The 226819-nt window shown below is 70.3% G+C and carries 216 protein-coding genes, 4 tRNA genes, 3 rRNA genes, 6 pseudogenes and 1 riboswitch (1 of these 230 only partly in view); of the genes and pseudogenes, 66 read left to right on the top strand and 163 right to left on the bottom strand.

Annotation, left to right across the window (positions count from 1 at the left end; all coding sequences use genetic code 11):
- The 23 genes from IPT68_RS21580 to rpsJ all read right to left on the bottom strand — a co-directional run.
- Positions 1-417, bottom strand: partial view of an adenylate kinase gene (locus IPT68_RS21580; RefSeq protein WP_189700566.1) — the 5' portion only. Its footprint begins 246 nt before the window's first position; 417 of the gene's 663 nt are visible here — the first part of the coding sequence; its start codon is at positions 415-417; its stop codon lies off the left edge, out of view.
- Positions 417-1730, bottom strand: a complete 1314-nt coding sequence (gene secY / locus IPT68_RS21575) for a preprotein translocase subunit SecY (RefSeq protein WP_189700567.1) — start codon at positions 1728-1730, stop codon at positions 417-419. The genes IPT68_RS21580 and secY overlap by 1 nt, the downstream gene beginning before the upstream one ends.
- A gap of 243 nt (positions 1731-1973) precedes the next feature.
- Positions 1974-2429 (bottom strand): 50S ribosomal protein L15, encoded by a 456-nt coding sequence (gene rplO / locus IPT68_RS21570; protein WP_189700568.1) that lies wholly within the window; start codon positions 2427-2429, stop codon positions 1974-1976.
- Between the two features lie 2 nt (positions 2430-2431).
- On the bottom strand, positions 2432-2614 hold the full coding sequence (rpmD, locus tag IPT68_RS21565; RefSeq protein WP_003998814.1) for a 50S ribosomal protein L30: 183 nt from the start codon (positions 2612-2614) through the stop codon (positions 2432-2434).
- A gap of 2 nt (positions 2615-2616) precedes the next feature.
- Positions 2617-3222, bottom strand: a complete 606-nt coding sequence (gene rpsE, locus IPT68_RS21560) for a 30S ribosomal protein S5 (RefSeq protein WP_003998815.1) — start codon at positions 3220-3222, stop codon at positions 2617-2619.
- Positions 3223-3260: 38 nt separating this feature from the next.
- Positions 3261-3644 carry a 50S ribosomal protein L18 gene (rplR, locus tag IPT68_RS21555; RefSeq protein WP_055632352.1) on the bottom strand — a complete coding sequence of 128 codons (384 nt, stop codon included), beginning with the start codon at positions 3642-3644 and terminating at the stop codon, positions 3261-3263.
- A gap of 3 nt (positions 3645-3647) precedes the next feature.
- Positions 3648-4187 carry a 50S ribosomal protein L6 gene (gene rplF / locus IPT68_RS21550; protein WP_189700569.1) on the bottom strand — a complete coding sequence of 180 codons (540 nt, stop codon included), beginning with the start codon at positions 4185-4187 and terminating at the stop codon, positions 3648-3650.
- A 24-nt stretch (positions 4188-4211) separates the two neighbouring features.
- A complete protein-coding gene (rpsH, locus tag IPT68_RS21545; protein WP_129799270.1) occupies positions 4212-4610 on the bottom strand; it encodes a 30S ribosomal protein S8 in 399 nt (132 codons plus the stop codon).
- A 210-nt stretch (positions 4611-4820) separates the two neighbouring features.
- Positions 4821-5006 (bottom strand): type Z 30S ribosomal protein S14, encoded by a 186-nt coding sequence (locus IPT68_RS21540; protein ID WP_003956452.1) that lies wholly within the window; start codon positions 5004-5006, stop codon positions 4821-4823.
- Positions 5007-5011: 5 nt separating this feature from the next.
- Positions 5012-5569, bottom strand: coding sequence for a 50S ribosomal protein L5 (gene rplE / locus IPT68_RS21535; RefSeq protein WP_067283946.1), 558 nt, complete (start codon positions 5567-5569; stop codon positions 5012-5014).
- Positions 5569-5892, bottom strand: a complete 324-nt coding sequence (gene rplX / locus IPT68_RS21530; RefSeq protein WP_189700570.1) for a 50S ribosomal protein L24 — start codon at positions 5890-5892, stop codon at positions 5569-5571. The genes rplE and rplX overlap by 1 nt, the downstream gene beginning before the upstream one ends.
- A gap of 2 nt (positions 5893-5894) precedes the next feature.
- Positions 5895-6263, bottom strand: a complete 369-nt coding sequence (rplN, locus tag IPT68_RS21525) for a 50S ribosomal protein L14 (RefSeq protein WP_003998823.1) — start codon at positions 6261-6263, stop codon at positions 5895-5897.
- Between the two features lie 129 nt (positions 6264-6392).
- On the bottom strand, positions 6393-6680 hold the full coding sequence (gene rpsQ / locus IPT68_RS21520) for a 30S ribosomal protein S17 (protein ID WP_020941675.1): 288 nt from the start codon (positions 6678-6680) through the stop codon (positions 6393-6395).
- Positions 6677-6901 carry a 50S ribosomal protein L29 gene (gene rpmC, locus IPT68_RS21515; RefSeq protein ID WP_007494763.1) on the bottom strand — a complete coding sequence of 75 codons (225 nt, stop codon included), beginning with the start codon at positions 6899-6901 and terminating at the stop codon, positions 6677-6679. The genes rpsQ and rpmC overlap by 4 nt, the downstream gene beginning before the upstream one ends.
- Entirely contained in the window at positions 6901-7320 is a 420-nt protein-coding gene (gene rplP / locus IPT68_RS21510) for a 50S ribosomal protein L16 (protein WP_029380975.1), read from the bottom strand. The genes rpmC and rplP overlap by 1 nt, the downstream gene beginning before the upstream one ends.
- A 5-nt stretch (positions 7321-7325) precedes the next feature.
- Entirely contained in the window at positions 7326-8153 is an 828-nt protein-coding gene (gene rpsC, locus IPT68_RS21505; RefSeq protein WP_141309627.1) for a 30S ribosomal protein S3, read from the bottom strand.
- Entirely contained in the window at positions 8153-8500 is a 348-nt protein-coding gene (gene rplV, locus IPT68_RS21500; protein ID WP_019329637.1) for a 50S ribosomal protein L22, read from the bottom strand. The genes rpsC and rplV overlap by 1 nt, the downstream gene beginning before the upstream one ends.
- Positions 8501-8543: 43 nt before the next feature.
- Positions 8544-8825, bottom strand: coding sequence for a 30S ribosomal protein S19 (gene rpsS / locus IPT68_RS21495; RefSeq protein ID WP_030233885.1), 282 nt, complete (start codon positions 8823-8825; stop codon positions 8544-8546).
- A gap of 12 nt (positions 8826-8837) precedes the next feature.
- The gene (gene rplB, locus IPT68_RS21490; protein ID WP_053135624.1) at positions 8838-9674 is read right to left on the bottom strand and encodes a 50S ribosomal protein L2; all 837 of its coding nucleotides are present in this window, start codon (positions 9672-9674) and stop codon (positions 8838-8840) included.
- A gap of 38 nt (positions 9675-9712) precedes the next feature.
- Positions 9713-10132: a 50S ribosomal protein L23 gene (gene rplW / locus IPT68_RS21485; RefSeq protein ID WP_189700571.1), complete on the bottom strand. Its 420-nt coding sequence runs from the start codon at positions 10130-10132 to the stop codon at positions 9713-9715.
- Positions 10132-10788: a 50S ribosomal protein L4 gene (rplD, locus tag IPT68_RS21480; RefSeq protein WP_189700572.1), complete on the bottom strand. Its 657-nt coding sequence runs from the start codon at positions 10786-10788 to the stop codon at positions 10132-10134. The genes rplW and rplD overlap by 1 nt, the downstream gene beginning before the upstream one ends.
- 8 nt (positions 10789-10796) lie before the next feature.
- Entirely contained in the window at positions 10797-11441 is a 645-nt protein-coding gene (rplC, locus tag IPT68_RS21475) for a 50S ribosomal protein L3 (RefSeq protein WP_014674369.1), read from the bottom strand.
- Between the two features lie 17 nt (positions 11442-11458).
- A complete protein-coding gene (rpsJ, locus tag IPT68_RS21470) occupies positions 11459-11767 on the bottom strand; it encodes a 30S ribosomal protein S10 (RefSeq protein WP_003948644.1) in 309 nt (102 codons plus the stop codon).
- A gap of 731 nt (positions 11768-12498) precedes the next feature.
- Between rpsJ and IPT68_RS21465 the strand changes: the two genes are divergently transcribed.
- The 4 genes from IPT68_RS21465 (at position 12499) to IPT68_RS21450 (ending at position 15626) form a co-directional block, all read left to right on the top strand.
- A complete protein-coding gene (locus IPT68_RS21465; protein WP_189700573.1) occupies positions 12499-12951 on the top strand; it encodes a hypothetical protein in 453 nt (150 codons plus the stop codon).
- 82 nt (positions 12952-13033) lie between these two features.
- Entirely contained in the window at positions 13034-14308 is a 1275-nt protein-coding gene (locus IPT68_RS21460) for a DUF7224 domain-containing protein (RefSeq protein WP_189700574.1), read from the top strand.
- Positions 14305-14892: a hypothetical protein gene (locus IPT68_RS21455; RefSeq protein ID WP_189700575.1), complete on the top strand. Its 588-nt coding sequence runs from the start codon at positions 14305-14307 to the stop codon at positions 14890-14892. The genes IPT68_RS21460 and IPT68_RS21455 overlap by 4 nt, the downstream gene beginning before the upstream one ends.
- Positions 14889-15626 carry an ABC transporter ATP-binding protein gene (locus IPT68_RS21450; RefSeq protein WP_189700576.1) on the top strand — a complete coding sequence of 246 codons (738 nt, stop codon included), beginning with the start codon at positions 14889-14891 and terminating at the stop codon, positions 15624-15626. Before IPT68_RS21455 ends, IPT68_RS21450 begins: the two co-directional genes overlap by 4 nt.
- Before the next feature lie 227 nt (positions 15627-15853).
- Here the strand turns inward: IPT68_RS21450 and IPT68_RS21445 are convergent, their stop codons facing one another.
- The 5 genes from IPT68_RS21445 to rpsL form a co-directional block, all read right to left on the bottom strand.
- Positions 15854-17032, bottom strand: a complete 1179-nt coding sequence (locus tag IPT68_RS21445) for an acyltransferase family protein (RefSeq protein WP_373300704.1) — start codon at positions 17030-17032, stop codon at positions 15854-15856.
- Positions 17033-17334: 302 nt separating this feature from the next.
- Entirely contained in the window at positions 17335-18528 is a 1194-nt protein-coding gene (gene tuf, locus IPT68_RS21440; RefSeq protein WP_189700577.1) for an elongation factor Tu, read from the bottom strand.
- Between the two features lie 155 nt (positions 18529-18683).
- The gene (gene fusA, locus IPT68_RS21435) at positions 18684-20810 is read right to left on the bottom strand and encodes an elongation factor G (RefSeq protein ID WP_189700578.1); all 2127 of its coding nucleotides are present in this window, start codon (positions 20808-20810) and stop codon (positions 18684-18686) included.
- Between the two features lie 39 nt (positions 20811-20849).
- A complete protein-coding gene (gene rpsG, locus IPT68_RS21430) occupies positions 20850-21320 on the bottom strand; it encodes a 30S ribosomal protein S7 (RefSeq protein ID WP_003998848.1) in 471 nt (156 codons plus the stop codon).
- A 2-nt stretch (positions 21321-21322) separates the two neighbouring features.
- Positions 21323-21694, bottom strand: a complete 372-nt coding sequence (gene rpsL / locus IPT68_RS21425) for a 30S ribosomal protein S12 (protein WP_003948652.1) — start codon at positions 21692-21694, stop codon at positions 21323-21325.
- A 417-nt stretch (positions 21695-22111) separates the two neighbouring features.
- Here rpsL and IPT68_RS21420 point away from each other — a divergent pair, with 417 nt between their 5' ends.
- Positions 22112-23392, top strand: a complete 1281-nt coding sequence (locus tag IPT68_RS21420; protein WP_189700579.1) for a glycosyltransferase family 39 protein — start codon at positions 22112-22114, stop codon at positions 23390-23392.
- 5 nt (positions 23393-23397) lie between these two features.
- Here IPT68_RS21420 and IPT68_RS21415 read toward each other — a convergent pair whose 3' ends face one another.
- The 12 genes from IPT68_RS21415 to IPT68_RS21360 all read right to left on the bottom strand — a co-directional run bounded on the left by IPT68_RS21415 (position 23398) and on the right by IPT68_RS21360 (position 38852).
- The gene (locus IPT68_RS21415) at positions 23398-23643 is read right to left on the bottom strand and encodes a MerR family transcriptional regulator (protein WP_189700621.1); all 246 of its coding nucleotides are present in this window, start codon (positions 23641-23643) and stop codon (positions 23398-23400) included.
- Between the two features lie 947 nt (positions 23644-24590).
- On the bottom strand, positions 24591-28490 hold the full coding sequence (locus tag IPT68_RS21410) for a DNA-directed RNA polymerase subunit beta' (RefSeq protein ID WP_189700580.1): 3900 nt from the start codon (positions 28488-28490) through the stop codon (positions 24591-24593).
- Between the two features lie 98 nt (positions 28491-28588).
- A complete protein-coding gene (gene rpoB / locus IPT68_RS21405; RefSeq protein WP_189700581.1) occupies positions 28589-32074 on the bottom strand; it encodes a DNA-directed RNA polymerase subunit beta in 3486 nt (1161 codons plus the stop codon).
- Between the two features lie 623 nt (positions 32075-32697).
- Complete coding sequence (gene rplL, locus IPT68_RS21400) at positions 32698-33084, bottom strand: 50S ribosomal protein L7/L12 (protein ID WP_189700622.1); 387 nt, start codon at positions 33082-33084, stop codon at positions 32698-32700.
- A 108-nt stretch (positions 33085-33192) separates the two neighbouring features.
- Positions 33193-33723, bottom strand: coding sequence for a 50S ribosomal protein L10 (gene rplJ / locus IPT68_RS21395; protein ID WP_143627918.1), 531 nt, complete (start codon positions 33721-33723; stop codon positions 33193-33195).
- 301 nt (positions 33724-34024) lie between these two features.
- Positions 34025-34867, bottom strand: coding sequence for a LolA-like protein (locus tag IPT68_RS21390; RefSeq protein ID WP_189700582.1), 843 nt, complete (start codon positions 34865-34867; stop codon positions 34025-34027).
- 141 nt (positions 34868-35008) lie between these two features.
- Entirely contained in the window at positions 35009-35926 is a 918-nt protein-coding gene (locus tag IPT68_RS21385) for a LolA-like protein (RefSeq protein ID WP_189700583.1), read from the bottom strand.
- A 139-nt stretch (positions 35927-36065) separates the two neighbouring features.
- Positions 36066-36791: a 50S ribosomal protein L1 gene (rplA, locus tag IPT68_RS21380; RefSeq protein ID WP_189700584.1), complete on the bottom strand. Its 726-nt coding sequence runs from the start codon at positions 36789-36791 to the stop codon at positions 36066-36068.
- A gap of 77 nt (positions 36792-36868) precedes the next feature.
- A complete protein-coding gene (rplK, locus tag IPT68_RS21375; RefSeq protein ID WP_189287518.1) occupies positions 36869-37303 on the bottom strand; it encodes a 50S ribosomal protein L11 in 435 nt (144 codons plus the stop codon).
- A 198-nt stretch (positions 37304-37501) separates the two neighbouring features.
- Entirely contained in the window at positions 37502-38308 is an 807-nt protein-coding gene (nusG, locus tag IPT68_RS21370; protein ID WP_189700585.1) for a transcription termination/antitermination protein NusG, read from the bottom strand.
- 78 nt (positions 38309-38386) lie between these two features.
- Complete coding sequence (gene secE, locus IPT68_RS21365; protein WP_189700586.1) at positions 38387-38674, bottom strand: preprotein translocase subunit SecE; 288 nt, start codon at positions 38672-38674, stop codon at positions 38387-38389.
- Positions 38675-38779: 105 nt separating this feature from the next.
- A tRNA-Trp gene (locus tag IPT68_RS21360) sits at positions 38780-38852 on the bottom strand.
- Between the two features lie 293 nt (positions 38853-39145).
- Here IPT68_RS21360 and IPT68_RS21355 point away from each other — a divergent pair.
- Together IPT68_RS21355 and IPT68_RS21350 are read left to right on the top strand one after the other, a co-directional pair.
- Positions 39146-40372, top strand: coding sequence for a pyridoxal phosphate-dependent aminotransferase (locus IPT68_RS21355; protein ID WP_189700587.1), 1227 nt, complete (start codon positions 39146-39148; stop codon positions 40370-40372).
- Positions 40373-40491: 119 nt separating this feature from the next.
- Complete coding sequence (locus IPT68_RS21350) at positions 40492-41553, top strand: adenosine deaminase (protein WP_189700588.1); 1062 nt, start codon at positions 40492-40494, stop codon at positions 41551-41553.
- On the opposite strand, the gene IPT68_RS21345 is transcribed toward IPT68_RS21350, so the two are convergent.
- From IPT68_RS21345 to IPT68_RS21320, 6 genes are all read right to left on the bottom strand, one after another.
- Positions 41543-42598, bottom strand: a complete 1056-nt coding sequence (locus tag IPT68_RS21345) for a UDP-N-acetylmuramate dehydrogenase (protein WP_189700589.1) — start codon at positions 42596-42598, stop codon at positions 41543-41545. The two genes, IPT68_RS21350 and IPT68_RS21345, sit on opposite strands and share 11 nt — an antisense overlap.
- Positions 42599-42874: 276 nt before the next feature.
- On the bottom strand, positions 42875-43303 hold the full coding sequence (locus IPT68_RS21340; RefSeq protein WP_189700590.1) for a MaoC family dehydratase: 429 nt from the start codon (positions 43301-43303) through the stop codon (positions 42875-42877).
- A 4-nt stretch (positions 43304-43307) separates the two neighbouring features.
- Positions 43308-43760, bottom strand: coding sequence for a MaoC family dehydratase N-terminal domain-containing protein (locus IPT68_RS21335; protein ID WP_189700591.1), 453 nt, complete (start codon positions 43758-43760; stop codon positions 43308-43310).
- A gap of 242 nt (positions 43761-44002) precedes the next feature.
- Positions 44003-44167: a 50S ribosomal protein L33 gene (gene rpmG / locus IPT68_RS21330; RefSeq protein ID WP_003948671.1), complete on the bottom strand. Its 165-nt coding sequence runs from the start codon at positions 44165-44167 to the stop codon at positions 44003-44005.
- A gap of 89 nt (positions 44168-44256) precedes the next feature.
- Positions 44257-44329, bottom strand: a tRNA-Met gene (locus IPT68_RS21325).
- 46 nt (positions 44330-44375) lie between these two features.
- Positions 44376-44448 (bottom strand) — tRNA-Thr (locus tag IPT68_RS21320).
- A gap of 267 nt (positions 44449-44715) precedes the next feature.
- On the opposite strand from IPT68_RS21320, the gene IPT68_RS21315 reads away from it, so the two are divergent.
- A complete protein-coding gene (locus IPT68_RS21315) occupies positions 44716-46014 on the top strand; it encodes an amidohydrolase family protein (protein WP_189700592.1) in 1299 nt (432 codons plus the stop codon).
- A 303-nt stretch (positions 46015-46317) separates the two neighbouring features.
- On the top strand, positions 46318-46974 hold the full coding sequence (locus IPT68_RS21310) for an NAD(P)H-binding protein (RefSeq protein ID WP_189700593.1): 657 nt from the start codon (positions 46318-46320) through the stop codon (positions 46972-46974).
- Positions 46975-47050: 76 nt separating this feature from the next.
- Here IPT68_RS21310 and IPT68_RS21305 read toward each other — a convergent pair whose 3' ends face one another.
- From IPT68_RS21305 to IPT68_RS21295, 3 genes are all read right to left on the bottom strand, one after another.
- On the bottom strand, positions 47051-47272 hold the full coding sequence (locus IPT68_RS21305; protein ID WP_189700594.1) for a hypothetical protein: 222 nt from the start codon (positions 47270-47272) through the stop codon (positions 47051-47053).
- A 203-nt stretch (positions 47273-47475) separates the two neighbouring features.
- A complete protein-coding gene (locus IPT68_RS21300) occupies positions 47476-48552 on the bottom strand; it encodes a hypothetical protein (RefSeq protein WP_189700595.1) in 1077 nt (358 codons plus the stop codon).
- 611 nt (positions 48553-49163) lie between these two features.
- Positions 49164-49245 (bottom strand) — tRNA-Tyr (locus IPT68_RS21295).
- A gap of 223 nt (positions 49246-49468) precedes the next feature.
- Between IPT68_RS21295 and IPT68_RS21290 the strand changes: the two genes are divergently transcribed.
- Positions 49469-49957: a YajQ family cyclic di-GMP-binding protein gene (locus tag IPT68_RS21290; RefSeq protein WP_189700596.1), complete on the top strand. Its 489-nt coding sequence runs from the start codon at positions 49469-49471 to the stop codon at positions 49955-49957.
- Between the two features lie 199 nt (positions 49958-50156).
- On the opposite strand, the gene IPT68_RS21285 is transcribed toward IPT68_RS21290, so the two are convergent.
- The 14 genes from IPT68_RS21285 to IPT68_RS21220 form a co-directional block, all read right to left on the bottom strand.
- Entirely contained in the window at positions 50157-50423 is a 267-nt protein-coding gene (locus IPT68_RS21285; RefSeq protein WP_189700597.1) for a GlsB/YeaQ/YmgE family stress response membrane protein, read from the bottom strand.
- 331 nt (positions 50424-50754) lie between these two features.
- Positions 50755-51357, bottom strand: a complete 603-nt coding sequence (locus IPT68_RS21280) for an SMI1/KNR4 family protein (RefSeq protein ID WP_189700598.1) — start codon at positions 51355-51357, stop codon at positions 50755-50757.
- Positions 51358-51466: 109 nt separating this feature from the next.
- A complete protein-coding gene (locus IPT68_RS21275) occupies positions 51467-51862 on the bottom strand; it encodes a YccF domain-containing protein (protein WP_189700599.1) in 396 nt (131 codons plus the stop codon).
- A complete protein-coding gene (htpX, locus tag IPT68_RS21270; RefSeq protein WP_189700600.1) occupies positions 51859-52722 on the bottom strand; it encodes a zinc metalloprotease HtpX in 864 nt (287 codons plus the stop codon). The genes IPT68_RS21275 and htpX overlap by 4 nt, the downstream gene beginning before the upstream one ends.
- 171 nt (positions 52723-52893) lie before the next feature.
- A complete protein-coding gene (locus IPT68_RS21265; protein WP_189700601.1) occupies positions 52894-54417 on the bottom strand; it encodes an NADH-quinone oxidoreductase subunit N in 1524 nt (507 codons plus the stop codon).
- Entirely contained in the window at positions 54414-55988 is a 1575-nt protein-coding gene (locus IPT68_RS21260; RefSeq protein WP_189700602.1) for a complex I subunit 4 family protein, read from the bottom strand. The genes IPT68_RS21265 and IPT68_RS21260 overlap by 4 nt, the downstream gene beginning before the upstream one ends.
- Positions 55989-55994: 6 nt before the next feature.
- Positions 55995-57989 (bottom strand): NADH-quinone oxidoreductase subunit 5 family protein, encoded by a 1995-nt coding sequence (locus IPT68_RS21255; protein WP_189700603.1) that lies wholly within the window; start codon positions 57987-57989, stop codon positions 55995-55997.
- Positions 57986-58378 (bottom strand): NADH-quinone oxidoreductase subunit NuoK, encoded by a 393-nt coding sequence (gene nuoK / locus IPT68_RS21250; protein WP_189700604.1) that lies wholly within the window; start codon positions 58376-58378, stop codon positions 57986-57988. The genes IPT68_RS21255 and nuoK (IPT68_RS21250) overlap by 4 nt, the downstream gene beginning before the upstream one ends.
- The gene (locus IPT68_RS21245; protein ID WP_189700605.1) at positions 58378-59016 is read right to left on the bottom strand and encodes an NADH-quinone oxidoreductase subunit J family protein; all 639 of its coding nucleotides are present in this window, start codon (positions 59014-59016) and stop codon (positions 58378-58380) included. Before IPT68_RS21245 ends, nuoK (IPT68_RS21250) begins: the two co-directional genes overlap by 1 nt.
- Entirely contained in the window at positions 59013-59756 is a 744-nt protein-coding gene (locus tag IPT68_RS21240) for a NuoI/complex I 23 kDa subunit family protein (RefSeq protein WP_189700606.1), read from the bottom strand. Before IPT68_RS21240 ends, IPT68_RS21245 begins: the two co-directional genes overlap by 4 nt.
- Positions 59757-59758: 2 nt before the next feature.
- Positions 59759-60727 (bottom strand): complex I subunit 1/NuoH family protein, encoded by a 969-nt coding sequence (locus tag IPT68_RS21235; RefSeq protein ID WP_189700607.1) that lies wholly within the window; start codon positions 60725-60727, stop codon positions 59759-59761.
- The gene (locus IPT68_RS21230) at positions 60724-62157 is read right to left on the bottom strand and encodes an NADH-quinone oxidoreductase subunit C (protein WP_189700608.1); all 1434 of its coding nucleotides are present in this window, start codon (positions 62155-62157) and stop codon (positions 60724-60726) included. The genes IPT68_RS21235 and IPT68_RS21230 overlap by 4 nt, the downstream gene beginning before the upstream one ends.
- Positions 62154-62849 (bottom strand): NADH-quinone oxidoreductase subunit B, encoded by a 696-nt coding sequence (locus tag IPT68_RS21225; protein WP_228039796.1) that lies wholly within the window; start codon positions 62847-62849, stop codon positions 62154-62156. Before IPT68_RS21225 ends, IPT68_RS21230 begins: the two co-directional genes overlap by 4 nt.
- Positions 62840-63247 carry an NADH-quinone oxidoreductase subunit A gene (locus IPT68_RS21220; protein WP_189700610.1) on the bottom strand — a complete coding sequence of 136 codons (408 nt, stop codon included), beginning with the start codon at positions 63245-63247 and terminating at the stop codon, positions 62840-62842. The genes IPT68_RS21225 and IPT68_RS21220 overlap by 10 nt, the downstream gene beginning before the upstream one ends.
- A gap of 248 nt (positions 63248-63495) precedes the next feature.
- Between IPT68_RS21220 and IPT68_RS21215 the strand changes: the two genes are divergently transcribed.
- The 5 genes and pseudogenes from IPT68_RS21215 to IPT68_RS21195 all read left to right on the top strand — a co-directional run bounded on the left by IPT68_RS21215 (position 63496) and on the right by IPT68_RS21195 (position 70404).
- Entirely contained in the window at positions 63496-64722 is a 1227-nt protein-coding gene (locus IPT68_RS21215; protein WP_189700611.1) for a sensor histidine kinase, read from the top strand.
- 269 nt (positions 64723-64991) lie between these two features.
- A complete protein-coding gene (locus IPT68_RS21210; RefSeq protein WP_189700612.1) occupies positions 64992-66356 on the top strand; it encodes a sensor histidine kinase in 1365 nt (454 codons plus the stop codon).
- A gap of 131 nt (positions 66357-66487) precedes the next feature.
- A complete protein-coding gene (locus IPT68_RS21205; RefSeq protein ID WP_308438815.1) occupies positions 66488-67147 on the top strand; it encodes a response regulator transcription factor in 660 nt (219 codons plus the stop codon).
- Positions 67148-67405: 258 nt separating this feature from the next.
- Positions 67406-69333, top strand: a pseudogene (locus IPT68_RS21200) (2-oxoacid:acceptor oxidoreductase subunit alpha).
- A pseudogene (locus IPT68_RS21195) lies at positions 69326-70404 on the top strand (2-oxoacid:ferredoxin oxidoreductase subunit beta). The pseudogenes IPT68_RS21200 and IPT68_RS21195 overlap by 8 nt, the downstream one beginning before the upstream one ends.
- Positions 70405-70482: 78 nt before the next feature.
- Here IPT68_RS21195 and IPT68_RS21190 read toward each other — a convergent pair.
- Positions 70483-70863, bottom strand: coding sequence for a winged helix-turn-helix transcriptional regulator (locus IPT68_RS21190; protein ID WP_189701388.1), 381 nt, complete (start codon positions 70861-70863; stop codon positions 70483-70485).
- A 99-nt stretch (positions 70864-70962) separates the two neighbouring features.
- On the opposite strand from IPT68_RS21190, the gene IPT68_RS21185 reads away from it, so the two are divergent.
- Both IPT68_RS21185 and rarD read left to right on the top strand, forming a co-directional pair.
- Positions 70963-71817, top strand: coding sequence for an SDR family oxidoreductase (locus IPT68_RS21185; RefSeq protein WP_189701387.1), 855 nt, complete (start codon positions 70963-70965; stop codon positions 71815-71817).
- 195 nt (positions 71818-72012) lie between these two features.
- Positions 72013-72966 carry an EamA family transporter RarD gene (gene rarD / locus IPT68_RS21180; protein ID WP_373300732.1) on the top strand — a complete coding sequence of 318 codons (954 nt, stop codon included), beginning with the start codon at positions 72013-72015 and terminating at the stop codon, positions 72964-72966.
- 80 nt (positions 72967-73046) lie between these two features.
- On the opposite strand, the pseudogene IPT68_RS21175 reads toward rarD, so the two are convergent.
- Positions 73047-74126, bottom strand: a pseudogene (locus tag IPT68_RS21175) (MFS transporter); the annotation flags it as partial.
- Between the two features lie 187 nt (positions 74127-74313).
- Between IPT68_RS21175 and IPT68_RS21170 the strand changes: the two are divergent.
- Positions 74314-74748, top strand: coding sequence for a winged helix-turn-helix transcriptional regulator (locus IPT68_RS21170; protein ID WP_189701385.1), 435 nt, complete (start codon positions 74314-74316; stop codon positions 74746-74748).
- On the opposite strand, the gene IPT68_RS21165 is transcribed toward IPT68_RS21170, so the two are convergent.
- On the bottom strand, positions 74745-75428 hold the full coding sequence (locus IPT68_RS21165) for a CGNR zinc finger domain-containing protein (RefSeq protein ID WP_228039793.1): 684 nt from the start codon (positions 75426-75428) through the stop codon (positions 74745-74747). The two genes, IPT68_RS21170 and IPT68_RS21165, sit on opposite strands and share 4 nt — an antisense overlap.
- Positions 75429-75449: 21 nt before the next feature.
- Here IPT68_RS21165 and IPT68_RS21160 point away from each other — a divergent pair, with 21 nt between their 5' ends.
- Positions 75450-75917, top strand: coding sequence for a VOC family protein (locus tag IPT68_RS21160; protein ID WP_189701384.1), 468 nt, complete (start codon positions 75450-75452; stop codon positions 75915-75917).
- Positions 75918-76126: 209 nt separating this feature from the next.
- Here the strand turns inward: IPT68_RS21160 and IPT68_RS21155 are convergent, their stop codons facing one another.
- Positions 76127-77416, bottom strand: a complete 1290-nt coding sequence (locus IPT68_RS21155) for a tetratricopeptide repeat protein (RefSeq protein WP_189701383.1) — start codon at positions 77414-77416, stop codon at positions 76127-76129.
- A gap of 184 nt (positions 77417-77600) precedes the next feature.
- Here IPT68_RS21155 and IPT68_RS21150 point away from each other — a divergent pair, with 184 nt between their 5' ends.
- Both IPT68_RS21150 and IPT68_RS21145 read left to right on the top strand, forming a co-directional pair.
- On the top strand, positions 77601-78104 hold the full coding sequence (locus IPT68_RS21150; protein ID WP_189701382.1) for a DUF6668 family protein: 504 nt from the start codon (positions 77601-77603) through the stop codon (positions 78102-78104).
- Positions 78105-78254: 150 nt separating this feature from the next.
- Complete coding sequence (locus IPT68_RS21145) at positions 78255-78839, top strand: flavodoxin family protein (protein WP_189701381.1); 585 nt, start codon at positions 78255-78257, stop codon at positions 78837-78839.
- Between the two features lie 54 nt (positions 78840-78893).
- On the opposite strand, the gene IPT68_RS21140 is transcribed toward IPT68_RS21145, so the two are convergent.
- The 4 genes and pseudogenes from IPT68_RS21140 to IPT68_RS21125 form a co-directional block, all read right to left on the bottom strand.
- On the bottom strand, positions 78894-79772 hold the full coding sequence (locus IPT68_RS21140) for an ABC transporter permease (protein ID WP_189701380.1): 879 nt from the start codon (positions 79770-79772) through the stop codon (positions 78894-78896).
- Positions 79759-80732, bottom strand: a pseudogene (locus IPT68_RS21135) (ABC transporter ATP-binding protein). Before IPT68_RS21135 ends, IPT68_RS21140 begins: the two are co-directional and overlap by 14 nt.
- Positions 80733-80839: 107 nt before the next feature.
- A complete protein-coding gene (locus IPT68_RS21130; protein ID WP_189701379.1) occupies positions 80840-82057 on the bottom strand; it encodes a LolA family protein in 1218 nt (405 codons plus the stop codon).
- Positions 82058-82354: 297 nt separating this feature from the next.
- The gene (locus IPT68_RS21125) at positions 82355-83365 is read right to left on the bottom strand and encodes a polyprenyl synthetase family protein (RefSeq protein ID WP_189701378.1); all 1011 of its coding nucleotides are present in this window, start codon (positions 83363-83365) and stop codon (positions 82355-82357) included.
- 207 nt (positions 83366-83572) lie between these two features.
- On the opposite strand from IPT68_RS21125, the gene IPT68_RS21120 reads away from it, so the two are divergent.
- The 5 genes and pseudogenes from IPT68_RS21120 to IPT68_RS21100 all read left to right on the top strand — a co-directional run bounded on the left by IPT68_RS21120 (position 83573) and on the right by IPT68_RS21100 (position 86095).
- Entirely contained in the window at positions 83573-83878 is a 306-nt protein-coding gene (locus IPT68_RS21120; RefSeq protein ID WP_189701377.1) for a hypothetical protein, read from the top strand.
- Between the two features lie 22 nt (positions 83879-83900).
- A pseudogene (locus tag IPT68_RS35040) lies at positions 83901-84324 on the top strand (CocE/NonD family hydrolase); the annotation flags it as partial.
- 223 nt (positions 84325-84547) lie between these two features.
- A complete protein-coding gene (locus tag IPT68_RS21110) occupies positions 84548-84694 on the top strand; it encodes a hypothetical protein (RefSeq protein WP_189701375.1) in 147 nt (48 codons plus the stop codon).
- A gap of 11 nt (positions 84695-84705) precedes the next feature.
- Positions 84706-85071: a hypothetical protein gene (locus IPT68_RS21105; RefSeq protein WP_189701374.1), complete on the top strand. Its 366-nt coding sequence runs from the start codon at positions 84706-84708 to the stop codon at positions 85069-85071.
- Positions 85072-85431: 360 nt separating this feature from the next.
- A riboswitch (cyclic di-AMP (ydaO/yuaA leader) is annotated at positions 85432-85601 on the top strand.
- 5 nt (positions 85602-85606) lie between these two features.
- Complete coding sequence (locus IPT68_RS21100) at positions 85607-86095, top strand: transglycosylase SLT domain-containing protein (protein ID WP_189701373.1); 489 nt, start codon at positions 85607-85609, stop codon at positions 86093-86095.
- Here IPT68_RS21100 and IPT68_RS21095 read toward each other — a convergent pair.
- Both IPT68_RS21095 and IPT68_RS21090 read right to left on the bottom strand, forming a co-directional pair.
- On the bottom strand, positions 86059-86937 hold the full coding sequence (locus IPT68_RS21095) for an HAD family hydrolase (RefSeq protein WP_189701372.1): 879 nt from the start codon (positions 86935-86937) through the stop codon (positions 86059-86061). The two genes, IPT68_RS21100 and IPT68_RS21095, sit on opposite strands and share 37 nt — an antisense overlap.
- Before the next feature lie 65 nt (positions 86938-87002).
- Positions 87003-87464, bottom strand: a complete 462-nt coding sequence (locus tag IPT68_RS21090) for a carboxymuconolactone decarboxylase family protein (RefSeq protein ID WP_189701371.1) — start codon at positions 87462-87464, stop codon at positions 87003-87005.
- A 245-nt stretch (positions 87465-87709) separates the two neighbouring features.
- Here IPT68_RS21090 and fahA point away from each other — a divergent pair, with 245 nt between their 5' ends.
- A complete protein-coding gene (fahA, locus tag IPT68_RS21085; RefSeq protein WP_189701370.1) occupies positions 87710-88921 on the top strand; it encodes a fumarylacetoacetase in 1212 nt (403 codons plus the stop codon).
- A gap of 248 nt (positions 88922-89169) precedes the next feature.
- On the top strand, positions 89170-90108 hold the full coding sequence (locus tag IPT68_RS21080) for a M56 family metallopeptidase (protein WP_189701369.1): 939 nt from the start codon (positions 89170-89172) through the stop codon (positions 90106-90108).
- A 102-nt stretch (positions 90109-90210) separates the two neighbouring features.
- On the opposite strand, the gene recQ is transcribed toward IPT68_RS21080, so the two are convergent.
- From recQ to IPT68_RS21005, 15 genes are all read right to left on the bottom strand, one after another.
- Positions 90211-92250 carry a DNA helicase RecQ gene (gene recQ / locus IPT68_RS21075; protein WP_189701368.1) on the bottom strand — a complete coding sequence of 680 codons (2040 nt, stop codon included), beginning with the start codon at positions 92248-92250 and terminating at the stop codon, positions 90211-90213.
- A 217-nt stretch (positions 92251-92467) separates the two neighbouring features.
- A complete protein-coding gene (gene nuoN / locus IPT68_RS21070; protein ID WP_194073997.1) occupies positions 92468-94117 on the bottom strand; it encodes an NADH-quinone oxidoreductase subunit NuoN in 1650 nt (549 codons plus the stop codon).
- A complete protein-coding gene (locus tag IPT68_RS21065; RefSeq protein WP_189701367.1) occupies positions 94114-95685 on the bottom strand; it encodes an NADH-quinone oxidoreductase subunit M in 1572 nt (523 codons plus the stop codon). The genes nuoN and IPT68_RS21065 overlap by 4 nt, the downstream gene beginning before the upstream one ends.
- A gap of 5 nt (positions 95686-95690) precedes the next feature.
- On the bottom strand, positions 95691-97655 hold the full coding sequence (nuoL, locus tag IPT68_RS21060; protein ID WP_189701366.1) for an NADH-quinone oxidoreductase subunit L: 1965 nt from the start codon (positions 97653-97655) through the stop codon (positions 95691-95693).
- Between the two features lie 12 nt (positions 97656-97667).
- A complete protein-coding gene (gene nuoK, locus IPT68_RS21055; RefSeq protein ID WP_053760538.1) occupies positions 97668-97967 on the bottom strand; it encodes an NADH-quinone oxidoreductase subunit NuoK in 300 nt (99 codons plus the stop codon).
- Positions 97964-98806, bottom strand: coding sequence for an NADH-quinone oxidoreductase subunit J (locus tag IPT68_RS21050; protein WP_189701365.1), 843 nt, complete (start codon positions 98804-98806; stop codon positions 97964-97966). The genes nuoK (IPT68_RS21055) and IPT68_RS21050 overlap by 4 nt, the downstream gene beginning before the upstream one ends.
- Positions 98803-99444 carry an NADH-quinone oxidoreductase subunit NuoI gene (nuoI, locus tag IPT68_RS21045; protein ID WP_189701364.1) on the bottom strand — a complete coding sequence of 214 codons (642 nt, stop codon included), beginning with the start codon at positions 99442-99444 and terminating at the stop codon, positions 98803-98805. Before nuoI ends, IPT68_RS21050 begins: the two co-directional genes overlap by 4 nt.
- Positions 99437-100813 carry an NADH-quinone oxidoreductase subunit NuoH gene (nuoH, locus tag IPT68_RS21040; RefSeq protein WP_189701363.1) on the bottom strand — a complete coding sequence of 459 codons (1377 nt, stop codon included), beginning with the start codon at positions 100811-100813 and terminating at the stop codon, positions 99437-99439. Before nuoH ends, nuoI begins: the two co-directional genes overlap by 8 nt.
- Positions 100810-103314, bottom strand: a complete 2505-nt coding sequence (locus IPT68_RS21035) for an NADH-quinone oxidoreductase subunit G (RefSeq protein WP_189701362.1) — start codon at positions 103312-103314, stop codon at positions 100810-100812. Before IPT68_RS21035 ends, nuoH begins: the two co-directional genes overlap by 4 nt.
- The gene (gene nuoF, locus IPT68_RS21030) at positions 103311-104660 is read right to left on the bottom strand and encodes an NADH-quinone oxidoreductase subunit NuoF (RefSeq protein ID WP_189701361.1); all 1350 of its coding nucleotides are present in this window, start codon (positions 104658-104660) and stop codon (positions 103311-103313) included. Before nuoF ends, IPT68_RS21035 begins: the two co-directional genes overlap by 4 nt.
- The gene (gene nuoE / locus IPT68_RS21025) at positions 104657-105526 is read right to left on the bottom strand and encodes an NADH-quinone oxidoreductase subunit NuoE (protein ID WP_189701360.1); all 870 of its coding nucleotides are present in this window, start codon (positions 105524-105526) and stop codon (positions 104657-104659) included. The genes nuoF and nuoE overlap by 4 nt, the downstream gene beginning before the upstream one ends.
- Positions 105523-106845, bottom strand: coding sequence for an NADH-quinone oxidoreductase subunit D (locus tag IPT68_RS21020; RefSeq protein ID WP_189701359.1), 1323 nt, complete (start codon positions 106843-106845; stop codon positions 105523-105525). The genes nuoE and IPT68_RS21020 overlap by 4 nt, the downstream gene beginning before the upstream one ends.
- On the bottom strand, positions 106842-107633 hold the full coding sequence (locus IPT68_RS21015) for an NADH-quinone oxidoreductase subunit C (RefSeq protein WP_189701358.1): 792 nt from the start codon (positions 107631-107633) through the stop codon (positions 106842-106844). Before IPT68_RS21015 ends, IPT68_RS21020 begins: the two co-directional genes overlap by 4 nt.
- Positions 107630-108184: a NuoB/complex I 20 kDa subunit family protein gene (locus IPT68_RS21010; protein ID WP_055635348.1), complete on the bottom strand. Its 555-nt coding sequence runs from the start codon at positions 108182-108184 to the stop codon at positions 107630-107632. The genes IPT68_RS21015 and IPT68_RS21010 overlap by 4 nt, the downstream gene beginning before the upstream one ends.
- A gap of 13 nt (positions 108185-108197) precedes the next feature.
- The gene (locus IPT68_RS21005) at positions 108198-108557 is read right to left on the bottom strand and encodes an NADH-quinone oxidoreductase subunit A (protein WP_100569667.1); all 360 of its coding nucleotides are present in this window, start codon (positions 108555-108557) and stop codon (positions 108198-108200) included.
- A 725-nt stretch (positions 108558-109282) separates the two neighbouring features.
- On the opposite strand from IPT68_RS21005, the gene IPT68_RS21000 reads away from it, so the two are divergent.
- A complete protein-coding gene (locus tag IPT68_RS21000) occupies positions 109283-110119 on the top strand; it encodes a C40 family peptidase (RefSeq protein ID WP_189701357.1) in 837 nt (278 codons plus the stop codon).
- Positions 110120-110511: 392 nt separating this feature from the next.
- On the opposite strand, the gene IPT68_RS34205 is transcribed toward IPT68_RS21000, so the two are convergent.
- The gene (locus IPT68_RS34205; protein WP_228039792.1) at positions 110512-110781 is read right to left on the bottom strand and encodes a hypothetical protein; all 270 of its coding nucleotides are present in this window, start codon (positions 110779-110781) and stop codon (positions 110512-110514) included.
- 380 nt (positions 110782-111161) lie between these two features.
- Entirely contained in the window at positions 111162-112448 is a 1287-nt protein-coding gene (locus IPT68_RS20990) for a geranylgeranyl reductase family protein (RefSeq protein ID WP_189701356.1), read from the bottom strand.
- Between the two features lie 97 nt (positions 112449-112545).
- Between IPT68_RS20990 and IPT68_RS20985 the strand changes: the two genes are divergently transcribed.
- Both IPT68_RS20985 and IPT68_RS20980 read left to right on the top strand, forming a co-directional pair.
- The gene (locus IPT68_RS20985; RefSeq protein ID WP_189701355.1) at positions 112546-113052 is read left to right on the top strand and encodes a GNAT family N-acetyltransferase; all 507 of its coding nucleotides are present in this window, start codon (positions 112546-112548) and stop codon (positions 113050-113052) included.
- Between the two features lie 93 nt (positions 113053-113145).
- Positions 113146-113484: a PASTA domain-containing protein gene (locus tag IPT68_RS20980; protein ID WP_189701354.1), complete on the top strand. Its 339-nt coding sequence runs from the start codon at positions 113146-113148 to the stop codon at positions 113482-113484.
- A gap of 19 nt (positions 113485-113503) precedes the next feature.
- Here IPT68_RS20980 and IPT68_RS20975 read toward each other — a convergent pair whose 3' ends face one another.
- The 7 genes and pseudogenes from IPT68_RS20975 to IPT68_RS20945 form a co-directional block, all read right to left on the bottom strand.
- Positions 113504-114202 carry a demethylmenaquinone methyltransferase gene (locus IPT68_RS20975; protein ID WP_189701353.1) on the bottom strand — a complete coding sequence of 233 codons (699 nt, stop codon included), beginning with the start codon at positions 114200-114202 and terminating at the stop codon, positions 113504-113506.
- A gap of 46 nt (positions 114203-114248) precedes the next feature.
- Positions 114249-114707: pseudogene (locus IPT68_RS20970) on the bottom strand (acyltransferase family protein); the annotation flags it as partial.
- Between the two features lie 243 nt (positions 114708-114950).
- Positions 114951-115601: an amidohydrolase family protein gene (locus IPT68_RS20965; protein ID WP_189701352.1), complete on the bottom strand. Its 651-nt coding sequence runs from the start codon at positions 115599-115601 to the stop codon at positions 114951-114953.
- Positions 115602-115624: 23 nt separating this feature from the next.
- On the bottom strand, positions 115625-116824 hold the full coding sequence (mqnC, locus tag IPT68_RS20960; protein ID WP_189701351.1) for a cyclic dehypoxanthinyl futalosine synthase: 1200 nt from the start codon (positions 116822-116824) through the stop codon (positions 115625-115627).
- Between the two features lie 71 nt (positions 116825-116895).
- A complete protein-coding gene (locus IPT68_RS20955; protein WP_189701350.1) occupies positions 116896-117678 on the bottom strand; it encodes a prepilin peptidase in 783 nt (260 codons plus the stop codon).
- A 102-nt stretch (positions 117679-117780) separates the two neighbouring features.
- Positions 117781-119499, bottom strand: a complete 1719-nt coding sequence (locus IPT68_RS20950; protein ID WP_189701392.1) for a serine/threonine-protein kinase — start codon at positions 119497-119499, stop codon at positions 117781-117783.
- Between the two features lie 89 nt (positions 119500-119588).
- A complete protein-coding gene (locus IPT68_RS20945; protein WP_189701349.1) occupies positions 119589-120437 on the bottom strand; it encodes a menaquinone biosynthetic enzyme MqnA/MqnD family protein in 849 nt (282 codons plus the stop codon).
- A 296-nt stretch (positions 120438-120733) separates the two neighbouring features.
- On the opposite strand from IPT68_RS20945, the gene IPT68_RS20940 reads away from it, so the two are divergent.
- A complete protein-coding gene (locus IPT68_RS20940; RefSeq protein WP_189701348.1) occupies positions 120734-120937 on the top strand; it encodes a cold-shock protein in 204 nt (67 codons plus the stop codon).
- A 260-nt stretch (positions 120938-121197) separates the two neighbouring features.
- A complete protein-coding gene (locus tag IPT68_RS20935; protein WP_189701347.1) occupies positions 121198-122070 on the top strand; it encodes a sigma-70 family RNA polymerase sigma factor in 873 nt (290 codons plus the stop codon).
- Here the strand turns inward: IPT68_RS20935 and IPT68_RS20930 are convergent, their stop codons facing one another.
- A complete protein-coding gene (locus IPT68_RS20930; protein WP_189701346.1) occupies positions 122071-122418 on the bottom strand; it encodes a DoxX family protein in 348 nt (115 codons plus the stop codon). It abuts the gene before it with no gap.
- 88 nt (positions 122419-122506) lie between these two features.
- Positions 122507-124456: an AMP-dependent synthetase/ligase gene (locus IPT68_RS20925; RefSeq protein WP_189701345.1), complete on the bottom strand. Its 1950-nt coding sequence runs from the start codon at positions 124454-124456 to the stop codon at positions 122507-122509.
- A gap of 304 nt (positions 124457-124760) precedes the next feature.
- Between IPT68_RS20925 and IPT68_RS20920 the strand changes: the two genes are divergently transcribed.
- Positions 124761-125591: a MaoC family dehydratase gene (locus tag IPT68_RS20920; RefSeq protein WP_189701344.1), complete on the top strand. Its 831-nt coding sequence runs from the start codon at positions 124761-124763 to the stop codon at positions 125589-125591.
- Here IPT68_RS20920 and IPT68_RS20915 read toward each other — a convergent pair.
- The 10 genes from IPT68_RS20915 to IPT68_RS20870 form a co-directional block, all read right to left on the bottom strand.
- The gene (locus IPT68_RS20915; protein ID WP_189701343.1) at positions 125574-126257 is read right to left on the bottom strand and encodes a TetR/AcrR family transcriptional regulator; all 684 of its coding nucleotides are present in this window, start codon (positions 126255-126257) and stop codon (positions 125574-125576) included. The two genes, IPT68_RS20920 and IPT68_RS20915, sit on opposite strands and share 18 nt — an antisense overlap.
- A gap of 113 nt (positions 126258-126370) precedes the next feature.
- On the bottom strand, positions 126371-126670 hold the full coding sequence (locus tag IPT68_RS20910; protein WP_189701391.1) for a DUF4229 domain-containing protein: 300 nt from the start codon (positions 126668-126670) through the stop codon (positions 126371-126373).
- A gap of 98 nt (positions 126671-126768) precedes the next feature.
- The gene (locus tag IPT68_RS20905; RefSeq protein ID WP_189701342.1) at positions 126769-127293 is read right to left on the bottom strand and encodes a GNAT family N-acetyltransferase; all 525 of its coding nucleotides are present in this window, start codon (positions 127291-127293) and stop codon (positions 126769-126771) included.
- 356 nt (positions 127294-127649) lie between these two features.
- Positions 127650-128303 carry a UdgX family uracil-DNA binding protein gene (locus IPT68_RS20900; protein WP_189701341.1) on the bottom strand — a complete coding sequence of 218 codons (654 nt, stop codon included), beginning with the start codon at positions 128301-128303 and terminating at the stop codon, positions 127650-127652.
- Positions 128304-128412: 109 nt separating this feature from the next.
- Positions 128413-129576, bottom strand: coding sequence for an aminofutalosine synthase MqnE (mqnE, locus tag IPT68_RS20895; RefSeq protein ID WP_189701340.1), 1164 nt, complete (start codon positions 129574-129576; stop codon positions 128413-128415).
- A gap of 81 nt (positions 129577-129657) precedes the next feature.
- Complete coding sequence (locus IPT68_RS20890; RefSeq protein ID WP_189701339.1) at positions 129658-130113, bottom strand: Lrp/AsnC family transcriptional regulator; 456 nt, start codon at positions 130111-130113, stop codon at positions 129658-129660.
- 59 nt (positions 130114-130172) lie between these two features.
- Positions 130173-130847 (bottom strand): UbiX family flavin prenyltransferase, encoded by a 675-nt coding sequence (locus IPT68_RS20885; RefSeq protein ID WP_189701338.1) that lies wholly within the window; start codon positions 130845-130847, stop codon positions 130173-130175.
- Between the two features lie 31 nt (positions 130848-130878).
- Positions 130879-131451: a Uma2 family endonuclease gene (locus IPT68_RS20880; RefSeq protein WP_189701337.1), complete on the bottom strand. Its 573-nt coding sequence runs from the start codon at positions 131449-131451 to the stop codon at positions 130879-130881.
- Between the two features lie 46 nt (positions 131452-131497).
- Positions 131498-132400 carry a menaquinone biosynthesis prenyltransferase MqnP gene (mqnP, locus tag IPT68_RS20875; RefSeq protein ID WP_189701336.1) on the bottom strand — a complete coding sequence of 301 codons (903 nt, stop codon included), beginning with the start codon at positions 132398-132400 and terminating at the stop codon, positions 131498-131500.
- A complete protein-coding gene (locus tag IPT68_RS20870; RefSeq protein WP_189701335.1) occupies positions 132397-133848 on the bottom strand; it encodes a menaquinone biosynthesis decarboxylase in 1452 nt (483 codons plus the stop codon). Before IPT68_RS20870 ends, mqnP begins: the two co-directional genes overlap by 4 nt.
- 89 nt (positions 133849-133937) lie before the next feature.
- On the opposite strand from IPT68_RS20870, the gene IPT68_RS20865 reads away from it, so the two are divergent.
- Positions 133938-134246, top strand: a complete 309-nt coding sequence (locus IPT68_RS20865) for a PLD nuclease N-terminal domain-containing protein (RefSeq protein WP_189701334.1) — start codon at positions 133938-133940, stop codon at positions 134244-134246.
- Between the two features lie 226 nt (positions 134247-134472).
- Here IPT68_RS20865 and IPT68_RS20860 read toward each other — a convergent pair whose 3' ends face one another.
- The 12 genes from IPT68_RS20860 to hemL form a co-directional block, all read right to left on the bottom strand.
- Positions 134473-134838 (bottom strand): hypothetical protein, encoded by a 366-nt coding sequence (locus IPT68_RS20860; RefSeq protein ID WP_189701333.1) that lies wholly within the window; start codon positions 134836-134838, stop codon positions 134473-134475.
- Complete coding sequence (locus IPT68_RS20855; protein ID WP_189701332.1) at positions 134835-135374, bottom strand: DUF6232 family protein; 540 nt, start codon at positions 135372-135374, stop codon at positions 134835-134837. The genes IPT68_RS20860 and IPT68_RS20855 overlap by 4 nt, the downstream gene beginning before the upstream one ends.
- Before the next feature lie 331 nt (positions 135375-135705).
- The gene (locus tag IPT68_RS20850; RefSeq protein WP_189701331.1) at positions 135706-136101 is read right to left on the bottom strand and encodes an SRPBCC family protein; all 396 of its coding nucleotides are present in this window, start codon (positions 136099-136101) and stop codon (positions 135706-135708) included.
- 37 nt (positions 136102-136138) lie between these two features.
- Positions 136139-136984: a CU044_5270 family protein gene (locus tag IPT68_RS20845; RefSeq protein WP_189701330.1), complete on the bottom strand. Its 846-nt coding sequence runs from the start codon at positions 136982-136984 to the stop codon at positions 136139-136141.
- 59 nt (positions 136985-137043) lie between these two features.
- On the bottom strand, positions 137044-137649 hold the full coding sequence (locus IPT68_RS20840; RefSeq protein WP_228039790.1) for an RNA polymerase sigma factor: 606 nt from the start codon (positions 137647-137649) through the stop codon (positions 137044-137046).
- Between the two features lie 115 nt (positions 137650-137764).
- The gene (ccsB, locus tag IPT68_RS20835; protein ID WP_189701329.1) at positions 137765-138874 is read right to left on the bottom strand and encodes a c-type cytochrome biogenesis protein CcsB; all 1110 of its coding nucleotides are present in this window, start codon (positions 138872-138874) and stop codon (positions 137765-137767) included.
- Positions 138871-140592, bottom strand: a complete 1722-nt coding sequence (gene resB / locus IPT68_RS20830; RefSeq protein WP_189701328.1) for a cytochrome c biogenesis protein ResB — start codon at positions 140590-140592, stop codon at positions 138871-138873. The genes ccsB and resB overlap by 4 nt, the downstream gene beginning before the upstream one ends.
- 3 nt (positions 140593-140595) lie before the next feature.
- A complete protein-coding gene (locus tag IPT68_RS20825; RefSeq protein WP_189701327.1) occupies positions 140596-141366 on the bottom strand; it encodes a cytochrome c biogenesis CcdA family protein in 771 nt (256 codons plus the stop codon).
- 1 nt (position 141367) lies between these two features.
- Entirely contained in the window at positions 141368-141973 is a 606-nt protein-coding gene (locus tag IPT68_RS20820; protein ID WP_189701326.1) for a TlpA family protein disulfide reductase, read from the bottom strand.
- Between the two features lie 66 nt (positions 141974-142039).
- The gene (locus IPT68_RS20815) at positions 142040-143326 is read right to left on the bottom strand and encodes a polysaccharide deacetylase family protein (protein ID WP_189701325.1); all 1287 of its coding nucleotides are present in this window, start codon (positions 143324-143326) and stop codon (positions 142040-142042) included.
- Between the two features lie 121 nt (positions 143327-143447).
- Positions 143448-144128 (bottom strand): histidine phosphatase family protein, encoded by a 681-nt coding sequence (locus IPT68_RS20810; RefSeq protein ID WP_189701324.1) that lies wholly within the window; start codon positions 144126-144128, stop codon positions 143448-143450.
- Positions 144125-145441 carry a glutamate-1-semialdehyde 2,1-aminomutase gene (hemL, locus tag IPT68_RS20805; protein ID WP_189701323.1) on the bottom strand — a complete coding sequence of 439 codons (1317 nt, stop codon included), beginning with the start codon at positions 145439-145441 and terminating at the stop codon, positions 144125-144127. The genes IPT68_RS20810 and hemL overlap by 4 nt, the downstream gene beginning before the upstream one ends.
- Positions 145442-145723: 282 nt before the next feature.
- Between hemL and IPT68_RS20800 the strand changes: the two genes are divergently transcribed.
- Positions 145724-146338, top strand: a complete 615-nt coding sequence (locus tag IPT68_RS20800) for a hypothetical protein (protein ID WP_189701322.1) — start codon at positions 145724-145726, stop codon at positions 146336-146338.
- Between the two features lie 32 nt (positions 146339-146370).
- On the opposite strand, the gene IPT68_RS20795 is transcribed toward IPT68_RS20800, so the two are convergent.
- Both IPT68_RS20795 and IPT68_RS20790 read right to left on the bottom strand, forming a co-directional pair.
- A complete protein-coding gene (locus IPT68_RS20795) occupies positions 146371-147330 on the bottom strand; it encodes a TIGR03943 family putative permease subunit (protein ID WP_194073996.1) in 960 nt (319 codons plus the stop codon).
- Positions 147327-148352, bottom strand: coding sequence for a permease (locus tag IPT68_RS20790; protein ID WP_189701320.1), 1026 nt, complete (start codon positions 148350-148352; stop codon positions 147327-147329). The genes IPT68_RS20795 and IPT68_RS20790 overlap by 4 nt, the downstream gene beginning before the upstream one ends.
- Before the next feature lie 378 nt (positions 148353-148730).
- On the opposite strand from IPT68_RS20790, the gene IPT68_RS20785 reads away from it, so the two are divergent.
- The 4 genes from IPT68_RS20785 (at position 148731) to IPT68_RS20770 (ending at position 152104) form a co-directional block, all read left to right on the top strand.
- Positions 148731-149243 (top strand): toxin-antitoxin system HicB family antitoxin, encoded by a 513-nt coding sequence (locus IPT68_RS20785; protein WP_189701319.1) that lies wholly within the window; start codon positions 148731-148733, stop codon positions 149241-149243.
- A gap of 81 nt (positions 149244-149324) precedes the next feature.
- Positions 149325-150173: a DUF4097 family beta strand repeat-containing protein gene (locus IPT68_RS20780; protein ID WP_189701318.1), complete on the top strand. Its 849-nt coding sequence runs from the start codon at positions 149325-149327 to the stop codon at positions 150171-150173.
- Between the two features lie 72 nt (positions 150174-150245).
- Positions 150246-151316: an ATP-binding cassette domain-containing protein gene (locus IPT68_RS20775; RefSeq protein ID WP_189701317.1), complete on the top strand. Its 1071-nt coding sequence runs from the start codon at positions 150246-150248 to the stop codon at positions 151314-151316.
- Positions 151313-152104, top strand: a complete 792-nt coding sequence (locus IPT68_RS20770; RefSeq protein ID WP_189701316.1) for an ABC transporter permease — start codon at positions 151313-151315, stop codon at positions 152102-152104. Before IPT68_RS20775 ends, IPT68_RS20770 begins: the two co-directional genes overlap by 4 nt.
- A 173-nt stretch (positions 152105-152277) precedes the next feature.
- Here the strand turns inward: IPT68_RS20770 and IPT68_RS20765 are convergent, their stop codons facing one another.
- From IPT68_RS20765 to IPT68_RS20750, 4 genes are all read right to left on the bottom strand, one after another.
- A complete protein-coding gene (locus IPT68_RS20765; RefSeq protein ID WP_189701389.1) occupies positions 152278-153738 on the bottom strand; it encodes a sensor histidine kinase in 1461 nt (486 codons plus the stop codon).
- Positions 153739-153747: 9 nt separating this feature from the next.
- Positions 153748-154458, bottom strand: coding sequence for a response regulator transcription factor (locus tag IPT68_RS20760; RefSeq protein ID WP_189701315.1), 711 nt, complete (start codon positions 154456-154458; stop codon positions 153748-153750).
- A 73-nt stretch (positions 154459-154531) separates the two neighbouring features.
- Positions 154532-155125 carry an FMN reductase gene (locus IPT68_RS20755; RefSeq protein ID WP_189701314.1) on the bottom strand — a complete coding sequence of 198 codons (594 nt, stop codon included), beginning with the start codon at positions 155123-155125 and terminating at the stop codon, positions 154532-154534.
- Positions 155122-156231: an LLM class flavin-dependent oxidoreductase gene (locus IPT68_RS20750; RefSeq protein WP_189701313.1), complete on the bottom strand. Its 1110-nt coding sequence runs from the start codon at positions 156229-156231 to the stop codon at positions 155122-155124. The genes IPT68_RS20755 and IPT68_RS20750 overlap by 4 nt, the downstream gene beginning before the upstream one ends.
- 582 nt (positions 156232-156813) lie before the next feature.
- Between IPT68_RS20750 and IPT68_RS20745 the strand changes: the two genes are divergently transcribed.
- Together IPT68_RS20745 and IPT68_RS20740 are read left to right on the top strand one after the other, a co-directional pair.
- A complete protein-coding gene (locus IPT68_RS20745; protein WP_189701312.1) occupies positions 156814-157149 on the top strand; it encodes a YnfA family protein in 336 nt (111 codons plus the stop codon).
- A gap of 163 nt (positions 157150-157312) precedes the next feature.
- The gene (locus IPT68_RS20740; RefSeq protein ID WP_189701311.1) at positions 157313-158071 is read left to right on the top strand and encodes an SDR family NAD(P)-dependent oxidoreductase; all 759 of its coding nucleotides are present in this window, start codon (positions 157313-157315) and stop codon (positions 158069-158071) included.
- Between the two features lie 7 nt (positions 158072-158078).
- On the opposite strand, the gene IPT68_RS20735 is transcribed toward IPT68_RS20740, so the two are convergent.
- Positions 158079-159272, bottom strand: a complete 1194-nt coding sequence (locus IPT68_RS20735) for an RtcB family protein (protein WP_189701310.1) — start codon at positions 159270-159272, stop codon at positions 158079-158081.
- Positions 159273-159441: 169 nt separating this feature from the next.
- Here IPT68_RS20735 and IPT68_RS20730 point away from each other — a divergent pair, with 169 nt between their 5' ends.
- From IPT68_RS20730 to IPT68_RS20720, 3 genes are all read left to right on the top strand, one after another.
- Positions 159442-160317, top strand: a complete 876-nt coding sequence (locus IPT68_RS20730; protein WP_189701309.1) for a DUF3558 domain-containing protein — start codon at positions 159442-159444, stop codon at positions 160315-160317.
- Between the two features lie 109 nt (positions 160318-160426).
- Complete coding sequence (locus IPT68_RS20725) at positions 160427-161254, top strand: DUF3558 family protein (RefSeq protein WP_228039789.1); 828 nt, start codon at positions 160427-160429, stop codon at positions 161252-161254.
- Positions 161255-161394: 140 nt separating this feature from the next.
- Positions 161395-162681 (top strand): DUF2637 domain-containing protein, encoded by a 1287-nt coding sequence (locus IPT68_RS20720; RefSeq protein WP_189701307.1) that lies wholly within the window; start codon positions 161395-161397, stop codon positions 162679-162681.
- A gap of 97 nt (positions 162682-162778) precedes the next feature.
- Here IPT68_RS20720 and lysS read toward each other — a convergent pair whose 3' ends face one another.
- Positions 162779-164521 (bottom strand): lysine--tRNA ligase, encoded by a 1743-nt coding sequence (gene lysS / locus IPT68_RS20715; protein ID WP_189701306.1) that lies wholly within the window; start codon positions 164519-164521, stop codon positions 162779-162781.
- A 273-nt stretch (positions 164522-164794) separates the two neighbouring features.
- Between lysS and argS the strand changes: the two genes are divergently transcribed.
- Complete coding sequence (gene argS, locus IPT68_RS20710) at positions 164795-166567, top strand: arginine--tRNA ligase (protein ID WP_189701305.1); 1773 nt, start codon at positions 164795-164797, stop codon at positions 166565-166567.
- Here argS and IPT68_RS20705 read toward each other — a convergent pair.
- Positions 166545-166970: an ATP-binding protein gene (locus tag IPT68_RS20705; protein WP_228039788.1), complete on the bottom strand. Its 426-nt coding sequence runs from the start codon at positions 166968-166970 to the stop codon at positions 166545-166547. The two genes, argS and IPT68_RS20705, sit on opposite strands and share 23 nt — an antisense overlap.
- A 113-nt stretch (positions 166971-167083) precedes the next feature.
- Between IPT68_RS20705 and IPT68_RS20700 the strand changes: the two genes are divergently transcribed.
- From IPT68_RS20700 to IPT68_RS20675, 6 genes are all read left to right on the top strand, one after another.
- Positions 167084-167911, top strand: a complete 828-nt coding sequence (locus tag IPT68_RS20700) for a helix-turn-helix domain-containing protein (protein WP_189701303.1) — start codon at positions 167084-167086, stop codon at positions 167909-167911.
- A complete protein-coding gene (locus tag IPT68_RS20695; RefSeq protein ID WP_189701302.1) occupies positions 167908-168096 on the top strand; it encodes a DUF397 domain-containing protein in 189 nt (62 codons plus the stop codon). Before IPT68_RS20700 ends, IPT68_RS20695 begins: the two co-directional genes overlap by 4 nt.
- Positions 168097-168099: 3 nt before the next feature.
- Entirely contained in the window at positions 168100-168858 is a 759-nt protein-coding gene (locus IPT68_RS20690; RefSeq protein WP_189701301.1) for a DUF4253 domain-containing protein, read from the top strand.
- Between the two features lie 19 nt (positions 168859-168877).
- Positions 168878-169132, top strand: coding sequence for an EF-hand domain-containing protein (locus tag IPT68_RS20685; protein WP_189701300.1), 255 nt, complete (start codon positions 168878-168880; stop codon positions 169130-169132).
- A 146-nt stretch (positions 169133-169278) separates the two neighbouring features.
- Positions 169279-170757: a glutamate--cysteine ligase family protein gene (locus IPT68_RS20680; RefSeq protein ID WP_189701299.1), complete on the top strand. Its 1479-nt coding sequence runs from the start codon at positions 169279-169281 to the stop codon at positions 170755-170757.
- An 11-nt stretch (positions 170758-170768) separates the two neighbouring features.
- Positions 170769-172046, top strand: coding sequence for an ATP-binding protein (locus IPT68_RS20675; protein ID WP_189701298.1), 1278 nt, complete (start codon positions 170769-170771; stop codon positions 172044-172046).
- Here IPT68_RS20675 and hemB read toward each other — a convergent pair.
- From hemB to IPT68_RS20645, 6 genes are all read right to left on the bottom strand, one after another.
- Complete coding sequence (gene hemB, locus IPT68_RS20670) at positions 172031-173041, bottom strand: porphobilinogen synthase (protein WP_189701297.1); 1011 nt, start codon at positions 173039-173041, stop codon at positions 172031-172033. The two genes, IPT68_RS20675 and hemB, sit on opposite strands and share 16 nt — an antisense overlap.
- A gap of 436 nt (positions 173042-173477) precedes the next feature.
- Positions 173478-175187, bottom strand: a complete 1710-nt coding sequence (locus tag IPT68_RS20665) for a bifunctional uroporphyrinogen-III C-methyltransferase/uroporphyrinogen-III synthase (RefSeq protein ID WP_189701296.1) — start codon at positions 175185-175187, stop codon at positions 173478-173480.
- Positions 175184-176179 (bottom strand): hydroxymethylbilane synthase, encoded by a 996-nt coding sequence (gene hemC / locus IPT68_RS20660; RefSeq protein ID WP_189701295.1) that lies wholly within the window; start codon positions 176177-176179, stop codon positions 175184-175186. Before hemC ends, IPT68_RS20665 begins: the two co-directional genes overlap by 4 nt.
- Positions 176176-177894 carry a glutamyl-tRNA reductase gene (locus IPT68_RS20655; protein ID WP_189701294.1) on the bottom strand — a complete coding sequence of 573 codons (1719 nt, stop codon included), beginning with the start codon at positions 177892-177894 and terminating at the stop codon, positions 176176-176178. Before IPT68_RS20655 ends, hemC begins: the two co-directional genes overlap by 4 nt.
- Positions 177891-178655 carry a redox-sensing transcriptional repressor Rex gene (locus IPT68_RS20650; RefSeq protein WP_189701293.1) on the bottom strand — a complete coding sequence of 255 codons (765 nt, stop codon included), beginning with the start codon at positions 178653-178655 and terminating at the stop codon, positions 177891-177893. Before IPT68_RS20650 ends, IPT68_RS20655 begins: the two co-directional genes overlap by 4 nt.
- A gap of 255 nt (positions 178656-178910) precedes the next feature.
- Positions 178911-179198 (bottom strand): glutaredoxin family protein, encoded by a 288-nt coding sequence (locus IPT68_RS20645; RefSeq protein WP_189701292.1) that lies wholly within the window; start codon positions 179196-179198, stop codon positions 178911-178913.
- Positions 179199-179305: 107 nt separating this feature from the next.
- Between IPT68_RS20645 and IPT68_RS20640 the strand changes: the two genes are divergently transcribed.
- The 3 genes from IPT68_RS20640 to IPT68_RS20630 all read left to right on the top strand — a co-directional run bounded on the left by IPT68_RS20640 (position 179306) and on the right by IPT68_RS20630 (position 183643).
- Positions 179306-180226 carry an HAD family hydrolase gene (locus tag IPT68_RS20640; RefSeq protein ID WP_189701291.1) on the top strand — a complete coding sequence of 307 codons (921 nt, stop codon included), beginning with the start codon at positions 179306-179308 and terminating at the stop codon, positions 180224-180226.
- Positions 180227-181396: 1170 nt separating this feature from the next.
- Entirely contained in the window at positions 181397-182167 is a 771-nt protein-coding gene (locus tag IPT68_RS20635; RefSeq protein ID WP_189702417.1) for an ECF subfamily RNA polymerase sigma factor, BldN family, read from the top strand.
- 246 nt (positions 182168-182413) lie between these two features.
- A complete protein-coding gene (locus tag IPT68_RS20630; RefSeq protein WP_189702416.1) occupies positions 182414-183643 on the top strand; it encodes a DUF5667 domain-containing protein in 1230 nt (409 codons plus the stop codon).
- Positions 183644-183738: 95 nt separating this feature from the next.
- Here IPT68_RS20630 and IPT68_RS20625 read toward each other — a convergent pair whose 3' ends face one another.
- The 11 genes from IPT68_RS20625 to IPT68_RS20575 form a co-directional block, all read right to left on the bottom strand.
- Positions 183739-184845, bottom strand: a complete 1107-nt coding sequence (locus IPT68_RS20625; protein WP_189702415.1) for a lysophospholipid acyltransferase family protein — start codon at positions 184843-184845, stop codon at positions 183739-183741.
- A gap of 14 nt (positions 184846-184859) precedes the next feature.
- Entirely contained in the window at positions 184860-185921 is a 1062-nt protein-coding gene (locus IPT68_RS20620; protein ID WP_189702414.1) for an NAD-dependent epimerase/dehydratase family protein, read from the bottom strand.
- Between the two features lie 262 nt (positions 185922-186183).
- A complete protein-coding gene (locus tag IPT68_RS20615; protein ID WP_003948845.1) occupies positions 186184-186282 on the bottom strand; it encodes a 30S ribosomal protein bS22 in 99 nt (32 codons plus the stop codon).
- A gap of 154 nt (positions 186283-186436) precedes the next feature.
- Positions 186437-186652 (bottom strand): helix-turn-helix domain-containing protein, encoded by a 216-nt coding sequence (locus IPT68_RS20610; RefSeq protein ID WP_189702413.1) that lies wholly within the window; start codon positions 186650-186652, stop codon positions 186437-186439.
- A gap of 134 nt (positions 186653-186786) precedes the next feature.
- Complete coding sequence (locus IPT68_RS20605; RefSeq protein WP_189702412.1) at positions 186787-187602, bottom strand: phosphatase; 816 nt, start codon at positions 187600-187602, stop codon at positions 186787-186789.
- A gap of 756 nt (positions 187603-188358) precedes the next feature.
- Positions 188359-189534, bottom strand: coding sequence for an acetoin utilization protein AcuC (locus tag IPT68_RS20600; RefSeq protein WP_189702441.1), 1176 nt, complete (start codon positions 189532-189534; stop codon positions 188359-188361).
- Positions 189485-190702: an MFS transporter gene (locus IPT68_RS20595; protein ID WP_189702440.1), complete on the bottom strand. Its 1218-nt coding sequence runs from the start codon at positions 190700-190702 to the stop codon at positions 189485-189487. Before IPT68_RS20595 ends, IPT68_RS20600 begins: the two co-directional genes overlap by 50 nt.
- 66 nt (positions 190703-190768) lie before the next feature.
- Positions 190769-191413 carry an HAD family hydrolase gene (locus IPT68_RS20590; RefSeq protein ID WP_189702439.1) on the bottom strand — a complete coding sequence of 215 codons (645 nt, stop codon included), beginning with the start codon at positions 191411-191413 and terminating at the stop codon, positions 190769-190771.
- Between the two features lie 61 nt (positions 191414-191474).
- Positions 191475-191591 (bottom strand): 5S ribosomal RNA (rrf, locus tag IPT68_RS20585).
- Between the two features lie 81 nt (positions 191592-191672).
- Positions 191673-194787, bottom strand: a 23S ribosomal RNA gene (locus IPT68_RS20580).
- 317 nt (positions 194788-195104) lie between these two features.
- Positions 195105-196629: ribosomal RNA gene (locus IPT68_RS20575) — 16S ribosomal RNA — on the bottom strand.
- The 16S, 23S and 5S rRNA genes sit together here, the layout of an rRNA operon.
- A 758-nt stretch (positions 196630-197387) precedes the next feature.
- On the opposite strand from IPT68_RS20575, the gene trpS reads away from it, so the two are divergent.
- Positions 197388-198467 carry a tryptophan--tRNA ligase gene (trpS, locus tag IPT68_RS20570; RefSeq protein WP_189695632.1) on the top strand — a complete coding sequence of 360 codons (1080 nt, stop codon included), beginning with the start codon at positions 197388-197390 and terminating at the stop codon, positions 198465-198467.
- A gap of 227 nt (positions 198468-198694) precedes the next feature.
- Here trpS and proC read toward each other — a convergent pair whose 3' ends face one another.
- The 6 genes from proC to IPT68_RS34200 form a co-directional block, all read right to left on the bottom strand.
- Positions 198695-199507, bottom strand: coding sequence for a pyrroline-5-carboxylate reductase (proC, locus tag IPT68_RS20565; protein WP_189695633.1), 813 nt, complete (start codon positions 199505-199507; stop codon positions 198695-198697).
- Between the two features lie 104 nt (positions 199508-199611).
- A complete protein-coding gene (locus IPT68_RS20560) occupies positions 199612-200391 on the bottom strand; it encodes an ABC transporter permease (RefSeq protein ID WP_189695634.1) in 780 nt (259 codons plus the stop codon).
- A complete protein-coding gene (locus IPT68_RS20555) occupies positions 200388-201209 on the bottom strand; it encodes an ABC transporter ATP-binding protein (RefSeq protein ID WP_189695635.1) in 822 nt (273 codons plus the stop codon). The genes IPT68_RS20560 and IPT68_RS20555 overlap by 4 nt, the downstream gene beginning before the upstream one ends.
- A 368-nt stretch (positions 201210-201577) precedes the next feature.
- Positions 201578-202381 (bottom strand): class I SAM-dependent methyltransferase, encoded by an 804-nt coding sequence (locus IPT68_RS20550; protein WP_189695636.1) that lies wholly within the window; start codon positions 202379-202381, stop codon positions 201578-201580.
- Positions 202382-202840: 459 nt separating this feature from the next.
- A complete protein-coding gene (locus tag IPT68_RS20545; protein WP_189696151.1) occupies positions 202841-203308 on the bottom strand; it encodes an EamA/RhaT family transporter in 468 nt (155 codons plus the stop codon).
- A gap of 90 nt (positions 203309-203398) precedes the next feature.
- A complete protein-coding gene (locus IPT68_RS34200) occupies positions 203399-203749 on the bottom strand; it encodes an SH3 domain-containing protein (RefSeq protein WP_373300489.1) in 351 nt (116 codons plus the stop codon).
- Between the two features lie 236 nt (positions 203750-203985).
- Between IPT68_RS34200 and IPT68_RS20535 the strand changes: the two genes are divergently transcribed.
- On the top strand, positions 203986-206220 hold the full coding sequence (locus IPT68_RS20535) for a protein kinase domain-containing protein (protein ID WP_189695638.1): 2235 nt from the start codon (positions 203986-203988) through the stop codon (positions 206218-206220).
- Between the two features lie 53 nt (positions 206221-206273).
- On the opposite strand, the gene ilvD is transcribed toward IPT68_RS20535, so the two are convergent.
- The 4 genes from ilvD to IPT68_RS20515 form a co-directional block, all read right to left on the bottom strand.
- A complete protein-coding gene (gene ilvD / locus IPT68_RS20530) occupies positions 206274-208127 on the bottom strand; it encodes a dihydroxy-acid dehydratase (protein ID WP_189695639.1) in 1854 nt (617 codons plus the stop codon).
- Between the two features lie 132 nt (positions 208128-208259).
- The gene (locus tag IPT68_RS20525) at positions 208260-208865 is read right to left on the bottom strand and encodes a TetR/AcrR family transcriptional regulator (protein ID WP_189695640.1); all 606 of its coding nucleotides are present in this window, start codon (positions 208863-208865) and stop codon (positions 208260-208262) included.
- Positions 208862-209686: a sugar phosphate isomerase/epimerase family protein gene (locus tag IPT68_RS20520; protein WP_189695641.1), complete on the bottom strand. Its 825-nt coding sequence runs from the start codon at positions 209684-209686 to the stop codon at positions 208862-208864. The genes IPT68_RS20525 and IPT68_RS20520 overlap by 4 nt, the downstream gene beginning before the upstream one ends.
- A gap of 163 nt (positions 209687-209849) precedes the next feature.
- On the bottom strand, positions 209850-210782 hold the full coding sequence (locus IPT68_RS20515; protein ID WP_189695642.1) for a Ppx/GppA phosphatase family protein: 933 nt from the start codon (positions 210780-210782) through the stop codon (positions 209850-209852).
- 83 nt (positions 210783-210865) lie between these two features.
- Here IPT68_RS20515 and IPT68_RS20510 point away from each other — a divergent pair, with 83 nt between their 5' ends.
- Entirely contained in the window at positions 210866-211744 is an 879-nt protein-coding gene (locus tag IPT68_RS20510; protein ID WP_189695643.1) for a hypothetical protein, read from the top strand.
- A gap of 66 nt (positions 211745-211810) precedes the next feature.
- Here the strand turns inward: IPT68_RS20510 and IPT68_RS20505 are convergent, their stop codons facing one another.
- Entirely contained in the window at positions 211811-213538 is a 1728-nt protein-coding gene (locus IPT68_RS20505) for a BACON domain-containing protein (protein WP_373300468.1), read from the bottom strand.
- 285 nt (positions 213539-213823) lie between these two features.
- Here IPT68_RS20505 and radA point away from each other — a divergent pair, with 285 nt between their 5' ends.
- Positions 213824-215233 (top strand): DNA repair protein RadA, encoded by a 1410-nt coding sequence (gene radA, locus IPT68_RS20500; protein ID WP_189695645.1) that lies wholly within the window; start codon positions 213824-213826, stop codon positions 215231-215233.
- 80 nt (positions 215234-215313) lie between these two features.
- Positions 215314-216438 (top strand): DNA integrity scanning diadenylate cyclase DisA, encoded by a 1125-nt coding sequence (disA, locus tag IPT68_RS20495; protein ID WP_189695646.1) that lies wholly within the window; start codon positions 215314-215316, stop codon positions 216436-216438.
- Between the two features lie 134 nt (positions 216439-216572).
- Here the strand turns inward: disA and IPT68_RS20490 are convergent, their stop codons facing one another.
- The gene (locus IPT68_RS20490; RefSeq protein WP_189695647.1) at positions 216573-217427 is read right to left on the bottom strand and encodes a hypothetical protein; all 855 of its coding nucleotides are present in this window, start codon (positions 217425-217427) and stop codon (positions 216573-216575) included.
- 236 nt (positions 217428-217663) lie between these two features.
- On the opposite strand from IPT68_RS20490, the gene IPT68_RS20485 reads away from it, so the two are divergent.
- The 5 genes from IPT68_RS20485 to cseC all read left to right on the top strand — a co-directional run bounded on the left by IPT68_RS20485 (position 217664) and on the right by cseC (position 222348).
- Positions 217664-218599: an A/G-specific adenine glycosylase gene (locus IPT68_RS20485; protein WP_189695648.1), complete on the top strand. Its 936-nt coding sequence runs from the start codon at positions 217664-217666 to the stop codon at positions 218597-218599.
- Positions 218600-218899: 300 nt separating this feature from the next.
- Complete coding sequence (locus tag IPT68_RS20480) at positions 218900-219448, top strand: SigE family RNA polymerase sigma factor (RefSeq protein ID WP_189695649.1); 549 nt, start codon at positions 218900-218902, stop codon at positions 219446-219448.
- The gene (locus IPT68_RS20475) at positions 219436-220125 is read left to right on the top strand and encodes a hypothetical protein (RefSeq protein WP_373300469.1); all 690 of its coding nucleotides are present in this window, start codon (positions 219436-219438) and stop codon (positions 220123-220125) included. Before IPT68_RS20480 ends, IPT68_RS20475 begins: the two co-directional genes overlap by 13 nt.
- A gap of 134 nt (positions 220126-220259) precedes the next feature.
- Complete coding sequence (cseB, locus tag IPT68_RS20470) at positions 220260-220970, top strand: two-component system response regulator CseB (protein ID WP_189695650.1); 711 nt, start codon at positions 220260-220262, stop codon at positions 220968-220970.
- A 19-nt stretch (positions 220971-220989) separates the two neighbouring features.
- Complete coding sequence (gene cseC / locus IPT68_RS20465; RefSeq protein ID WP_373300470.1) at positions 220990-222348, top strand: two-component system sensor histidine kinase CseC; 1359 nt, start codon at positions 220990-220992, stop codon at positions 222346-222348.
- Positions 222349-222789: 441 nt separating this feature from the next.
- On the opposite strand, the gene IPT68_RS20460 is transcribed toward cseC, so the two are convergent.
- Genes IPT68_RS20460 through IPT68_RS20450 form a run of 3 tightly spaced genes read right to left on the bottom strand, consistent with a single transcriptional unit; the run spans position 222790 to position 225255 of the window.
- Complete coding sequence (locus tag IPT68_RS20460; RefSeq protein ID WP_189695651.1) at positions 222790-223227, bottom strand: VOC family protein; 438 nt, start codon at positions 223225-223227, stop codon at positions 222790-222792.
- 58 nt (positions 223228-223285) lie between these two features.
- Positions 223286-223720 (bottom strand): helix-turn-helix transcriptional regulator, encoded by a 435-nt coding sequence (locus IPT68_RS20455; RefSeq protein WP_228039787.1) that lies wholly within the window; start codon positions 223718-223720, stop codon positions 223286-223288.
- A 41-nt stretch (positions 223721-223761) separates the two neighbouring features.
- Entirely contained in the window at positions 223762-225255 is a 1494-nt protein-coding gene (locus IPT68_RS20450; protein ID WP_229818339.1) for an MDR family MFS transporter, read from the bottom strand.
- A 186-nt stretch (positions 225256-225441) separates the two neighbouring features.
- Between IPT68_RS20450 and IPT68_RS20445 the strand changes: the two genes are divergently transcribed.
- Positions 225442-226023, top strand: coding sequence for a TetR/AcrR family transcriptional regulator (locus tag IPT68_RS20445; protein ID WP_189695653.1), 582 nt, complete (start codon positions 225442-225444; stop codon positions 226021-226023).
- Between the two features lie 11 nt (positions 226024-226034).
- Here the strand turns inward: IPT68_RS20445 and IPT68_RS20440 are convergent, their stop codons facing one another.
- Entirely contained in the window at positions 226035-226715 is a 681-nt protein-coding gene (locus tag IPT68_RS20440; protein ID WP_189695654.1) for a M23 family metallopeptidase, read from the bottom strand.
- Positions 226716-226819 lie beyond the last annotated feature (104 nt).

Raw genomic sequence — 226819 nt, 5'->3', positions numbered from 1 at the left:
GTGGAACACGTGCGCCGAGTCCTTGCGGCAGATCCGCCGACCGGCGATCCGCTTGACGACCTCGTCCTCGGGGGCCTCCAGGTCCAGCACCGCGTCCAGCTGGATGCCCTCGGTCCGCAGCAGCTCGTCCAGCGCCTCGGCCTGCGAGACGTTGCGCGGGAAGCCGTCCAGCAGGAAGCCGTTCGCGGCGTCCGGCTGCTCCATACGGTCCTTCGCCATGGCGATGGTGACCTCGTCCGGCACCAGGTTGCCGGCGTCCATGTACGACTTCGCCAGCTTGCCGAGCTCCGTCTGCCGACTGATGTTGGCGCGGAACAGGTCGCCCGTGGAGATGTGCGGGATCGACAGCTTCTCGGCAAGGCGCGTGGCCTGCGTACCCTTACCGGCGCCCGGCGGCCCGACGAGGACGATTCGCATCAGCGGAGGAACCCTTCGTAATTGCGCTGCTGGAGCTGGCTCTCGATCTGCTTCACCGTCTCGAGACCGACACCCACGATGATCAGGATGCTGGTACCGCCGAACGGGAAGTTCTGGTTTGCCCCGAAACCAACCAACGCCATTGTCGGAACGAGAGCGATCAGACCCAGGTACAGCGAACCCGGCCAGGTGATCCGGTTGAGTACGTAGCTCAGGTACTCAGCGGTCGGTCGGCCAGCCCGGATGCCCGGGATGAAGCCACCATACTTCTTCATGTTGTCCGCGACTTCCTCGGGGTTGAAGGAGATCGCCACGTAGAAGAACGCGAAGAAGACAATGAGCAAGAAGTACAGAGCGATGTAAATCGGATCGTCGCCCTGGACGAGATGGGCCTCGATCCAGGTCTTCCAGCTCGAGCTACCACTGGAGAACTGCGCGATCAGTGCCGGGATGTAGAGCAGCGACGAGGCGAAGATGACGGGGATCACACCCGCCTGGTTCACCTTGAGCGGAATGTACGTGGACGTACCGCCGTAGGCACGACGGCCGATCATGCGCTTGGCGTACTGCACCGGAATACGGCGCTGGGCCTGCTCGACGAAGACCACCAGGCCGACCATGAACAGGCCGACGAGGATGACCGTGCCGAACTCGATCCAGCCGTCGGCCAGGCTGCCCTGCTCCTTGATGGCCCACAGGGCGGCCGGGAAGGTCGCGGCGATCGAGATGAACATCAGGATCGACATGCCGTTGCCGATGCCGCGGTCGGTGATGAGCTCGCCGAGCCACATCACGACGGCCGTACCGGCGGTCATCACGATGACCATGGTGATGGTGACGAAGATCGACTGGTCCGGGACGATCTGGCCGGCCACCGGGCAGCCGGAGAAGAGGGCGCCGCTGCGGGCGGTGGCGACGAGGCCGGTGCCCTGGAGGATGGCGAGCGCCACGGTCAGGTAGCGGGTGTACTGCGTGATCTTCGCCGTACCGGCCTGGCCCTCCTTCTTGAGGGCTTCGAGGCGCGGGATCACCACCGTCAGGAGTTGCAGGATGATGCTCGCGGTGATGTACGGCATGATGCCGAGCGCGAAGATCGTGATCTGGAGCAGGGCGCCGCCGCTGAACATGTTGACCAGACCGAACAGACCCTGGTTGCCCTTGGCAACGTCGATACAGGTCTGGACGTTCTGGTAGTCGACGCCCGGAATCGGGATGTGCGTGCCGATCCGGTACACCACGATGATGCCGAGCGTGAAGAGCAGCTTCTTGCGCAGGTCGGGCGTCTTGAACGCCCGGGCGAACGCGGTGAGCACGGTGCCTCCTGCGACCCCCGCGCATCTGCGTCAAGGGTGACGGTCTTGAGGTTCCAATAGAACAACGACATGGGTAACGGTCAACTGCCGCTCAAAGTGCCCGAGGTGCGGCAGCTGTGAAAGTTGGCAGTGCAGGTCACCTTACCCGCGGGACTGCCACCCTTGGAACGACCAACCGGGGATACCCCATTTGTGGGGTATCCCCGGTCGGGATCGCTCAAGTCATCGAGACGCCTGAAGTGTTCAGACGAGCTCGGTGACGGTACCGCCGGCGGCGGTGATCTTCTCCTTGGCGGAGCCGGAAACGGCGTCGACCGTCACCTGCAGCGCCACGGAGATCTCGCCCTGGCCGAGGACCTTGACGAGGCTGTTCTTGCGCACGGCACCCTTGGCCACGAGGCCCTCGACCGTGACCTCGCCACCCTCGGGGTAGAGCGCGGCCAGCTTCTCGAGGTTCACGACCTGGTACTCGGTCTTGAACGGGTTCTTGAAGCCCTTCAGCTTCGGGAGGCGCATGTGGAGCGGCATCTGGCCACCCTCGAAGCGCTCCGGAACCTGGTAGCGGGCCTTGGTGCCCTTGGTACCACGACCGGCCGTCTTACCCTTCGACGCCTCACCACGACCCACACGGGTCTTGGCGGTCTTGGCGCCCGGGGCGGGACGGAGGTTGTGGATCTTCAGCGGGTTCTGCTCCGCCATGATCAGTCGACCTCCTCGACCGTCACGAGGTGGCGGACGGTGTGCACCATGCCGCGGAACTCGGGGCGGTCCTCCTTGACGACCACGGTGTTGATCCCCTTGAGACCAAGCGACCGCAGGGTGTCACGGTGGTTCTGCTTGCTGCCGATGTAGGACTTGACCTGCGTGATCTTGAGCTGCGCCATGATTACGCACCCACCCCGGCACGCGCACGGAGCAGAGCCGCGGGGGCGACGTCCTCGAGCGGCAGACCACGGCGGGCCGCGATCTCCTCGGGACGCTGCAGACCCTTCAGGGCCTCCACGGTCGCGTGCACGATGTTGATCGCGTTGTCGGAGCCGAGCGACTTCGACAGCACGTCGTGGATACCGGCGCACTCGAGCACGGCACGCACCGGACCACCGGCGATAACACCGGTACCCGGGGACGCGGGCTTGAGCAGCACGACGCCGGCAGCCTTCTCACCCTGGATGGGGTGCGGAATGGTGCCCTGGATCCGCGGGACCTTGAAGAAGTGCTTCTTGGCCTCCTCAACGCCCTTGGCGATGGCGGCCGGCACCTCCTTGGCCTTGCCGTATCCGACACCCACGGTGCCGTCACCGTCGCCCACCACGACCAGCGCGGTGAAGCTGAAGCGACGACCACCCTTCACAACCTTGGCGACGCGGTTGATCGCGACGACGCGCTCAACGTACGCGGTCTTCTCGGCGGCAGCTGCGCCGCCGTCACGGCCCTTCCGGTCCCGCCGCTCGCCGCCACCGGCACCGCCACCGCGGCGCTGGGGTCCAGCCATTGGATTTACCTCTCTCTTTTCCGCTAGCTACGAACGGCTCAGAACTTCAAGCCGGCTTCGCGGGCGGCGTCCGCCAGGGCGGCGATGCGCCCGGCGTACTGGTTGCCACCACGGTCGAACACGACGGCCTCGACACCGGCGGCCTTGGCACGCTCGGCGACCAGGGCGCCGACCTGCTTGGCCTGCGCGGACTTGTCGCCCTCGCCACCGCGGACCGAGGTGTCCAGGGTGGACGCCGACGCCAGGGTGTGACCCTTGATGTCGTCGATCACCTGGGCCACGATGTGGCGGTTCGAGCGGGTAACGACCAGACGGGGACGCTCCGCCGTACCGGAGATCCGCTTGCGGATCCGGATGTGACGGCGCTTGATCGCGGCGCGCTTGTAGGCGTCGCCCTTCAGGATCTTCTGTCCGTATGCCATGGCTTACTTACCCGCCTTTCCGACCTTGCGGCGGATGACTTCGCCCTCGTACTTGACGCCCTTGGCCTTGTACGGGTCGGGCTTGCGCAGCTTGCGGATGTTGGCCGCAACCTCGCCGACCTTCTGCTTGTCGATGCCCTCGACCGAGAAACGGGTCGGGTTCTCCACCTTGAAGGTGATGCCCTCGGGGGCCTCGACCACGATCGGGTGGCTGTAGCCGAGCGCGAACTCCAGGTTCGAGCCCTTGGCGGTCACGCGGTAACCGACACCACTGATCTCGAGCTTCTTCACGTAACCCTGGGTCACGCCGGTGATCATGTTCGCCACCAGCGTGCGGGACAGGCCGTGCAGGGCCTTGTTCTGACGCTCGTCGTTCGGGCGGGTGACGTTCAGGACGCCGTCCTCACCCTTGACGATCTCGATCGGCGCCGAGACGGTGTGGGTCAGTTCGCCCTTGGGGCCCTTGACCTTGACCGTGCGGCCGTCGATGGTGACGTCCACGCCGGCGGGAACCGCGATGGGGAGCTTGCCGATGCGCGACATAGCTGTTTCCTCCGTTCCCTTCCGTTACCAGACGTAGGCGAGAACTTCTCCGCCTACGCCCTTCTTGCCGGCCTGCTTGTCGGTGAGGAGCCCGTGGGACGTGGAGATGATCGCCACGCCGAGCCCGCCGAGCACCTTCGGCAGGTTGGTGGACTTCGCGTACACCCGGAGACCGGGCTTGGAGATCCGCTTGATGCCCGCGATGGAGCGCTCACGGTTGGGGCCGAACTTCAGCTCCAGGACGAGGTTCTTGCCGACCTCGGCGTCCTCGACGCGCCAGCCCGTGATGAAGCCCTCCTGCTGGAGGATCTCCGCGATGTGCGACTTGATCTTCGAGTGCGGCATCGCCACGGTGTCGTGGTACGCCGAGTTCGCGTTCCGCAGACGCGTAAGCATGTCTGCGATCGGATCAGTCATGGTCATGAATTGGCCTTCGGCCTCTCTCGCCGGGGTTTCCTGGTGCGCCATCCCTCTCCCCGATCCGAGACGGGACGGGTGCGGCGCGGTGGACCTACGGCGTAGTAAGTCGTACGGGCGGCAGACGCCCAACCCCACAAGCCTAAGGCATGCGGAGAAGGGCCCCTGCCGACCCAGATGCTTACCGAGAGCTTCAGGAATCCCCTCTTACAGGGATTACCAGGAGCTCTTGGTCACGCCCGGCAGCTCGCCACGGTGAGCCATCTCACGAAGGCACACGCGGCACAGGCCGAACTTGCGGTACACGGAGTGCGGACGGCCGCAGCGCTGGCAGCGGGTGTACGCGCGCACACCGAACTTGGGCTTGCGAGCAGCCTTGGCAATCAGAGCCTTCTTCGCCATCTCGCTCACGCCTCCTTGAACGGGAAGCCGAGGTGACGAAGGAGCGCGCGGCCCTCAGCGTCGTTGGTCGCCGTGGTGACCACGGTGATGTCCATACCCCGGACGCGGTCGATCTTGTCCTGGTCGATCTCGTGGAACATGACCTGCTCCGTGAGACCGAAGGTGTAGTTGCCACGGCCGTCGAACTGCTTGGGGGACAGGCCGCGGAAGTCGCGGATGCGCGGCAGCGCGAGCGACAGGGTGCGGTCCAGGAACTCCCACATGCGGTCGCCACGGAGCGTGACGTGGGCACCGATCGGCTGGCCCTCACGCAGCTTGAACTGCGCGATGGACTTGCGGGCCTTGGTGACGGCCGGCTTCTGACCGGTGATCGTGGTGAGGTCGCGGATGGCCCCCTCGATCAGCTTGGAGTCGCGGGCGGCGTCGCCCACACCCATGTTGACCACGATCTTGACGAGGCCCGGAACCTGCATGACGTTCTCGTACTTGAACTCGTCACGCAGCTTGCCGACGATTTCCTCGCGGTACTTCGTCTTCAGACGCGGAGTGGTGGTGGTAGCCATCAGATGTCCTCACCCGTCCGCTTGGCAACGCGGATCTTGTTGCCCTCTTCGTCGAAGCGGTAGCCGACGCGGGTCACGACCTTCTTGCCGTCCTTCTCGACGACGAGCTGGACGTTGGACACGTGGATCGGGGCCTCGGTGGTCACGATGCCGCCGGCCTGCGAACCACCGGCCGTCGGACCGGCCTTGGTGTGCTTCTTGACCCGGTTGACACCCTCGACCAGGACGCGCTCCTCGCGCGGGAAAGCAGCAATGACCTTGCCCTGCTTGCCCTTGTCCTTGCCGGTGATGACCTGGACCAGGTCACCCTTCTTGATCTTCATGCTTACAGCACCTCCGGCGCGAGCGAGATGATCTTCATGAACTTCTTCTCGCGCAGCTCACGGCCGACGGGGCCGAAGATACGGGTGCCGCGAGGGTCGCCGTCGTTCTTCAGAATGACGGCGGCGTTCTCGTCGAAGCGGATGTACGAGCCGTCCGGACGGCGGCGCTCCTTGACGGTGCGAACGATGACCGCCTTGACGACGTCACCCTTCTTCACGTTGCCACCGGGGATCGCGTCCTTGACGGTGGCGACGATGACGTCACCGATGCCCGCGTAGCGGCGACCGGAGCCACCGAGCACACGGATGCAAAGGATTTCCTTCGCACCAGTGTTGTCGGCGACACGCAGTCGCGACTCCTGCTGGATCACGTCTATCTCCTGATTGTCTGCCGGTTCCCCGGGGGCCGTTCGGTGAACGGCCCCCGGAGCCTGGCGGAACTGTCCTGCGAGGAATGCCCCGCAGGCACGTACTGTTTGGAATTCCCTTGCGGGAATTACCTACTTGGCCTTCTCGAGGATCTCGACGACGCGCCAGCGCTTCGTCGCGGACAGCGGCCGGGTCTCCATCAGGAGGACGCGGTCGCCGACACCCGCGGCGTTCTGCTCGTCGTGCGCCTTGAGCTTGTTCGTACGGCGGATGACCTTGCCGTACAGCGCGTGCTTGACGCGGTCCTCGACGGCGACGACGACGGTCTTGTCCATCTTGTCGCTGACGACGAGACCCTCGCGGGTCTTGCGGAAGCCGCGCGCCTCGGTGTTCTGCTCAGTCACGTTGTTCTCGCTCATGCGTTCTCCACCGTTTCGATGCCCAGCTCGCGCTCGCGCATCAGGGTGTAGATCCGCGCGATGTCCTTACGGACGGCCTTCAGCCGACCGTGGTTTTCGAGCTGACCCGTCGCCGCCTGGAAGCGGAGGTTGAACAGCTCTTCCTTGGCCTCGCGGAGCTTCGCCAGAAGCTCCTCGTTGCCCAGCTCGCGCAGCTCGGACGCCTTGGTACCGGCCGACATCACGCTTCACCTGCCTCGCGCTTGACGATCCGGCACTTCATCGGCAGCTTGTGGGCGGCACGAGTCAGCGCCTCACGGGCGATCTTCTCGTTGGGGTACGACAGCTCGAACATCACGCGTCCGGGCTTGACGTTGGCGACCCACCACTCCGGGGAACCCTTACCGGAACCCATGCGGGTCTCGGCCGGCTTCTTCGTGAGCGGACGGTCCGGGTAGATGTTGATCCAGACCTTGCCGCCACGCTTGATGTGACGGGTCATGGCGATACGAGCCGCCTCGATCTGACGGTTCGTCACGTACGCCGGGGTCAGCGCCTGGATACCGTACTCGCCGAACGCAACCTGCGTCCCACCCTTGGACATACCGTTGCGCTTCGGGTGGTGCTGCTTGCGGTGCTTGACCCTACGGGGGATCAGCATGTCGGTCAGGCCTCCGTTCCGGTGCTCTCAGCCGGAGCGGCAGCCGCGGGCGCCTCGGCCTTGGGGGCCTCGGCACCGGCAGCCTGCTGCGGCTTGCGACCGCGCCGCTCGCCACCACGGCCACCACGGGCCGGGCGGTCGCCTGCGCCACCGCGGGCCGGGCGGTTACCCGCACGGGCGGCAGCGTTCTCGGCGCGGACCTCGGCGATGTTCTTGACGTCGCCCTTGTAGATCCAGACCTTCACACCGATGCGGCCGAAGGTCGTCTTGGCCTCGAAGAAGCCGTAGTCCACGTTCGCGCGGAGCGTGTGCAGGGGCACACGGCCCTCGCGGTAGAACTCCGAGCGGGACATCTCGGCGCCGCCGAGACGGCCACCGCACTGGATCTTGATGCCCTTGGCGCCCGCCTTCATCGCCGACTGCATGCTCTTGCGCATGGCACGGCGGAAGGAGACGCGGGAGGACAGCTGCTCGGCGACGGCCTGGGCCACCAGCTGAGCGTCCGTCTCCGGGTTCTTGACCTCGAGGATGTTCAGCTGGACCTGCTTGCCGGTCAGCTTCTCCAGGTCACCGCGGATGCGGTCGGCCTCGGCGCCGCGGCGGCCGATGACGATGCCCGGGCGAGCGGTGTGGATGTCCACGCGGACGCGGTCACGGGTGCGCTCGATCTCCACCTTGGAGATGCCGGCGCGCTCCATGCCGGACGTCATCATCCGACGGATGGCGACGTCTTCCTTGACGTAGTCCTTGTACAGCTTGTCGGCGTACCACCGGGACTTGAAGTCCGTGGTGACACCGAGCCGGAACCCGTGCGGGTTTACCTTCTGGCCCATTACCGGGTTCCTTCCTTGCTGCTGACGACCACGGTGATGTGGCTGGTCCGCTTGCGGATCCGGTAGGCACGGCCCTGGGCACGCGGACGGAACCGCTTCAGAGTCGGGCCCTCGTCGACGTAGGCCTCGGAGATGTAGAGGCTGTCGGCGTCGGTGTGGTCGTAGTTGTGCGCGGCGTTGGCGATGGCGCTGTCGAGCACCTTGCCGACCGGCACGGAGGCTGCCTGCGGAGCGAATCGCAGAACAGCCTGGGCCTCCGTGGCGTCCATGCCACGGATGAGGTCCACCACGCGGCGGGCCTTCATGGGCGTGACGCGGATGTACCGCGCCTGGGCCCTGGCTTCCATGGTTGTCCCTTCAGTTACTTACGTGTCTGAGTGCGATCCGCTGCTAGCGGCGCTTCGACTTCCGGTCTTCCTTGACGTGACCCCGGAAGGTGCGCGTCGGCGAGAACTCGCCGAGCTTGTGGCCGACCATCGACTCGGTGACGAACACCGGGATGTGGGTCTTGCCGTTGTGCACCGCGAGCGTGTGGCCGAGCATGGCCGGCACGATCATCGAGCGACGGGACCAGGTCTTGATGACGTTCTTGGTGCCGGCTTCGTTCTGGGCGTCCACCTTCTTCATCAGGTGGTCGTCGACGAAGGGCCCCTTCTTCAAGCTACGAGGCATCTCAACCCGTCCTTAGCGCTTCTTGTTCGTCTTGCGGCGGCGGACGATGTACTTGTTCGACGCCTTCTTGGGCGAACGAGTACGGCCTTCCTTCTTGCCCCACGGGGAGACCGGGTGGCGGCCACCGGAGGTACGGCCCTCACCACCACCGTGCGGGTGGTCGACCGGGTTCATGACCACACCACGCACGGTCGGGCGAACGCCCAGCCAGCGCTTGCGGCCGGCCTTACCCCAGTTGATGTTCGACTGCTCGGCGTTGCCGACCTCGCCGACGGTGGCACGGCAGCGCACGTCGACCAGGCGGATCTCTCCGGACGGCATGCGCAGGTGGGCCATCGAGCCCTCCTTCGCGAGCAGCTGCACGGAGGCACCGGCGGAGCGGGCGAACTTGGCACCGCCACCGGGACGGAGCTCGATCGCGTGGATCGTGGTACCGACCGGGATGTTGCGGAGGGCCAGGTTGTTGCCCGGCTTGATGTCGGCCCCGGGACCGTTCTCGACGCGGTCACCCTGCTGCAGGTTGCGCGGGGCGAGGATGTAGCGCTTCTCGCCGTCGGCGTAGTGCAGCAGCGCGATGCGCGCGGTGCGGTTGGGGTCGTACTCGATGTGCGCGACCTTCGCCGGCACGCCGTCCTTGTCGTGACGACGGAAGTCGATCACGCGGTAGGCGCGCTTGTGCCCGCCACCCTGGTGGCGAACGGTCACACGACCGGAATTGTTACGGCCGCCCTTGCTGTGCAGGGGACGGACCAGCGACTTCTCCGGCGTGGACCGCGTGACCTCGACGAAGTCGGCGACGCTGGAGCCACGGCGGCCCGGCGTAGTCGGCTTGTACTTGCGGATTCCCATTTCTCAGTCCTCGTCCGATATCGGACGATCCGACCCGCTTACGCGGTCGGACCGCCGAAGATGTCGATACGGTCGCCCTCGGCGAGGGTCACGATCGCGCGCTTGGTCGCCGCGCGCTGGCCGAAGCCGGTGCGGGTCCGCTTGCGCTTGCCCTGGCGGTTGATCGTGTTGACCCCGGTGACCTTGACCTGGAAGACCGCCTGCACGGCCTCCTTGATCTGGGTCTTGTTGGAGCCCGGCGCGACGACGAACGTGTACTTGTTCTCGTCGAGCAGCGCGTAGCTCTTCTCGGACACGACCGGCTTGATCAGGACGTCACGGGGGTCCGTGTACGCCTTGCTCGCCGGGGTGACGACGGTGTTCTTGCCCTCGGCGGCGTGGCGACGCGCCTTGGCGACGCGGGCGGCCTTGGCGGCCTTGGCGGCCTTCGAGGCAATGGCGGGGTGACGGATAGCCATCAGACCTCGCTCCCTTCGGTGTCATCGGCCTTCGGGCCCGACACGAAGGACTCGAAAGCGGCCTGGGTGAAGACCACGTCGTCCGAGACGAGAACGTCGTACGTGTTCAGCTGGCCCGGCTCCAGGATGTGGACCTGGGGCAGGTTGCGGGCGGACAGCCACGCGGCCTCGTCGGCGCGGTCGACGACCAGGAGCAGGTTCTTGCGCTCCGAGATCTTGCCGAACAGCGTCCGGGCGGCCTTCGTCGACGGGTTCTCGCCCTCGACGACGCCGGAGACGACGTGGATGCGGTTGTGGCGGGCCCGGTCGGTGAGGGCGTGACGCAGGGCGGCAGCCTTCATCTTCTTCGGGGTCCGCTGCGAGTAGTCGCGCGGCACGGGACCGTGCACGACGCCACCACCGGCGAACTGCGGCGCGCGGGTCGAACCCTGACGGGCGCGACCGGTGCCCTTCTGGCGGTACGGCTTCTTGCCACCGCCGCGGACCTCGCCACGGGTCTTGGTCTTGTGCGTGCCCTGACGGGCAGCGGCCAGCTGCGCGACGACGACCTGGTGGATCAGCGGAATGCTGACCTTCTCAACGCCGAAGATCTCCGCGGGGAGCTCGACGGAACCGGCCTTGTCGCCCGCCGGCGAAAGGATGTCAACAGTGCTCATCGGTTACCTCAGGCCCCCTTGGCCGCGGTGCGGACCAGGACGAGGCCGCCGTTCGGACCGGGAACCGCGCCCTTGATGAGCAGCAGACCCTTCTCCGCGTCAACGGCGTGGACGGTCAGGTTCTGGGTGGTGACCCGCTCGTTGCCCATGCGACCCGCCATGCGGAGGCCCTTGAACACACGGCCCGGGGTGGCGCAGCCACCGATGGAACCGGGAGAGCGGTGCTTGCGCTGGGTGCCGTGTCCGGCGCCGAGGCCACGGAAGTTGTGGCGCTTCATGACACCGGCGAAGCCCTTGCCCTTGCTCTTGCCGGTCACGTCGACCTTCACGCCGGCCTCGAACACCTCGGCGGTGATCTCCTGGCCCAGCGTGTACTCGGAGGCGTCCGCGGTGCGGATCTCGACGAGGTGACGACGGGGGGTGACGTCGGCCTTGGCGAAGTGGCCCTTGAGGGGCTTGTTCACCTTGCGCGGGTCGATCTCGCCGAAGGCGATCTGGACGGACTCGTAGCCGTCGACGTCGTTCGTGCGGACCTGGGTGACGACGTTCGGCCCGGCCTTGACGACGGTGACCGGAACGACACGGTTGTTCTCGTCCCACACCTGCGTCATACCGAGCTTCTCGCCCAGGATGCCCTTGATCTGCTTAGCCATCTCTCAGATCACCGGCCTCAGAGCTTGATCTCGATGTCGACACCGGCCGGGAGGTCGAGTCGCATCAGAGAGTCGACGGTCTTGGGGGTCGGGTCGAGGATGTCGATCAGGCGCTTGTGCGTGCGCATCTCGAAGTGCTCGCGCGAGTCCTTGTACTTGTGCGGCGACTTGATGACGCAGTACACGTTCTTCTCAGTGGGCAGCGGCACCGGGCCCGCGACCGACGCACCAGTGCGGGTCACCGTCTCGACGATCTTCTTCGCCGAGCTGTCGATGACCTCGTGGTCGTAGGCCTTGAGCCGGATGCGGATCTTCTGTCCCGCCATGGCTACTTCGTAGTCCTGTCTCTCTACAGCTCCGGAACCCGGCGTTTCCGCCCTCTCCTCCGACCCACGCGGTCGGGCGTGTCGCACTCCCGCTGACACAGATGCCCCTTGTTCGAACATCCCTGCGGGATTGACACGGCCCTGCCGGAACCGTGAACCGGGGGCGAGAGGCCCACCGGGCGCCTGGCCGGTGCCGCGCCCACGCTTCCCGGAAGATTCCCGTACGTCCGCCCCTGATCAGGGGCGACGAGTACTGTGGGACTCGCTTCCGGTCCTCCCGGCGGGAGGCGCGCAGCATCAACACTCGACCGAGCAACTCGGACAGTCTGCCATATGGGGCAGCGCCGACGCCAATCGAGCCGGAGAGAATACCCCGGGGGTGACGGAGGTCAAACTTGCGTCCGCGAGGTCACCCGCGACGGGGAGCGTCCGCCGCACGCGTGCCGCTCCCACCGCGGTGACGGCCTCCGCCCCCTCCCCGGCCGGCCCCTGGCCGAGGGCGACAACGGGCACGGGACAGCCGAACACGCGGCGAGATGCCCGCCGTCATGCAGTGGACGGGCGGCGCGCTGCGTCCCGCGGCGGACGCGCCTGTGGAAAGACCCGCTCCGGTCTGCCCCACTTCGTTCACCACCCCAACAGGCCTTATTCATAGAGGCGTTGACGTGTGATCACATTCTCCTTACCTTGAGTCGGCCATTCATGATCATCCTTCGAAGGGAAGGGTCCCCATGCATCTCCGTGCCACCAAGGCCGTCCGGAGAAAGGCCGCCGTCACCGTCACCGCCGCCGCGGCGCTCGTCGGCTTCACAGCCACCAATGCTTCGGCGAACTGGTCGAGCTACATCTCCAGTTGGACCGATGGTGACCGCTCCCGCGAGTGGACCGACTCCGGCACCTACAGCCAGGTCCAGTTCCGCAGCTGCTTCGCCCAGTACGGCACGACGGATCAGGTCGTCGTCAAGATGTGGAAGGTCGACACCTGGACGCCCAACGACGACCTCGGCAACAAGACCTTCACCAACTGCTTCAACGGCTCCACCTCCTGGTCCAACGGCGAGTGGACCAATGTGCCCACCGGTGAGCACACGCTGCAGTTCGAGGCCGACAAGGTCGCTCAGGGCGGCTCCTGCTGCCTGCTGAACGTCGCCGAGGTCTACGTCGACACCTCGATGGCCGACTGACGAACGGCCACACGCCCTGTTCCGCGGTGGTGCATGGAAGGACTGGTTCCATGCACCACCTGCTTTTGCCGGAGAGCACTACTTGAGAATACGGACCGTCTTCCGCACGTCTCCCGCGTTCATGTGCCTGCCGATCGCTGTCGGCGTCACTGTCCTGTACTACACACAGGAAGCGGCCGACCAGATCCACTATTTCCCTTACCCGTGGGCTCCGCTGCTCGTCCAGCGTCCGATCGAGTACATGGCCGCTCCCACCTACGCCATGGTCGCCGCGCTCGCAGCATGGTCCGCGGCCCGCGTGCGTGAAGCGGGTACCTGGCAGCTCGCCGCCCACCGGCCCACCTGGCAGGTGATCGCCCAGGCTCTGGCTCCCGTGGTCACCGTGGGCTGGCTGATGTTCATCGCGTCAGTCGCCTGGGCTTTCATCGAACGCCCGACCTGGCCCACCCCGGCCAGCCTGGCCCCGCTACTGCTCACCTGCGTCCTCACCGTCGCCTGGGCGGTGATCGGCTTCACCGCCGGCCATCACGCAAAGCCTCTGATCGCCGCCCCGGTGCTCGCCTGCGGGGTCTTCGTCCTCGTGGCCTATCCGCATGCCATGCAGCCCTTCTCCCTGCGGCACCTCTCCGGCGAGTACTTCGCCCACCTGGGCGTCGGCGAGTCCGCGACCTTCGAGTCCATCGCCGCCCAGATGATGCCGACGCTCGGCGTAGCCTGCGCTGTGGCCCTGGTGTGGGCCCGCTGGAAGCCGGTGGTGCGCGTCCTGGCCGCCGCCGCGCTGGTGGTCGCCCCCACCCTGGCCGGCTACAGCATCGTCAAGGACTGGAACTACAACCCCAGCCTCACCACCCACGTCGCCCTCGCTTGCCACGGCACCGAGCCCGAGGTGTGCCTGCCCGAGGCAGGGGCGCATGACCTGCCCGAGGTGCACGCCCAGGTCGCCCAGGCGTTCCGCGTGCTCACCACCTACGGCCTCACGGACTCCCTGCCCAGCCGGGTGGAGGACCAGATGGCCTACGGCCGCTTCACCCAGCGGAACACCGAGCAGACGGTCTACATGCAGCTCGGCATCGCCCACCACAAGGGCGTACTCGCCCGCTCGATCGTCACCGGCGCCGTGCGGTTCGGATGCGACGCGGACCCCCACCGCGCCCGCACCATCCACTTCTGGCTGGAGAAGAAGCTGGGCGACATCACCCCCTACGAGCGCATCACGGCCGAGGACCCCTATTACACGCGCGCCCAGTACGACCAGGCCGTCACCACCGCCGAGCGGGTCTCGACGCTTTCTGCGGACGAGCAGAAGCAGTGGTTCGCCAAGACCAGGACCGCGGCCTGTGAGGGGCGCCCGGCGTGATCTGGTGGCTCAAGGTACGCCTCACCCCGACCGTGCTCGCGGCCGCGCTGGCCGGCTACACGCTCCTCCTGCTCACCGTGCGGGACGGGGAGGTGATCCTCCCGGCGATCAGCGTGAACGCGGGCAACACGGTACCGCTGGCGTTCTTCCTGCCACTGATCGTCGCGGGTCCCCTGGCCCACTGCCTGGATTCCCGGCAGCCGTACGCCGAGCTCACCGGGATCCGCCGCACCGCGTGGCTGGACACCCTGCTGGCGGCCGCCTCGATGGCGGCAGTGCTGGCCGCGACGGGCCTGGTCGGCCTCGTCACCGAGGCGGAGGCCACGCTGCAGGCGGGGCGCAACACCCTCTTTCTGACCGGGCTCATGCTCATCGCTCGCGCGGTGCTCGGACGGGCCGGAATCGTCGTTCCGCTGGGCTGGGTCTTCGCCGTCATCCTCCTCGGCCGCCGCACCAGCAGCAGCTTCTACTCGTGGGCCGTCACTGCTCTGCCACCCGGCACCGGACACGCCACGGCGACGGCTGCGCTGTCGATCGCCGCCGGCCTCGCAGCCACCTACATCACCGCGAGGAGACTTCCATGACCGTCCGCTTCAGCGACTGCACCTACCGCTACAAGCGCCGCAACCGGCCTGTGCTGGACCACTTCACCTATCAGATCCCCGAAGGGGTGACGATCCTCCTCGGCCCCAACGGAGCGGGGAAGTCCACCACCCTCAAGCTGGCCACCTCCGTCCTCACGCCCCAGAGCGGCCGCGTCACCTATGAGGGCGTCGGCTCCGGCGAGCGCGCGTACCGCCGCCATGTCTCCTGGATGCCGCAGCACATCACCGCGGCCCCCGGCCTGACCTGCCGTGAACAGGTCGCCTACACCGGCTGGCTGAAGGGCATGAACCGCACCGACGCCTGGACCCGGGCGCGCGAGGCCCTGGCCCTGGTGAACATGGCCGAGAACGCCGACAAGAAGGCCACCAGGCTCTCCGGCGGGCAGCTCCGCCGGCTCGGCGTCGCGGCGGCGCTCGTCCACGACTGCCGCGTCCTGCTCCTGGACGAGCCCACCGCCGGCATGGACCCCACCCAGCGCCGCGTCTTCCGCGACGTCATCGCCGCGGCAGCCGCCACGAAGGGGATACGGGTCCTGATGTCCACTCACGACGTCGCCGACCTCGCCGAGGACGCCGACCACGTCACCGTGCTCGCCGACGGCCGCATCCGATACGACGGCGGCACCACCGGCTTCCTCTCCCAGGCACCGGACGGCACCCCCACCGGACGCCTCGCGGAAGCCGCCTACACCCACTTCGTCCATTCCGTCTGACATGCACCGGACCGCTCCGCGCCTTCGTCCCGGAACAGCCGGCGCTCGATGTCGATCAGGGAGCCGTCCACACGCAGCGTCCGTTGTCCTTGACGCCGTCCGGTACTCAGCCTCGAACTGTCGACTCGGGATCGGTGCCCTCGCAGGCCTCACAAGAAGGCCCCGGCATGGGCCACCGATACCGAGTGCGGGACTTGACCCGTAACGCGAATGCCCCAAGACAGGAGTCACGCCGTCCGCTGGAAGCTCCGCAGTCGTACGAACGACGACTCCAGCCCTTTCTTCAGCGCACGCGCCACCGGCCGTTCCACCACCCGGTGCACCAGCCGGCTCAGCACCAGGAAGCCGGTGATCACGACCCCGACCAGGAGGCGCGGGTCCATGGTGTCGCGGAGATGGTGGATGACGACGATGCCGGCGAGGTAGTGCATCAGGTAGAGCGGATACGTCAGCGAACCCGCCGTCACCAGCCACCTCCAGCGGATGCGGTCGGTCCGGCCGAGAGCGATCGCCACCATCAGCAGCATGAAGGCGGTGAAGATGACGACCGCGCCGCGCCAGCTGCTGACCTGTTCGTACTCGACCCGCTCCCCCAGCTCCAGCTGCCCCATCAGCCAGGACATCGCGAGGATGCCCCACAGCAGCAGGTCCTGGCCGAAGCGGTGCATCAGGTACAGGGCGAGGCCGGCGATGAAGTACCACGCGGCACTCGGGTCGGCGACCAGCGTCAGCAGCGGGAACTTGGAGATCGGGGCCAGCATCGCCGCCGCACCCCAGACACAGCAGAAGACCACGACCCGGCGGTACGTCAGGCCCATCGCGACGACGACCAGGAACAGCAGGTAGAAGCGCAGCTCCGACCAGAGCGTCCAGTACACGGGGTCGACGTTCGGGATGCCGGAGCCGGCCTGGAGCATCGTCAGGTTGAACAGGATCTCCCGCAGCCGCAGCCGCTCCTGCACGCCCGGCAGCAGCACCAGCACGGCCGTGGTGAAGAAGACGGCGAACCAGTACGCCGGGTACAGGCGGATCACGCGCGAGACGAAGAAGTCCTTCGGCGTGCGGCCCCAGCAGGACATGCAGATCACGAAACCGCTGATCACGAAGAAGATCTCGACGCCTATCCAGCCGAAGGAGGCGACGCGGAACACGGTCGGCATGATCTCCGACACCGAGCGGTCCCAGATGATGTTGCCGGCCTCGTTGGCGCGGCGCGTGCCGACGAAGTGGTGCAGGACGACCATCAGGGCGGCGACGAGCCGGATGCCGTCGACGACGTACAGCCGCGGCCGCTGCCGTGGGGCGCGCGCCGAGGTGTCGGCCTTCGGTGCGCCCAGCGGCTGCGGCGGGCGTTCCGCCACCGCGACCGGCATGGGTATCGACAATCCGCTGCGCACACCCTGCATCAGGAGACCTAGCCATCCTCGGGAGAGACTCGAGGCCCGACGGCCACTCAACGACGCTTCACGCTACGTCGGCACGGTCCGGACCACGGGGACAGAAAAGAACAATCCCCCCGTCGGCACAGGCAAGTTGCCGTAACTCTCGCCAATCCGCCGCACAACGTTCGACTAGGTTTCACTCAGGCTCGGCACAACCGCCGGAAATGTTCGAGTCGGGCCGGGCATGGCGAAGGGGCCCGTACGACCGAAGTCGTACGGGCCCCTTCAGGCCTTGTCAGGTCGGACGACCCTCAAGCAAGCGGTACTTACTTGACGATCTTGGTGACCTGGCCGGCGCCCACGGTCCGGCCACCCTCACGGATGGCGAACTTCAGGCCCTCCTCCATGGCGACGGGCTGGATCAGCTCGACGCGCATCTCGGTGTTGTCGCCCGGCATGACCATCTCGGTGCCCTCGGGGAGGTGCACGACACCGGTCACGTCAGTCGTACGGAAGTAGAACTGCGGGCGGTAGTTGTTGAAGAACGGGGTGTGGCGACCACCCTCGTCCTTCGACAGGATGTAGGCCTGGGCCTCGAACTCGGTGTGCGGGGTGACAGAGCCCGGCTTGATGATGCACTGGCCGCGCTCGACGTCCTCGCGCTTGATGCCGCGGAGCAGCAGACCGACGTTCTCACCGGCCTGGCCCTCGTCGAGCAGCTTGCGGAACATCTCGATGCCGGTGACCGTGGTGGTGGTCTTCTCGGTCTTGATGCCGATGATGTCGACGGTCTCGTTGACCTTGAGGACACCACGCTCGATACGACCGGTGACGACGGTGCCACGACCGGTGATCGTGAAGACGTCCTCGATCGGCATCAGGAACGGCTTGTCGACGTCACGCTCGGGCTGCGGGATGGACTCGTCGACAGCCTTCATCAGGTTGAGGACGGAGTCGACCCACTCCTGCTCGCCCTCGAGCGCCTTCAGAGCGGAGACACGGACGACCGGAAGGTCGTCGCCCGGGAACTCGTACTCGGAGAGGAGCTCACGGACCTCGAGCTCGACGAGCTCCATGATCTCCTCGTCGTCCACCATGTCGGCCTTGTTCAGGGCGACGACGATGTACGGGACGCCGACCTGGCGGGCCAGGAGCACGTGCTCCTTGGTCTGCGGCATCGGGCCGTCGGTGGCGGCGACCACCAGGATCGCGCCGTCCATCTGCGCGGCACCGGTGATCATGTTCTTGATGTAGTCCGCGTGACCCGGGCAGTCGACGTGGGCGTAGTGACGCGCCTCGGTCTGGTACTCGACGTGCGCGATGGAGATGGTGATACCGCGCTGACGCTCTTCCGGCGCCTTGTCGATGTTGTCGAACGGGGTGGCCTCGTTCAGGTCCGGGTACGCGTCGTGCAGCACCTTGGTAATGGCGGCCGTGAGGGTCGTCTTACCGTGGTCGATGTGACCGATGGTGCCGATGTTGACGTGCGGCTTAGTCCGCTCGAACTTCGCCTTCGCCACTGGGGTCCTCCTGTGGAGTGGTTCTGTACGCCTTACTTCATCGGCGCCAGGTGATCTTTGCTGTTAAGTCCCGGGCCCCGGGGCATTCACCCGGAATGCGGGTGAATGCCCCGTGAGGCTCCGGAGTCAAGCCTACGGCGTGAGAACGCGGTGCGTTACTCGCCCTTGGCCTTCGCGATGATCTCCTCGGCGACGTTCCGCGGAACCTCGGCGTAGGAGTCGAACTGCATCGAGTAGCTTGCGCGACCCGACGTCTTGCTGCGGAGGTCTCCGACGTAGCCGAACATCTCCGACAGGGGCACGAGGCCCTTCACGACGCGGGCACCGGCCCGCTCCTCCATGGCCTGGATCTGGCCACGGCGGGAGTTGATGTCGCCGATGACCTCACCCATGTAGTCCTCGGGCGTGGTGACCTCGACGGCCATCATCGGCTCGAGCAGCACGGGCGAAGCCTTGCGCGCGGCCTCCTTGAAGGCCTGCGAACCGGCGATCTTGAACGCGAGCTCGGAGGAGTCGACCTCGTGGTAGGCACCGTCGAGCAGCGTCACGCGCACACCGGTCATCTCGTAACCGGCGAGGATGCCGAACTGCATGGCCTCCTGCGCACCGGCGTCGACCGAGGGGATGTACTCCTTCGGCACACGGCCACCGGTGACCTGGTTGACGAACTCGTACGACGAGTCGCCGCCCTCGATCGGCTCGATCGCGATGATGACGCGAGCGAACTGGCCGGTACCACCCGTCTGCTTCTTGTGGGTGTACTCGACCTTCTCGACCGACTTGCGGATCGTCTCGCGGTAGGCGACCTGCGGCTTGCCGACGTTGGCCTCGACCTTGAACTCACGGCGCATACGGTCGACCAGCACCTCGAGGTGCAGCTCGCCCATACCGCCGATGATGGTCTGGCCGGTCTCCTCGTCCGAGTGGACCTGGAAGGACGGGTCCTCCTCGGCCAGGCGCTGGATGGCGACACCCAGCTTCTCCTGGTCGCCCTTGGACTTCGGCTCGATGGCGACCTGGATCACCGGCGCCGGGAAGTCCATGGACTCCAGGATGACCGGCTGCTTCTCGTCGCTCAGCGTCTCACCGGTGGTGGTCTGCTTCAGACCCATGACGGCGACGATGTCGCCGGCGCCCACCGAGTCGATCTCCTCACGCTTGTTGGCGTGCATGCGGTAGATCTTGCCGATGCGCTCCTTGCGGCCCTTGACGGAGTTCAGCACGGCGGTGCCGGACTCCAGACGGCCGGAGTACACGCGGACGAAGGTGAGCTTGCCGAGGTGCGGGTCGCTCATGATCTTGAACGCCAGCGCCGCGAGGGGCTCCTCGTCGGACGGCTTGCGCCGGATGACCTGCTCCGGGTCCTTGACGTCGTGGCCCTCGATGGCCTCGACGTCGAGCGGAGAAGGCAGGTAGCGCACGACCGCGTCGAGCAGGGGCTGCACGCCCTTGTTCTTGAACGCGGTACCGCAGAACACCGGGGTGACCGTGGTGCCCTCGCCCTTGCCGGAGGCGATGGTGATACGACGGATCGCCGCGTACAGCTGCTCCACGGAGGGCTCCTCGCCCTCCAGGTACAGCTCCATCAGCTCCTCGTCGTTCTCCGCGACGGCCTCGAGCAGCTTGCCGCGCCACTCCTCGGCGGCCTCGGTGTGCGTGGCCGGGATGTCGACGACGTCGTACATCTCGCCCTTGGTGGCCTCGGCCGACCAGACCAGGGCCTTCATCGTCACGAGGTCGACGACGCCCTTGAAGTCCGCCTCCGCACCGATGGGCAGCTGCATGACGAGCGGCTGCGCACCCAGACGGTCAGTGATCATGTCGACGCAACGGTGGAACTCGGCACCGGTGCGGTCGAGCTTGTTGACGAAGCAGATACGCGGAACGCCGTAGCGGTCCGCCTGACGCCACACCGTCTCGGACTGGGGCTCGACACCGGCGACGCCGTCGAACACCGTTACGGCACCGTCGAGCACGCGCAGGGATCGCTCCACCTCGACGGTGAAGTCGACGTGACCCGGCGTGTCGATGATGTTGATGGTGTGGTCGACGTCTTCCAGCGGCCAGTGACAGGTGGTGGCAGCAGAGGTGATCGTGATGCCACGCTCCTGCTCCTGCTCCATCCAGTCCATGGTGGCAGCGCCGTCGTGGACCTCACCGATCTTGTACGAGACACCGGTGTAGAACAGGATCCGCTCGGTGGTGGTCGTCTTGCCCGCGTCGATGTGGGCCATGATCCCGATGTTGCGGACCTTGGCCAGGTCAAGCGAAGTGGTAGCCATAAGGCTTCAGTCTTCTCTCGGTCTCGATGTGGACTGCGACTACCAGCGGTAGTGCGCGAAGGCCTTGTTGGACTCGGCCATCTTGTGCGTGTCCTCGCGCTTCTTCACAGCGGCACCGAGGCCGTTGGACGCGTCGAGGAGCTCGTTGAGCAGACGCTCGGTCATGGTCTTCTCGCGACGGGCGCGGGAGTAACCGACCAGCCAGCGCAGCGCCAGGGTGTTGGCACGGCCGGGCTTGACCTCGACCGGGACCTGGTAGGTGGCGCCACCGACACGGCGGGACTTGACCTCGAGGGTCGGCTTGATGTTCTCGAGAGCGCGCTTGAGCGTGATGACCGGGTCGTTGCCGGTCTTCTCGCGCAGGCCCTCCATGGCGCCGTAGACGATGCGCTCGGCGGTGGAGCGCTTGCCGTTCAGCAGCACCTTGTTGATCAGGGAGGTCACCAGGGGGGAGCCGTAAACCGGGTCGATGATGACCGGGCGCTTCGGGGCGGGGCCCTTACGAGGCATTCTTACTTCTCCTTCTTGGCGCCGTAACGGCTGCGAGCCTGCTTGCGGTTCTTGACACCCTGGGTGTCGAGCGAGCCGCGGATGATCTTGTAGCGAACACCCGGCAGGTCCTTCACACGGCCGCCGCGCACGAGCACGATGGAGTGCTCCTGCAGGTTGTGTCCCTCACCCGGAATGTAAGCGGTGACCTCGATCCCGCTGGTCAGGCGCACACGCGCGACCTTACGCAGGGCCGAGTTCGGCTTCTTCGGGGTGGTCGTGAACACACGCGTGCAGACGCCACGACGCTGAGGGGAACCCTCGAGTGCGGGCGTCTTGTTCTTCTCGACCTTGTCCTGCCGGCCCTTGCGGACCAGCTGCTGGATCGTAGGCACTACTTCTCCGGTTTCTGTGTGCCGATGGGTACAGCTAACCTGGAACGTCTCCGACCCACGCGGTCGGGTGTGTCGAATCCGGCGGACTCCCGCCGCAAGGCGAAAAGAGCACAGATTACGGTGGCCGCTCACGGCTCGCTATGCGGTTGAAGGCACGCACAAGAGCCAGGGCACACCCCAGGCACAAGGTCTGAGCGTACCTACCGCATACGCTGCGGTCAAAACAAATGCCCGGCGCCGACCGGGCCACGTTGACCACGGCGAATCTCCTGTTCGGCCGATCCCGGCCGAACCCCGCCCCCACCACCTTGCACTCATGTGCGACCCTGTGGGGATCTTATGGCAGATGTTTCGCGATCACCCGGACTTGACGCCCCGCCCGGGGCCCGGTGATCGGGCCGAGGGGGGACCACAGTCATGAGTACGGCTGCCAGTTCCGCGGCGGCGGATCCCGCCGTGTCCGACGGCCAGGGGATACAGCCTACGCCGACGTCCCGGCGCCTGAGGGTGCCGGACGGGCTGCGGCCCTACGGCGCCCCCCTGCTCCTCTACGGCGGCGCCAAGCTCGTCGGGACGGTCGTCTTCTCCATCCTGCTCATGGCCTCCGGGGAGTACCGCGAGAAGAACCCCCGCTTCGGCGGCGGCGCGCACTGGTGGGACGTGCTCGCCACCTGGGACGGCTGGTGGTACCTGCAGGTCGCCGAGAAGGGGTACGAGCCGGGGCCGCTGCGACGGCTCGCGCCCGGCGGCATGTTCACGGTCGAGCAGAACTCCGTTGCCTTCTTCCCGCTCTACCCCGGCCTGATCCGCGGCACGTCCGAGGTGACCGGGCTGGGTCTGTACGGCTCCGGGATGCTGGTCTCGGTGATCGCCTCCTTCGTGGCGGCCGCCGGCATCTACGCCGTGATCTCCCTGCTCGCCGGCGCCCGCGCGGGCACCGTCGCAGCCGGGCTGTGGGCGGTGGCGCCCGGCGCGGGCGTCGAGTGGGCGGTGTACTCGGAGTCCGTGTTCGTGGCGATCGTCGCCTGGTGCTGCTACTGCGTGATGAAGGGCCGCTGGGTGGCCGCCGGGCTGCTCGCCTTCGCGGCCGGCCTGAACCGGCCCACGTCCGCCGCGCTCATCGGCGCCGTGGGGCTCGCGGCGCTGGTGACGCTGGCCCGGCGGGAGGGCCGGCGCAAGCACGGGGTGGCGGGCCCGGTGTACGCCATGTGCGCCGCGCCGCTCGGCCTGCTCACCTATGTCGCCTGGGTCGGGCTCAGCATGGGCGAGCCGACGGCATACTTCACGCTCCAGCGCGAGGGGTGGCTGCATTTCTTCGACTTCGGCGCCTACACCCTCGACGTCCTGGGCAACACGGCCATCGGGAAGCACGACTACGTCTTCGCCTTCTCCGTCCCCGACCTCCTCGCCGTCCAGCTGGTGCTGGCACTGCCGTTCCTGATCGTGCTCATGCTGCGCAAACGGCCGCCGCTGGTGCTGGTCGCGTACACGCTGGCGAGCATCGTGAGCGTCCTCGGCACCCAGCAGATCTTCGGCAACACCCCGCGCTACCTGCTCCCCTGCTTCCCCCTCCTGCTGGCCCCGGCCGCCGCGATGGCCAGACTCGGCCCCGTGGCCCTGACGGTGTTCTTCGCGACCGCGGCACCGGCGTCGGGGTGGTACGCGCACTACGTGCTGTTCGAGCTGGGGATTCCGTAGCCGTCTCACCCGGTCGCGCGCCGGGTCCTACGGCGGGCCCTGCCGTCGTCCGTCGCGCCGCGCGCCGCGCGTTCCGCCGCGAAGACGTCCTCCAGGCGGAACAGCTGGGCTCGCCCCGCCCTGCCCGCGGGGTCGAGGTGCCCGAGCTGGACCCACTTGCGGATGGTCGCCGGGGCGACACCGGCCTGACGGGCGGCCAGGGGGCCGGGAATCAGGGTGGGGAGCTCCCCGGTGCTCCGGAGATCGAACAGCGGGAGTTCAAGGCGTACGGCCAGGGTTGGCGCGACCGCGGCGAACACGACGAGCGCCGACGAGCGGAGGCACGCCGCCCCCGACCCAGCCACGCCCCTCGGACGCCAAGGTCCTTCCGTTTCCCTGCCCTACGGACTCACCGACGGCCCGTTCCCACCCGGACGACAACCCTTGACAGCCGTCATATCCGAGGATCACACGTCCGTTCGCCCTGTGTGCGACGGTCTTCCCCGACGTGACCTCCTGAATCACAGGACCGACGCGAAAAGGGAATGGCGCATGGGCACAGACACCGAAAGCGTGTGGTCGGGCCGACGGGACCGGACGATGCAGATCCCAGGGGGTGGCAGCGGAAAACCGCTGCTTCTTGAGTTCCGTGGTGGCCCGACGTCCAATGTCGAGCTCGTGGCCGTCCAGAAAGGGGCGCATCACACACGCGCCCACTCACTGATCGCCCAGATCCATCGGCGCGGCCCCGCCCGTGTCGTCCTTCCGCCGCACTGCGACGCCATCGCGATCCAACGCATTCGGTACCGAGAAGGCGCCGGAGGATTCAGCGGATGGAAGCTCAGCCTCATCGACCAGAACAGCCTCCCCCAGCTTCCCTCCAAGGATTTCAAGGGAAAGGGAACAGACACCTTCGGGTACTTCGACCCGAAGCCCTACTACGAGTACGCGCGGGTTCCTCACTACGACTTCCTCGACGCTCCCGGAACGCTCACATACACCCCCGCGAACGGTGGCGATCAGGTGATCCGGCACACCGCGGCAGTTGACCAGAAGGGCGTTCTGCGACTTTCAAGCATGGATACGTCACCGTGTCCGCCGACGGAGGGTGGCGGGTATCGGCGGCACCCTGAAAGGAGCTCTGCCGAACACGCCGAACACGCCGAAGGGCGGTCACCCCACGGAGTGACCGCCCTTCAGTGTGTCAAGCGACGCTCGCTTACTGGTTGTACGGACCGTAGTCGTAGTCCTCCAGCGGAACGGCCTGGCCGGAGCCCGTGCCGAACGGCGAGTAGTCGATGTCGTCGTAGCCCACGGCCGAGTACATCGCGGCCTTGGCCTCCTCGGTCGGCTCGACCCGGATGTTGCGGTAGCGGGACAGACCCGTACCGGCCGGGATGAGCTTACCGATGATGACGTTCTCCTTGAGGCCGATCAGGGAGTCGGACTTGGCGTTGATCGCCGCGTCCGTGAGGACCCTGGTCGTCTCCTGGAAGGACGCCGCCGACAGCCACGACTCGGTCGCCAGCGAGGCCTTGGTGATACCCATGAGCTGCGGACGACCGGAGGCCGGGTGACCGCCCTCCTGGACCACACGACGGTTCTCGTGCTCGAAGCGCGAACGCTCGACCAGCTCACCGGGCAGCAGCTCGGCATCGCCGGACTCGATGATCGTCACGCGGCGCAGCATCTGCCGGATGATGATCTCGATGTGCTTGTCGTGGATCGACACGCCCTGCGAGTTGTACACCTTCTGGACCTCGCCGACCAGGTGGACCTGGACGGCACGCTGGCCCAGGATGCGCAGCACGTCGTGCGGGTTGGTGGCACCCACGGTGAGCTTCTGGCCCACCTCGACGTGCTCGCCCTCGCTGACCATCAGACGGGCACGCTTCGAGATGGGGTAGGCCATCTCGTCGCTGCCGTCGTCCGGGGTGACGACGATCTTCTTGGTCTTCTCGGTCTCCTCGATCCGCACGCGGCCGGAGGCCTCGGAGATCGGGGCGACACCCTTCGGGGTACGGGCCTCGAAGAGCTCGACGACACGCGGCAGACCCTGGGTGATGTCGTCACCGGCCACACCACCGGTGTGGAAGGTACGCATCGTCAGCTGGGTACCGGGCTCACCGATGGACTGGGCGGCGATGATGCCGACCGCCTCACCGATGTCGACCAGCTTGCCGGTGGCCAGCGAGCGGCCGTAGCACATGGCGCAGGTGCCGACGGCGGACTCGCAGGTCAGGACCGAGCGGGTCTTGACCTCGGAGACCCCGTGCCGGATCAGCTCGTCGATGAGCACGTCGCCCAGGTCGGTACCGGCCGGGGCCAGCACCTTGCCGTCCACGACGATGTCCTCGGCGAGGCAGCGCGCGTACACGGACGTCTCGACGTCCTCCGCCTTGATCAGCGAACCGTCGGCGCCGCGCTCGGCGATCGACAGCCGCAGACCACGGTCGGTGCCGCAGTCCTCCTCGCGGATGATCACGTCCTGGGAGACGTCGACCAGACGACGGGTGAGGTAACCCGAGTCGGCGGTACGCAGGGCGGTGTCCGCCAGACCCTTACGGGCACCGTGCGTGGAGATGAAGTACTCCAGCACGGACAGACCCTCACGGAACGACGCCTTGATGGGCCGCGGGATGGTCTCGTTCTTGGCGTTCGACACCAGACCACGCATACCGGCGATCTGACGCATCTGCATCATGTTTCCTCGGGCGCCCGAGGAAACCATCATGAAGATCGGGTTGGTCTTCGGGAAGTTGCCCGTCATGGCCTCGGCGACCTCGTTGGTCGCGTTGGTCCAGATGCCGATGAGCTCCTGGGTGCGCTCGTCCTTGGTGATCAGACCGCGCTCGTACTGCTTCTGGACCTTCTCGTCCGCCGCCTCCCACTTGGCGACGATCTCCTTCTTCGCCTCGGGGACGACGACGTCGGAGATGGACACGGTGACACCGGAACGGGTGGCCCAGTAGAAGCCGGCCGCCTTCAGGTTGTCGAGCGTCGCCGCCACGATGACCTTCGGGTAGCGCTCGGCCAGGTCGTTGACGATCTGGGAGAGCTGCTTCTTGCCGACCTCGTAGTCGACGAACGGGTAGTCCTCGGGCAGCAGCTCGTTGAAGAGCGCACGGCCCAGCGTGGTCCTCAGCGTGAAGCTGTCACCCTGCTGCCACTCCGGCTCGCCCTCCTCGCGGACCGGCGGCACCCAGCCACGCGGCGGGATGGTGCCCACCGGGAAGCGGATGTCGACCCGCGCCTGCAGCGACAGCTCGCCGGCGTCGAACGCCATGATCGCCTCGGCGACCGAGGAGAACGGACGGCCGGCGCCCTTGATGTCGCGGCCCTCGTCGTCCGTGGTGAGGAAGTACAGGCCCAGCACCATGTCCTGGGTCGGCATCGTCACCGGACGGCCGTCGGCGGGCTTGAGGATGTTGTTCGAGGACAGCATCAGGATGCGGGCCTCGGCCTGCGCCTCCGCGGACAGCGGCAGGTGCACGGCCATCTGGTCACCGTCGAAGTCCGCGTTGAACGCGGTGCAGACGAGCGGGTGGATCTGGATGGCCTTGCCCTCGACCAGCTGCGGCTCGAAGGCCTGGATGCCGAGGCGGTGCAGGGTGGGCGCACGGTTCAGCAGCACCGGGTGCTCGGCGATGACCTCTTCGAGGACGTCGTACACGACGGTGCGGCCGCGCTCCACCATGCGCTTGGCGCTCTTGATGTTCTGCGCGTGGTTCAGGTCGACCAGCCGCTTCATCACGAACGGCTTGAACAGCTCCAGCGCCATGGCCTTGGGCAGACCGCACTGGTGCAGCTTCAGCTGCGGGCCGACGACGATGACGGAACGCGCCGAGTAGTCGACTCGCTTGCCGAGCAGGTTCTGACGGAAACGACCCTGCTTGCCCTTCAGCATGTCGCTGAGGGACTTCAGCGGGCGGTTGCCGGGACCGGTGACCGGACGACCGCGGCGGCCGTTGTCGAACAGCGCGTCGACGGCCTCCTGGAGCATGCGCTTCTCGTTGTTCACGATGATCTCGGGCGCGCCGAGGTCGAGAAGCCGCTTCAGTCGGTTGTTCCGGTTGATCACACGGCGGTACAGGTCGTTCAGGTCGGAGGTCGCGAAGCGGCCACCGTCCAGCTGCACCATCGGACGCAGGTCCGGCGGGATGACCGGGACGCAGTCGAGGACCATGCCCTTGGGGCTGTTGGACGTCTGCAGGAACGCGGAGACGACCTTCAGACGCTTCAGGGCGCGGGTCTTCTTCTGGCCCTTGCCGGTACGGATGATCTCGCGGAGGCGTTCGGCCTCCTCGTCAAGGTCGAAGGACTCCAGGCGCTTCTGCAGCGCCGCGGCGCCCATCGAACCGTCGAAGTACGTGCCGAAGCGGTCCCGCAGCTCGCGGTAGAGCAGCTCGTCGCCCTCCAGGTCCTGGACCTTGAGGTTCTTGAACCGGTTCCACACCTCGTCGAGGCGGTCGATCTCGCGCTGCGCACGGTCGCGCAGCTGCTTCATCTCACGCTCGGCGCCCTCGCGCACCTTGCGGCGCACGTCGGACTTGGCGCCCTCGGCCTCCAGCTCGGCCAGGTCGGCCTCGAGCTTCTTGGCGCGGGCCTCCAGGTCGGCGTCCCGGCGCTGCTCGATCTGCTGGCGCTCGACGGAGACGTGCGCCTCCAGCGAGGGCAGGTCGCGCGTACGGCGCTCCTCGTCCACGTACGTGATCATGTACGCGGCGAAGTAGATGACCTTCTCGAGGTCCTTGGGGGCGAGGTCGAGCAGGTAGCCCAGCCGCGACGGAACGCCCTTGAAGTACCAGATGTGCGTGACGGGGGCGGCCAGTTCGATGTGGCCCATCCGCTCACGGCGCACCTTGGCGCGCGTGACCTCGACGCCGCAGCGCTCGCAGATGATGCCCTTGAAGCGGACACGCTTGTACTTGCCGCAGTAGCACTCCCAGTCCCGGGTCGGACCGAAGATCTTCTCGCAGAAGAGTCCGTCCTTTTCGGGCTTGAGGGTGCGGTAGTTGATGGTCTCGGGCTTCTTGACCTCGCCGTGGCTCCACTGACGGATGTCGTCAGCGGTGGCCAGGCCGATCCGGAGCTCGTCGAAGAAGTTGACGTCGAGCACTATGCGTCAATCCCTCTCAGGGTCGTAAGTCTTGGGGTCTGAAACGGGGTCCCGGGGTCGGCGGGCCTTCTGTTGTTCAGAAGGCCCGCCGGACTCCGTCAGACCTCTTCGACGCTGCTCGGCTCGCGCCGGGACAGGTCGATGCCGAGCTCCTCCGCAGCGCGGAAGACGTCCTCGTCGGTGTCACGCATCTCGATGGACATACCGTCGCTGGACAGCACCTCCACGTTCAGGCACAGGGACTGCATCTCCTTGATGAGCACCTTGAAGGACTCGGGGATGCCGGGTTCGGGGATGTTCTCGCCCTTGACGATCGCCTCGTAGACCTTCACGCGGCCGGTGACGTCGTCGGACTTGATGGTCAGCAGCTCCTGGAGGGCGTAGGCGGCGCCGTACGCCTCGAGTGCCCACACCTCCATCTCGCCGAACCGCTGGCCACCGAACTGGGCCTTACCACCCAGCGGCTGCTGGGTGATCATCGAGTACGGACCGGTCGAACGGGCGTGCAGCTTGTCGTCGACCAGGTGGTGCAGCTTCAGGATGTACATGTAGCCGACCGAGATCGGGTCCGGGAACGGCTCACCGCTGCGGCCGTCGAACAGCCGCGCCTTGCCGGACGGGAGCACCATGCGCTCGCCGTCGCGGTTCGGGATGGTGTGCTGCAGCAGACCCGCGAGCTCGTCCTCACGCGCACCGTCGAAGACCGGGGTGGCCACGTTGGTGCCGGGCTCGACCTGGTCGGCGCCGATCGCCTGGAGGCGCTGCGCCCACTCGTCCGCGAGGCCGGAGACGTCCCAGCCGCGGCTGGCGAGCCAGCCGAGGTGGATCTCCAGGACCTGTCCCGGGTTCATTCGGGACGGGACACCCAGCGGGTTGAGGATGATGTCGACCGGGGTGCCGTCCTCCAGGAACGGCATGTCCTCGATCGGCAGGATCTTGGAGATGACGCCCTTGTTGCCGTGACGGCCGGCGAGCTTGTCACCGTCGGTGATCTTGCGCTTCTGCGCGACGTAGACGCGGACCAGCTGGTTCACGCCCGGCGGCAGCTCGTCGCCCTCCTCGCGGTCGAAGACGCGCACGCCGATGACCTTGCCGGTCTCGCCGTGCGGCACCTTCAGCGAGGTGTCACGGACCTCACGGGCCTTCTCACCGAAGATCGCGCGCAGCAGGCGCTCCTCCGGCGTCAGCTCCGTCTCACCCTTCGGGGTCACCTTGCCGACGAGGATGTCGCCGGCGATGACCTCGGCGCCGATGCGGATGATGCCGCGCTCGTCCAGGTCGGCGAGGACCTCCTCGGAGACGTTCGGGATGTCCCGGGTGATCTCCTCGGGGCCGAGCTTGGTGTCACGGGCATCGACCTCGTGCTCCTCGATGTGGATCGAGGAGAGGACGTCGTCCTGCACGAGGCGCTGCGACAGGATGATCGCGTCCTCGTAGTTGTGACCCTCCCACGGCATGAACGCGACCAGCAGGTTCTTGCCGAGCGCCATCTCGCCGTTCTCGGTGGCCGGGCCGTCGGCCAGGACCTGGCCGGTGATGACCCGGTCGCCCTCGTTGACGATGACCTTCTGGTTGACCGAGGTGCCCTGGTTGGAGCGGGCGAACTTGGCCAGCCGGTAGGTGATGTACGTGCCGTCGTCGTTGGCGGTGGTGATGTAGTCCGCGGAGACCTCCTGGACCACACCGTCCTTCTCGGCCTTGACCACGTCGCCGGCGTCGACCGCGGAGCGGTACTCCATGCCGGTGCCGACGAGCGGGGACTCGGACTTAATCAGCGGCACGGCCTGACGCATCATGTTCGCGCCCATGAGGGCACGGTTGGCGTCGTCGTGCTCGAGGAAGGGGATCATGGCGGTCGCGACCGACACCATCTGGCGCGGCGAGACGTCCATGTAGTCCACGTCCTCGGGCGCGACGTAGTCGACCTCGCCGCCACGGCGGCGGACCAGCACGCGGGCCTCGGCGAACCGCATCTCGTCGGTCAGCGGCGCGTTGGCCTGCGCGATGACGAAGCGGTCCTCCTCGTCGGCGGTCAGGTAGTTCACCTCGTCGGTGACCTGGCCGTCGATGACCTTGCGGTACGGGGTCTCGACGAAACCGAACGCATTGACCCGGCCGTAGGTGGCGAGCGAGCCGATCAGACCGATGTTCGGGCCTTCGGGCGTCTCGATCGGGCACATGCGGCCGTAGTGCGACGGGTGCACGTCACGGACCTCGAAGCCGGCCCGCTCACGGGACAGACCACCCGGGCCGAGGGCGTTCAGACGACGCTTGTGCGTCAGCCCCGACAGCGGGTTGTTCTGGTCCATGAACTGGGACAGCTGGCTGGTGCCGAAGAACTCCTTGATGGAGGCGACGACCGGCCGGATGTTGATCAGGGTCTGCGGCGTGATCGCCTCGACGTCCTGGGTCGTCATGCGCTCGCGCACGACGCGCTCCATACGGGCGAGACCCGTACGGACCTGGTTCTGGATCAGCTCGCCGACGCTGCGGATGCGGCGGTTGCCGAAGTGGTCGATGTCGTCGGTCTCGACGATGATCGAGCGACCCGACTCCCCGACCGTCTCGGTCTCGCCGGCGTGCAGCTTCACCAGGTACTTGATCGTCGCGATGATGTCCTCGACGGTCAGGACGCCCGCGTCGAGCGGGGTGTCCGTACCCAGCTTCTTGTTGACCTTGTAGCGGCCGACCTTGGCGAGGTCGTAGCGCTTGGGGTTGAAGTAAAGGTTCTCGAGCAGCGTCTGCGCGGCCTCACGCGTGGGGGGCTCGCCCGGACGCAGCTTGCGGTAGATGTCGAGCAGCGCGTCGTCCTGGCCCTGGGTGTGGTCCTTCTCCAGGGTGGCGCGCATCGACTCGTACTCGCCGAACTCCTCGAGGATCTGCTCGGTCGTCCAGCCGAGCGCCTTCAGGAGGACGGTGACGGACTGCTTGCGCTTGCGGTCGATGCGGACACCGACCATGTCGCGCTTGTCGATCTCCATCTCCAGCCAGGCACCCCGGGACGGGATGATCTTGGCGGAGAAGATGTCCTTGTCGGACGTCTTGTCGATCGTGGAGTCGAAGTAGACACCCGGCGAGCGCACCAGCTGCGAGACGACGACACGCTCGGTGCCGTTGATGACGAAGGTGCCCTTGTTGGTCATGAGCGGGAAGTCGCCCATGAAGACCGTCTGGGACTTGATCTCGCCGGTCTCGTTGTTGGTGAACTCGGCGGTGACGAAGAGCGGAGCCGCGTAGGTGAAGTCACGCTCCTTGCACTCGTCGATCGAGTTCTTCGGCGGCTCGAAACGGTGGTCGCGGAAGGTCAGCGACATCGACCCGCTGAAGTCCTCGATCGGGGAGATCTCCTCGAAGATCTCCTCGAGCCCGGACTTGGTGGGGACGTCCTGACCGTTCTCGAGAGCCTCCTCGACCCGACTCTGCCAGGCCGTGTTGCCGAGCAGCCAGTCAAAGCTCTCGGTCTGCAGCGCGAGCAGGTTGGGAACCTCGAGAGGCTCCTTGATCTTTGCAAAGGAGATGCGCAGCGGGGCGGTGCTGGCGCCGTTGTTCGTATTCGCGGTCGAGGCGTTGCGCGAGGCGGCCAAGAGGGGGTCCTTCCGAGGGCTCGGACTCACTACGCGCGTACCGGCCCCTCACCGATGCACGAAGACAGATAACCCCAGGTCAGGGACGGTCTGATCGTCTATGCTCGAGCGAGGGCATGCCCCTGGTGACGGGCAGGGGACAGCTAACAGGCAGCGCAAAGGGTCAGTGTAGCCACTTGGCACACTGATGTCCAGTGCGGGTTTTCGAAGAACCTCGATGCCCTCGTTGTTCTCAACCCCTGCGACAAGGTCACGCCCTCAACGCCACGGTGATACTGCCCTCTTCGCCGTCGATCCATGCCTCGGATTCGGATCCTTGTGACGACGCGTCCTGAGAATTGCGCGCTGCGTGCGGTTCGTCAAGGCCCCCTGGCCCAAGCCGAGGTGCTGCGCTCGTCACGTGCAGCCTGCCACCGGGGGCGCCGAGAGGCACGACGAAGATCACCTTACTCCTCGCCACCGCGGGTGCAAGGCAGCCGCCGCCGGACCCCCGTAACGCCGAAGAGCGACCACCCGGATGGATGATCGCTCTTCGGTGCGTTCGCGTTACACCCCTACGGGGCTGCAATCACCGCGCGTGAGTCCGTGCGGACCCGTGAAGGCCGTGCGGGCCCGTGAAGGTCTTACTTGACCTCGACGGAGGCGCCGGCGCCCTCGAGGGCCTCCTTGGCCTTGTCCGCGGCGTCCTTCGCGACCTTCTCGAGGACGGGCTTCGGGGCGCCGTCCACCAGGTCCTTGGCCTCCTTCAGGCCGAGGGAGGTCAGCTCGCGCACGACCTTGATGACCTGGATCTTCTTGTCGCCGGCGCCGGTGAGGACGACGTCGAACTCGTCCTTCTCCTCGACGGCCTCGGCGGCCGGGGCACCCGGGGCGCCGGCGGCGGCAACGGCAACCGGGGCGGCCGCGGTGACGTCGAACTTCTCCTCGAACGCCGAGACGAACTCGGCGAGCTGGATGAGGGTCATGTTCTCGAACTCGGCGAGCAGTTCTTCCTGGGTGAGAGCCACGATGGCTTTCCTTCCACTAATTCGGCTGGTGCCGGATGTACATGACTGGCGGGCGTACGTTCGGCCCGCTACGACCGCTGCCGGAGGGCGGCGATCATGATGCGAGCCGAATTACTCGGCACCGCCCTGCTCGGCCTGCTTGGCGCGCAGCGCGTCCACGGTGCGGACGAGCTTCGACGGGAGCGCCTGGAAGAGCGCGGCAGCCTGGGACTGCTTGCCCTTCATGGCGCCCGCCAGCTTGGCGAGCAGAACCTCGCGGGACTCGAGGTCCGCAAGCTTCTTGATCTCGTCGGCGGACAGCGCCTTGCCGTCAAGGACACCGCCCTTGATGACGAGATTGGGGTTGTCCTTGGCGAAGTCACGAAGACCCTTCGCCGACTCCACCGGGTCACCGGTGACGAAGGCGACGGCCGTCGGACCAGCGAAGAGCTGGTCGTCCAGCGTGATCCCGGCCTCGTTGGCCGCAATCTTGGTCAGCGTGTTCTTCACCACGGCGTACTGGGCGTTCTCACCGAGCGAACGACGCAGCGTCTTGAGCTGCGCCACGGTGAGACCGCGGTACTCGGTCAGCACGGCGGCGTTGGAGCTGCGGAACTTGTCCGTCAGCTCGGCAACCGCGGCAGCCTTGTCGGGCCTCGCCATAGAGCCTCGGCCTCCTTCCGGGTGATTCGGACCGCGCGGACCCGAAGGAGGACTGGGGAAAACGAAACGCCCCGGCGCAGGCGCACGGGGCGGACTCGACCGGCCGTACATGCGTAGACGCACGCACTCCGGGAGCTCTTCCACTGTCACCTGCGCGGGTCGTCCGCAGTTCAGCGGATCCTTCGGCCACCGCGCCCTCGTACGAGCGCACGGCAACGACCAGCGGTCTTTGGCTTCTGTGAAAGCGTACGGGAACGGATCGCCGCGAGGCAAATCCGTCCCCGCGGGACCGGCACAGGGCTCAGCTCTGCTCGAGCCCCTGCATCATCTCGGCCAGGTCGACGGTGTCCTTGGCAGGCGGCGCCTGGACGGTGACCGGCTGGTTGAGGTCGAGGAACTTGATCGTCATGTCCAGCGGTCCCTTGTCGGCCTGGCCGCGCATCCGGAACTGCTTGGTGTGGTCCTCGCCGTCGATCCACATGTCCATCGTGAGCGTCTCGACGCCCATCTTCTCGTACTGCTCGATGCTCTTCTCGTTCTGCTTGCGCGCCTCGGCGTCCTTGTCCTTCAGGGACGCGCGCAGGTCGTCGAGGCCGACCGTGCCCGAGTAGTGGGTGGTCTCGACGCCGTCGATCTTCTCCGTGCCGACCTTCTTCACGTCCTCGGCACCGGTGAGGAAGGTGGAGGCGGTGGCGGGGTTCTGCTCGGCCTGGCTCGCGGCGCCGAGCTCGTCGAGGTCCTTCCCGGCGCCCATGGCGGACAGGTCGAACTTCATCCAGCTCTTGCCGTCCATCTCCTTGGCCATCTCGGCGCCGCCGCCGACGTACATGACCTTGTCGACGAGCCGGATCTCGACCTTGCCCTGCGCGGCCTGGTCGAGCACCTCCATCTTCATGCTCATGGCGAGCTCCGGCTTGATCCGCATCGCGGCCTCGGCCTCGATACGGCCCGCCTCGGGCATCTTGCCGGTCATCGTGTACCGGAAGGACGTGATGTCCTCCGTGTTCTTGGCCGCCTTGGCCACGGCCGCCGCCGGCGCCATCTCCGGCGAAGCCTCGGTGCCGTCACCGCCCTTCGCACAGCCCACCGCGCTCGTGGCGAGAAGCAGTGCGGCGATTCCGGCAGCAGGTATGGACGTCCTCATCGGATCCCCCCAAGTCATCGGTTCCCCCAAGGAACACACGGGTTGCTCACAGCAAGATCCGGAGCCTAGCCCACCGGTGTGACAGCGGCGTCGGATTTTCTCCTCGTCAAACCGAGGCTTCGGTGTCACCCCGGATGAACGTCAGGAACTGCCGCCCCCGGCACTCATCAGCTCCCGGAAGTCCCGGGTGTCGTCCGCCGGCGGCCGCTCGGCGGAGACCTCGGCCCCGTAGTCGCTGTAGTACGCGGTCTGGGTGAGCTCGCCGGTCGCCATCCGCCCCTGCTCGACCTTCTTGACCAGCAGGTCCCGGTCGTTGACCCATATGTCGACGGTCTGGGTGGTCACGCCGGCCCGTTCCAGCTGCCGCCTGAGGTCGGCGAGGCGGTCGGCGGAGAGGTGGGAGTTGTGGGTGGCGAGGTCGGCCACGTCGACGGTGCCGGAGTAGTGCGTGGTCCGCTCGCCGCGGACGTCCTCCGTTCCGACCTCCTTGACGTCCCCGGAGGCCAGCAGCAGTTCCACGGACTGCTTCGGGGTCGTGTTGCGCATCTGCTCCTGGAGATACGCCCCGGAGCCGCCGGCGAGCTCGGCCAGGTCGTCGTAGCCGTAGCGCAGCCAGTGCCGGCCACCCGCCTGCTCGGCGAACGCGTCACCCATCCGCGCGTAGTAGGCGTCGGGCAGATAGCGGGCCTCCATCGAGGTACTGCCCAGCCGGCGCATGGTGTCGGCCATGGTGCCGCCGGTGTACGTGATGGTCAGCGTGCCGGTGATGCCGTCGCTCCAGCCGAGGACGCCGTCGGCCGTCATGGACATCAGCGTGCCCATCGTCGTGGTGGACTGCACGCGCGCGGAGTCGGCCAGGTCGGTGGACCGCTCGGCGGAGCGCAGCGCGGCGATCGGGGCGAGACGCGCCGCGCTCTCGCGCGACGGCCGGTCCTCCTCGGCGGAGCGGCCGGACGGGTCGGCCGCCGTGCAGCCGGCCAGGCCGCCGGTCAGCGCCACGACGGCCGCGAGCGCGACGGCGACGCGGCGCACGCCCCGGCGAAGGATGGTGGTCTGCATTCGTCCCCCCATGCGCGATGCGAGTCCCGTGCGAGCACGCTAACCCAGGCCACTGACAGCCGTCCCCCACAGCGACGAAACGGGCCCCGCACCTGGGAAGGTGCGGGGCCCGTGACCGACTTCAGCGAGCCTTGGGGGCTCAGACCGCGGCCGGGTCCTCCTCGACGAGGAGGTTGCGGGTGCGGTTCGGGTCGACCGGGATACCGGGGCCCATCGTGGTGGTGATGGCGGCCTTCTTGATGTAGCGACCCTTGGCGGCGGACGGCTTCAGACGGAGGATCTCCTCCAGGGCCGCGCCGTAGTTCTCCACCAGCTTGGTGTCGTCGAACGACGTCTTGCCGATGATGAAGTGCAGGTTCGAGTGCTTGTCGACGCGGAACTCGATCTTGCCGCCCTTGATGTCGTTGACAGCCTTGGCGACGTCGGGGGTCACGGTGCCGGTCTTCGGGTTCGGCATCAGACCACGGGGACCGAGCACGCGGCCGAGGCGGCCGACCTTGCCCATGAGGTCCGGGGTGGCGACGACGGCGTCGAAGTCCAGACGCCCCTTCGACACCTCGTCGATCAGCTCGTCGGCGCCGACGATGTCGGCGCCCGCGGCACGCGCGGCCTCGGCACGGTCGCCGGTCGCGAAGACCAGGACCCGGGCGGTCTTACCGGTGCCGTGCGGAAGGTTCACGGTGCCACGGACCATCTGGTCGGCCTTGCGCGGGTCGACACCCAGACGGAAGGCGACCTCGACGGTGCCGTCGAACTTGGTCGTGGAGGTCTCCTTGGCGAGACGGACGGCCTCGAGCGGGGCGTACAGCTTTTCCCGGTCGACCTTGGCGTCCGCAGCGCGGAGAGACTTGCTGCGCTTGCTCACTACTGCTCCTGGGGGTTCTTAGGAGTCGTGGTCCGGGCCGAGCAGGCCCTGCCACTACTGCTCTGGGAGGTTGGGGCTCAGCCCTCGACCGTGATGCCCATGGAACGGGCGGTGCCGGCGATGATCTTCTCGGCGGCGTCCAGGTCGTTGGCGTTGAGGTCGGGCATCTTGGTGGTGGCGATCTCGCGGACCTGGTCGCGGGTGATCTTCGCGACCTTGGTCTTGTGCGGCTCGCCGGAGCCCTTCTCCACGCCCGCGGCCTTGAGGATCATCTTGGCGGCCGGCGGGGTCTTCGTGATGAAGGTGAAGGAGCGGTCCTCGTAGACCGTGATCTCCACCGGGATGACCCAGCCACGCTGCGACTCGGTCGCGGCGTTGTAGGCCTTGCAGAACTCCATGATGTTGACGCCGTGCTGACCCAGCGCGGGGCCGACCGGCGGGGCCGGGTTGGCGGCACCGGCCTGGATCTGGAGCTTGATGAGCCCCGTGACCTTCTTCTTCTTGGGAGGCATAGCTCTCCGGGTCCTTTCGATTCGGGTCTACCTCCCACCGAGTCGCGTCTCGGCAGAAGGCATACCGCACAACGATAACGGGTATAGATGCGCGGCCAAAAACCGTGCAGGTCAGACAGACTCCGAGAGCCCACCTGACCTGCGCGGAAGCGGTTGGTCCAGAAGGGGTGCGCCCAGAAGGGGTGCGCCCTGTCAGGGTCAGTTCTTCTGGATCTGGTCGAACGAGAGCTCGACCGGCGTCTCGCGGCCGAAGATCTCCACCAGACCCTTGACCTTCTTGGAGTCGGGGTTGATCTCGTTGATCGTCGCCTGCAGCGTGGCGAACGGGCCGTCGGTGACGGTGACCGAGTCGCCGACCTCGAAGTCCAGCACCTGGACCTCGACCTTGCGCTGCGGCGCCGGCTTGCCCTCGGCCTCGGCGGCCTCGCGGGCGGCCTTCTCCTCCGCCTCCGGGGCGAGCATCTTGACGATCTCGTCCAGGGTCAGCGGGTACGGGTCGTAGGCGTTGCCCACGAAGCCGGTGACACCGGGGGTGTTGCGCACGACGCCCCAGGACTCGTTCGTCAGGTCCATGCGGACCAGGACGTAGCCCGGGAGCTTGTTCTGCTTGATGGTCTTGCGGTCGCCGTTCTTGATCTGGACGACCTCTTCCTGCGGCACCTCGGCCTGGAAGATGTAGTCCTCGACGTTCAGCGAGACGGCGCGCTGCTCCAGGTTGGTCTTCACGCGGTTCTCGTAACCGGCGTAGGTGTGGATGACGTACCACTCACCGGGGAGCGTCCGCAGCTCCTGGCGGAGCTTCTCGACGGGGTCGAGCTCGGGCTCGGCCTCCTCCGCGGGCTCCTCCTCGACGTGCACGGCGGCTTCCTCCGCGGGTTCGCCCGCGGCGGCGTCGGCAGCCTCGGCCTCGTCCAGGTCCTCGTCCGCACCCTCGACGATGTCGAGCTCGTCTTCCACGGACTCGACCGGCTCGATGGCGTCGTCGTTCACGTTCGGGTCAGACACGGTGGCTGCTTCTTCCTGGATACATAGGGGTGGAACACGCGAAAGGGGCGCCGGGTCCCGGCGCCCTTCGCTCTTGGCTCAGCCGAAGACGTACTTGGCGGCGTGGTCGAGCCCATAGTCAATCACGGTGACCAGTCCGATCATGACGACGACGAAGATGATGACGACCGTCGTGTATCGCGTCAGCTGGGTGCGCGAGGGCCAGACGACCTTGCGGAGCTCGGCGACGATCTGCCGGTAGAAGAGGGCAAGACGCTTCAGCGGGCCCTTCTTGGCACGCTTGCCGCCCTTGCGGGTCTTCTTCTGGGACTCCGGTGCCTCATCCTGAGCATCAGGCGTGTCGAGGGAGCCCACGGCGTCCGTCATTCGTCCTCACCTGATCCCGGGTCGTGGCCGTGCCGCGCCCGGTCTGAGCCGCACGGCGTTGCATTGCTGTACGTACCTGCGCACACATCCTGGCGGTGTGTGTAGCAGGGCCGGAGGGACTTGAACCCCCAACCGCCGGTTTTGGAGACCGGTGCTCTACCAATTGAGCTACGACCCTTCGTGTGCCCCAACGTACCGCATCCAACCGGGTGCTCGGTGTGCACCGGCTGCGAGCGGGGCCGCTGAAGGCCAACGAGGTGAGAGTGTACGTGGTCCTGAGCCGGGCGTCGAACAGAAAATGGCCCGCGGGGCCTGCGCCGCCGGAGAAACGACGTCTTCCCGGCCGCGGACCGGCCGAAGATCACCCAGGCCACCCGCGGTGCCCGGACTGGTGTTCAACGGTTTGCCCCGAGCTGTTCAGTACGTGAAACCAGTGTGCCGGGCCGGTTTCCGGTCTGGAACGATGGCCCCATGAGCGCTGCAATTCCACCCACCGAGCGCCGGGTCTCGGCCCGCATCGGCGCGATCTCCGAGTCCGCCACCCTCGCCGTGGACGCCAAGGCCAAGGCCCTCAAGGCCGCCGGGCGTCCGGTGATCGGATTCGGCGCCGGCGAGCCCGACTTCCCGACCCCCGACTACATCGTCGAGGCCGCGATCGAGGCCTGCAAGAACCCCAAGTACCACCGCTACACGCCGGCCGGCGGCCTGCCCGAGCTGAAGGCCGCGATCGCCGCGAAGACGCTGCGCGACTCCGGTTACGAGGTCGACGCGTCGCAGATCCTGGTCACCAACGGCGGCAAGCAGGCCATCTACGAGGCGTTCGCCGCCATCCTCGACCCGGGCGACGAGGTCATCGTCCCGGCCCCCTACTGGACGACGTACCCCGAGTCGATCCGGCTGGCCGGCGGTGTCCCCGTCGAGGTCGTCGCCGACGAGACGACCGGTTACCGGGTGAGCGTGGAGCAGCTGGAGGCCGCCCGCACGGAGCGGACGAAGGTCGTCCTGTTCGTCTCCCCGTCCAACCCGACCGGCGCGGTCTACTCCGAGGCCGAGACCGAGGCCATCGGCCGCTGGGCCGTCGAGCACGGCCTGTGGGTGCTCACCGACGAGATCTACGAGCACCTGGTCTACGGCGACGCGTCGGCCGTGTCGTTGCCGGCCGTCCTGCCAGAGCTGCGCGACAAGTGCATCGTGGTCAACGGTGTCGCCAAGACGTACGCCATGACCGGCTGGCGCGTGGGCTGGATCATCGGCCCGAAGGACGTCGTGAAGGCCGCCACGAACCTGCAGTCGCACGCCACGTCGAACGTCTCGAACGTCGCCCAGGCTGCCGCGCTGGCCGCCGTCTCCGGCGACCTGGTCGCCGTCGAGAAGATGCGTGAGGCCTTCGACCGCCGCCGCCGCACGATCGTCCGGATGCTCAACGAGATCGACGGCGTGCTCTGCCCCGAGCCCGAGGGCGCCTTCTACGCCTACCCGTCGGTGAAGGCCCTGGTCGGCAAGGAGATCCGCGGCAAGCGGCCGCAGAACACGGTCGAGCTGGCCGCGCTGATCCTGGAGGAGGCCGAGGTCGCGGTCGTCCCGGGTGAGGCCTTCGGTACGCCGGGCTACCTGCGGCTGTCGTACGCCCTGGGCGACGAGGACCTCGTCGAGGGCGTGAGCCGCATCCAGAAGCTGCTGGCGGAGGCCAGGGACTGAGTCCCCCGCACCGGACGGGCCGTCTCCCTTCGGGGAGGCGGCCCGTTTCTTCGTGCGAGCAAGACCACGAACGGGGAAAGCGGTACCAGGACGACCGAGCCGTACGGCAGGATCCTGGAATGGAACGTGTACGTGATGTCTCCGACCTCCCCAAGGCCCATCTGCACCTGCACTTCACCGGCTCGATGCGGCCGGGCACCCTGCTGGAACTGGCGGACAAGTACGGCGTACGGCTGCCCGAGGCGCTGGCGGACGCCCTGGTCAGCGGCGAGCCGCCGAGGCTGCGGGCGACGGACGAGCGGGGCTGGTTCCGCTTCCAGCGCCTGTACGACGCCGCGCGGTCGTGCCTGAGGGAGCCGGAGGACATCCGGCGGCTGGTGCGGGAGGCGGCCGAGGAGGATGTGAGAGACGGCTCGGGCTGGCTGGAGATCCAGGTCGACCCGACGTCGTACGCCCCGCGCCTGGGCGGTCTCATCTCGGCGCTGGAGATCATCCTGGACGCGGTGGAGACGGCGTCGCGGGAGACCGGGCTCGGGATGCGCCTGCTGGTCGCCGCGAACCGGATGAAGCACCCGTTGGACGCCCGCACGCTGGCCCGGCTGGCCGTCCGTTACGCCGACCGCGGCGTGGTCGGCTTCGGCCTGTCCAACGACGAGCGGCGCGGCATGGCCCGCGACTTCGACCGGGCCTTCGCCATCGCCCGCGAGGGCGGCCTGCTGTCCGCCCCGCACGGCGGTGAACTGACGGGCCCCGCCTCGGTCCGCGACTGCCTGGACGACCTGCACGCCGACCGGGTGGGCCACGGCGTGCGCGCGGCGGAGGACCCGCGCCTGCTGAAGCGCCTGGCCGACCGGGGCGTCACGTGCGAGGTGTGTCCGGCGTCGAACGTGGCCCTCGGGGTCTACGACAAGCCCGAGGACGTACCGCTGCGCACCCTTTTCGAGGCCGGTGTCCCGCTGGCCCTGGGCGCCGACGACCCGCTACTGTTCGGCTCCCGCCTGGCGGCGCAGTACGAGATCGCCCGCGAGCACCACGCCTTCACGGACGCGGAGCTGGCCGAGGTCGCCCGGCAGTCGGTACGGGCGTCGGCGGCCCCGGAGGAGACGAAGGCGAAGCTGCTGGCGGGCGTGGACCGCTGGCTGACCGCCGACGGGCACGGGCCCGCAGCCGTCAGAGGCTGACGCCCACCGTCACCGGTTCGTTGACCAGGGTGATCCCGAAGGCCTCACGCACTCCGGCGACGACCTCTCGAGCCAGCGCCAGCAGGTCCTCCGTGGTCGCGCCGCCGCGGTTGGTGAGGGCGAGGGTGTGCTTGGTGGAGATCCGGGCGGGCCCGGTGCCGTACCCCTTGCCAAAGCCCGCCTTGTCGATCAGCCAGGCGGCGGAGGTCTTGGTGTGCCCGTCCCCGGCCTGGTACGCCGGCGGCTCCGCGCCCTCGCCGAGCCGCTCCCGCACACGCGCGTGGAACGCGGCGAACTGCGCGTCGGTCAGGATCGGGTTGGTGAAGAAGGACCCGGCGGACCAGGTGTCGTGGTCCTCGGGGTCGAGCACCATGCCCTTGCCGGCGCGCAGCTTCAGCACGGTGTCGCGGGCGTCGCCGAGCGGCACCCGGTCGCCGGGCTCCACGCCCAGCGCGCGCGCCGTCTCGGCGTACCGGATGGGCCCCGACAGCCCGCCCGCGTCCTCCAGCTCGAAGCGGACCCGCAGGACGACATGGCGCTCGGGGTCGGCCTTGAAGCGGCTGTGGCGGTACGAGAACCCGCACTCGGCGTTCGTGAGGGTGACCGTCTCGCCGGCCCTGCGGTCGTAGGCGATCACCTCCGTGATGGTGGCGGCGACCTCCTGGCCGTACGCCCCGACGTTCTGGATCGGCGTCGCACCCGCCGAACCCGGGATGCCGGCCAGGCACTCGACGCCGGCGAGCCCGGCCTCCACGGTGCGCGCGACGGCCTCCGTCCACACTTCGCCGGCGGCCAGCTCCAGCCGCGTACCGGTCAGCTCGACGCCGCGGGTGGCGATGCGCAGGGCGGTCCCGTCGAATCCCTTGTCGCCGACGACCAGGTTCGAACCACCGCCGATGACCAGCAGTGGCGTGCCGGTGGCATCGGCCTCCCGTACGGCGTCGACGACCTCGGCGTCGGTCGTCGCGGTCACCAGCCGGGTCGCGGGACCGCCCAGCCGGAACGTGGTCAACGGGGCGAGGGGAGCGTCGTGGAGTACCTGCACGCGCCAAGACTACGAGACGGCACTGACAGGGACGGCAGGCGCGGCGTCGCCCGGGGCAGTCGACGGGCACGCATGCGCGTTCTCGGCGGTGGGGCGGGAACGGGCGGTCCGGCCGCACGCGTGAGGGGCCCTGCGACGCCGGTCGCCCCGGCGCCCCGGCGCGGAAGACACAGATGTGGCGCCCCGGCGCGGGGAAGCAGAGAAGTAACGGGCGGCCGCATGTGCGGGCGCCCCTTACTTCCGTGCCGTGCGGGCCTTCCGTGCTGCGTGCGCGGGTCAGGGCAGTCGGACGACCGCCCGGGACATTCCGAGCACCTTCTGTCCGGCGCTCGTCGCCGTCAGGTCCACGCGGACCGTGTTGTCGTCGAGCTTGGCGGCCACCTTGCCGCTGACCTCGATCGTGGCTCCCTGGTCGTCGTTCGGGACCACGACGGGCTTGGTGAAGCGGACGCCGTACTCGACGACCGCACCCGGGTCGCCGGTCCAGTCGGTCACGACACGGATCGCCTCGGCCATGGTGAACATGCCGTGCGCGATGACGTCGGGCAGACCCACCTCCTTGGCGAACTTCTCGTTCCAGTGGATCGGGTTGAAGTCCCCGGAGGCACCCGCGTACTGGACGAGGGTGGCCCGGGTCACGGGGAACGTCTGCGCGGGAAGCTCGGTGCCGACCTCGACGTCGGCGTACGCGATCCGGTCGGTCATCTGCTCACGCCTCCTCGGCCGCACGGGCCACCAGCTTGGTCCAGGCGGTGACGACGAGCTCTCCGGCCTCGTCGTGCACCTCGCCGCGGACGTCCAGGATGTCGTTGCCGGCCAGCGACTTGATCGTCTCGATGGTCGAGGTGACCGTCAGCCGGTCGCCGGCGCGCACGGGGCGGCGGTAGGCGAACCTCTGGTCGCCGTGCACGACCCGGTTGTAGTCCAGGCCGAGCTTCGGGTCGGCGATGACCTGCCGCGCCGCCCGGAAGGTGATCGCGAACACGAACGTGGGCGGGGCGATCACGTCGGGGTGGCCGAGGGCCTTGGCGGCCTCCGGGTCCGTGTAGGCCGGATTGGCGTCTCCCACCGCCTCCGCGAACTCACGGATCTTCTCCCGGCCCACCTCGTAGGGGTCGGTGGGCGGGTAGGTCCGCCCCACGAAGGACTGGTCGAGCGCCATGGCTCGGCACCTCCTGGTTTCTGCTCGGGTCGACCGGTGAACGGCGGCGGCCCCTCGAGCCGCTCTGCTCCAGAGGCTCTGCTCAACGAGCACCATGCCGGGTCAACCGTATAAAAGGCCGCCGCGCCCGCTTGCGCTCGGTGGCCACGCCGGCCGAAAGGGTGACCGGAAAAGCCACGAGGCCGCCCCCCGACTGCGGGGGCGGCCTCGTGTATCAGCCGTACGAGATGTACGAGCCTGCGTCAGCGCGTCTCGCGGTGCGCGGTGTGCGCGTTGCAACGCGGGCAGTGCTTCTTCATCTCAAGACGGTCCGGGTTGTTACGCCGGTTCTTCTTGGTGATGTAGTTCCGCTCCTTGCACTCCACGCAGGCCAGCGTGATCTTCGGGCGGACGTCGGTGGCAGCCACGTGAGTGCTCCTTGACGAACGGGTAGGTTAATTCAACGCAAGAAAGAGTAGCCGATCGAAGGACCGACCCCGCAATCGGCTACTGTCAGTAGCGGTGACCGGACTTGAACCGGTGACACAGCGATTATGAGCCGCTTGCTCTACCGACTGAGCTACACCGCTGCGATGCGATCGGGTCCCGCCTCGCGACGGGAACCTCTCACACCAGAGCCCCAAAACGGAATCGAACCGTTGACCTTCTCCTTACCATGGAGACGCTCTGCCGACTGAGCTATTGGGGCGAGCGATGAAGACATTACACGCTCGGCAGCCGTTCACCCAAATCCGTTTCCGCGCCCCCGTACGGCCCTCCTCGCGGACCTCTCAGCGGCCCCGGAGGCCTCCGGGACACCGCCCTGGCCCGGCGGACCACGCCGGTACGACTATTGCGCTCCTCCGCGCCAGGGGCCGAACCCCGCCATAGGCTCGACTCACTCTCCGTGATCTTGCGTCCGTATCTCGGCGGTAGGTCATGAGCCCCGCCCCCGATCCCGAGCCCCTGGAGCGCGATGCCCGACAGCCGGCCGCAGCCGCCTCATTCGTCGTCCTCCCCGTCGGGAGCGGGACAAGGCGACGGGGAAACGCTGCTGCTGTGCGGCGCGCGACTGACCGACGGCCGGACCGTGGACGTCCGGCTGGGCGGCGGGCGCATCGAGGCGGTCGGCACGGCCGGCAGCCTGGGCGGGTCGCACGGCGCCGGGGGCGGCGGCAACGGTGGCGGAGGTGGCAGCAGTGGCGGCGGCCGGTTGGACCTCGGCGGCTACCTGCTCCTGCCGGCCCCCGCCGAGGCCCACGCCCACGCCGACACGGCCCTGTCCGCCGACGGCGACGGCCCGGTCTCGTACCACCCCGAGGACGTCCAGCGCCGGGCCACCGAGGCCACGCTGCTGCAACTGGGGCACGGGGCGACCGCACTGCGGGCACACGTGCGCGTGGGGGACGTTCCGGGACTGGGCGCGCTGACCGCCGTACTGCGGGCACGGCGGTCGTTGCGCGGGCTCGCGGAGCTGACGACGGTGGCGATGCCGCGGCTGCTGACCGGGGTGGCCGGGGCGGACGGGCTGGCCATGCTGCGGGACGCGGTCAAGATGGGCGCCTCCGTGGTGGGCGGCTGCCCGGATCTCGACCCCGACCCGACGGGCTACGTCGAGGCCGTCCTGGAGGTGGCCTCCGAGCACGGTTGCCCCGTGGACCTGCACACCGACGCCATCGACCCGGCCCGCCTCGCGCGCCTCGCCGCGATGGCCGGCGGGCTGCGCCCCGGCGTGACGATCGGCCCCTGCGGCGGCCTGGGCGACCTGCCCGCCGACGTGGCGTCCCGCACCGCGGACCAGTTGGCGGCGGCCGGGGTGACCGTCGTGTGCCTGCCCCAGGGCGGCTGCTCGGGCGCCGACCGGCGCGGGACGGCGCCCGTACGGCTGCTGCGCGCCGCCGGCGTACGCCTCGCGGCCGGCAGTGGCGCCCTGCGGGACACCTCGAACCCGGTGGGCCGCGGCGACCCCCTGGAGGCCGCCTACCTCCTGACCTCCCACCACGGCCTGCGCCCCGAGGACGCCTACGACGCCGTGAGCACGTCGGCGCGCGTCGCCCTGGGCCTCCCCGAGGTCCGCGTGGAGGCGGGGTTCCCGGCCGAGTTGCTCGCCGTCCGCGGTGACCGGCTGGCGGGTGCGCTGTCACTGGCGTACAGCCGGATCGTGGTGCACCGGGGGCGCGTGGTGGCACGGACCAGCGCGGTACGGGAGTACTGCAACTCGGCCGCGTCGGCGGAGCTGGGGTTGCCTCGGCAGGGGCGCGGGGAGTTGTCGTAGGGGGTTCAGGGGTGAGCGTGGGCGTGCGCGGAACACCGGCCGTTCACGCGGAGGGTTGGCGGCGCCCGCAGGGTGCCCGCACACTCCTTCACGCCCCGGCCGCCTCACCTGACCTCACCGGCCGCCGACGGGCCCCATAGCGCTCCCATGGCACCCCCTTCGCGCGCTTTTGAGCACCCCCATGCGCCCCGCCCGCTCCCGGCGAAGCCGCACGGCACCCCAGCGGACACACCGGGCGGACGCCCCTGGGACGCCACCCATCCCATGGGGCGGATGCGGCCGTTCGGGCGTACGGTCGGAAGCATGCGCTTTGTCATCGCTGGAGGCCATGGACAGATCGCGCTGCGGCTGGAGCGCGTGCTCTCCGCGCGCGGTTACGAGGTGGCGGGCATCATCCGCAGTCCCGAGCAGGGCGACGATCTGCGGCAGGTCGGCGCCGAGCCGATCCTGCTCGACCTGGAATCGGCCTCGCTCGAGCAGGTCGCGGCGTATCTGCAGGGCGCCGACGCGGCGGTGTTCGCGGCCGGTGCCGGCCCGGGCAGCGGGGCGGCGCGCAAGGAGACGGTGGACAAGGCCGCGGCGGTGCTGTTCGCGGACGCCGCGGCCCGGGCGGGCGTACGCCGCTTCCTGATCGTCTCCTCGATGGGCGCCGACCCGAACCACCCGGGCGACGACGTCTTCGACGTCTACCTGCGCGCCAAGGGCGAGGCCGACGCACACGTCAGCCGCCAGGAGGCACTGGAGTGGACGATCCTGCGCCCCGGCGCGCTGACGAACGACGCCGGCACCGGTCTCGTACGCCTGGAGGCGCACACAGGACGCGGCGCCATTCCTCGCGACGACGTGGCCGCCGTCCTGGCCGAACTGCTCGAGACCCCGGCCACGGCCGGCCTCACCCTGGAGCTGATCGGCGGGTCGACTCCGGTCTCGGTGGCCGTGAAGTCGGTGGCCGGAAACTGAGTTCGGCCGCGGCAGCCGTTCACGCGCGGGTACGGCCGTCGGACCCGGACGGTTGCCGCCTCTGCTACAACTGCCCCTAGAACAGCGGCAGCTGCCCGGGGAACTCGGGCACGACATGCCCGTCCAACGACGGTTGCACCGCGCCCAGTTGCGCCTGACGGCGCGATCCGGGGCAGGAGACGAGCCGACCGTTCTCGCGCGCGCCGGGCGGGTCGTGCCGGGCGAACCGACCCGCGACGACGGCGATCTCACGACGGCACTCGGGGCAGGTTCTGCGGCGGGAGGAGCGGGAGCTCATGGGGCCAGTGTGCCCCGAACACCTCTTCGTGCCCCAGCGAGTCCGGCGGTCCGCTCGCCGAAACCGGGTTCAGCCACCGGAACCCGTTGCGGCCGGGGACGGCGCCCCCAGGAGCACCCGCCGACGCACGACTGTCTCCGGGCCGGTTCCCCCACGCGCGGCAGCCGGGCCGACGGGGGCCGAAGTGCTCGCCTGAGCCGCCGTCAGCCGGTCCGGCGCTTGTGGCGGCGCCGCCACTGCCATGCCACCGCCATCCCGAAGGAAGCCGTGATCAGGGTGGCGGCCAACACGGGCCAGAGGCTGTCCGCGAGCCGCAGATCGGCGAGGACGACCGCGACGATGACGCCCACGGGGATGAGCAGCGACAGCAGAGCCCTGACGGTGGCCGCCGGCATCCCGGGGCCGACTCTCGTGGTCCGCGGTGGCCGGGCCACCGGACCGCCCGAGTAGAAGGCCGTTGCCCGGTCCAGGAAACGATCGGTGGACCGACTGTACGACCGGCCCAGGTACGGAACCCAGACGAGAGGGGCGACCATGGCGATCAGGAACACGACACCGAGCACGGTGTAGTGCGCCACCGCGGCCGGCCATCGCGCCGGGCCTCTCGTGGTCACCTCGTCTTGCGGCGCGATCAGCCCCAGGACGCGCGCCATGCGCATGGTCAGCTCCCACAGGACGGTCACGCGTCTTCGGTCCCGCACGGACCTCGCCGCCCCGACCCGGTCCCGCCGTGCCGCTCCCCGCCCGGTCACCCCCTTCCGTGCGGCCGCCTTGCCCGCCTGCCTCTCCTTCGCCTTCTCCTGTTCCGCGAGTGAGGCCGCCGAGAGCGCGGCCCGTGCCCGGTCGACGTCCGGGTAGACCCCTTGGAGCACCAGCAGCTCGGCACTGCGGACGGGGCTGGAGGGGTCCTGTCCTTCGAGGGCGGCCAGTTCGAGGCAGGTACGCGCCTGACTGAGCAGCGCCGCGCAGAACGCGAACGGCGCCATGATCATCATGGGGCCGCCGACGAAGGCCCCCTGCGAGACGACCCGGCGCTTGCCACGGTCGAGCACCGCGGCCCGCAGTTCGGCCATGGTGGCGTCAGGCTGGGCCGCCCGCGTCCGGGCCACCGAACGTGCGGCAGCCGGGCCCATGTGCCGGACGGCGTAGGAGGCCAGGAGTTCCGGCAGATACTGCGGATTCGCGGCCGCCGCCCGCAGCACGGACCGCGTGAGGGCGGATTCCTGCAGCGCCTCGGCGTCCGCGTCCGTGTCGGCGCCCTCGGGAGGCAGGCCCGGCACGGCTCAGCCCGCCCCGGGGCCGGAGCGGCGTCCCGCCGGGAATTCCGCGTCCCACCGACAGGGCACAAGAACCCACGAATACGACATGCCTCGTATGTAACATAAACGGGACGGACAGCTGGGCACTGGCCGCCCCGCCCGCCGCGGGGCCCACGACCAGCCGGCGCCGCCCTCCGTCGCCGCCGCCCGAACGATCCCCGCCGCGGCGACCATCTCGGGACCGCCCTGGACGGGAAGGGCTCACCTGGACGCGTCGGTGTGATGGCTCGTGCTACAGGTTGTCGAAGATCCGCGCGACAGCCTCCCAGAAGCGAAACCAGCGGCGGTGTCGTTTGCTGCAGAAGCGCCGTCTGCGCCACCAACTGCGCGGCTGCTCCACCGGCGTATGACACCACCTGCACGGCCGCGTACGGACCGCCGAATCCCCACCCATGCCCGCACACCGTAGCGGCCTCCCGGACGCAGCACGACGCCGAGCGCACCGCCCATGAGGTCCAGGCCGACCACGCTCACCCCGAGGGAACGCCTGGGTGACAGGCACTGATCAGCAGCCAACGAAAAACCCCCTCTCACCAGGTGCAGAACCTGATCAGAGGGGGTCTTCCCCAGTGTGGCGGCGCCAGGATTCGAACCTGGGAAGGCTGAGCCGGCAGATTTACAGTCTGCTCCCTTTGGCCGCTCGGGCACACCGCCGGGTTTGCTGCCGTTCGAACTGCCTTTCGGCGGTGCTCGCTGGCAACGACGTAAACAATACCCGATACGGAGGGGTGCTTCGCCACCCGATTGATCTGCGCTCGGGGGACATGAGGTGGCTAGGCTTGTCCGGATGCGGCCCCGGTCCTAACAGGGGCCGGCCGCCGCCCCGCGTACGCCGCTACGCACCCGATTCGCACCCCGATACAAGGAGCCACAGCACATGGCCGACTCCAGTTTCGACATCGTCTCGAAGGTCGAGCGGCAGGAGGTCGACAACGCCCTCAACCAGGCCGCCAAGGAGATCTCGCAGCGCTACGACTTCAAGGGCGTGGGTGCCTCGATCTCGTGGTCCGGTGACAAGATCCTGATGGAGGCGAACTCCGAGGACCGCGTGAAGGCCGTCCTCGACGTCTTCCAGTCCAAGCTGATCAAGCGTGGCATCTCGCTGAAGGCCCTCGACGCGGGCGAGCCCCAGCTCTCGGGCAAGGAGTACAAGATCTTCGCGTCGATCGAGGAGGGCATCTCCCAGGAGAACGCCAAGAAGGTGGCGAAGATCATCCGCGACGAGGGCCCGAAGGGCGTGAAGGCCCAGGTCCAGGGTGACGAGCTGCGCGTCACCTCCAAGAGCCGGGACGACCTGCAGGCCGTGATCGCCCTTCTGAAGGGCAGGGACTTCGACTTCGCGCTGCAGTTCGTGAACTACCGGTAGTCTCCGCGCCGCAGCGCGCGACCGAGCAGGGGCGGGCACCGATCAGTCGGTGCCCGCCTTCTCGCCCCGCAAGCCGTGCCTCGCCCTTCCTCCGGGCGAGCGGTGCCCCGGCCCCCGTGGCCCCGTGCCCCCTGGGAGCCGTGCCACGTTGCCCCATGGGGTCCCCCGCCGGCTGTACCCCGCGGGCAGCGTCCTGCGCTCAGTCCCGTGAGTGGCCGAACAGGATGCGGTACACGATCAGCAGGACCAGCGAGCCGCCGATCGCCGCAGCCCACGTGGCACCGTCGTAGAAGTCCTTGGTGATCGGGTGGTCCAGCCAGCGGGCCGACATCCAGCCGCCGATGAACGCGCCCGCGATGCCGATCAGTGTCGTGCCGATGAGCCCGCCCGGGTCGCGGCCCGGCAGCAGGATCTTGGCGATGGCTCCGGCCAACAGTCCGAGGATGATCCAAGCGATGATGCTCATGCCGTGAACCTGCCCTTCCGCGCTGTGTCCGCACTGTCCCGGACCTCTGATCAGGGCGATGTTCGCCCGGACGGAGGCAGACCGCAGCCCGTGCTCGTGCGTGGTGCCTGTTGCGTTGTTCCCGTTGCGTGGTGCTTCGTGCCTGTGTGTGGTCCGTCCTGTGGTGTCGCGTTGCCGCCACGCCCTGCCTCGGACCATGTGCCGGACCCGGCGCGGTTCCGTGCTCTTGTCACTGCTGAGGACGGCACGGCGGCACGGGCGGTTGCGCCGCCCCCGTGAGGGCGTCACAGGCCACACGGCCGGTGGTCGGGCCGAGGCAGGGCCGGTTCGGTTACGGCGCCGAGGTCGGGGTCCGGGTCGGCGCCGGAGTCGGGGTCGACCCCGGCGTCGTGCGTCTGCGGAAGTCCGGCCACGGCTCCGGGTCCGCCCCTTCGTTCGTCTCCTCGTACCAGCCCGTGCCGTCCACCCAGGCGCGCAGCCAGGCCGTGAGGCTGGGGGCGTCCACGTACCAGGCGTGGTCGGTGTCGTCGGCGTTCGGTTCGAAGAGCAGGACGGGTGCCTGCGGGTCCAGGCAGTCCACACAGGCGTACATCGCACAGCCCCAGTGGGATATCGGCAGCACGCCCTCGGGCCAGGGCCACGCGGGGTCCTTGCGGGCGCTCTCGCGGTTGGCGAGGTACTGCACGACGGCGGCGGGCTCGTCGGCGGGCGGGCTGTCGAGCAGGGGCAGCAGACCGTACTCCGGACCGAATCCGCCGTCCCCTATCCGGAGATAGAGCTCGGCGAGCGGCGGCGGCAGACGGAAGCCGAGCGCGGCCTCGGCGCGGGTCACCGCGGCGGCGTCCACGGGCTCGAAAAGCGAAGTCCAGCCCCACGGGCGGGTGGTACGGGCCTTGTCCGCCACCTGTGCCAGCAACTGCTCGATCTCGGTCATGGGTTCATGATGCAAGGCAGCACTGACAATGGTCCCGACCTGTGGACCACCCTGCGTCTGTGGGAAACCGGGGGAGCCGCCGGCCCGAGTCCGGCGCTCGGGCCTGCCGTCACCAGCCCGCCGCGAACGGCCTGTCCGTCGAGACGATCTCGCGCCCGAAGGGCAGCAGCGAGACCGGGATGAGCTTGAAGTTGGCGATGCCGAGCGGGATGCCGATGATCGAGACGCACAGCGCGATGCCGGTGACGATGTGGGCGAGGGCCAGCCACCAGCCCGCCAGGATCAGCCACAGCACGTTGCCGATGCAGGACGGGGCTCCCGCGTCGCGGCGCTCGACCGTCGTCTTCCCGAAGGGCCACAGGGCGTAGACGCCGATGCGGAACGCGGCGATACCGAACGGGATGCCGATGATGGTGATGCACAGCAGCACGCCTGCCAGCAGGTAGCCGAGGAACAGCCAGAAGCCGCTGAGCACGAGCCATATGACGTTCAGGATGGTTTTCACGGGCGCCGACCTGCCATCTGTTCGAGGCGAGCGATGCGCTCGGCCATGGGCGGGTGCGTGGAGAACATCTTGGACAGTCCCTGGCCGGGGCGGAACGGGTTCGCGATCATCATGTGGCTCGCGGTCTCGATCCGGGGCTCGGGGGGCAGCGGGAGTTGCTTGGTGCCGGCCTCCAGCTTGCGCAACGCGCCCGCGAGGGCGAGCGGGTCGCCGGTGAGCTGGGCGCCGGAGGCGTCGGCCTCGTACTCGCGGGAGCGGCTGATGGCCAGCTGGATGAGGGAGGCGGCGAGCGGGCCCAGGATCAGGATCAGGAGCATGCCGAGGAGGCCGGGGCCGTCGTCGTCGTCGGAGCGGCCGATCGGGATCAGCCAGGCGAAGTTGACCAGGAACATGATCACGGAGGCGAGGGCGCCGGCGACCGAGGAGATGAGGATGTCGCGGTTGTAGACGTGGCTGAGCTCGTGGCCGATGACACCGCGCAGCTCCCGCTCGTCCAGGATGCGCAGGATGCCCTCGGTGCAGCACACGGCGGCGTTGCGCGGGTTGCGGCCGGTCGCGAAGGCGTTCGGCGCCTCCGTCGGGGAGATGTACAGGCGGGGCATGGGCTGGCGGGCCTGCGTGGAGAGGTCGCGGACCATGCGGTACAGCGCGGGAGCCTCGAACTCGCTCACCGGACGGGCCCTCATCGCGCGCAGGGCCAGCTTGTCGCTGTTCCAATAGGCGTACGCGTTCGTACCCAGCGCGATCAGGACGGCGACGACCAGGCCGGCCCGCCCGAAGAAGCTGCCGATGAGGATGATGAGTGCGGACAGTCCCCCGAGGAGTACTGCGGTCCTGAGCCCGTTGTGCCGGCGGTGCACGGTACGCCCTCCAAGTGGTGCAGCAGGGGAACCCTTTGCTAGTTGATCTACGGTCCCGCTGGTGCCGTGATGACACGTCCAGTGGACCCTCCCGCTTGGGACAACGCGAGGCGAGGGGCACTAGTTCCCTTGTGCGTGGGGCGCCGCACGTGGGCCGTCCGGGTGAGGGGCCTAGAAGAGTCCGGTGTCGGCGAAGCGCAGCACCAGTTGGGGTGCTCCGGACAGGACGATGCCGAGGACGGCGGTCAGCGCGAGCGCGGCAGTCAGCGGCGCCGGGACGAGGTGCTTGGCGGGCTCCCCCTCGGGCGCGCGGAACAGCAGGGCCGTCCATTGGAGGTAGTAGAACAGCGCGATCACCACGTTGACGGCCATCACCACGGCCAGCCAGCCGAGGCCCGCGCCGACGGCCGCGGAGAAGACGGTGACCTTGGCGAACAGGCCGATGATGCCCGGTGGCAGTCCGGCCAGACAGAGCAGGAAGAAGGCCATCAGCAGCGCGGTCACCGGGTTGGCGGCGTACAGGCCCCGGTAGTCGCTGACGCGGTTCAGCGCCCTTGTACGGCCGACCAGCGCGGCCACCGCGAAGGCGCCCAGGTTCACGGCGGCGTACATGAGCGCGTAGGCGACCGTGGAGCCGATCGAGTGCTCGGCGTCGCCGGAGTACGCGGCGGCGGCGATCGGCACCAGTAGGTAGCCGGCCTGGCCGACGGACGACCAGGCGAGCAGGCGTACCGCGCTGTACGCGCGCGTGCCCTGCTGTCGGAGGGCTCCGACGTTGCCGACGGTCATGGTGAGGGCGGCCAGCACGGCGAGTGCGGGGCCCCAGACGTCGGCGTACGACGGGAAGGCGATGACCGTGACGAGGATCAGCCCGGTGAAGCCGACCGCCTTGCCCACCACCGAGAGGTAGGCCGCGACCGGCAGCGGGGCGCCCACGTAGGTGTCGGGCACCCAGAAGTGGAAGGGCACGGCGGCCGTCTTGAAGGCGAAGCCGATGAGGGTGAGCACGACGCCGGTCTGGGCGAGGGTGTACAGCTGTCCGTCGGCGTCACGGATGCGCTCGGCGATCTGGGTGAGATAGAGGCTGCCGGTGGCGGCGTACACGAAGCTGATGCCCATGAGGCTGACGGCGGTCGCGGTGACCGACGACAGGAAGAACTTCAGGGCCGCCTCGGAGGACCTCTTGTCGCTGTGCCGTATGCCGACGAGAGCGAACGCGGGCAGGGAGGCGACCTCCAGGGCGACGATCAGCGTCGCGAGGTCCCGGGAGGCCGGCAGCAGGGCGGCGCCGGCCGCGGAGGAGAGCAGCAGGAACCAGAACTCGCCCTCGGGGAGCCCCCCGCGCGCGTCCTTGAGGGCCGTGACGGACAGCAGGGCCGCCAGCAGCGCGCCGCCGAGAACCAGGAACTGGATGACCAGCGTGAACGGGTCCGCCGTGTAGCTGCACACGTCGGCGTCGCCGGCGAGGCAGAACGTGGACCGGTCGCCGCCCAGGAGGGGCAGCAGCAGCACCGTGGACACGGCCAGTCCTGCCACGGAGACCCATCCGAGGAGCGCCTTCTTGGCGTCCCCGACGAACAGGTCGGCGACCAGGACCGCGAGGGCGACCACGGCCGCGACGGTGGGCGGCGCGATGGCGAGCCAGTCGACGGACTGGACCACGGACTCGGCCGACGGCTGGGCCAGGGAGCTCATCGGGTGCCTCCTGCGAGGAGCTGCTGCACGGCCGGGTCGGTCAGGCCGAGCAGTGCCTTGGGCCAGAGTCCGGCGACGACGGTGAGGACGACCAGCGGGGCCCACGCGGCGTACTCGTAGGTGTGTACGTCGGCGAGCCCGGGTGCGTCCTGCGGTACGACGCCCATGCAGACCCGGCGGACCACGACGAGCAGGTACGCGGCGGTCAGCAGGGTGCCGAACGCGGCGATCGCCGTGAAGGTGAGGAAGGCCGGGCGGCTGAGGCCCGCGGCGGGCTGGAACGCGCCGAACATCGCCAGCATCTCGCCCCAGAACCCGGCGAGGCCCGGCAGACCGAGGGAGGCGACGGCGCCGAAGGCGAGCAGGCCGCCGAAGCGGGGGGCCTTCCCGTACAGCGCGGCGCCGGTCTTGTCCGCCAGGGCGTCGAGGTCGGTGGTGCCGGTGCGGTCCTTCAGGGCGCCGACCAGGAAGAACAGCAGGCCGGTGATGAGGCCGTGGGCGATGTTGGCGAACAGGGCGCCGTTCACGCCGGTCGGGGTCATGGTGGCGATGCCGAGCAGGACGAAGCCCATGTGGCCCACGGAGGAGTAGGCGATGAGGCGCTTGAGATCGCCCTTGGCGCCCTGCTTGGCGAGGGCGAGGCAGGCCAGCGATCCGTAGATGATCCCGACGACGGCGAAGGCCGCGAGATACGGGGCGAAGGTGCGGAGTCCGTCCGGCGCGACCGGCAGCAGAATCCGGACGAAACCGTACGTGCCCATCTTCAGCAGTACGCCGGCCAGCAGGACCGAGCCGACGGTCGGGGCGGCGGTGTGGGCGTCCGGCAGCCAGCTGTGCAGCGGCCACATCGGAGTCTTGACCGCGAGCCCGATCCCGACCGCCAAAACCGCAACGACCTGCACGGATGTGGTCAGCGACCGGCCGTTGTCAGTGGCGAGTGCCACCATGTCGAATGTGCCCGCCGTGATTCCGATCAGGAGCAGGCCGAGCAGCATGACCACGGAACCGAGCAGCGTGTAGAGGATGAACTTCCAGGCGGCCTGCGTCCGCCCCTCGCCGCCCCAGCGGGCGATGAGGAAGTACATCGGGATCAGGACCATCTCGAAGGCGAGGAAGAACAGCAGCAGGTCGAGGACGGCGAAAGTGGCGAGGGTGCCGGACTCCAGCACGAGCAGCAGTGCGACGAACGCCTTCGGGGTCGGGCCCGCAGGCATCTTGAAGTACGAGTAGAGCGCGCAGAGGAAGGTCAGCAGCGCGGTCAGGACGACAAGGGGGAGGGAAATGCCGTCGACGCCGAGGTGGATCCGCACGTCGAGTGCGGGAATCCAGCTGATGTCCGTGCCGGCCTGCATCTTCGACGGCTGGTCGTGGTCGAAGCCGAGCGCGAGGACGATCGCCGCGACGAGGACCGCGCCGGTGACGGTGACACCGTGCCGCAGCACCGCCTGCTCGGGCGACTTCCCCTGCAGTCCGGGCGGGGCGGGCAGGAGAGCGGCGACGGCTCCGAGGAGCGGGCCGACGACGACGAACGCGAGAAGGAACTGCATCACGGACTCGTTGATATCGATCACGCCTGCTCACGCTCCCGTGGCGACGAGGAGGACGGCGACCACCAGGACGACGGTGCCGGCGAGCAGCGCGCTCACATAGGTCTGCACGTTGCCGGTCTGGGCACGCCGTACGGCGGCTCCCAGCCAGCGGGGCAGCACGCCCGCCCCGCTGACGTAGGTGTCGACGACCTCGCGGTCCAGGAACCGCACCAGACTGGCGCCGCCCAGGACCGGGCGGACGAACAGCGCCGAGTACACGGCGTCCAGGTGGAAGCCGCCGGCGGCGTGCCGGTGCAGCGGGCCGAGCAGCAGCCGTGCGGGATCCGCCGGGTCGCGTGCGTAAGCCACGTCGCCGAAGGCGGGTTCGTGGCTGGCGATGGCCTCGGCCTCGACCTGCGCGGCGTCCGCTTCCGGATGGGCGGCCACCGCGCCCAGCGGGACGCGGGCCGTGCGCGCGCTGGTGTGCCGCCAGGCGGCGTAGGTGACGAGGCCGCCGACCAGGGCCAGGCCCGTGCCCAGCACGGACGTGGTGAGGGTCGGGGTCAGCTCGCCGCCGTCGAACCAGCCGGGCAGCGACTGGTAGGCCAGCCCGCCCAGGGCCAGTGAGGGCGCGGCGAGCACCCACAGGACCACGGTCATCGCCAGGGGCTGCCTGCCGTGGTCCGGGGCCTCGGCGCCGTGGCCCCGGAAGGCGAGCAGCCACAGACGCATCGCGTACGCGGCGGTGAGCAGGGCCGTCAGCAGGCCGGCGACCAGGACGATCCAGCCGGCGACGCTGGGGACGTGCTCCGTGTGGCCGGTGGTGACGTGCTCGGCGGCGCCGAGGACGGACTCCTTGGAGAAGAAGCCGCTGAAGGGCGGGATCGCGGCGAGGGCGAGGAGCGCCACGGTCATCGTCCAGTAGGCGTCGGGGACGCGGTCGCGCAGGCCGCCCATGCGGGACATGGCGGCCAGCGAGTTGGTGCCGGCGGCGTGGATGATCACGCCCGCCGCGAGGAACAGCAGCGCTTTGAAGGCGCCGTGGGACAGGAGGTGGAAGACGGCGGCACCGCGGTCGCCGACGGCGAGCGCGCCGGTCATGTAGCCGAGCTGGCCGATCGTCGAGTACGCGAGGACGCGCTTGATGTCGTCCTGGGCGAGCGCGGCGAGTCCCGAACCGGCCATGGTGACCGCTGCCATCACGGCGAGGACGACCATCGCGGCCGCCGAGGCCTGGAAGACGGGGAGAAGCCGGGCGACGAAGTAGACGCCGGCGGCGACCATCGTCGCCGCGTGGATCAGCGCGGAGACGGGCGTGGGACCCGCCATCGCATCGGGGAGCCAGGTGTGCAACGGGAACTGCGCCGACTTGCCCGCGACACCGGCCAGGAGCAGCAGGGCGATCAGAGTGGGGTGGTCGAGTCCGCCGCTCGCGACCGCGCCGAGTACCCGCGTGATGCGGAACGACCCGGCATCGACGGCGAGGGCGAACAGGCCGATCAGGAAGGGGACGTCACCGAGCTTGGTGACCAGGAAGGCCTTCAGGGAGGCGGCGCGGGCCTCCGGGGTCTCCCAGTAGTGCCCGACCAGGAAGTAGGAGCAGATGCCCATCACTTCCCAGCCGACCAGCAGCACGATCAGGTCGCCCGAGTAGACGACGAGGAGCATCGCGGAGGTGAACAGGGAGACGAGCGCCGCGTACGAGGGGTAGCGCGGGTCGTCCTGCAGATAGCCGGTCGAGTAGATCTGCACGCAGAGCGCGACGAACGCCACCAGGACGGCGACGAGGGCGGCGAAGCCGTCGATGTACAGGGCGAGCTCGATCGGGACCGAGCCGGTGGGCGTGAGCTCCGTGGCGGAGTCGATGGACTCGTCACCGCCCTGACGTACGGCCACCAGCACGGCGAGGACGAGCGAGGCGAGCGTCGGCAGGACGGCGATCGGCCGGACGAAGCCGGGGCCCGTACGGCCGACGAGCAGCCCCGTGGCCGCGCCCAGGAAGGGAAGGAGGGGAACGAGGTAAGCGAGGGTCGTGGTGGTCACGCGGTGGCCTCGGCCTTCTCGGCGTCCGGCTCGGCCGTGTGGGCCTCGCCGTCGGGTCCGTCGGTCTCGTGGCCCTCGGCGGTGTCGCGGAGCTTGTCGATGTCGGAGGTGCCGCGGTTGCGGTGGACGGCGAGGACGATCGCGAGGCCGATGCCGATCTCGGCGGCCGCGATGGTGATGGTGAACAGGGTCAGGGCCTGGCCGGAGTGCAGGGTCTCCTCGGCGGCCCTGCTGAGCCACACGTCGAAGGCGACCAGGTTGAGGTTGACGGCGTTGAGCATCAGCTCGACCGACATCAGCACCAGGATCGCGTTGCGGCGGGCCAGGACGCCGTACAGGCCGGTGCAGAACAGGAGGGCGGAGAGAACGGCTGGGTAGGCGAGGTGCATCAGCGGGCACCGTCCTTGCCGGTCGACGGGCCGGGGACGCGCGCGGTGTCGGTCGCCGCGTCGGCCTTCGCCTTGCGGGACAGGACGATCGCACCGACCAGGGCGGCGAGCAGGAGGACGGAGAGGGCCTCGAAGGGGAGGACCCAGTTCCGGAAGAGGGCGCTGCCGGTGACTTCGGTGGAGCCGGCGGGAGCGCCGTCCAGGTCGATCCAGGTCGTGCGGAAGGCGTCGACGACGACCCAGACCAGGGCGGCGGCCGTGGTGACGGCCACGGTGAGGGCGGCCCAGCGGTTGCCGGAGTCGGCGTCCGGGGAGCGGCCGATGGGCGCCTTGGTGAGCATCAGGCCGAACAGGAGGAGGACGACGACGGAGCCGACGTAGATCAGCACCTGTACCCAGGCGATGAACTCGGCGGTGAGCAGGAGGTACTCGACGGCGAGACCGCCGAGGGTCACCACCAGCCACAGGGCGGCGTGCACCAGCTGCCGGGTGGTGACGGTGACGATCGCGGCGCCGAAGGTGACCACGCCGACCAGGAGGAAGGCGATCTCCACGCCGGTCGGGGAGAGGAAGCCGGGGCTGTCGGCGGCGATGCTCGCGGCGCCCGTCCCGAGGGTGGTGGCGGCTGCAAGTGTCATTCCTGGCCCTCCTGCCGGGGCAGGTCCGTCTGCTGCTGGGACTCACCCATCGGCCGGGTGGGCCGCTCGGCGGCGCGTGCCTGCTCGGCGGCGTGCGGCTCGGTCGGGGCTGGCCGCGCGGCTGTCGCGTCCTGCCCGGCCGGCCGCGCGGCTGTCGCGTCCGGCTGGGCGGTCTCGGCGGTCGCCGCCTCCTGCTGGGCGGCCAGCTTCTCGGCGGTCTTGCGGGCGGCGGCGATCTCCTTCGGTTCCTCCGCGCCGGGGTCGAGGGCCGGCGGGGCGGGCACCGTCCACATCCACTCGCGCAGCTTGTCGCGCTCGTGGGTGAGGTCGCGGATGTCGGTCTCGGCGTACTCGAACTCGGGGGACCAGAACAGGGCGTCGAAAGGGCAGACCTCGATGCAGATGCCGCAGTACATGCACAGGGAGAAGTCGATGGCGAACCGGTCGAGGACGTTGCGGCTGCGCTCGCGGCCGCCCGGGGCGGCGGGCGGGACCGTCTCCTTGTGGGAGTCGATGTAGATGCACCAGTCCGGGCATTCCCGGGCGCAGAGCATGCAGACCGTGCAGTTCTCCTCGAACAGGCCGATCACACCGCGGGTACGGGGCGGGAGGTCGGGCTGGGCGTCCGGGTACTGCTCGGTGACGGTCTTCTTCGTCATCGTGCGCAGGGTGACGGCCAGGCCCTTGGCGAGACCGCTGCCGGGGAAGCGGGGCCGGGTGGGCGGAAGAGACTCGGCCATGGCTACTGGATCACCACCTTGACGACGCCGGTGAGGGCGATCTGGGCGAGGGAGAGGGGGACGAGGAGGGTCCAGGAGAGCTTCTGGAGCTGGTCCTCGCGCAACCGGGGGTAGGTGACGCGCAGCCAGATCACGACGAAGGCGAGGACGGCCGTCTTCAGCAGGGTCCAGAACCAGCCGAGGCCGTCGGCGCCCCAGGGCCCGTGCCAGCCACCCAGGAAGAGGACCGTGGTCAGGCCGCACAGGACGACGATCCCGGCGTACTCGGCGAGGAGGAACAGGGCGAAGCGCAGGCCGGTGTACTCGGTGTACGCGCCGAAGATGATCTCCGAGTCGGCGACCGGCATGTCGAACGGGGGGCGCTGGAGTTCGGCCAGTCCCGCCACGAAGAAGACGATCGCGCCGACGATCTGCCAGGGCAGCCACCACCACTGGAAGGCGTCGAGGATGCCGGGCAGGGAGACCGTGCCGGCCGCCATGGCGACGGAGGCTGCGGTGAGCAGCATCGGGAGCTCGTAGGCGAGCAGCTGGGCGGCGGTGCGCAGGCCGCCGAGGAGGGAGAACTTGTTGGCGCTGGCCCAGCCGGCCATGAGCGAGCCGAGGACGCCGACGCCCATCACCGCGAGGACGAAGAAGACACCGGCGTCGATGACCTCGCCGACCGCGCCCTCGCCGGGGCCGATCGGGATGGCCAGCAGGACCAGGAGGTACGGCAGGAGCGCCACGGCGGGGGCGAGCTGGAAGATGCGGCGGTCGGCACCCGCCGGGACCACGTCCTCCTTCTGCGCGAACTTCACGCCGTCCGCGACGAGCTGGGCCCAGCCGTGGAAGCCACCGGCGTACATGGGGCCGAGGCGGCCCTGCATGTGGGCCATCACCTTGTGCTCGGTCTGGCCGATGATCAGGGGGAAGGTGAGGAAGACGCCGAAGACGATCAGGAGTCGCAGGGCGACGTCGAGCACGTCGTTCACTGCCGGCCTCCTGGGGGGTCTTCGGGGGTGGGGGGTGTGACTTCGTCGGGTGCCGAGTCGGTGACGTCGGAGGCGTCCGGGCCGGTACTCGTCCCTTCACGTTCCGGCACGGACCGCTGCGGCTCGGTCTCCGTCCTCTTCCCCTCGTTCGCCGCAGTCTCGTCAGCCATGGGTTCGCCGGTCGCGGTCTCGTTCGCCGCAGCCTCGTCAGCGACGGCTTCGCCCGTCTCCGCCTCAGTCGCCGCGGCTCCTTTCGCGTCCTTCGCCCCGGGCTCGTCGAAGGCCGGGCGGGCGTGGTGCCAGGGAGCGTCGGGGCTGCGGGGGGCGGTAGGGCGGGTGGGCTTCTCCGCCGCCGGTTCCTGCGCGCGCTGCGAGGCGGAGCCTTCGGACGCGCTGCGGGCCCGGCGGGGACCGGCAGGAGGCGTCGTGGCGGACGGTCCTGCCTGCCCGGCAGCCGCCGTGTCCTCCGCGCGCTGCGAAGCCGACCCCTCACTCGCGCTCCGCGCACGACGAGGACCCCTCGGACGAGCCGCGGGACCCGCCGGAGCGGTCGGATTCGCCGGAGCCGTCGGACTTGTCGAAGCCGTCGGACCTGTGGGATCCGCTGGAGCCGCCGTGGCCTCCGCGGAGCCTGCCGTGCCCGATGCGTCCGCCCGCTGCGAAGCCGATCCCTCGCTCACGCTGCGGGCGCGGCGCGGGCCGGTCGGCGACGTCGGCGAGGGGGTCTCCGCGGGCGTGCCTGCGGCGGCCGTCGACGGCCGGCTTGCCGAGCCCTCCGCCGCGGTGCGGGTGCGGCGTGCGGGCCGGTCGCCCACGGGGCGGGCCGCGCCGCGGGCCGGGCGGGCCGGAGCCGGGGGGAGTTGCCCCTTGAGGGGCCCCCATTCGTTCGGGTCGGGAACGCCCGGCGGGAGCATCTGGCGGCGCTTGGGGCCGCCGTGCTCCGACTCGCCGGGCTCCTTCGCGCCGGGCCACGCCTTGGCGACGCGGGCGGCGAGGACGAAGTCCTTGCGCAGGGGGTGGCCCTCGAAGGTCTCCGGCAGCAGGAGGTGGTCCAGGCCGGGGTGGCCCTCGAAGATGACGCCGAACATCTCGTGGGTCTCGCGTTCGTGCCAGGTCGCGCCCGCGAAGACCTCGACGGCCGAGGCGAGGACGGGGGCGTCGTGCGGGATCGTGGTGCGCATCAGCAGGCGGCGTACGGGGGCGAGGGCGACCAGGTGGGCCGAGACGCGGAAGCCGGTGCCGGGTTCGTCGACCGCGCTCAGCCAGTCGAAGTAGGTGCAGCCGAGTTCGTCGCGGGCGGTGCGCAGTGCGGCGGTCCAGGAGGCGGGCGGTACGTCCACGGTCAGGAGCTCGTACGACTCCTCGGCCGTGGCCTCCGTACCGAAGAGGTCCTCGGCGGGCGCGGGGAGCCAGCCGACCGTGCCGTTCATCGGGCCTCCCCGGCGTCGGTGCCGCCTGTGGCCGGCGGTCGGACCAGTCCGCTCCGGAGGGCCGCCGCCGAAGGACGTGCGGAACCGTACCGCTCCCCCAGCGACTCGCGGGCGATCTTCTCCTGGAGCTTGAGGATGCCCTGGAGCAGCGCCTCGGGCCGGGGCGGGCAGCCGGGGACGTAGACGTCGACGGGGATGATCTGGTCGACGCCCTTGGTGACCGAGTACGAGTCCCAGTACGGGCCGCCGCAGTTGGAACAGGCGCCGAAGGAGATGACGTACTTCGGCTCGGGCATCTGTTCGTACAGGCGCTTGATGGCGGGCGCCATCTTGTCCGTGACCGTGCCGGACACGACCATGAGGTCCGCCTGGCGGGGGCCCGGCGCGAACGGGATGACGCCGAGGCGGATGAAGTCGTGGCGGGCCATCGACGCGGCGATGAACTCGATGGCGCAGCAGGCGAGGCCGAAGTTGAAGACCCAGAGCGAATAGCGCCGGCCCCAGTTCAGTACGACCTTCATCGGCTCGGGGGCGAGGCGCGCGAGGGCGCCGAGCCGCTTCGGCTCCGGAAGCAGCACGGGTTCCGAGACCGGTAGGGCCCCGGCACCCGGACCGGGCTCCGGACGCGGTGCGGGCTGCGCGGCACTCGTGGAAGGAGTCACCGAGGGAGTCGCTTCTGGCGTCACGTCCATGCCAGGACACCCTTCTTGTACGCGTAGAGCAGGCCCACGGCCAGGAAGCCGAGGAAGATGAACATCTCGACGAGGGTCGTCGCTCCGTAACCGGGGTCGGCGAAGACCGTGGCCCACGGGAAGAGGAAGATCGAGTCGATCGCGAAGATCACGTAGAGGAAGGCGTAGACGTAGTAGCGGACCTGGGTGTGGGCCCAGCCCTCGCCGACGGGGTCGACGCCGCACTCGTAGGTCAGGAGCTTCTCGTGGGTGGGCACCACGGGGCGCAGCAGCCGGCCCGCCCCGAAGGCGATCGCGACGAACAGCACGCCGATGGCGGCGAGCAGTCCGACGACCGAATAGGACTGGAAGTAGTCCGCCGCGACGACGGCGGTCGGTTCGACGGTCGGTTCCCGCACGTCCGTCCCTCGCTCCCCTGACCTCGACCCTATGACTGTGCGACCGGCCTCACGGCATCGCGGTCCCGGTCCTGGCGATGCCGTGCCGGTTCCGCGACCTTGCCGGTCGTGAACGACGCTGTTCGACGATCTGTACGCAACGTGAGTCTAGGGCCTGTTAAAGGGACGGTAAGCAGCCCATCACGCCCGGAGAGACAACGGAGGGGCGGGGGTGGGGTTTTCCTCAGGAGAACCTGGCGGTGCACCTCATGGCGTGGGCGCTTGCCGCCGGGCACGCTGGCCATGTGACCGAACAATTCCCGCCCGCGAGCGCGGCGGCGGCCGACCGTGGTCCGGACCGCCCGCCGCCGCCCCGCCTCGCCTACGACACGCACACCTGGAAGGAGATCGCGCATCTCCTGGCGAACCTGCCGATGTCCCTGGTGGGCTTCGTCTACGTCGTCACGGTGCTGTCCACCGGCGCGTTCCTGACCGTCACGGTGATCGGCTTCCCGGTGCTCGCGGCGGGCCTGATGGGTGCCCGGCAGCTCGGCCGGCTGGAGCGGGCGCGGGCCAGGAAGCTGCTCGGGGTGCGCGTGGACGAACCGAGCCGGCTGCCTCTGCGGGGCGCGGGCGGATTCTTCCCACGGCTGTGGATGGCGCTGAAGGACCCGGTCGGCTGGCGGACCGTCCTGTACGACTTCATCCGGCTGCCGTGGGGCATCCTCACCTTCACCCTCACGCTGACCTCGCTGTTCGTGCTGTGGCCGGTGCTGCCGTTCGTCGCGCGCGGGCTGGCCAACGCGGACCGGGCCATGGTGCGCGGGTTGCTGTCGCCCTCGGACGAGCTGGAGCGGCGGATCGCCGAGCTGGAGTCCGACCGGGGGGTCGTGGTCGACACGGCCGCTGCGGATCTGCGGCGGATCGAGCGCGACCTGCACGACGGGGCGCAGGCCCGCCTCGTCAACCTGGCCATGGGGCTGGGCCTGGCCAAGGAGAAACTTCTGGAGGACCCCGACCACGCGGCGGCGATGGTCGAGGAGGCGCACGGCGAGGTGAAGCTGGCGCTTCAGGAACTGCGGGACCTGGCCCGCGGCATCCACCCGGCGGTCCTCACCGACCGCGGCCTGGACGCCGCCCTCTCCGCGGTCGCCTCGCGCTGCACGGTGCCGGTGAAGGTGACCGTCGACCTGGACTCGAGGCCGGCCGAGGCCATCGAGGGCATCGCGTACTTCACCGTCTCGGAGCTGCTGCAGAACGTCAGCAAGCACAGCGGCGCGAAGTCCGCGTCCGTCGACGTCTGGCGCACCGAGGAACGCCTCCTGATACAGGTCGCCGACGACGGCCGGGGCGGAGCCAGCCTGGACGGTGGCACGGGAATGCGCGGCCTGGCGGAACGCCTCGGCGCCGTCGACGGCCTGTTCGTCGCCGACTCCCCACCGGGCGGCCCGACGGTCGTCACCGCGGAACTGCCGTGGCGGGACCGGCAGCGTTGAAGGGGTGGGGAAAACCCCCCGCTCAAGATGCCGACGGCCTCCATGGTCCGAGGCCCCCGGCCACAGCAGGGTTGGTACTGCGACGACGAGCCGGCCGCGCAAGCAGCCGGAGCCGGCGGGCGTCGCCGGCGACGCACACGACTACGCCCACGCACGCGAGGCATCGCACGCACGCGAGGGCACGGACGCCGCGACGCAGGCGACGCCCGTGACGGACAACGACGACGACGAGCGAACACAGCAGACCTAGGAGAACGGGGACCAAGCCAATGGCCACGGAGTACGGACAGGGCTACGGACACCGGAGCGGGCCGTCCGACTGGGGTGCGGAAGGCGACGTCGAGCGGCGGTACCGGCTGCCCGCCGGGCTGCGCGCGCCGTTCGAGGGCCGCACCTGGCGAGAGTTCGCCTACGTGCTGCTCAGCCTGCCGATCAGCGTGCTGATGTTCACGTACGCCGTGACGATGCTCTCGCTGGGTGCGGGCCTGCTGGTGACCTTCCTCGGCATACCGGTGCTGGCGGCGGGCCTGGCCGGCTGCCGGGGCCTGGGCGCGCTGGAGCGGGCGCGGGCGCGCGGGCTGCTCGGGCTGGACGTGGCCGACCCGGAGCCGCTGCGGGTGCGCCGGAGCGGCGTGATGGCGTGGATGGGCGCGGTCCTCAAGAGCGGCACGTCCTGGCGGCACCTGCTGTACGCGGTACTGCACTTCCCGTGGTCCGTCTTCTCCTTCGTCGTCGCGGTGAACTTCTGGGCGTACGGCTGGGCGCTGCTGACGTACCCCCTGTGGTTCTGGCTCTTCCCGATGTACGGCGGACAGGACGGGCTGCAGCTGTACGGCGACGAGACGCACCACATCTATCTCGACAACCCGTTCGAGGTCACGGTGACCGCGCTGGTGGGGCTGCTGTTCACGCTGGCCACGCCGTGGATCGTGCGCGCGCTCACGCTGGTGGACCGGTTGCTGGTGCACGGGCTGCTGGGCCCGTCGCGGCTGGCCACGCGGGTGGTGGAGCTGGAGTCGGACCGGGGAGTCGTGGTCGACACGGCGGCCGCGGACCTGCGGCGCATCGAGCGCGACCTGCACGACGGGGCGCAGGCCCGCCTGGTGGCGCTGGCCATGGATCTGGGGCTGGCGAAGGAGAAGCTGGCCGAGGATCCGAGGGCGGCGGCGCGGATGGTGGACGAGGCGCACGGCGAGGTGAAGACGGCGCTGCAGGAACTGCGGGACCTGGCGCGTGGCATCCACCCGGCGGTCCTCACCGACCGCGGCCTGGACGCCGCCCTGTCCGCGGTCGCCTCGCGCTGCACGGTGCCCGTGCAGGTGGAGGTGGATCTGGCGTCACGGCCGGCGCCGGCGATCGAGGGGATCGCCTACTTCACGGTGTCCGAGCTGCTGCAGAACATCAGCAAGCACGCGCAGGCGACCTCGGCGGCGGTGGATGTCTGGCGGTCCGAGGACCGGCTGATGTTGCAGGTCATGGACGACGGCGTGGGCGGGGCCGAGGCCGGTGCGGGCGGCGGTTCCGGGCTGGCCGGGCTCGCGGAGCGGCTGGACGCGGTGGACGGCATATTGGTGGTCGACTCGCCGGCGGGCGGCCCCACCCGCATCACCGCGGAACTGCCCTGGCGCGGGTGATCCACCCGGCGCCGTCACAGCTCACAGCCGGCTCGCACTCAGGCATCCCGCCTTCCCCCGAAACCTGAAATGCTGGACGGGTCGTCGGGGCGGAGTCGAGCAGCGGGGGGCCGAGGATCGTGGAGGACAGGGTGCGGGTGGTCATCGCCGAGGACTCGGTGCTGCTTCGGGAGGGCCTGACCCGGCTGCTCACCGACCGTGGGCACGAGGTCGTCGCCGGAGTCGGCGACGGAGAGGCCTTGATCAAGACCGTGACGGAGCTGGACGCCGAGGGCGGCCTGCCGGACGTCGTGGTCGCCGATGTACGGATGCCGCCGACGCACACGGACGAGGGCGTCAGAGCGGCGGTGCAGCTGCGGAAGGCGTATCCGGGACTCGGCGTGCTGGTGCTGTCACAGTACGTGGAGGAGCGCTACGCCACCGAACTGCTGGCCGGTTCCAGCCGCGGGGTCGGGTATCTGCTGAAGGACCGCGTCGCGGAGGTGCGGGAATTCGTGGACGCCGTCGTGCGGGTGGCTCAGGGGGGCACGGCCCTCGACCCGGAGGTCGTGGCGCAGCTGCTCGGCCGCAGCCGTAAGCAGGACGTGCTCGCCGGGCTCACGCCGAGGGAGCGCGAGGTTCTGGGACTGATGGCCGAGGGGCGGACCAATTCCGCGATCGCCAAGCAGCTGGTGGTCAGTGACGGCGCGGTGGAGAAGCACGTGAGCAACATCTTCCTGAAGCTGGGCCTGTCGCCGAGCGAAGGGGACCACCGCCGGGTCCTCGCGGTCCTCACCTACCTCAACTCCTGAGGTAGGCCTCAGTAACTCCTGAGGTGGGCCTCAGTTCTCGACCGTCCGGAGTCCTCCGAGGCCCACTGCGGTCCCTGATCGGCACGGCCCGGCCGTGACGGCCGTCTCACCCCGTCCGAAGGAGGTGCGGCGAGCCACCAATGCAGGTAGTCATCATGCGAATGGCCGAGGGATGGCGAGCCGTGCGGACGTAGGGTTGGTCCTGGGAGCACCCTGTGGGGTCGGGCCCGACAGCCGCCTCGAAGGAGGTCCAGTTCAGTGACGAGCCAGGTCAGTAGCCCAGCGGAGCAGGCCGACGGAGCCGTCGTGGGAGAGCAGCGCAAAGCGGCCGGCGTCAAGGACGTCCGCCGTCTCGACCGAGTGATCATCAGGTTCGCGGGGGACTCGGGTGACGGTATGCAGCTCACCGGTGACCGCTTCACCTCGGAGACGGCGTCGTTCGGCAACGACTTGTCGACGCTGCCGAACTTCCCCGCCGAGATCCGGGCGCCTGCCGGGACGTTGCCGGGTGTCTCGTCGTTCCAGCTGCACTTCGCCGACCACGACATCCTCACGCCCGGTGACGCGCCGAACGTGCTGGTGGCGATGAACCCGGCGGCGTTGAAGGCGAACGTGGGGGATCTGCCGCGGGGTGCGGAGGTGATCGTCAACACGGACGAGTTCACCAAACGGGCGATGCAGAAGGTCGGCTATGACACCAACCCGCTGGAGGACGGCTCGCTCGACGGCTACCACCTGCATCCGGTGCCGCTGACGACGCTGACGGTGGAGGCGTTGAAGGACTTCGACCTGTCCCGCAAGGAGGCCGAGCGCAGTAAGAACATGTTCGCGCTGGGTCTGCTGTCGTGGATGTATCACCGGCCGACGGAGGGCACGGAGAAGTTTTTGCAGTCGAAGTTCGCGAGGAAGCCGGACATCGCGGCGGCGAACATCGCGGCGTTCCGGGCGGGCTGGAACTTCGGTGAGACGACGGAGGACTTCGCCGTCTCCTACGAGGTCGCGCCGGCGGCGAAGGCGTTCCCGGTGGGCACCTACCGCAACATCTCGGGGAATCTGGCGCTGGCCTACGGGCTGATCGCGGCGAGCCGGCAGGCGGATCTGCCGCTGTTTCTGGGCTCGTATCCGATCACGCCGGCGTCGGACGTTCTGCACGAGCTGAGCCGGCACAAGAACTTCGGGGTGCGGACCTTCCAGGCGGAGGACGAGATCGCGGGGATCGGTGCGGCGCTGGGTGCGGCGTTCGGTGGTTCGCTGGCCGTGACGACGACGTCCGGTCCGGGGGTGGCGCTCAAGAGCGAGACGATCGGGCTGGCGGTGTCGCTGGAGCTGCCGCTGCTGGTGGTGGACATCCAGCGCGGCGGCCCGTCGACGGGGTTGCCGACCAAGACGGAGCAGGCGGATCTGCTGCAGGCGATGTTCGGCCGCAATGGTGAGGCGCCGGTGCCGGTGGTGGCGCCGCGTACGCCGGCGGACTGTTTCGGGGCGGCGCTGGAGGCGGCGCGGATCGCGCTGGCCTACCGCACCCCGGTGTTCTTGCTGTCGGACGGTTACCTCGCCAACGGCTCCGAGCCGTGGCGGATCCCGGAGCTTGGGAGCTGCCGGACTTGAGTGTGCAGTTCGCGCAGGGCCCGAACCACACGCTGGGTGACGGCAGCAGGGTGTTCTGGCCGTACAAGCGTGACCCGCACACCCTGGCCCGGCCGTGGGCGGTGCCGGGCACGCCGGGTCTGGAGCACCGCATCGGCGGCATCGAGAAGCAGGACGGCACGGGCAACATCTCCTACGACCCCGCCAACCACGACTTCATGGTCCGCACCCGCCAGGCCAAGGTCGACGGCATCGACGTCCCCGACATCGAGGCCGACGACCCGGACGGCGCGAGGCTGCTCGTCCTGGGCTGGGGATCCACCTACGGGCCGATCACCGCGGCGGTACGGCGGCTGCGTGCGGCCGGGCATTCCGTCGCGCAGGCGCACCTGCGCCACCTCAACCCCTTCCCGCGGAATCTCGGCGCGCTCCTGCGGCGGTACGACAAGGTGGTGATCCCCGAGATGAACCTCGGTCAGCTCGCCACGCTGATCCGGGCGAAGTACCTGGTGGACGCCCACTCCTACAACCAGGTCAACGGCATGCCGTTCAAGGCCGAGCAGCTGGCCACGGCGCTGAAGGAGGCCATCGATGGCTGAGACGTCCCTGGAAGGCACCGGCACCGTCGAAGCGCTCTCCTGGTCCCCAGGGCCGAGGGCCGGCAGTCGATGAAGGACTTCAAGACCGACCAGGAAGTGCGCTGGTGCCCCGGCTGCGGCGACTACGCGATCCTCGCCGCGGTACAGGGCTTCATGCCCGAGCTGGGCCTGGCGAAGGAGAACATCGTCTTCGTCTCCGGCATCGGCTGCTCCTCCCGCTTCCCGTACTACATGAACACCTACGGGATGCACTCCATCCACGGCCGCGCCCCCGCCATCGCCACCGGCCTGGCCACCTCCCGCCGCGACCTGTCCGTCTGGGTCGTCACCGGTGACGGCGACGCGCTGTCCATCGGCGGCAACCACCTCATCCACGCCCTGCGCCGCAACGTCAACCTCAAGATCCTGCTGTTCAACAACCGCATCTACGGCCTGACCAAGGGCCAGTACTCCCCCACCTCCGAAGTCGGCAAGATCACCAAATCGACCCCGATGGGCTCGCTCGACGCCCCCTTCAACCCGGTGTCCCTGGCCATCGGCGCGGAAGCCTCCTTCGTCGCCCGCACCGTCGACTCCGACCGCAGACACCTCACCGAGGTCCTGCGCGCGGCCGCCGCCCACCCCGGCACCGCGCTGATCGAGATCTACCAGAACTGCAACATCTTCAACGACGGCGCCTTCGACGCCCTGAAGGACAAACAGCAGGCCGAGGAAGCCGTCATCCGCCTCGAACACGGCCGGCCGATCCGCTTCGGCCGCGACGACACCCGCGGCGTGGTACGCGACCACCACACCGGCGACCTCAAAGTCGTCACCGTGACACCCGCGAACGAGGACCAGGTCCTCGTCCACGACGCGCACGCCGACTCCCCGACCACCGCCTTCGCCCTCAGCAGACTCGCCGACCCCGACACCCTGCACCACACCCCGATCGGCGTCTTCCGCTCCGTCGACCGCCCCGTCTACGACACACAGATGGCCGACCAGCTCGACACCGCCGTCGAACACCACGGCAAGGGCGACCTCGCCGCACTGCTCGCGGGCGGCGACACCTGGACGGTCGTCGGCTGAGCTGTCGCCGGTCGGGAGATCGCCGGCAGCCGTCGCCGGCCGAGCGACACGACGCGGAGGAAGGCACAGGCCCGGGCTCTAGGCCCGGGCCTCGTCGTATGCCTTGCGCGCCTGCTCCACCTCCCCCATCCGCCGCTCCGTCCACAGCGCCAGCGACCGCACCTGCTCCGCGGCCTCGCGGCCGAGGTCGGTGAGGGAGTAGTCGACGCGCGGCGGGATGACGGGCTGGGCGTCGCGGTGGACGAACCCGTCCCGTTCCAGGGTCTGCAGCGTCTGGGTGAGCATCTTCTCGCTGACCTGCCGGACCTCGCCGATCGCCCGGCGCAGCTCACTGAACCGGTGGGGCCGTTCCAGCAGTCGGATCAGCACCAGTACGCCCCAGCGGCTGGTGACGTGCTCCAGGACCAGCCGGTACGGGCACATCGCCTCGTCCCCCGACCTGCCTCCGCTCTCTGCCATGCCCGTACCTTACTTCAAAGTGGGTACTTTCATAGAGTTAGTGCCCCTCCTAGGGTGAGTGCGACGTCCCGTCCTACCACTTCCACGGAGGAACCCCCCATGAGCATCGTCGTCACCGGAGCCACCGGACACCTCGGCCGCCATGTCGTCGAGCAACTGCTGGACAAGGTCCCGGCCGACCAGGTCACCGCGGTCGTCCGGGACGCCGGGAAGGCCGCCGACCTCGCGGAGCGCGGGGTGAGGATCGCGCTCGCCGACTACAACGTGCCCGCGACCTTCGACGGCCTGTTCTCGGCCGGCGACAAGGTGCTGCTGATCTCCGGCAACGAGTTCGACAAGGGCCGGGCGGCTCAGCACAAGGTCGTGATCGACGCCGCGAAGGCCGCCGGCGTGGCCCTGCTCGCCTACACCAGCGCCCCCGGCAGCCTCACCGCCGCGCTGGCCGACGACCACCGCGCCACCGAGGACGTGATCCTGGAGTCGGGCGTGCCGTACGTCCTGCTGCGCAACGGCTGGTACCACGAGAACTACACCGAGAACCTCGCACCGGTGCTTGAGCACAACGCGGTCGTCGCCGCCGCCGGTGAGGGCCGCCTCGCGTCCGCCTCGCGCGCCGACTTCGCGGCCGCCGCCGTGGCGGTGCTGACCGGCGAGGGACACGAGAACCGGACGTACGAGCTGAGCGGCGACGAGGCGTGGAGCTTCGCGGAGTACGCGGCCGAGCTGAGCCGGCAGACCGGCAGGGAGATCACGTACAACCCGGTGTCGGTGGAGACCTACCAGGGCATCCTGACCGGCGCCGGCCTGCCCGAGCCGCTCGCCGCGGTGCTCGCGGGCGTGGACGCGTCCATCGAGCGGGGGGAGCTGGCCGGGCGCACCGGCGACCTGTCGCGGCTGGCCGGACGTCCGACCACCCCGCTCTCCGAGGCGCTCGCCGCCGCGCTGAAGGGCTGACTCGACCCAGCTCAAGGGCCGGCTCGTCCCACCAGTCACGCCTGTCATGACCGTATGGCGATACGGCCATGACAGGCGGGGCCGGTCGGCGTTACCTTCGTGCAGGCGGGCTGACGCGCGAAGGAGGAGCCGGTGACCCGGAAGACGAGGGGCGAACGCCACATAGGGCTGCTGAACGGTTTCGCGGCCTATGGGATGTGGGGACTCGTACCCCTGTTCTGGCCGCTGCTGAAGCCCGCCGGGTCGGTCGAGATCCTGGCCCACCGGATGGTGTGGTCGCTCGCCTTCGTCGCCGTCGCGCTGCTGTTCGTACGACGCCGGCGGTGGGCAGGTGAGCTGGTGCGGCAGCCGCGCCGGCTCGGGCTCGTCACCGTCGCCGCCGCCGTCATCACCGTCAACTGGGGCGTCTACATCTGGGCGGTGAACAACGGCCAGGTCGTCGAGGCGTCCCTCGGGTACTTCATCAACCCGCTCGTCACCATCGCGATGGGCGTGCTCCTGCTGAAGGAACGGCTGCGGCCCGTGCAGTGGGCGGCTGTCGGGATCGGCTTCGCGGCCGTGCTCGTGCTCACCATCGGCTACGGCCGTCCGCCATGGGTCTCGCTCGTCCTGGCCCTCTCCTTCGCCACCTACGGCCTGGTGAAGAAGAAGGTCAACCTCAGCGGCCTGGAGTCGCTGACCGCCGAGACCGCGATCCAGTTCCTGCCCGCGCTCGGCTATCTGCTGTGGCTGACCGCCGAGGGCAGGTCGACCTTCCACACCGAGGGCGCCGGGCACGCGGCGCTGCTCGCCGCGACCGGCATCGTGACCGCGCTTCCGCTGGTCTGCTTCGGCGCGGCCGCGATCCGCGTGCCCCTGTCGACGCTGGGGCTGCTGCAGTACCTGGCCCCGGTGTTCCAGTTCCTGCTCGGCGTCCTCTACTTCCGCGAGGCCATGCCGCCCGAGCGCTGGGCCGGGTTCTCGCTGGTCTGGCTGGCGCTGACGCTGCTCACCTGGGACGCGCTGCGCACGGCACGCCGGGCGGCCCGCACGCTGAGGGCCGAGAAGATCGTGCCGGCCGCCACCATCGCGACCGGCACGGTCAGCGCCGCGCGGAACGCGCAGAGCGTGGCTTCCGTGCCCGATCCGGTCGTCGACGCCAGGCCGTAGACGGCGGTCACCGCGGAGATCCCGATCGCCGAACCGAACTGGGTCGCGGTGTTCAGCAGTCCGCTCGCGAGGCCCTGCTCCTCCTCCGCGACCCCGTCCGTCGCCGCGATGGTCAGCGGCCCGTACGCCAGGGCGAACGCGGTGCCGACGATGATCAGCGTCGGGAACATGGCGGCGTACGACCAGTCCATCCCGACCGGCAGGAACAGGGCGTAGGCGACGACCGCCAGGACGAAGCCGCCGAGTATCACGCGGGCGTTGCCGAAGCGGGCGACCAACTTCGGGGTGAGCGTCGGGGCGAGGACGGCGTCACAGCCCATGACGACCAGCGCGATCGCGGTCTGGAGCGACGACCAGCCGCGCAGCTCCTGCAGATACAGCGTCACCACCAACTGGAAGCCGAAGAAGGCCCCCACGAAGAGCAGTGCTCCGAGATCGGCGCGCACCACGGAGCCCTTGCGCAGCAGGCCGAGCCGGACCAGCGGTGCGGCGGCCCGCCGCTCGACGGCGACGAACGCGGCCCCGAGCGTCGTCGCGGCGAGCGCCGCGACGGCGGTGAGCGGCCAGTCGTGCAGACCGTGTTCCAGTCGTACGACGGTGTAGGCGGCCAGCAGCATGGCGCCGGCCGCGGTGACCGCGCCGAGCAGGTCGAAGCCGCTCCCGTCCCGCCGCACCGGACCCGCCGCGGGCACCAGGCGCACCGCCGCGACCAGCAGCGCCCCGGCCAGCAGCACCGGCGCGAAGAACACCCACCGCCAGCCGATCTCGGTGAGCAGTCCGCCGATGACCAGGCCCAGCGAGAAACCGCCGGCCGCGGTGCCCGCGAAGACCAGCAGGGCCTTGTTCCGCTGCGGGCCCTGCGGGTAGGAGGTGGTGATCAGGGACAGCGCGGCCGGGGTCATGAAGGCCGCCGCGACGCCGGTGACGAACCGGGCCACGACCAGCATCCAGCCGTCGGTGGCGAAACCGCCGAGTCCCGAGAAGAGCAGGAAGACCGTCAGCCAGGTCAGGAACATGCGGCGACGGCCGAGCAGGTCCGCGGCGCGTCCGCCGAGCAGGGTGAAACCGGCGTAACCGAGGACGTACGCGCTCATCACCCAGGCCGCGGTGCCGGTCGACAGCGCCAGGTCGGCCCTGATCGACGGGATCGCGACGGCCATCATCGCGACGTCGATACCCTCCAGAAAGATCGTTCCGCACAGGACGAGCAACAGAGCCCAGGCACGGGTGCCCATGGCAACACTCCCGGAGATGGACAGGGGTCGGTCACCGGACGGAGGGCCGGTTCCCTCCTGTGGGTCGGTTCCCTCTTGTAACCATGGCCAGCGTGCGGCAGCATCGATTGACATGGAAGTAGGCACTTCTAAGTCACCGAGTAACTGTGCGAGCACCGTGGACTACGGCGACGCCGACCCCTTCCAGTGGGACACCCGCGAGGGCTGCGAGGTACGGCAGATCCTCGACCGGGTCGCCGACAAGTGGTCCTTGCTCGTCATCGCCCTCCTGGAGAACCGGAAGCTGCGGTTCACGGAGCTGCGCCGGGAGATCGACGGCGTCAGCCAGCGCATGCTGACGGTCACCCTGCGCCAGTTGGAGCGCGACGGCCTGGTGCGGCGCACGGTCCACCCGGTCGTACCGCCGCGCGTCGAGTACGAGCTCACCCCCCTCGGCGGCACCCTGCACGCGACGATCCAGTCGCTGGTGCAGTGGACGGAACAGCACCAGCGGGAGATCGCCGCGGCGCGGGCGGCGTACGACGCGCGGGAGACCCAGCAGGCCTAGGCCGGCCAGGGCTTGCCGGACAGCGCCTGGTGAGCGGTGGTCCCAGGGATGATGCCGGGGGTGGACCTGCGGGCGCGGTGGGCGCGGACCTTCGCGCGGTTGCCGCAGTGCTCCATCGAGCACCAGCGCCGCCGCCCCGGCCGGGAGGTGTCGACGAAGAGCAGGAAGCAGTCGTCGGCGCCGCACTCCCGGATGCGGTCGGCGTACGGGCCGCTGATCAGGTCGATCGCGTCGCGTGCGACGGTCGACAGCAGGGCGGTGCCGGTCGCGCCCGGCGCCCAGACGCGGGTGCCGTCCGGGGCCAGGCGGGCGGCGAGCGGGGGCAGCACGGCGGCCTCGTTGACGACGTCCAGGTGCCGAGGACGGAGCGGGCGGCCGTGGGCGCGGTCGGCGGTGAGCAGCATCAGGGCGTCGCGCAGGGCGCGGGCCCGGGTGAGTTCATCCTCGGTGACGGTGAGATCGAGTCCGGCCGGGAGCCGGCTGCGTCCCGCCCAGGTCACCAGGTCGGCGGGCCGGTGCAGCACCTCGTACCGCGCGAGGGCGCCCGGGCCGCCCGTGGGCAGCAGCTCGAGGCAGAGGGCGCCGGGGTCGAAGCGGTAGGGGTTGCCCCCGTACGAGATCAGGGTCAGGCCCGGTGACGCCTGCTCCGGATTCGGCGCTTCCGATGGACGCTCAGTCACGTAACCACTATAACGGGTTACATGACTGAGAAGGCATCCGCACCCGTGCACTGGAAGCTCGTCGTCGACGCCGGCGACCCCCACGCGCAGGCCGACTTCTGGGCCGCCGCGCTGGGGTACGAGGTGGAGGACAACAGCGTTCTGATCGAACGGCTGCTGTCGCTCGGGGCGCTCCCGGTCGCCGCCACCGTGGACTTCCACGGCCGTCCGGCCTTCCGGGACCTGGTAGCCGTACGGCATCCGGACGATCCGTACGAGGAGGAGAGCGGCACCGGACTGGGGCGGCGGGTGCTGTTCCAGCGCGTACCGGAGCCCAAGACCGGCAAGAACCGGCTCCACCTGGACCTGCACCCTGCCGAGGGGCGGCGGGCGGAGGAGGTGGACCGTCTGCGCGGGCTGGGGGCCACTGTGCTGCGGGAGGTCAAGGAGGCCGGTGGGGAGTGGGTGGTGATGGCCGATCCGGAGGGGAACGAGTTCTGCGTGCACTGAGAGGGCGGGGGCTCCGGGGGCTGCGGGTCGCTGGGCTTGGATGGGGCGGGGCGACGGGCGTTGCGGGAGCATGGCAGGGCAGCCGGACGATGCACGGCAGCCGGCGGGCCGACGGGCGTTGCGGGAGGGTGGCAGGGGCGCGGAGACGCCGGCCGGGCGCGGGGGAGTTGCTGAGCGCCCGGCGGGGGCGCGGTCGTGGTCTGAGTCGCTCAGGCGTCGGGGGTCCGGCTCGCCCGTTCGGTGAGGCGGACCATGCGGGCGCGGGCCGATTCGAGTTCCTCGGCGTCGTCGGCGGCCGGACCGCCCTCGGCGGCCAACTCGCTCCACAGCCCGATCAGTTCCCGCCCCAGGTCAAGGCCGAGCGCGGGGTCGCGCACGGCCCGCCAGGCCGTTGCCGCGCTCTGCACGTTCCCGTAGGCGCCCTCCGCGTCGTGCTGACGGCGGTAAACACGGGCCACGTCCAGGGAGAGGCGGAAGGCACGGACCGGGTCGGCCGCCAGGTAGGCGATGTACGCGGTGAGTTCCAGCAGCCCGAGCAGTTCGGGGTGGTCCGGCGCGAGGGTGGCCGACGCCTCGGCCAAGGCCTGCTCCGCGAGGCCGGCGGCGGTGTCTATCCGACCGGCCGTCACGGCTTCGCCGATACGGGCCGTGGGCTCGGCGAGGAGGGCGGGTGCGGAGCTCGGGGCGTCCGCGGGCGCGAGGATGGCTTCGGCGACCGCGTCGAAGCCACGGGGTGGGGTGGGCTTCGGGTCGAGGTCCATGCCCAGGTCCGGTTCGGGTTTCGACCCTGACGCCGACCCCGACTCCATCTCCGGCTCCGGACCCGGGTCTCGCTGCGGCTCCGGTTCCGGCGTGACGAGCGGCTCCGGGTGCGGCCTCGCCCCCATGACCGGCGGCGGCCCGAACTCGCCCAGCGGTCGCGGCTCCTGGACCGCCCGCAGCCGGAAGGTCGGCGCCGACCCCGCCGTCGGCTCCGACGGCGCGCGCAACAACCGCGTCGCGTTGTCCTGCGAGGGCGGTGCGGGATGCGCGGACTGCGAGGGCCGCAAGGGCTGCGCCGACTCTGCTGGATGCGCCGACTGCACGGACTGTGCCGGACGCACCGGCTCGTGAGGCGGGTGGGGTGAAGCCGTCGCGGCCTCCCGCGCCGGCCCCGGCGCCGCCGGTACGGCTTGCTGCGCCGCCCTCGTCGACACGGGCTCCGCGGTGAAGCAACTCGACCCGTCCGGGTGAACCCGAAGCGGTACGACGTACCCGATCCGGTCGTCGTGGACCGTGGCGAGTACGGGCCGCCCGGTCGCCAGGGCGATGCGGTGGAGGTGGTTCAGAACCGTCTGCTGGAGTTCCTCGCCGGGCGCGGGGACGACCGGGACACCGCCGATCGAGGCGCTGCCGGTGCCGCCGACGCCCTGTCCGGCGCCGGGGACCCGGACGTCGATCACCGCACCCGCGGCCCGGTCCTGCTGTTCCCGCTTCTTCTCGCGGCCTGGTCGAGACATCGTTCCCTCACTCGCCGGCGTCCGCACCCCGGCGGACCCTACCGTCGAGTCTCACCGCTTCCGCCCGATCCACGCGTCACCGGGGCGTCACAGCCTCGTCCCAAGACCCGGCCCCCCCGTCACGCGGTTCTCCGCCGACGCGCGAAGATCGAGGAAGGACGGCCGACGAAGGAGGGGACCGGGCATGCGGACGGGCACGCGACAGGGACCGGAGATCTGGGTCCGCGGACCGGTGGCCGGGGCACCGGAGCCGGAGCCCGCCCCCCTCTCCGCCCGCACGGCCCGGCGCTTCTCCTGGGTCGGCACTCACGGCGGGTCGGGGGTCTCCACGCTGGCCACGGTGTACGGCGGTCAGGACTGCGGACGCGACTGGCCCGGCCCCGCCGACCCGCGCTCGGTGCTGCTCGTCGCCCGCACGCACGCGACCGGGCTGGCCTGCGCCGTCCACGCCCTCGAGACGTTCCGGCGCAGGGAGGTCCCGGCCGGACTCGATCTGGACGCCGTCGTCCTGGTCGCGGACGCGCCGGGTCGGCTGCCGCGCCCGCTGGCCCAGCGGATCAGGCTCATCGAGTCGGTCATCGACGTGTACCGGGTGCCGTGGGTGCCCGCGTGGCGGCTCGGCGATCTGAGCGGGCGCCCGCCTCGCGAGACCGAGCCGCTGCTCCGGCTGACGGCGACGATGCGCTGATGCACCCCCTCCGCCGAGCCACCACGGCACCGGGCGGCCCCGTCCCTCACCAGGCACTCTGGACGACGTCTACATGCGTGCGCATATACTGCACACGCATCAAGCCCTCGCACGCCGCACATCCCGTCCAGATCCTCACTGGGGGACCCCATGACCCGACGCTTCCTGTTCGTGCTGGGCAGCAGTCGCAGTGACGGAAACACCGAACTGCTGGCCCGCACGGCCGCCGAGCAGCTCCCCGCGGACGTCGAGCAGCAGTGGATCGACCTCTCCGCCCACCCGTTGCCCGACTTCGAGGACCTGCGGCACGACAGCGATCACGTCCGCCCCACGGAGGGCAACGTCGCGCTCCTGCTCGACGCCACGCTCGCGGCGACGGACATCGTGATCGCCTCCCCGCTGTACTGGTACTCGGTGTCCGCCCACGTCAAGCGCTATCTCGACTACTGGTCGGGCTGGCTGCGCACCCCCGGCATCGACTTCAAGGCGACGCTGGCCGGCCGCACGCTCTGGGGCGTCACCGCGCTCGCGCACGAGGAGACCGAGGTCGCCGACCCGCTGATCGGCACCCTCGGCAACTCGGCCGCGTACATGGGGATGCGCTTCGGCGGGGTACTGCTCGGCAACGGCAGCAAGCCCGGCGACGTCCTCAAGGACACCGAGGCCCTCACCCGCGCGAAGACGTTCTTCGCCCAGCGGGCCCCGCTCGCCCGTTTCCCGTACGAGGCCGCATGACCCCGGCGGCCGGTCCCCGTCCCAAGGTCACGCCGCGGACCGACGGGCCAGGTCCTACGCGGTGATGTCCTTCGCCGTGAAGCGCGCCCACGCCGCCGAACCGAAGACGGTCGCGTAGAGGGCCTGGAGACCGAGGTTGCGTATCAGGTCGTCCCAGTAGACCGGCTCGCGCATCAGGTCGGCGAAGGACAGCCAGTAGTGGGAGAAGAGGTACGGGTGGATCGCGTGCAGCTGCGGTATCTGGTCGAGGATCTGCACGGTGATCAGCAGCCCGACGGTCGTCGCCATCGCCGCGATACCGCTGTTGGTCAGCGTCGAGACGAACAGGCCGAGCGCCGCCACGCCGATCAGTGACGCGGCGACCACGAGGGCGATCAGCAGTGCCCTGGCCAGGCCCTCCGCGAAGCCGATCCGCGTGCCGGAGATGGTCGTGAGGTCGCCCAGCGGGAACAGCAGCGCCCCGACGGTCAGCGCCGAGACGGCGACGACCAGGGTGGCCGCCAGGCAGAAGGCCATCGCGGTGGCGTACTTGGTGAGCAGCAGGCGGGTACGGCCGGCCGGGGCGACCAGGAGATAGCGCAGGGTCCCGGCGTTGGCCTCGCCGGCTATCGCGTCGCCCGCGACGACGCCGACGGCCATCGGCAGGAAGAACGGCAGGGTCGCGGCGAGGGCGGTGAAGACGAGGAAGAGGCCGTTGTTGGTGATCTGCGCGATGAACGCCGGTCCCTCTCCGCCGCCACCGCCACCGCCGACGGACGAGCCGTCGCTGGTCTCGATCTTCACGGCGATGCCGACCAGGACGGGCACGCCGGCCAGCACACCGAGCAGCGCGAGGGTGCGCCAGCGCCGGAAGGTGGTGACGAGTTCGCTGCGCAGCAGCCCGAAGGTCCACAGCGGGCCACGGCAGGAGCCGACGATCTCAGCCGGCGACATCGAAGCCCTCCCCCGTCAGCGCCACGAACGCGTCCTCCAGGGACGCCCGTTCCACCCCGAAGCCGCGGACCCGCACCCCTGCCTGGACCAACGCGGCGGTCAGCTCGGCGAGTTCCCCCTCCGGCGGCTCCCCGGTCACCCGGTCCTCGGCGACCGACACATCGCCGACCCCGCGCTCCTTGAGCACCCGGGCCGCGTCACCGGTGTCCGGTGTGGTCACCACCAGCCGGCCCCGCGCGCCCGCCGCCAGGTCGGCCACCGCGCCCTGGATGATCAGCCGGCCCTGCGCCATGACCGCCGCGTGCGTGCAGACCTGCTCGATCTCGTCGAGGAGGTGGGAGGAGAGGAACACGGTCGTGCCGTCGGAGGCCAGCTCGCGGATCAGGGCGCGGATCTCCCGCATGCCCTGCGGGTCGAGCCCGTTGGTCGGCTCGTCCAGGACGAGCAGGCGGCGCGGCTGGAGCAGGGCGGCGGCGAGTCCCAGCCGCTGTTTCATGCCGAGCGAGTAGGCCTTCGCCTTCTTGCCGGCGGCCGCGGCCAGCCCCACCCGGTCCAGCGCCGCCGCGACGCGCGCACGCCGGGTTCGCGGGTCCGCGGAGGGGTCGGCGGGTCGTACCGCAGGAGGTTGTCGCGGCCGGAGAGGAAGCCGTACAGGGCCGGGCCCTCGATGAGGGCGCCCACGTGCGGGAGCACGGCGCGGGTGCCCTGGGGCATGGGACGCCCCAGCACGTGCGCCGTGCCCGACGTGGGCTCGATCAGGCCCATCAGCATGCGGATGGTGGTGGTCTTTCCGGAGCCGTTGGGACCGAGGAAGCCGAAGACGCTGCCCGCCGGGACGGTCAGGTCGAGGCCGTCGACGGCGAGCTGTCCGCCGCGGTAGCGCTTGGTGAGCGCGCGGGTGTGGATGACGCCCTCACCCGCGACGTCGCGCGGCGCTCCCGTGACGGACGTGTCGCCCATGCGTTCCCCCGATGCGTCGGACACGTACCGATCTCAGCGGCCCGGGACCGGACCCCGGCTTCCGGCCCGGGGCCGTCGTCCACCTGCGGACCGGACCCGGCCCGGGTTCACTTCCCCGACTCGGCCGCCTTCACCAGCGCGTCCTTCGTGACGGCGCCGACGTAGACCTTGCCGTCGTCCGTGATCAGCGCGTTGACCAGGCGGGTCGTGAAGACCGTACCCGAGCCGAACTTGCCGGTCACCTCGTCGCCCAGGGAGCCGAGGAAGCCGCCCGCGGCGCCCATCTCGCCCAGGTCACCGCGCCCGGCGCCGGAGGGCGCGCCCTCGGCGCCGGTGTCGAGGACGGCGACGGAGGTCCAGCCCTCGCCGATGACGTTCAGCCCGTCCAGGCCCTTGGCGAAGTCCTCCTCCTCGGGCCGCGGCGAGTGCTCCGGCGCGTCCACGCTGCCCTCCTCGGTCACCTTCGCGCCCTTGGGCGGGGTGAAGTCGAAGGTCGACGCGGCCGGCTTGGCGAAGCTGACCTGCGTGAAGCCCGCGTCCACCACGGCGGCGCCGCCGCTCGCCGGGGTCAGCGTGAACTTCAGCGGCATCCCGGTCCGCGCGTCCACCGCGACGCTGATCGCGCCCACCGTGGACCCGGTCTGCTTCGGCTTGATGACCAGCTTGTAGGCGTCCCGGCCGGCGACCTGCGCGGTGCCGTCGACGGTCACGGACGTGGTGTCGTCGACCGCCTTCAGCGCCTCCTCGGTCAGGTCCTTGGGCGTGGCCGGGACCTCTTCCTCGCGCTGCTCGGGGCCCTCGGCCGCGGTGCCGTGGTAGACCTCGTTGGAGGCGCTGTCGTAGCCCCAGACGTCCTTGCCGTTGCGGATCAGGCTGTACTCGGCGGCGTCCTCCAGGAGCGACAGCTTCTGCTTGTCGGGGCCGTCGACGGCGACGCGCAGGGTGTGCGTGCCGGAGGCCAGCTCGGTCAGCTTCGCCGACGGGTCGGCGGAGGAGCCCTCGCCGCCGGACGGGGTCGCGCCGGACATCAGGTCGCTCTCCAGGCCGCCCAGGTCGGGCAGTCCCAGATCGGTGCTGATCTTCACCGTGCCGGACAGCTGCTGCACGTCCGACGCCGCGATCTTCTCGATGAGTTGCTGCGCGGTGATCTCCGGCAGGTCGGGGCTGCCGGAGTCGGCGATCGCGGGAACGAGCCCGATGGTCCCCGCCGCCACCCCCAGGACCGCCGCCGGGACGCCGTACCGTGCGGCCCTGCGCCGCCGCGCCGCGCGCAATTCGTCCGCGTCCGCCACGGCCGTGGTGTCGTCCGATTCGTACGGTGCCATGTGTGCCTTACCTCCGTCGTCGGCGGCGGCTGCCTCGTCACGTCCCCGCATGGGTCCCACCCTGAGCCGCCATTCTCACCCGGATCGGCGAGATGTGGTGTGTTCCGTGGTCTCCATCTGACCAAATCGGAGGGCGAGAAGCGTCAGACCCGGGAGCCAACCGCGCGTACTGCTGCGGTATGACACGGCAGGACCGCAGGTCCCCCGACCCGTAGGGGACGGGGGCGTCGCAGGCGTCCACGCGACGGGGGTGGGAGCGGGACAGGAACCGGCCGAGCCGGAGCCTGCCGTGCGGGATCAGCCGGCCCGGTGCACCACGGCGTCGCACAGCTCGGTCAGCGCCGCCTTCGCGTCGCACTCGGGCAGCGGCGCGAGCGCCGCTCGCGCCTCCTCGGCGAACCGCACGGTGTCCCGCCGCGCCTGCTCCAGCGCCGGGTGCACCCGCAGGGCGGCCAGGGCCTCCGCGTGCCGCGCGTCGTCGGTCAGATCGGAGGCGAGCAGCTCGCACAGCGCGACGTCCTCGGCCAGCCCCAGCCGGGCGGCCCGCTCCCGCAGCCGCAGCACGGGCATGGTCGGGATGCCCTCGCGCAGGTCCGTCCCCGGCGTCTTGCCGGACTCGTGGGAGTCGGAGGCGATGTCCAGCACGTCGTCCGCGAGCTGGAAGGCGACGCCCAGTCGCTCCCCGTACTGGGTGAGCACGTCCACCACCGACTCGTCCGCGCCGGACATCATCGCGCCGAACCGGCACGACACCGCCACCAGCGATCCCGTCTTGCCGGCCAGCACGTCGAGGTAGTGCTCGACCGGGTCCCGCCCGTCCGAGGGCCCCGCGGTCTCCAGGATCTGGCCGGTGACCAGCCGTTCGAACGCCTCGGCCTGCACGCGCACCGCCTCGGGCCCGAGGTCGGCCAGGATGTGCGAGGCGCGGGCGAACAGGAAGTCGCCCGTGAGGACGGCCACGGAGTTGCCCCAGCGGACGTTGGCGCTCGGCACCCCGCGCCGTACCGCGGCCTCGTCCATGACGTCGTCGTGGTACAGCGTCGCGAGGTGGGTCAGCTCCACGACCACGGCGGAGGGCACGACTCCGGGCGCGTAGGGGTCACCGAACCGGGCGGTCAGCATCACGAGCAGCGGCCGGAACCGCTTCCCGCCGGCCCGCACCAGATGCTGCGCGGCCTCCGTGATGAACGGGACCTCGCTCTTGGTGGCTTCGAGCAACCCTTCCTCGACAGCCGCCAATCCGGCCTGGACATCGGCTTCCAGAGCCTGGTCCCGCACGCTCAGCCCGAACGGCCCGACGACGGTCACGAGGGGTCTCCTGTCTGCTGGTGTCTACTGGCGATTACGCGGAATGTCGATAGGTCGCTGCCTTCACTCAAGTCAGCGTATCCGGTCACGTTTCGATCACCGAGGCCGCCCACCGTTACACCTCGGGCGGTATCGGATCAGACCGGGTATGTTTTTGATCAGTTGATATGAGCAGGTATTCCTCGCCTTAGCCGGAAGAATTGCCTCTTGCCCCGGACCGCCGTCGCCACCGGCCCGGAGAGCCTCGCCACCCGCCGACGCCCGCCCCTCCCCGGCCGCGACCTTCCCGGCCGCCCCAGGGGCCTGCCCACCCGCCGCCGTCACCCGGCCGGACGCGGGCACGCCGCGATGTTCGCGGTTCCGCCGGAGGGGATGCCCCGGGCCGCCCAGTGGACCACTTTCGCGTCGGCGACCACCGCCGCCTTCGCAACGCCGCTCGCGTCGGCCGGCCGGACGGCCGGGAACCGTGCCGTCGCACCCCGGCCGCGCCCCACCGTGCACCCGGTCCCCTGAAGCCGTCCCTGGGTTCATGCTCATGCACATCCGTACGCCCTTCCCCTACGAGACGACTCACGAGGACCTCCGTATCCCGCTGCCCGACGGAAGACGGTTGTACGCGCGCGCAGGGCGCCCGATCACGGACGACCCCGTACCGGTACTCCTGGCGTACCACCTGTCCCGCCCGACCGACTGGACCGCACCCGCGACCACCAGCGCCACCTTCTAGTACGCCGGCCACGGCTGCGCCTCCGTGTCGCGGCCCTCGCGCCCGAGCCGCCCGAGCCGCCGAGCCATTCAAGACGATCGCCACGGTCCGCTCCTCGGAGGACCGCTAGGACAACGACGCTCACTACAGGGGAGGTTCCGTCCTCGCCGTCGAGTGCACGCCCGAGCGGCGACCACACTGGCCCGAACGTGAGGACCGCTGGCGCCACGGCAGCGTCCGCGAGGACTACGGCGAGCGGCATCCGAACCGCCGTGCTCGCCGTGGCCGGCCGGCACGCCCCGCACCCCGACACCCTGCTCCGCCTCGGCGAGCACCTCCGTCCGACCGTGTTCGCGGCTGACCGGCCCCTGACCACGCCGGCACCCGGACCGCGCGGGCCCGCCCGGCCCGGTGATCGGCTTCCCTTCCGGAGTCCTGCGCCGGCGGAATCACTGGCTGAAGCACGAGGAGACAGGGTGCTCTCCGAGCCACTGCTGCGCTCCCACGTCATGAACGCCACACCCGCCGGGCCGGCGCGGCTGCGGCTGACGTCACAGGTGCCGCGCGGGCAGGTGATCGAGAGCCGGTGCGATCCGGCGCCGGACGAACCCCGACCCTGGTGACACGGGGTGTGATGAACCTCTCCGCGCGCGAGGACGCGGCCGGGGCGTGCCGTGGAGACCGGGCCACCGAGGAACGCGCGCGTGCATCCGTGCCGACCGTCCGCTTCGACGAACCGGAGCAGTCCGAGCCGCCCGGCGTGGCCCACCCGGCCGCCCTCGACGAGCCGCGCCACGGCGGCACGCGGATGGCCCCCGACGGCCCGGAGGGCTCGGAGGACGCGGTCGACACGTACACCGTCCGCGAGGACGATCCGCCGTGCGCCCGCACCCGCTCGGACCGCTCGATCCGGCCGTACCGCCTGGAGTCGGGCTGGGACCCGCCGGTCCGGACGCGGTCGGGGACCCAGTACCACGGGGGGCTTTCTGCCCTTTTTTAGGGCGATTTGCACCCCTGGAAGCAAAGCCGCCTTCCATCACACCCGGAACAAGCGCACCCCACGAGCCGCCGCTTGAGCAGCACTTGGGCCGATTGCCCGATTTGCCATTCTTCTGCAGGCGAGTGAGTTGGCTCACGCACACGCCTTTGCAAGTTCCTCACAGGCATCCCGTGATCCGCCTTGGCGCATCACCGAGTTGAGCCTGTGCTGCCGCAAAGGATCAAGCATGCCAAAAGCGCGATTCGAAGATCAAATCGCGCAATATGCATGTCCACCACTTGTTTCGGACATGTGCTCTCGCATACGTTCCCGGCCAGTCGGGCGGAACGCCGAATCCTGCCGCCGCCCGCGCCACCCATGACGGACTACTCACCGCACGGCAGGAGCGGGGGAACCAGGTAAGCCGCCGAACCGGCCGTCTTATTCCAGACACCGGAACGGCTTGGGGTGAAGTCGCACTCGCAAGGGCGCGGCCGGGCACCTCCCCGCCCGAACCCGACAGCTCACCTCGCAGGCGACGGAGAGGACAACCCCCATGCCTGCAAACGGTCAGCCCAGCAGCACCCGCTCTGCCCGCATCGCCCGCAAGCTCGCCGTCGTCGGTACCGGCGCCGCCGTGCTCGCCCTCCCGCTGATCGGGGCCACCAGCGCCTCCGCCGCCACGCCCACGGCCGCCCCCGCCGCGACCACCGTCACGACGTACGCGAACAACCTCGACGGCTGGATCCGACAGTCGCTCGACATCATGGCGCAGCACGGGATCCCCGGGTCGTACGACGGCATCTACCGCAACATCATGCGCGAGTCGTCCGGCAACCCCTACGCCATCAACAACTGGGACTCCAACGCCGCCAAGGGCACCCCGTCGAAGGGTCTGCTCCAGGTCATCGACCCGACCTTCGCGGCCTACCACGTGCCCGGCACGGCGTTCGACCCGTACGACCCGGTCGCCAACATCACCGCCGCCTGCAACTACGCGGCCGACCGCTACGGCTCCATCGACAACGTCTTCGGCGCGTACTGAGCCCTGGCGAGAAGCCGCTCGAGGACGACGGCTACGCCGTCGTCCTCGTTCGACAGGGTGACCTCGTCGGCCACCGCCTTCAGTTCGGGGTGGGCGTTGGCCATGGCGACGCCGTGTGCCGCCCAGTCGAACATGGGGATGTCGTTGGGCATGTCCCCGAAGGCGATGGTCTGTTCCGGGCTCAGGCCCAGATGCCGGGCCGCCAGCGCCAGCCCGGTCGCCTTGGTGATGCCGCACGGCTGAAGCTCGACCGTCCCCGGCCCCGACATGGTGACGGTCGCCAGCGAGCCGACCACCGTGCGGGCCACCGCCGCCAACTCGTCGTCGGACAGGGTCGGATGCCGCAGCAGTACCTTGCTGATCGGCGCGCACCACAGGTCGTCGCGGTGGCCGACCCGCACCGCGGGCAGCGTCGGGTGCGGCATCAGATACCCCGGTTCGATGAGCGTGAGCCCGTCGACGCCGTCCTGGTCGACGGCCGCGTACACCTGGCCGATCTCGGCCTCGATCTTGCCGAGGGCGGTCTCGGCCAGTTCCCGGTCCAGCCTGACGGACCACAGCAGACGGTCCGCGCCGGCGTCGTACAACTGCGCGCCCTGCCCGCACACCGCGAGCCCCCCGCCGCCCAGGGCGTCCAGCAGCGGTCGCACCCTCGGTGCCGGCCGGCCGGTCACCACCAGATGCCGGGCCCCGGCCGCCGAGACCCGCGCGAGCGCGGCGAGCGAGCGGTCGGAGACCGTGTCGTCGCCGCGCAGCAGCGTTCCGTCCAGGTCAGTGGCGATGAGGGCGTAGTCGGTGCGCGCGTACTCGGTGCGCGCGGCATATGCGGTGGGTGCGGCCATGATCAGAGAATACGGACACCACACCCGCACCGTTCATCCCCAACTGCCTTTCATCTGTCTGCTTTTCACCCCCACGTGGTGCCCGCCGGCTCCTTGATCGTCGCGTTGACGCGGTTGAACATGTTCGTCAGCGAGATGGTGAGGATCAGGGCCGACAGCTGCTTCTCGTCGAAGTGGTCGGCGACCTCGTCCCACAACGCGTCCGGAACCGGCTCCTCGGACCGGTCGGCCAGCCGTGTCACCGTCTCCGCGAGCGTGAGGGCGGCGCGTTCGGCGTCGTTGTAGTAGGGAGCGTGCCGCCAGGCGACGACCGAGGCGATGCGCTCCTCGCTCACGCCCGCCTTGCGCAGATTGTGCACATGTCCGTAGACGCACGCGCAGCATCCGTTGATCTGACTGACCCGCAGCGCCACGAACTCCGCGATCTCCTGGTCCAGCCCGCCCTCGCCGATGGCCTGGACGAGGGTGCCGATGCCCTTCAGCCCGTCCGGCAGGACGTACGCCGGGTTCTTCATCCGTGCCCGCATGGTGCCGCCTCCTGTTGTCAGTGGCCAGTGCGATCCTTGCTTTCACCGCACTGACGGATGGGGGGCGGTCGTTGTGACGGAGCGGCGGGACGGGCTTCCGGCGCACGCAGGTCGGGGCACGAGCATCCCCTTCTCGGACAAACCGGATCTTCTTCGCGTTTTATGCACTGCCCAAGACGGGGACCAGGGCCGTAACGTGATCCGCGACCGCACGGACCGCACGTACGAAAGTGAGGCAGTACCTCATGCCCCCCTTCGATGTCCCCGAGGGCGACCCCTTCGGTCCGCACAACCTTCCGTACGGCGTGTTCTCACCCGTCGGCTCCGCCGAACGGACGGTGGGTGTGCGCCTCGGCGACCACGTCCTCGACGCCGGCGCGGCGGCCCTGGCCCTTGGCTCCCCGTACGCCGAACTGCTGGCCCGCCCGACCCTGAACCCGTTGCTCGCCGCGGGCCGCACCGCCTGGTCGGACGTCCGGCGGGCGCTGACCGCCTGGGTCAGCGTGCCCTCCCACCGCGAGACCCTCGCGCCCCTGATGTACCCCCTGTCCTCGGTGACCCTGCACCTGCCCTTCGAGGTCGCGGACTACGTCGACTTCTACGCGTCCGAGAACCACGCCCGCAACGTCGGCCGGATGTTCCGCCCGGAGGCCGCCGACTCCCTCACGCCCAACTGGAAGCATCTGCCGATCGGATACCACGGCCGCTCCGGCACCGTCGTCGTCTCCGGCACGGACGTCGTCCGGCCCTCCGGCCAGCGCAAGGCCCCGGCCGACGCCGCTCCGGCCTTCGGCCCGTCCGCCCGCCTGGACATCGAGGCCGAGGTCGGCTTCGTGGTGGGCGTCCCGTCGGCGATGGGCACGCCGGTGCCGCTGTCCGGCTTCCGCGACCACGTCTTCGGCCTGTGCCTCCTGAACGACTGGTCCGCACGCGACATCCAGGCCTGGGAGTACGTTCCTCTCGGCCCGTTCCTCGGCAAGTCCTTCGCCACCTCGGTGTCGGCGTGGATCACGCCGCTGGACGCGCTGGACGAGGCGCGGGTGGCCCCGCCCGGGCGGACGCACCCCCTGCTGCCGTACCTGGACGACGCCGAGGAGGAACCCGGCGGCTACGACCTCCGCATCTCCGTCGCCCTCAACGGTCACGTCGTCGCGGAGCCTCCCTTCTCCACCATGTACTGGACCGCGGCGCAGCAACTCGCCCACATGACCGTCAACGGGGCATCCCTGCGCACCGGCGATCTGTACGGCTCGGGCACGGTCAGCGGACCGACCGAGCGCGAGCGCGGCTCTCTTCTGGAGCTGACCTGGAACGGCCGCGACGCTCTCGAACTGCCCGACGGGAAGCGGACATTCCTGGAGGACGGCGACGTCGTGACGATGACGGCCTGGGCTCCGGGGGCGGGCGGGGTGCGCGTGGGGCTCGGCGAGGTGACCGGACGGGTCGTCTCCCGGTGAGGTTTCCGAGCCGACCTCGGCCTCGGCACTGACTCCGGCCGCCCGTCACCGTCATACTGACGGGCGGGCGGCGCGCGCCACGCGTGGCGCGGGCGCGCGATGCGTGCATGTACGGCGTGTGGCGCGGCGTTGGGATGTGTTCACGTACGGCGTGTGGCGCGGGCGTGCGACGCGTACGGCCGTGAGCGCCGCCCGCACCGCACGACCAGAAGCCGCCCCACTCCCGACCAGGATCCGGAGCCCGTGGCATGACCGTCTGCCTGCTCCTGCTGAGCGTCGTCGCCCTGACGGCCGCCGTACCGGCCCCCCGCACGCTGGTCAGGGCCGCCTGGCCCGAACGGGAGCCCGTCGTCGGGCTGTGGGTGTGGCAGTGCCTGGTCGCCACCGTCCTGCTGTGCTGCCTGACCGCGCTGGTCCTGGGCGCTGCGGCCGTCTTCCAGACCGTGCGCGACCAGGTCTTCGCACCGGCCCCGCCTCGCGTCGCCGCCGCCTACGACCTGTCGGTGGCGCCGCTGTGGGCCACCGCGCTGACGCTGCTGCTGGCCTGCGGCGCCGCGTGGACCACCGCGATGCTCGTACGCGAGCTGTTCGAGGCCCGGCGCCGCCGCGCCCGGGCCCGCGCGCACCTGCGCGAACGCGCCCCCGACCTGCCCGCGGGCCTCGGAGCCGGGCGCGGTCCGCTGCTCGTCCTGGAGGACGAGTACCCCGACGCCTGGTGGATGCCGGGCAGCCCGCCCCAGCTGATCGTCACCACCGGCGCACTGCACCGTCTCACCGACCACCAGCTCGACGCCGTCCTCACCCACGAGCGCGGCCACGCCCGCGCCCGCCACGACTGGCTGCTGCACCTGTCCACCGCGCTGGCCACCGGCTTCCCCCGCGTGCCCCTCTTCACGCACTTCTGCGACCAGACCCACCGCCTGGTCGAACTCGCCGCCGACGACACGGCGTCCCGCCGCTGCGGCCACCTGACCACGGCACTGGCGCTGATCGAACTCAACCAGCACCGGGGCGTCCTCTCCTGCGCCTCCAGCCACCGCCTCCTGGGCGAACGCGTGGACCGTCTCCTGGAGCCCCCCGCTCGGCTGGACCGCAGACACCGGGCCCTGACGACGACTGCGGCGGCTCTGGTGCCCTTGCTCCCGCTGCTGATCACCTTCGCGCCCGGCCTGACGGCGCTGTCGTAGCGGCGAGCGGGGGCGGGAGCCCCGGTCGGCGGATGCGCGCGCGACAGCACGGTGCCCAGCCCGGCACCGCTGCCGCCACTGCCGCCACTGCCGCCACTGCCGCTACTGCTGCATCCAGTCGTCAGGCTCCGGCTCCGCGTCCGTCTCGGGCCAGTCGTCGTGCGCCTCCGGGTCCGCGTCGGTCGCGTCGGCCGCGGCGGCCGGGGTCGCGTCCGCCGCTGCCGGTGCCGCGTCGGCCGCCGCAGCCGTGCCGGGCGCACCGCCCACGGAGGCCAGCACCGCCAGCACGCCCTCCCCGTACGTCGCCAGTTTCTTCTCGCCGACTCCGCCGATGCCGCCGAGCTGAGCCACCGTGGTGGGCCACACCGTGGCGATCTCCCGCAGCGTGGCGTCGTGGAAGATGACGTAGGCCGGGACGCCCTGTTCGCGGGCCTGTTCGGCGCGCCAGGCGCGCAGCGCCTCGAATGCGGGCAGCAGTTCCTCGGGCAGCTCGGTCGCGGCGGCCTTGGCCTTGCGCTCGCCCCGCCCGGACGACGAGGACCCGGCCCCCGCGCTCACCGGCTTCTTCGGCTCCTTGCGCAGCGGCACCTCCCGCTCCCGCCGCAGCACCGCACCGCTGGCCTCGGTCAGCACCAGCGTCCCGTACTCCCCCTCGACCGCGAGCAGACCCTGCGCCAGCAGCTGCCGGACGACACCCCGCCATTCGCCCTCGGTGAGCTCCTGGCCGATGCCGAACACGGAGAGCTGGTCGTGGTCGAACTGGATCACCTTGCCGGTGCGCTTGCCCAGCAGGATGTCGACGATCTGCACCGCGCCGAACTTCTGACCCCGCTCCCGCTGCAGCCGCACCACCGTCGACAGCACCTTCTGCGCCGCGATGGTGCCGTCCCAGGTCTCGGGCGGCGTGAGACAGGTGTCGCAGTTGCCGCAGCCGGCCGGGTCCGGGTCCTGCCCGAAGTAGGCGAGCAGCTGGCCCCGGCGGCACCGGGCGGTCTCGCACAGTGCGAGCATCGCGTCCAGATGCGCCGCCGCCCGGCGCCGGAACGCCTCGTCGCCCTCGCCTGACTGGATCAGCTTGCGCTGCTGTACGACGTCGTTGAGGCCGTACGCCATCCAGGCCGTGGACGGCAGCCCGTCCCGCCCGGCACGGCCCGTCTCCTGGTAGTAGCCCTCCACCGACTTCGGCAGGTCCAGGTGGGCCACGAACCGCACGTCCGGCTTGTCGATGCCCATCCCGAAGGCGATCGTCGCCACGACGACCAGCCCGTCCTCGCGCAGGAAGCGGGACTGGTGTGCCGCGCGCGTACCCGCGTCCAGCCCCGCGTGGTACGGCACCGCCTCGATCCCGTTCCTGGTCAGGAACTCGGCCGTCGACTCCACCGACTTGCGCGACAGGCAGTAGACGATCCCCGCGTCGCCCGCGTGCTCCTCGCGCAGGAAGCTCAGCAGCTGCTTCTTGGGGTCCGCCTTGGGCACGATCCGGTACTGGATGTTGGGCCGGTCGAAGCTCGCCACGAAGTGCCGGGCCGTCGGCATGTTCAGCCGCTGGGTGAGCTCCTGGTGCGTGGCCCGCGTGGCGGTCGCCGTGAGCGCGATCCGCGGCACGTCGGGCCAGCGCTCGCCGAGCAGCGACAGCGTCAGGTAGTCGGGCCGGAAGTCGTGCCCCCACTGGGACACGCAGTGCGCCTCGTCGATCGCGAAGACGGAGATCTTCCCGCGCGACAGCAGGTCCAGCGTGGCGTCGAGTCGCAGCCGCTCCGGCGCCAGGTACAGCAGGTCCAGTTCGCCGGCGAGGAACTCGGCCTCCACCACGCGCCGCTCGTCGAAGTCCTGCGTGGAGTTGACGAACCCGGCGCGCACACCGAGCGCTCGCAGCGCGTCCACCTGGTCCTGCATCAGGGCGATGAGCGGCGAGACGACGATGCCCGTGCCCGGTCTGACGAGGGCCGGGATCTGGTAGCAGAGGGACTTGCCGCCGCCGGTCGGCATGAGGACGACGGCGTCGCCACCGGCCACCACATGCTCGATGACCGCTTCCTGCTCTCCACGGAAGGCGTCGTACCCGAACACCTTGTGGAGTGCAGCCAACGCCTCGCTGTCAGCCACTGCCGCCATGCCGCCTACCCCGCCTGTCCCACCCATCGCCGTGCCCCCGTACGTCGCGTCTCGACCACTGCGTCCACGATAGGCGCCCGCACCGACAGCCCCGGAGTTGTCCACAGGCCGGCCCCTCCCGTCTGCGTTCTCGATGAGGGCAGCGAAACGCCCGTGGAAACGGAACGCCCCCCGCAACGCAACGGCCCTCCCCGGTCAACGGGGAGGGCCACCGCGCACGCGGGTGCCGTACGCCGGGAACGCGTCAGCGCACGAACACCCCCGCGTCCCCGGCCAGCTCCAGGAAGTACTGCGGCGCCACGCCCAGCACCAGCGTGACTGCCACGCCCACCCCGATCGCCGTCACCGTCAGCGGCGACGGCACCGCCACCGTCGGCCCCTCCGGCTTCGGGTCGCTGAAGAACATCAGCACGATCACCCGGATGTAGAAGAACGCGGCGATCGCCGACGAGATCACGCCGATCACCACGAGCGGCGCCGCGCCGCCCTCCGCCGCCGCCTTGAACACGGCGAACTTGCCGGCGAAACCCGAGGTCAGCGGGATGCCGGCGAAGGCCAGCAGGAAAACCGCGAACACGGCCGCCACCAGCGGCGACCTGCGTCCGAGCCCGGCCCACTTGGACAGGTGCGTCGCCTCACCGCCGGCGTCCCGCACCAGCGTCACCACCGCGAACGCCCCGATGGTCACGAACGAGTACGCCAGCAGGTAGAAGAGCACGGAGGACACACCGTCCGGCGTGGTCGCGATGACACCCGCGAGGATGAATCCCGCGTGCGCGATCGACGAGTACGCGAGCAGTCGCTTGATGTCGGTCTGGGTGATCGCGACGATCGCGCCGCCCAGCATGGTGACGATCGCGACGCCCCACATCACCGGCCGCCAGTCCCAGCGCAGGCCGGGCAGCACGACGTACAGGATGCGCAGCAGCGCGCCGAACGCGGCGACCTTCGTCGCCGCCGCCATGAAGCCGGTCACCGGCGTCGGCGCGCCCTGGTACACGTCCGGCGTCCACATGTGGAACGGCACCGCTCCCACCTTGAACAGCAGCCCCATCACGATCAGCGCGGCGCCGAGCAGCAGCAGCACGTCGTTGCCCATCGTGTTCGCGAGGGCGGGAGTGATGTCGGTGATGGTGCCGTCGACGACCTGCGCGATCGTGCCGTACGACATCGAGCCGGAGTAGCCGTACAGCAGCGCGATGCCGAACAGCGTGAACGCGGAGGCGAACGCGCCGAGCAGGAAGTACTTGACCGCGGCCTCCTGCGACATCAGCCGCTTGCGGCGGGCCAGCGCGCACATCAGGTACAGCGGCAGCGAGAAGACCTCCAGGGCCACGAAGAGCGTCAGCAGATCGTTGGCCGCGGGGAAGAGCAGCATGCCGGAGACCGCGAAGAGCAGCAGCGGGAAGACCTCGGTGGTGGTGAAACCGGCCTTGACCGCCGCCTTCTCGCTGTCGCTGCCGGGTACCGACGCCGCCTGCGCGGCGAAGGAGTCGACCCGGTTGCCGTGCGCGGCCGGGTCGAGCCGCCGCTCGGCGAAGGTGAACAGGGCGACCAGCCCGGCCAGCAGGATGGTGCCCTGCAGGAACAGGGCCGGTCCGTCGACCGCGATCGCGCCCATGGCCGCGATCCGGGCCTTCGTGGTGCCGTACCCGTCCGCGGCGAGGGCGACGACCGCGGCGAAGCCGGCGGCCAGCCCCACGGCGGACACGAACATCTGCGCGTAGTAACGGGACTTGCGCGGGACGAACGCCTCGACCAGCACCCCGATGATCGCCGCGCCGATCACGATCAGCATGGGCGAGAGCTGGGCGTACTCGATCTTCGGCGCGTCGATCTTGCCGAGGGGCTCGGCCGCGGTTGTCCACAGGCTGTGGACGGCTGTTGCACTCACTTGGCCGCCTCCACCTCGGGCCGGGGGTCCTGCTTCTGTACGTCGGACATGGTCTGCTTCACCGCCGGGTTGACGATGTCCGTGACGGGCTTCGGGTAGACGCCCAGGAAGATCAGCAACGCGACCAGCGGGGCGACCACCACGAGTTCACGCACCCGCAGATCCGGCATCGCGGAGACCTCCGGCTTCACCGGGCCCGTCATCGTCCGCTGGTAGAGGACGAGGGTGTAGAGCGCGGCGAGGACGATGCCGAAGGTGGCGATGATGCCGATCACCGGGTAGCGCGCGAACGTGCCGACCAGGACCAGGAATTCACTGACGAAGGGTGCGAGTCCGGGCAGCGACAGGGTCGCCAGGCCGCCGATCAGGAAGGTGCCGGCGAGCACCGGAGCGACCTTCTGGACACCGCCGTAGTCCGCGATGAGCCGCGAGCCGCGCCGCGAGATCAGGAAGCCGGCCACCAGCATCAGCGCGGCCGTCGAGATCCCGTGGTTGACCATGTAGAGCGTCGCGCCGGACTGGCCCTGGCTGGTCATCGCGAAGATGCCCATGATGATGAAGCCGAAGTGCGAGATCGACGCGTACGCGATCAGGCGCTTCATGTCGCGCTGGCCGACGGCGAGCAGGGCGCCGTACACGATGCTGATCAGGGCGAGCACGAGGATGACGGGTGTCGCCCACTTGCTCGCCTCCGGGAACAGCTGGAGGCAGAAGCGGAGCATCGCGAAGGTGCCGACCTTGTCCACGACCGCCGTGATGAGCACGGCGACCGGGGCGGTGGACTCCTGCATGGCGTTGGGCAGCCAGGTGTGCAGCGGCCACAGCGGCGCCTTCACCGCGAAGGCGAAGAAGAAGCCGAGGAACAGCCAGCGTTCGGTGCTGGTCGCCATCTCCAGCGAGCCGTTGGCCCGGGCCTCGGCGATCTCGGTGAGGGAGAAGTTCCCCGCCACCACGTACAGGCCGATCACCGCGGCCAGCATGATCAGGCCGCCGACCAGGTTGTAGAGCAGGAACTTCACGGCCGCGTACGACCGCTGCGTCGACGCCACCTTCTCACCGTGCTCGTGGGCGCGGTCCCCGAAGCCTCCGATGAGGAAGTACATCGGGATGAGCATGGCCTCGAAGAAGATGTAGAAGAGGAAGACGTCGGTGGCCTCGAAGGAGAGGATCACCATCGCCTCGACGGCCAGGATCAGGGCGAAGAAGCCCTGGGTGGGCCGCCACCGCCTGCTGCCGGTCTCCAGCGGGTCGGCGTCGTGCCAGCCCGCCAGGACGATGAACGGGATCAGCAGGGCGGTCAGCGCGATCAGCGCCACCGCGATGCCGTCCACGCCCAGCTCGTACCGGACGCCGAAGTCGGCGATCCAGGCGTGCGACTCGGTGAGCTGGTAGCGGGCGCCGTCCGGGTCGAAGCGGACCAGGACCGTGAGGGCGAGGACGAGCGTGGCGAGCGAGACGAGCAGCGCCAGCCATTTGGCGGCGGTGCGCCGCGCGGCCGGGACGGCGGCCGTGGCGATCGCCCCGAGCGCCGGGAGCGCCGCCGTCGCTGTCAGCAGAGGAAAGGACATCGGTATCAGACCGCCCTCATCAGCAGGGTCGCGGCGACGAGAACCGCCGCGCCGCCGAACATCGAGACCGCGTACGACCGCGCGAAGCCGCTCTGCAGCCTGCGCATCCGTCCGGACAGGCCGCCGACCGAGGCCGCCGTGCCGTTGACGACTCCGTCGACCAGGGTGTGGTCGACGTACACCAGGGACCGCGTGAGGTGCTCGCCGCCGCGGACCAGGACGACGTGGTTGAAGTCGTCCTGGAGCAGGTCGCGGCGGGCGGCCCGGGTGAGCAGCGACCCGCGCGGGGCGACGACCGGGACCGGGCGGCGGCCGTACTGCGCGTAGGCGATCGCGACACCGATCACCATCACGGCCACCGTGGACAGCGTGACCGTGAGCGCGCCGACCGGCGGGTGCCCGTGCTCGAACCCGGTGACGGGCTCCAGCCAGTGCACGAAGCGCTCCCCGATGCCGAAGAACGCGCCGGCGAAGACCGACCCGACCGCCAGCACGATCATCGGGATCGTCATGACCTTGGGCGACTCGTGCGGGTGCGGTTCCGCGTGCTCGCCCCGCGTCTCGGCGGCGGGCTCCACGTCCGGCTCGGCCGGGGACGCGGTCGCCGCGTGCCGCCAGCGCTCCTCGCCGAAGAACGTCAGCAGCATCACGCGCGTCATGTAGTACGCCGTGATGGCCGCGCCCAGCAGCGCGCAGCCGCCGAGGATCCAGCCCTCGGTGCCGCCCTTGGCGAACGCCGCCTCGATGATCTTGTCCTTGGAGAAGAAGCCGGACAGGCCGGGGAAGCCGATGATCGCGAGGTAGCCGAGGCCGAAGGTGACGAAGGTGATGGGCATGTACGTGCGCAGGCCGCCGTACTTGCGCATGTCGACCTCGTCGTTCATGCCGTGCATCACCGAGCCGGCGCCGAGGAACAGCCCGGCCTTGAAGAAGCCGTGCGTCACCAGGTGCATGATCGCGAAGGCGTAACCGATGGGACCGAGGCCGGCGGCCAGGGTCATGTAGCCGATCTGCGACATGGTCGAGCCGGCCAGCGCCTTCTTGATGTCGTCCTTGGCGCAACCGACGATCGCACCGAACAGGAGCGTGACCGCTCCGACGATCGTGACGACCAGTTGTGCGTCGGGTGCCGCGTTGAAGATCGCGCCGGACCGGACGATCAGGTACACGCCCGCCGTCACCATCGTCGCGGCGTGGATCAGGGCCGAGACCGGGGTCGGGCCCTCCATCGCGTCCCCGAGCCAGGACTGCAGCGGCACCTGGGCGGACTTGCCGCAGGCGGCGAGCAGCAGCATCAGACCGATCGCGGTGAGCATCCCCTCGGAGGTGTCACCGACGAGGCCCTGCTCCTCGTGCCCGCCGAGCACCGGCCCGAAGGCGAAGGTGCCGAACGTCGTGAACATCAGCATGATCGCGATGGACAGGCCCATGTCGCCGACGCGGTTGACCAGGAAGGCCTTCTTGGCGGCGGTGGCGGCGCTGGGCTTGTGCTGCCAGAAGCCGATGAGCAGGTAGGAGGCGAGACCGACGCCCTCCCAGCCGACGTACAGCAGCAGGTAGTTGTCGGCGAGGACGAGCAGCAGCATCGCCGCGAGGAACAGGTTCAGGTAGCCGAAGAAGCGGCGGCGCCGCTCGTCGTGCTCCATGTATCCGACCGAGTACAGGTGGATCAGCGAGCCGACGCCCGTGATCAGCAGCACGAACGTCATCGACAGCTGGTCGAGCTGGAAGGCGACGTCCGCCTGGAAGCCCTCGACGGGGATCCAGCTGAACAGGTGCTGTGTCAGCGTCCGGTCCCCCGCGCCCCTGCCCAGCAGGCCGGCGAAGAGGACCGCGCCGAGGGCGAAGGAGACGAACGCGAGGACCGTGCCGATCCAGTGGCCGACGGCGTCGAGCCGTCGGCCGCCGCACAGCAGGACGGCCGCTCCGAGCAGGGGCGCCGCGATCAGCAGCGCAATCAGGTTCTCCACTTCAGCGACCCCTTAGAGCTTCATCAGGCTGGCGTCGTCGACCGAGGCCGAGTGGCGGGAACGGAACAGCGACACGATGATCGCGAGACCGACCACGACCTCCGCCGCGGCGACGACCATCGTGAAGAACGCGATGATCTGGCCGTCGAGGTTGCCGTGCATCCGGGAGAAGGCGACGAACGCGAGGTTGCAGGCGTTGAGCATCAGCTCGATGCACATGAACAGCACGATCGCGTTCCGCCGGATCAGCACACCGGTGGCGCCGATCGTGAACAGCAGAGCGGCGAGGTAGAGGTAGTTGACCGGGTTCACTTCGACGCCTCCTCGGTCCGCTTGAACGTCGGCGGCTCGATCTCGTCGCGCTCCAGCCGCTCCTGCGCCCGCTGTTCGAGGGCCCGCAGGTCGTTGAGCGCCTCGGTGGACACGTCACGGATCTGGCCGCGCTCGCGCAGCGTCTTGCTGACCGTCAGGTCGGACGGGGTGCCGTCGGGCAGCAGGCCCGCGATGTCCACGGCGTTGTGCCGCGCGTACACGCCGGGCGCCGGCAGCGGCGGTACGTACTTCCCCTCGCGCACGCGCTGCTCGGACAGCTCGCGCTGGGTCTTGGCGCGTTCGGTGCGCTCGCGGTGGGTGAGCACCATGGCGCCGACGGCGGCCGTGATCAGCAGGGCGCCGGTGAGCTCGAAGGCGAAGACGTACTTGGTGAAGATGAGGGCCGCGAGGCCCTCCACGTTGCCGCTCGCGTTGGCCTGGCCGAGGCCGTTGAAGTCCTTCAGGGAGGCGTTGCCGATGCCCCCGACGAGCAGGACGCCGAAGCCGAGGCCACAGAGCATGGCCAGCCACCGCTGGCCCTTGATGGTCTCCTTCAGGGAGTCCGCCGCCGTGACACCGACCAGCATCACCACGAACAGGAACAGCATCATGATCGCGCCGGTGTAGACGACGATCTGCACGATGCCCAGGAAGTAGGCGCCGTTGGCGAGGTAGAACACCGCCAGGACGATCATGGTGCCGGCCAGGCAGAGCGCGCTGTGCACGGCCTTCTTCATGAAGACGGTGCACAGGGCGCCGATCATCGCGACCGTGCCGAGGATCCAGAACTGGACGGCCTCTCCGGTGGAGGTGCTGTAGGCGGCGAGTTGCGCGGTCATCGGCCGATCACCTTCTCCGACGCCGGTTCGGTCCCTCCGAAGGTGGAGTCGGCCTCCTGGACGACCTCGTCCTTGGAGCGGGCGACCTGTCGCTCGGTGCCGGGCGCGGCCTCCGTCACCAGGCCCCGGTAGTAGTCCTGCTCGTCCATCCCCGGGTAGATGGCGTGCGGCGAGTCGACCATGCCCTCCTCGAGACCGGCCAGCAGCTGCTCCTTGGTGTAGATGAGGTTGGCGCGACTGGAGTCGGCGAGCTCGAAGTCGTTCGTCATGGTCAACGCGCGTGTGGGGCACGCCTCGATGCACAGGCCGCACAGGATGCAGCGGGCGTAGTTGATCTGGTACACCCGCCCGTACCGCTCGCCCGGGGAGTAGCGCTCCTCGTCGGTGTTGTCCGCGCCCTCCACGTAGATGGCGTCCGCGGGGCAGGCCCAGGCGCACAGCTCACAGCCGACGCACTTCTCCAGGCCGTCCGGATGGCGGTTGAGCTGGTGCCGTCCGTGGAACCGGGGGGCAGTGGTCTTCTGCTGCTCCGGGTACTGCTCGGTCAGCCGCTTCTTGAACATGGCCTTGAAGGTCACGCCGAAGCCGGCCACGGGGTTCTGGAAACCGGGCTTGGTCTCCTTGGGCTCCTCAGCCATCGGACGCCTCCTTTCCATCCGTAGATCCACCCAGAGATCCGTCACTCTGAGTATCGGGCCCACCACTGACAATCAGCTCCCGCTCCCGACGCGAGCGGCGCCGCGGCACCGGTGGCAGTTCCTGTCCGGGCAGCGGCGGCACGGGGAACCCACCGGCCATCGGGTCGAAGGCGGGCTGCTGGGCGGGCGGTTCGGGTGCGGCCTTGGCACGGTCGCGGAGGAAGTCCACGACGAAGGAGAGCAGCAGCAGGGCGAGGACACCGCCGCCGACGTAGAGGGCGATGTCGGCGAAGGCGTAGTTCTCGTTCCGCAGCGTCCGCACGGTGGCGACGAGCATCAGCCAGACCACGGAGACCGGGATGAGGACCTTCCAGCCGAGCTTCATCAGCTGGTCGTAGCGGACCCGCGGGAGCGTGCCGCGCAGCCAGATGAAGAAGAACAGCAGCAGCTGCACCTTGACCACGAACCAGAGCAGCGGCCACCAGCCGTGGTTGGCGCCCTCCCAGAAGGTGCTGATCGGCCAGGGCGCCCGCCAGCCGCCCAGGAAGAGCGTCACGGACACGGCCGAGACGGTGACCATGTTGACGTACTCGGCGAGCATGAACATCGCGAACTTGATCGACGAGTACTCGGTGTTGAACCCGCCGACCAGGTCGCCCTCGGACTCGGGCATGTCGAACGGGGCGCGGTTGGTCTCGCCGACCATCGTCACGATGTAGATCAGGAACGACACCGGCAGCAGGAGCACGAACCAGCGGTCCGCCTGCGCCTCGACGATCGCCGACGTCGACATGGAGCCCGAGTAGAGGAACACCGAGGCGAAGGCGGCGCCCATGGCGATCTCGTAGGAGATCATCTGGGCGCAGGACCGCAGCCCGCCGAGCAGCGGATAGGTGGATCCGGAGCTCCAGCCCGCCAGCACGATGCCGTAGATGCCGACCGAGGCGACCGCCAGGATGTACAGCATGGCGATGGGCAGGTCGGTCAGCTGCATCGTGGTGCGCTGCCCGAAGATCGAGATCTCGTTGCCGGCCGGCCCGAACGGGATCACGGCGATCGCCATGAAGGCCGGGATGGCGGCGACGATCGGCGCGAGGACGTAGACGACCTTGTCCGCGCGCTTGACGACGACGTCCTCCTTCAGCATCAGCTTGATGCCGTCGGCGAGCGACTGGAGCATGCCCCAGGGGCCGTGCCGGTTGGGGCCGATGCGCAGCTGCATCCAGGCGACGACCTTGCGCTCCCAGACGATGGAGAACAGCACGGTCACCATCAGGAAGGCGAAACAGAAGACCGCCTTGACAGCGACCAGCCACCAGGGGTCGCGGCCGAACATGGAGAGGTCTTCCACGGCGAGGTACGGGCTCATGCCTCCACCTCCTTGGGGGCCTCGGCGGGGAGCGTCGCCGGGCCGATGCGGACGAGGGAGCCGGGCAGCGCCCCGGTGTCGGAGGCGACGCCCCCGCCGACGGAGTTCAGCGGCAGCCAGACCACGCGGTCGGGCATCTCGGTGATCTGGAGCGGCAGCCGGACGCTTCCGGCGGGCCCGGTCACGGCGAGCACGTCGCCCTCCGCGACCCCCGCCTCGGCGGCCGTCGCGGGCGACACACGCGCGCGTGCCGCGTGCCGTGTCCCGGCGAGCGCCTCGTCGCCCTCCTGGAGCAGGCCCTGGTCGAGCAGCAGCCGGTGCCCGGCGAGGACCGCCTCCCCGGCGGCCGGCCGCGGCAGCGCGCCCGCGCTCTCCAGCGGCTCGGTGGCCCGCGGCCCGTCCCAGGTGCCGAGCCGGTCCAGCTCCGCGCGCGCGGTCCGCAGATCCGGCAGCCCGAGGTGGACGTCCATGGCGTCGGCCAGCATCTGCAGCACGCGCGCGTCGCCCGGCGCCAGTTGTCGGGTCATCTGGTCGGGTTTGAGCGCCGCCTCGAAGAAGCGGACCCGGCCCTCCCAGTTGAGGAAGGCGCCCGCCTTCTCGGCGACCGCGGCGACCGGCAGGACCACGTCCGCCAGTTCCGTGACCTCGCTGGGCCGCTGTTCGAGCGAGACCAGGAAGCCGACCTCGCCGAGCGCCTCACGCGCGCGTGCCGGGTCGGGCAGGTCGGCGACCTCCACACCGGCCACCAGCAGGGCCTGGAGCTCGCCGGTCGCGGCGGCCTCGATGGTCCGGCCGGTGTCCCGGCCGTAGCGGAGCGGGAGCTGCGCGACGCCCCAGGCGGCCGCGACCTCGTCCCGCGCGCGCGGGTCGGTCGCCGGACGCCCGCCCGGCAGCAGCGTCGGCAGCGCACCGGCCTCGATCGCGCCACGCTCCCCGGCCCGGCGCGGGATCCACACCAGCCGGGCGCCGGTCGCGGTCGCGGCCCGCACGGCGGCGGTGAGGCCACCCGCCACCCCGGCCAGCCGCTCGCCCACGACGATCACCGCGCCCTCGGCGCGCAGCGCCTCGGCGGCCAGCGCCCCCTCCGCCTCCAGGCCGACGCCGCTCGCGAGCGCGTCCAGCCATTCGGTCTCGGTGCCGGGAGCGGCGGGCAACAGCGTGCCACCGGCCTTCTCCAGGCCGCGCGTGCTGTGCGTGGCCAGCGCGAACACCTTCTGCCCGTGCTTGCGCCAGGCCTTGCGCAGCCGCAGGAAGACTCCGGGCGCCTCCTCCTCCGACTCGAACCCGGCCAGCAGGACGGCGGGCGCCTTCTCCACGGCCGTGTACGTGACGCCCGTTCCGTCGAGGTCGCGTCCGCGTCCGGCGACCCGTGCGGCGAGGAAGTCGGCCTCCTCGCTGCTGTGCACGCGCGCGCGGAAGTCGATGTCGTTGGTGTCGAGCGCCACGCGCGCGAACTTGCTGTACGCGTAGGCGTCCTCGATGGTGAGCCGGCCGCCGGTCAGGACACCGGTGCGTCCGCGCGAGGCGAGCAGCCCCTGCGCGGCGATCTGCAACGCCTCGGGCCAGGATGCGGGCTCCAGCTCGCCCTCCGCGTTGCGCAGCAACGGCGTCTGCAGGCGGTCCTTCAGCTGCGCGTACCGGAACGCGAAGCGCCCCTTGTCGCAGATCCACTCCTCGTTGACCTCGGGGTCGTTGGCCGCGAGCCGGCGCATGACCTTGCCGCGCCGGTGGTCGGTGCGCGTGGCGCAGCCGCCGGAGCAGTGCTCGCAGACCGACGGGGAGGAGACCAGGTCGAACGGGCGGGAGCGGAAGCGGTAGGCCGCCGAGGTGAGCGCGCCGACCGGGCAGATCTGGATCGTGTTCCCGGAGAAGTACGACTCGAAGGGGTCGCCCTCACCGGTGCCCACCTGCTGCAGCGCGCCCCGCTCCAGCAGCTCGATCATCGGGTCGCCCGCGACCTGGTTGGAGAACCGGGTGCAGCGCGCGCACAGCACGCACCGCTCACGGTCCAGCAGCACCTGCGTCGAGATCGGCACCGGCTTGGCGAAGGTGCGCTTCCTGCCCTCGAACCGGGACTCGGCGTTGCCGTGGGACATCGCCTGGTTCTGCAGCGGGCACTCGCCGCCCTTGTCGCAGACCGGGCAGTCCAGCGGGTGGTTGATGAGCAGCAGCTCCATCACACCGTGCTGCGCCTTCTCGGCGACCGGCGACGTCAGGTGGGTCCTGACCACCATCCCGTCGGTGCACGTGATGGTGCAGGACGCCATCGGCTTGCGCTGACCCTCGACCTCGACGATGCACTGGCGGCAGGCACCGACCGGGTCGAGGAGGGGATGGTCGCAGAACCGCGGGATCTCGATGCCGAGTTGCTCGGCGGCCCGGATGACCAGGGTGCCCTTGGGCACGCTGATCTCGATGCCGTCGATCGTCAGCGTGACGAGCTCCTCCGGCGGAACCGCCGCCTCTCCCCCACCGGAGGGAGCGCTCGTGGTCACAGTCATGCGTTCACCTCCGTACGGTCGGCCCAGGCCGTCGACTTGGCCGGGTCGAAGGGGCAGCCACGGCCCGTGATGTGCTCCTCGTACTCCTCGCGGAAGTACTTCAGCGAGGAGAAGATCGGCGAGGCGGCGCCGTCGCCGAGCGCGCAGAAGGACTTGCCGTTGATGTTGTCGGCGATGTCGGCCAGCTTGTCCAGATCGCTCATCGCGCCCTTGCCGGCCTCGATGTCCCGCAGCAACTGCACCAGCCAGTACGTTCCTTCACGGCAGGGCGTGCACTTGCCGCAGGACTCGTGGGCGTAGAACTCGGTCCAGCGGGTCACGGCGCGGACGACGCAGGTCGTCTCGTCGAAGCACTGCAGGGCCTTGGTGCCGAGCATGGAACCCGCGGCGCCGACCCCCTCGTAGTCAAGAGGGACGTCGAGGTGCTCGTCGGTGAGCAACGGCGTCGAGGAGCCGCCCGGCGTCCAGAACTTCAGCCGGTGGCCGGGCCGCATGCCGCCGCTCATGTCGAGCAGCTGGCGCAGGGTGATGCCGAGCGGGGCCTCGTACTGGCCGGGGCTCGCGACGTGGCCGCTGAGCGAGTAGAGCGTGAAGCCGGGCGACTTCTCGCTGCCCATCGACCTGAACCATTCCTTGCCGTTGTTCAGGATGGCGGGAACCGAGGCGATCGACTCGACGTTGTTCACCACAGTCGGGCACGCGTAGAGGCCCGCGACAGCGGGGAAGGGGGGACGGAGCCGCGGTTGACCCCGGCGGCCTTCGAGCGAGTCGAGCAGTGCGGTCTCCTCACCGCAGATGTACGCGCCCGCGCCGGCGTGCACCGTGATGTCGAGGTCGAGCCCGCTGCCCAGGATGTTCTCGCCGAGGTAGCCCGCCGCGTACGCCTCGGCAACGGCCGAGTGCAACCGCCGCAGCACGGGGACGACCTCGCCCCGCAGATAGATGAAGGCATGCGACGACCTGATGGCGTAGCACGCGATGATCATGCCCTCGATCAGGCTGTGCGGGTTCGCGAAGAGGAGCGGGATGTCCTTGCAGGTCCCGGGCTCCGATTCGTCGGCGTTGACCACCAGATAGTGCGGCTTTCCATCCCCCTGGGGAATGAACTGCCATTTCATTCCCGTCGGGAACCCGGCGCCGCCCCGGCCGCGCAGACCGGAGTCCTTGACGTACGCGATCACGTCGTCGGGCGACATGGCGAGCGCCTTGCGGAGCCCCTCGTAGCCCTCGTGGCGCCGGTAGACGTCCAGCGTCCAGGACCCGTCCTCGTCCCAGAAGGACGACAGCACGGGAGCGAGCAACTTCTCGGGGCTCATGTCCTTGAGCTCGGCTGCCAACGTCATCACTCCCCCTCCTCGGCGGTGGGCCCGGCCGGGTGGGCGGGGTCGGATGCCGATGTCTTCTGCGGCGCGTCGTGGGAGCTGAGGTGCTCCGTCGGCGACGGCTGGTGGACCCGGTCCCGCGGCTCCTCGTCCGGTCCGCCCTCCCGCGGATGGACCACGCGCGCGGGCGCGGCCTCCCCCTTGGCCAGCCGGAGACCCACCAGGGACGCCGGTCCGGCGCTGCCCGTGGCCTCGACGGCCCCGGCCCGCTCGTCGGGGAAGCCCGCCAGGATCCGGGCGGTCTCCTTGAACGTGCACAGCGGCGCCCCGCGGGTCGGCTCGACCCGTGCTCCCGCGCGCAGGTCGTCCACCAGGCGCTTCGCGCTCTGCACGGTCTGGTTGTCGAAGAACTCCCAGTTGACCATCACGACCGGCGCGAAGTCGCAGGCCGCGTTGCACTCGATGTGCTCCAGCGTGACCTTGCCGTCGTCGGTGGTCTCGCCGTTGCCGACGCCGAGGTGCTCCTGGAGCGCCTCGAAGATCGCGTCACCGCCCATCACCGCGCACAGGGTGTTGGTGCACACGCCCACCTGGTAGTCGCCGCTCGGCCGGCGCCGGTACATGGTGTAGAAGGTGGCGACCGCGGTGACCTCGGCCGTGGTCAGGTCCAGCATGTCCGCGCAGAACCGCATGCCCGTGCGCGTGACATGGCCCTCCTCCGCCTGCACGAGGTGCAGCAGCGGCAGCAGGGCGGACCGCGAGTCCGGGTAGCGGGCGACGACCTCGCGCGCGTCCCGCTCCAGCCGGGCTCGGACGTCGTCCGGGTAGTCGGGTGCGGGCAGCTCGGGCATGCCCAGGCTGACGCCCCGCTCCGAAGAAGAGGTGGTCACCGGTCGACGCCTCCCATCACGGGGTCGATGGACGCGACGGCGACGATGACGTCGGCGACCTGGCCGCCCTCGCACATCGCCGCCATGGCCTGCAGGTTGGTGAAGGACGGGTCGCGGAAGTGGACCCGGTAGGGACGGGTGCCGCCGTCGGACACGGCGTGCACGCCGAGCTCGCCCTTGGGCGACTCGACCGCCGTGTACGCCTGTCCCGGCGGCACGCGGAAGCCCTCGGTCACCAGTTTGAAGTGGTGGATCAGGGCCTCCATGGAGGTGCCCATGATCTTCTTGATGTGGTCCAGCGAGTTGCCCAGTCCGTCCGGGCCCAGGGCGAGCTGGGCGGGCCAGGCGATCTTCTTGTCGGCGACCATGACCGGGCCCGGCTGGAGCCGGTCCAGGCACTGCTCGACGATCCTGAGCGACTGGCGCATCTCCTCCAGGCGGATCAGGAAGCGGCCGTAGGCGTCGCAGGTGTCGGCGGTCGGAACGTCGAAGTCGTACGTCTCGTAGCCGCAGTACGGCTGGGCCTTGCGCAGGTCGTGCGGCAGGCCGGCGGAGCGCAGGATCGGTCCGGTGGCGCCGAGGGCCATGCAGCCGGCAAGGTCGAGGTAGCCGATGTCCTGCATACGGGCCTTGAAGATGGGGTTCCCGGTGGCGAGCTTGTCGTACTCCGGGAGGTTCTTCTTCATCTTCTTCACGAACTCGCGGATCCGGTCCACCGCGCCGGGCGGCAGGTCCTGCGCGAGTCCGCCGGGACGGATGTACGCGTGGTTCATCCTCAGGCCCGTGATGAGCTCGTAGATGTCGAGAATCATTTCACGATCACGGAATCCGTAGATCATGATCGTGGTGGCGCCCAGCTCCATGCCGCCGGTGGCGATGCACACCAGGTGCGAGGAGAGCCGGTTCAGCTCCATGAGGAGCACCCGGATGATCGTGGCCCGGTCGGGGACCTCGTCCTCGATGCCGAGGAGCTTCTCCACCGCGAGGCAGTAGCCGGTCTCGTTGAAGAAGGACGTCAGGTAGTCCATGCGCGTGACGAAGGTGGTGCCCTGCGTCCACGTGCGGAATTCCAGGTTCTTCTCGATGCCGGTGTGCAGGTAGCCGATGCCGCACCGGGCCTCGGTGACCGTCTCGCCCTCGATCTCCAGGATCAGGCGGAGCACACCGTGGGTGGAGGGGTGCTGTGGGCCCATGTTGACGACGATGCGCTCGTCGTCGGCGCGGGCCGCGGACTGGACGACCTCGTCCCAGTCGCCACCGGTGACCGTGTAGACGGTGCCCTCGGTGGTCTCACGCGGAGTCGCGTGCTGCGTGCTCATGAGTACGACCTCCGCTGGTCCGGAGCCGGGATCTGGGCGCCCTTGTACTCGACGGGGATGCCGCCGAGGGGGTAGTCCTTGCGCTGCGGGTGGCCCTGCCAGTCGTCCGGCATCATGATCCGCGTCAGGGCCGGGTGACCGTCGAAGACGATCCCGAAGAAGTCGTAGGTCTCGCGCTCGTGCCAGTCGTTGGTCGGATAGACGGCGACCAGCGACGGGATGCGCGGGTCGCTGTCCGGGGCGCTGACTTCGAGGCGGATCAGCCGGTTGTGGGTGATCGAGCGCAGGTGGTAGACGGCGTGCAGCTCGCGGCCCTTGTCGCTCGGGTAGTGGACGCCGCTGACGCCGGTGCACAGCTCGAAGCGCAGCGCCGGGTCGTCGCGCAGGGTGCGGGCGACGCGGACCAGGTGCTCGCGCTCGATGTGGAAGGTGAGCTCGCCGCGGTCGACGACCGTCTTGTCGATGGCGTTCTCGGGGAGCAGCCCCTGTTCCTCCAGGGCGCCCTCCAACTCGTCGGCGACCTCGTCGAACCAGCCGCCGTAGGGGCGGGTGGCCGGTCCCGGGAGCCTGACCGAGCGGACCAGGCCGCCGTAGCCGGAGGTGTCGCCGCCGTTGTTGGCGCCGAACATGCCGCGCTGGACGCGGATCTCCTCACCGCCCTGGCCGCGCTGGCCGGGGAGGTTCTCGGCGGACAGCTCCTTCTCCGGGTTGACGCCCTCGGGTCCCCTCGCCCCACTGGGCCCCTTGGCCCCGTTGGCACCGCTGGCCGCGCTGTTCGCGTCGCTCATCGCAGCAGCCCCTTCATCTCGATCGTCGGCAGGGCCTTCAGCGCCGCTTCCTCCGCCTCCCGGGCAGCCTCCTCGGCGTTCACGCCGAGCTTGGAGTTCTGGATCTTGTGGTGGAGCTTGAGGATGGCGTCCATCAGCATCTCGGGCCGGGGCGGGCAGCCGGGGAGATAGATGTCGACCGGGACGATGTGGTCGACGCCCTGGACGATGGCGTAGTTGTTGAACATGCCGCCGGAGGAGGCGCACACCCCCATGGAGATCACCCACTTGGGGTTCGGCATCTGGTCGTAGACCTGCCGCAGCACCGGCGCCATCTTCTGGCTGACCCGGCCCGCCACGATCATCAGGTCCGCCTGGCGGGGTGACCCGCGGAAGACCTCCATGCCGAACCGCGCCAGGTCGTAGCGGCCGGCGCCGGTGGTCATCATCTCGATGGCGCAGCAGGCGAGGCCGAACGTGGCGGGGAAGACGGACGCCTTGCGCACCCAGCCCGCGGCCTGCTCGACGGTGGTCAGCAGAAAACCGCTCGGCAGCTTTTCTTCGAGTCCCATGACTAATGGCCCCTCAGTCCCATTCCAGGCCGCCGCGCCGCCACACGTACGCGTAGGCGACGAAGACGGTGAGCACGAAGAGCAGCATCTCCACGAGCCCGAACACACCCAGGGCGTCGAAGGAGACGGCCCACGGGTAGAGGAAGACGATCTCGATGTCGAAGACGATGAAGAGCATCGCCGTCAGGTAGTACTTGATGGGGAAGCGCCCGCCGCCGGCCGGCGTGGGGGTCGGTTCGATACCGCACTCATAGGCTTCGAGCTTGGCGCGGTTGTACCGCTTCGGACCGATCAGCGTGGCCATGACCACGGAGAAGATCGCAAAGCCTGCCCCGAGGGCTCCCAGTACGAGGATGGGCGCATACGCGTTCACCGCTCCTCGCTCCTCTCAGTCGGCACTGACTGCTGGCGGGTTGCACTGGGCTCACTTGCTGCTCACCGGTCCCACGAACCCCGCTCGTCCCGGCGAAGATCGAGAACATGTGAAGCAGGTCACAAGCCCAACTGCCTCGCATCTTATGCCTGCCGCTCTGTGATCTGCGACACGGGGTATTACACAAGCTTTGTGATCTCCACCACCTGATGAAGGATCATGAAGTCGGATGATCGGCGATCTTCGTACGTGAAGCGTTCAAGTGATCACCAGAGGTGACATTTTCGATCGTCGTCGCAGCTCGCGGGGGGTGACGAGGTGCGTCTCCATATCAAGAGGCTTCCCGCGCATGCAAATTGGTGTGGGGTGTTCCGCCCTGATAGTGGGTCGCGTTCACACTTCAGGGGGAGAGAGGGGCGAGGTGTGGACGTGTGCGCGCGTTCACGAACACGGGAGCGTCGCTCCACGGGCGCCAGACGCACGCACCCCGGTAACCGTTCCGTGACCTCCATCACATTCATGAGAGGGCCCTGAGAAGCGGGGTTGGCCAACGGTCCCAACCAGTGGTAGGCGGCGGGCAATTCGGACGTAACGAAGAAAGCCCATGATCACAGGCTTGATGGCCTGCGTCCGCAATGTCCGTTACGGCGTCAATAAAGGCCGACGCGCCAAGGATTCGGGCCGCCGATTGAACAACTGTGGCGGACCACACGTTTCTTGAAGGTATGGAGGAGCCCCTGATACCGGTTGTTCCCATGTCCCACACCGCTCACATACGCAGCCACCGGAAACCCCGCCAGCCCAGCGCCTCGAAGATGGCGATGCGGGCCGGAGTTGCCGGTGGCATCCTCAGCACCGTGGCAGTGGCCGGCGCGTCGGCCTCGGCGAACGCTGCCGAGCCGGTGACGCAGACGCTCGAACTGCCCACCCTCACGGCCGACCTGTCCGCCCAGGTCGCCCAGTCCGCGGACGCCACGCAGCTGGCCGCCGCGAACTACGAGCTCGAGGCGGCGCGTGACGCGGCCGCCGCCCAGGCCGCCAAGGAGGCCAAGGCCGACCTGGCCGAGGCCAAGAAGAAGGCGGAGGCCCGCAAGAAGGCCGCCGAGGAGGCGCGTCAGGCCGCCGCCGAGCGCGCCGCGCGCGACGCCGAGCGGGCTGCCCTCTCGACGGCCTCCACGACCGCCGACACCGTCTCCGCGCCGGCCGGCGGCAGCGTCGCGACCGTCATCGCCTTCCTGCAGGCCCAGGTGGGCGATGCCTACGTCCTGGGCGCCAGCGGCCCCAACGCGTGGGACTGCTCCAGCCTGGTCCAGGCGGCGTTCAAGCAGGTCGGTGTGGACCTGCCGCGCGTGTCGCAGGACCAGTCCATGGTCGGCACGGACGTCCCCCTGTCCGACCTCCAGGTCGGCGACATCCTGTACTGGGGCGGCAAGGGTTCGGCGTACCACGTGGGTGTGTACATCGGGAACGGCCAGTACCTGGACGCGGCGAACCCCTCCAAGGGCGTCGTCATCCAGGACCTCTCCGGCTACCCGGCGTCGGGTGCGGTGCGCGTGCTCTGACGCCGACGCGCCGACCCAGCACCGCACAAAAGGCGCACCGAGGTACGGAAGGGGCCGCAGCCGCTCGGCGGCGGCGGCCCCTCCGCACGGGCGCGCAGCCCGCAGCGCCCCCTCAGTACGAGGTCGTCGTCCGCAGCACCCCCTCGCACGGGCGCCCCGCTCGCGGGCCCCTTCCGCGTGCGCGCAAGCCGCTGGGGCCCGATCCGGACGACAGGCCTGGCCGAGGTCGAAGGTGTTGGGCAGGCCCAGCCGGTGGCGCAGGGCGTCGACGCCCTCGAAGGGCTCGACCTCCGGCGGCCGGTACAGCTCCTGGATCCGGCAGCGCCCGGCGTCCGATTCGTCCCCGCCGAGCAGAGCGTTGACGGCACGTCGGGCGGATTCGTTGGCGCCTTTCACGCCGGCGAGGTCGACGTCGGTACGGACGTAGTCGCCGGCCAGAGAAAGGTTCGGGACGGCCATCGCCGCCGTAGCCGGTTGCGCAGCGTTCCCGTGGGGTGGATCAGGAACTGTTCGCGGTTCTGCGGGCCGGGGCCGGCGAGACCGGTCACCGCCGGGTCCATGAACCAACCGAGCCGGCCCTCGTCCCTCAGGGTCGTCTTGCCGTCATCGTTCAGGCCGCCCTTCCACTGGGCCCAGACTTCGGCGACGACCTCGCCCTTCATGCACCCGCGGGCCGTCTCCCCGTACAGGATGCCGGGTTTGCCCCACTCGGAGATGATCGGGGACAGACAGTCCTGCGCCCGTCCGTCGCGACGCGCCTGCCCGCCGGCGCGGCGTCCGCGCGACCGGCGGCCCCCAGCGCGAGAGCCGCTCCCCCGGCCCGGGCGGGCGCCGCGCCACCAGCCCCTGCCCCGGCAAGAACCGCGCCTGTGGCCCCGCCCCGACGAGGAAGCGTCTGCGCGTGTGTCCCGTCGACTGCCGGGACCGCTGCGACTGTTGCGCGCGTTCCGTTGTCATGGGTACGGGAGGGCAGGGAGCCGCCGCGGGGGCCGAAAGGGCACGTTCCGGCCGACCACGGGACCCTCACGCACAAGCTGCCCGATCAGGCCTTCGGTGCCACCTTGCTCAGCCCGTTGATGATGCGGTCCATCGCGTCGCCGCCCGTCGGGTCGGTGAGGTTGGCGAGCAGCTTGAGGGTGAACCTCATCAGCAGCGGGTGCGTGAGCCCGCGCTGGGCGGCGATCTTCATGACCTTCGGGTTGCCGATGAGCTTCACGAAGGCGCGGCCCAGGGTGTAGTAGCCGCCGTAGGTGTCCTTCAGGACACGCGGGTAGCGCTGGAGCGCCATCTCCCGTCCCGCGGGGGTCGGGCGGGCGTGCGCCTGGACGATGACGTCGGCGGCGATCTGGCCGGATTCCATCGCGTAGGCGATGCCCTCGCCGTTGAAGGGGTTGACCAGACCGCCGGCGTCACCGACGAGCAGCAGACCGCGCGTGTAGTGCGGCTGGCGGTTGAAGGCCATGGGCAGGGCGGCGCCGCGGATCGGGCCGGTCATGTTCTCCGGGGTGTAGCCCCAGTCCTCGGGCATGGAGGCGCACCAGGCCTTCAGGACCTCGCGCCAGTCCAGCTCCTTGAAGGAGTCGGAGGTGTTGAGCACGCCCAGGCCGACGTTCGAGGTGCCGTCGCCCATGCCGAAGATCCAGCCGTAGCCCGGCAGCAGCCGGTCCTCGCCGGGCCCCCGGCGGTCCCACAGCTCCAGCCAGGACTCCAGGTAGTCGTCGTCGTGGCGCGGGGAGGTGAAGTACGTCCGGACCGCGACGCCCATCGGGCGGTCCTCGCGGCGGTGCAGGCCCATCGCGAGGGAGAGGCGCGTGGAGTTGCCGTCGGCGGCCACCACCAGCGGCGCGTGGAAGGTGACCTCGCGCTTGTCCTCGCCGAGCTTGGCGTGCACGCCGGTGATGCGGCCCGTGCGGTCGTCCACGATCGGCGCGCCGACGTTGCAGCGCTCGTACAGCCGCGCGCCCGCCTTCTGCGCCTGCCGGGCGAGCTGCTCGTCGAAGTCGTCGCGCTTGCGCACGAGTCCGTAGTCGGGGAAGGAGGCGAGATCCGGCCAGTCCAGCTGGAGCCGCACACCTCCGCCGATGATCCTCAGGCCCTTGTTGCGCAGCCAGCCGGCCTCCTCGGAGATGTCGATGCCCATCGCCACGAGCTGCTTGACGGCGCGCGGGGTGAGCCCGTCGCCGCACACCTTCTCGCGCGGGAACTCGGTCTTCTCCAGGAGCAGTACGTCCAGTCCGGCCTTGGCGAGGTGGTACGCCGTCGTGGAGCCGGCCGGGCCCGCGCCCACGACGATCACATCGGCGGTGTTGTCCGTCAGAGACTCGGCCACGGCGGGATCTCCCCAAGTTCGAAATCTGTGTGCCGACCGGCACTGGACATGGGCAGTCTATTCAGCAGAATTGATCAACCGGCCGAAGGGATACCCAGTGAACCGAGCTCTGCCCGTGGTACGGCTGCGTGTCCCCACCGACGAGGACGCCGTCGCCTGGCACCGGGTGTTCGATCACCCGGACGTGATGGAGTTCCACGGCGGCAGGTCCGCCGAGCTGTCCTTCTACGAGGAGCTCACCGCCCGCCAGCGCAAGCACGACGCCGAACTCGGCTTCTGCCTGTGGACCATGCTCGACGCCGACGACCGGGTCATCGGCTTCACCGGCGCCCAGCCGTGGCCGCGCGCGTGGGGACCGGCGGGCGAGATCGAGATCGGCTGGCGGCTGGGCCGGGAGCACTGGGGCAAGGGGTACGTCACGGCGGCCGCGCGGATGACCCTGGAGCGGGTGCGCGCGGCGGGCGTCGACGGGGTGGTCGCCATGGTCAACGCGCGCAACGCCCGGTCGATCGCGGTCACCGAACGCCTCGGCATGCACCTGGCCGAGACCTTCACCAGCCCCGAAACCGACAAGTTGGCCCATTGCTACCGACTGGCACTGTGACAGTAAGTAACGCTTGGCTACGGAAAGCCACTTGACGCTTCCGGACGGCACCCCCGGGCGGTTACGCTGCCAGTACCTCTGGGGGTGACATCCGTGCGCATAACACCCAAGACACCCGAAGTGCGTGTGCCGAGGCTCGTCGGCCTGATGGCCGTGGACGCCCGTGAGGCGGCTCAGGCACGGGGAGTGCTGCTCACCGCGCCCGACCGGCCCGACTTCCGCCGCACCGTCGTGGACTACGTCGTACGGCAGTACCCGCCGCCCGGCGCCGAGGTGCCACGCGGCGCGGTGGTCACCGTGTGGTTCGACCTCGGGGAGGGCGAGGGCGGCGGAGGCGCGGGCGTACGGGAACCCCGGCTGCCCCGTCCGCCCCGGGGCGGCATGCAACGCGAACCGGACCGGCCCGGGGACGCCTTCGAACCGATCAGGTGAGCGCCCCCACGGCCCGAGGTCAGGACGTCTCCTTGAACCCCCGGTGCAGGGCCACCACCCCGCCCGTCAGGTTCCGCCACGCCACCTTCGACCACCCGGCCTTGCCCAGCCGCTCGGCCAGCGCGGGCTGGTCGGGCCAGGCGCGGATGGACTCGGCGAGATAGACGTACGCGTCCGGGTTCGACGACACCGCGCGGGCCACCGGCGGCAGCGCCCGCATCAGGTACTCGGTGTAGACCTTGCGGAACGGCTCCCACGTCGGATGCGAGAACTCGCAGATCACGACCCGCCCGCCAGGCCGGGTCACCCGGTACATCTCGCGCAGCGCGGCGTCCGTGTCCTGCACGTTGCGCAGCCCGAAGGAGATGGTGACGGCGTCGAACACGTCGTCGCGGAACGGCAGGCGCGTCGCGTCGCCCGCCGTCAGCGGCAGCCAGGGGTGGCGCTGCTTGCCGACCTGGAGCATGCCGAGGGAGAAGTCGCAGGGCACGACGTACGCGCCCGCACGCGTGAAGGGCAGCGAGGAGGTGGCCGTACCGGCGGCCAGATCCAGCACCTTCTGCGCGGGGCGCGCGTCGACCGCCTTCGCGACCTCCCGGCGCCACACCCGGTCCTGGCCGAGCGACAGCACGTCGTTCGTCAGGTCGTACCGTTCCGCCACGTCGTCGAACATCGAGGCGACTTCGTGCGGCTGCTTGTTCAGGGAAGCGCGGGTCACGGGGCCATTCTTGCAGCACCACCCCGCCGCGCAGGCAGGCACCGCCTCAGGGGAGCAGGCGCGGCCTCCTCCGGGCCGCCACGTCCTCCACCCACGCGCACATCAGCACGAACGCCCCGATCAGCACCCAGCCGACCGCGAACAGGAACCACTGGCTCTCCAGCGGCAGATACGCCTCGAAGGACGGCGCCTTCCTGAACCGGTCGATCAGCGGGACGGCGAGGATCAGCGCGATCTCGTGCCAGAGGTAGACGGTCACCGCGCGCGTGGACGACGGTGACGATCCGGTCCAGCCGCCGGTGGCGGGCGAGCCCGGCGAAATCGCCGCTGAGGTGGGTCTTGGTTTCCATCAGCGGCGTCACGAAGCCCGCCGACCAGAAGGCCTGCGCGAGCGGTTCTCGTCCAGGTCGTCGGTGCCGTACTCCGCCTGGTGCGCGACGGCGTACCAGCCTGAGTACGCGAGCGCGGCCACCGAGGACAGCACGACCCCGGCCGGCTTCGGGCGGCGATGCAGGAGGAACGGCCGGACCTGGAGGTGTCGTTCACGCTGCCGGTGAGGCGCTGCTCGAATCGGCCAACGACCACGATGTCCAGGTCGGTCGCCCGGGTGCCGATGTGGTCGACGGTCCGGGACCGGCAGTGCGAGGACGAGGACGCGGCGCAGGACGACGCGTCGACCGACTGCAGCGGGGTGGAGCAGAGCACGGGTCGGTCCGCAAAAGCATTCCGGGGCGGACGGGTTGACCCCTCATCGGCGCCGGTACACGAGCCGCCCCGCGAGGACCGTGGCCACGCAGGTGCGGGCGCCGCGTTCGGCGAGCGCCGCCACGTCGGGGACGTCGAACACGGCGAACGTCGCGTCGAAGCCCGCTTGGCCTTCCGGTGGCAAGGGCAGCAGCAGCACGTCGGCCAGGCTCCGCCCGGCCAGTGCGTCCAGGGTGGGCCGGCCCGAGGGCGCCGCGAACCGTTCCTCGACGCCGAGCCCCGCCCGGTGCACGGCGTCCACCACGGCGGGCCGCCACAGGTCCCCCGCCACGGCGACGGTCCCGTGCGCGAGCAGCCGCTGCACACCGCGTCGCGCGCTCGCGCCCCAGCGGCTGTCGGTCATGCCGAGCGCCGCGAGACCGTCACCGGTGATCGGCTCGGTACCCAGCTCGTCGGCCTCGCGCGGATCGGGGTGGTAGGCCCGCTCCAGCAGTTCGGGGCCGTAGGGATTCAGCAATCCGGGCGTGATCAGCCCGGGCCAGCGCCGGACCCGGGCGGTCGGCCACGCCGCCGCCAGTTCCTCGTACGTCCCGACGGCCGCGCAGCCGCGGCCGTCCACGAGCACCGCCCCACCGGGCACCGGAGGCCGCCGGTCGCCCGGTACGAGCAGGTCGGCGGCGTGGATGGTCAGCACGTCGGGGAGACGGAGTCGTCGCGTCAGTTGGAGGCAAGCAGCTTCAGCTCGGGATGAGCCGTGCCGCCCTCGATCGCGGTGGACGAGATGTGGGACATGACCCGCTCGTCGACCGGGTCGTTCGCGGGGTCGTCGTGCACGACGAGGTGCTCGTACGTCGTGTTCCGCTGCGCGGGCACGCGGTCCGCGCCCCGGATCATCTCGATCATCTCCATGAGGTTGGAGCGGTGCTTGGCACCGGCCGCCGAGACGACGTTCTCCTCCAGCATCACCGAACCGAGGTCGTCCGCCCCGTAGTGCAGCGTCATCTGCCCGGCGTCCTTGCCGGTGGTGAGCCAGGAACCCTGGATGTGCGCCACGTTGTCGAGGAAGATCCGCGCGATCGCGATCATCCGCAGGTACTCGAAGATGGTGGCCTGGGTGCGGCCCTTCAGGTGGTTGTTCTGCGGCTGGTAGAGGTACGGGATGAAGGCGCGGAAGCCGCCCGTGCGGTCCTGCACGTCACGGATCATCCGGATGTGCTCGATCCGCTCGGCGTTGGTCTCGCCGGTCCCCATCAGCATGGTGGAGGTGGACTCGACGCCGAGGTCGTGGGCCGTCTCCATGATCTCCAGCCACCGCTCCCCGCTCTCCTTCAGCGGGGCGATGGCCTTGCGCGGCCGCTCGGGCAGGAGTTCGGCGCCGGCCCCGGCGAAGGAGTCGAGCCCCGCGGCGTGGATGCGCCGGATGGCCTCCCCGACCGTCACCTTGGAGATCCGGGCCATGTGCTCGACCTCGCTCGCCCCCAGGCTGTGGATGACGAGCTGCGGGAACTCCTTCTTGATGGCCGAGAAGTGCTTCTCGTAGTACTCCACGCCGTAGTCCGGGTGGTGACCGCCCTGGAACATGATCTGCGTCCCGCCCAGTTCGACGGTCTCCGCGCAGCGGCGCAGGATGTCGTCCAGGTCGCGGGTCCAGCCCTTCGCCTTGTCCTTCGGCGGGGCGTAGAACGCGCAGAACTTGCACGCCGTGACGCACACGTTCGTGTAGTTGATGTTCCGCTCGATGATGTACGTCGCGATGTGCTCGGTGCCCGCGTACCGACGGCGGCGTACGGCGTCGGCGGCGGCGCCCAGCGCGTGCAGCGGGGCGTCGCGGTAGAGGTCGAGCGCCTCCTCGGGGGTGATCCGCCCGCCCGCGGCGGCACGTTCGAGGACGGACTGGAGGTCGGCCTTCTCGGTCACCGGGTGTCCCTTTCGTCAAGGGTTGTGGACGGACTGACCCAGCCTACGCCAGCCGTTGTCCCGCTCCGCCGTCAGGCCGTCGCGCCCAGCAACAGCCCGGCGCAGGCGCCCGCGAGCAGGAACGGCCCGAACGGGATCGCGGTCTTGCGTCCCGCCTTGCGTAGAACGACGAGGGCGCCGCCGTACACCGCCCCGGAGGCGAACGCGGCGAAGGTCCCCAGCAGCACCGCTCCCCATCCGTACCACCCGAGCACGGCCCCCGCGCCCACCGCCAGCTTCACGTCGCCGAAGCCCATGCCGCCGGGGTTGACCAGACACAGCAGCTGGTAGAAGCCGCTCAGGGCGAGCGCGCCGAGCAGGGCGGCGCTCCAGTCGCCGTCGTTCCCGGGCACCTGGGCGGCCACGGCGAGCAGGGCGAGCGTGCCGGCCGCGAGGGGCAGGGTCAGCGGGTCGGGCAAGCGCCGCACCCGCACGTCGACGACCGCGAGCAGCACACCGACGGGCGTGATCAGCAGCCACACGCCGAGCTCGGGGCAGGGGCCGGTGGCGGCGGCGAGGGCGGCGCACAGGACGGCGGTGAGGATGGCGAGCGGAAGGGCTGAGGGGCCGTAACGGGGGCGGGGGCACGCGCGGCACCGGGCCCGGCCGAGCCAGCCCCGGAAGGGGCCGGCGATCGGGTGCCCTGCCGGGCACGCGTCCCGCCAGGCCGGGCCCTCGCCGGGCGGCGCGTCCTCGGACGCCGCGGTGTCCGCGGCCGCGTGCGGCACCGACAGCCGGTACGCCGCCCGGGGCAGCGACGCCCCCGTCCCCGCGCCCCACGCCGCCGCGGCGGCGACCAGCAGTTCCTCACCCAAGCCCCGCCCACCCCCTGTTCAGCCCGCCGCCCGCTCATGCCCGCATCGGCACCGCTTGCTCACGCCCACCACCCGCTCACGCCCACCGCAACGCCGGACGGTCTACTCGACCTTCGACATCCGCGCCTGCGGATGTCCCGAACGGGCGCTGTCGGACGTGTACATCAGGTCGTCACCGGTCGGGACGAGCCGGACCGTCGTGGCTTCCTGGTTGCAGCCGCCGTGGTTGTCCTGCTCGCCGACCGACCGGGCGACGAGTTGTTTCTCCGTCACCTGCTGCAGGGTCAGGACGTCGACGCAGACCCCGCCCAGCTGGTCGGTCTGCCGCAGCCGCCCCAACTCCTGGCCCACCTCGGCCTGTCGGACGGTGACCCGGAACGTGCCGGCGGGCAGCGTGCCGTCCAGGGCCGTGCCCTGGCCCTCCCAGGTGCCGAGGTAGCGGGCCGGGATGTCGGACGGGCCGCTGGTCGGGCCGGCGCTCGGCGCCGAGGAGGAGGCGTCGTGGCCGGCGCCACCCGCGCTGTCCTCGCGTTCGCCGGGCAGCAGGTCGAGAACGAGGACCGAGCCGACGGTCGCCGCCGCGAACGCCCCGGCGACGGCGAGCACCACCGTGCAGCTCAGCCGCCGGCCCCGCCCGCCGGCCTCCGGCGCCGCCGTCGCGGCCACGCTCACGGAGACCTTGCCGGGCCGCCCGCCCGGGTCGGCGACCGCGTCCTCCGGCTCCGCCGGACACGGCTCCGGCACGGCACCCGGCATCACGGGCGGCGGTCCGAAGGCCCCGAGGGCCGCACCGGCACCAGCCGTGGGACCCGCGTCGGCCGCGTCGGTCCCCGCACCACCCGCGCGCCCGGCGTCGGCCACGGCTCCCCCACCGCCCGCCGGGCCACCGGACTCCCCCGGCCCCGAAGGAGGAGCCCCGGCCCCCGCCGCCTCCAGGTTCAGCAGCCGTACGGCTCCCCGGCTCACCTGCGTCACCAGCGCCCCCGGCAGCCAGCCGGCCGCCACCAGCCGCGCCGCCCCCTCGGGTGCGAGCCGCCGGGCCACCTCCCCCGGCGTCGGCCGCGCGCCCGGCTGCTTGGCCAGGCACCCCGCGACGACGTCCCGCAACTCCCCCTCCAGGGCGTCGAGCAGCGGCTCCTCGTGCACGACCTTGTAGAGCAGCGCGGCCGAGGAGTCCCCGGGGAAGGGGGGCTCACCCGCCGCCGCGTACGCCAGCACCGCGCCCAGCGAGAAGACGTCCGCCGCCCCGGTGACGCCCTTGCCGAGGATCTGCTCCGGCGCCATGTAACCGGGCGAGCCGATCGAGACCCCCGTCGACGTGAGTGACGCCGTACCGTCGAGGGCGCGCGCGATCCCGAAGTCGATCAGCAGCGGTCCGTCCAGGGTGAGCAGCACGTTGGACGGCTTGACGTCCCGGTGCACCAGGCCCAGCTCGTGCACCGCGGCCAGCGCCTCGGCCAGGCCCGCCCCCAGCGCCCGTACCGAGTGGACGGGCAGCGGGCCGCCGTCCGCGACCGCCGCGGCGAGCGACGGCCCGGCGGCGTAGGCGGTGGCCACCCACGGCACCGGCGCCAGCGGGTCCGCGTCCAGCACCGGCGCGGTCCACGCGCCGCCCACCCGCCGCGCGGCCTCGACCTCGCGGCGGAAGCGGGCGCGGAACTCCTCGTCGAGCGCGAGATGCGGGTGCACGACCTTCACCGCGACGGTACGGCCGCCCGCGCTGCGGCCCAGATACACGCGGCCCATGCCGCCGGAGCCGAGCCGGCCGAGCAGCCGGTAGGGCCCGATGGCGGTGGGCTCGTCGACGCCGAGCGGCTGCATGGCGTCCGCCCCCTCTCCCCCGTACGCCTGCACTGCCCGCAGCGTATCGGCCGGGCCGGTACGGGGGGGTGACGTACGGGGCCGCCGTCCTACGGCTTCAGCAGATCCACCTTCACGTCCGCCGGGAAGCCGGTCGTCGGCCCGACGCGGCGGGCGAACTCGGCCACGGCCGCGAGCTGGGCGCCGCCGAAGCGGAAGTCGAGGGTGGTGAAGTACTGCTCCAGGACCCGCTCGTCGAAGGCCTCCCAGCGGGCGGCCTGCTCGGCGACCTTGGTGACCTCCTCCAGCGAGAGGTTGCGGGAGGCGAGGAAGGCCTCGTGCACCCTACGGGTGATGACCGGCTCGCGCTCCAGGTAGTCCCGGCGGGCCGCCCACACGGCGAAGACGAACGGCAGCCCGGTCCACTCCTTCCACAGCGCGCCGAGGTCGTGCACGGCGAGGCCGTACCTCGGCCCGTCGTGCAGGTTCGCCCGCAGCGCGGCGTCGCCGATGAGCACGGCCGCCTCGGCCTCCTGCATCATCAGGCTGAGGTCGGGCGGGCAGGTGTAGTAGTCGGGTCGTACGCCGAACCGTTCCGCCAGCAGCAGCTGGGCGAGGCGTACGGAGGTGCGCGAGGTGGATCCCAGGGCCACCCGGGCGCCGTCCAGCCGGTCCAGCGGGACCTGCGAGACGATCACGCAGGACATCACCGGTCCGTCGCAGCCGACGGCGATGTCCGGGAAGGCGACGAGGTCGTCGGCGTTCTTCAGGAACTCCACGAGGGTGATCGGCCCGATGTCGAGATCGCCCCCCACCAGCTGCTCGCTGAGCTTCTCCGGGGTGTCCTTCGTCAGCTCGAAGTCCAGCAGCGTCCCCGTTCTGGCGAGCCCCCAGTAGAGGGGGAGGCAGTTCAGGAACTGGATGTGGCCGACGCGCGGCCGCGTGCGAGAAATGTCCACATCGAGAGGCTAGACCCCGTGGGATAGGGTGCAGGCTTCTGGGGGTCGCCCAGTCGGACGTCAGCGCCGACACGACGTTCAAACATCCGGGTGACGTGATCTTGACCCCTATTGCTTTCGGCTGCCCGCGTGCTAGGCTCGCCGCAAGTTGCAGTTTGGTTTCCCTTGCAGTACAGAGCCTGCGGAGCATGTGACCGCGGGCTCTCGACGTTCTTGGACATATGCAGTTGTGCAGAACTCATCTTCACACTTGCTGGTTCTGGAGCAGGGCAACCCTTTGAGCCCAAGGAGGGCTTATGGCTACCGGAACCGTGAAGTGGTTCAACGCCGAAAAGGGCTTTGGTTTCATCGCCCAGGAAGGCGGCGGCCCCGACGTCTTCGTCCACTACTCCGCGATCAACGCGACCGGCTTCCGGTCCCTTGAGGAGAACCAGCACGTGACCTTCGACGTGACCCAGGGTCCGAAGGGCCCGCAGGCGGAGAACGTCACCCCGGTCTGATCCTCTGATCCAGGATCGAGTGCAATACCCAAGGAGCCCCACGCCATCCGGCGACGGGGCTCCTGCCTTTTCCCGCACTTCGGGACGATGAATTCTTCGGGAATTCCGGAAATACCCCGCGTAATTCCCCCGGAGGGCACGCCGGCCCGCGGTCAGCGGTGTGCGGGGTATGCGAAGTCGTAGACGGCGAAGTCGGTGAGCGGGACGAATTCGAGGACGACCGTCGTCGACGCGACGCCCGCACCCGATAGGTTCACGTCATGGGGGACGTACAAACGCTTTCGGCAGCGCGATTCGAGACCGACCGGCCGCACCTGCGGGCGGTGGCGTACCGCATGCTGGGCTCGCTGAGCGACGCCGAGGACGCCGTCCAGGAGACCTGGCTGCGGGCGGAGCGAGCGGACATCGCCGGTGTCCAGAACCTCACCGGCTGGCTGACCACCGTCACCGGACGGGTCTGCCTGAACATGCTGCGCTCCCGCCGCGCCCGCCCCGAGCAGCCGTACGACGACCACACCCCCACCCCGGAGGACGGCGTCGACCCGGAGCAGGAGGCGCTCCTCGCCGACTCGGTCGGCGTCGCAATGCTGGTCGTGCTCAACCGCCTGGCACCCGCGGAGCGGCTGGCGTTCGTGCTGCACGACCTGTTCGCCGTGCCCTTCGACGACATCGCCCCGCTGGTCGAGCGCACCCCGGCCGCGACCCGCCAGCCGGCGAGCCGAGCCCGGCGGCGGGTGCGGGGCGGCGCGCCCGCGACCGCGGATCTGGTCCGGCAGCGCGAGGCGGTCGACGCCTTCCTGGCCGCGGCCCGCGGCGGTGACTTCGAGGGGCTGCTCGCGCTGCTCGACCCGGACGTCGTCCTCACCGCCGACAAGTGGGTCGTACCGACCCCCGAGGCGATCACGCTCACCGGCGCCCGCCCGGTCGCCGAGAGCGCCCTGGCCGCGACGGCCCGCGCCCGGTTCACGGGCCCGGCGCTGCTGGACGGCCGGGTGGGCCTGGCGATGGCCCCGCTGGGGCGCCTCACCCTGGTCCTCACCTTCACGGTCACCGCCACCGGCATCACCCGGATCGAGGTCGTCGCGGACCGCGACCGCCTGGAGGGGACGGAGGTCGCGGTCCTGGACGCCTGATCAGCCGGTCGCCGCCAGCATCAGCGACCCGACCACCGGGGCGGCGTACAGCAGCGGAAACGGCACGTGCGAGAACCACCGCGCCCGGAGGACCGTGACGACCGCCCCGGTGAAGTAGAGGACGAGCCCGATCCCGGCCGCCACGCCGACCACCGGGACCGCGAGGCCCGCCAGCAGCCCGGCCGCCCCGGCCGCCTTGGCGGCGCCCAGCCAGGGCCACCAGCCGCGCGGCACGCCGTAGTCGGCCAGCGGCTTCACCACCCACTCGGCCCGCAGGAAGACCGACGCGGCCGAGAACCCCGCCATCACGGCGCCCAGCACGGTCACAACGACGTACGCAGTGGACATCTCAGCACTCCCGGCAGCTCAGGAACTCCGTCGTCCCGCTGACACGTCTCGTGCCGGACATGTGACCGGACTGCCGATGTGACCTGGCTCACTCCGCGTACAGGGCCTCCACCTGCTGGGCGAAGTCCCGCAGGATCACCTCCCGGCGCATCTTCATCGTCGGGGTCAACTGCCCGCTCGACTCCGTGAAGTCGGTGGGCAGGACGGTGAAGCGGCGGATGGACTCGGGCCGGGAGACCAGCTTGTTGGCCTCGTCCACCGCGCGTTGCAGGACCCCGCGCAGTTCCTCGTCGTCCACCAGCAGTTCGGGCGGCACCGGGTGCTTGCCGTTCATCTGCCGCCAGTGGGTGATGCCGTCGGGGTCGAGGGTGATCAGGGCGGTGATGTAGGGGCGGCGATCGCCGAGGACGAGGCAGTGGGAGATCAGGGGGTGCGAGCGCAGCCAGTTCTCCAGCGGCGCCGGGGCCGTGTTCTTGCCGCCCGCGGTGATCAGGATCTCCTTCTTGCGGCCGGTGATGCTGAGGTATCCCTCGTCGTCCAGCCGGCCGATGTCGCCCGTGGGGAACCAGCCGTCCGGCGACGCCGGGACCACCCCGCCCGCGTGCGGTTCCCAGTAGCCGCGCAGGACCTGGCCCCCGGCGAGCAGGATCTCGCCGTCCGCCGCGATCCGCACCCGCGTACCGGGCAGCGGCCAGCCGACCGTGCCGAGCCGTGGCCTGAGCGGCGGCGTCACGGTGGCCGCGCCGGTCGTCTCGGTCAGCCCGTAGCCCTCGTACACGTCGATGCCCGCGCCCGCGTAGAACGCGGCAAGGTCGCGGCCGAGCGGGGAGCCGCCGCAGACGACGTAGCGGATCCGGCCGCCGAGGGCCTTGCGGATCCGGCGGTAGACCAGGGGGTCGTAGAAGGCGCGGGACGCCTTCAGGGAGGCGGTGGGGCCGGGGCCGGTGCCGCTCGCCCGGGCCTGGGCCGCCTCGCCGTAGCGACGGGCGATCTTCGCCGCGCGGTCGAACGCGGCCGCCCTGCCGCCGCGTTCGGCGGTGGCGCGGGCGCTGTTGAAGACCTTCTCCAGCATGTACGGGATGGCCAGCAGGAAGGTCGGCCGGAAGGCCGCCAGGTCGGCCAGCAGGTCCTGCGACTTCAGGCTGGGCGCGTGCCCCAGCCGGACCCGGGCGCGCACGCAGGCCACGGCCACCATCCGGCCGAACACGTGGGACAGCGGCAGGAACAGGAGGGTGGCCGCCTCCTCGCTGGTGCGCGCCTTGAAGACCGGGTAGAGGAGTTCGATCGCGTTGTCGACCTCCGCCAGGAAGTTGCCGTGGGTCAGCGCGCAGCCCTTGGGGCGGCCCGTGGTGCCGGAGGTGTAGACGAGGGTCGCCAGGGTGTCCGGGCCCAGCATCCCGCGCCGCACGTCGACTTCGGCGTCCGGCACCGGCTGTCCGAGTTCCGCGAGCCGGTCCACGTGGTCCTTCTCGACGACCCACAGGTGCCGCAGGTCGGGCAGGTGCGGGAGTTCGGGCCCGAGCGCCGCCGCCTGGCCGGCCGTCTCCGTCACCAGGGCGACGGCGCCGGAGTCCTGGAGGATCCAGCGGGTCTGGAAGACGGACGAGGTCGGGTACACCGGGACGGTCACCAGTCCGGCCGCCCAGGCCGCGAAGTCCAGCAGGGTCCACTCGTACGACGTCCGCGCCATGATCGCGATCCGGTCGCCCGGCGTCAGCCCCTCGGAGATCATGCCCTTGGCCACGGCCAGCACCTGGGCGACGAACTCCGCCGCCGTCACGTCCGCCCAGCGGCCGTCGTCGTCCCGGCGGCTGAGCACCGGGCGCGCCGGCTCCACGGCCGCGTTCTCGAACGGCAGATCGGCCAGCGACCCGTGCGACACGGGCGGCACCAGCGGGGGCACGGCCACCTCCCGCACCTCCCCGTCCAGCCGCCGTATCTCGGGCTCGACGAGGACCGGCCCGCCGTCCGGGTCGTATGCGAACGACGATCCGGAGTTCTGGTGCGGTAAGGGCGTTGACGAGTACGAAATGGGCATGGGCAGCTCCTGGGGCCTGCAGCGCGGTACTGCTCGGCTGCATGAGGTACGCGCGGCGCGTACGGAGGCGTTCACCGGCGATGGGTCCGGCTCGTGACGGGAACGCCGGTCGGGAGGGGATCTTACGGCTCTCTCGTGGGGAGGTTGTGCGGGTTCGGGGATGCTCCGGGGGTGGGCCTGTGGAGTCCGCACACTTGCGGTACCTGGGCTTACCTACGGTAACCTTACTTACGAGTAAAGCGAGGAGAGGGTCCGGTCAGGGCCCCGTGGAGGAGCGAGTGAAGGACAGGGTGAGGAAACCGGAATGACCATGGCCGACCACCTCCCGCTCCTCACCGGCGCGCTCCGCTCCCCCTTCAAGCGCCCTCGCCCGGACGCCCGCTTCCCCCGCACCCGGCTGGTCCGGTCCGGCGTCCGGATCGACCTGGCCCGGCTCGCCGCCTACGAGCTGGTCTGCGGCTTCCCCACCGGCGCCGACGCCCTCCCCCTCACCTATCCGCACGTCCTGGCCTTTCCGCTGGCCATGCGGCTGTTGGGCGGGCGGGACTTCCCGCTGCCGCTGCTCGGCCTGGTCCACACCTCGATCGAGCTGACCCGCCACACCGCCCTCTCGGCCACCGACGCGTACGACCTCGCCGTGCGCGTCGCGGGGCTGGCCCCGCACCGGCGCGGGACGGAGGCGACGGTGGTGACCGAGGCGCTGGCCGGCGGCGAGGTCGTGTGGGAGTCGCGCAGCACCTATCTGGCCCGGCACCGCACCGACGGTGGACCGCAGGCCGGGTCCAAAGAGCGCACGCCGCTGCCCGCGGGCGGGGAGTGGCGGCTCCGCGCCGACATCGGGCGGCGCTACGCCGCCGTCTCCGGCGACCGCAACCCCATCCACCTGCACCCGCTCACCGCCCGCCCGTTCGGCTTCCGGCGGCCGATCGCGCACGGCATGTGGACGGTGGCCCGCTGTCTCGCCGCGCACGGCACACCCGAAGCGGTGCTGGTCAGGGCCGAGTTCCGGGCGCCGGTGCCGCTGCCGGGGACAGTGGAGTACGCCGCCGGGGGCGGGCGTTTCGAACTGCGCCGGGGAGACCAGGTGCACGTCGGCGGAGCCGTGCACCCGCTCCCTTCACGCGCTCGGCGGTGACCAGCGCCGGCCGGCCATGAGCTCGCCGAGCCCGGTCCAGGCGAAGTTCATCAGGGTCGCCGCCGCCTGCCGGGCCGTCACCGACGGGGTCGCGTTGGCCCAGTCGGCGAGCGACTCGGCGGCGCCGACCAGGGCCTCGGCGAGCCCGGCGACGTCCCGTTCGGGCAGCGGCGGGTCCACGGAGGCGCCGCCCGCCGGAGCCCGGTCGGCGGACCGGGCAAGGGCGTCGCGCGCGGCCTCGGCGATGAGCTGGGTGACGAAGGCGACGATGCCCGCGCGCACCACGGTGACCTCGGCGGCGAACACCTCCCCGTGGGTGCGGGCCTGGAGGTGCAGCACGGACCAGCCGTCGGGGTGCCGGGCGGTGTGGGTGAAGAACGCCAGCAGCCCGTCCCAGAGTTGACGGTCGGCGGGCAGCTCACGCCGCACCCCGGCCCGTACGGCCGCGAAGAGGGCCTGGGCCTCGCGGCGGATGCAGGCCGTGAAGAGGTCGTCCTTGGAGTTGAGGTAGAGGTACACCAACGGCTTCGACACGCCCGCCAGTTCGGCGATGTCGTCCATCGACGCCGCGATGTAGCCCCGCTGCCCGAAGATCTGGACGGCGGCGTCCAGCATCTGCTGCTCACGGACCGCACGCGGCATCCGCTTGGTCTTGACGGCACCCATGCGGCTCAGCGTACGGTCCGCGGACCACGCCTCAGGCCGGTTCCGGTCTGAGCCGGGTCAGGCGGCGACGGCCACCCGGTCCCGCTCCTCCACCGGCGAGCCGCGAGCAAACCTTACGAAGCATGCCCTTGCGCACGTGCCGTGTCGTCGGCGGCGTCCTCCTGGCTGCGGTTGGCCTCGAGGTTGGCCTTGGCGCGGTCCACCTTCTGCACGATCTGCACGGAGGCCCGGTCCCGCTCCTTGCGCAGCACGACGAAGCTGATCGGCGCGGAGATCACCAGCGCGAGCAGCACCACCCAGACGCCGTTGGAGGAGCCGAGTCCACGCGGGGCGAGACCGGAGTAGACGAGTCCCCAGACGACCACGAAGCAGCCCACGAAGATCCCGAGGCGCATCAGCGTGTAGCGGAGCATCTCATCCACTCTTCCGTATCGAACGGCCAGAACCACCCAAAGGGCACCGTCCAGTGAAGCACGTCCGGCGGCGGATCCCGCAAGCGGGGGTGCGGCGCTCAGTGCAGCGGCAGGAGCATGACGACATCGTCGCGGTCGTCGCCGGGCGCGACCCGGATGGCGGCGGGGACTCGGCCGACCTCCTTGTAGCCGGAGGACTCGTAGAACCGCTCGAGCCCCAGCCCGCCCCGGCACGTCAGCCGTATCGCCTCGATCCCCTCGATCCCGCGGGCGGCGTCCGCCGCGGCGGCGAGCAGGTCCCGGCCGTAGCCCTTGCCCTGGTGACGGGGATGCACCATCACGGTGTAGAGCCACAGCCAGTGCCGCATCAGCCGGTGCGTGTTGAAGGTGAGGAACGCGGTCGCGGCGACCCGGCCGTCCTCGTCGAATCCGGCGAGCAGCCGGCTGCGGCCCTCTGCCATCGCCACGAGTTGCTTCACCAGTTCGGGGCGGACGGTCTCCCGGGTCACGGGCGGCACGAAACCGACGGCTCCGTCGGCGTTGGAGACATCCGTCCACAGGTCGAGCAGGCCGTCGCGCAGGGGGCGGTCCACGGCGGGGTCGAGAACGAAGGCAAGGGGCATGGGCGAATCGTATTTTTCGCCTCGCACGGCCAGGACAGCACCCGGGCCAAGCCGGCGTGCGTGCCGGCACAGCGCCCGTGCGGAAGCAACGCCCGCTCCGAAGCAACGCCCGTGCCGGGACGGCGTGCGTGCGCTAGGACAGCGCCCGTGTCAGGACAGCGCCCGGCGCGCCATGACAGCACCCGTGCCAGGAGGGCGTGCGTGCGCCAGGACAGCGCCCGTGTCAGGACAGCGCCCGGCGCGCCATGACAGCACCCGTGTCAGGAGGGCGTGCGTGCGCCAGGACAGCGCCCGGCCGGCGCAGCGTGCGTGCGCTAGGTGTATTGGGTCATGACGTTGGTGACGGCCGAGTACGGCTAGGACAGTGCCCGTGCCGCCACCGTCAGATCCGAGACCAGCCCCCGGTAGGCCGCCTCACGGTCGTCCGCGCGCAGGACCGACGACGGGTGCACGGTCGGCACCAGCCGTTCGCGCCGCCCGTGGATCTCCTCCTCCAGCACGGTCCCCCGCACCTGCGTCACCCGGAACGACGAGCCCAGCAGCGCCTTGCCCGCGGTGGCGCCCAGCACCACGATCAGCTCGGGTTCGACGAGGGCCAGCTCGGCGGCGAGCCACGGACCGCACGCGGTCGTCTCCCGCAGGCTCGGCGCCTTGTGGATCCGCCGCTTGCGGGGTTCCGCCCGGGTGAACTTGAAGTGCTTGACGGCGTTGGTGACGTACGCCTCGCCGGGGTCGATACCGGCCTCGGCGAGCGCCCGGTCGAGCAGCTTCCCGGCGGGGCCGACGAAGGGCCGGCCCTGGCGGTCCTCCTGGTCGCCGGGCTGCTCGCCGACGAGCATGACGCGGGCGTGCTCGTTCCCGGCGCCGAACACGGTCTGAGTTGCGTCCCGGTGGAGGGGGCAGCCCCGGCAGCCGGAGGCGGCCTTGCGCAGGTCCGCGAGCCCGGCGCTCTCCGGAACGAAGGGCTCGGCGGTGTACTGGTCCTCGGGGGCGGTGGTGCGTGAGGTCACGGTCGCCGGGTACCCCTGGTGGCCGGCCGGGAACGCGGGCGCGGGCGGGGGACCGGCGTCCGGCCGCGCGCCTGCCCGCCCCCATGGACAGCTCACCGCCCCCGCGACGTCACACCCGCATCGGCTGCGGCGCCTCACGGCGTGCCGGGTCGGGACCCTCGAACTCGCGGATGATCTCGTAGCGCGTGTTGCGCTCCACCGGCCGGAAGCCCGCGTCGCGGATGAGGTCCAGCAGGTCGTCGCGAGTGAGCTTGTGGGGCGTGCCGTAGTTGTCGGCGTCGTGCGTGATCTTGTACTCGACGACCGAGCCGTCCATGTCGTCGGCGCCGTGCTGGAGGGCGAGCTGGGCGGTCTGCACGCCGTGCATCACCCAGAAGACCTTGACGTGCGGCACGTTGTCGAACAGGAGCCGGGAGACGGCGAAGGTCTTCAGCGCCTCCAGCGGGGTCGCCATGGTCGTGCGGGCCTGGAGCCGGTTGCGTACCTTGCCGTCCTGCATGTCGACGAAGTCGTGCTGGTAGCGCAGCGGGATGAAGACCTGGAAGCCGCCGGTCTCGTCCTGCAGCTCGCGCAGGCGCAGCACGTGGTCGACGCGGTGGCGGGGCTCCTCGATGTGGCCGTAGAGCATGGTGCACGGGGTCTTCAGTCCCTTCTCGTGCGCCAGCCGGTGGATGCGGGACCAGTCCTCCCAGTGGGTGCGGTGGTCCACGATGTGCTGCCGGACCTCCCAGTCGAAGATCTCCGCGCCACCGCCGGTGAGGGACTCCAGGCCCGCGTCGATCAGCTCGTCGAGGATCTCGGAGGCGGAGAGCCCGGAGATGGTCTCGAAGTGGTGGATCTCGGTGGCCGTGAAGGCCTTCAGCGACACGTTCGGCAGGGCGGCCTTCAGCTCGCGCAGCGAACGCGGGTAGTACCGCCAGGGCAGGTTGGGATGCAGCCCGTTGACGATGTGCAGCTCGGTGAGGTTGTCGGCCTCCAGCGCCTTGGCGAGCTTGACGGCCTCCTCGATGCGCATGGTGTACGCGTCCTTCTCGCCGGGCTTGCGCTGGAAGGAGCAGTACGCGCAGGAGGCCGTACAGACGTTGGTCATGTTGAGGTGGCGGTTGACGTTGAAGTGGACCACGTCGCCGTTCTTGCGCGTGCGCACCTCGTGGGCGAGGCCGCCGAGCCAGGCCAGGTCGTCCGACCCGTACAGCGCGATGCCGTCCTCGCGGGTCAGCCGCTCACCGGAGCGGACCTTCTCCTCCAGCTCGCGCTTGAGCCCGACATCCATGCGCACACCTCTCTCAGACAGACTTCGCCAACCGTACTCCCCGCCCCTCGCGGGCCGGGCGGCCCCGTGGGCGCTGGGCGCCTACACCTCTTCGGGCAGCTCACCCACCCGGTTCTCCCACTTCGTGGACAGCACGATGGTGGTCCGGGTCCGGGACACGCCCTTGGTTCCGCTCAGCCGGCGGATGATCTTCTCCAGCCCGTCCACGTCGGTCGCCCGCACCTTGAGCATGTACGAGTCGTCCCCGGCGATGAACCAGCAGTCCTCGATCTCCGGCAGGTCCCTCAGCCGCTGCGCGACGTCCTCGTGGTCGGCGGCGTCGGAGAGGGAGATGCCGATCAGGGCGGTGACCCCGAGACCGAGGGAGGCGGCGTTCACGGTGGCGCGGTAGCCGGTGATGACGCCGGCGGCCTCCAGCCGGTTGATGCGGTCGGTGACGCTGGGTCCCGACAGGCCGACGAGGCGCCCCAGCTCCGCGTAGGAGGCCCGGCCGTTCTCCCTGAGGGCCTGGATGAGCTGCCTGTCCACGGCGTCCATTGCGATCGAAGCCTTCCGCTGAAGAGGTCTGACGTGTTCCTGGTAAGTGCAGGTGGCGCTCAGGTGGTGCGCGAACCGCCGCCCAGTCCGCCGGCCCAGCGGCGGTAGAGCGTGTGGGGGACGCCGGCCGCGTCGAGGACCCGTCCGGCGACGAAGTCGACGAGGTCCTGGATGTGCGTGGCGCCCGCGTAGAAGGCGGGCGAGGCGGGTACGACGGCCGCGCCGGCGTCGTCCAGGGAGACCAGGTGCCGCAGCGTCTGCCCGCCGAGCGGGGCCTCGCGCACGGCGACGACCAGTGGACGCCCTTCCTTCAAGGTGACGCTCGCGGCCCGTTGCAGCAGGTCCTTGGAGAGCCCGAGGGCGACTCCGGCGACGCAGGCGGTGGACGCCGGCACGATCAGCATCCCCTTCGCGGGGTACGACCCCGAGGACGGCCCGGCGGCGAGGTCGCCCGCGCTCCAGTGCCGTACGTCGTCGAGCGCGACGTCGAAGGTGTCCGGCTTGCCGTCGGCTCCCCTGGACAGCCATTGCCGCAGGTCGTCGCGCCAGTGCGCGTCCCGGAAGGGGAGGCCGGTCTCGTCCAGCAGGGTGAGCCGGGAGGCCCGGCTGACGACCAGGTCGACGCTCTCCCCCGCCTCCAGCAGCGCACGCAGCACTGCAGCCGCATACGGCGTCCCGGATGCTCCGGACACCCCCACGATCCAAGGCACGCGCTGCGATTCCCCTGCGTTCACATATTGAGCGTACCGGTGAGCGGGGCGGACCTCAGGACGGGTCGGCCGCCTTGGGATCGACGGGGAGCTGACCGGTCGGCAGCGTCAGCTTGCCCAGCGAGGTGTCCACGGACAGATCGGGGCCGTACGGGATGAGGTCTCGGCCGCGGTAGCCGTCGGGGCCGGGATTCCACATCGTCACGATGTGCCCCTGGAGCGGGTCGAGCACCAGGTAGTTGGCGATGCCGCGGGAGGCGTACCAGCGGGGCTTGAACTCGTAGTCGCGGCGGACGCTTTCCGGGGACACCACCTCGGCCACGAGCTCGATCAGGTCGGCCGGGTACGCGGCGCGGTTCTCGGCCTCCGCCTCGGCCGGGATGACAGCGAGGTCGGGGCAGAACTCATTGGCGTCGTCGAAGGGGAAGGCGACATCGCTCACGATGGCCCAGCCGGGTGGCAACTGGCCTTCCACGATGGACCACAGCCGTTGGATGGTCCTCCCGTGAAACGCCCTGACCGGGTTCATCACGATGCTGCCCTCGACAATCTCCGTCAGATAGCCGGGGAAGAGATCCTCCAGCTTGCTGAGCTGCGAGTGCAGGCGGTCGATGCCCGAGACGGTCACGGTGGCCTCCCTGGGGTCCTGCCCTCGATGGTAGGCCGCACCGTACTCACACGGTCAGACCCCGAACCAGAAGATCGAGCAGCGCGCACACGAACAGGGCAATCCCGATGAACCCGTTGACGCTGAAGAACGCCCTGTTCAGCCGTGACAGGTCGTGCGGGCGGACGATGGTGTGCTCGTACACGAACGCGCCCGCGACGATCAGCAGGCCCAGCCAGAAGAAGGCGCCCGCGTCGGTGGCGAGGCCGTACCAGACGAACAGGGCCGTCGTCACGGCGTGGCAGACGCGGGCCGACCGGATCGCCGCCGGGATGCCGAAGCGGGCCGGAACGGACATGACGCCGATCTCGCGGTCGGTCTCGACGTCCTGGCATGCGTAGATCAGGTCGAAACCGCCGATCCAGACGCCCACGGCGAGGCCGAGGATCACGGCCTCCCAGGACCAGGCTCCGCTGATCGCCAGCCAGCCGCCGACCGGGCCCATCGCCTGGGCGAGGCCGAGGATGGCCTGCGGGAAGTTCGTGAACCGCTTGCCGTAGGGGTAGACCACCATCGGGACGACCGCGACGGGCGCGAGGGCCAGGCACAGGGGGTTGAGCAGCGCCGCCGCGCCGAGGAAGACGACCAGGGCGATCAGGGCGCCGGTCCAGGCGTGCCGCACCGACATCGCGCCCGTGACCAGCTCGCGGTGGGCCGTGCGCGGGTTCCGGGCGTCGATCTCGCGGTCGATGATCCGGTTGACGGCCATGGCGAAGGTGCGCAGGCCCACCATGCAGACGGTGACCAGCAGCAGACGGCCCCAGTGGATGTTCCGGTCCCACTGGAACATCGCCGTGAGCGAGGCGATGTAGGCGAAGGGCAGCGCGAAGACCGAGTGCTCGATCATCACCAGGCGCAGGAACGCCTTGGTGCGGCCCGGCTGCGGGAGCGCGGCGGAAGCGGAACTCACAGGCCGTACTCCTTCCAGCGGCGGTCCACCAGCGCCGCCGTCCGCGGATCGGACTCCACCATGTCGGGCCATCCCCCGTCGCGCGTGTACCCCTCCTCGGGCCACTTCTTCGTCGCGTCGATGCCCGCCTTGCCGCCCCAGAACTGCTGGTAGGACGCGTGGTCGAGGTGGTCGACCGGGCCTTCGACGACCGTGAGGTCGCGGGCGTAGTCCGTGTTGCCGAGGGCCCGCCAGGCGACCTCGTGCAGGTCGTGCACGTCGCAGTCGGAGTCGACCACCACGATCAGCTTGGTGAGGGACATCATGTGCGCCCCCCAGATCGCGTGCATCACCTTCTGCGCGTGCTTGGGGTACTTCTTGTCGATCGAGACGATCGCGCAGTTGTGGAACCCGCCCGCCTCGGGCAGGTGGTAGTCCACGATGTCCGGGACGATGATCTTCAGCAGGGGGAGGAAGAAACGCTCCGTCGCCCGGCCGAGGGGTCCGTCCTCCGTCGGGGGGCGGCCCACGACGATCGACTGGAGCAGCGGGCGCTTCCGCATCGTCACGCAGTCGATCTTCAGTGCGGGGAAGGGTTCCTGCGGCGTGTAGAAACCGGTGTGGTCGCCGAACGGGCCCTCGGGGAGCATCTCACCGGGCTCCAGCCAGCCCTCGATGACGACCTCCGCCTGCGCCGGCACCTGCAGCGGCACCGTCTTGCAGTCGACCATCTCGATCCGCCTGCCGGCGATGAACCCGGCGAACAGGTACTCGTCGATGTCACCGGGGAGCGGGGCGGTGGAGGCGTACGTCACGGCGGGCGGGCAGCCGAAGGCGATCGCGACCGGCAGCCGCTCCCCGCGCCGGGCGGCCACCTGGTAGTGGTTGCGGCTGTCCTTGTGGATCTGCCAGTGCATGCCGATCGTGCGCCTGTCGTGGCGCTGGAGGCGGTACAGGCCGAGGTTGCGCACGCCGGTCTCGGGGTGCTTGGTGTGGGTCAGGCCCAGGTTGAAGAAGGAGCCGCCGTCCTTGGGCCAGGTGAACAGGGCGGGCAGCTGCTCCAGGTCGACGTCGTCGCCGTGCAGGACGACCTCCTGCACCGGGGCGTCCTTCACCTTCTTCGGCGGTACGTGCGTCATCGCGCCCAGCTTGCCGAAGGCCTCGCGCACCCCGACAAACCCGTGCGGCAGTTCCGGCTTCAGCAGCCCGCCGATCTTGTCGCTGATGTCCGCGTAGGACTTCAGCCCCAGCGCCTTCAGCAGCCGCCGGTCGGTCCCGAACACGTTCATGGCGAGGGGCATCGACGACCCCTTCACCTTCTCGAAGAGCAGCGCGGGCCCGCCCGCCTTCTGCACCCGGTCGACGATCTCCCCGACCTCCAGATACGGGTCGACCTCCACCTTGATGCGCTTCAGGTCCCCCTCGCGCTCCAGTGCCCTGAGCAGGGAGCGAAGATCGTCGTAAGCCATGGGGTCAAGTATCCCCGAGGGGCTACCCTGGCCCCGTCACGGGGGCCGTGTGCGCGGCCCCCGACCGCCGTTCCACGAGGTGACCGCCGATGCTCCGGATCCTGATGTTCGTCGTACCGCTGGCCTTGAGCGTGTACGCGTTCATCGACTGCATCAGCACGGACGAGAAGGACATCCGGCACATCCCCAAGCCCTTGTGGGCGATCCTGGTGCTCCTGTTCCCCCTCGTCGGCTCGATCTCCTGGCTGATCGCGGGCAAGCGGCGCCGCCCGGCCGGCCAGGTCGGACGTCGCGGCCAGTGGGTCGCCCCGGACGACAACCCCGAGTTCCTGCGGTCGCTCTCCGAGGAGGAGCAGGACAAGAAGAAGGGCAAGAAGCAGGACGGCGACGACAGCTGACGCGTCAGTCGTCTCGTGGACGACCCCGAGTGCGTGGCGATGATGCGCGCCTTCCGCCAGGCCAACCCGGCGCTGTGGAATGAGGACGTCGGGGAGGAGTGAATCCCACGGCTCCGGCCTTCGGGGCCGGGGCCCGGTCCCGTCCGCCGCTCCCCCGCCCGGTGGAAAGGCCGTTCGTCGGCGGAAGAGAGGAGCCACGAGACCCGTGCGCGGTCCACGTGGTTGGCTACGCCGCGAGCAGTTCGAGGACCTTGTTGACGGCTTCGACAACCGGCTGGCCGAGGGCACCGACCGTTGCGGCGATACCCGCGACGGCGTACAGCGCGCGGTGGCGGGCCTGTGGCGGGACAGTCGCGGTGTCGGCCGTGATGGCCGGCAGGTAGTCGTCGAGAACCTCGCCCTCGGCGGCCGGGAGCCTGTCGCGGAGCTCCTCGACAACCTGAAGAAGGTGCTGCACGGCGGCCTGCAGGTCCGTGGACGCCGCGGCCCCCGTGACGTTCGCGGCCGCCACCTGCCCCTTGACGAAGCCGGTGTGACCGGTGCCCCCGTGCATGTTGACGTTGTCGCCGAAGTAGAAGTTCTGACCGCTCATGCGCTCACCATCCCCACGTTGCCGGTGCCGCCGTACATATTGACGTTGTCGCCGAAGTAGTAGTTCTTCGGGCTGATGTTGATGGTTCCGACCGTCACGTGGAACTCGAATTCCGGGTTCTCAATGGCGTGGACGATGTGGCCGACCAGTTGGGTCAGGTGGTGCGGGTTGTTGCTGGTGACCACCGCAGTCGAGGCCCCGGACGTCTCCACGGCCAGGACGAAGTGCGATTGCGCGCTCAGCACCAACACCAGTTCCACGAAGAAGTAGATGATCGCCGCCACCGTTCCCAGCCACACGAACGTGACCAGCAGTCCTGCCGCCTCTCCGCTCGCCACGGCGGTCATGGCACTGAGGATGGTGAGGGCGATTGCTGTCGCCAGTGTGATCGTGGTGCTTTTCAGAAAGCGGATGGTGGCGTCCTTGCGCCGGGGACGGACGGTGAGGGTGTAGACCCTCACGATGTTGTGCAACGGGTAGGCGGCACCGCCGACCCACAGCAGCCGTTTGCTGACGCGTAGATCAATGCTGCCCATGAGAGGCGGTGGCGTGGGAGGTAAGGGCGGAGCATTGTCCGGGATGTCGCCGGACGGGGGGTGGGCCGTGTGCATGAATCTGCCCCATGAAGTCGGAGTGATACCCCATCACTGGGTGGAGAACATTAACTACGTGACGAGTCCTCCACGCAAGCCGAACAGCACTGTCAAGTGTGGGCACCGTGTGAAGAGTTGACGCGGCGAGCCGGCCCGGACGAGATGGCCGGCCGAGGACGAACTCGACCCCAGCCCGACGTGCCCGCCGACCGCCTACCGCCGCTTCACGGGACGCTGGGCCCTGCCGACGGATGACGACGCCACCGGGGCGGGGTCACCCCACTTCCTCGATCAGACGTTCGAAGCGGGATCGCCACGCTCGCTCCGTCTCCCGCTCTCCCTCGAACTCGTGGGTGAAGCGCAAGGCGCTGCCCTGCTCCCCGTCCCGCTCCAGGTGGAAGCGGATGCGGCCGCCGCCCTCCAGCGTGTACTCGGCGACCCGGTCGACGTCCCAGGCCGTGATCTGCCCGGACCCGGTGTCGCGCAGGCTGACCGCGCCGCCGAGGTGGGGTTCGAGCACGTCGGCCGGGGTGAACCAGGTCGCGAGGCCCTCGGCGGTGGCCACCGAGGGCCAGACCTGCTCCATGGGCAGCGGAAGCCGCACCAGGAAGTGCAGGATGTGCGTGTTCCCGTGGGTCTGGCTGATGCCCTGCTCGATGGAACCCCTCATGACACCAGCCTGACCCGTCACGCCGGGCCGCGCACGCCTACGGACGCTCGCCCGCCCTGTCGACGACCGCACGCCGGACGACCGCGCTGATGCCGTCCACCGTGCCGTCGGCGTCGAGCACGCGCTCACCGAGGAACGTGAACGTCTTCTCGTCGAAGATCAGCTCCTCGCGTCCGTCGCCGCCGGCCCGGGTGATCGCGACGCCCTCGCGCCCCACGGAGTCCCGGACGCCGTGCACCACCTCGACGCCGGGGATCATCGCGGCGGCCCGGTACAGGGCGGCGCCGACCTCCGGCGGCATCAGCGACTCCCGGATCAGGTCGCCGAAGAGGACGAAGGCGGCGTGGTCCCGGTCCGGGCGTTCCGCGTCGACCTGCGCCGCGGCGGTCCGGTACAGCCAGTCGCGCATCTCGTCCGGGTCGGTCGGCAGCCCGGACAGCGCCCGGTAGTTGGTGGCCCGCTCGTTGTCCGGGGCATCGGGCTCAAGCGGCACGTGCTCGTTGCCCGGCCGGTCCTCCTCCAGCAGCCCTTCACGAGTGCCGTCCACCGACAGCCAGATCTCCCGGTCGCGGACGGGGTCGAGCTTCTCGGGGCCGCCGTTGGTCCGGGTGGTGTAGGCGTCCCGGCTCTTGATGTAGACGAACTGGTCGTCCCGGATGCCGTCCGGCGCGCCGGACTTCTCGGCCGCCAGGGCGATGTCCTCCAGCAGCGCCACCGCTTCGTTCGAGGCGGCGGGCGCCCCGGAGGGGCCGGAGGGCACGGCGACGGTGAGCGCGACCGCCGCGACGGCCGCGACGGCTCCCGCCAGCAGCGCGGGGCGCAGCCAGGGCTTGCGGGCGGCGCGCGCGGGCGCCGGGTCAAAGGCCTGCCGGATCTCGGTCATCAGATGCTCCTTGAGGAGTCGGTGACGGCCCGGCGGAAGGTCTCTCTCGGGGAACTCGGTCACAGGTTTCCCTCCTGGATGGGCCTGACCGCGGTGGTGCGGTCACCTCTCATCTGTCCGCGACCGTCGGGGAGTTCCATGTGTTTCGCGAGCTTTGTCCGCGCCCGCGACAGCCGCGACCGCACGGTCCCCACCGGCACCCCCAGCGCCTGGGCGGCCGCCTGGTAGTCGAGCCCCGCCCACACGCACAGCGCCAGCACCTCGCGCTCGGCCCGCCGCAGCTCGGCCAGGGCGGTGCGGACGAGGGCCAGCTGGGCGGCGTCGTCGACGCGCCCGGCGACCTCGTCGGCGAAGTCCCGCACCGGCTCGTCACGCGGGAGCCGTGCGATCGCCGCCGCGTGTCTTCGGGCGGCGCGGCGGGTGTTGCGGGTGACGTTGGTGGCGATGCCCAGCAGCCAGGGGCGCAGGGAGCCTCCCTCGGGGTCCGCCTTCTCGCGCAGCCGCCAGGCGTCCAGGAAGGTCAGCGAGACGACGTCCTCGGCCACCGCCCACTCCCCCGTGAGCCGGAAGGCGTGGTTGTAGACGGAGCGCGCGTAGGCGTCGAAGAGCTCACCGAAGGCGTCGTGGTCCCCCGCGCGGATGCGTTTCCGCAGATTCGTGTCCACGCCCCCTTGTCTGTCCGCACGACGAAGGCCGGTTCCTGTGACGCGGGCCACAGGAACCGGCCTTCTCCGCACGGCTGGTCCTTGTGCGGGGTGTTCGGGGTCCGGGTGTCCGGGGTCAGAACCCGACGGACTGGAGCGCGCCCAGGCCGACGTCGGCGTAGGAGTGCTTGCCGGTCACGAAGATGTTCACGCCGTAGTAGTTGAACAGCCAGCACCCGAACGCCAGCAGCGCCAGATACGCGGCCTTGCGGCCCTTCCACCCGGCCGTGGCGCGGGCGTGCAGATAGCCGGCGTAGGCGACCCAGGTGATGAACGACCAGGTCTCCTTGGGGTCCCAGCCCCAGTAGCGGCCCCAGGCGTCGCCCGCCCAGATCGCGCCCGCGATGATCGTGAACGTCCACAGCGGGAAGACGGCGGCGTTGACGCGGTACGAGAACTTGTCCAGGGAGGCCGCCGCGGGCAGCCGCTCCAGCACGGAGGCCGCGAACCGGCCCGGCGCGCCGCCGCCCGCCAGCTTGTTCTCGTAGGAGTCGCGGAAGAGGTAGAGCACCGTGGACACCGCGCCGACGTAGAAGACGGCCCCGCACAGGATCGCGGTGGAGACGTGGATGTACAGCCAGTACGAGTGCAGGGCGGGCACCAGCTGGTCGCTGGCGGTGTACAGCACGGTGACGGCCAGGCCGAGGTCGAGCAGGACCGTGGTGACCAGCGGGAGGCCGAGCCAGCGCACGTTCTTCTTCAGCGCCAGGAGGGTGACGTACACACCGACGGCGACGGTGGAGAAGGTGATGTTGAACTCGTACATGTTGCCCCACGGCGCCCGCTGCACCGACAGGGCCCGGGCGAGCACGCCGCCGAACTCGATGAGGAACGCGAGCACGGTGAGCGACACGGCGACGCGCCCGTAGAGGTCGCCCTGCTCGTCCCCGCCGTGCGCACCGGGCCCGTCGGGCACGTCCCGGCTGCCGGACGCGGCCCGCACGACCACCTTCGGCCGCTCCAGGACGGTGGTCCCGCCCGCGTTCTTCACCGTGACGGCCGGAGCCGCGGCGGTCCTGCCGGCGGAGGTGAGCGCGGCGGCGGTGCGGCCGACCCTGCTGCGGCTGCCGAAGATCCATTCGGTGATGTACGCGAAGAAGGCCAGGGTGTAGACGGCCATCGCGGAGTAGATCAGCGTGTTGCTGAGGTCCGCGAGGTTCTCATTGGTCGCGGCGGCGAGAGTCACTTCTCAGCCCCTTCGGCAGGTACGGCATGGGAGTCGGGGGAATCGGAATGGTCGTCGTCCGGATCGGGCGCGCCCGGCGCCCTCTCGTAGAGGGTCCCGGCGAGGTCGCCGAGCTCCTCGGGCACCTTGGCGGACTCGCTGCGGCCGAGGCCGGCCATCTCCACGACGGTGACCCCGTCGGCGCCCCGCACGGCGCGCACCCACACGCGGCGGCGCTGGACGAACAGGGAGGCGGCCAGGCCCAGGATCGCGGCGACGGCGCCGCCCAGCGCCCAGCCGCTGCCGGGCTGCTGGGTGATCTGGAAGCCGGCCCACTCCTTGACGCCCTCGAAGGTGACCGAGCCGGCGCCGTTGGGCAGCGTCATGGTCTCGCCGACCGCCAGCCGCTTCTTGAACAGCTCGCCCTTGGAGTCCTTGAACTCCTCCAGGTTCTTCTTGTTCAGCTGGTACACGCTCTGCGGGATGCCGGAGTCGACACCCAGGTCGCCGTGGTACGCCGACAGCGCGAGCCGCGGGTTCAGCATCGCCGGGAACTGGGACAGCATCGTGCCGTGGCCCTCACCGGCGAAGGACGGCACGAAGAAGGCGTTGAAGCCGAGCTGCTCCCGCTCGCCCTCGGCGTTGCGGTAGCCGTCCATCACCTTGATCGCGCCGGAGGAGGTGACGTTGGCGTCCAGCGGCAGCACCGGCACGGCCGTCTTGTCCATCACGACGTTCCCCTCGGCGTCCCGGACGGTGACGACCGGGGCGTAGCCGTGGCTGACCAGGTAGACCTTCGAGCCGCCGATCTCCAGCGGTTCGTTGACCTTGACGGTGGCGTCCCGGTCCTTGCCGTAGGCGCCGACGCTGTAGGTGAGGGTCGCCTGGAAGGTGCGCGGGGTGCCGCGGTTGGGGCCGGTGGCCTCGTAGGTGCCGTGGAAGTCCTTCAGGGTGAAGCTGAACGGGTCCAACTCGTCCTGGCTGAAGAGGTTGCCGGACTTGAAGTCGTCGTACTGCGTGAGGGTGTTGGCGAAGCCGTCGCCCTCCAGGATCAGCTTGTTGCCCTCGGACTTGAACAGCTGGCCCCAGGCGAAGGCGACCAGCATCACGATCAGCGCGATGTGGAAGGCGAGGTTGCCGACCTCCCGCAGATAGCCCTTCTCGGCGGCGACCGCGTCACCGGTGACGTGGGCGCGGAAGCGGCGCTTCTTCAGCAGGGCGAGCGCGGCCTCGCGGACCTGCTCGGGCTCGGCCTCGGTGCGCCAGGTGGTGTGGGCGGGCAGCCGGGTCAGCCGCTTGGGCGCCGCCGGCGGCCGGCCGCGCAGCTGGCCGACGAACTGCCAGGTGCGCGGGACGATGCAGCCGATGAGGGAGACGAACAGCAGGATGTAGATCGCGGAGAACCACACCGAGCTGTAGACGTGGAAGAGGCCGAGCTTGTCGTAGAGCGGCGCGAGGGTCTCGTGCCGCCGACGGAAGTCGGCGACCTGGGTGGCGTCGACGCCGGTCTGCGGGATCAGCGAGCCGGGGATCGCGGCCAGCGACAGCAGCAGGAGCAGCAGCAGCGCGACCCGCATGGAGGTGAGCTGCCGCCAGAACCAGCGTGCCCAGCCGACGACGCCGAGCGCGGGGCCGCTCGGCGCCTCCTCGACGGGCGCGGTGGACAGCTGGGAGGCGGCCGCGCCCAGTTCCTGGTCGGGACCCTGGTCCTCGGCGGAGCGTGTCGTCGTCTTGCTCATCGATCAGATCCCCACAGTGAAGCCGTTGGACCAGGTCTGCATCTCCTGCACCAGGCGGTCCCACGCGCCGGTCAGCAGCAGCACACCGGTGAGGATCATCATGATCCCGCCGATGCGCATCACCCAGACATAGTGGCGCTTGACCCAGCCGAAGGCGCCGAGGGCCTTGCGGAAGGCGACGGCGGCCAGCACGAAGGGCACGCCGAGGCCGAGGCAGTAGGCGACGGTGAGCAGGGCGCCACGTCCGGCGCTGGCCTGGTTGGAGGAGAGCGCCAGTACGGAGGCGAGCGTCGGGCCGATGCAGGGCGTCCAGCCGATGCCGAACAGCGCGCCCAGCAGCGGAGCGCCGACCAGCCCGGTCGTCGGCCGGGTGTGGAAGCGGAACTCCCGCTGGGTGAGCCAGGGCATCAGCCCCATGAAGAAGACGCCCATGAGGACCATGAGCACGCCGAGCACCCTTGTCAGCGTGCTCTGGTGCTCCAGCAGCGTCGAGCCGAAGTAGCCGAACAGTGCCCCGCCGGAGACGAACACGACGGTGAAGCCGAGGACGAAGAGCGAGGCGCCGGTGACCATCCGCCCGCGCCGGGCCTCGGCCAGGTCGGTGCCGGTGACCCCGGTCACGTACGACAGGTAGCCGGGGACGAGCGGCAGGACGCACGGGGAGAAGAAGGAGACGAGGCCGCCGAGCAGCGCGACGGGCAGGGCCAGCAGCAGGGCCCCGTTGCGCACGGTGTCGTTGAGTCCGGTGGCGGCGAGCTCGGTCACTGCGGACACGTCACTTCTCCGCGAGGACCGGGTCGAGCATCTCGCGCACCTTCTCCTCGCTGAGCGGCTGGAGCGTGCGCGCGGCGATCCTGCCGTCCCGGTCGATGACGAGCGTGGACGGGATGGCCTGCGGGTTGAGCGTGCCCTTCGCGAACCGGAGCATCAGCCTGCCGGTCGGGTCGTACAGGCTCGGGTAGGTGACGCCGAACTCCTTCTCGAAGGCGAGCGCCGGGCCGGTGCTGGTGTCGCGCGTGTTGATGCCGACGAACTGGACGCCCTGGTCCTTGGTGTCCTGGTAGACCGTTTCCAGGTTCTTGGCCTCGGCCCGGCACGGCCCGCACCACGAACCCCACACGTTCAGGACGACGACCTTGCCCTTGTAGTCGGCGACGTCGAGCTGCCCGCCGTCGATGGTCTTGCCGGACAGGTCGGGCGCGGCGGCCCGCTCGCCCTTCTCGACGGTGTCGATGCCGTCGGCGCCGGCGACGAAGTTGGTGTCGCCGCCCCCTCCGGACGTCCCGCCGGATCCGCACGCGGACAGCAGCAGCGCGGCGACGGCGGCGCCGGAGGTGGCGAGCAGGGAGGTACGGCCAAGGGCGCGACGGGCGGCACTCATGTGAAAAGTTTCGCATGCCCGTTCTGGGGATCTTGCCCACCCCCCTCGCGGGCGGACCCCCGCATTTCAGGCGGCGTTCCCGGCCCCCGCGGTGGCGGTGGAGGGCGCCCGGAGGAAGTCCTGCCAGCCGTCGGCGGGCGCCTGCCCCACGTCCAGCGTGCGCAGCTGGTCGAGGACCTCCGGCTGCTGGACGTCCAGCCAGTCCACGAACTGCCGGAAGGAGACCAGCCGCACGTCCCCGCCCTTCTCCCTCTCCCCCGCCATGTACGTGAGGGCCTCCTCGACGGCGTCCATGTATATGCCGCCGTTCCACTGCTCGAAGTGGTTGCCGACGAAGAAGGGCGCGCGATTGGTCTCGTAGGCCCGCCGGAAGCCCTGGATGTAGGCCTGCGCGGCCTGCTCGCGCCAGCCCGGGTAGTTGTGGGCGGGGGCGTTGGTGGAGTTCACCGACTGGTTGGCGAGCATGTTGTAGTCCATCGAGAGGACCTCGAACGAGCGGCCGGGGAAAGGTATCTGCTGGAGCGGAAGGTCCCATATGCCCTGTATCTTCGTCGGCCAGACCTGACGGCCGCCGGGCGACGAGGCGTCGTAGCGCCAGCCCAGCTCACGGGCGGTGGGCAGCAGGTTGTCCTGGCCGAGCAGACAGGGTGTGCGGCCGCCGACGAGTTCCTTGTCGTAGTCGAAGGGCAGCGACGGCAGATCGGTCCAGCCCGAATTGGTCCGCCACTCCTTCACGAACGACTTGGCCTGGTCGATCTCGCTGCGCCACTGCCGCGGCGTCCAGGTGCCGACCGAGCCGGGGCCGGCGCAGAAGTGGCCGTTGAAGTGGGTGCCGATCTCGTGGCCCTCCAGCCAGGCGCGGCGGAGGTTGCGCAGGGTGTCCTTGATGTGCGCGTCGGTGAGGTAGCCGATGTCGGAGGCGCCGCGCGGGTTGTTCGGGGGGTCGTAGAGCCGCTTCTTCGACTCGGGCAGCAGATACAGGCCCGAGAGGAAGAAGGTCATGTGTGCCCCGTGCTCCCGGGCGAGGTCGAGGAAGCGCGGGAAGAGGCCGTTGCCGACCTCGCCGGCCCCGTCCCAGGAGAAGACCACGAACTGCGGCGGCATTTGTCCGGGCTCCAGCGGCTCGGGCCGGGGCGGCTGGTGGGGCTGCCTGCCGGTGAAGGCGGTCGAGCCGTCGCCGATCGGACGGACGGTGGTCTTCGCGCCCCGCGGGCCGCTCGGCGGCTTCCGCCCGGAACCGCCGGCGGGGTTCGGGCCGTCCGAGGCGGTGAGCGTTCCGCATCCGGCGAGCCCGAGAGCGGCCGCGGCCCCCGCGCCGAGTCCCATCGCTCCGCGTCGACTGATGTGAGCCATGCCGTCCCCGTCCGTTGCGCTCTTCGCTGGTCACTCAGTCAGAGAGCACGCCGAACGGGGAGGTTCCGCCCGTCAGTCACGGTTTCGGAACAACGGCAACAAACCCGCCACCGGGGACTTCCTATGCCCCGAAGGCCTTGTCCTTCCCCTTCACGGGCTTGGCGCCCGCCAGGAGATGCGGCGGGACGAGGTCACGGGCGGGCTCGGTGTAGCCGACGGAGACGATCCGGTCGCCCTCGTAGGTGAAGGACGTCAGTGACGCGAGGGTGCACTGCCGGCGGCGCGGGTCGTGCCACAGCCGCCGCTTCTCGACGTACGACCGCACGATCCAGATCGGCAGCTGATGGCTCACCAGCACCGCCTCGTGCCCACGCGCCGCGTCCTTCGCCGCGTCCAGCGCGCCCATCATCCGGATGACCTGCTCGACGTACGGCTCGCCCCACGACGGGCGGAACGGGTTGACCAGGTGCCTCCAGTTCCCGGGACTGCGCAGCGCGCCGTCCCCCACGCCGAAGGTCTTGCCCTGGAAGACGTTCTCGGCCTCGATCAGCCGCGGGTCGGTCGCCAGGTCAAGCCCGTGCGCCTTGGCGATCGGCGTGGCCGTCTGCTGCGCCCGCTCCAGGGGTGAGGCGGCGACGTGGGTGACGTCACGGTCGGCGAGGTGCCCGGCGACCCGGTCGGCCATCTCCCGGCCCAGCTCGGACAGGTGGTACCCGGGCAGCCGCCCGTACAGGACGCCGTCCGGATTGGCGACCTCGCCGTGCCGCATCAGGTGGACGACGGTGATGTCCCGCCCGCTCATGCCGTGGCCTCCGCCGCAGCGCGGGCCGCCGCCGGGAGGGCGTCGGCGATCAACTGCACCGCGCGCTCGTCGTGCGCGGTGGACACGAACCAGGACTCGAAGGCCGACGGCGGCAGGTAGACACCGCCCGCCAGCATGGCGTGGAAGAAGGCGGTGAAGCGGTACGACGCCTGCGCCCTGGCGCCCTCGTAGTCGCGCACGGCCCGGTCGGTGAAGAACACCGAGAACATGTTGGAGGCGTTCTGCAGGGTGTGCGCGACGCCCTCCTTGGTGAGCGCCTCGCCGACCAGCGCCTGGATCTGCCGCGACACCTCGTCGACCTTGGTGTACGCGGCGTCGTCGAGGAGCCTCAGCTGGGCGAGGCCCGCGGCGGTGGCGACCGGGTTCCCGGAGAGGGTGCCGGCCTGGTAGACGGGCCCGGCCGGCGCGAGGTGCGCCATGACGTCCGCGCGCCCGCCGAACGCGGCGGCGGGGAAGCCACCGCCCATCACCTTGCCGAAGGTCATCAGGTCGGGCACGACGCCGTCGACGCCGTACCACCCGGAGCGGCTGGTCCGGAAGCCGGTCATCACCTCGTCGGAGATGAACAGCGCCCCGTTCTGCGCGCACGCGTCCTTCAGCCCTTGGTTGAAGCCGGGCAGCGGCGGCACCACGCCCATGTTGCCGGGGGACGCCTCGGTGATCACGCAGGCGATCTCGCCGGGGTGGGCGTGGAAGGCGGCGTGCACGGCTTCGAGGTCGTTGTACGGCAGGACGATGGTGTCGCCGGCCTGGGCGCCGGTGACGCCCGGGGTGTCCGGCAGCGCGAACGTCGCCAGGCCGCTGCCCGCGGCGGCGAGCAGCGCGTCGACGTGCCCGTGGTAGCACCCGGCGAACTTGATCACCTTGGACCGCCCGGTGAAGCCGCGGGCGAGCCGGATGGCGGACATGGTCGCCTCGGTGCCGCTGGACACCAGCCGCACCTGCTCGACCGGCCCGATCCGGTCGACGATCTCCTCGGCGAGGGCGACCTCACCCTCGCCGGGCGTCCCGAAGGACGTCCCGCGTGCGACCGCCTCCTGCACGGCGGCGATCACCTCCGGGTGGGCGTGCCCGAGGATCATGGGCCCCCAGGAGCACACGAGGTCGACGTACTCGCGTCCGTCCGCGTCCGTCAGATACGGCCCGCTGCCGGACACCATGAACCGGGGCGTACCGCCCACGGCGCGGAAGGCGCGCACCGGGGAGTTGACGCCGCCAGGCGTGACGGCGGCCGCACGGTCGAATAGAGCCTGCGAGACAGGCGCTTCGTATGAATAGGGCAGTTCGCTCATGACCTGCGACTTCTCCGACTTCTCGGACTTCCGGTTGCCAATGACTCCCTCAGGGTAGGACGCGGCACCCCGTGATCGATCCTCCTCCACCCCCTGCCGTCTGCGAAACTGAGACCTGATACACACAGCTCTTGCGGGGCATGGTGTTCAGGGGCTGCGAAGATCCTGCGGACCGGTGTTTCGACGCACGTTTCGGCGCGCGGCCGTGGGGGAGGTCACTGACACGATGATCGGGTTGCGCGGCCGGGGCCACGCGTCCTAGAAAAGCAGTCGGGTGGAGATATGCATCGCGGTGGCGGACTGGGCGAGGGGACTGACGACCTGGGTCCTCGACGCGCCCGGCGGGGAAGGCACCGACGCGACGCGGAGGACGCGCCCGAAGCACGTCGGACACAGGGTGTGCCGGGAGAGCCCGAGCGGGACGACCGACTCCGGGCCGGGAGCAGGAATGGTGGTCGGGTGGGGGTGACGTACAAGTACTTCGGCGCGCCGGACGGTGCGACGGCGGCCCGCGTCCCGATCTCGATGCGCCCCGAGGAACTGGGCGGCGACGAGCTCGGCATGAACGGCATGTTCACCAAGATCAAGCCGGAGACGATGGCCGCGATGGTGCTGACCGGCATCGAAGGGGTCCCCCTCCACAAGGTCCCGCCGCTCGAACTGGTCGTGCTGCACCCCGACTACGCCGTGGTCAAACTCCCCATGACCGTCGTCGACCCCCTCCGCGGCATCGGCGAGGAGGCGGTGGGCGCGGCGGCCTTCATCTGGTCGACGGTCCCGGACCGGGGCGGACCGCGGGACGCGTTCAACGTCTACCAGCTGCTGCACGAGTGGCAGGACTTCTCGAAGCGGCTCCATGAGGCGGGGCATCAGCCGTACTGCCTGGTGTGGCCCTGAGCCGAGCCGTGTGAGGGCCGCCGGGAGAGCCGTCAGGGCGGGGTCAGCGGCAGGGCGTCCGTGTAGCCGTTCGTCGGCTTCGGGATCTTCTTCAGGGTGTGGGCGTCCAGCGCGGCCGCGGCCGACTTCGTGCCCAGGGTGCCGGACGGGTGCCAGGTGCCGGTCAGGGTCACCCACGTGTCGGCCGGCGGAGCCTGGACGCCGTGGATGCGGACCTTCACCGACTGGGCGTCCGCCGCGCAGCAGCTGAGCATGAGCCGGGTCAGGTACCAGCCGTCGCCGTCCCCGGCCGGGGTGACGAAACCCGTCATCTGCACCGTGCGTCCCTCGATGGCCCGCTCGCGGTCCTGCTGCACGCGCTGCGTGAAGTCGGTGAGGGTGATCGGCAGGGGCGAGGTCGCCGGCAGCGGGTCGAAGTGGTCCTCCTCCGCGACGGCCTTGGGTGTCTCGCGGGAGGCGGTGAAGGCGCCGAGGGCCGGTGGGGCGTAGAGGAGGAGGCTGAGCGCCGGGAGGAAGAGCAGCCAGGCGACCTTGGGCGTGTGGGAGTGGTCGTGGCCGTGACCGGCGTGACGCTCGTGGCCGTCCTCGAACCCGGCGTGACGCTCGTGGCCGTCCTCGAACCCGGCGTGACGCTCGTGGCCGTCCTCGAACCCGGCGTGACGCTCGTGGCCGTCCTCGAACCCGGCGTGACGCTCGTGGCCGTCCTCGAACCCGGCGTGACGCTCGTGGCCGTCCTCGAACCCGGCGTGACGCTCGTGGCCGTTCCCGGCCCGTCCGCCCTTCCCGCCCTCCGCTTCCTCCGGTTGCTCCGCGTCCTTCCTCCCCCACCAGGCCTCCGCGACCGCCAGGCCCAGCAGCAGCAGCCCGGACCCGATCAGCAGCGGACGCATGCCCTCCTTGACGTAGCGCAGGTACAGGTCGCTGAAGAGGGAGGCGTGCAGGACCCCCAGGCCGCTGAGGGCGAGCAGGGTGATCTGAAGGGGGCGTTTCACAGCAGTACCGCTCCGATCAGTGCGGCGGCCGCGATCGCCACGACCGTCGTGGCGGCGGAGAAGCGGATGGCGAAGGCGCGGCCGAACGTCCCCGCCTGCAACGCGATCAGCTTCAGGTCGACCATCGGTCCGACGACCATGAAGGTCAGCCGTGCGGTCGGCGAGAAGCCGGTGAGCGAGGCGGCGACGAACGCGTCGGCCTCCGAGCACACCGCGAGCACGATGGCGAGCGCGGCCAGGAAGAGCACGGACAGCCACGGAGAGCCCGAGAACGTCTCGAGCACGGAGCGCGGCACCGCGACGTTGAAGGTGGCCGCCGCCAGCGCGCCGACGACGAGGAAGCCGCCCGCGTGCAGGAAGTCGTGCTGGAAGCCGCGGCGGAACTCGCTCCAGCGGCTGTGGCCGGCGTGGTGCCCGGTGTGCCGGACGGCGGGGCGCAGCCACTCCTCCCGGCCCAGCGCCAGCCACAGCCAGCCCATCGCCACCGCCGTGACGAGCGAGGCGAGCAGACGGGCGAGGACCATCTCCGGGCTGCCGGGAAACGCGACGGCCGTGGCCGTCAGGACGATCGGGTTGACGGCGGGGGCCGACAACAGGAACGCGAAGGCGGCGGCCGGGGTGACGCCCCGTCCGATCAGGCTGTTCGCGACCGGCACCGACGCGCACTCGCAGCCGGGCAGGACGACCCCGGCGGCCCCGGCGACCGGTACGGCGAGCGCCGGCCGCTTCGGCAGCAGCCGGTTGAACACGTGCGCCGGCACGAAGGCGTTGATCGCACCCGACAGGGCCGTTCCGAGCAGCAGGAAGGGCAGCGCCTGCACGGTGACGGCGAGCCACACCGTCCGCCACGCCTGCACGGCCGGCTCGTCCGCCCAGCGACCGGCGGCGAACAGCACCGCGCCGGGGAGGACGGCGGCCGCCACCAGCAGCAACGGCCAGGAACGCGGCCAGCCGCGAGCGGGCACGGCGACGGCGTCACCCTCCCCTTCCACCTGGGTGACGAGTTGTTCCGTCTTCTGCATACGGGCTCCGCGCGTCGGCCGATCGCAGTGACGATAGCGGGCGCCGCACACCGGCCGCCCGGGTGGCCGGACCACCCCCACGCCTCCGGACGGCTCCGACGTCCGCGACGTGGCATCACATGGCACCACCTGACGCCCGGGATGGCGCCACCGGGCGTTCCCCGGCGCCACCCGATGCCACCCGGCGCCACGCGGTGCCACGCGGTGCCACGTCACACCACTTCACCGGCCCGCACGTCCACGAGCACATGCGGCGCCGCCATGACATCAGCAGCGTCCGCTGCGTTTGCGCAGGTCACCTCCATTCCACTGAGCGGCCGACACCGTCCTGCCACTGGCGGCTTGCGCATGGCGCCATTGTGGTGCCATGATGGCGTCATGGACCTCACCCCGTATGTCGACAACCTCCGCCGCGAACTCGCGGTGGCCGCCGAGGCCGGTGGCGACGAAGCCCGCGAGCTGGCCGAGAGGCTCACCGCTCCCCTGGAGTCGGCGACCCGGCTGACCATGCTCAACGTGCTCTCCGCCGCGATGGACGAGATCACCCGTGAACTCGCCCCCGGCTCGGTCGACGTACGGTTGCGCGGGCTCGACCCCGACTTCGTGGTGACGCCGCCGCCCGCCGACGGCGTCACCCCCGTGGAGCCGGCCGCGCCCGTGGAAGCGTTCAGGGCCCCGGCCGAGGGCGACGAGGGCGGCACCGCCCGCGTCAATCTGCGACTGCCGGCCCAGCTCAAGGCGCGCGCCGAAGAAGCCGCCGCCCGCGAGGGCCTGTCGGTCAACGCGTGGCTGGTGCGGGCCGTGTCGGCCGCGGTCGACGGCGGCGCCCGGCCGCGTACGCCGGAAAAGAGCAGGACCGTCGGACAGAGCTTCACGGGCTGGGTGCGCTAGCCGCGCCCCGCCCGGACCACTTCACCCACACCACGTCCCATCAGGGGGGACGTCCTGAAGACCCAAAAGGACGGGACAGCCATGCCTTCTTTCGACACTCCCGAAGCGATCTCGGTCACCGCGCACGTGGAGGCCGGTTCCATCCAGTTCACCGCCGGCGACCGCCTCGACACCGTCGTGGAGGTGCGGCCCCGCGACCCGAAGAAGGACCTGGACGTGCGGGCGGCCGACCAGACCGAGGTCACGTACGCGAGCGGCGCACTGACCGTCAGGACGCCGAAGCCGAAGCTCAACCTGTTCGGCCGCACCGGCGTCGTCGACGTGACGGTCGAACTGCCCACGGACTCGCGCGTCGACATGACCGGCGCCTGGACCCAGGTGCTCGGCGAGGGCCGGCTCGGCGAGGTCCGCGTGAAGACCTCGTCCGGGGACGTCCGCCTCGACGCGACCGGCCCGCTGAAGCTGACCGCGTCGCACGGCTCGATCACCGTGGACCGGATCCAGGGCCCGGCCGAGATCACCACCAGCTCCGGCAGCCTGCGCGTCGGCCTCGCCGACGGCCCCGCCGTCCTGAAGAACTCGCACGGCACCACGACCGTCGGGGCCGCGACCGGCGAACTGCGGGTGAGCGGCGCCAACGGCGACATCGAGATCCGGCGCGCGGAGGACTCGGTCACCGCCACCACCGCCCACGGCACCCTGCGCGTGGGTGAAGTGGCCCGTGGCACCGTCCAGTTGGAGACCTCCTACGGCGCCATCGAGGTCGGCGTCCGCGAGGGCACGGACGCCTGGCTCGACGTCAGCTCCGGCTCCGGCCAGGTGCGCAACACGCTCACCGCGTCCGAGGGCCCGGAGACGACCGAGGACACCGTCAAGGTCCGCGCCCGCACCCGGCACGGCAACATCGACGTCCGCCGCGCCCGCGTCTGAGCACCGCCCCGCACACGGGACGCGAACACCACTCACTCACGCAGCCGCTTCTGCCTTCGAACGGAGGGCTCCATGCCTTCTTCTGTCATGTCCACATCCATTCGGGACGACGGTCCGCAGTCGCCCGTCGCCGTCTCCACCGTCGGTCTGCGCAAGTCGTACGGCGACAAGACCGTCCTCGACGGCATCGATCTGCGCATCCCGGCCGGGTCCGTGTTCGCCCTGCTCGGGCCGAACGGCGCCGGCAAGACCACCGCCGTGAAGATCCTGTCCACGCTCATCACCGCCGACAGCGGACAGGCTCGGGTCGCGGGACACGACGTCGCCACGGCACCCGACGAGGTGCGCGCCGCGATCGGCGTCACCGGACAGTTCTCCGCCGTCGACGGGCTGATCACCGGCGAGGAGAACATGCTCCTCATGGCGGACCTGCACCACCTGCCCAGGCGCGAGGGGCGGCGGGTCACCGCGGAGCTGCTCGAGCGGTTCGACCTCACGGAGGCCGCGAAGAAGCCGGCCTCCACCTACTCCGGCGGCATGAGGCGCCGGCTCGACATCGCCATGACCCTCGTCGGCAGCCCACCGATCATCTTCCTCGACGAGCCGACCACCGGCCTCGACCCGCGCAGCCGCCACAACATGTGGCAGATCATCCGCGAACTCGTCACGGGCGGCGTCACCGTCTTCCTCACCACCCAGTACCTGGAGGAGGCCGACGAGCTCGCCGACCGCATCGCCGTGCTCAACGACGGCAGGATCGCCGCGGAGGGCACCGCGGACGAGCTCAAGCGGCTCATCCCCGGCGGACACGTCCGGCTCCGCTTCACCGACCCGTCCGCGTACCGGAGCGCCGCCGGCGCGCTCCGCGAGGTCACCCGGGACGACGAGGCGCTCGCGTTGCAGATCCCCAGCGACGGCAGCCAGCGCGAGCTGCGCTCCATCCTCGACTGGCTGGACGCGGCCGGCGTCGAGGCGGACCAGCTGACCGTGCACACCCCCGACCTCGACGACGTCTTCTTCGCCCTGACCGGCCCCACCGCGCCCGCCGGGTCCCCCGCATCCACCGGTTCCACCCTGCCCAGTCAGCCCCGCCCGCCCCGCCAGTCCCGCGAGTCCCGCCAGTCCCAGGAGGACGTCCGATGAGCTCCCTCTCCCTCGCCGTGCGCGACTCGTCCACGATGCTGCGCCGCAACCTGCTGCACGCCCGGCGCTACCCGTCCCTCACCCTCAACCTGCTGCTCACACCGGTCATGCTGCTGCTGCTCTTCGTCTACGTCTTCGGTGACGTGATGGCCGCCGGCATCGGTGACGGCGGGGCGGACCGGTCCGCGTACCTCGCGTATCTCGTCCCGGGCATCCTGATGCTGACCATCGGCGGCACCACGATCGGCAGCGCGGTGTCCGTCTCGAACGACATGGCCGAGGGCATCATCGCCCGCTTCCGCACCATGGCCATCCACCGCGGCTCGGTGCTGGTCGGTCACGTGGTCGGCAGCGTCATCCAGTGCGTGATGAGCGTGGTCCTCGTCGGCGCCGTCGCGGTGGCCATCGGGTTCCGCTCCACCGACGCCACCGCCCTGGAATGGCTCTTGGCGGTGGGACTGCTGACGCTCGTCTCCCTGGCGCTCACCTGGATCGCCGTCGGCATGGGCCTGTCCAGCCCGAACGCCGAGGCGGCCAGCAACAACGCGCTGCCGCTGATGGTGCTGCCGTTGCTGTCCAGCGCCTTCGTCCCGGTCGACGCGATGCCGGGCTGGTTCCAGCCGGTCGCCGAGTACCAGCCGTTCACACCGGCCATCGAGACGCTGCGCGGGCTGCTGCTCGGCACCGGGATCGGCCACAACGGATGGCTGGCCGTCCTCTGGTGCCTGGGGCTGGCCGTGCTCGGCTACGTGTGGTCCACGTCGCTGTTCGACCGCGACCCGAAGTAGCGCCGCGATGCGCGACCGGCGGCCCGAGGGCCTTGGTCCGCCCCGGGGCGGCGTACTCCGACACCGCGTCGGCGTACGCCGCCCCGTCGGCGTCCTCCGCCCGCGGCGTCCCGTGCCCGCCCGCCCCCGCGTCGAGCGAACGGCGCACAGCCCGGAGCCGGGACGGGTTGCGGTCAGGCCCCGCCCCCCGCGTCCGGCGCACCGGCCCCCACCGTGAACCCGATGACCGACCCGCCCCCCTCCCGCCGGCAGGCGAACGGCGCGCCCTCGTGCGCCAGCGCCACCTCGCGCACGATCGACAGTCCCAGCCCGGACCCCGGCAGCGAACGGGCGTCCGGGGCCCGGTAGAAGCGGTCGAAGACGCGGACCACGTCGGTGTCGGCGACACCCGGCCCCCGGTCGTGGACCTCCACCCGGATCGCCCCGGGACGCGCCGGCCCGGACACCACGATCTCGATCGGGGCGGTCCCGGCGGCGTCGAACTTCGCCGCGTTCTCGACGAGGTTGGAGATCGCCCGGGTCAGCATCCCCGCCCGCCCCTGAGTCGTCGTGTCGCCGCTCGCGCGCACCTCGATCCGCCGACCGGTACGCCGGCGCGCCAGGCCCGCGACATCCTCCGCGAGGTCGGCGACGTCGACCCGCTGCGGCGGTTCGGCGTCCGGCTGCCCGGCCGCCAGGTCCACCAGCTCGTTGACCAGGTCGGTGAGTTCCCGTGCCTCCTGCCCCAGGTCGGCGACCAGCTCGTCCCGCGTCCCGGGCGGCAGCTCGTCGATCCGGCGGAGCAGGGAGATGTTCGTCCGCAGGGACGTCAGCGGCGTACGCAGTTCGTGCCCCGCGTCCTGCACCAGGCGCCGCTGGTCCTCCTCCGACTGCGCGAGCCGGCCCAGCATCCGGTCGAAGGCGCGCCCTAGCCGCCCCACCTCGTCGCTGCCGGTCACGGGCACGTCGATGCCGAGCCGCCGCGTACGGGCCACCGCCTCCGCCGCCGCCGTCAGGATCACCAGCCGCCGGGTGATGTGCCGCGCCAGCCACCAGCCGAACAGCCCCGCCCCGATCACCACCGCCGCCATCATCAGCAGCGTCCGCTGCTGCAGCGCCCGCAGCAGGTCCTCGGTGTCGCTGAACTCCTGCGCCACCTGCACCGCGCCCCGGCTGCCGCCCAGCGCGACGGTCGCGACCCGGTAGACGTCGTTGCCGACGTCGACGTCCTGGTGCTGGGCCAGCGCCCCGGCCCGCGCCGCGCCCGCGACCTCCCGGTCGGCGTCGGTCACCGGCAGCCCGGGGCTGCCCGGGTCGACGACGCTCCCGTCGGGGCCCAGCACCTGCACGTCCGTACGGGCGGGGCGCACGAAGTCGTGTCCCGGTGCGGAGGAGAAGTCCTCCGGGAGCATCCGCCGCTCGCTCACCTCGCCCCGCAGATCCCGCACGACCTCGTCGAACACCGACTGCTGGTCGACGCGCACCAGCCGGGCGGCGGCACCGTAGGACAGGATGCCGACGAGCACGGTGACGACGGCGGTCACCAGGGCGAAGGACACGGCGAAGGTCGTCCGCAAGGACACCAGCCGCGGCCGCCACCACCCACCGGCCCCGGCCCCGGACCCGACACCGGACTCGGCCCCGGCCCTGCGCAGGAGACCCACTCAGTCCTCCCGCAGCACGTAACCCACCCCACGGACGGTGTGGATGAGCTGCGGCGCCCCCGGCTCGTCCAGCTTGCGGCGCAGATAGCCGACGTACACGGCGAGGTTCTTCGACCCCGGCCCGAAGTCGTACCCCCAGATCCGGTCGTAGATCGTGGAGTGGTCGAGCACGATCCCCTCGTTGCGCACGAGCAGTTCCAGCAGCTCGAACTCGGTGCGGGTCAGCTCCAGCTCCCGCCCGCCGCGCCAGGCCCGCCGCGCCTGGGGGTCCATCCGCAGCCCGGCCGCCTTGAGCTGCCGCTCGGGCAGCGGCGCCCGCTCCGGTACGTCGACGGCGCCGGCCCCGTTCGTACGCCGCAGCAGGGCACGCAACCGCGCGAAGACCTCCTCGACGTCGAACGGCTTCACGACGTAGTCGTCGGCGCCCGCGTCCAGCCCCGCGATCCGGTCGGCCGTCTCCACGAGCGCCGTCAGCATCAGGATCGGCGTCCGGTCCCCTTCGGCCCGCAGCACCCGGCACACCTGGAGCCCGTCGATCCCCGGCATCATCACGTCCAGCACGAGCACGTCCGGCGGCGTGCGATGGGCCTGCGCCAGCGCCTCGACGCCGTCGGCGACCGCGGTGACCCGGTAGCCCTCCAGGGTCAGGGCCCGTTCCAGGGCGTTGCGGATGGCGCGGTCGTCCTCGGCGAGCAGAACAGTGTGGGGCACCGGTCCAGTGTGGCAAAGGGCACCGGTCGCGCGGCCGGACGGGCGAGCGGCCCCCGATCCTCTTACTGGCCTCTCACCCGCCGGGACGTAGCGCGGCGAGCTGCTGCTCGAACGGGACGACGACGTCCACGCCGGCGGTGGCCGGCCTGCTCACCGACAGCCCCGTCATCAGCCGGGCCAGCTCCCCCGCGGCCCGCTCGATCCGCCCGTCGAGCCCTTCGGCGCCCCAGTCCTCCGAGGCGGCGTACACGCCGGTCGGGACGACGACGGCCTTCAGGTAGGCGAAGAGCGGACGCAGGGCGTGCTCCAGGACCAGCGAGTGGCGGGCCGTGCCCCCGGTCGCCGCGACCAGCACCGGCTTGCCCGCCAGGGTGTCCGGCTCGATCACGTCGAAGAAGGACTTGAACAGCCCGCTGTAGGACGCCGAGAACACCGGCGTGACCACGATCAGTCCGTCCGCCGAGGTCACCGCGTCGATCGCGGCGGACAGGGACCGGCCCGGGAAGCCGTTGGTGAAGTTGTGCGCGATCTCCACGGCGAGGTCGCGCAGCTCGACGACCTCCAGGTCGACCGGCGCCTGCCGCCCCACGGCGGCGGCGAGCCGGTCGCCGAGCAGCCGGGTGGACGACGGCACGCTCAGCCCTGCCGAGACGACGACGAGCTTCATTCGGCACTCACCCTTCCGGAAGCAGCGGTCTCGTTCCGCGAGGCGGCCAGCAGGGACTGGTGGGTCGGCGCCTGAGGCACCGAGGCCGGACGCCCGGCCGCGAACTCCTTGCGCAGCACCGGCACGACCTCCTCGCCCAGCATGTCGAGCTGCTCCAGCACGGTCTTCAGCGGCAGCCCGGCGTGGTCCATCAGGAACAGCTGGCGCTGGTAGTCACCGGCGTACTCGCGGAAGCTCAGCGTCTTCTCGATCACCTGCTGCGGCGAGCCCACGGTCAGCGGGGTCTGGTCCATGAAGTCCTCCAGGGACGGGCCGTGCCCGTACACCGGGGCGACGTCGAAGTACGGCCGGAACTCGCGTATCGCGTCCTGCGAGTTCTTCCGCATGAACACCTGGCCGCCGAGTCCGACGATCGCCTGCTCGGGCGTGCCGTGCCCGTAGTGGGCGTAGCGGTTCCGGTACAGCTCGACCATCCGCTTGGTGTGGTCGGCCGGCCAGAAGATGTTGTTGTGGAAGAAGCCGTCGCCGTAGTACGCGGCCTGCTCGGCGATCTCCGGGGAGCGGATGGAGCCGTGCCAGACGAACGGCGGGACCCCGTCCAGCGGGCGGGGCGTGGACGTGAACCCCTGCAGCGGCGTGCGGAACTTGCCCTCCCAGTTCACGACGTCCTCGCGCCACAGCCGGTGCAGCAGCGCGTAGTTCTCGATGGCGAGGTTGATGCCCTGCCGGATGTCCTGCCCGAACCAGGGATAGACCGGGCCCGTGTTGCCGCGCCCCATCATCAGGTCCATCCGGCCGTCGGCCAGGTGCTGGAGCATCGCGAAGTCCTCGGCGATCTTCACCGGGTCGTTGGTGGTGATCAGAGTCGTCGAGGTGGAGAGGATCAGCCTCTCCGTCCGTGCCGCGACGTAGCCGAGCATCGTGGTGGGGGACGACGGCACGAACGGCGGGTTGTGGTGCTCGCCGGTCGCGAAGACGTCCAGGCCGACCTCCTCGGCCTTCAGCGCGATGGCGACCATGGCCTTGATCCGCTCGCGCTCCGTCGGCGTCCGGCCGGTGGTCGGGTCCGGCGTGACGTCGCCGACGCTGAAGATCCCGAACTGCATGGTCGCTCATCCTCCAGGTTGTTTATTGTTCAACTATACCCACAGAACGGCGATCCTCGGCCCTCTATTCCCCACGCACTTTTCCACCCGCACGGCCGGTCCCACCCGGGCAGGGCCGGACCGAGCAACACGACCGACGCCGCCGACCCACACGGCCACCCGCACGCCCTCGCCGCGCCCACCCCGGCCACGGGACCGGCCATCACGCCGACGGCCTGCCCCTGTCCTCCACGAACTGCACCCACCGCCCCACGCCGCACAGTCCATCCGGCACCGCACGCCGAAGTGCCCGGAATCACCCACCGATCCCAAACCGCCCCCCACCTGCCCCGCACCGCACCCGACCCACCCCGAAGCGCACCCACCGACCCGAGACCGCACCCGGCGACCCGAGACCGCACCCGGCGACCCGAATGGCACTCGACGTGCCGGGAACCGCACCCGCCGCCCCGCATCCCACCCGGCCTGCACCGAACACAATCGGCCGCCCTCCCCGCGCCCCCGTCGGCCGCCGTCCCCCGCGCCCCCGTCGGCCGCCGTCCCCCACCCGGCAGTACCACCACGGCGTGCAAAGCTGCCCCCATGCTCGTCATCCGGTCCGCCGCCCTCTTCCTCGTCGCCGCCCTCTTCGAGATCGGCGGCGCCTGGCTGGTCTGGCAGGGCTGGCGGGAACAGCGGGGCTGGCTGTGGATCACCGGCGGTCTCCTCGCCCTCGGCGCCTACGGCTTCGTCGCCACCTTCCAGCCGGACGCCCATTTCGGCCGCGTCCTCGCCGCGTACGGCGGGATCTTCGTCGCCGGTTCGATCGCCTGGGGCATGGTCGCGGACGGCTACCGCCCGGACCGCTGGGACATCACGGGCGCGCTGATCTGCCTCGCCGGAATGGCCGTGATCATGTGGGCCCCGCGAGGGAACTGACCCGGCTCGCGGCCCCTCAGGGGCGCGGGGAACCGCGCGGCCGGCCCTCACCGGCTCGCGGCCGGCCCCCACCGGCCCGCGGCCACCCGATCACGCGCACCCCACGACGCATATCCTTGCCGCACAAGGCCGCACTCCGACATCCCCGCCGAGGAGCACCCCCATGGCCCCGTCCCGCATAGCAGTAGTCACCGGCGCCAGCAGCGGAATCGGCGCCGCGACGGCACGGCGGCTGGCGGACGCGGGCTACCGCGTCGTCCTCACCGCCCGCCGCAAGGACCGCATCGAGGCGCTGGCCGAGGAGATCAACACGGCCGGCGGCCAGGCGACCGCGTACGCCCTGGACGTCACCGACCGCGCGGCAGTGGACGAGTTCGCGACCGCCTTCAAGACGATCGGCGTGCTGGTGAACAACGCGGGCGGGGCGCTGGGCCTGGACCCGGTGGCCACCGGCGACCCGGCGGACTGGCGGCAGATGTACGAGACGAACGTCATCGGCACCCTCAACCTCACCCAGGCCCTGCTCCCCAAGCTGGTCGCGAGCGGCGACGGCACGGTGGTCGTGGTCTCCTCCACCGCGGGACACGGCACCTACGAGGGCGGCGCGGGCTACGTCGCCGCCAAGCACGGCGCCCACGTCCTCGCCGAGACCCTCCGCCTGGAGATCGTCGGCGAGCCGGTCCGGGTCATCGAGGTCGCCCCCGGCCTCGTCAAGACGGAGGAGTTCGCCCTGACCCGCTTCGGCGGCGACGAGGAGCGGGCGGCCAAGGTCTACGAGGGCGTCCCCGACCCCCTGACCGCCGACGACGTGGCCGACACCATCAGCTGGGCGGTCACCCGCCCCAGCCACGTCAACATCGACCTCCTGGTGGTCCGCCCCCGAGCCCAGGCCTCCAACACCAAGCTGCACCGGGAGCGCTGAACCCGCATCAGCCCTTCACGCAGACGACCTGCTTCAGCCGGGCGACGACCTCCACCAGGTCCCGCTGCTGATCCATCACCTGCTCGATCGGCTTGTACGCCCCCGGGATCTCGTCCACCACACCGGAGTCCTTGCGGCACTCCACGCCCCGCGTCTGCTCCTCCAGGTCCTTGGTGGAGAAGCGCCGCTTGGCGGCGCTGCGGCTCATCCGCCGGCCGGCACCGTGCGACGCCGAGTTGAAGGCCTTCTCGTTACCGAGCCCCTTCACGATGTACGAACCGGTGCCCATCGACCCGGGGATGATCCCGTACTCCCCGGAGCCGGCCCGGATCGCGCCCTTGCGGGTCACGAGCAGGTCCGTGCCCGCGTACCGCTCCTGCGCCACGTAGTTGTGGTGGCAGGAGATCTCCTGCTCGAACGTCGGCTTGGCCTTCTTGAACTCCTTGCGGACCACGTCCTTCAGGAGCGCCATCATGATCGTGCGGTTGTACTTGGCGTACTCCTGCGCCCAGAACAGGTCGTTGCGATATGCCGCCATCTGCGGGGTGTCCGCGATGAAGACGGCGAGGTCGCGGTCGACCAGCCCCTGGTTGTGCGGGAGTTTCTGGGCGACGCCGATGTGGTGCTCGGCGAGTTCCTTGCCGATGTTGCGGGACCCGGAGTGCAGCATCAGCCACACCGAACCGGACGTATCAATACATACTTCGATAAAATGATTTCCGCTGCCCAGCGTGCCCATCTGCTTGGCCGCCCGCTCCTGACGGAACCTCACCGCCTCGGCCACCCCGCCGAACCGCCCCCAGAAGTCGTCCCACCCCCCGGTCGCGAACCCGTGCAGCCGCCCCGGGTCGACGGGGCTGTCGTGCATCCCCCGCCCCACCGGAATCGCCGCCTCGATCTTCGAGCGCAGCCGGGACAGATCCCCGGGCAGGTCGTTCGCCGTCAGGGAGGTCTTCACCGCGGACATCCCGCAGCCGATGTCGACACCGACCGCCGCCGGGCAGACGGCGCCCTGCATGGCGATCACCGAGCCGACCGTCGCCCCCTTCCCGTAATGCACGTCCGGCATCACGGCCAGCCCTTTGATCCACGGCAGTGTCGCGACGTTCCGCAGCTGCTGGAGCGCCCCGTCCTCGACCGTCGCGGGGTCGGTCCACAGACGGATCGGCACCTTCGCGCCCGGCATTTCGACATACGACATAACGTCCTCATTCCCCCGGAAGAATTTCAAAGGCCTCGATACGCAAAAGCAGCGCCAAGGTCGACGTAAAGGACAACGGACCGGCGTTCACAGCAGTGCGTGCGATACACATTGTCTGCAGGGGGAGCCCCGGAACGGCAAGCGATTAACCAGCGGAAGGAGCCTGACCGTGCAGCGGAAGGCGTACGTAACCGGCGTCGCCGCGCTCCTCGCGGCACTGCTGGCCGGCTGCACCGGCGGCTCGGACGACGGCGGCTCCACCGACGACGCCAATCAGGGCGGCTCCGGTACGGCGACGGCGGCGGCCGAGCCCGGCCGCTACCGGACCCTCCCCGAGCCCTGCGGCGCGGTCCCCCAGGACCACCTCGCCTCCCTCCTCCCCGGGCTGCGCGAGATCGCCGACGAGGAGCAGCTCGAGCAGGCCTACGAGGGCGCGCCCACGCTCACCTACGACAACGACCGCAAGGTGGGCTGCCGTTGGAAGGTCGAGTCCGCCTCCGCGACGGACCACCTGTTCGTCGACTTCGAGCGAGTGGTGTCGTACGACAACACCGTCAGCGACGACGACCAGGCGCAGGAGCTGTTCGCCGCCCGGCAGACGGCGGCCGACCTGCCGGAGCCGACGACGCAGACGCAGACGCAGACGGCGTCCCCCACGGAAACGGGCTCCGCGTCCGGCGCGGCCTCCCCGGCCGGGGCCGCGTCCGCGGCCGCCACGGACTCCCCGAGCCCCATCGGCACCCCTTCGGGCACCGGCACCTCCGACGGCACATCGAGCCCCGGCGCCGACGCCACGCCCACCGCCCTCCAGCCCCGCGTCCTCGAGGACCTCGCCGACGAGGCCTTCCTCGACGACGAGCTGAGCAGCTCCGGTTCGACGGCCAGGCAGCGCACGGTGACTGTGGCGTTCCGCACGTCCAACGTCATCGTGACCATCCAGTACGAGGAGCAGTCGGCGACGGTCGGAGTGGTGCCGGACAGCGAGGAAATGCAGGACAGGGCCCGGAAACTGGCCGCGCAGCTGGCCGACTCCCTCGCCGAGTAGCGCCTCTTCGCGCCCCGGCGCGAAGAGGCGGAACCGAGCGCGCGCCATTGCCTCACCGCGTACGGTGGCCCCTCGGACCGGTAATACGAGTGTCATGAGTGAAGGAACCATGCAGCGACGAGCACAGCGAGCCGATCAGAGTGTCCAGCGAGCCAGCCGCCTCCACCGCGTCCTGGCAGGCGCGGCGGCCGTCCCCCTGATGCTGATCGCCGCCGGCTGCTCCTCGGACTCCGGTTCGGACTCCGCCGCCAAGGAGGGGTCCGAGAGCCCGGCGGGCGCGTCCGCGAGCCCCTCGCCCACCGTCGAGGCGGCGGCGTACGCGAAGCTGCCCGAGCCGTGCGCGGTGCTGTCGAAGAAGACGCTGGAGGAACTGGTCCCGGAGGCGGGCAAGTCGGGCAAGGAAGGCAACTCGGACGATATTTCGGCCCGGGCGAGCTGCTCCTGGGACAGCCTCGACAACAACGGCGTCAAGGGCTCCCAGTTCCGCTGGCTGAACGTTTCCCTGCTGCGCTTCGAGTCCGACGTCACGCGTGGTGCGGGCGACCAGCGGGCCCAGGAGTACTACGAGAAGCAGGTCACCGACGTCAAGGCGGTCGAGGGCGCCAAGAACACCAAGGCCGAGCCGCTGACCGGCACCGGGGACCAGGCGACGGCCGTGCGCTACGACCTGAAGAAGAAGGAAGGCGCCTTCAAGCAGCAGACGGTCGTGGTGCGCGTCGAGAACGTCGTCGTCACCCTCGACTACAACGGCGCCGGCCTGGCCGGGGACAGGACGCCCGACGCCGACGACCTGATGAAGGCGGCGAAGAAGGCGGCCAAGGAGGCGGTCGCGGCCGTCACCGAGGCGAACGGGACGGGCGCCTCGGCGGCCCCCGGTGCCAGCAAGTCCCCGTCGAAGTCCGCCACTTCGTCCGCGTCACCGGTGAAGAAGAGCTGACCTCGGGAAGCTCGGCGGATCACCGGCAGCCACCGGAAGAGTCACGGATGGGCTGACGTACACGGTCCGGCCACCCGTTGCCCGTACGCATGTGCCACCCTGTTGGGCGCGCAACAACACGCAGTGGGAGGGAAATACGGGTGGCCGCGCCACTACAGCTGACACGGATGCACCGCGTTCTCATCGGCGTGGTCGTCTTCGGTGCCGTGATCATCGCGGGCATCGGCTTCGCGGGTTCGTACGCAGCCGTACGCGAGCTCGCCCTGAAGAAGGGCTTCGGGGACTTCAGTTACGTCTTCCCCATCGGCATCGACGCGGGCATCTGCGTCCTGCTCGCCCTGGACCTGCTGCTGACCTGGATCCGCATCCCCTTCCCGCTGCTGCGCCAGACGGCCTGGCTGCTGACGGCGGCGACGATCGCCTTCAACGGCGCCGCGGCCTGGCCGGACCCGCTGGGCGTCGGCATGCACGGCGTCATCCCGATCCTGTTCGTCGTCGCGGTCGAGGCGGCCCGGCACGCCATCGGCCGCATCGCGGACATCACGGCCGACAAGCACATGGAGGGCGTCCGCCTCACCCGCTGGCTGCTCTCCCCCGTCCCCACGTTCCTACTGTGGCGCCGGATGAAGCTGTGGGAGCTGCGTTCCTACGACCAGGTCATCAAGCTGGAGCAGGAGCGTCTCGTCTACCAGGCCCGCCTCCGCTCGCGCTACGGCCGGGCCTGGCGCCGCAAGGCCCCGGTGGAGGCCCTGATGCCCCTGCGTCTGGCCAAGTACGGTGTCCCCCTCGCGGACACGGCCCCGGCGGGCCTGGCGGCGGCGGGCATCGAACCGGCCCTGATACCGCCGGCTCCGCAGCCCGCCCTGGAGCCGGCCGACGTGGCGATCGCCGCCGCCGAGGACGACGTCGTGGCCGCGCCCCACGGCGGACAGCGTCCCCAGGTGGCCGACGCCCCCGACGCCCCGTATCCGAACGAGCGGGCCGAGCCCCAGAACCCCTGGCTGCACGCCCGGGATCCGCAGTCCATCGAGTACCACGGCGGCTACGACCCCACGTACGACCCGGAGGCGGCGTACGCCCAGTGGTACGCGGAGCAGCAGCAGGCCGAGCAGTACCACCAGCAGTACGAGGAGCCCCCGCCGCTCGCGGAACCTTCCCCGGAGGACACCGGCACGTTCCCCATCCCGGTGGGCCCGGGGCGCACCCGGGAGCTCGGGGAGGGCGGCGGCACTCCGGAGCCGACGGAGGAGGACTACTACCTGGTCTTCAAGAAGTCGATCGACGGCAGCTACCCCACCTCCGGCCAGTTCAGGGACGACGTGGAGGCGACCTACGGCACGACGCTCCCGCCGCGCGAGGCCGAGCGCATGGTCAACCGCTTCACCAACCGCCACACGGCCGAGTTGCAGGAAGACCACATCGCCTGAAGCGTGACCGCACGACACCGCACGACCCCATGACCGCACGACCGCACGACCGCACGACGAAGGGGCCCTCGGACGAGGGCCCCTTCGTCGTGACGGCTTACTCGCCGAGCAGGCGCCGCACCCGGTCCTGCCCCACCGCCAGCAGCAGCGTGGGCAGCCGCGGCCCGGTGTCCCGGCCCACCAGCAGGTGGTACAGCAGCGCGAAGAACGCCCGCTGGCTGGTCTTGATCTCCGGCGGCAGCTCCTTGGGCGTGGCGTCGGCGGAGAAGCCGGCCTGGACCTTGGGCACGCCGTACACGAGGTGGGTCAGGCCGTCCAGCGACCAGTGGTCCGCCAGCCCGTCGAGCAGCAGCCGGACCGACTGCCGGGACGCCTCGTCGAGCGACTTCAGCAGCTCGGCGTCGGGCTCCTCGCGCACGATGGTGCGCTGGTCGGCGGCCACGTGCGTGTTGATCCACGCCTCGGCCCTGTCGTACCGCGGCCGCACCTCGTCGAGGGAGGCGAGCGGCTTGTCCGGGTCCAGCTCGCTCAGGATGCGCAGCGCCTGGTCCTCGTGTCCCGCGGTGATGTCGGCGACGGACGCGAGGGTGCGGTACGGCATCGGCCGCGGCGTCGCCGGCAGCTCACCGGCGGCGGTGCGCACCGCGCGCGAGTGCGCGGCCACGTCGCCCGGCAGCGCGGAGCCGTCGGCCACCTTGGCGTCGAGCTTGTCCCACTCGTCGTACAGCCGCTGGATCTCCTGGTCGAAGGCGATCTTGAACGACTGGTTCGGCCTGCGGCGGGCGTACAGCCAGCGCAGAAGCTGCGGCTCCATGATCTTCAGCGCGTCGGCCGGGGTGGGCACCCCGCCCCGCGAGGAGGACATCTTCGCCATCCCGGAGATGCCGACGAACGCGTACATGGGCCCGATCGGCTGCTTGCCGCCGAAGATCCCGACGATCTGGCCGCCGACCTGGAAGCTCGAACCCGGCGAGGAGTGGTCGACACCGCTCGGCTCGAAGATCACGCCCTCGTACGCCCACCGCATCGGCCAGTCGACCTTCCAGACCAGCTTGCCGCGGTTGAACTCGTTCAGCCGGACGGTCTCGGAGAAGCCGCAGGCCGTGCAGGCGTACGTCAGCTCGGTGGTGTCGTCGTCGTAGGAGGTGACGGTGGTGAGGTCCTTCTCGCAGTTGCCGCAGTACGGCTTGTACGGGAAGTACCCGGCGGAGCCGGAGCTGCCGTCGTCCTCGCTCGCCGCCCCGGAACCCTCCTCGGCCTCGATCTCGGCCTCGTCGACGGGCCTCTGCTGCGGCTTCTTCCCGGCCTTCGGCTTGGTCCGGTACTGCGCGAGCACGGCGTCGATCTCGCCCCGGTGCCGCATGGCGTGCAGGATCTGCTCGCGGTACACCCCGGAGGTGTACTGCGCGGTCTGGCTGATCCCGTCGAACTCCACGCCCAGCTCGCCCAGCGACTCGATCATGGCCGCCTTGAAATGCTCGGCCCAGTTCGGGTACGGCGACCCGGCGGGCGCCGGCACGGAGGTCAGCGGCTTGCCGATGTGCTCGCTCCAGGACTCGTCGACCCCGGCGATCCCGGCGGGCACCTTGCGGTACCGGTCGTAGTCGTCCCACGAGATCAGGTGCCGGACCTCGTACCCCCGGCGCCGGATCTCGTCGGCGACCAGGTGCGGGGTCATGACCTCGCGGAGGTTGCCCAGGTGGATGGGGCCGGAGGGGGAGAGCCCGGACGCGACGACGACGGGTTTGCCCGGGGCCCGACGCTCCGACTCCTCGATGACCTCATCCGCGAAACGGGAGACCCAGTCGGTGGTCTCGGTGCTCTGAGCCACGATCGGCACGTCCTTCTTTCTGCGTCGGGCAGCCGGTACGGTCAACGGCTGACGGCTTCATTGTCCCAGCAACGACGGCAACGACGAAAACGCCTTTTCAGAGGAGTGCCCCTGCGTGCGGCGCAGCCGCCCTTCAGGAGCGCGGGGAACTGCGCGACAAGCCACGCACAGCCCGCACCCCCCGACGCGCCGCACCCCCGAGCTCTCCGCAAAAACCGCTTTACCCCCCATGGGATACTGGCCCTGTCTATCGATCCCCACGAGGAGAACGGCACCCACTCCATGGCCTCGGTCCAGTCCCTCACCGCTTCCGTCAACCAGCGCCTCGCCGACGCCCTCGCTTCCGCCCTCCCGGAAGCCGACGGAGTCGACCCGCTGCTGCGACGTAGCGACCGGGCCGACTTCCAGGCCAACGGCATCCTCGCGCTGGCCAAGAAGGCGAAGGCGAACCCCCGCGAGCTCGCCACCCAGGTGGTCGCACGGATCACCGCCGGCGACGTGATCAAGGACGTCGAGGTCTCCGGCCCCGGCTTCCTCAACATCACCCTCACCGACAAGGCGATCACCGAGAACCTGGCCGCGCGGTACGCGGACCCGCAGCGCCTCGGCGTCCCCTACGCGGACGCACCCGGCACCACGGTCATCGACTACGCCCAGCCGAACGTGGCCAAGGAGATGCACGTCGGCCACCTCCGCTCCGCGGTGATCGGCGACTCGGTCGTCCAGCTGCTGGAGTTCACCGGCGAGAACGTGGTCCGGCGCCACCACATCGGCGACTGGGGCACCCAGTTCGGCATGCTCATCCAGTACCTCGACGAGCACCCGCACGAGCTGGACCACAAGGCCGGCACCGAGGACACCGCGGTCTCCGGCGAGGAGGCGATGTCGAACCTCGACCGCCTCTACAAGGCCGCCCGCAGGCTGTTCGACTCCGACGAGGAGTTCAAGACGAGGGCGCGCCGCCGCGTCGTCGACCTCCAGGCCGGCGACCCGCACACGCTCGCCATGTGGCAGAAGTTCGTCGACGAGTCGAAGATCTACTTCTTCTCCGTCTTCGAGAAGCTGGACATGGAGGTCCGCGACCCCGACATCGTCGGCGAGTCCGGCTACAACGACATGCTCGCCGAGACCTGCCGCCTCCTGGAGGAGTCGGGGGTGGCCGTCCGCTCCGAGGGAGCCCTCTGCGTCTTCTTCGACGACATCAAGGGCCCGGACGGCAACCCGGTCCCGCTGATCGTGCAGAAGTCGGACGGCGGCTACGGCTACGCGGCCACCGACCTGTCCGCGATCCGCGACCGCGTCTTCAACCTGAAGGCGAACAGCCTGATCTACGTCGTGGACGCCCGCCAGTCGCTCCACTTCAAGATGGTCTTCGAGACGGCGCGCAAGGCGGGCTGGCTCAACGGCGACGTGAAGGCGTACCAGCTGGCCTTCGGCACGGTCCTCGGCAAGGACGGCAAGCCGTTCAAGACCCGTGAGGGCGAGACGGTCCGCCTGGTCGACCTGCTGGACGAGGCGATCGACCGCGCCTCCGCGGTCGTACGGGAGAAGGCGCTGGACCTCTCCGAGGAGGAGATCGCCGAGCGCGGCGCCCAGGTGGGCATCGGCGCGGTGAAGTACGCGGACCTGTCCACCTCGGCGAACCGGGACTACAAGTTCGACCTGGACCAGATGGTCTCGCTGAACGGCGACACGTCCGTCTACCTCCAGTACGCGTACGCCCGTATCCAGTCCATCCTCCGCAAGGCCGACGGGACCCGCCCGCAGGCCCACCCGGAGCTCGACCTGCACGAGGCGGAGCGCGCGCTGGGCCTGCACGTGGACGCGTTCGCGGAAACGGTGGCCGAGGCGGCCACGGAGTACGCCCCGCACAAGCTGGCGGCGTACCTGTACCAGCTGGCGTCGCTGTACACGTCGTTCTACGACAAGTGCCCGGTCCTGAAGGCGGAGACCGGGGAGCAGATCGAGAACCGCCTGTTCCTCTGCGACATCACGGCCCGCACCCTGCACCAGGGCATGGCCCTGCTGGGCATCAGGACGCCCGAGCGTCTCTGACCGAGCGGACCTCGAACTGGCACCACACCGCCTTGCCCGGGGTCCGTTCGTCCACCCCCCACTTGTCACTCAACGCCGCGACCAGCAACAGCCCCCGCCCGCCTTCGTCGGGCTCGTCGGCGACACGCGGCACCCCGGTGCCGCTGTCGTGCACTTCGACGCGCACGACGTCGCCGTCGTACCGCACGCGCAGCAGGAAGCCGCGGCCGGGCGGGACGCCGTGCAGCAGGGCGTTGGTCGCCAACTCGCTGACGCACAACGCGACGTCCTCGGCCCGCTCCCACTGAGCGAGCCCGAAGTACGTGAGGGAGAACCGGGCGAAACGTCGGGCGGCGGGCACGGAGCGGCGGTGGCGGGCGTAGAGCTGGTCACGCTGGTAGGGGAGTTCAACTTCGGCGTTCACGGGACGAATGTCGCGCAGGGTCACTACGGTTGAGCAGTGCGTGAGCCCGTACAGATTTTTTGTACGGGTTCGTACGGGGTCGAGCAGGGGCACGCGCGGGGAGTTGCAGCGACATGAACGCCAAAAAGCCGCCGCGGAAGAGGAACCTGACGGCCATGAAGATGCTCGGCGTGCAGCTCAGCACCGGCCGCCGCGCGGGTGGTCACACCCAACGCTCACTCGCCGAGCACCTCAACGTCGACGAGGAGACCATCGCCTCGATCGAGCAGGGCAGGCGCCCACTCAAGCCGGACCTCGCGGCACGCCTCGACCATGCGCTCGGTCTCAAGGGCCTGTTGGAGGCGGGCGTCGACAACCTGCCGGAGATCGACCAGTTCCCGATGTGGGCGGAGCTCTACATGCAGCACGAGCAGGAGGCCATCGCCCTGTCCCTGTACGCCAACCAGGTCCTTCCCGGCCTGCTGCAGACGGAGGCGTACGCCCGCGCCGTACTCCGCGAACGCGTCCCCGCGTACGCCGAGGACGAGATCGAGACCAAGACGGCTGCGCGGATCGGCCGCCAGGACATCCTGCGCCGCGAGGTCCCGCCGACCATCAGCTTCGTCATCTGGGAGCCGGTGCTCAGCCTGGCCGTCGGGGGACCTGAGGTCCGCGCCGAGCAGCTTCGCCACCTGCGGGCGTGTGCCGAACTCCCGGGCATCGCCGTGCAGTTCCTGCCGCTGTCCAGTCCGTCTCATGCAGGGCTCAACGGCCCGTTCGTACTGTTGGAAACCCCGGACCACCAGCACCTCGCCTACATCGAAGGGCAGCGTGGCAGCCAGTGGGTATCTGACCCGGACGAGGTGTCCATCCTGTCGCGCAAGTATGCGATGCTGCGGACACAGGCCCTGGCCACACAAGAGTCCAAGGACCTGCTGGATCGCCTGCTAGGAGAGCTATGAGCGCCGACGCACTTCAGTGGTTCAAGTCGACCTACAGCGGCGACGAAGGCGGCGAATGCGTGGAAGTCGCGGCCTGCTCCCACTTCATCCTCATCCGCGACTCCAAGAACCCGGCCGACGACGGCCCCATCCTCCGGATCGAGCCCGCCACCTGGACGGCCTTCACGAAGTTCGCCGCCCGCTGAACCATGGCCACCCTCCCCAACCCCCTCCCGAAGCTCGCCGCCGACCCCACCGGCCGCACCCTCGGTCTCGAACTGCCGCCCGGCAAAGTGATCGACGCCCTCCTCTGGCACGCGGACACCGCCGCGACCCCCGGTGACTGGACGGCGCTCAAGGGGGCCCGCACCGTAGGCCTGCTCCCGCTGCTCGTGGACGTCGGCGGCGGCCAAGGCGGTCCCGAGGCCTGGGAGTTGATGCCCGACGAGACCTCGTACCCCGGCGATCACGACGCCGAAGAGGTTCTGGCCGAGTACTGGGAGGACACCGAGGACGACGACTGGCCGGGCCTGGCGCCGGAGCCCCCAGCCTCCCCCGGAACCCCCGACCCCGACGCCCTGGCCACGGAGACGGCCGACCGCCTCCTCACGGACGGCACCTGGCTCAAGGACCCCCGCGTCGCCCTCGTCCCCGCCCGCCGCAGCGCGGACATCCCGGCGGCGATCGGCTGGTCGGGCCCCGTGAACCACGAGAACGACGTGGCCCGCCTCTGCGCCGTGCTCCGCTCCTGGGAGGACCGCTTCGGCATCCGCGTCGTGGCGCTCACCTTCGACCAGCTGATCGTCTCCGTCGCGGCACCCCCCACCACCCCCGAGGCAGCGCGCTCGGTGGCGGCCGAGCATGACGCGTTCTGCCCGGACACCATCGACCAGAGCGGCAGCCCGTCCCTCGATGCTTACGCCGAGCAACTCGTCGACCGGGAAATGTGGTCCTTCTGGTGGGACTGAGCCGGAGTGAGGACGACACATGAGCGACAAGGCACGGAAGCTGTTCGAGGCGCTTGATCTGGACAAGGACGGGACGCTGACCCGCGAAGAGGTGATCACCGCCCTGCGGACGAAGGGCCCGGACCTGGCCGCCTCGGGTGACCTTCCGTTCTGGGCTCTGGGAGACGCCGACGCCTCCTCCGCCCTGTTCGACGCGGCCGACCAGAACGGGGACGCGGTGCTGACCCTGGAGGAGTTCTCGGCGCTGGTGGACCGCCGTTTCGGCTGGCGCTGACATCTCGCCCACCCGGTGGGACGCTGGAATCCAGGCGCTGGAGCACAGGAGCTGGAAAGCAGGCGCTGCACACCAGACGCCGAAAACCTGGTGCCGGAATCCAGCCGCCGGAAACCAGAGGTGTCCGAGGCAGCTCGGGAGGCCCGATGGGACGGGACGTCCCGGCGGTGGTCTTCACCCGCGAGGACCGCCGCCGGTACCGGATCAAGGTGCAGAAGTGCCTCGACGCGTTCGCGCAGATGCTGCGCGAGGCACGGTTCGAGTCCGAGCGGCCGCAGGTGGGGCTGGAGATCGAGCTGAACCTGGTCGACGACGCCGCCGAGCCCGCGATGCGCAACGCGGACGTACTGGAGGCCATCGCGGACCCGGCGTGGTCCACGGAGCTGGGCCGGTTCAACCTGGAGATCAACGTCCCGCCCCGCCGGCTGACCGAGGGCGGCCCCGACGCCTGGGAGTCCGAGATCCGTGCCGCGCTCAACCACGCCGACGAACGCGCCAGGTCGGTCGGCGCCCATCTGATCATGGTCGGCATCCTGCCCACGCTGCGGCAGCAGGACGTGGGCGAGTGGGCCCTGTCCGAGAACCCGCGCTACCGGCTGCTCAACGACCAGGTCTTCGCGGCTCGCGGCGAGGACCTGCACATCGAGGTGGACGGCGTCGACCGGCTGCGGACGTACGCCGACACGATCACCCCGGAAGCCGCGTGCACCAGCACCCAGTTCCACCTCCAGGTCTCCCCGGAGGAGTTCCCCGGCTACTGGAACGCGGCCCAGGCCATCGCCGGCATCCAGGTCGCGCTGGCGGCCAACGCGCCGTTCCTGTTCGGCAAGGAGCTGTGGCACGAGACGCGCATCCCGCTGTTCGAGCAGGCGACCGACACCCGCCCGCAGGAGATCAAGGTGCAGGGGGTGCGGCCCCGGGTGTGGTTCGGGGAGCGGTGGATCAACAGCGTCTTCGACCTCTTCGAGGAGAACCTCCGCTACTTCCCCGCCCTCCTGCCCCTGTGCGACGAGCAGGACCCCGTGGAGACCCTCGAGCGGGGCGACGTCCCGGAACTCGGCGAGCTGACCCTGCACAACGGCACCGTCTACCGCTGGAACCGCCCGGTCTACGCCATCGCCCACGACAAGCCGCACGTCAGGGTGGAGAACCGGGTGCTGCCCGCCGGTCCGACCGTCGCCGACACCCTCGCCAACGGCGCCTTCTACTACGGGCTCACCCGCGCCCTGGTGGAGGAGGAACGGCCGGTGTGGTCCCGGATGTCCTTCGCGGCCGCCGAGGACAACCTGCACACGGCTGCCCGGCACGGTATCGACGCCCGCCTGTACTGGCCCGGCATGGGCGAGGTCCCGGCCCCCGAACTCGTCCTGCGCCGCCTCCTGCCCCTCGCCCACCGGGGGCTGGAGCACTCCGGCATGGACGACGCCTGGCGCGAACCACTGCTCGGCATCATCGAGCAGCGGTGCGTCACCGCCCGCAACGGAGCGGTCTGGCAGAAGGAGATGTTCCACCACACGACCGCCACCACCGCCGCCGGCCGCCACGAGGCCCTGCGCCGTATGACGCAGCTCTACATCGACTACATGCACCTCAACGCCCCGGCCCACACCTGGCCGGTCGACTGAGGCGGTGGGCCGTGCCCGTCTGGCACCTTCGCGACTATCACGACGACGACCTCGACCAGGCGATCCAGGTCTGGGACCAGAGCCGGCAGGCCGGCCAGGACCCGGTCTTCCCGGTGTCCGAGGTGATCGCCGCCGCCAAGGCCGGCCAGCCGGCGGTGGTCGCGGTGGTCGGTGACGAGCTGGTCGGCATGGCCATGGCGCAGGCGTACGGCAAGCGCGGGTGGATCCTCCTGGTGGCCCTCGCCTCCCGGTGGCGCGAGCGCGGCATCGGCAGCGCGCTCCTGACCGAGCTGGAGCGACGCCTGCACGCCCTGGGCGTGCGCCACGTCAGCGCGTTGCTGCCCGCGGGCGCCGCGGGTGCTCAGGCGCTGGAGAACTCCGGCTACCGGTTCCGCGACGACCTGACCTACTACGAGAAGGCCGAGCCACCGGGAGCCGCCAACGCGGACGTCCTCGCCGCGCTGGGCGGGCGCTTTCTGCCGGAGGGCCTGTGGGACGCGATGGCCGGCATGAACCGTGAGAAGCAGGTCGTCGAGCGTCGAGTCGTCCTCCCGCTGAAGGAGCCGGAGCTGGCCGACCGCTACGGCGTCGTCCCGCCCAAGGCGGTCATCCTGTTCGGTCCGCCCGGCACCGGGAAGACCAGCTTCGCCAAAGCGGTGGCCTCCCGTCTGAGCTGGCCGTTCGTGGAGCTGTTCCCGTCCCGGCTGGCGGCCGACACCAGCGAAGGGCTGGCCGCGGCGCTGCGCGAGGCCTTCGCGGAACTGTCCGAGCTCGACTCGGTGCTGCTCTTCATCGACGAGGTGGAGGAGATCGCCGGTGCACGGTCGGGAAAGGCGGTCGACCCGGGGCACGGGGTGACCAACGAGCTGCTCAAACTGATCCCCGTCTTCCGTGAGCAGGACGCGCGTCTGCTGGTGTGCTCCACCAACTCGGTCCGCTCCCTGGACGCGGCGTTCCTGCGGCCAGGCCGGTTCGACTACGTCATCCCCATCGGCCCGCCGGACCCGACGGCCCGCTCGGCGATCTGGACCCGCTACCTCACGGCCACCGCCGACTCGATCGACCTGGCCCGGCTGGTCGCGGCCAGCGAGCTGTTCACCCCGGCCGACATCGAGTTCGCGGCCCGCAAGGGCGCGCAGGCCGCGTTCGAACGTGAGGTCACGCACCGCCAGGGCCGCCCGGCGACCACCGAGGACTACATGACCGCCATCGCCGACACCCGGCCCACGCTGACACCCCGCCTGATCGAGGAGTTCACGCAGGACATCCAGACCTACAGCAGGCTCTGACCCTTCCCCAGCCGCTGGGCGACCTCGGTGGCCCAGTAGGTGAGGATGTTCTGCGCCCCGGCCCGCTTGATGCCGGTCAGGGTCTCCACAATCGCCCGGTCCCGGTCGATCCAGCCCTTCTCGGCGGCGGCCTCGATCATCGAGTACTCGCCGGAGATCTGGTAGGCGGCCACGGGCACGTCCACCGCGTCCGCCACACGCGCCAGGACGTCCAGATAGGGCCCGGCAGGCTTCACCATCACCATGTCGGCCCCTTCCTCCAGATCGAGGGCCAGCTCCCGCATCGACTCCCGCGCGTTGGCGGGATCCTGCTGATACGTCTTCCGGTCGCCCCGCAGCGACGAGCCGACGGCCTCCCGGAAGGGCCCGTAGAACGCCGACGCGTACTTGGCGGTGTAGGCCAGGACGGCCACGTCCTCCCGCCCGATCTGGTCAAGCGCGTCCCGGACGACCCCGACCTGCCCGTCCATCATCCCGCTGGGCCCGACCACATGGGCCCCCGCGTCGGCCTGGACCTGCGCCATCTCGGCGTACCGCTCCAGGGTCGCGTCGTTGTCGACCCGCCCGGACTCGTCGAGCACACCGCAATGCCCGTGATCGGTGGTCTCGTCGAGACACAGATCGGACATGACGAGCAGCTCGTCCCCCACCTCGGCCCGCACATCGCGAAGGGCCACCTGAAGAATGCCGTCCGGATCGGTCCCGGGAGTCCCGACCGCGTCCTTCTTGGACTCCTCGGGCACCCCGAACAGCATGATCCCGGAGATCCCGGCAGCCACGGCCTCCGCAGCGGCCTTCTTCAGACTGTCGCGCGTGTGCTGCACGACCCCCGGCATGGCGGCGATCGGCACCGGCTCGCTCACGCCCTCCCGGACGAACGCGGGAAGGATGAAGTCGGCGGGATGCAGCCGCGTCTCGGCGACCATGCGCCGCATGACGGGGGAGGTCCGCAGCCGCCGCGGCCGCGAACCGGGGAAGGAACCGTACGTCGTCATGCCGTCTACGCTACGCCCGCCGCACGACCACCTTTGCCGACGCGACGTCGGCCCGAAGAGCACCGCGACCCGGTGGAACCCGCACCCGCCCACGGCGGGAAGGGGCCGTGCCGGGGGGTGCCCGCCCGCAGCGGTTGGCGCGTCAACCCGGGCACCTTCGCAGATGACCGATTCCGCGCCGTTCCGAGGACGGACACCCCCCGGCGCGGCCCCGACGACACACGCACCGTAGGCGCCACAGCACCCCCACCGAACGCGAGCAGGCCGCCGCAGGCACAACGCCACACGCCCACCACGACGCACACCCCCACGACGGCGCACGCCCACCACGACGCACACCCCCACGACGGCGCACGCCCACGACGCACACCCACTACCGCACACACCCACGACGGCGCACGCCTCCGCCACGTCGCCTACGCGCTTCTACGCCGCCCTACGTCGTCGTGCGCCGACGCCGAGCCCCCGGCCGCCGCTCGCTGGGCCGCGTCACCGGATCCCCGGCCTCCAGCGCCGCCGCCCGCCGCTTCATCCCGAAGTCGGCCAGCGCCTCCGCCAGCTTGTGTACGGACGGCTCCGGAGCCATCACGTCCACCCGCAGCCCATGCTCCTCGGCGGTCTTCGCCGTGGCGGGCCCGATACACGCGATCACGGTCACGTTGTGCGGCTTGCCGGCGATACCGACCAGATTCCGCACCGTGGACGACGACGTGAACAGCACGGCGTCGAACCCACCGCCCTTGATCGCCTCCCGGGTCTCCGCGGGCGGCGGCGACGCGCGCACGGTCCGGTAGGCCGTGACGTCGTCCACCTCCCACCCGAGCTCGATCAGCCCGGCGACCAGCGTCTCCGTGGCGATGTCGGCCCGCGGCAGGAACACCCGGTCGATCGGGTCGAACACCGGGTCGTACGGCGGCCAGTCCTCCAGCAACCCCGCCGCGGACTGCTCCCCGCTCGGCACCAGATCCGGCTTCACGCCGAAGGCGACCAGCGCCTTCGCCGTCTGCTCCCCCACCGCGGCCACCTTGATCCCCGCGAAGGCCCGCGCGTCCAGCCCGTACTCCTCGAACTTCTCCCGCACGGCCTTGACGGCGTTCACCGAGGTGAAGGCGATCCACTCGTACCGCCCGGTGACCAGCCCCTTGACCGCCCGCTCCATCTGCTGAGGCGTCCGCGGCGGCTCGACGGCGATCGTCGGCACCTCGTGCGGCACGGCCCCGTACGACCGCAGCTGGTCGGAAAGCGAAGCCGCCTGCTCCTTGGTCCGCGGCACGAGCACCTTCCAGCCGAACAGCGGCTTGGACTCGAACCACGACAACTGCTCACGCCGAGCGGCGGCGGAACGCTCCCCGACCACGGCTATCACGGGCCGCCCGCCCTCGGGCGACGGCAGCACCTTCGCCTGCTTCAGCGTCTGCGCGACGGTCCCCAGCGTCGCGGTCCACGTCCGCTGCCGGGTCGTCGTCCCCGCGACCGTCACGGTCATCGGCGTATCGGGCTTGCGCCCCGCGGACACCAGCTCGCCGGCAGCCGCGGCCACGGAGTCGAGGGTGGTCGACACGACGACCGTCCCGTCCGACGCCCCGACCTCCGTCCAGCACCGGTCGGAAGCCGTCCGCGCGTCCACGAACCGCACGTCGGCCCCCTGCGCGTCCCGCAGCGGCACACCGGCGTACGCCGGCACCCCGACCGCGGCCGCGACACCGGGCACCACCTCGAACGGAACACCCGCCGCGGCGCAGGCGAGCATCTCCTCGGCGGCGTACGCGTCGAGCCCCGGGTCCCCGGACACCGCACGGACGACCCGCCTGCCGCCTCGCGCAGCCTCCATGACAAGATGTGCGGCATCCCTCACTGCGGGGACCCCAACGGTTGCTGACGTGCCGTCAACAACCGTCAGCTGAGGCGTGCCTGTGCCCGGACCGAGGTCCGAAGAAGGACCCGGGTCCGTGTTCACGACGGCGACGCCCGGCCTGGCGTGCGTGCGTACCACGTCGAGCACCTCGTGCTCGGCGACGAGTACGTCCGCGTGCGCCAGCGCCTCGACGGCGCGCAGAGTCAGCAGTCCCGGATCCCCGGGTCCGGCACCCAGGAAGGTGACGTGCCCGTGTTCCGGACTGGCGGCGGGAAGGGTGGTGGGGCTCAATGTGCTCGCTCCCCCATCAGACCGGCCGCGCCCTGGGCGAGCATCTCGGCGGCGAGTTCGCGGCCGAGTGCCACTGCCCGGTCGTGCGTCTGGGGCACGGGACCGGTGGTGGACAGCTGCACCGTCCGGGTGCCGTCGGTCGTGCCGACGACGCCCCGCAGGCGCATTTCCTTGACAATCTGCCTGTCGGCCCGGGGGTCCCCCCGCTCGAGCGGAGCCGAGAGTGGGGGAAGGTCGGCGAGTGCGCCCACCGGGGCGCTGCAACCGGCCTCCAGGGCGGCGAGCAGTGACCGTTCGGCGGTCACGGCGGCCCGTGTGAACGGGTCGTCGAGCTCGCCGAGCACCGCGATGAGGTCCGCGTTGTCCGCGGCGCACTCGATCGCCAGGGCCCCCTGGCCGGGGGCGGGCAAAACCGTGTCGACCGACAGGAAGTCGGTCACTTCGTCGATCCGGCCGATCCGGTGCAGTCCGGCGGCGGCCAGGACGACGGCGTCGAGCTCGCCCTTGTGGACGTACCCGATCCGGGTGTCGACGTTGCCGCGGATCGGCACCGTCTCGATGTCCAGCCCGTGCGTGCGGGCGTACGCGTTCAGCTGCGCCATCCGGCGCGGCGAACCGGTGCCGATGCGGGCCCCGCGCGGCAGGTCGGTCAACTTCAGCGCGTCCCGCGCGACGATCACGTCCCGGGGGTCCTCGCGCAGCGGGAACGCGGCCAGCGTCAGCGTCTCGGGCTGCGTGGTCGGCAGGTCCTTCAGCGAGTGCACCGCGAAGTCGACCTCGCCCCGGAGCAGCGCGTCGCGCAGCGCGGTCACGAACACACCGGTGCCGCCGATCTGCGCGAGGTGCTCGCGGGAGACATCGCCGTACGTGGTGATCTCGACGAGCTCGACAGGCCGTCCGGTCACCTGGCTCACGGCTTGCGCCACCTGCCCGGACTGGGCCATGGCGAGCTTGCTGCGCCTGGTCCCCAGCCTCAGTGCCTTCTCCGTCATGCCGGCCCTCGGTTCTGTGCGGTGTTCTCGGTGCTGTCCTCGGCGCGGGAGACGGAGGCCACCGTCTCGGCGTCGAGGTCGAACAGGGTTCGCAGCGCGTCCGCGTACCCGGCGCCGCCGGGCTCGGCCGCGAGCTGCTTGACCCGTACGGTCGGCGCGTGCAGCAGCTTGTCGACGACCCGGTGCACGGCCTGGCGGATCTCGGCGCGCTGCTTGTCGTCCAGGCCGGGCAGCCGCCCGTCCAGCCGGGCGATCTCGCCCGCCACGACGTCGGCGGCCATCGTCCGCAGCGCGACCACGGTCGGCGTGATGTGCGCGGCCCGCAGAGCGGCCCCGAACGCCGCCACCTCGTCGGAGACGATATGGCGCACCTGGTCGACGTCGGCCGCCATCGGTGCGTCCGCGGAGGCCTCGGCCAGCGACTCGATGTCCACCAGCCGCACCCCGGCGAGCCGGTGCACGGCCGCGTCGATGTCGCGCGGCATCGCCAGGTCGAGCAGGTAGAGGACCGGCTCGGGCCGCTGGGCCTCGGCGACCGGCTCGGGCTTGCGGCGCTCGGGGATCCGGCCGGTGGTGGCCACGGTCGCGGCGAGCGCGGTGATCAGCTCGGGCGTCACCTCGGGCGTCCGGCGCTCCGCCTCCCGCCGCTCGACCGCGCTGCCGGCGGCCCACGCGGCGTGCTGCTCCAGCGTCGCCGCGTCCATGCCGGCCACGGCGGCCTCGCCCATCACGGAGAAGCCGGGAGCGGTCAGGTCCAGCGGGCAGTTGTCGTCGGCGCCCACCGGGGTGGGCGGCAGCGGCGTCTGCCGGACGTCCGTCTTCGGCGCCGTACGCGCGTCCTCGGCGGTCTTCTCGACCCGCGCGGGGCGGCCGGTGCGGCCCTCGACCGCGCCCGCGATCTCCTCCGCGTGCAGGACCAGGCCGGTGGCGCCGGTGCAGGAGACGGCGATGTCGGCACGTGTCAGCTCGGCCCGTACCGAGTCCATCGGTACCGCCCGGGCCACCACGTCCGCGTCGTCGGCCTGGTTCAGGATCTGCGCGAGGCGCTCGGCGCGGTCGAAGGTGCGGTTGGCGATGACGACCTCGTCGACACCGGCGCGCGCCAGCGTCGCGGCGGCCAGCGACGACATCGATCCGGCGCCGATGACCAGCGCCTTCTTGCCCCGCGCCCACTTCTCCACGTCCCCGCCCGAGGCCAGCTGCTCCAGGCCGAAGGTGACCAGGGACTGCCCGGCCCGGTCGATGCCGGTCTCGGTGTGGGCCCGCTTGCCGACCCGCAGCGCCTGCTGGAACAGGTCGTTCAGCAGCCGCCCGGCGGTGTGCAGGTCCTGCGCGCGGGCCAGCGAGTCCTTTATCTGGCCGAGGATCTGCCCCTCGCCGACGACCATCGAGTCGAGCCCGCAGGCCACCGAGAACATGTGGTGGACGGCCCGGTCCTCGTAGTGCACGTACAGGTACGGCGTGAGTTCCTCCAGGCCGACCCCGCTGTGCTGGGCCAGCAGCGTGGACAGCTCGGCGACACCGGCGTGGAACTTGTCCACGTCGGCGTACAGCTCGATGCGGTTGCAGGTGGCGAGCACCGCGGCCTCGGCGGCCGGTTCGGCGGCGACGGTGTCCTGGACCAGCTTGACCTGGGCGTCCGCGTTCAGCGCGGCCCGCTCCAGCACGCTGACCGGGGCGCTGCGGTGACTCAGTCCGACGACGAGCAGACTCATGCCGGCATCACGGCGGGTACGTCCCCGTCGGGTCCCTTGTCGGCGGACTCCTTGCGCGCGACGGCGGCCGGGACGCCGCCGTCGGGGGACGCGGCCTCCTCGCCGGCCTTGCGCTGCTCGTGGAAGGCGAGGATCTGCAGCTCGATGGAGAGGTCGACCTTGCGCACGTCGACGCCGTCCGGCACCGACAGCACGGTCGGAGCGAAGTTCAGGATGGAGGTGACGCCGGCGGCGACCAGTCGGTCGCACACCTGCTGGGCGGCGCCCGCGGGGGTCGCGATCACGCCGATCGACACGCCGTTGTCCTGGATGATCTTCTCCAGGTCGTCGGTGTGCTGCACCGGGATCCCGGCGACCGCACGGCCGGTGAGCGCGGGGTCGGCGTCGATGAGCGCTGCTACCCGGAAGCCGCGGGAGGCGAACCCGCCGTAGTTGGCGAGGGCGGCGCCGAGGTTGCCGATACCGACGATCACGACCGGCCAGTCCTGCGTGAGGCCCAGTTCACGGGAGATCTGGTAGACGAGATACTCGACGTCGTACCCGACACCCCGGGTGCCGTAGGAGCCGAGGTAGGAGAAGTCCTTGCGGAGCTTCGCCGAGTTGACCCCGGCCGCGGCCGCCAGTTCCTCGGACGAGACCGTGGGTACGGAGCGCTCCGACAGCGCCGTCAGGGCTCGGAGGTACAGCGGAAGACGGGCGACGGTGGCCTCGGGAATCCCTCGGCTACGGGTCGCCGGTCGGTGAGTTCGGCCAGTTGCCACGGTGCTCCTGCGGGTAGAGCGGGGCTTCGGGCGGTCATACGTCCCCGGACCGCCCCGTCGAATGCAGGCTATGTCTTTGTGAACGCGTGCACAAAGATGGTGTCCGATTTGTCCGGCCAACGTGACCGGGGTCACGCGCCCTCCGCGAGGTAGCGGCGCAGGTGGCGACAGGGGGGCCACGATCGAACACTCTCCTGAAAAGTTCCCGCCCCCGAGACCAGGTCGCCTCGATCCTAAGCCAGGCTGAGCGCCCGGTTACCCCGTGAGCGCCTTGCGGAGACGGCCCTCGTCCACCCGCCAGAACGTGTGCTGCTCACCGTCCACCAGAACGACGGGAATCTGTTCCCAGTACGTGTCGTGGAGTTCCTTGTCCTGGGTGATGTCCTTCTGCTCCCACGACACACCGAGGTCGGCACAGACCTTTTCGATCACCAGCTGCGCGTCGTCACACAGATGGCAGCCGGGCTTGCGGATCAGGGTGACGAGGCGTTCCCGTGGAACCACGGGCTGCTTGCGGCGGAAAATCGGGCTCATGTCCGCCATTCTCGCGCCGCGCCGGGCGGGTTGTTTAACGGCACGGTCGCGCAGAGTTCACGGCGTTCCAACCTCTCGACTCCGGAACCTCCGAACAGAATGGCTATGCTCACGGCATGGCCGCTCTCGGATGGCTCACTCCCCGTAGGCGCTCCGCCACGGCGCGAAGCGTGTTGGCAGGCGAGGCCGCGGCGGAGGCCGCGCGCAAGACACAGGACACGTCCGTCCCTCCCGTCGGCGAGGAGCCGGAGTTTCCCGTGCGCGGCGACGAGAAGGCCGCCGCGTTCTTCGACCTCGACAACACCGTGATGCAGGGTGCCGCGCTGTTCCACTACGGGCGGGGGCTGTACAAGCGGAAGTTCTTCGAGACGCGCGAGCTCGCGAAGTTCGCCTGGCAGCAGGCGTGGTTCCGGCTGGCCGGGTTCGAGGACCCCGACCACATGCAGGACGTGCGGGAGTCGGCGCTGTCGATCGTGAAGGGGCATCGGGTGGCCGAGCTCCAGTCGATCGGCGAGGAGATCTACGACGAGTACATGGCCGAGCGCATCTGGCCGGGGACGCGGGCACTGGCGCAGGCGCATCTCGACGCGGGCCAGAAGGTGTGGCTGGTGACGGCCGCGCCGGTGGAGATCGCGCAGGTCATCGCGCGGCGCCTGGGACTGACGGGTGCGCTCGGCACCGTGGCGGAGTCCGTGAGCGGCGTGTACACGGGCAAGCTCGTGGGCGAACCGCTGCACGGACCGGCCAAGGCGGAGGCGGTGCGGGCGCTCGCCGCGGCGGAGGGGCTGGACCTCTCCCGCTGCGCCGCGTACAGCGACTCGCACAACGACATCCCGATGCTCTCCCTGGTGGGGCACCCGTACGCCATCAATCCCGACAGCAAGCTGCGCAAGTACGCCCGGGAGAAGGACTGGCGCCTACGGGACTACCGCACCGGACGCAAGGCGGCGAAGGTCGGCATCCCGGCCGCGGCCGGAGTCGGCGCGGTGGCAGGCGGCACAGCAGCAGCCATCGCCCTCCACCGCCGCCGCCGATAACCCCGCCAACGCCTGCGGCGCCTGGCACCGTCACGACCACCAACACCTGCAGCCCCTCGCACCGTGACGCCGCCAACACCTGCAGCACCCCGCACCGTCACGGCCACCAACACCTGCAGCCCCTCGCACCGTCACGCCGCCAACGCCTGCGGCACCCTGCACTGTCACGGCCGGTACGTGTGCGTCACCCCGCACCGTCATGACCGCCAACACCTGCAGCCCCTCGCGCCGTCACCACCACCAACACCTGCAGCCCCTCGCACCGTCACGCCGCCAACACCTGCGGCACCCTGCACTGTCACGGCCGGTACGTGTGCGTCACCCCGCACCGTCATGACCGCCAACACCTGCAGCCCCTCGCGCCGTCACCACCACCAACACCTGCAGCCCCTCGCACCGTCACGCCGCCAACACCTGCGGCACCCTGCACTGTCACGGCCGGTACGTGTGCGTCACCCCGCACCGTCATGACCGCCAACACCTGCAGCACCCCGCACCGTCATGACCGGTAATACCCGCGGTGCCCTCCGTTCCATCACGGTCAGTAATGCCCGCGGCACCCCGCACCGCCACGGCCGTCAGCAGCGGCGTCTCCCCGCGCCGTCACGGTCGGTAACGTCCGCGGCGCCCCCGCACCCTCGCTGCCGGTGGCACCGGCGGCGTGCTCGCGCCGGTGCCTGACGGCCGGCGAACATCGGCGCAGCAGCGGGCAGTCGTGCCGCTGGGGCGGCACGGGTGGGCGCAGCGGCACCCCGTCACGCCGGGCCGCGCAACACCGGCACCCCGCGGCCCGCGACGCACCTCCGTCACACCGACGGCCGCACAACGCCAGGCCCGTGGGCAACGCCGAGCACATTCGAAACGCCGGCCAATCCAGACCCCGTACCCACACAGCACCCCACCCAGTCCCCTCACCCGCACCCGGCCACAACACGCCCCGTACCGACCCCGAAGTCGAGCCCAATCGGTCAACAAGCTGTCATTCTCCAGCACTTGACCAGCCGTCAATCGGTTACAGAAGCGACGTAATCGACGATTTGAGCAACTGGGCGTAGCAGCGCCTGTACGAAGCGTTATTCTCCTCAGACGCAAACCGGTACCCCGCTCGTCGCTACGACGGGTGAAAGGTTCCGCACTGCACGTGATGGAAGCTCTGCCTCTGGGAGTCCCGTGTACCCACACGTCGGGGTTGACGCCTCGGGCCTGGCTACGCTGCGCGCAACGGTCACAGACCTGTTGCGCGGCTTCGTCCCCACCGCGTACGCCGTCCCCGCATTCGCCACCGCCGCGCCGGTCGGCCCGTGCTACGCACTGGCCGACGGCAGCGCCGCGGTCGGCAGACGAGGCCGCTCGGCCGGAGCTGCCACCGCACGCCGTCCGGCCGCCGACAGCGACAGCGCCCGGATGATGGACCTGGTGGAGCGCGCCCAGGCCGGCGAAGCCGATGCCTTCGGCCGGCTCTACGACCAGTACAGCGACACCGTGTACCGCTACATCTACTACCGGGTGGGCGGCAAGGCGACCGCCGAGGACCTGACGAGCGAGACCTTTCTGCGGGCGCTGCGCAGGATCGGTACGTTCACCTGGCAGGGACGCGACTTCGGCGCCTGGCTGGTCACGATCGCGCGGAATCTGGTCGCCGATCATTTCAAGTCCAGTCGTTTCCGGCTGGAAGTGACCACCGGCGAGATGCTCGACGCCAACGAGGTCGAGCGCTCACCGGAGGACTCCGTGCTGGAGTCCCTCTCGAACGCCGCGCTGCTCGACGCGGTCCGGCGGCTCAACCCCCAGCAGCAGGAGTGCGTGACGCTCCGCTTCCTCCAGGGTCTCTCGGTCGCCGAGACCGCCCGTGTGATGGGCAAGAACGAGGGCGCCATCAAGACCCTCCAGTACCGCGCCGTGCGCACTCTCGCCCGTCTTCTGCCCGACGACGCGCGCTGACCGCCGCCACCGAAGGCATACGTTCCGTTGTCCCCAACTCACCCTCGGTGAAAGACTGTTGACTTCGCCGTCCGTTCCTCCTCGGTCCGTAACCCAAGTGCCGCGCCGCTCGTTGTGCGGGATGCAGGCTCCCTGTGGTCACTCCCTGGCCGACTCCGATCCCTCGATCGTGTGGTTGCGGCCGGGGCGTGCAACCCTCAGGACCCCCTGGGGAGTCGACCGTCATGACGAGAGGAGGTGCCGCCAGTGATCGCGAACGTATCGGCGCACCGGCGGGCCAACGCCTTCGCCCAGGCCCTGGAGGAGCAGTCCGATCGGGGCACGGAGGCCGAGCAGTCCGAGGAGTCGGCCCCGGCTGCTGCGGACCAACCGATCGAGCAAGGCCGCCTGTTGGCCATCGCGGCCGGTCTTGGCGCGTTGCCCGGGCCGACGCTGGATCCCGAGGTCAAGGTGGTTCAGCGGGCGCAACTGGTGGCCCAGTTCGAAGCCATGTTCCAGGGCGGCGGCGAGGCGGCGTCCGACCCCGCGGTCCCGGAGCAGCGTTCCGCGCGCGGCCGTGGCGCCCACCGCGCCACGCCGCTGGGCAAGTTCCGTCCGCGTACGCGCCTGGCCAAGGGACTCACCGCCGGCGGCCTCAGCGTGGGTGTCGCTGCCAGTGCCCTCGGGGGAGTCGCCGCCGCCAGCGGGGACGCCCTGCCCGGCGACTCGCTCTACGGGCTCAAACGCGGCATCGAGGACTTCAAGCGAGGCCTCGCCGACGGCGACGACGAGCGCGGGCAGATGTACCTCGACCAGGCGTCCACCCGCCTGAGCGAGGCGCGTCGGCTGATGGAGCGCGGCCGCAGCGGCCCGTTGGACCACGAGTCGCTCGGCGAGATCCGCCGTGCCCTGTCCGGCGTGACGCACGACGCCTCCGAGGGCCACCGGCTGCTGACCGCCGCGTACGAACGCGATCCCGACTCGCTGGGCCCCATCCAGGCCCTCTCCGCGTTCTCCCGCTCGCACCGCGACGCCTGGGGGGCCCTGCGCGAGCGGCTGCCGGTGCAGCTCGGGGACGTCAGCGAGCAGGTGTCGTCGGTGTTCGACGCCATAGACCAGGAAGTCGCGCCGCTGCAGTCCCTGCTGCCGCAGCCCCCGACCCAGGGCGGCGGCAGCGAGGACGGCAAGAGGCGCGGCCCCGACGGCGGACCGGACACGGGTGCCACCGAGTCCGGTCGCGGCTCCGCCGCACCCAGCACCGGCAGCGGCTCCTCCGACGACGGCGATCCCGGCACCGGCAGTCCGAGCCGCTCGGCCGGAACCGACGACGAGAGCGACGGTCTGCTCGGCGGCACCAGCGGCGGGCTGCTCGACCCGCCGGAGGACATCGGCAGCGCCTCCCCGTCGCCGAGCAAGCCACCGACGACCGAGCCCGACGTCACAGTCCCGCCGCTGCTCCCGGGGCTGCTGCCCGGGCTCGGCCTGGACGCCGAGTAGCTCCCGCGGTACGGCGAAGGGGGCGCCCCTCCCAGGGGGCGCCCCCTTCGCCGTACGCCTACGACTGTCGTACGCCTTCGCCGGTCGGTACGGACTCAGAAGAACACCGAGCGGCGCTGCACCAGCAACTTGTACAGGGTGTGCTGGATCTGTTCCCTGACCTGGTCGGTCAGGTTGAACATCAGCATCGGGTCCTCGGCCGCCTCCGGCGGGTAGCCGTCCGTGGGGATCGGCCGGCCGAACTGGATCGTCCACTTGGTGGGCAACGGGATCGCACCCAGCGGACCCAGCCACGGGAAGGTGGGGGTCAGCGGGAAGTACGGGAAGCCCAGCAGGCGCGCCAGCGTCTTCGCGTTGCCGAGCATCGGGTAGATCTCCTCGGCCCCGACGATCGAGCACGGGATGATCGGCGTGCCCTGGCGCAGCGCGGTGGAGACGAAGCCACCACGGCCGAAGCGCTGGAGCTTGTAGCGCTCGCTGAACGGCTTGCCGATGCCCTTGAAGCCCTCCGGCATCACGCCGACCAGCTCCCCCTGCGCCAGGAGGCGCTCGGCGTCCTCGGCGCAGGCCAGGGTGTGGCCGAGCTTGCGGGCGAGTTCGTTGACGACCGGCAGGACGAAGACCAGGTCGGCGGCGAGGAGGCGCAGGTGGCGGCCGGCCGGGTGGTGGTCGTGCACGGCGACCTGCATCATCAGGCCGTCCAGCGGGAGCGTGCCGGAGTGGTTGGCGACGATCAGGGCTCCGCCGTCGGTGGGGATGTTCTCGATGCCCTTCACATCGACCCGGAAGTACTTCTCGTACACCGGGCGCAGCAGGGACATCAGCACCTGGTCGGTCAGCTCGGCGTCGTAGCCGAAGTCGTCGACCTCGTAGTCGCCGGTGAGCCGGCGGCGCAGGAAGGCGAGGCCGGCGGCGACGCGCCCCTCCAGGCCGCCGTCGTCCACGGGCCGCTGCTGCTCGGGCTCGCCCGGCCGCTGATCCTCGTGGGGCACGGGGACGTCGTGGGGCACGGAAGCGTCGTCCCGCGCGCGTGTCCGGCTGGGCAAGGGCTGGACGTCGCCCACCTCGCCCGTCTCACGGACCCGTGCGGGCTCCCCGCCGGGCCGTCGGCTCCCCACGCTCCGGCCGCGCCGCGGCGGCCGCTGCACGGCGTTCCCACGGGACCGGTCGTCGTCGAACGGAATGACCTTGGCGTCCGCCATCGTTGATGCGCTCCTCAGTTGGCGCTCTGCGTCGGGGGGTGGCCGCCGCCCGCGACGGGCAGCGCGGCGAACCGGTCGACGGCCCCCGCAAGGGCCTCGGGCGGCAGGAGTCCGGGTCCGCGGCTGCGCGCGAAGTCCGCGAACGTTTCCGCGGTGGTGTACTTCGGCTCGAATCCCAGCGTCTCGCGCATCTGGGTCGTGTCCACCACGCGGCCATGGGTCAGCAGTCGGATCTGCTCGGGTGAGAAGTCCGTCATGCCCAGGGTACGCACCAGCGAGCCGGCCCACGTGACCGCGGGCAGCAGCAGCGGCACGGTGGGGCGGCCGAGCCGCCGGGAACACTGGGAGAGCAGCAGGACGCCGTCGCCGGCGATGTTGAAGGTGCCGCTGTTGAGAGTGCCCCGACGCGGCTCGTGCGAGCCGATGCGCAGCACCTCGATCACGTCGTCCTCGTGCACGAACTGCAACCGCGGGTCGTAGCCGAGCACCGTGGGCATCACCGGCAGCGAGAAGTACGAGGCGAGCGGCGAGTCGGCGCTCGGGCCCAGGATGTTGGCGAAACGCAGCACGCACACCGCGACGTCCGGCCGGCGGCGTGCGAAGCCGCGCACGTACCCCTCGACCTCCACCGTGTCCTTGGCGAAGCCACCGCTGGGCAGCGACTTGGGCGGGGTGGTCTCGCTGAAGACGGCCGGGTCGCGGGGCGCCGAGCCGTAGACGTTGGTGCTGGACTTCACCACCAGCCGGCGGACGGTCGGGGACTTCTGGCAGGCGCCGAGCAGCTGCATCGTCCCGATGACGTTGGTCTCCTTGACCGTGGCCCGGTTGCCGCTGCCCAGCGCGGTTGCGGTGACGTCCATGTGCACGACCGTGTCGGCGGCCGTCTCGGCCAGCACACGGGCGATGGCGGGCTGGCGGATGTCGGCCCGGATGAAGTCCGCGCCGCCCAGGTGGTGCTCGGGCGGTACCGCGTCCACGGCGACGACGCGGTCGACCTCCGGGTCCCGCTGGATCCGTCGTACGAACCGGCCCCCCAGCTGACGGGCCACTCCGGTCACGAGCACGACCTTGCCCACGATCCGCGCCTTCCTTCCAGCCCTCGTACCGCTGCCGAGTTCCCCGTCTGCGGCCAACTTAGCGGTTGGTCGTCGCGCTGTGATGACCGCCCACTGCGCGAAGTGACGGCAAGCCACGCTCGTACGACCGAGTGTCCCGTCCGCCGAGCCGTCCTGTGCGCGCGGCCCGTTCCACCGGGATATCCCCCGGGATATGCGTGTGGCCCCCCACCGCACGGGATGGGGGGCCACAGCCACGCTCTCGCGGCGTTGCGGTGCGTCGTTACTTCTTGTTACGACGCTGAACGCGCGTGCGCTTGAGCAGCTTGCGGTGCTTCTTCTTGGCCATCCGCTTGCGCCGCTTCTTGATAACAGAGCCCACGACTACCCTCGCTCACTTCTCATCACTCGGTGTTTGGGCGCCATGGGCCCACACGACCTACGAGGGGCTAGCCTACCCGCCCGAGCGCTGAGGTCGTAATCGAGGTGCACGGGGAGATCGAAAGTGCCCTGTACCGATCTCCCCGCGCCGGCCGTCAGGCTGTTTCCACCCCCACATAGCTGTCGCGGAGGTACTCGTGAACCGCGTTCTCGGGGACGCGGAAGGACCGCCCCACCCGGATCGCGGGCAGATGACCGCTGTGCACCAAGCGGTACACGGTCATCTTCGACACTCGCATCACCGCGGCGACCTCCGCCACGGTAAGGAACTGAACCTCGCTCAGAGGCCTCTGATCTCCAGCTGCAGCCATGACACACCTGAACCTTCCGCACTCGACTCGACGGCCACCGGCTTCCCCTTCCGGTGACTCTTCGTCGCTGCGTGCTCACTCCCCAGACTAGGGGCGGGTGATGCGAGTGGGGAAGAGGTGCACCTATCGGCGGCCTACTGTGACAGACACGCCCGATTGAGTACGTAGCGGGTAAGCGGCCGGTAGTAATCAGACCGCACAGCGTCATCAAGTGGAACGACCACCGACACGCGCCCCTCGGCCTCCCCGACGAACGGCGCCGGGTCGTCCGTGTCCGCCAGACCGATGGCTTCGAACCCCAGCTGACCTGCGCCGCAGACCCAACCGTGGTCGCCGATGACCAGCTCCGGGAGGGGTCCGCCGGCCTCCGCGGCAGCGGCCAGAACGGTACGAACCGGCAAGGGGGAATGGGTGTGTGCGCCGGTCGCACGACCGGGGCCGGGCGCGCCGGGTTCCCGCACCATCGCGACGCCTCGTACGTAATCGAGGTTGTGCGTGCGTAGGCCGAACCTAGTCGTTATGTCGACAGAGCGACCCTTCGCCGGGGTGAGGACGGCACATCCGGCCGCCGACAAGGCGTCCGCCAACGCGCCGTAGAAACCGAGCAGTCGGTGCGGGTGGCCGGTCCCGAGCAGCACCGGCGCACCACGCTGCGCGACCACGGCCAGCCGCGCCGAGAACGCGTCCAGCGCGGCGAGCGTCAGTTCCGGGTCAATCACATCCTGACCGGAAACGCACCTCGGATCAGCAGATACCCCGCACTTGTCCGCCATCAACCCGATCACATCCCGCTCGCTCCACGCTCCTTCGGGGTCAATCCCGATCAACAGCCGAGGATCGCGAGCCGCGAAGGCCCGGTAACTGCGCAGGCTCTCTTCCCGCGAGGTGGCCACCGTCCCGGCCAGCCGTACGGCCAGGAGGTGGGCGCGGAGGGAGGTGGAAGTGAGCATGGGGGGATGGTGACGGATCGTGGGCGGAGGGTGGGGCGGGAACGGAGGAAGGGTGCTCGGTTGGCGTAACGGCGGGGGACCCGGACATCCGCCCGACCTCGTCAGCCGCCCGCAGCCGTGCGTCCCCGGACATCCGCCCGCAGCCCTTCGCTCCGCACAGCCGCCCGCAGCCCCTCGTTCCGGACCGCTGCACCGCAGCCGTCCGTCCCGCACAGCCGCCCGCAGCCCCTCGTTCCGGACCGCTGCACCGCAGCCGTCCGTCCCGCACAGCCGCCCGCAGCCCCTCGTTCCGGACCGCTGCACCGCAGCCGTCCGTCCCGCACAGCCGCCCGCAGCCCCTCGTTCCGGACCGCTGCACCGCAGCCGTCCGTCCCGCACAGCCGCCCGCAGCCCCTCGTTCCGGACCGCTGCACCGCAGCCGTCCGTCCCGCACAGCCGCCCGCAGCCCCTCGTTCCGGACCGCTGCACCGCAGCCGTCCGTCCCGCACAGCCGCCCGCAGCCCCTCGTTCCGGACCGCTGCACCGCAGCCGTCCGTCCCGCACAGCCGCCCGCAGCCCCTCGTTCCGGACCGCTGCACCGCAGCCGTCCGTCCCGCACAGCCGCCCGCAGCCCCTCGTTCCGGACCGCTGCACCGCAGCCGTCCGTCCCGCACAGCCGCCCGCAGCCCCTCGTTCCGGACCGCTGCACCGCAGCCGTCCGTCCCGGACGGCCGCCCCGCACCCCTCCGTGTCCCGGACGGCCGCCCGCAGCCGCCCCTACGCCAGCAAGCCCCGCAACGGGAACACGGCCCGCCGCGTGGCCAGCACGGCCTGGTCCACCCGGTCCGCGGGGTCGTACCCCGCCTCCCAGTCCCCCCACGCGAGCGGCCACCGCCCGTCGGTCATCCGCGCCGGCGCCAACTGCCGGGTCCGGGCGTAGACCTCCTGCCGCCACCCCTCCGGAATCATCGCCTCGGGCGCCACCTCCCGGCCCGCCACGACCCCCACCAGGTGGGTCCAGGACCGCGGCACCACGTCCACCACCGCGTACCCGCCACCACCCAGCGCCACCCAACGCCCCTCGGCGTACTCGTGCGCCAGTTCGTGACAGGCCACCTGCACAGCCCGCTGCGCGTCCAGAGAGACCGCCAGATGCGCCAGCGGATCCTCGAAGTGGGTGTCGGCGCCGTGCTGGGTCACCAGCACCTGCGGCCGGAACCCGGCGACAAGCTCCGGCACCACCGCGTGGAACGCCCGCAACCAGCCGGCGTCCCCCGTCCCCGCGGGCAGGGCCACATTCACCGCCGACCCCGCCGCGGCCCCCTCCGCTCCCGTCTCCTCCGGCCACCCGGTCTGCGGGAACAACGTCCGGGGATGCTCGTGCAACGAGATCGTCAGGACCCGCGGATCCTCCCAGAACGCCGCCTGCACACCGTCCCCGTGATGCACGTCGACGTCCACATAGGCGACCCGCTCGGCCCCCAGCTCCAGCAGGCGCGCGATGGCCAGCGAGGCGTCGTTGTAGATGCAGAACCCCGAAGCACCCGCCGGCATCGCGTGGTGCAGGCCGCCCGCGAAGTTCACCGCGTGCAGCGCCTCGCCCCGCCACACGGCCTCCGCCGCCCCCACCGACTGCCCGGCGATGAGCGCCGACACCTCGTGCATCCCGGCGAACGCAGGATCGTCCAACGTCCCCAGCCCGTAGGACTGGTCGGCCGCCCGCGGATCCGCCGAAGCGGCCTTCACCGCCGCGATGTAGTCCTCCCGATGCACCAGCCGCAGCGTCGACTCCCCCGCCGCCTTCGCCGCCACGACCTCCATCTCACGATCGAGCCCGAACGCCTCGACCAGTCTCCGGGTCAACGCCAGCCGGACCGGATCCATCGGATGGTCCGGTCCGAAGTCATAGCCCGTTACTGCCTCGTCCCACATCAGCTGTGCGCGGCCGCTCATGCCCGCCACCGTATCGGTCCGGTTGAGCGGCGAACGACCGGGCGTACACGAGTGTCACCAGCACCAACACCATCGGCACGAGCATGGCCCCCCGGTAACTCCACGCATCGCCCAACGCCCCCACCAACGGCGAACCGATGAGGAACCCCACGTAGTTGAAGACGTTCAGCCGCGCCACCGCCGCGTCGGACGCCCCGGGGAACAGCCGCCCCGCCGCCGCGAACGTCTGCGGCACCAGCACGCACAGCCCGAGCCCCAGCAGCGTGAACCCGAGCATCCCCACCCACGCGCCGGGCGCCCCCGCCACCACCGCGAACCCGACGGCCGCGACCAGCGCGCCACCCCGTACGACCGCCACGGCCCCGAGCCGCCGCACCCCGAAGTCGCCCAGGGCCCGCCCCAGCAGCGTGGTGACCATGTAGACGTTGTACGGCACCGTCGCCAGCTGCTCGGAACTCCCCAGCACATCCTGCAGGTACTTCGCACTCCAGTTGGACACCGTGGAGTCCCCGATGTAGGCGAAAGTCATCACCAGGCACAGCGGCAACAGCACCCCGAACCCGACCCCGCCCCCAGCCCCCTTGCCCGCGGCCCCGGCACCCGCGCTCACTTCCCCATCGACGTACCACCGACTCCCCACCAGACACAGCGGCAACAGCACCGCCACGACCGGCAGATACGACACGCCCAGCGCCAGCTCCCAGTGCGCCCCCACCCACGCCAGCGAGGCCCCCAGAATCCCGCCCAGGCTGTACGCGGCGTGAAACCCGAGCATGATGCTGCGCCCGTACGATCGCTGCAGGCTCACCCCGAGCATGTTCATCGAGGCGTCCAACGCGCCGACGGCCAGCCCGAACACCCCAAGTGCGATCGCCAGTTCGGCCATTCGGCCTCCCGCACCCACCCCCAGCAGGGCCAGGAGCACGACGGGCTGCGACCACCGGAGGACCGCACTGGGCGCCACCCGCCGCACCAGCCACTCCGTACCCACGCTTCCGACCCCGGCCAGCACCGGCACGGCCGCCAGGAACGCCGGCAACAGCGCGTCGGACACGCCGTAACGGTCCTGGATCGCCGGTATGCGCGTGACGAGCAGCGCGAACGCGACCCCCTGAGTGAAGAAAGCGACCGCCAACGAGCCCCTGCCGCGCCGCAGCACATCAGTCATGGCGGCGAGCGTAGGGCTCCGGCGTACCGCTGGGTATATCCAGCCAAAGATGAAATCTCCTCAACTTCAGCCGAGCAGCCCGAGCAGCTCTCCCATCTCCGAGAACAGCCCCTTGGCCCCCGCCAGCTTCGCGGGCGGCGTCATCGCGGTGAACCCGTACACGTCCATCCCCGCCGCCACGGCGGCCCGCACGCCGAGCGGACTGTCCTCGACGACCACACAGCGCTCCGGTGCGACCCCCATCCGCTCCGCCGCGTACAGGAACAGATCGGGCGCCGGCTTCCCCCGCCCGACATCCTGCGAGCTGAAGATCCGCTCGTCGTCGAACCACCGGTCCAGCCCGGTCGCCCGATGCCCCACCCGGATCCGCTCATGGCTCCCGGACGAGGCCACGCAGTAAGGCACCCCCTCCGCGGCCAGCTTCTCCAGCACCTCGCCGGCCCCGCTCACCGCCGTCAACTCCCGCTCGAAGGCGGTGAACACCCGCGCGTGGAAGACATCGTCGAAGTCCTCGGGCAGCCGCTGCCCCGAACGCTCCAGGATCACCTCATGGATCCGGTGCATCGCGGACCCCATGTAGTCCCGGATGGAGTCCTCGTACGTCGTCGGGTGCCCCAGCTCCGTCAGATAGGCGGCCAGATGCCGATTGGAGATGGGTTCGCTGTCGACGAGCACACCGTCGTTGTCGAAGATGACGAGGTCATAGCGCATACGCAGACCCTAAACGCAGAAAACCCCCGTGCCCAATGGCACGGGGGTTTTCTCAATATTTGTTCGGCGGCGTCCTACTCTCCCACAGGGTCCCCCCTGCAGTACCATCGGCGCTGTAAGGCTTAGCTTCCGGGTTCGGAATGTAACCGGGCGTTTCCCTCACGCTATGACCACCGAAACACTATGAAACACAACCGCACCACCCATCAGGGCGGGGTTGTTCGTGGTTTCAGAACCAACACAGTGGACGCGAGCAACTGAGGACAAGCCCTCGGCCTATTAGTACCGGTCAACTCCACACGTTACCGTGCTTCCATATCCGGCCTATCAACCCAGTCGTCTACTGGGAGCCTTACCCCATCAAGTGGGTGGGAGTCCTCATCTCGAAGCAGGCTTCCCGCTTAGATGCTTTCAGCGGTTATCCCTCCCGAACGTAGCCAACCAGCCATGCCCTTGGCAGAACAACTGGCACACCAGAGGTTCGTCCGTCCCGGTCCTCTCGTACTAGGGACAGCCCTTCTCAAGACTCCTACGCGCACAGCGGATAGGGACCGAACTGTCTCACGACGTTCTAAACCCAGCTCGCGTACCGCTTTAATGGGCGAACAGCCCAACCCTTGGGACCGACTCCAGCCCCAGGATGCGACGAGCCGACATCGAGGTGCCAAACCATCCCGTCGATATGGACTCTTGGGGAAGATCAGCCTGTTATCCCCGGGGTACCTTTTATCCGTTGAGCGACGGCGCTTCCACAAGCCACCGCCGGATCACTAGTCCCGACTTTCGTCCCTGCTCGACCCGTCGGTCTCACAGTCAAGCTCCTTGTGCACTTACACTCAACACCTGATTGCCAACCAGGCTGAGGGAACCTTTGGGCGCCTCCGTTACCCTTTAGGAGGCAACCGCCCCAGTTAAACTACCCATCAGACACTGTCCCTGATCCGGATCACGGACCCAGGTTAGACATCCAGCACGACCAGACTGGTATTTCAACGACGACTCCACAACCACTGGCGTGGCCGCTTCAAAGTCTCCCAGCTATCCTACACAAGCCGAACCGAACACCAATATCAAACTGTAGTAAAGGTCCCGGGGTCTTTCCGTCCTGCTGCGCGAAACGAGCATCTTTACTCGTAGTGCAATTTCACCGGGCCTATGGTTGAGACAGTCGAGAAGTCGTTACGCCATTCGTGCAGGTCGGAACTTACCCGACAAGGAATTTCGCTACCTTAGGATGGTTATAGTTACCACCGCCGTTTACTGGCGCTTAAGTTCTCAGCTTCGCCCCACCAAAATGGAGCTAACCGGTCCCCTTAACGTTCCAGCACCGGGCAGGCGTCAGTCCGTATACATCGCCTTACGGCTTCGCACGGACCTGTGTTTTTAGTAAACAGTCGCTTCTCGCTGGTCTCTGCGGCCACCCCCAGCTCGAGCAGCAAGTACTCTCACCAGGCGTGGCCCCCCTTCTCCCGAAGTTACGGGGGCATTTTGCCGAGTTCCTTAACCATAGTTCACCCGAACGCCTCGGTATTCTCTACCTGACCACCTGAGTCGGTTTAGGGTACGGGCCGCCATGAAACTCGCTAGAGGCTTTTCTCGACAGCATAGGATCATCCACTTCACCACAATCGGCTCGGCATCAGGTCTCAGCCACAAGTACGACGGATTTACCTGTCGCACGGCCTACACCCTTACCCCGGGACAACCACCGCCCGGGATGGACTACCTTCCTGCGTCACCCCATCACTCACCTACTAACCGCTTGGGCGGCGGCTCCACCACTTTCCTTTCCCCGAAGGGTCCGGAACGGCTTCACGGCCTTAGCATCACGATGCTCGATGTTTGACGCTTCACAGCGGGTACCGGAATATCAACCGGTTATCCATCGACTACGCCTGTCGGCCTCGCCTTAGGTCCCGACTTACCCTGGGCAGATCAGCTTGACCCAGGAACCCTTAGTCAATCGGCGCAAACGTTTCTCACGTTTGTATCGCTACTCATGCCTGCATTCTCACTCGTCAACCGTCCACAACTCGCTTACACGGCTGCTTCACCCGGCAGACGACGCTCCCCTACCCATCACAGCAGGCGTTGGCCCTCATGCTGCAATGACACGACTTCGGCGGTACGCTTGAGCCCCGCTACATTGTCGGCGCGGAATCACTAGACCAGTGAGCTATTACGCACTCTTTCAAGGGTGGCTGCTTCTAAGCCAACCTCCTGGTTGTCTGTGCGACTCCACATCCTTTCCCACTTAGCGTACGCTTAGGGGCCTTAGTCGATGCTCTGGGCTGTTTCCCTCTCGACCATGGAGCTTATCCCCCACAGTCTCACTGCCGCGCTCTCACTTACCGGCATTCGGAGTTTGGCTAAGGTCAGTAACCCGGTAGGGCCCATCGCCTATCCAGTGCTCTACCTCCGGCAAGAAACACACGACGCTGCACCTAAATGCATTTCGGGGAGAACCAGCTATCACGGAGTTTGATTGGCCTTTCACCCCTAACCACAGGTCATCCCCCAGGTTTTCAACCCTGGTGGGTTCGGTCCTCCACGAAGTCTTACCTCCGCTTCAACCTGCCCATGGCTAGATCACTCCGCTTCGGGTCTTGAGCATGCTACTGAAACGCCCTATTCGGACTCGCTTTCGCTACGGCTACCCCACCCGGGTTAACCTCGCAACACACCGCAAACTCGCAGGCTCATTCTTCAAAAGGCACGCAGTCACGACGCAAGGACAAATCCCTGCGCGACGCTCCCACGGCTTGTAGGCACACGGTTTCAGGTACTATTTCACTCCTCCCGGGTACTTTTCACCATTCCCTCACGGTACTATCCGCTATCGGTCACCAGGGAATATTTAGGCTTAGCGGGTGGTCCCGCCAGATTCACACGGGATTTCTCGGGCCCCGTGCTACTTGGGTGTCTCTCAAACGAGCCGCTGACGTTTCGACTACGGGGGTCTTACCCTCTACGCCGGACCTTTCGCATGTCCTTCGCCTACATCAACGGTTTCTGACTCGTCCCACGGCCGGCAGACCGTGAAAGAGAGATCCCACAACCCCGCATGCGCAACCCCTGCCGGGTCTCACACACATACGGTTTGGCCTCATCCAGTTTCGCTCGCCACTACTCCCGGAATCACGGTTGTTTTCTCTTCCTGCGGGTACTGAGATGTTTCACTTCCCCGCGTTCCCTCCACACTGCCTATGTGTTCAGCAGTAGGTGACAGCCCATGACGACTGCCGGGTTTCCCCATTCGGAAACCCCCGGATCAAAGCCTGGTTGACGACTCCCCGGGGACTATCGCGGCCTCCCACGTCCTTCATCGGTTCCTGGTGCCAAGGCATCCACCGTGCGCCCTTAAAAACTTGGCCACAGATGCTCGCGTCCACTGTGCAGTTCTCAAACAACGACCAACCACCCATCACCCCGAACCATCGGCTCGAGTGCACTGGGGCCGGCACTGAAGGCGACCATGCGGCCGTACCTTCAGACACCCAACAGCGTGCCCGACCAGCTCCCACCCGAAGATCATGCGTTCCACGCTCTGACGAGCAGTACTAGCAGCCTCCGGCCCAGAACCTGGCCGAGTAGTCAACGTTCCACCCATGAGCAACCAGCATCGGACACTCGCCGATGTACTGGCCTCTGACCTCACCCCCGGAGGGGATCGGTAAGAAGTGCTCCTTAGAAAGGAGGTGATCCAGCCGCACCTTCCGGTACGGCTACCTTGTTACGACTTCGTCCCAATCGCCAGTCCCACCTTCGACAGCTCCCTCCCACAAGGGGTTGGGCCACCGGCTTCGGGTGTTACCGACTTTCGTGACGTGACGGGCGGTGTGTACAAGGCCCGGGAACGTATTCACCGCAGCAATGCTGATCTGCGATTACTAGCGACTCCGACTTCATGGGGTCGAGTTGCAGACCCCAATCCGAACTGAGACCGGCTTTTTGAGATTCGCTCCACCTCGCGGTATCGCAGCTCATTGTACCGGCCATTGTAGCACGTGTGCAGCCCAAGACATAAGGGGCATGATGACTTGACGTCGTCCCCACCTTCCTCCGAGTTGACCCCGGCGGTCTCCCGTGAGTCCCCAGCACCACAAGGGCCTGCTGGCAACACGGGACAAGGGTTGCGCTCGTTGCGGGACTTAACCCAACATCTCACGACACGAGCTGACGACAGCCATGCACCACCTGTACACCGACCACAAGGGGGCACCCATCTCTGGATGTTTCCGGTGTATGTCAAGCCTTGGTAAGGTTCTTCGCGTTGCGTCGAATTAAGCCACATGCTCCGCCGCTTGTGCGGGCCCCCGTCAATTCCTTTGAGTTTTAGCCTTGCGGCCGTACTCCCCAGGCGGGGCACTTAATGCGTTAGCTGCGGCACGGACAACGTGGAATGTTGCCCACACCTAGTGCCCACCGTTTACGGCGTGGACTACCAGGGTATCTAATCCTGTTCGCTCCCCACGCTTTCGCTCCTCAGCGTCAGTATCGGCCCAGAGATCCGCCTTCGCCACCGGTGTTCCTCCTGATATCTGCGCATTTCACCGCTACACCAGGAATTCCGATCTCCCCTACCGAACTCTAGCCTGCCCGTATCGACTGCAGACCCGGGGTTAAGCCCCGGGCTTTCACAACCGACGCGACAAGCCGCCTACGAGCTCTTTACGCCCAATAATTCCGGACAACGCTTGCGCCCTACGTATTACCGCGGCTGCTGGCACGTAGTTAGCCGGCGCTTCTTCTGCAGGTACCGTCACTTGCGCTTCTTCCCTGCTGAAAGAGGTTTACAACCCGAAGGCCGTCATCCCTCACGCGGCGTCGCTGCATCAGGCTTGCGCCCATTGTGCAATATTCCCCACTGCTGCCTCCCGTAGGAGTCTGGGCCGTGTCTCAGTCCCAGTGTGGCCGGTCGCCCTCTCAGGCCGGCTACCCGTCGTCGCCTTGGTGAGCCGTTACCTCACCAACAAGCTGATAGGCCGCGGGCTCATCCTGCACCGCCGGAGCTTTCCAACCCCCACCATGCGGAGGAGGCTCGTATCCGGTATTAGACCCCGTTTCCAGGGCTTGTCCCAGAGTGCAGGGCAGATTGCCCACGTGTTACTCACCCGTTCGCCACTAATCCCCACCGAAGTGGTTCATCGTTCGACTTGCATGTGTTAAGCACGCCGCCAGCGTTCGTCCTGAGCCAGGATCAAACTCTCCGTGAATGTTTACCGGTGATCCGGTGACACACACGGGAGCGGAACCGTCGAGCGGAATAAGCCCGACCGTTCACAGCGTCCTCGCTGTGTTTTCTTCAAAGGAACCACGTCCCGGTCTGATGACCGGAGACGGGGTATCAACATATCTGGCGTTGACTTTTGGCACGCTGTTGAGTTCTCAAGGAACGGACGCTTCCTTCGTACTCACCCGAGATACTCTCTCGGGCTTTCCTCCGGGCGCTTCCCTTCGGTGTTTCCGACTCTATCAGATCTTTTCTCGACCTGATCCCCAGTCAGCGGGGTTTGTTTTCCCGGCCGTTGGGCCGTTCCGACGAGTGAGACTTTAGCGGATTCCTCGCTCCCGACCTAATCGGGGGCTGCGTCCTTTCGAACGCGGATTCCTCATTCCATAAATACGCATACCAATGACACGACAGCAGAGCGACGGGTCGACTGCTCGTCGGGAGTGGTTGGTACTTACGGAATGGCTGTCCGGGGACCGACCGGAGTCGGCGCTCACGTCGGACAACTCGGAGAACACTACGTACCGGCCCGAGGCGTGTCAACTCGAGTTCCCGGGCGCACACCGGAGGCGTACTCTGGGGACGTGACCACGCGTACGTGCACCCAGCTCTGGTGGGCCGCCTGACGGCGGCCGTACGCGCGTATGCACTCAACGGCCGCCGCCTCGGCGGCCGTTCTCGTATCTCCCTCCAGGAGGGTCGGCCGGCCGGGTGCGGTGGCCTTGACCAGGAGGAGAAGAGATGACGCGGGTCTTCAGCGGGGTCAAGCCGACCGGGCACCTGACACTCGGCAACTACCTCGGGGCCATGCGGCGGTGGGTCGAGGTGGACCAGCACCAGGCGGACGCGCTGTTCTGCATCGTCGATCTGCATGCCCTGACGGTGGAGCACGATCCGGCGCGGGTGCGCAGGCTGAGCCGGCAGGCGGCGACGCTGTTGCTCGCGGCGGGGCTGGATCCGCGGCTGTGCACCGTCTTCGTGCAGAGCCACGTCGACGAGCACGCGCGGCTGTCGTACCTGCTGGAGTGCGTGGCGACCGACGGGGAGATGCGCCGGATGATCCAGTACAAGGAGAAGGCGGCGCGGGAGCAGGCGCGGGGTGGGAGTGTGCGGCTGTCGCTGCTGACGTATCCCGTGCTGATGGCGGCGGACATCCTGGCGTACGGGACCGACGAGGTGCCTGTGGGAGACGACCAGACGCAGCACGTGGAGCTGACGCGGGATCTGGCGGTGCGGTTCAACCAGCGGTACGGGCACACGTTCGTGGTGCCTCGGGCGACGCATCCGGGGGTGGCGGCGCGGGTGATGAACCTGCAGGAGCCGACGTCGAAGATGGGGAAGAGCGACGACACCGGGCCGGGGATCGTCTATCTGCTCGACGAGCCTGATGCCGTGCGCCGGAAGGTCATGCGGGCGGTGACCGACAGCGGGCGGGACGTCGTGTACGACCGGCAGGGGCGGCCCGGGCTCGCGAATCTGCTGGAGATCCTGGCCGCGTGCACGGGTGGGAACCCATCGGACCTGAGCGGTGTATACGAGTCGTACGGCGCCTTGAAGAAGGACACCGCAGAGGCCGTGGTCGAACTCCTCAGGCCCGTACAGCAGAGGCACAAGGAGCTGTGTGCGGATCCCGGCTATGTGGAGGGGGTGCTGCGGGATGGTGCGGAGAGGGCGCGGGCGATGGCCCGGCCGACCGTGGATGCGGCTTATCGCGCGATCGGGTTGCTGCCGGCTTCTCCCGATACGGGGGATGCGAGTGCGTCCGGAGATACGGGTGACGTCGGTGCCGGGGTGGCGGCTGCGCTGAACGCGGCTCGGTAGACGCGTGGGTCGGCGGCGAGGCGCGATGCGGAGTGCCGAGGCATCGTGACCTCGCTGCCGAGGCCGGCGCGGCGGACGGTCCCGGGCATGGGGTCCTTCGGCCGGCGGCGGAGTTGCGGTCGCGAGGGCGCGGGGCGTCGGCACTGATGCTGCGGGCGGGGTCGCGCGGGTGGTGTTCACGCGAAAGGTGGCGGCCGTGGCGGAGTGACCGCCCCCGGGCGGGCAGGTCAGTCGTTGTTGCCGGCGGCGAGTTCGCGGCTGCGGTCGCGGGCGGCTTCGAGGGCGGCGATGAGCGCGGCCCGTACGCCGTGGTTCTCGAGTTCACGGATGGCGTTGATGGTGGTGCCGGCGGGGGACGTGACGTTCTCGCGGAGCTTGACCGGGTGTTCGCCGCTGTCGCGGAGCATGGTGGCCGCGCCGATCGCGGACTGCACGATGAGGTCGTGGGCCTTGTCGCGGGGCAGGCCGAGCAGGATGCCCGCGTCGGTCATGGCTTCGACCAGGTAGAAGAAGTACGCCGGGCCGGAGCCGGAGAGGGCGGTGCAGGCGTCCTGCTGGGACTCGGGGACGCGGAGTGTCTTGCCGACGGCGCCGAAGATCTCTTCGGCGTGGGCGAGGTGGGCTTCGCCGGCGTGGCTGCCGGCGGAGATGACGGACATGGCCTCGTCGACGAGGGCCGGGGTGTTCGTCATGACGCGGACGACCGGAGTCCCGGCGGCCAGGCGCGTTTCGAGGGAGGAGGTGGTGATACCGGCCATGCCGCTGATGACCAGGCGGTCGGCCGGGACGTGGGGGGCGAGTTCGTCGAGGAGGGTACCCATGTCCTGGGGCTTGACCGTGAGGATCAGGGTGTCGGCCGTCTTCGCGGCTTCCGCGTTGGTGACCGGGGTGACTCCGTAGCGGGCGCGGAGTTCTTCGGCTCGTTCCGGGCGGCGGGCGGTGACCAGGAGATCGGCGGGGGTCCAGCCGCCGCGGATCATTCCGCTGAGCAGGGCTTCGCCGATCTTGCCGGTGCCGAGGACTGCGACTTTCTGGGTCATGGTGCGGGGACCTCCGGAGGTTGCGTCGTCCGGGTTCATCCTCGCACCGCGTGCAGGTGACAGGCTTGCTTGTCCGGTGGGCGGGATGTGGCCCGCCCAGTGGGTCAGGCGGTCCGGCGCCGGAGCGTCGCCGCGCCGAGGGTGAGGACCAGGAGGGCGCAGCCCGCGACGATCAGGGCGTCGCGGACGAAGTCGGCCGTCATGTCGGTGTGCTTGAGCACTTCGTTCATGCCGTCGACGGCGTAGGACATGGGGAGGACGTTGGAGATGGCCTCGAGGACGGGGTGCATGTTGTCGCGTGGAGTGAAGAGTCCGCAGAGGAGGAGCTGGGGGAAGATCACTGCCGGCATGAACTGCACCGCCTGGAATTCGGAGGCCGCGAAGGCGGAGACGAAGAGACCGAGGGCTGTGCCGAGGAGCGCGTCGAGCAGGGCCACCAGCAGGAGCAGCCAGGGTGAGCCGGTGACGTCGAGGCCGAGGAACCACAGGGCGAGGCCCGTGGCGAGGGCGGACTGGAGAACCGCGAGCGTGCCGAAGGCGAGGGCGTAGCCGGCGATCACGTCGCCCTTGCCCAGGGGCATGGCGAGGAGGCGTTCGAGGGTGCCCGACGTGCGTTCGCGCAGGGTGGCGATGGACGTCACCAGGAACATCGTGATCAGCGGGAAGATGCCCAGCAAGGAGGCGCCGATGTTGTCGAAGGTGCGCGGGCTGCCGTCGAAGACGTAGCGCAGCAGGATCAGCATCAGGCACGGGATGAGGATCATCAGCGCGATGGTGCGCGGGTCGTGGCGGAGCTGGCGCAGGACCCGGGCGGCGGTCGCGGCGGTGCGGGCGGCGTTCAGGGCGCTGCTGCGGGCGGGGGCGGACGCCGTCGTCGTGGTCATCGGGTCGTCTCCTTGTTGCGGGCCGCGGCGCTCGCCTCGTCCACGAGGTGCAGGAACGCGGCTTCGACCGTCTCGGCGCCGGTACGGGTGCGCAGGGCGTCCGGGGTGTCGTCGGCGAGGATCTGGCCCTCGCGCATCAGGAGCAGGCGGTGGCAGCGCTCGGCCTCGTCCATGACGTGGGACGAGATGAGGAGGGTGGCGCCGCGGTCGGCGGCGATGGCGTGGAAGAGGTTCCACAGGTCGCGGCGCAGGACGGGGTCGAGGCCGACGGTGGGTTCGTCGAGGACCAGGAGCTCGGGGGTGCCGAGGAGGGCGACGGCGAGGGAGACGCGGCTGCGCTGGCCGCCGGAGAGGTTGCCGGCGAGGGCGTCGGCGTGGCTGGTGAGGTCGACGTCGGTGAGGACGCGGTCGACGTCGTGGTGGCGGTCGGCGGTGGTGTGGCGCGGGTCGAGTATCGCGGCGAAGTAGTCGAGGTTCTGACGGACAGTCAGGTCGTCGTAGACGGAGGGGGCCTGGGTGACGTAGCCGATGCGGGTGCGCAGGGAGCGGTGGCCGGCGGGGCGGCCGAGGACGTCGAGGGTGCCGGTGACCTTGGCCTGGGTGCCGACGATGGCGCGCATCAGCGTCGACTTGCCGCAGCCCGAAGGGCCGAGGAGGCCGGTGATCTGGCCGCGCGGGACGGTGAAGTCCAGGGCGCGCAGGACCTTGCGGGGGCCGCGGACCACGGTCAGGCCCTCGGCGCGGATGGCGGGGGTTCGGAGGGTTCCGGGTGCGGGTTGCCCGCCGGCGCCGGGTGGGTCGGCGGCATAATTCATCATGCGATGAATATTGCTCCTGGGGGTGAGGTGGCGTCAAGTGGGTGCTCGGCTGCGGAGGGAGGGTGCGTGGAGCGGGGTCCGGGCGTGGGTCCCGGTTGGGTGGGCTTGGGCTGCTTGGGGTTCCTTGGGGGACGACCCGGCCGTGGCTGGCGCTTCGGTCGGTGGCTCCGGTGCGCGGTCATGTGCCGGGGTGCCGGGTGCCGAGGCCGGGTGCCGAGGCCGGGTGCCGAGGCCGGGTGCCGAGGCCGGGTGCCGAGGCCGGGTGCCGAGGCGAGCTGGGGCCGGCCAGTGGGATCGGCGGTGGGTCGGCGGGTGGGACTGGGCGGAGGGGAGGTGCCGGTGCGAGGTAAGGGGGGCGAGGGTTGGGGTCAGGGGGTGGTGGTGAGGAGGAGTTCTACGTCGTAGGTCTCTTCGACGTGTCCGTCCGGGAAGACCTGGAGGAGGTGGCGGCGCTCCTCGGAGAGGAAGGCCTCGCTGCGTTCGGTGCCGTTGACCAGGAGGATCGAGTGGCTGCCGAGGTTGGCGAGGTGGGTGTCGATCGGGACGCGGCGGCTCCAGCGGACGACCCGGCGGGCGTAGTCGGGGGTGGGGACGGCGTACGCGGAGGCGTTCTCGCCGGTGTCCGGTGTGCCCGGTTGGACGGCCAGGGGGTCGCCGTAGTGCTGGTTGATCCGTTCCGCCTGGTCGGCGAGCCAGGGGACGCCCTCGGCGTCACGGTTCCACCACAGCGCCAGTGCGCCGCCCGGCCGTAGGACGCGGAAGGCCTCCGGGAGCGCGCGGGAGGGGTCGGTCCAGTGCCAGGCCTGCGCGTAGGTGATGAAGTCCGCGCAGGCGTCGGCGAGGGGGAGGGCGTTGCCGTCGCCGCGGACGATCGGGATGTCGGGGCGGGTGCGGCGGAAGTGGGCGGACATGCCGTCCCCCGGCTCGACGGCCACCACGTCGGCGCCCCGGTCGTGCAGCAGGGCGGTGGCTATTCCGGTTCCGGCGCCCACGTCGACCACCCGCGCGCCGGCGAGTCGACACCCGGCCAGTTCCTCGATGGCGTCGAAGAGGGCGGGTGGATAGGAAGGCCGGTTCGCGGCGTACTGGGCGGCGACGGAGTTGAAGGAGTGGGCGCGCGAGGCGTGGGAGGGCGGAACGGGCGGGGGCGGGGGCGTCATGGAGGTGGCCATGGCGACATGCTGGCGGGGTTGGGGGAAGGGTGACAGAGGGCGGGCGCGAGCCTTCATGGCCCTGGGCCGTCCAGTGAGCTCCCCCGGCCGATGCGGTGGGCACACCGGATGACTCCGATGGCTCCGGCCGACGCCGTGAGCATCTCGAATGACTCCGGCCCACCCGGCCGACCCGGTGCGCATTGCCGCTGCCCCAGCCGACGGGGCCGAGACAGCTCCGCGCCGACCCGGGTGAGCACGACGGCCTGCACAGGCCAAGCCCCACGGCCGGCACCTCGGCCAATCCTGGCCGACGCCGCTGAGCACCCCGGGTCATCCGGCTGCGCCCGGCCCACACCACTGTCCATCTGGCCGACCCTGCGGAGCATCCCGGACGACCCCGGACCCCGGACCCGGGTGAGCACCCCGCACCTCCACGGGCACCTCGCCTCCGTGAGGACCTGGCCCCGTGAACCCGCGTCAAGCGCGGCGGCGTCTCTTCGCTGGGTTGCCGGTGCGGCGGGTGGTGCGGTTCTCGTGGGCCTGGAGGGCCGTTTCGTACTCCTCGCGGTGCAGTTTCTCGCCGGGAGCCTCGGTGAGGGAGCGGAAGAAGTAGGCGAGGAGGGAGCCGACAAAGCCGATGGTGAGGAGGCCTCGGAGGGCGGACTGGCGTTCGGGGTCGTGGCGCTTGGTGAAGCCCTCCCAGGTGTGCCGGAAGGCGAGGGAGCTGCAGACCGCGAACATGACGACGACCAGGAGCGGTACGAAGCCGCCCGTCTCGGCGAGCCGGATGCCTTCGTAGGCGAGACGGAGCAGCAGGCAGGCGGCGACGGCCGCGGCGAGCGAACCGAGGGACACGGCGATGCGGCGGGCGGTGTAGCCGGAGTCGTGGTCGACCCAGGCCGTGCCGAAGAAGCGCAGGGGTTCGGGGCGGGGCCCGCCGCCCATGGGCCGGTCCGTGCTGCCGTTCTCGTTGTCGCTCACGGGTCGATTATGGGTCGGTCACGGCTCGCGGTGAGCGACGGGCCCCGGTCGTCGTCAGGCGCAGCGCGGTGCGACGTAGCCGTCGCTGCCGGTCTTGACGTAGGCGTCCGAAACGTACTGGGAGTTGGCGATGCAGTCCCAGAGGTTGGACGTGCCGTACGGGCCGGTGATCGTCTCGCCGGGGCGCTGGCAGTAGATCGGGACGGTGGTGCCCTCGGGCAGGACGCGGACGATGCGGTAGTCGGTGCCGGGACCGCTGCGGACGTTGAGCCGGACACCCGGGGCGACCGGGTAGTAGCGGACCAGCGTCGTGGCCGCGCTCAGCGCCTCCGCCCCGGCCTCCGTCTCTGTCTCCGAGGTCTCAGTCGGCGTCTCAGACGCCGTCGCCGTCGCCGTCGCGCTCAGCGTCTCCAGTTCCGAGTCCGGCTCCGCGAGCGCCGTAGGTGCCGTGTCCTGCTCGCCCGTGCCCGGGATCTCGATGTTTTCCGTGGCCATGTCGGCCTCCCCCCGTTTGGATGCCTGTGAACGGTTCACGCCACATTCGCGTGGCGCACCGAGGCTAACAAGCCCCAGGGGTTTCGCACGCACCATCGACTAGGCTCAGCGCGTCGCGCGTGCGGACGGACATCCGGGGGTGAGAGATGCCGCCATGGCGCAACACCGGCACGGATGCGGAAGCGGAATCGCAGCGGTACGCCGGTCACTATCTGCTGGAGGCGCTGCTCGGCTCCGGCGGCATGGGCGTGGTCCATCTGGCACGGTCGGCCTCGGGGCTGCGGCTGGCCGTGAAGGTCGTGCACGCGGAGTTCGCGCAGGACCCCGAGTTCAGGGGCCGGTTCCGGCAGGAGGTCGGGGCGGCCCGGCGGGTCAGCGGTGCGTTCACCGCGCCCGTCGTCGACGCCGATCCGGATGCCGAGCGGCCGTGGATGGCGACGCTGTACATCCCCGGGCCGACCCTTTCCGAGTACGTGAAGCGGAACGGCGCGCTGCCCCTCCCCCGGCTGCGGCAGTTGATGGCGGGACTCGCGGAGGCGCTGCGGGACATCCATCGGGTCGGCGTCGTGCATCGCGACCTCAAGCCCAGCAATGTGCTGCTCGCCGAGGACGGGCCGAAAGTCATCGACTTCGGCATCTCCCGGCCCTCGGACAGCGAGCTGCGCACCGAGACCGGCAAGCTGATCGGAACGCCGCCGTTCATGGCGCCGGAGCAGTTCCGCAGGCCGCGGGACGTCGGGCCGGCCGCCGACGTGTTCGCGCTCGGGTCGGTCATCGTGCACGCGGCGACGGGCAGCGGGCCGTTCGACTCCGACAGCCCGTACCTGGTGGCGTATCAGGTCGTCCACGAAGAGGCGGACTTGACAGGGGTGCCGCAGGAACTCGTGCCGCTCGTGGCCCGTTGTCTGGCCAAGGAGCCGGAGGACCGGCCCACCCCGGACGAGCTGATGGCGGAGCTGCGGTCGCTGTCGGCGTCGTACGACACCCAGGCGTTCATACCCGAACAGCGCACGGCCGACCGGTCGTTCGAGCCTCACCGCGAGCCCCCTGGTGACGCCCAGGTGGACGCCCACCGCCGGCCACCCGCCGACCCCCACCGCAGGCGTCCCGGCGCGCCCTCCGGTGACGACCTGCCCACCCACCGGCGCACGGCGCCCGCCGTCCCGGACTCCGCCACCACCGACACGGCGCCCAGGAGCAGGGCCGGGCGGCGGCGATGGTGGACGGCGGTCGCCGCGACGGCCGCCGTGCTGGCACTCGGCGCCGGGGCCGTCGTCCTGGCCGGGACCGGGGGAAGCGAGGCGGCCGGCGGGCAGGGCCCGGCCCCGCGGTTCCGGGCCTGGGACGTCGACCTGGGCGCCCGGGGCGCCGAGGCGAGCGGGATGCCGCAGTGCGCGTACGGCGGCGGCACGCTGTACTGCACGCGCCCCGGGGTCCTGGCCGCCGCCGTCGATTCCCTCGACGGGACGGTGGAGTGGGCGCGGGCGGACTCGGGGCAGCGCGCCGACGGCAACGTCCAGCCGCCCGTGCTCGCGGGCGGCCTGCTGCACGTCGTCTCCGAGGGCGGCCGGCGTCTCGCCGCGCTCGACCCGGCGACCGGCGACACCGTCTGGAGCCAGGACATCGCCCGCTACGACGGCCGGATCGCGCACGTCGGCGGGGCCGTCCTGCTCACCGGCCCCGACTCGACGGTCACCGCGCTGGACGCGGCCACGGGCGAGCGGATGTGGCGGCAGGAGGTCGCCGGGCTGACCCAGCCGGTGTTCCAGTCGTACGGCGGGCGGGTCGCGTACGCGGTGGACGCGGACGGGGCCGGGACCCGGGTGACCGCCGTGGACCCGCAGACCGGCGCCGTGCGGTGGCAGCGGCGGCTGGAGGGCGCGCTCGGCCTGGTGGGCGCGCGGGATGGCGTGCTGTGGTTCACGTCTACGTCGGCGACGTACGCGGACACGGACGCCGTCGTGCGGTACGACGCCGCGCAGGGCACACAGCGCCGGGTCGCCCTGCGCTTTCCGGTGGCGGGGGCGCAGGCGGTCGTGGCGCAGGACACCGTGTATCTGCTGGGCGCCGACGGCGCGCTGACCGCGGTGGACACGGCCGCGTCGGAGCAGCGGTGGCGGCTGGAGACGTCCGTCAGCTTCCCGTCGGCGCCGGTCGTGGCCGGGAAGCGGCTGTACTTCAGCGCCGGGGACGGGCGGCTCGTCGCCGTCGACGCAGCGCGGGGGGCGCTGCTGGGGCAGACGGACGCGCGGCCGGGGGCGGCTCGCGGGGCGGTGGTGTCCGGGTTGCCGTTGCCGGTGGCGGCGGACGGGAAGGTGTTCGCGGGGGCGCCGGACGGGGTGCTGTTCGGGGTGGACGGGAGCCGCGCGGCGGGGTGGTGAGGACATGCGAAAGGGGGCCGCCCCGTCACAGGCGGCCCCCTCGCTCACATGTCTCAGCCCAGCTTGCTGACGTCCCGCACCGCGCCCTTGTCCGCGCTGGTCGCCATCGCGGCGTACGCGCGCAGGGCGGCGGACACCTTGCGGTCGCGCTTCTTGGGGGCGTACGCCCCGTTCAGCGCCTTCGTCCGGCGCGCCAGTTCCGCGTCGTCGACGAGCAACTCGATCGAGCGGTTCGGGATGTCGATGCGGATGCGGTCGCCGTCCTCGACCAGGGCGATGGTGCCGCCGGAGGCCGCCTCGGGGGACGCGTGGCCGATCGACAGGCCCGACGTGCCGCCGGAGAAGCGGCCGTCGGTGATCAGCGCGCAGGTCTTGCCGAGGCCGCGGCCCTTGAGGAACGACGTCGGGTAGAGCATCTCCTGCATGCCGGGGCCGCCCTTGGGGCCCTCGTAGCGGATGACGACGACGTCACCGTCCGTCACCTGCTTGTTGAGGATCTTCTCGACGGCCTCCTCCTGCGACTCGCAGACGACCGCCGGACCCTCGAAGGTCCAGATCGACTCGTCGACACCGGCCGTCTTCACGACGCAGCCGTCGACGGCGAGGTTGCCCCTGAGGACCGCGAGGCCGCCGTCCTTCGAGTACGCGTGCTCGGCGGAGCGGATGCAGCCGCCCTCCGCGTCCTCGTCCAGCGCCTCCCAGCGCTCGGACTGGGAGAAGGCCTCGGCGGAGCGGACGCAGCCCGGGGCCGCGTGCCACAGCTCGACCGCCTCGGCGGAGGGGGAGCCACCGCGGACGTCCCAGGTCTTGAGCCAGTCGGCCAGCGACGGGCTGTGGACGGCGTGCACGTCCTCGTTGAGCAGGCCCGCGCGGTGCAGCTCGCCGAGCAGGGCCGGGATACCGCCGGCGCGGTGCACGTCCTCCATGTAGTACGTGCGGTCCTTGGCGACGTTGGGCGCGACCTTCGCCAGGCACGGCACACGGCGCGAGACGGCGTCGATCTGCTCCAGGCCGAAGGGCACTCCGGCCTCCTGGGCGGCGGCCAGCAGGTGCAGGATCGTGTTGGTGGAGCCGCCCATCGCGATGTCCAGGGCCATGGCGTTCTCGAAGGCGGCGAAGGTGGCGATGCTGCGCGGCAGGACCGTGTCGTCGTCCTGCTCGTAGTGGCGCCGGGTCAGGTCCATGACCGTGCGGGCGGCGTCGACGTAGAGCTGCTTGCGCGCGGTGTGGGTGGCGAGGACCGAGCCGTTGCCGGGCAGGGAGAGGCCGATGGCCTCGGTCAGGCAGTTCATCGAGTTGGCGGTGAACATGCCGGAGCAGGAGCCGCAGGTCGGACAGGCGTTCTCCTCGATGCGGAGGATGTCCTCGTCCGAGATCTTGTCGTTCACGGCGTCGGAGATCGCGTCGACCAGGTCCAGGGTGCGGACCGTGCCGTCGACCAGCGTCGCGCGGCCCGACTCCATGGGGCCGCCGGAGACGAAGACCGTCGGGATGTTCAGCCGCAGCGCGGCCATGAGCATGCCGGGCGTGATCTTGTCGCAGTTGGAGATGCAGACGAGGGCGTCGGCGCAGTGCGCCTCGACCATGTACTCCACGCTGTCCGCGATCAGGTCGCGGGAGGGCAGGCTGTACAGCATGCCGCCGTGGCCCATCGCGATGCCGTCGTCGACGGCGATCGTGTTGAACTCGCGCGGAATGCCGCCCGCCTCGGTGATCGCCTCGCTGACGATCCGGCCGACCGGCTGCAGGTGGGTGTGGCCCGGCACGAACTCCGTGAAGCTGTTGGCGACCGCGATGATCGGCTTCCGGCCGATGTCCGCACCGGGTACACCGGAGGCGCGCATAAGGGCGCGGGCGCCCGCCATGTTGCGGCCGTGGGTGACTGTGCGGGACCTCAGCTCGGGCATCGTCGCTCGCTCCTTCGGAGAAATCTGACTCCTACGAGCCTACGCCGGTGCTCCAAAGGATGGACGCAGTGTCCGTAATGCGGGATGTATGTCTCAGGGGATGTGTGTCTCGGGGCGGTGCGGCACCGCCCGTCACGGCCCGGTCAGGTGTCCCTGGACGACCGGCGCGATCCGCCTGATGATCACTTCCAGGTCCGCCGAGGCCAGCGGCTCCAGCTTGATCACGTACCGCATGATGGCCACCCCGACCAGCTGCGCGGCCGCCAGCTCGGCCCGCAGCTCCGCGTCGGGCAGACCGAGCTGCGAGGCGACCCTGCGCAGCAGCTGGGCGGCGACCAGGCGGCGGAAGACGGAGGCGGCGACCTCGTTGGTCACGGCGGAGCGGACGACGGCGAGCAGCGGGGTGCGGGTGACCGGGTTCTCCCAGATCCCGAACAGGAACCGCGCGAACCGCTCGCCCACCCCCTCGGCCGGCCCCTCGAAGATCACGTCGGGCGCCTTGAGCGCGGGCGCGAAGACCGCCTGCAGCGCCTCCTGGAAGACCTGCTCCTTGGTGCCGAAGTAGTGGTGCACCAGCGCCGAGTCCACGCCCGCCGCCTTGGCGATGCCGCGGACGGACGTCTTCTCGTAGCCGCGCTCGGAGAACTCCTCGCGGGCCGCGGCGAGGATGCGGTCGCGGGTGTCGGCGGACTCCGCACGAGGGGGCCTGCCGCGCCTGCGGGCGGTCGCGCCGGTCATCGCCGGGGCACCTTCACGGAGGAGGCCAGGTGGAGCCGGGTGAAGGCCAGGGCCTCGGCGAGGTCGGCCTCGCGCTCGGCGCTGGACATGGCGCGGCGGGTGTTGACCTCGATCACGACATGCCCGTCGAAACCGCTCAGGGCCAGGCGTTCCAGCAGCTCGGCGCAGGGCTGGGTGCCGCGGCCGGGGACGAGGTGCTCGTCCTTGTTGGAGCCGCCGCCGTCGGCGAGGTGGACGTGGCCGAGGCGGTCGCCCATGCGGTCGATCATGTGCAGGGCGTCGGTGCGGGCGGTCGCGGTGTGGCTGAGATCGATCGTGAAGTGCCGGTAGTCGTCCTTGGTGACGTCCCAGTCGGGTGCGTACGCGAGCATCTCGCGGTCGCGGTAGCGCCAGGGGTACATGTTCTCGACGGCGAAGCGCACGTCCGTCTCGTTCGCCATGCGCCAGATCCCGGCGACGAAGTCACGCGCGTACTGGCGCTGCCAGCGGAACGGCGGGTGGACGACGACCGTGCTCGCGCCGAGCTTCTCCGCCGCCGCCCGGGCGCGCTGGAGCTTGACCCAGGGGTCGGTGGACCAGACACGCTGCGTGATCAGCAGGCAGGGGGCGTGGACGGCGAGGATCGGGATCTGGTGGAAGTCGCTGAGGCGACGCAGCGCCTCCAGGTCCTGGCTGACGGGTTCGTTCCACACCATGACCTCGACGCCGTCGTACCCGAGGCGCGCGGCGATCTCGAAGGCCGTCGCCGTCGACTCCGGATAGACGGAGGCCGTCGAGAGCGCGACCTTCGCATCCGGGACGCGTACGACTGGTTCTGCCACGCAGACAGGGTAACGGCGTGGCCTGAGTACCGGCGTTCGGGCGGTCGTCGGGCGCCGGTCCGCCGACGGGTTCCGGCCCCGGGCGGGTCCGGGTCGGGCGCAGTGATCGGGCCCGCGCGGCGAGCCGTCCCCCGGCACGGCCGGTCCTGCGCGCCGCACGGCGTCAGTCCACCTCCATGTGGTCCAGGCGGCGCAGGATGACGCCTTCCCGCAACGCCCACGGGCAGATCTCCAGCGTCTCCACCCGGAACAGGTCCATCGCCGCCTCCGCGACCAGCGCCCCCGCGAGGAGCTGGCCCGCCCGCGCCTCCGAGACGCCGGGGAGTTCGGCGCGTTCCTCGACGGTCATGCCGGAGAGGCGGGGGACCCAGGTCTCCAGGCACTGCCGCTTGAGTTCGCGCTGGACGTAGAGGCCCTCGGCGGAGCGGGCGGCACCGCCGATGCGGGCGAGCTGCTTGAAGGTCTTGGACGTGGCGACGACGTGGTCGGGGGCGCCGAAGCGTGTGAACTCACCCACTGTGCGCGCGATCTCGGTGCGGACGTGCCGGCGCAGCGCCCGTATGTCGTCCGTGGCGGGCGGATCGCCGGGCAGCCAGCCGGAGGTGAGCCGGCCGGCGCCGAGCGGCAGCGAGACGGCCGCGTCGGGCTCCTCGTCGATGCCGTAGGCGATCTCCAGGGAGCCGCCGCCGATGTCCAGCACGAGCAGCCTGCCCGCCGACCAGCCGAACCATCGGCGGGCGGCGAGGAAGGTGAGCCGGGCCTCCTCTGCGCCGGTGAGGACCTGGAGCGCCACTCCGGTCTCGTCCTCCACGCGCGCGAGGACGTCGTCGGCGTTGGTGGCCTCGCGCACGGCGGAGGTGGCGAACGGCAGGAGTTCCTCGACGCCCTTGTCCTCGGCGGCCTGCAGCGCGTCATGAATGACGGCGATCAGCTTGTCCACCCCCTCGGGGCCGATGGCTCCGGCACCGTCGAGGAGTTGGGCCAGGCGCAGTTCCGCCTTGTGCGAGTGCGCGGGCAGCGGACGCGCGCCGGGGTGCGCGTCCACCACCAGCAGGTGCACCGTGTTGCTTCCCACGTCGAGGACACCGAGTCTCATGTACGGCACGCTACTGCCCGCCGCGCCGCGCACCGCCTCCGAGGCGGTCCCGGGACGGGCTGCGGGCGACTTACCCTGGACGCGTGCCAAAGACCAAAAAGGCGAAGACCGACGAGACAGACAAGCAGGCCAAATCGGCCAGGGGTTCGTCCCAGGGTTCTTCGCGGGCGAAAGCACCGAAGAAGTCGAAGCGGGACCTGGCCGGGCCGGCGTCCGACGAGAAGGGCCTCGACTTCCCGCGCGCGTGGGTGGAGTTCCCGGATCCGGCGGACGAAGAGCAGGTGTTCCGCTGCGATCTGACATGGCTGACCTCTCGCTGGAACTGCATCTTCGGCAGCGGCTGCCAGGGCATCCAGGCGGGCCGCGCGGACGACGGGTGCTGCACGCTGGGTGCCCACTTCTCCGACGAGGACGACGAGCGGCGGGTCGCCGAACATGTGGCCAAGCTCACGCCGGAGATCTGGCAGAACCACGCCGAGGGCACCCGCGGCGGCTGGGTCTCCCAGGACGACGAGGGCTCCCGGCAGACCCGGCCGTACCAGGGTTCGTGCATCTTCCAGAACCGGCCCGGTTTCGCGGGCGGCGCGGGCTGCTCGCTGCACATCCTCGCCGTACGGGAGGGCCGCGAGCCGCTGGAGACCAAGCCGGACGTGTGCTGGCAGCTGCCGATCCGGCGGACGTACGACTGGATCGACCGGCCCGACGACACGCGTGTGCTGCAGATCTCGATCGGTGAGTACGACCGCCGGGGCTGGGGTCCGGGCGGCCACGACCTGCACTGGTGGTGCACGTCGGCGACCTCGGCACACGGCGCGGGCGAGCCGGTGTACGTCTCCTACCGGGCGGAACTGACCGAGCTGATGGGCAAGGCGGGGTACGACCGCCTGGCCGAGCTGTGCGAGCAGCGGCTGGCGTCGCAGCTGCCCCTGCTGGCGCCGCACCCGGCGGACCCCGTCGGCTGACGCGGCGGCCGGCCCCGGGGAAGCGGCTCGTCGCGAGCCCGGCCCGATCGGCGAGACACCCCACCCCTAGGACGGGCCGGGGCTCGGGGCGTCGCCGTCGGCCGGCAGCGGCGTGGGGCTGCCCGGGGCGGACGGGTCGGAGGCGCTGGGGGTGGGCTCGGGGTCGGTCGGCGACGTGGTCGGCTCGCTCGGCGTGGGATCGGGGGCGGTGGTCGTCGTGGCCGTCGGGTCGGGCGCGGGCGGCGGATCGCCCGGGGTGCTCGGCCGGGGGTCCGGGCCGGGGCCGGGATCGGACGGGGTGGGTGCGCTGCCGTACCCCTGGATGGAGACGATCGCGCCGGCGGGTGCCAGCGCCACCCGTGCGCTCCAGTACCCGGACGGCTCGCGCAGATGGTCGACGTACACCTTGATCGTCAACGTCTCGCCCGGGCGGAGGGTTCCCGAGGACTGGCTCGGATAGAGCCAGGAGGCCGCCGTGCTCGCGGACCAGCGGACAGGGGCGGAACCTGAGGCGGTGAGGGTGATGAGGGTGGTGTCGCCGTGGTTGCCGGCGGCCACCCGGAGCCGTCCCGCGCCCTTCTGACCGGCGCCGGCGACGCTGATGACCTCCACCGACACGTCCGGCTTGTTGCCCTGGGAGAAACGGCCGCCGGGTCTGCTGGCGTTGCCGGCGTTCTCGTAGCCGCCGCCCGCGGCCTCGCCGTCCAGGGTGCCGGGGCCGTCGTCCCGGCTGGCGGTGGCTCCGCGGCCGTCCTCGCCCTCACCGATGACCGGCGCGCCCCGGTAGGCGGACCACAGGGCGAGCACCGGGGCGGCCACCACGGTGGCGACGACGGTCGTGGTGACGGCACGCGTGCGGAAGCGGTCTCTTCGGGCGGCGTGGTCCTTGGGGTCCATCGGGAAGCCACGCCGGTCGAAGCGGGGCGCGGCACCCCGCGCGCGCGGGTGGTGCGCCATGGCCATGTGCAGAGCCGCCCGGGGCGCCTCCAGGACGGGCAGCTGGGCGGGGGTCGGGCCGGCACCGGGCCAGTTCCCGGGCAGCGCGCGCTCGGCGGTGCGGCGGCAACGGGGGCAGTCGTCGACGTGCCGGACCAGTTCCCGGCGCAGGGCGGTGCTGAGCACCAGTTGGCTGTCCCCGGTGAGGCGGGCGACGCCCGGACAGGCGCCGGTCTCCACGACGGCGAGGGCCGCGCGGGTGCGTTCGACCTCGCATGCGGCGGAGGCGAGCAGGTCACGGGCGGCGGCCAGGTCCATGCCGAGGACGGCGGCGACCTCGTGGGCGGCCAGCTGGTGGCGCACGGCCAGTTCGAGCGCCTCGCGCTGCTCGGGTGTGGTGCCGGCGGCCTCGGGCCAGGCGAGCAGGGCGAGTTCGCGGCGGCGCTGCTCCTGCACCTGCTCGGAGACGGAGGACGTGACGGACTGCGCGGCGCGTTTGCGCTCGGCGCCGTGACGGCCCGCCGCGTGGGCGGCCTGACGTTTCTGCTTGGCCTCGGCCAGCTTGCGCAGACACGCCCAGCGGGCCAGCGCGTACAGCCACGCCCGGCGGTCGCCGGCGGCGTCCGGGGCGCGCTGGCCGCGGCGCTCGGCGAGCGCGAGCACCTCGCCCAGCGCGGCGGTGGCCGCGTCGTGGTCGCACAGCACGGACAGGCAGTACGTGAAAAGGCCGTCCACGTACGGCTCGTAGCGCGCGGGCGGACGCTGCACCAGGGTGCGCGCCGCAGCGCGGTCACGCGCCTCGCGGCGCGCACGATGTGCGCCGGTCGTGCGGGTCGTGGTGTCCGGGCTGCTGCTCATCACCCGGCGACCGTAGGCGGCGGGGAGTGGCGGCTTCCGCCCCGTTGCGCACATTTAATCCGTACGGGTGAAACGATCCCTCATAAGGGGACAGGAACCCCGTGTTCCGTGGCTCCTTCGTGACGGGGCGGCCCGTACGGAGTGCGTACGGGCGCGCTGCCGGGCGCGAGCGGGGCCTTCGGCGCCGGTATGCGCCGGTCGGCGGCAGCCGGGGCGGACCGCACCGCGCGCCGCTCCGCAGGGGCCGGACCCCGGCTGTCAGTGCCGGCGGCTACGGTTTCGTCCATGGCTGCCCGTACGAAGACCTCCAAGGACCGCCCGTCCTACCGCTGCACCGAATGCGGCTGGCAGACGGCCAAATGGCTCGGCCGGTGCCCCGAGTGCCAGGCGTGGGGGACGATCGAGGAGTACGGCGCGCCCGCGGTGCGGACCACGACGCCGGGGCGCGTCACGACGTCCGCGCTGCCCATCGGACAGGTCGACGGGCGGCAGGCGGCGGCCCGTTCGACCGGCGTGCCCGAGCTGGACCGGGTGCTCGGCGGCGGCCTGGTGCCCGGCGCGGTGGTGCTGCTCGCGGGCGAGCCCGGCGTCGGCAAGTCGACGCTGCTGCTGGACGTGGCGGCCAAGTCGGCGAGCGACGAGCACCCCACTCTCTATGTGACCGGCGAGGAGTCCGCGAGCCAGGTGCGGCTGCGCGCCGACCGGATCGGCGCCATCGACGACCACCTCTATCTCGCCGCCGAGACGGATCTGTCCTCGGTGCTCGGCCACTTGGACGCGGTGAAGCCGTCGCTGCTGATCCTGGACTCGGTGCAGACGGTCGCCTCACCGGAGATCGACGGCGCGCCCGGCGGCATGGCCCAGGTCCGCGAGGTGGCCGGCGCCCTCATCCGCGCCTCGAAGGAGCGCGGCATGTCCACCCTGCTGGTGGGCCATGTCACCAAGGACGGCGCCATCGCGGGTCCCCGCCTGCTGGAGCACCTGGTCGACGTCGTGCTGCACTTCGAGGGCGACCGGCACGCGCGCCTGCGGCTCGTGCGCGGCGTCAAGAACCGGTACGGCGCGACGGACGAGGTCGGCTGCTTCGAACTGCACGACGAGGGCATCACGGGCCTGGCGGACCCGAGCGGACTCTTCCTGACCCGCCGTGACGAACCGGTCCCCGGCACCTGCCTGACCGTCACCCTGGAGGGCCGCCGCCCCCTGGTCGCCGAGGTGCAGGCGCTCACGGTCGACTCCCAGATCCCCTCCCCGCGCCGCACGACGTCCGGCCTGGAGACCTCCCGCGTCTCGATGATGCTGGCGGTGCTGGAGCAGCGCGGGCGGATCAGCGCCCTGGGCAAACGGGACATCTACTCCGCGACGGTCGGCGGCGTGAAGCTCTCCGAACCGGCCGCCGACCTCGCCGTCGCCCTCGCCCTGGCGTCCGCCGCCAGCGACACCCCGCTGCCGAAGAACCTCGTCGCGATCGGCGAGGTCGGCCTCGCGGGCGAGGTCAGACGGGTCACCGGCGTGCAGCGCAGGCTCGCGGAGGCGCACCGGCTGGGCTTCACGCACGCCCTCGTACCGGGCGATCCCGGCAAGGTCCCGGCGGGCATGAAGGTCCTGGAAGTCGCGGACATAGGGGACGCCCTCAGGGTGCTGCCCCGCTCCCGTCGCCGAGAGGCCCCCCGGGACGAGGAGGACCGCCGGTAGACTTTGCCCTGGTCTCGCCCGTCCGTACGAACAGAGTACGGATCCGGGAGCGCCCCAGAACCTGCGACCGGAGGAGTGCAGTGGCAGCCAACGACCGGGCAGCAGCTCCCGGAAAATCCGGTGGGAGTGCCGGTTCCGATGGCCTGATGCGCGCCTCGCTGAGCGCCGTGGCACCCGGCACGCCCTTGCGCGACGGCCTCGAGCGGGTGCTGCGCGGCAACACCGGCGGCCTGATCGTGCTCGGCTCCGACAAGACCGTCGAGGCCATGTGCACGGGTGGATTCGTCCTGGATGTCGAGTTCACGGCGACCCGCCTGCGGGAGCTGTGCAAGCTCGACGGCGGCATCGTGCTCTCCTCCGACCTGTCCAAGATCCTCCGGGCGGGCGTCCAGCTGGTCCCGGACCCCACGATCCCGACCGAGGAGACCGGCACCCGGCACCGCACGGCCGACCGGGTCAGCAAGCAGGTCGGCTTCCCGGTGGTCTCGGTCTCCCAGTCCATGCGGCTGATCGCCCTCTACGTCGACGGCCAGCGCCGCGTCCTGGAGGACTCCGCGGCGATCCTGTCCCGCGCCAACCAGGCCCTCGCCACCCTGGAGCGCTACAAGCTCCGGCTGGACGAGGTCGCGGGCACGCTGTCCGCGCTGGAGATCGAGGACCTGGTGACCGTCCGGGACGTCTCGGCGGTGGCGCAGCGGCTGGAGATGGTGCGCCGGATCGCGACGGAGATCGCCGAGTACGTGGTGGAGCTGGGTACCGACGGGCGTCTGCTCGCGCTCCAGCTGGACGAGTTGATCGCGGGCGTGGAGCCCGAGCGGGAACTGGTCGTGCGGGACTACGTCCCCGAGCCCACGGCCAAGCGTTCACGCACGGTGGACGAGGCACTGGCCGAGCTGGACGCCCTCAGCCACGCCGAGTTGCTCGAACTCTCCACGGTGGCGCGGGCGCTGGGTTACACCGGCTCGCCCGAGGCCCTCGACTCGGCGGTCTCGCCGCGCGGCTTCCGGCTGCTGGCCAAGGTGCCGCGTCTGCCGGGCGCCATCATCGACCGGCTGGTGGAGCACTTCGGCAGCCTGCAGAAGCTGCTCGCCGCGAGCGTCGACGACCTGCAGACGGTGGACGGCGTGGGCGAGGCCCGGGCACGCAGCGTGCGCGAGGGACTGTCGCGACTGGCGGAGTCGTCGATCCTGGAACGGTACGTCTAGCGCAACGCCCCAGAGGGACGCGGGGAACTGCGCGACCAGCCACGACGCACCCGCACCGGACGCACCACCCGAGGCACCGCCTTCGAACACACCCTCGCACGCACCGGCATTTCAGGCCATGCCCCCGCGAAGCGCTAATCGGCGTCCAGCACGAACGACGTCCGCAGCGTCGCGAACCCGGCCGCCCTGCCCTCCAGCAGATACGTCCCCGGCCCGGCAGACCCCGCCGGAGGCGTCCCGCACTCCGGGGCGCTCGGCCGGCGGTCCCACTGCACGGTGTACGTGATGCTGCTTCCGGCCGGCACCCGGTACAGCAGGCTCCCGGCCCCCTTGGGGCAGTCGGCCGACGACCAGTACGAGTCGTCGCTCGCCGCCTGAGTCACCGTCAGCACCGCGTTCTTCGGCCCGAGATCGACCTTGCAGTCACTGTTCGAGGTGTTCTTCGCGGTCAGCCGGAACGCGGGCGTCTGGTCGGGCGAATAGGCGTTCCGCGCGCTGCGCAGGGTCAACGTCACCGCGTTCGCGGTGCAGTTGGGCAGCGGCGACCCGGCCGGCAACGTGTCGCCCGTACCGACACCACCGCCGGACGCACCCGCGTCCGTACCCCCGCCACCGGCCCCGCCCGAGGCGTCGGATCCGCCGGCCCCACCCGAACCGGCACCGGAGCCGTCACCCGTGCCGTCGCCGGACCCGTCCTGCGAACCGTCCCCGCCGCCGGTCCCACCGGATTCCTCGTCGCCCGACTCGTCCCGCCCGCCCGGCGCTTCGGTGATCGCGGGCCCGGACCCGGACGGTCCCGGCGTGATGGAGGACGCGGGATTCTTGCCGTCCGGTCCGCCCGCGCCGTTGTCGCGCCCGCCGCCGCCACCGGACGTCACGAGCCACGCGACCAGCAGGGCCAGCAGCGCGACCACGGACAGCAGGACGACCCTCCTTCGCCAGTAGATGGAGGAGGGAAGCGGCCCGACCGGATTGCGCAGAGATCCCACGGCGCAAACTGTACGAGAGATCAGTGCCTTCACTGGCCCCACCCGCCGCCTGAGGCCCAACTTTTCCGGATCATCATTCCGGAAACGTCCGGCGGACGCAGGACAGTTGGTGCGCCACGCCCGGCGGCAGCCCACGCGGCCGTCGCCCGGGCACCCCCTGGGCAGGGCCGCCGCCCCGCGAAACGCTCCGCAGCAGCACGGCCGATCCGCACCGACGTGGCAGGATCGGAACTGCCATGACTGCTCCCACGAAGCCCCCGCACACCAGCCCCGCCGAGGCCCTCACCGGCTCCCCGAGCGGAGAGAACCTCCACTCCCCCGTCATCGCCTGGTTCGACGAGCACGCGCGCGACCTGCCCTGGCGGCGGCCGGAGGCCGGCGCGTGGGGCGTGATGGTCAGCGAGTTCATGCTCCAGCAGACCCCCGTCAACCGGGTGCTGCCCGTCTACGAACAGTGGCTGGCCCGCTGGCCGCGCCCCGCCGACCTTGCCAAGGAGGCCCCCGGCGAGGCCGTCCGCGCGTGGGGCCGGCTCGGCTACCCGCGCCGCGCCCTGCGCCTGCATGGCGCCGCCGTCGCCATAACGGAACGGCACGGTGGTGACGTACCCACCGACCACGCCCAGCTCCTCGCGCTGCCCGGCATCGGCGAGTACACCGCGGCGGCCGTGGCGTCGTTCGCCTACGGGCAGCGGCACGCCGTCCTCGACACCAACGTCCGCCGGGTGTTCGCCCGCGCGGTCACCGGCGTCCAGTACCCGCCGAACGCGACGACGGCCGCCGAGCGCAAGCTGGCGCGGGCCCTGCTCCCGGAGGACGAGCGGATCGCCGCCCGCTGGGCCGCCGCTTCGATGGAGCTGGGCGCGCTGGTGTGCACGGCCAGGAACGAGGGCTGCCAGCGCTGCCCGATCGCCGCGCAGTGCGCATGGCGGCTGGCCGGCAAGCCGGAGCACGAGGGCCCGCCGCGGCGCGGCCAGACGTACGCCGGTACGGACCGCCAGGTGCGGGGCAAGCTGCTCGCCGTGCTGCGCGAGGCCCACGCGCCCGTGCCGCAAACGCTTCTCGACCGTGTGTGGCACGAGCCCGTGCAGCGCGCCCGCGCGCTGGACGGCCTCGTCGCCGACGGTCTGGTGGAGCCGCTGCCGGGCGGCCTGTACCGACTGCCGCTGAGCTGAGGTACGGCGGGACAACGGGCCGGTGCACAGGAGTGTCCCTGCGCGGCGCACAGAGATGTCACAGCGCGGCGCGCGAAGGTGTGACCGCGCGGACCGCTCCCTCGATGCCCAAATCACCCCATAGCCACCCCATCCCACCTGCGCGTTTAACCGTTTCCTACTTCCGTTACACAACCGACGGACAGCCGAGCGTTCACCGCAGGCTGCTGCGCACAGCCCCGTGACAACGCCTCCGTAGCTTCGTCCCTGTGCCCGGCAGGGGGCGCAGCTACAGAAAAACGGGGATGGAGGCGGTTGGTCATGGCGCAGGGCGAGGCCGGCGAGGTGCTCGAGTTCGAGGAGTACGTCCGCACCCGGCAGGACGCGCTGCTGCGCAGCGCCCGTCGGCTGGTCCCGGACCCGGTGGACGCCCAGGACCTGCTGCAGACGGCACTGGCGCGGACGTACGGCCGCTGGGACGGCATAGTCGACAAGCGCCTCGCGGACGCCTATCTGCGCCGGGTCATGATCAACACGCGGACCGAGTGGTGGCGGGCCCGCAAGCTGGAGGAGGTGCCCACCGAGCAGCTCCCCGAGGCGTGCGTGGACGACTCCTCGGAGCAGCACGCGGACCGCGCCCTGCTGATGGACGTCATGAAGGTGCTGGCCCCCAAACAGCGCAGCGTGGTCGTCCTGCGACACTGGGAGCAGATGTCCACGGAGGAGACGGCCGCCGCCCTCGGCATGTCGGCCGGAACGGTCAAGAGCACGCTGCACCGGGCGCTCGCCCGGCTCCGGGAGGAGCTGGAGGCCCGCGATCCGGACGCACGCGCGCTGGAGCGTGAGGAGCGGGAGCGTTGCGCGGCCTGACCGGCGGGGTCGGTGTCGACACCGGCCCCGGGCCGACCCCGGCCCGAGGTGCCTTCCAGGCGGTGATCACGGCGGTGACCGTGCCCACCGCCGTAAGCCTTTTGCTCTCCGCCTGCGCCACGGGCGGCACCGGTGCCCGGGACGAGGGCCCGGCGCACGACTCGCTCGCGGCCACGGCGGCGACCCCGGCCGTCCCGGCGTCCGCGGTGCCCCCGTCCAGGACGCTGAGCCGGGCCGAGGCGGTCAAGCTGCTGCTGTCGGATCCGCAGGTCTCGGCGGCGGTCAAACGCGATCTGAGGCCGTGCGTCGCCGACGAGTACCCGGTGGACCTGTCGTACGGCGACCTGACCGGCGGGTCCGTGGAGGACGTCGTCGTCAACGTCGTGACGTGCACCGACGTCGTGGGCATCGGCTCGTACGTGTACCGGGAGGAAGGCGGCAGCTACCGGAACGTCTTCAGGGCCGAGGAGCCGCCGGTCTACGCCGAGATAGACCGGGGTGACCTGGTGGTCACCAACCAGGTGTACGAGAAGGGCGACCCGGTGTCGAGTCCGTCCGGCGAGAACGTGATCACGTACCACTGGAGCGCGGGCCGATTCACCGAGGAGTACCGCACACGCAACGACTACAGCACGGTCGTCGGGGCCGAACCGACCGCGGCGCCCGAGAGCAACTGACCCGGGCACCGAACCGACGCACCGCGGACCTGACGGTCCGACAACACCCATGGACGACCGGGTCCCCGGGGAGCTGACGGCCCGACGGACCCGACCCACTCAACGGACCCCTTGAACACGGACTGAGAGCACGGATGGCAGACCAGACCCACGTCCTGTTCGTCGAGGACGACGACGTCATCCGCGAGGCCACCCAGCTCGCCCTGGAGCGGGACGGCTTCGCGGTCACCGCCATGCCCGACGGGCTGTCCGGGCTGGAGGCGTTCCGCGCGAACCGTCCCGACATCGCCCTGCTGGACGTCATGGTGCCCGGCCTCGACGGAGTCAGCCTGTGCCGCCGTATCCGGGACGAGTCGACCGTCCCGGTGATCATGCTGTCGGCGCGGGCCGACTCGATCGACGTGGTCCTCGGCCTGGAGGCGGGCGCCGACGACTACGTGACCAAGCCGTTCGACGGTGCCGTGCTGGTCGCCCGGATCCGGGCGGTGCTGCGCCGCTTCGGGCACGCGAGCGGCGGCGCGGCCGGCCGGCCGGAGGAGGCCGGCCCGTCCACGAACGGCGGCGTGCTGACCTTCGGGGACCTGGAGGTCGACACCGAGGGCATGGAGGTGCGCAAGGCCGGCCGGCCGGTGGCGCTCACACCGACCGAGATGCGGCTGCTGCTGGAGTTCTCCTCCGCGCCGGGCACCGTGCTGTCCCGGGACAAGCTGCTGGAGCGCGTGTGGGACTACGGCTGGGGCGGGGACACCCGCGTCGTCGACGTCCATGTGCAGCGGCTGCGGACGAAGATCGGTCAGGACCGGATCGAGACGGTCCGCGGCTTCGGTTACAAGCTGAGGGCCTGAGGCGGGGCGGGACACGTCGATGCGGGGGACCATGCCGGCCGGGCGCCGGATCATCCGGCGGCTGCTCGTGCGGCGCGCGAGCATCCGCACCGGGCTCAGGTGGAAGCTCAGCGCGGCGATCGCCTTGGTCGGCGCGCTGGTCGCGATCGTGCTGAGTCTGGTCGTGCACAACGCCGCCCGGGTCTCGATGCTGGACAACGCGCGCGACCTCGCCGACGAGCGGGTGCAGATCGCCCAGCGCAACTACGAGCTGTCCGGGCGGCCCAACTTCCCCGACATCAAGATCGACGACCCGGCCCTGCCGTCCGCCCTGCGGGCGAAGGTCGAGGCCGGGCGCCGGGCGACCTACGTGACCGAACAGCCGGGTGGCGGGCCCGACATCTGGGCGGCGGTGCCGCTCAAGGACGGGCATGTGCTGTCCTTGCACACCGGGTTCACCGACCGCAGCACGGACATCCTCACGGACCTGGACCAGGCCCTGCTCATCGGCTCCATCGCGGTCGTCCTCGGCGGGAGCGCGCTCGGCGTGCTCATCGGCGGGCAGCTGTCGCGCCGGCTGCGCAAGGCGGCCTCCGCGGCGAACCAGGTCGCCAAGGGCGAGCCGGACGTACGGGTGCGCGAGGCCATCGGCGGGGTCGTCCGGGACGAGACCGACGACCTGGCACGGGCCGTGGACGCGATGGCGGACACGCTGCAAAAGCGGCTGGAGGCGGAGCGCCGGGTCACCGCCGACATCGCGCACGAGCTGCGCACGCCGGTGACCGGACTGCTGACCGCCGCCGAGCTGCTGCCGCCGGGGCGCCCGACCGAGCTGGTGCTGGACCGGGCGAAGGCCATGCGCACGCTCGTCGAGGACGTGCTGGAGGTGGCCCGCCTCGACGGGGCCTCCGAACGGGCCGAGTTGCAGGACATCATGCTGGGCGAGTTCGTCGCCCGGCGGGTGGCGGCGAAGGACGCGGAGATCGGCGTGCGGGTGGTGCACGAGTCGGAGGTGACGACCGATCCGCGCCGCCTGGAGCGCGTGCTGTTCAACCTGCTCGCCAACGCCGCCCGGCACGGCAGGCCGCCCATAGAGGTCACCGTCGAGGGCCGGGTCATCCGCGTCCGCGACCACGGGCCGGGCTTCCCCGAGGACCTGCTGGCCGAGGGGCCGAGCCGGTTCCGCACCGGCAGCAAGGACCGCGCCGGCGTGGGCCACGGCCTGGGACTGACCATCGCGGCCGGCCAGGCGAGGGTGCTGGGCGCCCGCCTCACCTTCCGCAACGTCCGCCCACCGGGCGCCGCCGACCACATACCGGCGGAGGGCGCGGTCGCCGTCCTGTGGCTACCAGAACACGCCCCGACGAACACGGGCAGCTTCCCGATGCTGACCGACTAGCCGCCGCGCCCGGGCAGCGGGCGGTCAACGGGCGGTCGGGCGCCGACGGACCACCAGCCTGCCCGGGCAACGGCCGCGCACGGCGCCCACCGACTGCACGTGCGTCCAGACAACGGGCCGGTCACGGCGCCGACCGGCCACCGGCCCACCGCGGGCAACGGCCGGGCACGGCGCCCACCGATTGCACGCGTGCCCTGGCAGCCCTGCCCCGGAGACCCGCGTCGGCGACCAGCGGCACGCCCGAGTAGCGGCACGCCCGGCAGCCCGCGCCGTCGGCCGAACAGCCGCGCCCCGGAACCCCGGACCGGCCCTCCCCCCGAAGCCGACCGACATCCCGCGTGCCCGAGCCCACGGCGCCCCGCACCCGCCGCGACACGCACGCCCCGCCCACGCCCGCCCCGAAGCCGCCCGACTCCCCGCACCCCTTGTCCCACGCCGGGTTCAGCAGCCGAAGTCCTTGGAGAAGTCCAGCTCCTCGCTGCGCTGCGTCAGCGAGTACCAGTTGCCGTTGTCGTCGCGGAAGATCGCCTCGACGCCGTACGGCCGCTCCTGCGGCTCCTGCAGGAACTCCACCCCGCGCGCCCGGAACGTCTCGTAGTCACCCCGGCAGTCGTCCGTACGGAACGCGCCCGCGCCGATGACCCCCTTGCTGACCAGCTTCTTCAGCGCCTCGGACGACTCGGCGTCGAGGCCGGGCCCGTCCAGGCTCATCAGGGCCAGCTCCACGTCCGGCTGGTCCTTGGCGCCGACGGTGACCCACCGCATCTCCCCCATGGGCACCTCACTGCGCACCTCGAAACCCAGCTTCTCGGTGAAGAAGGCCTTGGTGCGCTGCTGGTCGAAGGTCCATACGGTCGTGATGCCCAGGCCGGTGATCATGGCTCTGCTCTCCTGTGTCGGTGACGGCTTGTGTCCGTCACCGTAGGCGGGGCACGCCTCAGGGCGCTTCTCCAGAATTGCGGTCCTGCTCGGCGGGCCCGCGGTGCGGGAAGCCGCCGGCCCACAGCATCGCGTAGCACCCGGGTATCAGGGCCGCCCCGCTGCCCACGTGCTGGGTCCGGAACTCGCTCGGCGTCAACCCGGTCCGCGCCTTGAAGCGGGTCGAGAAGGTGCCGAGACTGCTGAAGCCGACCAGGTTGCAGATCTCCGTGACGGTGAGGTCGGCGGCGCGCAGCAGTTCCTCGGCCCGTTCGATCCGCCGGTGCGTGAGGTACTGGCCGGGTGTCTCGCCGTACGCCTCCTTGAAGGCGCGGACGAAGTGGTACCGCGAGTACCCGGCGTGCGCCGCGACCGCGTCCAGGTCGAGTGCGGGGTCGGCCCAGTCGCGGTCCATCGCGTCCTTCGCCAGCCTCAGCCGGCACATCCTGTCCATGCGCCGATGGTGACACGGGGCACCGACATCGGCGTCGAGCCTCAGACTGCCTCGCTCACCTGCGTCGGAGCCGCGGGCGCGTCCTGCGCCTTCGGCCCCGCCCCCTTCAGCGGCACCTCCTTCACGAACAGCGCCGCGATCAGCACCGGCACGGCCACCGCCGCGCCCAGCAGGAACGCCCCGTGCGTACCCGAGGACACCGCGTGCTGATACGCCTCCCGGGCCGCTTCCGGCAGCTTGGCCAGGCTCGCGGCGTCCAGCTGGGCGGACTGTTCGGTCATCCGCGAGCCCAGCGCGCCGGCCCGTTCGGCCATGACCTCCTGGACCCGGTGGTTGAACAGGGCACCCATGATCGCGACGCCGAAGGAGGAGCCGAGGGTGCGGAAGAGGGTGCTGGAGGAGGAGGCGACGCCCATGTCCTTCATCTCCACGCTGTTCTGCGCGACCAGCATGGTGATCTGCATCAGACAGCCCATGCCGAGCCCGACCACGGCCATGTAGACGCCGGAGGTCAGCCGCGAGGTCTCCGTGTCCATCAGGGACAGCAGGTACAGCCCGCCGACCAGAAGCACACCGCCCGCCACCGGGAACACCTTGTACCGCCCGGTCCGGGTGGTCACCCGCCCGGCCACCATCGACGTGACGAGCATCGCGCCCAGCATCGGCAGCAGCAGCAGCCCGGAGTTGGTCGCGGACGCGCCCTGCACCGACTGCTGGTAGAGCGGCAGGAACAGGGTCGCGCCGAACATCACGAAGCCGACGATGAAGCCGATGGCGGACATCAACGTGAAGTTGCGGCTGCGGAAGATGTGCAGCGGCAGGATCGGCTCGGCGGCCCGCGTCTGCCAGAACACGAAGCCGACCAGCGCCGCGACCCCGATGCCGATCAGCTCCGTGATCACGGCCGACGTCCAGGCGTACTCCGTACCGCCCCAGGTGGTCACCAGCACGATCGCGGTGATGCCGACGGTCAGCAGGGCGGCGCCCAGATAGTCGATCCGGGCGTCCGACCGCTTCTTCGGCAGGTGCAGCACGACGCTGATGGCGATCAGCGCGACGGCGCCGAGCGGCAGGTTGATGTAGAAGGTCCAGCGCCAGCCCCAGTGGTCGGTGATGGTGCCGCCGACCAGCGGGCCGCCGATCATCGCGAGCGCCATGACGGCGGCCATCATCCCCTGGTACTTACCGCGCTCCCGGGGCGGTATCAGGTCACCGATGATCGCCATCACGCCGACCATGAGCCCGCCGGCGCCGAGTCCCTGCACGGCGCGGAAGGCGATCAGCTGCCCCATGTCCTGGGCCATGCCGCTGAGCACGGAGCCGATCAGGAAGAGCACGATCGAGCTGAGGAAGACGCCCTTGCGGCCGTACAGGTCGCCGAGCTTGCCCCAGATCGGGGTGGAGGCCGCGGTCGCCAGGGTGTACGACGTCACCACCCACGACAGGTGCTCCAGACCGCCCAGCTCGCCGACGATCGTCGGCATCGCCGTACCGATGATCATGTTGTCGAGCATCGCGAGCATCATCGCGATCATCAGGGCGAGCAGGACGACCCGCACGCTCCTCTGTTGTCTTCCGTCTGGCACCGCTGCCCCCACGCACTTACTTGCCGACCGGCTAGTTGCAGCGGGAACGTAGCTCGCCAACTAGCCGGGCGTCAAGTAAGTTTTTCTTTGCCAGGGCCTTGCCAGGAAGCCCGGACGTACGAGGACAGGCGGCACATGGACGGCAGCAAGCAGCGACGGCGCGGCGACACCCGTCGGCGCATCCAGGACGTGGCGCTGGAACTCTTCGCCGAGCAGGGCTACGAGAAGACCTCCCTGCGCGAGATCGCCGAACGCCTGGACGTCACCAAGGCGGCGCTCTACTACCACTTCAAGACCAAGGAAGAGATCCTGGTCAGCGTCTTCGACGACCTGATGCGGCCGATCGACGAGCTGATCGAGTGGGGCGGCCGTCAGCCGCACACGCTGGAGACCAAGCGGCAGATCGTGCGGCGCTACAGCGAACACCTCACCGCCGCGGCACCGTTGTTCCGCTTCATGCACGAGAACCAGGCGACGGTACGCGAATTGCGCATCGGCGACCTGTTCAAGGAGCGCATGAGGGGCCTGCGTCACATCATCATCGACCGGGACGCCACGCTGGCCGACCAGGTCCGTTGCGTCAGCGCCATCTTCACGCTGCACGCCGGGATGGTGTTCGTGATGCAGGAACTCGAAGGCGACCCCGAGGAGAAGCGCGAGGCCATTCTCGAAGTCGCCGTCGACATGGTGACGCAGGCCCACAAGGGTGCGGCCTAGGTCACACTCGCTCAGAGGCTGACGCCCTTGGTCCGCAGGAAGGCGACCGGGTCGATCGCCGTGCCGTAGTTGGCGGTGGTGCGGATCTCGAAGTGCAGGTGCGGGCCGCTGGAGTTGCCGGTGTTGCCGGACAGGGCGATGCGCTGGCCGGTGGCGACGACCTGGCCGACCCTCACGTCGACGCGGGACAGGTGGGCGTACTGCGAGTAGGTCCCGTTGCTGTGCTTGACGACGACGGCGTTGCCGTACGCCGGACCGTCACCGGCGCCGTTGCCGCCGGCCTTGACGACCGTACCGCCGTGCGCGGCCACGACCTTGGTGCCGGTGGCGACGGCGAAGTCCTGCCCGCTGTGGGTGGACTGCCACATGCCGCCGGCCTGGGCGTAGCTGGCGCTGAGCCGGTAGCCCTTCACCGGGCTGACCCAGGAGACGGCCTTCTTCGCGGCAGCCGACTTGGCGTTCGCCTGCTGGGCGGCGGCGACCTTGGCCGCCTTCGCCTGGGCCGCGGCCTGCGCCTCTACGGCGTTCGCGACACCGGTGGCGGCGGTCGTGGCGGTGGCCGTCGTGGTGTTGGCGGCGGCCGCGACCCCGGTCCCCAGCACGACCGAGGCGCCGAGACCGGCAGCCAGCACGGCCGCGCGGGTGCGGAGCTGGGACGTACGGGAAGAACGGGACGTGACACGCGTGAACATGCGGAACCTCAAAGGACGGGGGCAGAGGAACCACCCGGCGCGAAAGGCGTCTGCCGGGCGGGCCATTACTTGGTACCTGCCGGCCGCATTGAGCCCAAAACGTG

Source organism: Streptomyces chromofuscus, from assembly GCF_015160875.1.
Lineage (GTDB): Bacteria > Actinomycetota > Actinomycetes > Streptomycetales > Streptomycetaceae > Streptomyces > Streptomyces chromofuscus.
Note: the sequence above shows the minus strand (reverse complement) of the source record. Positions and strands in the feature narration are given on the sequence as shown.

Bases quoted from the DNA above. Each gene is read 5' to 3' on its own strand.
- IPT68_RS20545 (WP_189696151.1), bottom strand. From the start codon at position 203,308: ATGGGCGGCGGGCCCCGCCCCGAACCCCTGCGCTTCTTCGGCACGGCC.
- rplW (WP_189700571.1), bottom strand. From the start codon at position 10,132: ATGGCTATCCGTCACCCCGCCATTGCCTCGAAGGCCGCCAAGGCCGCC.
- IPT68_RS21450 (WP_189700576.1), top strand. From the start codon at position 14,889: ATGACCGTCCGCTTCAGCGACTGCACCTACCGCTACAAGCGCCGCAAC.
- ilvD (WP_189695639.1), bottom strand. From the start codon at position 208,127: ATGCCCGAGCTGAGGTCCCGCACAGTCACCCACGGCCGCAACATGGCG.
- IPT68_RS20640 (WP_189701291.1), top strand. From the start codon at position 179,306: ATGGCCGCTCTCGGATGGCTCACTCCCCGTAGGCGCTCCGCCACGGCG.
- IPT68_RS21105 (WP_189701374.1), top strand. From the start codon at position 84,706: ATGAACCTCTCCGCGCGCGAGGACGCGGCCGGGGCGTGCCGTGGAGAC.
- rplX (WP_189700570.1), bottom strand. From the start codon at position 5,892: ATGAAGATCAAGAAGGGTGACCTGGTCCAGGTCATCACCGGCAAGGAC.
- IPT68_RS21340 (WP_189700590.1), bottom strand. From the start codon at position 43,303: ATGACCGACCGGATCGCGTACGCCGACGTCGAGGTCGGCACCGAGCTT.
- IPT68_RS20485 (WP_189695648.1), top strand. From the start codon at position 217,664: ATGACTGCTCCCACGAAGCCCCCGCACACCAGCCCCGCCGAGGCCCTC.
- radA (WP_189695645.1), top strand. From the start codon at position 213,824: ATGGCTGCCCGTACGAAGACCTCCAAGGACCGCCCGTCCTACCGCTGC.
- IPT68_RS20775 (WP_189701317.1), top strand. From the start codon at position 150,246: ATGCCTTCTTCTGTCATGTCCACATCCATTCGGGACGACGGTCCGCAG.
- IPT68_RS21130 (WP_189701379.1), bottom strand. From the start codon at position 82,057: ATGGCACCGTACGAATCGGACGACACCACGGCCGTGGCGGACGCGGAC.
- IPT68_RS21170 (WP_189701385.1), top strand. From the start codon at position 74,314: ATGGAAGTAGGCACTTCTAAGTCACCGAGTAACTGTGCGAGCACCGTG.
- IPT68_RS21310 (WP_189700593.1), top strand. From the start codon at position 46,318: ATGCGCTTTGTCATCGCTGGAGGCCATGGACAGATCGCGCTGCGGCTG.
- IPT68_RS20605 (WP_189702412.1), bottom strand. From the start codon at position 187,602: ATGCTCACTTCCACCTCCCTCCGCGCCCACCTCCTGGCCGTACGGCTG.
- IPT68_RS20455 (WP_228039787.1), bottom strand. From the start codon at position 223,720: ATGGACAGGATGTGCCGGCTGAGGCTGGCGAAGGACGCGATGGACCGC.
- IPT68_RS20870 (WP_189701335.1), bottom strand. From the start codon at position 133,848: ATGGCTTACGACGATCTTCGCTCCCTGCTCAGGGCACTGGAGCGCGAG.
- IPT68_RS21240 (WP_189700606.1), bottom strand. From the start codon at position 59,756: ATGGCCGAGTCTCTTCCGCCCACCCGGCCCCGCTTCCCCGGCAGCGGT.
- IPT68_RS21385 (WP_189700583.1), bottom strand. From the start codon at position 35,926: ATGCAGACCACCATCCTTCGCCGGGGCGTGCGCCGCGTCGCCGTCGCG.
- nuoH (WP_189701363.1), bottom strand. From the start codon at position 100,813: ATGAGCCCGTACCTCGCCGTGGAAGACCTCTCCATGTTCGGCCGCGAC.
- IPT68_RS21015 (WP_189701358.1), bottom strand. From the start codon at position 107,633: ATGAGCGACGCGAACAGCGCGGCCAGCGGTGCCAACGGGGCCAAGGGG.
- IPT68_RS20815 (WP_189701325.1), bottom strand. From the start codon at position 143,326: ATGGCTCACATCAGTCGACGCGGAGCGATGGGACTCGGCGCGGGGGCC.
- cseC (WP_373300470.1), top strand. From the start codon at position 220,990: ATGCGGGGGACCATGCCGGCCGGGCGCCGGATCATCCGGCGGCTGCTC.
- IPT68_RS20800 (WP_189701322.1), top strand. From the start codon at position 145,724: ATGCATCGCGGTGGCGGACTGGGCGAGGGGACTGACGACCTGGGTCCT.
- IPT68_RS21280 (WP_189700598.1), bottom strand. From the start codon at position 51,357: ATGACCGAGATCGAGCAGTTGCTGGCACAGGTGGCGGACAAGGCCCGT.
- rpsQ (WP_020941675.1), bottom strand. From the start codon at position 6,680: ATGAGCGAGAACAACGTGACTGAGCAGAACACCGAGGCGCGCGGCTTC.
- rplK (WP_189287518.1), bottom strand. From the start codon at position 37,303: ATGCCTCCCAAGAAGAAGAAGGTCACGGGGCTCATCAAGCTCCAGATC.
- IPT68_RS20450 (WP_229818339.1), bottom strand. From the start codon at position 225,255: ATGATCGCGATGATGCTCGCGATGCTCGACAACATGATCATCGGTACG.
- IPT68_RS21245 (WP_189700605.1), bottom strand. From the start codon at position 59,016: ATGACACTTGCAGCCGCCACCACCCTCGGGACGGGCGCCGCGAGCATC.
- IPT68_RS21095 (WP_189701372.1), bottom strand. From the start codon at position 86,937: ATGGCCGCACCCACCGCATATGCCGCGCGCACCGAGTACGCGCGCACC.
- IPT68_RS20555 (WP_189695635.1), bottom strand. From the start codon at position 201,209: ATGATGAATTATGCCGCCGACCCACCCGGCGCCGGCGGGCAACCCGCA.
- IPT68_RS20460 (WP_189695651.1), bottom strand. From the start codon at position 223,227: ATGATCACCGGCCTGGGCATCACGACCGTATGGACCTTCGACCAGCAG.
- IPT68_RS21350 (WP_189700588.1), top strand. From the start codon at position 40,492: ATGGAACGTGTACGTGATGTCTCCGACCTCCCCAAGGCCCATCTGCAC.
- resB (WP_189701328.1), bottom strand. From the start codon at position 140,592: ATGAGCAAGACGACGACACGCTCCGCCGAGGACCAGGGTCCCGACCAG.
- IPT68_RS21090 (WP_189701371.1), bottom strand. From the start codon at position 87,464: ATGCGGGCACGGATGAAGAACCCGGCGTACGTCCTGCCGGACGGGCTG.
- rpmC (WP_007494763.1), bottom strand. From the start codon at position 6,901: ATGTCGGCCGGTACCAAGGCGTCCGAGCTGCGCGAGCTGGGCAACGAG.
- IPT68_RS21140 (WP_189701380.1), bottom strand. From the start codon at position 79,772: ATGTCGCCGGCTGAGATCGTCGGCTCCTGCCGTGGCCCGCTGTGGACC.
- IPT68_RS21020 (WP_189701359.1), bottom strand. From the start codon at position 106,845: ATGAGCACGCAGCACGCGACTCCGCGTGAGACCACCGAGGGCACCGTC.
- IPT68_RS20920 (WP_189701344.1), top strand. From the start codon at position 124,761: ATGACCATGGCCGACCACCTCCCGCTCCTCACCGGCGCGCTCCGCTCC.
- rpsJ (WP_003948644.1), bottom strand. From the start codon at position 11,767: ATGGCGGGACAGAAGATCCGCATCCGGCTCAAGGCCTACGACCACGAG.
- IPT68_RS20525 (WP_189695640.1), bottom strand. From the start codon at position 208,865: ATGACCGGCGCGACCGCCCGCAGGCGCGGCAGGCCCCCTCGTGCGGAG.
- rpsS (WP_030233885.1), bottom strand. From the start codon at position 8,825: ATGCCTCGTAGCTTGAAGAAGGGGCCCTTCGTCGACGACCACCTGATG.
- IPT68_RS20700 (WP_189701303.1), top strand. From the start codon at position 167,084: ATGAACGCCAAAAAGCCGCCGCGGAAGAGGAACCTGACGGCCATGAAG.
- IPT68_RS20740 (WP_189701311.1), top strand. From the start codon at position 157,313: ATGGCCCCGTCCCGCATAGCAGTAGTCACCGGCGCCAGCAGCGGAATC.
- IPT68_RS20505 (WP_373300468.1), bottom strand. From the start codon at position 213,538: ATGAGCAGCAGCCCGGACACCACGACCCGCACGACCGGCGCACATCGT.
- IPT68_RS21145 (WP_189701381.1), top strand. From the start codon at position 78,255: ATGACCCGACGCTTCCTGTTCGTGCTGGGCAGCAGTCGCAGTGACGGA.
- IPT68_RS20535 (WP_189695638.1), top strand. From the start codon at position 203,986: ATGCCGCCATGGCGCAACACCGGCACGGATGCGGAAGCGGAATCGCAG.
- IPT68_RS21035 (WP_189701362.1), bottom strand. From the start codon at position 103,314: ATGACTGTGACCACGAGCGCTCCCTCCGGTGGGGGAGAGGCGGCGGTT.
- IPT68_RS21065 (WP_189701367.1), bottom strand. From the start codon at position 95,685: ATGTCCTTTCCTCTGCTGACAGCGACGGCGGCGCTCCCGGCGCTCGGG.
- IPT68_RS34205 (WP_228039792.1), bottom strand. From the start codon at position 110,781: ATGAAGGGCGAGGTCGTCGCCGAAGTCTGGGCCCAGTGGAAGGGCGGC.
- rpmD (WP_003998814.1), bottom strand. From the start codon at position 2,614: ATGGCGCAGCTCAAGATCACGCAGGTCAAGTCCTACATCGGCAGCAAG.
- IPT68_RS20925 (WP_189701345.1), bottom strand. From the start codon at position 124,456: ATGCCCATTTCGTACTCGTCAACGCCCTTACCGCACCAGAACTCCGGA.
- IPT68_RS21420 (WP_189700579.1), top strand. From the start codon at position 22,112: ATGAGTACGGCTGCCAGTTCCGCGGCGGCGGATCCCGCCGTGTCCGAC.
- IPT68_RS21185 (WP_189701387.1), top strand. From the start codon at position 70,963: ATGAGCATCGTCGTCACCGGAGCCACCGGACACCTCGGCCGCCATGTC.
- IPT68_RS20845 (WP_189701330.1), bottom strand. From the start codon at position 136,984: ATGACCGAGATCCGGCAGGCCTTTGACCCGGCGCCCGCGCGCGCCGCC.
- IPT68_RS21265 (WP_189700601.1), bottom strand. From the start codon at position 54,417: ATGAGCTCCCTGGCCCAGCCGTCGGCCGAGTCCGTGGTCCAGTCCGTC.
- IPT68_RS21315 (WP_189700592.1), top strand. From the start codon at position 44,716: ATGCCCGACAGCCGGCCGCAGCCGCCTCATTCGTCGTCCTCCCCGTCG.
- IPT68_RS21190 (WP_189701388.1), bottom strand. From the start codon at position 70,863: ATGGCAGAGAGCGGAGGCAGGTCGGGGGACGAGGCGATGTGCCCGTAC.
- hemB (WP_189701297.1), bottom strand. From the start codon at position 173,041: ATGACGACGTACGGTTCCTTCCCCGGTTCGCGGCCGCGGCGGCTGCGG.
- IPT68_RS20755 (WP_189701314.1), bottom strand. From the start codon at position 155,125: ATGAAGCTCGTCGTCGTCTCGGCAGGGCTGAGCGTGCCGTCGTCCACC.
- IPT68_RS20480 (WP_189695649.1), top strand. From the start codon at position 218,900: ATGGCGCAGGGCGAGGCCGGCGAGGTGCTCGAGTTCGAGGAGTACGTC.
- rplJ (WP_143627918.1), bottom strand. From the start codon at position 33,723: ATGGCGAGGCCCGACAAGGCTGCCGCGGTTGCCGAGCTGACGGACAAG.
- IPT68_RS21540 (WP_003956452.1), bottom strand. From the start codon at position 5,006: ATGGCGAAGAAGGCTCTGATTGCCAAGGCTGCTCGCAAGCCCAAGTTC.
- rplC (WP_014674369.1), bottom strand. From the start codon at position 11,441: ATGGCTAAGCAGATCAAGGGCATCCTGGGCGAGAAGCTCGGTATGACG.
- hemC (WP_189701295.1), bottom strand. From the start codon at position 176,179: ATGACGGAGAAGGCACTGAGGCTGGGGACCAGGCGCAGCAAGCTCGCC.
- IPT68_RS20745 (WP_189701312.1), top strand. From the start codon at position 156,814: ATGCTCGTCATCCGGTCCGCCGCCCTCTTCCTCGTCGCCGCCCTCTTC.
- IPT68_RS20930 (WP_189701346.1), bottom strand. From the start codon at position 122,418: ATGTCCACTGCGTACGTCGTTGTGACCGTGCTGGGCGCCGTGATGGCG.
- IPT68_RS20655 (WP_189701294.1), bottom strand. From the start codon at position 177,894: ATGAGTCTGCTCGTCGTCGGACTGAGTCACCGCAGCGCCCCGGTCAGC.
- IPT68_RS20600 (WP_189702441.1), bottom strand. From the start codon at position 189,534: ATGAGCGGCCGCGCACAGCTGATGTGGGACGAGGCAGTAACGGGCTAT.
- IPT68_RS20910 (WP_189701391.1), bottom strand. From the start codon at position 126,670: ATGCTCCGCTACACGCTGATGCGCCTCGGGATCTTCGTGGGCTGCTTC.
- IPT68_RS21100 (WP_189701373.1), top strand. From the start codon at position 85,607: ATGCCTGCAAACGGTCAGCCCAGCAGCACCCGCTCTGCCCGCATCGCC.
- IPT68_RS20685 (WP_189701300.1), top strand. From the start codon at position 168,878: ATGAGCGACAAGGCACGGAAGCTGTTCGAGGCGCTTGATCTGGACAAG.
- IPT68_RS20550 (WP_189695636.1), bottom strand. From the start codon at position 202,381: ATGGCCACCTCCATGACGCCCCCGCCCCCGCCCGTTCCGCCCTCCCAC.
- fusA (WP_189700578.1), bottom strand. From the start codon at position 20,810: ATGGCTACCACTTCGCTTGACCTGGCCAAGGTCCGCAACATCGGGATC.
- IPT68_RS20725 (WP_228039789.1), top strand. From the start codon at position 160,427: ATGCAGCGACGAGCACAGCGAGCCGATCAGAGTGTCCAGCGAGCCAGC.
- IPT68_RS20855 (WP_189701332.1), bottom strand. From the start codon at position 135,374: ATGGGCAGCATTGATCTACGCGTCAGCAAACGGCTGCTGTGGGTCGGC.
- mqnE (WP_189701340.1), bottom strand. From the start codon at position 129,576: ATGGATGTCGGGCTCAAGCGCGAGCTGGAGGAGAAGGTCCGCTCCGGT.
- IPT68_RS20690 (WP_189701301.1), top strand. From the start codon at position 168,100: ATGGCCACCCTCCCCAACCCCCTCCCGAAGCTCGCCGCCGACCCCACC.
- IPT68_RS21230 (WP_189700608.1), bottom strand. From the start codon at position 62,157: ATGAACGGCACGGTCGGCTGGCTCCCCGCGCCCGCCGAGGACCTCTTC.
- argS (WP_189701305.1), top strand. From the start codon at position 164,795: ATGGCCTCGGTCCAGTCCCTCACCGCTTCCGTCAACCAGCGCCTCGCC.
- IPT68_RS21210 (WP_189700612.1), top strand. From the start codon at position 64,992: ATGGCCACGGAGTACGGACAGGGCTACGGACACCGGAGCGGGCCGTCC.
- IPT68_RS20750 (WP_189701313.1), bottom strand. From the start codon at position 156,231: ATGCAGTTCGGGATCTTCAGCGTCGGCGACGTCACGCCGGACCCGACC.
- IPT68_RS20695 (WP_189701302.1), top strand. From the start codon at position 167,908: ATGAGCGCCGACGCACTTCAGTGGTTCAAGTCGACCTACAGCGGCGAC.
- IPT68_RS20780 (WP_189701318.1), top strand. From the start codon at position 149,325: ATGCCTTCTTTCGACACTCCCGAAGCGATCTCGGTCACCGCGCACGTG.
- rplD (WP_189700572.1), bottom strand. From the start codon at position 10,788: ATGAGCACTGTTGACATCCTTTCGCCGGCGGGCGACAAGGCCGGTTCC.
- IPT68_RS20610 (WP_189702413.1), bottom strand. From the start codon at position 186,652: ATGGCTGCAGCTGGAGATCAGAGGCCTCTGAGCGAGGTTCAGTTCCTT.
- IPT68_RS21225 (WP_228039796.1), bottom strand. From the start codon at position 62,849: ATGGACGTGACGCCAGAAGCGACTCCCTCGGTGACTCCTTCCACGAGT.
- IPT68_RS21080 (WP_189701369.1), top strand. From the start codon at position 89,170: ATGACCGTCTGCCTGCTCCTGCTGAGCGTCGTCGCCCTGACGGCCGCC.
- IPT68_RS20890 (WP_189701339.1), bottom strand. From the start codon at position 130,113: ATGGACGCCGTGGACAGGCAGCTCATCCAGGCCCTCAGGGAGAACGGC.
- IPT68_RS20625 (WP_189702415.1), bottom strand. From the start codon at position 184,845: ATGGCGGACGCCAAGGTCATTCCGTTCGACGACGACCGGTCCCGTGGG.
- IPT68_RS20860 (WP_189701333.1), bottom strand. From the start codon at position 134,838: ATGAGCGGTCAGAACTTCTACTTCGGCGACAACGTCAACATGCACGGG.
- rplR (WP_055632352.1), bottom strand. From the start codon at position 3,644: ATGGCATACGGACAGAAGATCCTGAAGGGCGACGCCTACAAGCGCGCC.
- IPT68_RS21305 (WP_189700594.1), bottom strand. From the start codon at position 47,272: ATGAGCTCCCGCTCCTCCCGCCGCAGAACCTGCCCCGAGTGCCGTCGT.
- IPT68_RS20865 (WP_189701334.1), top strand. From the start codon at position 133,938: ATGCTCCGGATCCTGATGTTCGTCGTACCGCTGGCCTTGAGCGTGTAC.
- rpsC (WP_141309627.1), bottom strand. From the start codon at position 8,153: ATGGGCCAGAAGGTAAACCCGCACGGGTTCCGGCTCGGTGTCACCACG.
- IPT68_RS20785 (WP_189701319.1), top strand. From the start codon at position 148,731: ATGGACCTCACCCCGTATGTCGACAACCTCCGCCGCGAACTCGCGGTG.
- IPT68_RS20810 (WP_189701324.1), bottom strand. From the start codon at position 144,128: ATGAGCGGGCGGGACATCACCGTCGTCCACCTGATGCGGCACGGCGAG.
- rplE (WP_067283946.1), bottom strand. From the start codon at position 5,569: ATGGCTACCACCACCACTCCGCGTCTGAAGACGAAGTACCGCGAGGAA.
- secE (WP_189700586.1), bottom strand. From the start codon at position 38,674: ATGACGGACGCCGTGGGCTCCCTCGACACGCCTGATGCTCAGGATGAG.
- cseB (WP_189695650.1), top strand. From the start codon at position 220,260: ATGGCAGACCAGACCCACGTCCTGTTCGTCGAGGACGACGACGTCATC.
- IPT68_RS21355 (WP_189700587.1), top strand. From the start codon at position 39,146: ATGAGCGCTGCAATTCCACCCACCGAGCGCCGGGTCTCGGCCCGCATC.
- IPT68_RS21215 (WP_189700611.1), top strand. From the start codon at position 63,496: ATGGCGTGGGCGCTTGCCGCCGGGCACGCTGGCCATGTGACCGAACAA.
- proC (WP_189695633.1), bottom strand. From the start codon at position 199,507: ATGACCCAGAAAGTCGCAGTCCTCGGCACCGGCAAGATCGGCGAAGCC.
- rplB (WP_053135624.1), bottom strand. From the start codon at position 9,674: ATGGGAATCCGCAAGTACAAGCCGACTACGCCGGGCCGCCGTGGCTCC.
- rplP (WP_029380975.1), bottom strand. From the start codon at position 7,320: ATGCTGATCCCCCGTAGGGTCAAGCACCGCAAGCAGCACCACCCGAAG.
- IPT68_RS20515 (WP_189695642.1), bottom strand. From the start codon at position 210,782: ATGAGACTCGGTGTCCTCGACGTGGGAAGCAACACGGTGCACCTGCTG.
- rplO (WP_189700568.1), bottom strand. From the start codon at position 2,429: ATGGCGGAGCAGAACCCGCTGAAGATCCACAACCTCCGTCCCGCCCCG.
- IPT68_RS20790 (WP_189701320.1), bottom strand. From the start codon at position 148,352: ATGCAGAAGACGGAACAACTCGTCACCCAGGTGGAAGGGGAGGGTGAC.
- IPT68_RS20735 (WP_189701310.1), bottom strand. From the start codon at position 159,272: ATGTCGTATGTCGAAATGCCGGGCGCGAAGGTGCCGATCCGTCTGTGG.
- IPT68_RS20915 (WP_189701343.1), bottom strand. From the start codon at position 126,257: ATGGGTGCCGTCAAGACCAAGCGGATGCCGCGTGCGGTCCGTGAGCAG.
- IPT68_RS20590 (WP_189702439.1), bottom strand. From the start codon at position 191,413: ATGCGCTATGACCTCGTCATCTTCGACAACGACGGTGTGCTCGTCGAC.
- IPT68_RS20560 (WP_189695634.1), bottom strand. From the start codon at position 200,391: ATGACCACGACGACGGCGTCCGCCCCCGCCCGCAGCAGCGCCCTGAAC.
- IPT68_RS20940 (WP_189701348.1), top strand. From the start codon at position 120,734: ATGGCTACCGGAACCGTGAAGTGGTTCAACGCCGAAAAGGGCTTTGGT.
- IPT68_RS21335 (WP_189700591.1), bottom strand. From the start codon at position 43,760: ATGGCGCTCGACCAGTCCTTCGTGGGGCGGACCTACCCGCCCACCGAC.
- IPT68_RS20905 (WP_189701342.1), bottom strand. From the start codon at position 127,293: ATGCCCCTTGCCTTCGTTCTCGACCCCGCCGTGGACCGCCCCCTGCGC.
- fahA (WP_189701370.1), top strand. From the start codon at position 87,710: ATGCCCCCCTTCGATGTCCCCGAGGGCGACCCCTTCGGTCCGCACAAC.
- IPT68_RS20770 (WP_189701316.1), top strand. From the start codon at position 151,313: ATGAGCTCCCTCTCCCTCGCCGTGCGCGACTCGTCCACGATGCTGCGC.
- IPT68_RS20950 (WP_189701392.1), bottom strand. From the start codon at position 119,499: ATGCAGCCGCTCGGCGTCGACGAGCCCACCGCCATCGGGCCCTACCGG.
- IPT68_RS21155 (WP_189701383.1), bottom strand. From the start codon at position 77,416: ATGTCTCGACCAGGCCGCGAGAAGAAGCGGGAACAGCAGGACCGGGCC.
- IPT68_RS21285 (WP_189700597.1), bottom strand. From the start codon at position 50,423: ATGAGCATCATCGCTTGGATCATCCTCGGACTGTTGGCCGGAGCCATC.
- IPT68_RS21445 (WP_373300704.1), bottom strand. From the start codon at position 17,032: ATGCAGGGTGTGCGCAGCGGATTGTCGATACCCATGCCGGTCGCGGTG.
- IPT68_RS20445 (WP_189695653.1), top strand. From the start codon at position 225,442: ATGGACGGCAGCAAGCAGCGACGGCGCGGCGACACCCGTCGGCGCATC.
- IPT68_RS21150 (WP_189701382.1), top strand. From the start codon at position 77,601: ATGCGGACGGGCACGCGACAGGGACCGGAGATCTGGGTCCGCGGACCG.
- IPT68_RS20595 (WP_189702440.1), bottom strand. From the start codon at position 190,702: ATGACTGATGTGCTGCGGCGCGGCAGGGGCTCGTTGGCGGTCGCTTTC.
- IPT68_RS21465 (WP_189700573.1), top strand. From the start codon at position 12,499: ATGCATCTCCGTGCCACCAAGGCCGTCCGGAGAAAGGCCGCCGTCACC.
- IPT68_RS20935 (WP_189701347.1), top strand. From the start codon at position 121,198: ATGGGGGACGTACAAACGCTTTCGGCAGCGCGATTCGAGACCGACCGG.
- rpsE (WP_003998815.1), bottom strand. From the start codon at position 3,222: ATGGCTGGACCCCAGCGCCGCGGTGGCGGTGCCGGTGGCGGCGAGCGG.
- rpsH (WP_129799270.1), bottom strand. From the start codon at position 4,610: ATGACCATGACTGATCCGATCGCAGACATGCTTACGCGTCTGCGGAAC.
- rpsG (WP_003998848.1), bottom strand. From the start codon at position 21,320: ATGCCTCGTAAGGGCCCCGCCCCGAAGCGCCCGGTCATCATCGACCCG.
- IPT68_RS21390 (WP_189700582.1), bottom strand. From the start codon at position 34,867: ATGAGGACGTCCATACCTGCTGCCGGAATCGCCGCACTGCTTCTCGCC.
- IPT68_RS21010 (WP_055635348.1), bottom strand. From the start codon at position 108,184: ATGGGACTCGAAGAAAAGCTGCCGAGCGGTTTTCTGCTGACCACCGTC.
- recQ (WP_189701368.1), bottom strand. From the start codon at position 92,250: ATGGGTGGGACAGGCGGGGTAGGCGGCATGGCGGCAGTGGCTGACAGC.
- IPT68_RS21050 (WP_189701365.1), bottom strand. From the start codon at position 98,806: ATGACCGCGCAACTCGCCGCCTACAGCACCTCCACCGGAGAGGCCGTC.
- trpS (WP_189695632.1), top strand. From the start codon at position 197,388: ATGACGCGGGTCTTCAGCGGGGTCAAGCCGACCGGGCACCTGACACTC.
- rplV (WP_019329637.1), bottom strand. From the start codon at position 8,500: ATGGAAGCCAGGGCCCAGGCGCGGTACATCCGCGTCACGCCCATGAAG.
- IPT68_RS20850 (WP_189701331.1), bottom strand. From the start codon at position 136,101: ATGAGGGGTTCCATCGAGCAGGGCATCAGCCAGACCCACGGGAACACG.
- IPT68_RS20680 (WP_189701299.1), top strand. From the start codon at position 169,279: ATGGGACGGGACGTCCCGGCGGTGGTCTTCACCCGCGAGGACCGCCGC.
- hemL (WP_189701323.1), bottom strand. From the start codon at position 145,441: ATGAGCGAACTGCCCTATTCATACGAAGCGCCTGTCTCGCAGGCTCTA.
- IPT68_RS21160 (WP_189701384.1), top strand. From the start codon at position 75,450: ATGACTGAGAAGGCATCCGCACCCGTGCACTGGAAGCTCGTCGTCGAC.
- rplF (WP_189700569.1), bottom strand. From the start codon at position 4,187: ATGTCGCGCATCGGCAAGCTCCCCATCGCGGTTCCCGCCGGCGTGGAC.
- IPT68_RS21000 (WP_189701357.1), top strand. From the start codon at position 109,283: ATGGAGGAGCCCCTGATACCGGTTGTTCCCATGTCCCACACCGCTCAC.
- nuoK (WP_189700604.1), bottom strand. From the start codon at position 58,378: ATGCACCTCGCCTACCCAGCCGTTCTCTCCGCCCTCCTGTTCTGCACC.
- rarD (WP_373300732.1), top strand. From the start codon at position 72,013: ATGTGGGGACTCGTACCCCTGTTCTGGCCGCTGCTGAAGCCCGCCGGG.
- IPT68_RS20820 (WP_189701326.1), bottom strand. From the start codon at position 141,973: ATGAGTGCCGCCCGTCGCGCCCTTGGCCGTACCTCCCTGCTCGCCACC.
- IPT68_RS20440 (WP_189695654.1), bottom strand. From the start codon at position 226,715: ATGTTCACGCGTGTCACGTCCCGTTCTTCCCGTACGTCCCAGCTCCGC.
- IPT68_RS21290 (WP_189700596.1), top strand. From the start codon at position 49,469: ATGGCCGACTCCAGTTTCGACATCGTCTCGAAGGTCGAGCGGCAGGAG.
- IPT68_RS20645 (WP_189701292.1), bottom strand. From the start codon at position 179,198: ATGGCGGACATGAGCCCGATTTTCCGCCGCAAGCAGCCCGTGGTTCCA.
- nuoI (WP_189701364.1), bottom strand. From the start codon at position 99,444: ATGGCTGAGGAGCCCAAGGAGACCAAGCCCGGTTTCCAGAACCCCGTG.